Origin of the sequence: Escherichia sp. MOD1-EC6098 (assembly GCF_002965865.1) — a bacterium.
GTDB lineage: Bacteria > Pseudomonadota > Gammaproteobacteria > Enterobacterales > Enterobacteriaceae > Escherichia > Escherichia marmotae.
The window spans coordinates 57672-288357 of sequence record NZ_PTSN01000002.1 but is presented as its reverse complement, the minus strand read 5'-3'; the positions used below and the strand labels follow the sequence as shown (position 1 = coordinate 288357).

The window sequence follows — 230686 nt, the reverse complement described above, 5'->3', positions numbered from 1 at the left end:
GCGCCGGGGTCTGGCCTTTGTTGTTTTTGTCCTGCAACTGCGACGGCACCAGAACGGTGGTTACGCGCTTGCCTTTATCGCTGAAAGCCTGCATTTTCTGCTCTTTCACCAGATAAGTAATTTTATCGCCCGTTATATTGCTATCGACCTGCTGCAGATAAGCATTACCGGTCAGGATGACAAAATCTTTCGCCAGTTCGTAATGCATCTGGGAAGCGTGACCTTCGACTGGTTTACCGTTGTCCTGCATCTGATAGAACGTTGCCGGTTTACCGTAGCCGTCAATCACTTCTTTACCTTGTTCGCCGCCCGGACGAGTAACGACCACTTTATCGGCATTAATTTTGATGGTGCCCTGGGTAACGATGACATTACCGGTAAAGGTGACCACGTTGCCTTGCATATCAAGAGATTGCTGATCCGACTCAATGTGAATCGGCTGGTCAGTGTCTCCGGTAACGGCAAATGCCGGAATACTGGCGGCCAGAAGTGAGCTGGCAAGCACAAGATTAAGGCTGAGTTTGTTTGTTTTGAATTTCATAGGATGTTCTAACCTTTTCAATCAGCTCGGCGTTCTTGCTGCGTAAGTTGCCGCGCATTTTCAGACCGCTGGAGTTAAATGTTGTTCCGTATAACGTGACGAGGTCTTCAGAGGTAACATCCTGCGTCACCAGATTGATCTGCGCGTTATCCGTCGTGATTCTGCGAAGTTGAGAGTCCGGCACGAGTGCGTTGACTTCAACGTGTCCATATAAATAGAGCATCCGATCATTAGTCAGCTTGGCTTTATCCGCTTTTACCGACCATGTCGGGATTTTATCCTTATCAAACGTGGTAAGTACCGGTTGCGTAAACCACGAAACGGCCTGATCGGAATAATATTCAACGTGTTGAGCAATCAATCGATAGCTTAGCGCCCCTTCTGGGTTATAGACGAGCGTGTCCGTATGCTCGCTTTTATAGGTGGGATCATTGTTGTTGACGACCACCTGGGCGGTATCGTCTTTCTCGGTCATGTTAATGCCGATCATCACCAGAACCGCCAGTGATAACACAATGATAACCCAACGTCTGGCTTTACTCATATCGATTGCCCTTTGGCTTCATCCAGTTTGCCCTGCGCCAGGAGTAATAAGTCGCAAACTTCACGAACTGCGCCACGACCACCAGCAATGCGCGTCACGTAATCAGCGCGCGGAATCAACAGCGGATGTGCATCGGCCACAGCCACGCTTAAGCCTACTTTTTCCATTACTGGCCAGTCGATGAGATCATCCCCAACGTAAGCCACGTTTTCCGGGGCGATCGCCAGTTTTTCCAGCAGATCGCTAAAGGCGATAAGTTTGTTCGACTGCCCCTGATACAAATGGGTAATTCCCAATGTGGCACAACGATCTTCTACCAGTTTAGCCTTTCGCCCGGTAATGATGGCGACTTCAATATCAGAGGTGAGCGCACAACGAATGCCATAACCGTCCCGAACATTGAACGCTTTAAGTTCTTCGCCGTTGTTGCCCATATAAATCAGGCCATCTGACAGCACGCCATCGACGTCGAGAATTAGCAGACGAATGTTCTCCGCTTTTGCCATAACGTCGGCGCTGACAGGGCCGTAACAGGTCTCAAGCGACGTACCTGCTTTGCTCATTGTTGTTTATCCTTGAATCTTTACACTACGCCTGCACGCAGTAAATCATGCATATGTAACACACCGAGTAAATGGTCGCCATCGGCAACCATTACGGAGGTGATATGGCGGGATTGCATTAAGTTCAGTGCCTCAACGGCCAGAATGCCAGGGCGCACGCGGATTCCCCCCGGCGTCATCACATCGGCAATGCTTAATTGACGGACATCCACACCCATATCGAAGACACGGCGTAAATCACCGTCGGTAAAGATGCCTTCAATCATCATATTGTCATCGCAAATGACAGTCATACCAAGATTTTTGCGGGTAATTTCCAGTAATGCATCGCGCAGGCTGGCGGTTTTTTTGACATGCGGGATCTCATCACCCGTATGCATAATATCGCTTACGCGCAGCAGAAGTTTACGACCCAGTGCGCCGCCGGGATGTGAGAGCGCAAAATCTTCGGCGGTAAAGCCGCGTGCTTTTAACAGGGCGACGGCGAGAGCATCGCCCATCACCAGCGTGGCGGTGGTGCTGCTGGTCGGTGCCAGCCCCAACGGACAGGCTTCTTTCGCTACTTTAACACACAGATGCACGTCAGCGGCACGCGCCATGCTACTCTCCGGACGACCGGTAATGCAGATTAACGGCACGTGAAGACGCTTAAGCACCGGAATCAATGCTGCGATTTCACTGGATTCACCCGAATTAGAGATAGCAATCACCACGTCTTGTGGCGTAACCATGCCTAAATCGCCATGCGCGGCTTCGCCAGGATGGACGAAAAATGACGGAGTACCGGTGCTGGCAAAGGTGGCTGCCATTTTGCGCCCGATGTGTCCCGATTTGCCCATCCCCATAACTACGACTTTACCTTTACACCAAAACATCTTTTCACAAGCGAGTGTGAAATTCTGATTGATGTATTGATCAAGCTCCGCCAGGCATTCACGTTCAATCGCCAGGACTTCTTTACCTGCTTGCTGAAAGTCAAAACCCGGTTGCAACTCTACGTGCGACATAATGCGTTTCCAGTTATTCAACGAGTATTGGCGATAACCAGTACAACATCGCCAGCCATACGATAAATCCGCCTGTTAATAATACCCCTACGCCACGGCCAGGTTGAGGGGAGCGCCGCCAGCACAGCAACGCAAAAATAATGCTTACCAACAACATCACGCTGTAGTCACGGCTATACGCCAGTGGGTTAATCTCCCCTGGGGTAATCAGCGCCGGTAGACCCAGCACGATGACGATATTAAAAATATTCGCGCCGATGATATTACCGACGGCGATGTCGTTCTCGCCTTTGCGTACACCGGCTATCGCGGTTGCCAGTTCTGGCAGACTCGTGCCGATAGCGATTGCCGTCAGACCAATAGTCAACTCGCTGATAGCAAAGTAATTTGCCAGCACGGTAGCGTTATCAATCACCATCCGCGTTGCTACTGGCATGATGATCAGTGCAATGCCGAGCCATAAAAAAGCAACGGGTAAACCACCTTCACGCGGCAGTTCTGCAAGTTGCTCCCTGGTCAGGCTGTCAGTTCCCTGACGTTCAGCCTGATGTGCAAGTTTAACAATGAACAGCAGCCATAGCACAGCCAGAAAGAGGAGAAAGATACCATCGCTGCGGCTAAGTTGTCTGTCATAGAGTACGGAACCGGCTACAACGCTGACCAATAACATTAAGGGTAATTCACGGCGCAGAACATCAGAATGGACGGTAAAAGGGCGTACCAGCGCGGTCAGACCGAGGATCAGCAAGATATTGATAATGTTTGAGCCAAGCGCTGTACCGACAGCTAAATCTCGTTGTTCGTGCAGCGACGCGGCAAGTGAAACAATAATCTCTGGAAGTGACGTACCAATACTGACTACGGTCATACCAATGATCAGCGGTGGAATGCCAAAAGTGCGACAAAGAATGGAAGCGGCAAATACCAGTCGGTCGGCACTGTATACGACCAAAAGTAAACCAACAATTAACAGTGCCGTAGCTAAAAGCATCTAACGTCCTTTCTTCAGGTATACTCGCCGGTCCGCTGAAGATTTTCAGAAAGCCGTAATGGATTCTTAATTTTGACTTTATGCGGCTAAAAAGTAAAACAAATGCCAGCTTTCGCTAACCACGGCGGGTAATATTCTGTAAATATGTTGGGTTCAAGGTTAAATTGAGCGTCATGCTTAAAAAATCAACGCAAGACGAAGGGTGAATTATGGAGCAGTCTGTGGCGAATTTAGTCGATATGCGCGATGTCAGTTTTACGCGTGGCAATCGCTGCATCTTCGATAATATTTCCCTGACCGTGCCGCGAGGGAAGATCACGGCAATCATGGGGCCATCGGGCATCGGTAAAACGACGCTACTCCGACTGATTGGTGGGCAAATCGCACCTGATCACGGTGAGATCCTTTTTGATGGTGAGAATATTCCGGCGATGTCTCGTTCGCGCCTGTACACGGTGCGTAAACGCATGAGCATGTTGTTTCAGTCCGGGGCGTTGTTCACCGATATGAACGTATTTGACAACGTTGCCTATCCACTGCGCGAACACACCCAGCTCCCCGCACCATTGTTGCATAGTACGGTAATGATGAAGCTGGAAGCGGTGGGGCTGCGTGGAGCGGCTAAACTTATGCCTTCTGAACTTTCCGGCGGGATGGCTCGTCGCGCCGCACTGGCGCGCGCAATTGCCCTGGAGCCAGATCTCATCATGTTTGATGAACCGTTTGTTGGGCAAGATCCCATCACTATGGGCGTACTGGTGAAGCTGATTTCTGAGCTGAACAGCGCGCTGGGCGTCACCTGTGTGGTGGTTTCTCACGATGTGCCGGAAGTCTTAAGTATTGCGGATCACGCCTGGATTCTGGCGGACAAAAAGATTGTTGCTCACGGTAGCGCTCAGGCGTTGCAGGAGAATCCCGATCCGCGTGTCCGTCAGTTTCTGGACGGGATAGCTGACGGGCCTGTTCCGTTCCGCTATCCTGCCGGCGATTATCACGCTGATCTTTTACCAGGGAGTTAAGCCACTCATGCTGTTAAATGCGCTGGCGTCGCTTGGACATAAAGGGATTAAAACCCTGAGAACGTTCGGGCGGGCCGGGTTAATGTTATTCAATGCGCTGGTCGGCAAACCGGAATTTCGTAAACACGCGCCGCTGCTGGTGCGTCAGCTCTATAATGTCGGCGTCCTGTCGATGCTGATTATTGTGGTTTCTGGCGTATTCATCGGAATGGTGCTGGGTCTACAAGGTTATCTGGTTCTGACCACCTATAGTGCGGAAACCAGTCTGGGGATGCTGGTGGCGTTATCGCTGCTGCGTGAACTGGGGCCGGTGGTTGCCGCGTTGCTGTTTGCCGGACGCGCCGGTTCGGCGTTAACTGCTGAAATTGGTTTGATGCGCGCCACAGAACAACTCTCCAGTATGGAGATGATGGCGGTCGATCCGCTGCGTCGGGTTATTTCTCCACGTTTCTGGGCTGGGGTTATTTCATTGCCGTTGCTGACGATTATTTTCGTCGCCGTGGGGATCTGGGGCGGATCATTGGTCGGCGTTAGCTGGAAAGGTATTGATAGCGGATTCTTCTGGTCGGCAATGCAAAACGCCGTCGACTGGCGTATGGATTTGGTCAACTGTCTGATTAAGAGCGTGGTGTTCGCCATTACGGTGACGTGGATTTCGTTGTTTAACGGTTACGACGCTATCCCGACTTCTGCCGGGATTAGCCGGGCAACCACTCGCACCGTTGTCCACTCGTCTCTGGCTGTTCTGGGGCTGGATTTTGTGCTGACCGCATTGATGTTTGGGAATTGAGTTCATGCAAACGAAAAAAAATGAAATTTGGGTGGGAATCTTTTTATTAGCAGCACTGCTGGCGGCGCTGTTTGTTTGCCTGAAGGCGGCAAACGTGACGTCAATACGTACTGAACCAACCTACACGCTCTATGCGACGTTCGATAACATCGGCGGTCTGAAAGCGCGCTCTCCGGTTAGTATTGGTGGCGTTGTAGTCGGTCGGGTGGCAGATATTACGCTGGATCCAAAAACCTATTTGCCACGCGTGACGCTGGAAATTGAACAACGTTATAACCACATTCCTGACACCAGTTCGCTGAGCATTCGTACTTCCGGTCTGCTTGGGGAGCAATATCTGGCGTTAAACGTCGGTTTTGAAGATCCCGAACTGGGTACTGCTATCCTGAAGGATGGCGATACAATTCAGGACACCAAGTCTGCGATGGTGCTGGAAGATCTCATTGGTCAGTTCCTTTACGGTAGTAAAGGCGATGACAATAAGAATAGTGGCGATGCGCCAGCTACTGCGCCAGGTAATAATGAAACCACTGAACCTGTGGGTACAACGAAATAATTTCAGGAGAACCGACGCATGTTTAAACGTTTAATGATGGTCGCTTTGCTGGTGATTGCACCGTTGAGTGCGGCAACCGCGGCAGACCAGACCAATCCGTATAAGCTGATGGACGAGGCGGCGCAGAAAACGTTCGATCGCCTGAAGAATGAGCAACCGCAAATTCGGGCTAACCCGGATTATCTGCGTACTATTGTTGATCAGGAGCTACTGCCGTATGTGCAGGTGAAATACGCTGGTGCACTGGTGCTGGGTCAGTATTACAAGAGTGCTACCCCGGCCCAACGTGACGCGTACTTTGCCGCTTTCCGTGAGTACCTGAAGCAGGCTTACGGTCAGGCACTGGCGATGTATCACGGTCAGACTTACCAGATTGCGCCAGAACAGCCGCTGGGCGACAAAACCATTGTGCCTATTCGCGTCACCATTATTGACCCGAATGGCCGCCCGCCGGTACGTCTGGATTTCCAGTGGCGCAAAAATTCCCAAACTGGCAACTGGCAGGCTTACGACATGATTGCCGAAGGCGTCAGCATGATCACCACCAAACAAAACGAGTGGGGAACGCTGCTGCGTACCAAAGGTATCGACGGCCTGACTGCGCAACTGAAATCGATTTCTCAACAGAAAATCACTCTGGAAGAGAAAAAATAATGAGTGAGTCACTGAGCTGGGTGCAGACGGGTGACACTCTGGCATTAGCTGGAGAGTTGGATCAAGACGTACTGCTACCGCTTTGGGAAGTGCGTGAAGAAGCGATGAAGGGAATTACCTGCATCGATCTCAGTCGCGTGTCCCGCGTTGATACAGGTGGGTTGGCGTTGCTGCTCCACCTTATCAATCTGGCGAAAAAGCAGGGTCACAGCGTGACGCTTCAGGGGGTAAACGATAAAGTCTATACCCTGGCAAAGTTGTATAATTTGCCGTCTGATGTCCTGCCTCGTTAAATTTTTTCAGGCTGGATAAGGCGTTAACCGCCTGTCCAGCAAATCTGCCTGCAAGTTGAGCCTTGTTTGATACATCAGCAAGGCTTTTTGCTTATTTATGACTGCGCAACTTTGCTCTAAGATGTTTCGCTGGCTTATTAACTGATGAATGAAGATCCCATGGAAAATAATGAAATTCAGAGCGTGCTGATGAACGCTCTCTCCCTCCAGGAAGTCCACGTTTCCGGCGATGGCAGCCACTTTCAGGTTATTGCCGTGGGTGAGATGTTTGACGGCATGAGCCGGGTTAAAAAACAGCAGACGGTTTATGGTCCGCTGATGGAATATATTGCGGATAACCGCATTCATGCTGTGTCGATCAAAGCTTATACCCCTGCGGAGTGGGCGCGCGATCGCAAACTGAACGGCTTTTGAGCTATGGGCGATTTGCCGGTAGCAGATATGAATTGTTAACTGAGAACAAACTAAATGGATAAATTTCGTGTTCAGGGGCCAACAAAGCTCCAGGGCGAAGTCACAATTTCCGGCGCTAAAAATGCTGCTCTGCCTATCCTTTTTGCCGCGCTACTGGCGGAAGAGCCAGTAGAGATCCAGAACGTTCCGAAACTGAAAGACGTCGATACGTCAATGAAATTGCTGAGTCAGCTTGGTGCTAAAGTGGAACGTAATGGCTCTGTGCATATTGATGCCCGCGATGTAAATGTGTTCTGCGCGCCTTACGAGCTGGTGAAAACCATGCGCGCTTCTATTTGGGCGCTGGGGCCGCTGGTAGCGCGTTTCGGTCAGGGACAGGTTTCGCTGCCTGGCGGTTGTACAATTGGTGCGCGCCCGGTTGATTTACATATTTCCGGCCTTGAGCAATTAGGCGCGACCATCAAACTGGAAGAAGGTTACGTTAAGGCTTCCGTCGATGGCCGTCTGAAAGGCGCGCATATCGTGATGGATAAAGTCAGCGTTGGAGCAACAGTCACCATCATGTGTGCCGCAACTCTGGCAGAAGGCACTACCGTTATCGAAAACGCGGCGCGTGAACCGGAAATCGTCGATACCGCCAACTTCCTCATTACGCTGGGCGCGAAAATTAGCGGTCAGGGTACTGATCGAATAGTCATCGAAGGTGTGGAACGTTTAGGCGGTGGCGTCTACCGCGTGCTACCGGATCGTATTGAGACCGGCACGTTCCTGGTCGCTGCGGCGATCTCTCGCGGTAAAATTATCTGCCGTAACGCCCAGCCAGATACCCTCGATGCTGTGCTGGCGAAGTTGCGTGACGCCGGGGCGGACATTGAAGTGGGCGAGGACTGGATTAGCCTGGATATGCATGGCAAACGTCCGAAGGCTGTTAATGTGCGTACCGCGCCGCATCCGGCGTTTCCGACCGATATGCAGGCCCAGTTCACGTTGCTGAACCTGGTGGCAGAAGGGACTGGATTCATCACTGAAACTGTGTTTGAAAACCGCTTTATGCACGTGCCAGAACTGAGCCGTATGGGCGCGCATGCCGAGATTGAAAGCAATACCGTTATTTGTCACGGTGTCGAAAAACTTTCCGGCGCACAGGTTATGGCGACCGATCTGCGTGCTTCAGCAAGTCTGGTGCTGGCTGGTTGTATTGCGGAAGGAACTACGGTTGTTGATCGTATTTATCACATCGATCGCGGCTACGAACGCATTGAAGACAAACTGCGTGCCTTAGGTGCGAACATCGAGCGTGTGAAAGGCGAGTAATCGTCTGAAAGCTGGCAGCCCCGTTCGCGGGGCTACCGCCAGACAACTCATTTTTTCGGTTTGGTGTAGCTGCGCATTAACTGTGTTCTGTCGATAAACGCATGTGTCTGCGGATCGTGATAGCGTGATGGCCAGATTACCCAAGGTTCCGTTCCTAATGCTTTCGCAATAATCATCTCTCCCTTCGGCCAGGGACGTGATAATGCATTTGCCAGCGTCGAAGAACTTAAACCATTTCTGCGAGACTCCGCAGCCATTGATGTTCCTTTTTTCCGCAAACCAGCAATGATGTCGGCAGGATGCCAGTCAATGAAATTATTCTCCATCTTTCCTCACTCCTTAAGTTAGTCGCTTTCATTTAGAACATGCGTTCTGTCGAGCATCACTATACTCCTGATGGCGAATTGCTCTAAAAAGTTCATGTAAATAGCGTGAAGATTCAGAATATATAAAGAAAATGACCTGATTATTCAGAGAGTATTGCGCTGAATAAGTATTTTTATGGAGCTTACTGGAATTATCCCGCGCAATGCGCGGGATACAGGGAAGGGATTAGCGATCGCGTTGAACAGCGATGTGCGCGAGGCCGATTAATGCCTCTCGCCACGGAGTGTCCGGGAGTACCTGTAATGCTTCAATAGCTTTATCTGCTTCTTCCTCGGCACGCTGACGCGTCCATTCGAGAGAACCACAAGCGTTCATTGCTTCCAGAACAGGTTCCAGAAGATGACGCCCGTTGCCTTGCTCAATGGCGGTACGGATCATCTGCGCTTGTTCCGGTGTGCCATGATGCATTGCATGCAGCAGCGGTAACGTTGGTTTACCTTCGTTCAGATCGTCCCCGACGTTTTTACCCAACTGTTCACCGTCGGCATTGTAATCGAGCAAATCGTCGATTAGCTGGAAAGCGGTGCCGAGGTAGCGACCATAATCCTGCAGACCTTTTTCTTCTTCTGGCGTACAACCTGCCAGAATTCCGGAACACTGAGCAGCAGCCTCAAACAGGCGCGCGGTTTTGCTGTAAATAACGCGCATGTAGTTTTCTTCGGTGATGTCCGGGTCGTTAACGTTCATCAGTTGCAGCACTTCACCTTCTGCGATGACGTTTACCGCTTCGGACATCACTTCCAGCACTTTGAGCGAGCCGAGGCTGGTCATCATCTGGAAAGCGCGGGTATAAATAAAATCACCAACCAACACGCTGGCAGCATTGCCAAACGCGGCGTTGGCGGTAGCTTTACCCCTGCGCATATCTGATTCATCCACAACGTCGTCGTGTAGCAGGGTCGCCGTGTGGATAAACTCGATCAGGGCGGCGATAGTGACATGCGCATTCCCCTCATAGCCAACAGCTCGTGCAGCCAGTACAGCAATCATCGGGCGAATGCGTTTACCCCCGCCGCTGACGATGTAATAGCCTAACTGATTGATCAGTTGGACTTCGGAATTAAGCTGCTCGAGAATTGCCGCATTAACACCCGCCATATCTTGCGCGGTTAACTCATTGATTTTTTCTAAATTCATCGCAAAAGCCGGGCTTTTCGCCCCGATTACCTTACTGTGAACAAAGGCAACTTAGGGTTTATGGTTAGGAATATAGGGTGATTGTACTGAAAAAATGGCACAGATAAACGTTACCGTACAAGTTGTGTTTTTTTTCTTCGTGTATTGACTGTAGCACTTGTCAAAGGCGTGCGTTTTGCGTAATATTCGCGCCCTATTGTGAATATTTATAGCGCGCTCTGAATTATTGAAAAGGTGTGCGCGGAAGCGGAGTTTTATATGTACGCGGTTTTCCAAAGTGGTGGTAAACAACACCGAGTAAGCGAAGGTCAGACCGTTCGCCTGGAAAAGCTGGACATCGCAACTGGCGAAACTGTTGAGTTCGCAGAAGTTCTGATGATCGCAAACGGTGAAGAAGTCAAAATCGGCGTTCCTTTCGTTGATGGCGGCGTAATCAAAGCTGAAGTTGTTGCTCACGGTCGTGGCGAGAAAGTTAAAATCGTTAAGTTTCGCCGTCGTAAACACTATCGTAAGCAGCAGGGCCATCGTCAGTGGTTCACTGATGTGAAAATTACTGGCATCAGCGCCTAAGACCTGAGGAGAGATTTCAAATGGCACATAAAAAGGCTGGCGGCTCCACACGTAACGGTCGCGATTCAGAAGCTAAACGCCTAGGCGTTAAGCGTTTCGGTGGCGAATCCGTTCTGGCGGGTAGCATCATCGTTCGTCAACGTGGTACTAAATTCCACGCGGGCACCAACGTAGGTTGCGGTCGTGACCACACTTTGTTTGCTAAAGCAGACGGTAAAGTGAAATTCGAAGTTAAAGGCCCGAAAAACCGTAAGTTTATCAGCATCGAAGCTGAATAAGTTTTTCGCGTCCCGGTAACGGATGAAAGCCCCGCAACGTGTTGCGGGGCTTTTTACATTCGACAACCGGTAAAAATGCGCATCGTGCGGCGTTAATCCGCAAATGCGTTTTGCAGGGAATACGGTATGAAGCAGCAGGCAGGCATTGGCATTCTTTTGGCGCTCACCACAGCAATTTGCTGGGGGGCGTTGCCAATCGCAATGAAGCAGGTGCTGGAGGTGATGGAACCTCCGACAATCGTGTTTTACCGTTTCTTGATGGCGAGTATTGGCCTTGGGGCCATTCTTGCAGTGAAGAAAAAGCTGCCGCCATTACGCGTGTTTCGTAAGCCACGTTGGTTGATATTACTGGCGGTGGCGACTGCCGGACTGTTTGGGAATTTCATCCTGTTCAGCTCATCCTTGCAATACTTGAGTCCTACCGCCTCGCAGGTGATAGGGCAACTCTCGCCGGTTGGCATGATGGTTGCCAGCGTATTTATCCTGAAAGAGAAAATGCGTAGCACTCAGGTAGTGGGAGCATTGATGCTTCTGAGTGGGCTGGTGATGTTCTTTAACACCAGTCTGGTTGAGATTTTTACAAAGCTCACCGATTACACCTGGGGTGTTATCTTTGGTGTCGGTGCTGCAACGGTCTGGGTGAGTTATGGCGTGGCGCAAAAGGTTTTATTGCGTCGGTTGGCATCACCGCAGATCCTGTTTTTGCTGTACACTTTATGTACAATGGCGCTCTTCCCACTGGCGAAACCAGGGGTAATAGCGCAGCTTAGCAACTGGCAACTCGCATGTTTAATTTTTTGCGGGCTGAATACGTTGGTAGGATATGGCGCCCTGGCGGAAGCGATGGCACGCTGGCAGGCAGCGCAGGTGAGCGCGATCATCACGCTTACTCCACTGTTTACGCTGTTTTTTTCAGATCTTTTATCACTGGCCTGGCCCGATTTCTTCGCCAGACCGATGTTAAACCTTTTAGGTTATCTCGGTGCGTTTGTCGTGGTTGCGGGCGCGATGTATTCCGCCATTGGTCATCGTATTTGGGGCGGATTACGTAAGCATACAACGGTGGTATCGCAACCCCGCGCAGGCGAATGATTTACGGAGAATAAAATGAAGTTTGTTGATGAAGCATCGATTCTGGTCGTTGCAGGTGATGGCGGCAATGGTTGTGTGAGCTTCCGCCGCGAAAAATATATTCCGAAAGGCGGCCCGGATGGCGGCGATGGTGGTGACGGCGGCGACGTATGGATGGAAGCCGACGAGAACCTGAACACGCTTATCGATTACCGTTTTGAAAAATCTTTCCGTGCAGAGCGTGGCCAGAACGGTGCAAGCCGCGACTGTACCGGTAAGCGTGGTAAAGACGTGACGATTAAAGTGCCAGTAGGTACGCGTGTTATCGATCAGGGCACTGGTGAAACCATGGGCGATATGACCAAACACGGTCAGCGTCTGCTGGTTGCTAAGGGCGGCTGGCACGGGCTGGGCAACACCCGCTTCAAATCATCGGTTAACCGTACTCCCCGGCAGAAAACCAACGGTACGCCAGGTGATAAGCGTGAGCTGCTGCTGGAGCTGATGCTGCTGGCTGATGTCGGGATGCTGGGGATGCCAAACGCTGGTAAATCGACCTTTATCCGCGCAGTATCTGCGGCTAAACCGAAAGTGGCGGACTATCCGTTTACCACTCTGGTGCCAAGCCTTGGCGTGGTTCGTATGGACAATGAGAAGAGCTTCGTTGTTGCTGATATTCCGGGGCTGATTGAAGGTGCTGCTGAAGGTGCAGGTCTGGGGATCCGCTTCCTGAAGCATCTGGAACGTTGCCGCGTATTGCTGCACCTTATCGATATCGATCCGATTGACGGCACCGATCCGGTTGAGAACGCGCGCATTATTATTAGCGAGCTGGAAAAATACAGCCAGGATCTGGCGGCGAAACCACGCTGGTTAGTCTTCAACAAGATTGACCTGCTGGATAAAGCGGAAGCCGAAGAGAAAGCGAAAGCCATCGCTGAGGCGCTGGGTTGGGAAGATAAATATTATCTGATCTCTGCAGCGAGCGGGCTGGGCGTGAAAGACCTCTGCTGGGATGTGATGACCTTTATCATCGAAAACCCAGTGGTGCAGGCCGAAGAAGCGAAACAGCCAGAGAAAGTCGAATTCATGTGGGATGATTATCACCGTCAGCAGCTTGAAGAGATTGCTGAAGAGGATGATGAAGACTGGGATGACGACTGGGACGAAGACGACGAAGAGGGCGTTGAGTTCATTTACAAGCGTTAATCAGCAAAACCCCGGCACTGCGCCGGGGTTTCTTTTTAACTAATTGTTCTGATAAATATCTTTGTACAAGCGGCTTTCAAAGCGCACCAACGGAATGCGGCGATTACGTTGATCCGCCGGTTCTACCGCATAGCCAGAAAGATATTGTACAAATGCCATCCGTTGCCCACTTGCCGTGGTAATGAATCCCGCCAGGTTATACACGCCTTGTAACGATCCTGTTTTTGCCGAAACTTTGCCATCTACCCCCGCCTGATGCAGACCGGCACGGTACTGTAACGAGCCGTCATAGCCTGCCAGCGGCAGCATGGAGATAAAGTTAAGCTCGTTATCATGCTGGGCAATGTATTGTAGCACTTGCATCATGGTGGCTGGCGCAATCAGGTTATGTCGTGAAAGCCCTGAACCATCGGCAATAATGGTGTTGCCAATATCGACACCGGCTTGCTGACGCAGGATCTGGCGCACGGCATCGGAGCCGGCTCGCCATGTACCAGGCACATTAAAGCGCGCATGACCAATCATTCGAAAGACGGTATCTGCGATCATGTTGTCCGATTTTTTCAGCATAATCTTAAGCAGATCATGCAAAGGGGCCGACTGTTTGCTGGCGACCACCGTTCCCGGCTCATTAACCTGTGTCTGGCGCAGCAGTGTGCCGGTATAGGTGATGCCTGCCTGTTTAAGCTCATCTTTCAGAATCGCCCCAGCATAGCTGGCACCATCCTGTACGGCAAAGGCCAATGGAAGAGGCTCAGAACGTTGTGGCAGGCATCCAGTTAGCGTAAAGCGGTTAAGGTCACCAGGCACGACATCCAGCTCGCAATATTGCGCTTCGGCAGAACCACGGGGGAGGGTGCGTACCTGACTGAACATCGTAACGGGGTAATAAGATGCCACGCGAATAAAAGCCATATCACCGGGCTTTTGTGCGCTGTAGAGCGAGACAGAGAAGCAATTGCGGTCAACGATAGCGGCGGCTGGCGGAGCGCTAAAGCATTGTGTCATGTCGTTCCAAGGCCAGCCGGGAGCCTTATCGTGACTGGCAAAAATGGAGGTATCTATAAGCACGTTGCCATTGATTTGCGTGATGCCAGATTTTTTCAGGGTTGTTACCATATTGCGAATATCCTGACGTTTTAGCGTCGGATCGGCACCAAATCGCGCCACTAAGTCGCCTTTAAGCACACCGTTTTCCACATTACCTTTGGTTTCCAACGTGGTGGTAAAACGAAAGTCGGGGCCGAGTTGAATCAATGCCGCCAGCGCAGTGATGACTTTTTGCGTACTGGCGGGCAGCGCCATCTGCTGACTGTGGTAATCAATAGTGGGGGCAGACGCGCCGACTTTTTGCACCATCAGGGCAAGGTTGGCACCTGCGGGGAGTTGAGTAATGTACTCATCAACATTCGCGGCCTGAACACTGAACGCTATACCGCTGGTCAATCCGATGATAAATCTGGAAAATCGCATAATCTCGCGCTAACAACCTGGAATCGAGCCGTCATACTACGGCGCAACACCCTATAAAGTAAACGATGACCCTTCGGGAACTTCAGGGTAAAATGACCATCAAAATGTGAATTGTAGCTGACCTGGGACCTGTTTCCGGGTCGGTATTTTTTTGCTTCTGGCCCTGGTGAGGAGTTATGCCGGGCTGACCGAACAGCCGGGGTGGGTGGAGACTCGCCCCATCAGGAATATTCAAGAGGTATAACAAATGCAAGCTATTCCGATGACCTTACGCGGCGCTGAAAAATTACGCGAAGAGCTGGATTTTCTGAAATCTGTGCGCCGTCCTGAAATCATTGCTGCTATTGCTGAAGCGCGTGAACATGGCGATCTGAAAGAGAACGCCGAATACCACGCAGCTCGTGAGCAGCAGGGCTTCTGCGAAGGCCGTATTAAAGATATCGAAGCCAAGCTGTCGAACGCTCAGGTAATCGATGTCACCAAAATGCCGAACAATGGTCGCGTTATTTTTGGTGCTACCGTAACGGTGTTGAATCTGGATTCTGATGAAGAGCAGACTTATCGCATCGTAGGTGATGATGAAGCTGACTTTAAACAAAACCTGATTTCTGTAAACTCGCCTATCGCTCGTGGCTTGATCGGCAAAGAAGAAGATGATGTTGTGGTCATCAAAACGCCGGGCGGCGAAGTAGAATTTGAAGTAATTAAGGTGGAATACCTGTAAGAATTACCCAATACTCAAAATGTTGATGTATTGTAAAGAAAGGAAAAAGGCCGCTATGCGGCCTTTTATCAACGAACAGAGCGTGGCATTTTGCTCTCCTGCCTGCGGAAAATCCCTCGTTTTACACAGAAAATGTGTGTAACTTTAGGATAATCTTAGCGTGGCAGCGAGATTTTACGTTCTTTAGTTGGGCGATAAAGCACCAGCGTTTTACCGATGACCTGTACATTACAGGCGCCGGTTTCGCGCACGATAGCTTCCACGATCAAGGTTTTAGTTTCGCGATCTTCTGTTGCGATTTTCACCTTGATGAGTTCATGGTGCTCTAGCGCTTGTTCAATCTCGGCCAGCACCCCTTCGGTCAAACCATTACTGCCAAGCAGAACAACTGGCTTGAGCGGATGTGCCAGACCTTTCAGGTGCTGTTTTTGTTTAGTACTCAGATTCATCGTATTTTTTTGCTTACGTTGGGATTGAAAACGGGTCATTCTACCGCCATCTCCCATATATCACCAAATAGGCGCGTAAAAATTTACGCAATTGGTTACGATGAGTTATCCCAATGGGAAAGTTAAATGACAGGTAAGAAGCGTTCTGCCAGTTCCAGCCGCTGGCTTCAGGAACACTTTAGCGATAAATATGTTCAACAGGCACAGAAAAAGGGGTTACGTTCCCGTGCCTGGTTTAAACTTGATGAAATACAGCAAAGTGACAAACTCTTTAAACCGGGAATGACGGTAGTCGACCTTGGCGCCGCGCCGGGTGGTTGGTCACAATATGTAGTCACCCAAATTGGCGGCAAAGGCCGTATCATCGCTTGCGATCTTTTACCTATGGATCCTATCGTTGGTGTGGACTTTCTTCAGGGCGATTTTCGTGATGAACTGGTCATGAAGGCTCTGCTGGAGCGTGTAGGCGACAGCAAAGTCCAGGTTGTCATGTCAGATATGGCACCAAACATGAGCGGAACACCGGCGGTGGATATCCCCCGTGCCATGTATCTGGTGGAACTGGCGCTAGAAATGTGTCGTGATGTGTTAGCGCCGGGTGGCAGTTTTGTAGTGAAGGTGTTCCAGGGCGAAGGTTTCGATGAGTATCTAAGGGAAATTCGCTCCCTGTTTACGAAGGTTAAAGTTCGTAAGCCGGACTCTTCTCGTGCACGTTCGCGGGAAGTGTATATTGTAGCGACCGGGCGTAAACCCTAACCGGGAGATTTCAGACGAAAGTTTGAAAGATGCTGGATATAGAGTATCCTGACGCTGTTTTTAACACAGTTGTAATAAGAGGTTAATCCCTTGAGTGACATGGCGAAAAACCTAATACTCTGGCTGGTCATTGCCGTTGTGCTGATGTCAGTATTCCAGAGCTTTGGGCCCAGCGAGTCTAATGGCCGTAAGGTGGATTACTCTACCTTCCTACAAGAGGTCAATAACGACCAGGTTCGTGAAGCGCGTATCAACGGACGTGAAATCAACGTTACCAAGAAAGATAGTAACCGTTATACCACTTACATTCCGGTTCAGGATCCAAAACTACTGGATAACCTGTTGACCAAGAACGTCAAGGTTGTCGGTGAACCGCCTGAAGAGCCAAGCCTGCTGGCTTCTATCTTCATCTCCTGGTTCCCGATGCTGTTGCTGATTGGTGTCTGGATCTTCTTCATGCGTCAAATGCAGGGCGGCGGTGGCAAAGGTGCTATGTCGTTCGGTAAGAGCAAAGCACGTATGTTGACGGAAGATCAGATCAAAACGACCTTTGCTGACGTTGCTGGTTGCGACGAAGCAAAAGAAGAAGTTGCTGAGCTGGTTGAGTATCTGCGTGAGCCGAGCCGCTTCCAGAAACTGGGCGGTAAGATCCCGAAAGGGGTTTTGATGGTTGGTCCTCCGGGTACTGGTAAAACGTTGCTGGCGAAAGCCATTGCAGGCGAAGCGAAAGTTCCGTTCTTTACCATTTCTGGTTCTGACTTCGTTGAAATGTTCGTTGGTGTTGGTGCATCTCGTGTACGTGACATGTTCGAACAGGCGAAGAAAGCGGCTCCGTGTATCATCTTTATTGATGAAATCGATGCCGTAGGCCGCCAGCGTGGCGCGGGTCTGGGTGGTGGTCACGATGAACGTGAACAGACACTTAACCAGATGCTGGTTGAGATGGACGGCTTCGAAGGTAACGAAGGTATCATCGTGATCGCTGCGACTAACCGCCCGGACGTTCTCGACCCGGCGCTGCTGCGTCCTGGTCGTTTCGACCGTCAGGTTGTGGTTGGTTTGCCAGATGTTCGTGGTCGTGAGCAGATCCTGAAAGTTCACATGCGTCGCGTACCGCTGGCACCAGATGTTGATGCGGCAATTATCGCCCGTGGTACACCGGGCTTCTCTGGCGCAGATCTGGCTAACCTGGTGAACGAAGCAGCACTGTTCGCTGCACGTGGCAATAAACGTGTTGTTTCGATGGTTGAGTTCGAGAAAGCGAAAGACAAAATCATGATGGGCGCGGAACGTCGCTCCATGGTGATGACGGAAGCGCAGAAAGAGTCCACCGCGTATCACGAAGCAGGCCATGCGATTATCGGTCGCCTGGTGCCGGAACACGATCCGGTACACAAAGTAACGATTATCCCGCGCGGTCGTGCGTTGGGTGTGACCTTCTTCCTGCCTGAAGGCGATGCTATCAGTGCCAGCCGTCAGAAACTGGAAAGCCAGATCAGTACCCTGTACGGCGGTCGTCTGGCAGAAGAGATCATCTACGGACCGGAACATGTTTCTACCGGGGCGTCCAACGACATTAAAGTTGCGACCAACCTGGCGCGTAACATGGTGACCCAGTGGGGCTTCTCTGAGAAACTCGGTCCGCTACTGTATGCGGAAGAAGAAGGTGAAGTTTTCCTCGGTCGTAGCGTGGCCAAAGCTAAACATATGTCCGATGAAACTGCGCGTATCATCGACCAGGAAGTGAAGTCACTGATTGAACGTAACTACAATCGTGCGCGTCAGTTGTTGAACGACAACCTGGATATCCTGCATGCGATGAAAGATGCGCTCATGAAATATGAGACCATCGACGCACCGCAGATTGATGACCTGATGGCGCGTCGCGATGTACGTCCGCCTGCAGGTTGGGAAGAGTCGGGAGCATCTAACAATTCTGACAATAATGGCACTCCAAAGGCACCGCGTCCGGTTGATGAACCACGCACGCCAAATCCGGGTAATACCATGTCAGAGCAGTTAGGCGACAAGTAAGTTCCCGCATCAGATGACTGTATTTGTACCGAAAACCCCGGGGCGTGCTCCGGGGTTTTTTCTTATCAATTTATACCAGGGATAACACCATGAAACTCTTTGCCCAGGGCTCTTCACTGGATCTTAGCCATCCTCACGTAATGGGGATCCTCAACGTTACGCCAGATTCTTTCTCTGATGGCGGTACGCATAACTCACTGACTGATGCAGTGAAACATGCGAACCTGATGATCAACGCTGGCGCGACGATCATTGACGTTGGTGGAGAGTCCACGCGTCCAGGGGCAGCGGAAGTGAGTGTTGAAGAAGAGTTGCAGCGTGTTATTCCGGTGGTTGAGGCAATTGCGCAACGATTCGAAGTTTGGATCTCGGTCGATACTTCTAAACCGGAAGTCATCCGGGAATCGGCAAGAGTGGGCGCTCACATCATTAACGATATCCGATCCCTTTCCGAGCCAGGTGCTCTGGAAGCGGCTGCGGAAACCGGTTTACCCGTATGTCTGATGCATATGCAGGGAAATCCAAAGACCATGCAGGAAGCACCGAAATATGATGATGTCTTTGCTGAAGTGAATCGCTACTTTATTGAGCAAATAGCACGTTGTGAACAGGCGGGTATCGCAAAAGAGAAATTGTTGCTCGACCCCGGATTCGGTTTCGGTAAAAATCTCTCCCATAACTATTCATTACTGGCGCGTCTGGCTGAATTTCATCATTTCAATCTGCCGCTGTTGGTGGGTATGTCACGAAAATCGATGATTGGACAGCTACTGAATGTTGGGCCGTCTGAGCGTCTGAGCGGCAGTCTGGCTTGTGCGGTAATTGCCGCAATGCAGGGCGCGCACATTATTCGTGTTCATGACGTCAAAGAAACCGTAGAAGCGATGCGGGTGGTGGAAGCCACTCTGTCTGCAAAGGAAAATAAACGCTATGAGTAATCGTAAATATTTCGGGACCGATGGGATTCGTGGTCGTGTTGGGGATGCGCCGATCACACCTGATTTTGTGCTTAAACTGGGCTGGGCTGCGGGTAAAGTACTGGCGCGGCACGGCTCCCGTAAGATCATTATCGGCAAAGATACCCGTATTTCTGGCTATATGTTGGAGTCGGCGCTGGAAGCCGGCCTGGCGGCAGCGGGCCTTTCCGCGCTCTTCACCGGCCCGATGCCAACACCGGCGGTGGCTTATCTGACACGCACCTTTCGTGCAGAGGCCGGGATTGTGATTTCTGCATCGCATAACCCGTTCTACGATAATGGTATTAAATTCTTTTCCATCGACGGCACTAAACTGCCAGATGCAGTCGAAGAAGCCATCGAAGCTGAAATGGAAAAAGAGATTAGCTGCGTTGATTCGGCAGAACTGGGTAAAGCCAGCCGTATTGTTGATGCTGCGGGTCGCTATATCGAATTTTGCAAAGCCACGTTCCCGAACGAACTTAGCCTCAGTGAACTGAAGATTGTGGTGGATTGCGCAAATGGTGCAACCTATCACATCGCTCCAAATGTACTGCGCGAGCTGGGAGCGAACGTAATCGCCATCGGTTGTGAGCCGAATGGTGTAAACATCAATGCCGAAGTGGGGGCAACTGATGTTCGTGCATTACAGGCGCGTGTACTGGCTGAAAAAGCGGATCTCGGCATTGCCTTTGACGGCGACGGCGACCGCGTCATCATGGTTGACCATGAAGGCAATAAAGTTGATGGCGATCAGATCATGTATATCATCGCGCGTGAAGGTCTTCGTCAGGGGCAGTTGCGTGGTGGCGTAGTGGGCACATTAATGAGCAATATGGGGCTGGAATTGGCGCTGAAACAGCTAGGTATTCCATTTGCTCGCGCAAAAGTGGGCGACCGCTATGTACTGGAAAAAATGCAGGAGAAAGGCTGGCGCATCGGCGCGGAGAACTCCGGTCATGTGATTCTGCTGGATAAAACCACCACCGGTGACGGCATCGTTGCCGGTTTGCAGGTACTGGCGGCGATGGCGCGCAACCACATGAGTCTGCACGACCTTTGCAGTGGCATGAAAATGTTCCCGCAGATTCTGGTTAACGTGCGTTATACCGCAGGCAGCGGCGATCCGCTTGAGCATGAATCAGTTAAAGCCGTGACAGCGGAAGTTGAAGCGGCGCTGGGTAGCCGTGGACGCGTGTTGCTGCGTAAATCTGGCACCGAGCCGTTGATTCGCGTGATGGTCGAAGGTGAAGACGAAGCACAGGTGACTGAATTTGCCCACCGTATCGCTGATGCGGTAAAAGCGGTTTAATGCGATTGCTAACTGGCTAAAAAGGCGGCGATTGTCGCCTTTGTTCTACTTATGTACATCGGTTTTGCTGTTTTTTTCCGCAGTTGATACAATGCAATAAAATTGCCCTTGCGAAGGTCATTCGCTTTGGTTAGTATTCACACCCGCTTCAGTGGGAAAGATTAAATTATCCCGCTTTATTGGTTGAAGCATTGGTACGCGGCAACTCCGCAAGGAACAGGTTGATTATGTACGAAGCTCTTTTAGTAGTTTTCCTTATTGTAGCAATTGGCCTTGTTGGTCTGATCATGCTGCAGCAAGGTAAAGGCGCTGATATGGGAGCCTCCTTCGGAGCAGGCGCTTCCGCTACGCTGTTTGGTTCAAGTGGTTCTGGTAACTTCATGACCCGTATGACGGCTGTGCTGGCAACGTTGTTCTTCATCATCAGTCTGGTGTTGGGTAACATCAACAGTAATAAAACCAATAAAGGTAGCGAATGGGAAAATCTGAGTGCTCCGGCGAAAACCGAACAGACTCAGCCTGCTGCTCCGGCTAAGCCGACCAGCGATATCCCGAACTAAGAGTAGTATCTGTGCTGAGGTGGTGGAATTGGTAGACACGCTACCTTGAGGTGGTAGTGCCCTAACGGGCTTGTGGGTTCGAGTCCCATCCTCAGTACCAATATTCCGAAAGAAAGACGCTGAAAAGCGTCTTTTTTCGTTTTTATAAGTTAAACATTCTGATAGTTATTTCCCCACCCGTAAGTCTGTTTCATCCAGTTTGAAATCTGTAATTTCTAACTTTTGCATTATTAACGGAAGCACCTGGTGAATTATTCTCATACCAGTAAGGATCTCGTTCATGTATATATCAGGATGAATGCGAGATTTATTGAAATCGAAACTTTCGGCTTCTGCTGCAACGCTAAGTTGGTCAGCAGTGTTATAAACCATATCCAGAAGTTCGGCTCTTAACGAGATTCCCGCCCTGAATGCCATCATCTTGAGTTGATTCAACCAATTTTCGTAGTCTTTTTGAACTTTATAACGAAACTGTTTAATGTTTGACGCAATAGGAGTATCAATTTCAATTTTGCATGCGGCAAGTGATATCAATGAACTCTGAATATTGATGGCTTCGTTGGAATAGACATCTAAATCATCATCCTGAACTAACTCATCAACATATGCTATGTAGAATCCATAAACGTCATTCAGAGCATGGTAAATATCATTGATTACGGAACAATGAGCGTTGCTCTCTATGACCTCCCAAAAAGCCTCTTTATGATCAGCATTTTTGCCGTCAATATTAAGTTCTTTGGGAAAGGAAAGAGGTGAAGGAAAACCTATGCGGTTCAACACATCTATTGTTTCTTCAACCAAAAAGCCATCTTCGTCAGTAATAGGTCGTGTTATATAACCCGTTTCAGAGCCTTCCATAGCTTGTTGAGCAAGAAAATGGATAAGTCGATCCCATTTCTCAGCATTCTCGACTGAGCCCGCCCATTCAACTAGTTGAGGAGAGTAATGCCCTATTTGTGTAATATCTCTGAATTTTTTTCCATGTCAGTAGACATATGTTCCCCTTTTTTCCACTTGCTAATTTGTGTTGAGGAAACACCTAACTGGTTTGCTAAATCTTTTTGGGTACATTTCAGAGTATGTACTGCGAGGCGTGCAAAATATTCACCATTCATTGGTCATTCCTTTTACTGAGCATGAAAGAATAAAGTAAAAATAGAATGGACTGATATTTACTTTATTTAATTTGAATTTTACTTTAACTCCGAAACCGGACATGTGAATCCCAAGCGTGGCCACATTCTCTTAGCCGTAAAAAAAGGCCGCAATGGCGGCCTTTAGCACGAACTCTCTGAAATTACTGACCTTTGTTTTCCAGATTCTCAACCTGCGGTACGCCCGAAGCGGCAGAAGAGGAGAGCAGGCCAGTTTTGGCATAACCGAAAAGTTTCTCGCGGGTGTCAGTGATATCCAGGTTACGCATGGTCAGTTGACCAATACGATCGTCTGGTGAGAACACTGAGTCACCTTTTTCCATTGTCAGACGCTCTGGCTTATAAGTCAGGTTGTCAGAGACAGTATTGAGGATGGAGTAGTCGTTACCGCGACGCAGTTCCAGGGTAACTTCACCTGTAATCTGGCTGGCAACCCAGCGTTGCAGGGAGTCTCGTAGCATCAGCGCCTGGGAGTCGAACCAACGCCCCTGATACAGCAGACGTCCCAACTGGCGACCATGCGCGTGATATTGCTCAATGGTGTCTTCGTTGTGAATACCGGTCAGCAGACGTTCATAAGCGATATGCAGCAGAGCCATCCCCGGAGCTTCGTAGATACCACGGCTTTTCGCTTCGATGATACGGTTTTCGATCTGGTCGCTCATGCCCAGACCGTGACGGCCACCAATGCGGTTGGCTTCAAGCATCATTTCTACATCGTCGCTAAAGGTTTTACCGTTTAGCGCTACCGGATGCCCCAGCTCAAAACGTACCGTGACTTCTTCTGCCGGGATCTTCACGCTCTCGTCCCAGAATTTCACACCCATAATCGGGTTGACGATTTTGACGCTGGAGTTGAGGTATTCCAGATCTTTCGCTTCGTGCGTCGCGCCGAGCATGTTGGAGTCTGTGGAGTAGGCTTTTTCAACCGACATTTTGTAGTCGAAACCGCAGGCAATCATAAATTCAGACATCTCATGACGACCGCCTAACTCATCAATAAAGTCAGTATCAAGCCACGGTTTGTAAATCTGCAATTCGGCGTTGGTAAGCAGGCCGTAACGATAGAAACGTTCGATATCGTTTCCTTTATAGGTGCTGCCATCACCCCAGATGTTAACGCCATCTTCTTTCATCGCAGCAACCAGCATGGTGCCGGTTACGGCGCGGCCCAGCGGCGTGGTGTTAAAATAGGTCAGACCGCCGGTGGTGTTATGGAAAGCACCACACTGAATAGCGGCAATACCTTCAGCCACCAGTTGTTTGCGGCAGTCGATCAGACGAGCGTTCTCCGCGCCGTATTCCATGGCTCGACGAGGGATCGCATCATAATCCTCCTCGTCTGGCTGGCCCAAATTTGCAGTATATGCATAAGGGACAGCTCCCTTTTGTCGCATCCACAGCAGTGCGGCACTGGTGTCCAGACCGCCAGAAAAAGCGATACCAATACGTTGACCTACCGGGAGATGCTTGAGAATCGTCGTCATAAAATAACACCCTGCTTGATTAACTGATTATGAGCCTGTATTTCTGCTCTAACTGAATTTTTATGCAAAATAAATGAGTTTTCATTTAATCATCTTTTATCTGAGACAGGAAGAGTTTAGTGTGTTTTTTGTAAAATAATGCGCTTAAGAGAGGTAAGGAGAGGATGAAAGTATTCAACAAATGAAAGTGAACTGGATATCCATTCACATGATTAGCAATAAATGTTGACAAAATGTGGCGTGGATCACTATAATGGCCGCAGATTTTACGTCCCGTCTCGGTACACCAAATCCCAGCAGTATTTGCATTTTTTACTCAAAACAAGTAGAATTTGCCACGTTTCAGGCGCGGGGTGGAGCAGCCTGGTAGCTCGTCGGGCTCATAACCCGAAGGTCGTCGGTTCAAATCCGGCCCCCGCAACCACTTTCCCTTAGAGTTCTTTTTCAAATATACTGTGAAGACTTCGGCCTTCGTAGTGGGATTTGAAAAAATCCTTCTGGAAAGTGCTCCAGACCGCATTTGCGGTTATAGGGTTCAGTTATATAAAGCCCCGATTTATCGGGGTTTTTTGTTATCTGACTACAGAATAACTGGGCTTTAGGCCCTTTTTTTATGTCTTGGGGGTGGGCTTGTCCACATTAGAGCAAAAATTAACAGAGATGATTACTGCGCCAGTTGAGGCCCTGGGTTTTGAACTGGTTGGCATCGAGTTTATTCGCGGTCGCACATCCACACTGCGCATCTATATTGATAGTGAAGATGGCATCAATGTTGATGATTGTGCTGATGTGAGCCACCAGGTAAGTGCTGTGTTGGATGTTGAAGATCCCATCACCGTTGCTTATAACCTGGAAGTCTCCTCACCGGGTCTCGATCGCCCACTGTTCACGGCTGAACACTACGCCCGTTTTGTCGGAGAAGAGGTCACTCTGGTACTCCGTATGGCGGTACAAAACCGTCGTAAATGGCAGGGCGTTATCAAAGCGGTAGACGGTGAAATGATCACAGTTACCGTCGAAGGTAAAGATGAAGTGTTCGCGCTGAGTAATATCCAGAAGGCGAACCTGGTTCCCCACTTTTAATAGTCTGGATGAGGTGAAAACCCCGCGATGAACAAAGAAATTTTGGCTGTAGTTGAAGCCGTCTCCAATGAAAAGGCGCTGCCTCGCGAGAAAATTTTCGAAGCGTTGGAAAGCGCGCTGGCTACAGCAACCAAGAAAAAATATGAACAAGAGATCGACGTCCGCGTACAGATCGATCGCAAAAGCGGTGATTTTGACACCTTCCGTCGTTGGCTGATTGTTGATGAAGTCACTCAGCCAACTAAAGAAATCACCCTTGAAGCCGCGCGTTATGAAGATGAAAGCCTGAACCTGGGCGATTACGTTGAAGATCAGATTGAGTCTGTCACCTTTGACCGTATTACGACCCAGACGGCAAAGCAGGTTATCGTGCAGAAAGTTCGTGAAGCCGAACGTGCGATGGTTGTTGATCAGTTCCGTGAACACGAAGGTGAAATCATCACCGGCGTGGTGAAAAAAGTAAACCGCGATAATATCTCTCTGGATCTGGGCAACAATGCTGAAGCTGTGATCCTGCGTGAAGATATGCTGCCGCGTGAGAACTTCCGCCCAGGTGACCGCGTTCGTGGCGTGCTCTATTCTGTTCGCCCGGAAGCGCGTGGTGCGCAACTTTTCGTTACCCGTTCCAAGCCAGAAATGCTGATCGAACTGTTCCGCATTGAAGTGCCGGAAATTGGCGAAGAAGTTATTGAAATTAAAGCAGCGGCTCGCGATCCGGGATCTCGTGCGAAAATCGCGGTGAAAACCAACGATAAACGTATCGATCCGGTAGGTGCTTGCGTGGGTATGCGTGGTGCACGTGTTCAGGCTGTTTCCACTGAGCTTGGCGGCGAGCGTATCGATATCGTCCTGTGGGATGATAATCCGGCGCAATTCGTTATTAACGCGATGGCACCGGCAGACGTTGCTTCTATCGTGGTGGATGAAGATAAACACACCATGGATATCGCTGTTGAAGCCGGTAACCTGGCGCAGGCGATTGGGCGTAATGGTCAGAACGTGCGTCTGGCTTCGCAGTTGAGTGGTTGGGAACTTAACGTAATGACCGTTGACGACCTGCAAGCTAAACATCAGGCGGAAGCGCACGCAGCGATCGACACCTTCACCCGTTATCTCGACATTGACGAAGACTTCGCCACTGTCCTGGTAGAAGAAGGCTTCTCGACTCTGGAAGAACTGGCCTACGTGCCGATGAAAGAGCTGCTGGAAATTGAAGGCCTTGATGAGCCGACTGTTGAAGCACTGCGCGAGCGTGCTAAAAATGCACTGGCCACCATTGCACAGGCCCAGGAAGAAAGCCTCGGTGATAACAAACCGGCTGACGATCTGCTGAATCTTGAAGGGATGGATCGTGATTTAGCATTCAAACTGGCCGCCCGTGGCGTTTGTACGCTGGAAGATCTCGCCGAACAGGGCATTGATGATCTGGCTGATATCGAAGGGTTGACCGACGAAAAAGCCGGAGCACTGATTATGGCTGCCCGTAATATTTGCTGGTTCGGTGACGAAGCGTAATAAACTGTAGCAGGAAGGAACAGCATGACAGATGTGACGATTAAAACGCTGGCCGCAGAGCGACAGACCTCCGTGGAACGCCTGGTACAGCAATTTGCTGATGCAGGTATCCGGAAGTCTGCTGACGACTCTGTGACCGCACAAGAGAAACAGGCTTTAATTGACCACCTGAATCAGAAAAATTCAGGGCCGGACAAATTAACGCTGCAACGTAAAACACGTAGCACCCTTAACATTCCTGGTACCGGTGGAAAAAGTAAATCGGTACAAATCGAAGTCCGCAAGAAACGCACCTTTGTGAAACGCGATCCGCAAGAGGCTGAACGCCTTGCAGCGGAAGAGCAAGCGCAGCGTGAAGCGGAAGAGCAAGCCCGTCGTGAGGCAGAAGAATCGGCCAAACGCGAGGCGCAACAAAAAGCTGAACGTGAGGCCGCAGAACAAGCGAAACGTGAAACCGCTGAACAAGCAAAACGTGAAGCTGCGGAAAAAGACAAAGTGAGCAATCAACAAGACGATATGACTAAAACCGCCCAGGCTGAAAAAGCCCGCCGTGAGCAGGAAGCTGCAGAGCTTAAGCGCAAAGCTGAAGAAGAAGCACGTCGTAAACTCGAAGAAGAAGCACGTCGCGTTGCTGAAGAAGCACGTCGTATGGCGGAAGAAAACAAATGGACTGATAACGCGGAACCGACTGAAGATTCCAGTGATTATCACGTTACCACCTCTCAACATGCTCGCCAGGCAGAAGACGAAAGCGATCGTGAAGTCGAAGGCGGTCGTGGCCGTGGCCGTAACGCGAAAGCAGCACGTCCGAAGAAAGGCAATAAACATTCTGAATCTAAAGCTGATCGCGAAGAAGCGCGCGCAGCAGTACGTGGTGGTAAAGGCGGAAAACGTAAAGGTTCTTCGCTGCAGCAGAGCTTCCAGAAACCAGCTCAGGCTGTTAACCGTGACGTCGTGATTGGTGAAACCATCACTGTTGGCGAACTGGCTAACAAGATGGCGGTTAAAGGCTCTCAGGTCATCAAAGCGATGATGAAGCTGGGTGCAATGGCAACCATCAACCAGGTCATTGACCAGGAAACCGCACAGTTAGTTGCCGAAGAGATGGGCCACAAAGTTATCCTGCGTCGTGAAAACGAACTGGAAGAAGCGGTAATGAGTGACCGTGATACAGGTGCTGCGGCTGAACCGCGTGCACCGGTTGTGACCATCATGGGACACGTTGACCACGGTAAAACTTCTCTGCTGGACTATATTCGTTCAACGAAAGTGGCTTCTGGTGAAGCGGGTGGCATTACCCAGCACATCGGTGCATACCACGTTGAAACTGAAAACGGCATGATCACCTTCCTGGACACCCCGGGGCACGCCGCGTTTACTTCAATGCGTGCACGTGGTGCGCAGGCAACTGACATCGTAGTTCTGGTTGTTGCTGCAGATGACGGCGTAATGCCGCAGACCATCGAAGCAATCCAGCACGCGAAAGCGGCAGGTGTGCCTGTGGTGGTTGCAGTGAACAAAATCGATAAGCCAGAAGCCGATCCGGATCGTGTTAAAAACGAACTGTCTCAGTACGGCATCCTGCCGGAAGAGTGGGGCGGTGAAAGCCAGTTCGTACACGTATCTGCAAAAGCGGGTACGGGTATCGACGAACTGCTGGATGCGATCCTGCTGCAGGCCGAAGTCCTGGAACTGAAAGCCGTACGTAACGGGATGGCGAGCGGTGCGGTCATCGAATCTTTCCTCGATAAAGGTCGTGGTCCGGTTGCAACTGTACTGGTACGTGAAGGTACTCTGCACAAGGGTGACATCGTTCTGTGTGGCTTCGAATACGGTCGTGTTCGTGCAATGCGTAACGAACTGGGTCAGGAAGTACTGGAAGCAGGTCCGTCCATTCCGGTGGAAATCCTCGGCTTGTCCGGTGTTCCGGCAGCGGGTGATGAAGTTACCGTTGTACGTGACGAGAAGAAAGCACGTGAAGTTGCACTGTATCGTCAGGGCAAATTCCGTGAAGTTAAACTGGCGCGTCAGCAGAAATCTAAACTGGAGAACATGTTCGCCAACATGACTGAAGGCGAAGTTCATGAAGTGAACATCGTTCTGAAGGCTGACGTACAGGGTTCTGTAGAAGCGATTTCCGACTCCTTGCTGAAACTGTCTACTGACGAAGTAAAAGTGAAGATCATCGGTTCTGGTGTAGGTGGTATCACCGAAACCGACGCGACCCTGGCGGCTGCATCCAACGCGATTCTGGTTGGCTTCAACGTCCGTGCTGATGCCTCTGCGCGTAAAGTGATTGAGGCTGAAAGCCTGGATCTGCGTTACTACTCCGTCATCTATAACCTGATCGATGAAGTGAAAGCGGCGATGAGCGGTATGCTCTCTCCGGAACTGAAACAACAGATCATCGGTCTGGCGGAAGTTCGCGATGTGTTCAAATCACCGAAATTTGGTGCCATCGCAGGTTGTATGGTTACCGAAGGTGTGGTTAAACGTCACAACCCGATCCGCGTTCTGCGCGACAACGTGGTTATCTACGAAGGCGAGCTGGAGTCCCTGCGCCGCTTCAAAGATGACGTTAACGAAGTCCGTAACGGTATGGAGTGTGGTATCGGCGTTAAGAACTACAACGACGTGCGCACTGGCGATGTGATCGAAGTGTTCGAAATCATCGAGATTCAGCGTACGATTGCCTAAGGTTGATTGGGTGTAGGCCGGATAAGGCGTTTGCGCCGCATCCGGCAGCCGTTGCCTGACGCGACGCTCGTGCGTCTTATCAGGCCTACGTGAACAGCCCTTCCACCTGAAATTAATTTTAAAAAGGGGCTTATGGCCCCTTTTTTGTCAGGAGAATTTATTATGGCGAAAGAATTTGGTCGCCCGCAGCGCGTAGCGCAGGAAATGCAAAAAGAGATCGCTCTCATCCTGCAACGCGAAATTAAAGATCCTCGTCTGGGCATGATGACCACCGTTTCCGGTGTCGAGATGTCTCGTGACCTGGCCTATGCCAAAGTGTATGTAACTTTCCTCAACGACAAAGATGAAGATGCGGTAAAAGCGGGCATCAAAGCGTTGCAGGAAGCCTCCGGCTTTATCCGCAGCCTGCTTGGTAAAGCGATGCGCCTGCGTATCGTGCCGGAACTGACCTTCTTCTACGACAACTCACTGGTTGAAGGGATGCGTATGTCAAACCTGGTGACCAGTGTGGTTAAGCATGACGAAGAACGTCGTGTTAATCCGGACGACAGCAAGGAGGACTAATGAGTCGTCCTCGTCGTCGCGGCCGCGACATTAACGGCGTTTTGTTGCTGGATAAACCGCAGGGTATGTCCAGCAACGATGCGCTGCAAAAAGTGAAACGCATTTATAACGCCAATCGTGCTGGACATACCGGCGCGCTGGACCCGCTGGCGACCGGCATGTTGCCGATTTGTCTCGGGGAAGCGACGAAGTTTTCCCAGTATCTGCTGGACTCTGATAAACGTTATCGGGTGATTGCGCGTCTTGGACAGCGTACTGATACTTCTGACGCAGACGGACAAATCGTTGAGGAGCGCCCGGTAACCTTTAGTGCAGAGCAACTGGCGGCGGCACTCGATTCATTCCGTGGCGATATTGAACAAATCCCTTCGATGTATTCTGCGCTGAAATATCAGGGTAAAAAACTGTACGAGTACGCGCGTCAGGGCATTGAAGTGCCTCGTGAAGCACGACCGATTACCGTTTATGAGTTGCTGTTTATTCGTCACGAAGGCAATGAACTGGAGCTGGAAATTCATTGCTCAAAAGGCACCTATATCCGCACCATCATTGATGACCTGGGTGAAAAACTTGGCTGTGGCGCACATGTGATTTATCTGCGCCGTCTGGCTGTAAGCAAATATCCGGTTGAACGAATGGTGACTATGGAACATCTGCGTGAACTTGTCGAGCAAGCCGAACAGCAGGGTATTTCGGCGGCACAATTACTTGATCCATTACTGATGCCAATGGACAGTCCAGCTTCGGACTACCCGGTGGTGAATCTTCCGCTAACGTCTTCTGTTTACTTCAAAAATGGTAACCCGGTTCGTACATCCGGTGCGCCACTGGAAGGACTGGTTCGTGTTACAGAAGGTGAAAACGGTAAGTTTATCGGTATGGGCGAAATTGACGATGAAGGCCGCGTTGCGCCTCGTCGCCTGGTGGTTGAATACCCGGCGTAATGCTATCCATCTTGCGATAACAGGTCGCTACGAGTAGAATACTGCCGCTTAACGTCGCGTAAATTGTTTAACACTTTACGTAACGTACACTGGGATCGCTGAATTAGAGATCGGCGTCCTTTCATTCTATATACTTTGGAGTTTTAAAATGTCTCTAAGTACTGAAGCAACAGCTAAAATCGTTTCTGAGTTTGGTCGTGGTGCAAACGACACCGGTTCTACCGAAGTTCAGGTAGCACTGCTGACTGCACAGATTAACCACCTGCAGGGCCACTTTGCAGAGCACAAAAAAGATCACCACAGCCGTCGTGGTCTGCTGCGCATGGTTTCTCAGCGTCGTAAACTGCTCGACTACCTGAAACGTAAAGACGTAGCGCGTTACACCCAGCTCATCGAGCGCCTGGGTCTGCGTCGCTAATTCTTGCGAGTTTCAGAAAAGGGGGCCTGAGTGGCCCCTTTTTTCAAGCTGATGGCAGCAATTCACTGGAAACTAATGTATTGTTGCTATGAATGATCTTCCGTTGCAGAGGTTCGCGCGGCTAATGAGAGGCTTTACCCACATCAGGCTGGGTTAGGGTTGTCATTAGTCGCGAGGATGCGCAGAAGATCGGGTATTAACACCAGTGCCGTTAAGGTGCTGTCTAAGAAAGAGAAAGGATATTACATTGCTTAATCCGATCGTTCGTAAATTCCAGTACGGCCAACATACCGTTACACTGGAAACTGGCATGATGGCGCGTCAAGCCACTGCCGCAGTTATGGTTAGCATGGATGACACCGCGGTATTCGTTACCGTTGTTGGCCAGAAAAAAGCCAAACCAGGTCAGGACTTCTTCCCTCTGACCGTTAACTATCAGGAGCGTACCTACGCTGCTGGTCGTATCCCGGGTAGCTTCTTCCGTCGTGAAGGCCGTCCAAGCGAAGGCGAAACCCTGATCGCGCGTCTGATTGACCGCCCGATTCGCCCGCTGTTCCCGGAAGGCTTCGTCAACGAAGTTCAGGTTATCGCCACCGTGGTTTCTGTTAACCCGCAGGTTAACCCGGATATCGTTGCGATGATTGGTGCTTCCGCAGCACTGTCTCTGTCTGGTATCCCGTTCAATGGTCCGATTGGTGCTGCTCGCGTGGGTTACATCAATGACCAGTATGTACTGAACCCAACTCAGGATGAGCTGAAAGAGAGCAAACTGGATCTGGTTGTTGCCGGTACTGAAGCCGCTGTGCTGATGGTTGAATCTGAAGCAGAACTGCTGAGCGAAGACGTCATGTTGGGCGCAGTGGTGTTCGGTCATGAACAGCAGCAGGTTGTTATTCAGAACATCAATGAACTGGTGAAAGAAGCCGGTAAACCGCGTTGGGACTGGCAGCCGGAGCCGGTAAACGAAGCGCTGAACGCGCGCGTTGCTGCACTGGCTGAAGCTCGTCTGAGCGATGCTTACCGCATCACCGACAAACAAGAGCGTTATGCACAGGTTGATGTCATCAAATCTGAAACCATCGCTACGCTGCTTGCTGAAGACGAAACCCTGGACGAAAACGAACTGGGTGAAATTCTGCACGCTATCGAGAAAAACGTTGTTCGTAGCCGCGTACTGGCAGGCGAACCGCGTATCGACGGTCGTGAAAAAGATATGATCCGTGGTCTGGATGTGCGCACAGGCGTGCTGCCGCGTACTCACGGTTCTGCGCTGTTTACCCGTGGTGAAACTCAGGCGCTGGTTACCGCAACACTGGGTACTGCACGTGACGCACAGGTTCTTGATGAACTGATGGGCGAACGTACTGACACCTTCCTGTTCCACTACAACTTCCCTCCGTACTCCGTAGGCGAAACCGGCATGGTCGGTTCTCCGAAGCGTCGTGAAATTGGTCACGGTCGTCTGGCGAAGCGCGGCGTGCTGGCAGTAATGCCGGATATGGACAAATTCCCGTACACCGTACGTGTTGTGTCTGAAATCACCGAATCCAACGGTTCTTCTTCTATGGCTTCTGTGTGCGGTGCGTCTCTGGCGCTGATGGACGCAGGTGTGCCAATCAAAGCCGCTGTTGCGGGTATCGCAATGGGGCTGGTGAAAGAAGGCGACAACTACGTTGTACTGTCTGACATTCTGGGTGACGAAGACCACCTGGGCGATATGGACTTCAAAGTTGCGGGTTCCCGTGACGGTATCTCTGCACTGCAGATGGATATCAAAATTGAAGGTATTACCAAAGAGATCATGCAGGTTGCGCTGAACCAGGCTAAAGGTGCGCGTCTGCACATCCTGGGCGTAATGGAACAGGCGATCAACGCGCCGCGTGGCGATATCTCTGAGTTCGCTCCGCGTATCCATACCATTAAGATTAACCCGGACAAGATTAAAGACGTTATCGGTAAAGGCGGTTCTGTAATCCGTGCTCTGACTGAAGAAACCGGCACCACTATCGAAATCGAAGATGACGGTACTGTGAAGATCGCCGCGACCGACGGCGAGAAAGCAAAACACGCTATTCGTCGTATCGAAGAGATCACTGCAGAAATCGAAGTGGGTCGCGTCTACAATGGTAAAGTGACCCGTATCGTTGACTTTGGCGCATTTGTTGCCATCGGCGGCGGTAAAGAAGGTCTGGTACACATCTCTCAAATCGCTGACAAGCGTGTTGAGAAAGTGACTGATTACCTGCAGATGGGTCAGGAAGTTCCGGTAAAAGTTCTGGAAGTTGATCGCCAGGGCCGTATCCGTCTGAGCATTAAAGAAGCGACTGAGCAGTCTCAACCTGCTGTAGCACCGGAAGCTCCGGCTGCTGAACAGGGCGAGTAAGGTTGCCATTTGCCCTCCGCGTTGACGGGGGGCTTTTAACCGGGCAGGACGCCTTGTTAGCAACCGGGAACAGGACGTTCATTCAACCGTGGTCTTCGGGAGTGGGAAATGAAGCCTTTTTTGCGCTGGTGTTTCGTTGCGACAGCACTTACGCTTGCAGGATGCAGTAATACTTCCTGGCGTAAAAGTGAAGTCCTCGCAGTACCATTGCAACCGACTTTACAGCAGGAAGTGATTCTGGCACGTATGGAACAGATCCTTGCCAGTCGGGCTTTAACCGATGACGAACGCGCGCAGCTTTTATATGAGCGCGGAGTGTTGTATGATAGTCTCGGTCTGAGGGCATTAGCGCGTAACGATTTTTCGCAAGCGCTGGCAATCCGACCGGATATGCCTGAAGTATTCAATTACTTAGGCATATATTTAACGCAGGCAGGCAATTTTGATGCTGCCTATGAAGCGTTTGATTCTGTACTTGAGCTTGATCCAACTTACAACTACGCGCACTTGAATCGCGGGATCGCATTATATTACGGCGGTCGTGACAAGTTAGCGCAAGATGATCTGCTGGCGTTTTATCAAGACGATCCCAATGATCCTTTCCGTAGTCTGTGGCTTTATCTCGCTGAGCAGAAGCTCGATGAGAAGCAGGCTAAAGAAGTGTTGAAACAGCACTTCGAAAAATCGGACAAGGAACAGTGGGGATGGAACATTGTCGAGTTCTACCTGGGCAACATTAGCGAACAAACGTTAATGGAAAGGCTCAAGGCGGACGCAACGGATAACACCTCGCTCGCTGAGCATCTCAGTGAAACCAACTTCTATTTAGGTAAGTACTACCTAAGTCTGGGGGATTTGGACAGCGCCACGGCACTGTTCAAACTGGCGGTTGCCAACAACGTTCATAACTTTGTTGAGCACCGATACGCATTGTTGGAATTATCGCTCCTGGGCCAGGACCAAGATGACCTGGCAGAATCGGACCAGCAATAGCTGACGTACACATCAGCCCGTAATCTTATTTGATTGCCATCACCTTAACGGGTGAGGGCGTTGTTGTTCGTTAATACACCTACTTTGAGCCGGTTCACACTTTTCAATGAAAATTGCTGATCAATTTCATGATGAGTTATGTAGACTGGCCGCCATTAATTTTGAGGCACACGTACTACATGGCTGAATTCGAAACCACTTTTGCAGATCTGGGCCTGAAGGCTCCTATCCTTGAAGCCCTTAACGATCTGGGTTACGAAAAACCATCTCCAATTCAGGCAGAGTGTATCCCACATCTGCTGAATGGCCGCGACGTTCTGGGTATGGCCCAGACGGGGAGCGGAAAAACTGCAGCATTCTCTTTACCTCTGCTGCAAAATCTTGATCCTGAGCTGAAAGCACCACAGATTCTGGTGTTGGCACCGACCCGCGAACTGGCGGTACAGGTTGCTGAAGCAATGACGGATTTCTCTAAACACATGCGCGGCGTAAACGTGGTTGCCCTTTACGGCGGCCAGCGTTATGACGTGCAATTACGTGCCCTGCGTCAGGGGCCGCAGATCGTTGTCGGTACTCCGGGCCGTCTGCTGGACCACCTGAAACGTGGCACTCTGGATCTCTCTAAACTGAGCGGTCTGGTTCTGGATGAAGCTGACGAAATGCTGCGCATGGGCTTCATCGAAGACGTTGAAACCATTATGGCGCAGATCCCGGAAGGTCATCAGACCGCTCTGTTCTCTGCAACCATGCCGGAAGCGATTCGTCGCATTACCCGCCGCTTTATGAAAGAGCCGCAGGAAGTGCGCATTCAGTCCAGCGTGACTACCCGCCCTGACATCAGCCAGAGCTACTGGACTGTCTGGGGTATGCGCAAAAACGAAGCGCTGGTACGTTTCCTTGAAGCGGAAGATTTTGATGCGGCGATTATCTTCGTTCGTACCAAAAACGCGACTCTGGAAGTGGCTGAAGCCCTTGAGCGCAGCGGTTACAATAGTGCTGCCCTGAACGGTGACATGAACCAGGCACTGCGTGAGCAGACTCTGGAACGTCTGAAAGATGGTCGTCTGGATATCCTGATCGCGACCGACGTTGCGGCCCGTGGCCTGGACGTTGAGCGTATCAGCCTGGTGGTTAACTACGATATCCCGATGGATTCCGAGTCTTACGTTCACCGTATCGGTCGTACCGGTCGTGCGGGTCGTGCGGGTCGTGCGCTGCTGTTCGTTGAGAACCGCGAGCGTCGTCTGCTGCGCAACATTGAACGTACTATGAAACTGACCATTCCAGAAGTAGAACTGCCGAACGCAGAACTGCTGGGCAAACGCCGTCTGGAAAAATTTGCTGCTAAAGTACAGCAGCAACTGGAAAGCAGCGATCTGGATCAATACCGTGCACTGCTGAGCAAAATTCAGCCGACTGCAGAAGGTGAAGAGCTGGATCTCGAAACTCTGGCTGCCGCACTGCTGAAAATGGCACAGGGCGAACGTACTCTGATCGTGCCGCCAGATGCGCCGATGCGTCCGAAACGTGAGTTCCGTGACCGTGATGATCGTGGTCCGCGCGATCGTAACGACCGTGGCCCGCGTGGTGACCGTGAAGATCGTCCGCGTCGTGAACGTCGCGATGTTGGCGATATGCAGTTGTACCGCATTGAGGTGGGTCGTGATGATGGCGTTGAAGTTCGTCATATCGTTGGCGCAATTGCTAACGAAGGTGACATCAGCAGCCGTTACATCGGTAACATCAAGCTGTTTGCTTCTCACTCCACCATCGAATTGCCGAAAGGTATGCCGGGTGAAGTGCTGCAACACTTTACGCGTACCCGCATCCTCAACAAGCCGATGAACATGCAACTGCTGGGCGATGCACAGCCGCAAACTGAACGTCGTGGTGGTGGTCGTGGTGTCGGTGGCGAGCGTCGTGAAGGCGGTCGCAACTTCAGCGGTGAACGCCGTGAAGGTGGTCGTGGTGATGGTCGTCGCTTCAGTGGCGAACGTCGCGAAGGCCGTGCACCGCGTCGTGAAGAGTCTACCGGTCGTCGTCGTTTCGGTGGCGATGCGTAATTCGCGCTGATCAGCGAATACATTCTGTAAAATAATATATACAGCCCTAATCATATCGATTGGGGCTTTTTTTTATTTCTTTTGTACTCGCGTACTGGTACAGTGCAACACATAACAACGCAGTCGCACTATTTTTCACTGGAGAGAAGCCCTTATGGCAACACTAACCACCACCCAAACGTCACCGTCGCTGCTTGGCGGCGTGGTGATTATCGGCGGCACCATTATTGGCGCAGGGATGTTCTCCTTGCCCGTGGTCATGTCCGGGGCGTGGTTTTTCTGGTCAATGGCGGCGCTAATCTTCACCTGGTTTTGTATGCTGCATTCCGGATTGATGATTTTGGAAGCTAACCTGAATTATCGAATCGGTTCGAGCTTTGATACCATCACCAAAGATTTGCTGGGCAAAGGCTGGAATGTCGTCAACGGTATCTCTATTGCCTTTGTGCTCTACATTCTGACCTACGCCTATATTTCTGCCAGCGGTTCTATTTTGCATCACACCTTCGCGGAGATGTCGCTGAATGTTCCGGCCAGAGCGGCAGGTTTTGGTTTTGCACTGTTGGTGGCGTTTGTGGTGTGGTTGAGCACCAAAGCAGTCAGCCGTATGACGGCGATTGTGTTGGGAGCGAAAGTTATTACATTCTTCCTCACCTTCGGTAGCTTGCTGGGGCATGTGCAGCCTGCGACATTGTTCAACGTTGCGGAAAGCAATGCGTCTTATGCACCGTATCTGCTGATGACACTACCGTTCTGTCTGGCGTCGTTTGGTTATCACGGCAACGTACCAAGCCTGATGAAGTATTACGGCAAAGACCCGAAAACCATTGTGAAATGTCTGGTGTACGGTACGTTGATGGCGCTGGCGCTGTATACCATCTGGTTGCTGGCGACGATGGGCAACATTCCGCGTCCGGAGTTTATTGGCATTGCAGAGAAGGGCGGAAATATTGATGTGCTGGTGCAGGCATTAAGCGGTGTGCTGAACAGTCGTAGTCTGGATCTGCTGCTGGTAGTGTTCTCAAACTTTGCGGTAGCGAGTTCGTTCCTCGGCGTAACGCTGGGCCTGTTCGACTATCTGGCGGATCTGTTTGGCTTTGATGATTCGGCATTGGGGCGCTTTAAAACGGCACTGTTGACCTTTGCGCCACCTGTCGTTGGTGGCCTGCTGTTCCCTAACGGATTTCTCTACGCCATTGGTTATGCTGGTTTAGCTGCTACCATCTGGGCGGCAATTGTTCCGGCTCTGCTGGCCCGCGCATCGCGTAAACGCTTTAGCAGCCCGAAATTCCGCGTCTGGGGCGGCAAACCGATGATCGTTCTGATTCTGCTATTTGGTATTGGCAATGCATTGATCCATATTTTATCGAGCTTTAATTTGCTGCCGGTGTATCAGTAATCATCTGTGCCTTATCCGACATTTCTGCTGCCTGCACAATGCCTGATGCGCTTCGGTTATCAGGTCTACGTAGGGCGGCGTTGCCAGGTCGGATAAGGCTTCCCGCCGTATCCGACAAAATAAAACACACTATCCCAGTAAATCTTCCTTCACATCCATCGCCAGTTCAAACGAATGCAGCCGCGCCTGGTGGTCGAAAATCTGCCCGTTAACCATAATCTCATCAGCGTCGGTTTCGCGCAGGATCGACTGTAAACCGTGACGCACTTTCGCTTTATCGCCCACCAGCGACATACTCAGCGCCTGCTGCACGCCATACTGCTCGGGCGGCGACCAGAACTGATCCATATTCTGAATCGGTGGTGGCAGTTGCCCGGTTTCACCGCGGCGTAGCTTCACAAAGGCTTGCTGCATCGAGGTAAACAGGAATTCAGCGTCGCGGTTGCTATCAGCGGCGATGATATTGATACACACCATTACGTACGGTTTCTCCAGTCGTGCGGAGGGTTTAAAGTTGCTGCGATAAAGTTGTAGTGCCTGGAACAGCATATCCGGCGCGAAGTGTGAGGCAAATGCAAACGGCAGGCCGAGCTGCGCCGCCAGTTGTGCGCTGTAAAGGCTGGAGCCTAATAACCACACCGGGATTTTCTCGCCATAGCCTGGCACCGGGCGTACATGTGGATTGGGATCACGAGCGTCAAACCAGTCCACCAGCTCAGCAACATCGCGGGGGAAATTATCAATATCACCACTCATATGGCGACGCAGCGCCATCATTGTCCGCTGATCGCTACCTGGAGCACGACCCAGCCCCAAATCGATTCGACCCGGATAGAGCGTATTGAGTGTGCCGAACTGTTCTGCAATTACCAACGGTGAATGGTTAGGTAACATCACGCCGCCGGAACCCAGATGCAACGTGGTGGTATTCGCTGCCAGATAGCCAATCAACACCGATGTCGCCGCACTGGCAATGCCGGTCATATTGTGATGTTCCGCCAGCCAGTAGCGATGATAGCCGCGCTTTTCAGCCAGACGAGCCAGGTCCAGAGAGTGGGAGAACGCTTCTCGCGCCGTTGAACCTTCGGGGATGGGGGCCAGATCGAGTAGCGAAAACGGAATGGTTTTATCAGTCATAACAGCTCACTTTGTTACCGATTAATCTTTAATACTGCATTAAAGAGTAGTTAAAGTTGTTAACAAAGTGAGCTATTTACTTACGCTTGCAGTTCCAGCCCTGCCAGCCGTTTCCAGTAACCGTTGCAGTCGCTATTAGCCGTTAACGGCAGCGGCGCAGCGCCATTTTCATTGGCGCGGAAGGCGTCGAGCATAGCAAAAGTGTCTGTGCCCTGCGGTGACAGGCGAACCACATCGACCAGCCCCTGCATTGACGCCAGCTCGTTACCGAGGTTGTAAACATAGCCGCTCATGGTCTGAATGCCGTTGAGCACAAACACCTGCTGATCTTCCTGTGACAGCACGTTGCGCCCGTTCGGATATTTAATGCAGCAGGTTTCGCACTCATCTTTCGGGCGATCCTCCGAGCGTGCGGTGAAGCAGCGGGCTGAGTACGCCAGCGGCAGATGGCCGTAGCTCAAGACTTCCACTTCAAACTGGTTGCGAATACCCAGTTCATCACACTGATTGAGCAGATTCACCAGCCAGTCGCGGGAAAGTTCTACCGGCATACACCAGCGCATCATGCCCTGTTTGAGCAATATTTTCAGCGTCACTGCGTTGTAGCAGTTCAGCGCATGCCCGGCGACGAACGGGAGTTTGCGTTCGGCGCACATATTCACCACGCCGAGATCGCTGGCTTCAATCAGAAACTCGCCGTTCTCAACATAGCGTTTCAGTTCGCCCAGCTCGGAAGAGGCCTGTACCAGCGCCAGCGTGGAGAGCACAATCTGCTTGCCACTTCCGGCGAGCGATTTTGCCATCTCCAGCCAGTCGCCAACTTTCGTTGCCCGACGCTTGCTGCATACCGCTTCACCAAGATAAATCACGTCGGCGCTGCTGGTGGCGGCCTGCTGATAAAATTCTTCCAGCGTCTCTTTTGGCCAGTACCACAGCACTGGCCCTAAGGAATATTTCATTGCTTTTCTCACTGCCATTTACGGTGATATGCGCCAAGGGTGGTTTGCGTGCCTTCGGACATCGACCCGAGCGTCTCCATCCACGCGTTTTGTGGCACGAAGTTTTGCGGATCGGCCTTACAACGGTCGATAGCCTGACGCCAGACTTTCGCCACCTGGCTGACATACGCCGGGCTACGCTGGCGGCCTTCGATTTTCACCGAAGCAATATTCGCCGCCATTAGCTCAGGCAGCAGTTCCAGGGTATTGAGACTGGTTGGTTCTTCCAGTGCGTGATAGCGCTCGCCGTCCACCAGATAACGCCCTTTACACAGCGTCGGATAACCTGCGTTTTCGCCGTCCTGATAACGGTCGATCAGCACCTCGTTAAGGCGGGATTCCAGCCCCTGCGGCGTTTGTTGCCAGCGCACGAAGCGGGCAGGAGAACACGCACCCACGGTGTTGGGCGACTCACCGGTCAGATACGACGACAGATAGCAACGTCCTTCCGACATAATGCACAGGCTGCCGAAAGCAAAGACCTCCAGCGGAACTGGCGTGACCCGTGCCAGTTGTTTCACCTGGTGAATCGACAGTACGCGTGGTAGCACCACGCGGGCGACATCAAAATGGCGATGATAAAAGTTAATTGCCTCTTCATTGGTCGCTGAAGCCTGCACCGACACGTGACGTTCAATATGTGGGTAACGCTCGGCGGCGTACTCCAGCATGGCAAGATCGGCAAGGATCAGCGCGTCGGCACCCAGTTGTGCCGCCATATCCACGGCACGTTGCCAGCGGGCGTAGCCGTCCGGGTGCGCAAAAGTGTTAATCGCGATGTGAAGTTTGCGGCGATGTTGATGGACAAAACTCACCGCTTCCTGCAATTTTTTCTCGGTAAAGTTAAGGCCGGCGAAGTGACGGGCATTGGTATCATCTTTTAGCCCGATATAAACAGCATCTGCGCCGTTTTCGATGGCCGCCTTAAGCGCCGGGAGATTTCCGGCAGGGCAGAGCAGCTCCATAATTTTTCCTGAAGGTTGCGCTATCAAAACGCAAAAATGTTAACGAACTGGGATTTTAGTTAACCTTGCTGCGACAATTTTTGATTTAAGGCAGTTAAAGTTGTATTGGTGGTAGCAGCAATTTCATATGGAATTGTTGATTTATACCGCTATGTTATTTTCCTGATATGGCAAAATAGGATGATTGTTGAAACAGGGAGTAAAACTCGTGTTGGATAAACTGCGTTCCCGTATTGTGCATTTGGGGCCATCTCTGTTGAGTGTACCGGTAAAACTGACGCCATTTGCGCTAAAACGCCAGGTTCTTGAGCAAGTCTTAAGCTGGCAATTCCGCCAGGCGCTGGACGATGGCGAGCTGGAGTTCCTTGAAGGCCGCTGGTTAAGTATTCATGTGCGTGATATTGACCTGCAATGGTTTACCTCGGTGGTGAATGGCAAACTGGTCGTTAGCCAGAACGCGCAAGCAGACGTGAGTTTTAGTGCCGACGCCAGCGATTTGCTGATGATCGCAGCGCGTAAACAGGATCCGGATACACTTTTCTTCCAGCGTCGGCTAGTGATTGAAGGTGATACGGAGCTGGGGCTGTATGTGAAAAACCTGATGGACGCCATTGAACTGGAGCAAATGCCAAAAGCCTTACGCATGATGCTGCTGCAACTGGCGGATTTTGTTGAGGCGGGGATGAAAACCACGCCTGAAACCAAACAGACATCGGTAGGTGAACCATGCTAATTCGAGTAGAAATTCCCATTGATGCGCCGGGTATTGATGCCCTGCTGCGTCGTTCATTCGAAAGCGATGCGGAAGCGAAGCTGGTTCACGATCTGCGTGAAGATGGCTTTCTGACGCTGGGACTGGTGGTGACAGATGACGAAGGCCAGGTCATTGGCTATGTGGCATTCAGTCCGGTAGATGTGCAGGGCGAAGACCTGCAATGGGTTGGCATGGCTCCGCTGGCGGTAGATGAAAAATATCGCGGGCAAGGGCTGGCACGCCAACTGGTCTATGAAGGACTGGATTCGCTTAATGAGTTCGGCTATGCCGCAGTGGTAACGCTGGGCGATCCGGCGCTGTACAGCCGTTTTGGCTTTGAACTGGCGGCGCATCACGATCTGCGTTGCCGCTGGCCGGGCACAGAAAGCGCCTTCCTGGTACATCGTTTAGCGGATGACGCGCTGAATGGTGTAACCGGGCTGGTTGAGTACCACGATCACTTCAATCGCTTTTAACCTCCGGGGTTTGCAGGCTACTTAATAACTCTGCAAACCCAGCGCCTTCCGCAACCAGGCATTCTTTCTGTCGTTTGGTCAGTTGCTTGACGCGATATTCCGCCCGTAATGCCAGCGAACGGTCGCCAACCGGTGCGGAAAATGCCAATGTCAGTTTGCCTTTCCCGCGCAGTGCTTTCGCCCCTTTACCGCTTTGATGCTGCTGATAGCGGCGTTCGACGTCCGTGGTGATCCCGGTATAAAGCTTATTGTCGGCGGTACGAATCAAGTAAAGGAACCAGGGTGTCATCGTCTGTGTCACATGTTAAGGTCTGGCCAACAGTATAAAAGAGAACAGAAATGGAAACACTCACCGCAATTAGCCGTTGGCTGGCAAAACAACATGTTGTCACCTGGTGCGTGCAGCAGGACGGGGAACTGTGGTGCGCCAATGCCTTTTATCTTTTTGATGCGCAGAAAGTTGCATTTTACATTTTGACGGAAGAAAAAACGCGCCATGCGCAGATGAGCGGGCCGCAGGCTCCGGTTGCCGGAACGGTAAATGGTCAGCCGAAAACGGTGGCATTAATTCGTGGCGTGCAGTTTAAAGGTGAGATCCGCAGACTGGAAGGTGAGGAAAGTGACCTCGCACGTCAGGCCTATAATCGCCGCTTCCCGATTGCCCGGACGCTGTCGGCACCGGTGTGGGAAATCCGCCTCGATGAGATAAAATTCACCGACAACACGCTGGGCTTTGGGAAAAAACTGGTCTGGCAACGGTAACCTATAGTTAAACATGAGTACATATACAGGGCCGGAGGCAATATGAGTCAGGTTTTAATTACAGGCGCAACGGGGCTGGTGGGTGGGCATCTACTGCGGATGTTGATTAATGAACCGAAAGTACAGGCTATTGCCGCGCCGACGCGACGCCCATTAGCAGATATGCCGGGAGTCTATAACCCACACGATCCACAATTGACCGACGCGCTGGCGCAGGTCACCGATCCGATAGACATTGTTTTTTGTTGCCTTGGCACCACGCGGCGGGAGGCGGGCAGTAAAGAGGCATTTATTCACGCTGATTACACGCTGGTGGTGGATACGGCATTAACCGGACGGCGGCTGGGCGCGCAGCATATGCTGGTGGTCAGTGCGATGGGGGCAAACGCGCATTCACCATTTTTTTATAACCGTGTCAAAGGGGAGATGGAAGAGGCGTTAATTGCTCAGAACTGGCCGAAACTGACCATCGCTCGCCCGTCGATGTTGCTGGGCGATCGTAACAAACAGCGGATGAACGAAACCCTTTTTGCGCCACTGTTCCGTTTGCTACCAGGGAACTGGAAATCCATTGATGCGCGAGACGTGGCGCGGGTAATGCTGGCAGAAGCGATGCGGCCAGAGCATGAAGGCGTGACCATTTTAAGCTCTTCAGAATTACGCAAAAGAGCTGAATAATTATTCCCAATAATTGATGGTGAGCGTAATATTCTCGCGCTCAATTATCATAACTTTTTCCTGGGGAATGCTATGGCTGGTCAGTCTTCATCTCAGGCGGCAACGCCCATTCAGTGGTGGAAACCCGCGCTTTTCTTTCTCGTTGTCATTGCCGGACTCTGGTATGTGAAGTGGCAACCCTACTACGGTAAGGCCTTTACCGCCGCCGAAACCCACAGCATCGGTAAATCAATCCTCGCACAGGCGGATGCCAATCCGTGGCAGGCAGCGTTGGATTACGCGATGATCTACTTTCTTGCAGTATGGAAAGCGGCGGTGCTGGGTGTGCTCCTCGGATCGTTGATTCAGGTATTGATCCCTCGTGACTGGTTGTTGCGCACGCTTGGACAATCGCGCTTTCGCGGGACGTTACTGGGAACGCTGTTTTCACTGCCTGGAATGATGTGTACCTGCTGTGCGGCACCGGTCGCGGCGGGGATGCGCCGCCAACAAGTGTCGATGGGAGGGGCGCTGGCATTCTGGATGGGGAATCCGTTGTTAAACCCAGCAACGCTGGTGTTTATGGGCTTTGTTCTCGGCTGGGGTTTTGCGGCGATTCGCCTGGTGGCGGGTCTGGTGATGGTGTTGCTGATTGCAACACTGGTACAAAAATGGGTGCGTGAGACACCGCAAACGCAGGCACCGGTCGAAATCGACATGCCAGAAGTGCAGGGCAGATTTTTTAGCCGCTGGGGCAGGGCGCTGTGGACGCTTTTCTGGAGTACGATCCCGGTTTATATCCTGGCAGTGCTGGCGTTGGGGGCTGCTCGCGTCTGGCTGTTCCCCCATGCCGATGGCGCTGTCGATAATAGCCTGATGTGGGTGATAGCGATGGCGGTAGCGGGATGCTTGTTTGTCATTCCCACGGCGGCAGAAATTCCGATTGTGCAGACGATGATGCTGGCAGGGATGGGAACCGCTCCGGCGCTGGCATTATTGATGACCCTTCCGGCGGTGAGTTTGCCGTCGTTAGTTATGCTGCGCAAAGCGTTTCCGGCGAAGGCATTATGGCTGACGGGAGCGATGGTGGCGGTATCGGGTGTTATTGTCGGCAGTCTGGCGCTGTTGTTCTGATTCGAGGGAAAACATGTCGGATGCGGCGCAAGCGCCTTATCCGACCTGTGGTTTGTGCCATTGTAGGCCTGATAAGACGCGGCAGAGTCACATCAGGCTTTACAAAGAGCTGTTATTTAATAAACGTAAATGCCGTGGTCACACGTTTCACACCACTCACCCGGCTGGCAATATCTGCCGCCGCTTTCGCCTCACGCTCAGTCACCAGCCCCATCAGGAACACTTCGCCGTTTTCGGTGGTTACTTTCACGTTAGACGATTTCACCAGGTCGCTTGCCAGCAACTGCGAGCGAACTTTAGTGGTGATCCACGTATCATTCGACGCTTCGCCCAGACCAATTGGTTGGCCCTGACGAATCTCGTTATACACTTCGTTGGCACCGTCTACGCCCATCGCAATCTGTTTTGCACGAGCCGAAAGTTCGGTGTTTGGTGACTGCCCAACCAGCAGCACTTTGCCCTGATAGGCCGTTACATTAATGCGCGCTTCTTTCTTAATTTGTTCATCTTTCGACAATGCGCTGTTAACGCGCACTTCCAGGGTGCCATCGTCCACCTGGGTGCCGACACTGCGCGGATCGGTCGCTGCTTTAGTTCCCACAGCGGCTGTACCCACTACGGCAGCAGCAACACAACCTTGCAACAGCAGTGCGGAAATAAGGACTGCGATTGGCGATAATGCCTTCATGTATTCTCCTTAATCATCCTGGTGAGGGAAAAGCGTGTTATCGATCAGATCGCACAGGCAATTTACCGTCAGCATGTGCATTTCTTGAATGCGAGCACTACGATGCGAAGGAATACGGATCTCCACGTCTTGCGGCCCTAACAACCCTGCAAGTTCACCGCCGTCATAGCCGGTTAATGCCACAATAGTCATATCACGCGTAACGGCGGCTTCAACAGCTTTAACGATATCGCGGCTGTTACCGCGAGTAGAAATGGCTAACAGCACATCTCCCGCATGTCCCAGCGCCCGTACCTGTTTTGCATATACTTCATCATGCAAGCGATCATTGGCAATCGCCGTTAAGACAACATTATCAGTATTTAGTGCAATGGCAGGTAAGCTGGGCCGCTCCGTTTCGAAACGGTTGATCATGCTGGCAGCAAAATGCTGTGCGTTGGCAGCGGAAGTCCCATTACCACAACAGAGGATTTTGTTGCCATTAAGCAGAGACTGAACCAGCGTCATGGCTGCACGGGAGATGGCATCCGGAAGCGCCTCTGCCGCCGCAATTTGAGTTTGAATGCTTTCAGTGAAGCAAGCTTTTATTCTTTCTAGCACGCTAATCCTTAAACCTTAATTATGAGTGGTCATTAAAGGCATCCTTAATCCACTCAACATCATTCCCGGTGAAGGCTACCACATCGAACCGGCAATCCACAGTATCAAAACTCCCATTATGGCGCGCGAGCCACAAGCGGGCAGTCTGTAATAATTTGTGTTGTTTGCTACGGGTCACACTGGCTGCTGCGCCGCCGTAGAGTGCAGAGCGGCGGTAACGCACCTCGACAAAAACGGTGGTCTGGCCTTCACGCATTATCAAATCGATCTCGCCGCCACGCTCGTTCACGTTGGCGGCGACAAACTGCAGTCCTTTGCCTTCCAGCCAGCGACGCGCTTGTTTTTCCCACGCATCGCCGGTCTGTTTAGTGGTTAACTGGCGGGGACTACCTGACCTTGTTGGTACTGTAGCCATGATAACTTCCTGTTAATCACGCAATCCGGGTTAGCCGTCAGACCTCCGGTATTACCGTTGATTTCAAACCCCTGAACCTGGCGCATTTGCGAGAAATGATTCGCCAGTGACCAGGCATCGACACCCATTGCATACATTCGCGCCAGCGAATAATCGTTGTTCACAGCACTGAGTGCCTGCTGCATTAATGACAGGTTACTCCCTGCCAGCATTGGGATTTCACTGTACTGTAAACCTTCCATCTCCAGGCGGAAATCAGGACCCGCGGAGCCTTGTGCGCTGCGGGAGCTGGCGTACAGCGTTGCGCCGCTCTGGCTGCCGTTACGCATGGTAATCATCGGCTTGATGAAGGCGATTTCGCCTGGCGTTGCCACAATGTATACCGCATCGACACGACCGCCATTATTGGTGAACTGGTCATCGGTTGGCGTGGTTTGCAGCGTTGGGTTGTTTGTGGTCATGCCGGAACCGGTTGTCGTTCTGGGGGTAATCGGACTCCCCGTTAAAGCGATACCTGAACCGCCGTTGACACCCGCGCGTAATTCGCTGGTAGAGCCGAATTTTTGTTGTAGAACGGTGCCGCCGCCCAGTTTCTGCCACTCTTGCGCAAACGCATTTGCTACGCGATCACCCAGCGAACTGCGCGGGATCAGCACCAGCGGCGCTTGTTTGCCCTGGTCACGAATATGACGTGCTGCATCGCGCGCTTCATCTTCCGGCGACAGCGCGAAATAACAGATGTTGGCACGGTTTTCGATATTTTCCGGCTGGTTAAGCGCCAGCACGTTCAGCGGGGTGTTGCTCTTCAGCAACTCTTCAACGTTATTTTTCAGCAGCGGGCCGACCACAATACTCGCGCCGTCCTGCTGTACCTGGTTGAGGATCTGGCTAAGCGGTTGTGAAGAAGTATCGTAGATTTTCAGTTCTGCTGACGGATTTGCTGGTGCGCTTACTGCTGCGGTGGTTGCAGTTGGGGTGTTTACAGGCACCGGCTGTGCCTCGGTTTCTTCACCCGTCAGATCGCTAACAGAGGCCTGTGCCGGGCTGGCAACGCCATCCACGGTTTGCGGTTGGGGCTGTTCTGTGACGTCCGCGGCAGGTGCGGCAGCTACCTGCGCTGCTACTGGTTGAGTACCGATATTTTTCGCCGCTTCAAATCCTTGCTGAATAGTGCGACCAAACACCGCGGCCTGACCATTCAACGGCAACAGCAGGGCGATTTTATTGGTTGGCGCTGGTTTAAACGCTTTTACGTTTACCAACTGCGTTGGCAGCATTTTCGCGCCCGGATTGTTCGGGTAACGTTTCTGCCAGTCGGCAATGCCGGCCTTCATCATGTCGGGATCGTTGCGGTTATCAAACCAGACGCGTTGCAGATCCAGCCAGCCTTGCAGGATATTTTCGTCGGCGTTGATCACCAGCGTATTCGCCTGCTCCTGAGTCATGGAGGAGAGCGCCTGCCAGGTAGCGTCAATATTTTGCTGTTTTTCTTTCGCCCCGAGCAGCGGTTCCTGAGCAATTAAAGCGCGCAATAAATCAATGGAAGGACGCCCCTGGCTGGCATCGATTTTTGCCTGCCAGTAACGTGCCTGCTGGTTTGGCTCTAAATCTACCGGAGTAATTTTAACCAGCAAGGTTTGCGCGCCAGTAAAATCTTTCTGTGCCAGTTTAATTTCTACTGCCAGCAGAGTTTTCTCGCGACGCTGGGTATCGTTCAGTTCCTGCGGCAGTTGGTTAAATAATTCTACCGCTTGCCCGGTTTTACCTTCTTTCACCAGTGCACGAATGGCGAGTAATTGCCAGTTGATCCTGGTATCATCAGAGCTTTGCTGCATCTGCTGCAGATAAAAGGCAGAATCAGCCTGCGCCGTGCCCTGCATATAGGCAGTGGACTGATCGGGGGTATGGGTGCCACAACCGGCGAAAATCAGGGCTGCCAGAACAACAGGCAGACAACGCGCGGCTTTCAAACGAGAAAATGTTGAGGGTACCATAATGTATCCAGTGATATTTTTTTTACGCAATGCTCAATATTAAATCGGCAATACGGACGACACAATGAAACAACACCAATCGGCGGATAATTCTCAAGGTCAGCTCTACATTGTACCGACGCCAATCGGCAATCTGGCAGATATCACCCAGCGTGCGCTGGAGGTATTGCAGGCCGTTGATCTGATTGCCGCCGAGGATACGCGTCATACCGGTTTACTGCTGCAACATTTTGGGATTAACGCCCGATTGTTCGCCTTGCACGACCATAACGAACAACAGAAAGCAGAAACACTGCTGGCGAAACTGCAAGAGGGGCAAAACATTGCGCTGGTGTCCGATGCCGGAACGCCGCTGATTAACGACCCTGGCTACCATCTGGTGCGCACCTGCCGTGAAGCGGATATTCGCGTGGTGCCGCTACCGGGGCCGTGTGCTGCCATTACAGCATTAAGCGCCGCGGGTTTGCCATCAGATCGTTTTTGTTATGAAGGTTTCCTGCCTGCTAAATCAAAAGGTCGCCGTGATGCGCTAAAAGCCATTGAAACGGAACCGCGCACGCTGATTTTTTATGAATCCACCCACCGTCTGTTAGACAGCCTGGAAGATATTGTCGCGGTGCTGGGCGAATCGCGCTACGTAGTGCTGGCTCGCGAACTGACCAAAACCTGGGAAAACATTCACGGCGCGCCCGTAGGCGAACTGCTGGCGTGGGTAAAAGAAGATGAAAATCGCCGCAAAGGTGAAATGGTGCTGATTGTCGAAGGGCATAAAGCACAGGAGGATGATTTGCCCGCCGATGCGCTGCGCACGCTGGCGCTGTTGCAGGCAGAACTGCCGCTGAAAAAAGCGGCGGCGCTGGCAGCAGAAATTCACGGCGTGAAGAAAAACGCGCTGTATAAGTATGCGCTGGAGCAGCAAGGGGAGTGATATATCTCCGTGGCCCCGTTTGAAGAACCCAGGGGCCACTTGCTTTTGCCTGGCTTAGGGGGATGTTAACGATGAAGCATCCCATCAATCAAACATGTGAAATGGTTATGTAGCCATAAAAACGAAGCGGGGATAGTGGTGGAGACTGTGGCTGTGAGAAAACGTTCTGTCGCATCCTGCTTTCCTTCGCCAGTCACCAGTAGCAAAACTTCGCGGGCATTGAGAATATCCTTCAAGCCTAAGGTGATCCCCCGGGTCACGGGGTGACCAGCGGTTTTTAACATCTCATGTTGCTGGGTTTTCACATCAAGTTGGCTGATATGGCAGGCCGGTTGCAGGCTTTCTCCCGGTTCGTTCAGTCCCAGATGACCGTTTTTCCCCAATCCGAGAACGCACAAATCGAGACCACCTTTGCGTGCAATTAAATCCGTTACCCGCTTGCACTCTGTCTCGTTTATCCCTTCGGAACGAAAGCTGATGAGCTGGTCTTCACGTAACCCCAGCGGCTGCACGATATGTTGCTGAAGGAAGGTTTCGCAGGTGCCGGGCGCGGTTAATGGCAGATCTACCCATTCGTCGAGCTTCACGAAGGTCAGTTGGCTGGCATCAACGTGCTGCTGGTGGATTTTTTCCACCAGATAACTGTAGGTAAGCACGGGGGTTGCGCCGGTCGCGAGGCAGATGACTGCATTGGGGGTGTTGCGGATTAACGTCAGCAAATGTTCGCTGGCGTGTTCACTGAGCGCAGTGTAGTCATCGAAGTGCTGTAAGGTTTGCATGAGGAGAAATTCCTTGTGTAGAGAGGCACCGTCAGGCGCAGTGCCTCATTCCATTTACAAAATACCGAATGCGGAACAAACGATGGAAAGCACGAACGTGACGGCGATTAACAGCACCGGATGCGCTTTTTTCACCCGTAATAAGTAATACATCAACAGGGTGTAAGCCATCGGCAAAATATTCGGGAAGACTTTATCGAAGAAATCCTGTTGCAGCGCGACGCTGTGAGTACTGTCGATAGCAAACGACGTCACGACGTTAATATGTACATACGAAGCGATCAGCCCGCCGATTACCGTGATCCCGAGGATAGTTGCCGAACGGGCGATCATCTGCGAGTTCTCTCGCACTTTATCAATCGCCTTCACACCGACCGAATAACCAACGTGAGTCCAGCCAACGCGCAGGAAAAAGATAAGCAGGTAAACGGCGAAAAACAGAATCGGCCCCAACAGGTTTCCCTGGCTGGCAAACGATGAGCAAATCCCCGCCATAATCGGCAATAAGGTAAACCAGAAAATCGCATCGCCAATCCCGGCGATTGGGCCAAACAGCGCCACTTTGAGGCCTTTAATGGTGTCGCGATTTTCCCCTTTCTCTTCCATCGAAATGAGTAATCCCATCAGGAATCCGACCAGATTCGGGTGGGTGTTAATAAATTCGAGGTTATCTTTCATCGCCGCGCTTAAGCCCGGTTTGTCGTCCTTATAAATCTTTTTCAGGATCGGCAACATCGCCCAGGTAAATCCCCCCGCCTGCATCCTTTCGTAGTTAAAGCTCGCTTGCAGCAGCGATGAACGAAAGCCCAGACGGGTGATATCTTTTTTACTGATTTCAGATCCCATTGCTGTAGTCCTCTTCTTCATTTTTACTGGCAACGGGCTGCGGTTGCGCTTGCTGCCGGGATTTCGCATTGAAAAATTCATACACCGCAAAACCTGCCCCCAGTACGGCGACCGGTAACAGGTTGCTGACCTGGATGTAGCAAACAAACAGGAAACCGGCGATCAGGTAAGGGATGTATTGCGCTTTGAACATCACGCGCAGCAGCAGACCAAAACCAACGGCAGGTAAAATACCGCCGGCCACTTCAAAACCATGAGTCAACCAGGCTGGCATCGCCTTTACCAGCGCCTGCATCGCGCCTTGCGCCAGGTAGGTACAAAGAAACGCAATCACTGCATATGAAGAGGCAACAATCAGCATCGTTATCCAGTTAAGTCGGGAAAACGCGGCCGTATCCGCCTCTTTCGCGCATTTATCCGCTTTGGTCATAAATAATGAGAAAGCGGAATAGAAAAACAGAATGACGTACTGCATTAACAAACTAAACGGCAGGCCAAGACCAATTGCCGTTTTGGCATCCACCCCCGTAGACCACGCAATGACGGTAGTCATCAGACCCGCCATGATAGGGTTGGGCGGTTGAACACCACCGGCAGGGGTTAATCCGGCGAACGCCAGTTCTGTCAGACCACCGGTAATTAAGCCGGTCTGAATATCACCGAGTATTGCTCCAGTAAGGGTACAAACGATTATCGGACGGAATAAAAACAAGGCTTCCAGCCAAAAATCAATCCCCAGAACGAAAACTAATGCCGCCAGGGATAGCCCCTGAATTAGGGTTATTTCATGCATTTTTATTACCTCAAACCAATATTAAGGCGATTTTAGATTTAGTCAGGTATTTGTTCTTTTTGATCACCGGGGACGTCCTGAATAAAAACATTCACGCCACGTTGCTTAATAAAACGTAAATCAGCGAGATCCTGAAAATCGACATAAACTTTACTGCTGATTTGCTTTTTCCCTTCCGAGAAATGCATATTGCCGACGTTAACGTCTTTCAGTTCTATTCCCCCTTCCACCAATTTACGTACTGTTTGCGGTGTACGGCAAATCAGGAATATCTTCTGATGTGGTGCAGCTTTGCCGATGACGTTAATGGTTTTTTCGACAGTAAAGAAACGAATGCCAAAACCGTAAGTTTCCGCGGTAATGCCCATTAATTTCTGTTGAATATCATCATTAGCGACAACATCATCCACGACCACCAGCAAATTTGCGCCGATGGTGGATGTCCAGGTAACGCCAACCTGGCCATGAACCAGACGATTATCAATACGGGTTAAGAGAATATTTGGACTGCTCATTTTTAATCCTCACCATAAAAGTTGAATAATATAATTTATTTAAATATATTACTATTGCGATATTATATTGGTGTATTTATTAAATTTTAATAATCTCCTTTGCCATTAAGGCACTACCCGATATTAACCGGGCAGCACACTCAAATAAATCGTAAAAAAATCAATAATTACGCGGAAATTCTATTTTCTGAACCACAGACATTAATTTTGTTTCTGACAACTTCTTTCATTGCATCCATGCCGACGCGCATATAATAACGAGGATCATTACCTTGCGGATTTTCCGCAAACCAGGCTTTTACTGCGCCAGCGAAGGCTATTTTTAATTCCGTGGCAACGTTCACTTTTGTGACGCCAAGTTCAATAGTGCGACGGACAAATTCATCCGGGACATCGCTGGCACCATGCAGCACCAGTGGAATATCCACCACTTCACGAATTTCCGCCAGTCGCTGGAAATCAATCTTCGGCGTTTTGCTGTATAACCCGTGCGCCGTACCAATCGCCACCGCCAGGCTGTCGACGCCCGTTAGTTCGACAAAGCGTTTAGCTTCTTGTGGGTCGGTAAGGAACGCGCTTTCGGCGTCAACGCTCATATCATCTTCCACACCGCCCAGGCGACCCAGTTCCGCTTCCACGCTGCAATCCTGCGAGTGGCAGAAGTCGACAACCGATTTCACCAGCTTCACGTTCTCGACAAACGGGAAGTGACTGCCGTCGATCATCGCACTGCGCACGCCGGCGTGGACTTTACGGCGAATATCATCCAGCGATTCGTGGTGGTCGAGATGCAGCGCCAGCGGCATGTTGTAGGTCGTGGAATAGGCGCTACACAGGGCGTAGATCTCTTCCAGGGCGATATGTTTAAAGGTGCCCGGCGTCCCGGCGAGGATCACCGGCGATCGCATTTCACTACATACTTCGAGGATCGCCTGGATCGTCTCGGCGTTATGAATGTTAAAGGCAGGCACTGCGTAACCATTGGCCAGGGCATCCTGTAACAGATATTTGGTGGAGATAATGCTCATAATGCGATCCTCTTATGCCTGCCACGGATGAATAATGACACCTTGCACCACACGGTTAACGGTGCCGCTGGCTGATGGGGTATCCGGCGTATTGCCCATATGCAGCGACTGCATCAGTGCAAACGTCTGAGCGTATATCAGGAAGCAAAATGCCTGCTCAACGTCGATAAAGTGACGGGACGGCGGCAGGATGATATGCGGACCCGCAGTGATAATGTCGTTGCTTTCAGCGGCGATGGCGATCACGCGCATTGCCTGGTTATCGCGGCGTAATTCTGCCAGCAGATCAAGATCATACTGACGGGTATAAGGGTGGCTGGAGACAAACACCACCACCAGCGTTTCGTCATTGACCAGCGATTTCGGGCCATGACGGAATCCGGTTGGGGAATCATAAAAGGCCGCCAGCTTACCCGCAGTCAGTTCCAGTACCTTCAACGCCGACTCGCGTGCCGCGCCCTGTAAGCCACCGCTGCCGAGATAAACGATCCGTTTCCACGGCGCGTAACCAAACACACCTTCGCTGAAATCGCCCAGCGAGGTCAGGATTACCTGGCAACGATCCGCCACGTCACGGAAGGTCTGGCTGTTGATCGTCTCTGGCGCGAAAACCGCGAGGCAACTGGCCATCATGGTGGTAATGCTGCTGGTCATCGCAAAGCCGCGATCGTGCGTTTCTGCTGGCATCAGCAGGGCAAACGCGTTGTCGCTGTTAATCGCGTTTTGATAGAGATCGCCCGCTTCGTTACAAGTGATCGGCAAGTGGTAGCACTCCGGCACAAACTGATTCGCCAGTTCCACGGCAGCGACGCTTTCCGGGCTGTTGCCGGAACGACCGAAGGAGATCAGCAGCAGAGGATGAGCTGGATTCAGGTAATCCATTGGATTAGTGACCAGATCGGTGGTCGGTACGGCGCTGAAGTTTTTTCCAGTCTGGCTGGCGAGCCATGGCGCGATGATGTCACCGATAAATGCCGAGGTTCCGGCTCCGGTCAGGATGATCCGCAGATCCTCTTTGCGCAGTAACGGTTCAAGGAAGTTATCGAGCGCAGAACGTAACGTGTCGATGTTGGTGAGCGAACGGATCCATGCGCGAGGCTGATGGCGGATCTCTTCTTCAGTCCATGTGCCGGTGGTTGCAGCAGCAGGGGTATAATTTTCTGGCATAACGCAATCCTTAGTCTGATGAACTTGACTTCAGGCGGGTAGCTTTCGCTTGCCTTTCGTTTCATTTCACTTGGTTATTTCTTTCGTTGATTAAAATTTATAGAAAAGAAACTGAAAGTTCAATGGTGAAAAAAGAAATAAAACGAAATTTGTGATCGTTGAAAGAAAAGATAAGGGAAGTGAAAGGGATTGCATGATGGTGTAAATATCAGCACTGATTGCCGGATGCGGCGTAAACGCCTTATCCGCCTGGCTGTCACCAGCCGTAGGTCGGATAAGACATCCGACATTTACGCCGCAACGACGCTCCGTAGGTCGGATAAGACGCGTCAGCGTCGCATCCGACACCGGTGCAAAGGTCAAAACAAAAGAAAGACCTTGCGGGGGGAAGTGAAAGCCAGAAAAGAAACGAAAGTGTAAAACGTCACCCACTGTCTTTTACTAACAGCGGCGGGGCGCTTACCTTATATCCCTTCCTCGACCGGACATTCTTCATGGCAGCGATCCAGCTCGTCCACCAGACTGGTCAGCCCACGGTGTCCGCACTCCAACGCCTGCACGCGAAACTCTTCGCTACTTAACCCTTCACGTTCCAGCACCATCTCCAGTAACAGTTGCAAATTGGTGCCGGTGATCACTTCACAGCCCGGTTTTTGCATCGCCAGCGTTGAAGCCACGCGAAACGGCGTGCCGCCGAGCAAATCCGTTAGAAAAACAATGCCGTCTTCACAATCCAGTTGGGCGATGGCTTCTTCAAGCTGCGATGTAAGCAGCGCGGTGCTTGAGGTTTCCGGAAAATCGATGGCGATAAACTGCGATTGCTCACCGAGAATTTGTTTCATCGCTTTTTCCATGCCGCTGGCAAATCCGCCATGCCCTGTCAAAATAATACTTAACATCTATTACCTCATTGTATTTAAAGGAAATGGCAAAATTTACCGACGATGCCGAGAACCACCGTGATTGCAATCAGGCGCAACGGACTCCAGCCGCGACGTACCAGCCAGAACATGGTCAGGGTATAGACCAGCGGTAAGAAGGCAGGCATCAGTTTGTCGATAACGTCAGCCTGCAACTTAACCACTGCGTCGCCCGCCGTGATTTCCAGAGTGGTGCTTAAACGGACATAGGTTGCAACCAGCGCGCCGATTACCGTCATCCCGACGATAGACGCCGCATGGCCGACTTTTTTGGTATTCGCTTTAATCAGCGGGATCGCCGCGACGCCCATGCGATAAGCGTAATGCGCAAGGCCAAAACGCAGACCGAGATGCACCACGTTGAACAGAACAATAAATACGACAGCGCCGAGAATAGATCCTTGCAACGCGAGACTGGCACCAATCCCGCCACAAATTGGTAGCAACGTCAGCCAGAACATCGCATCGCCAATCCCGCCCAGCGGCGCACCTACAGCAATCTTGGTGCTCTGAATACTGTTAACGTCCTGCTTGGAACGCTCCATCGCGAGGATAATGCCAATAACAAACGTCACCAGAAACGGGTGAGTATTGAAGAAACCCATATGCCCTTTCATGGCGCGCGCCAGGTCGCGTTTATTGGTGTGGATCTTTTTCAGTGCAGGTAACAGACCGTACAGCCAACCGGAAGCCTGCATACGTTCGTAGTTGAAAGAAGCCTGTAACAGCATGGAACGCCATGCGACGCGATTGATATCTTTTTTCGTTAGCTCTGCGCCAATGCTCTGATCTTCATATACGTTTTCATTGACGCCGTTCAGCAGTGTTTCTTCATTTTCGCTGACGTTCGGCAGGGTCGTTTGATTAGATGCCATCTTCAAATTCCTCTTTCTGTGCCGCAGGTTGAGTCGGTTCAGGAGATTTACGCAGCAGGTCGATCAGCGCCATCGCCAGCGCGGCGGCGGCAATAGCCAACACCGGTAACTTGAGCCAGGCGGCGGCAACGAACCCCAGGATGAAGTAAGGGATATAGACGTTTTTCATCATGATTTTCAGTAGTACGGCAAAACCGATTGCTGGCATGATGCCGCCCGCGACGCCGAGGCCGTCGATTAACCGTTGCGGCAGGACATCAATGATGGTTTTGGCATGTTCCGCACCGAAGTAAATTGGCAGGAAAGCGCAGAGAAAATAGAAGGTGCCGAGCGCCAGTAGCGCCAGATAGTTTACGCGCTCAATACCGCGCGTATCGGCATTCTCCGCCATTCGGTCGCAGCGGGACATCACACCAGACATCACCGAGAACAGGAAGGTAATCCCCATTTGTACCGCGACCGCGAAAGGTACGGCGACGCCGACCGCGACATCCGGTTTCACGCCGGTAGTGATGGCAAATGCCGTGCCGACGATAGTGCCGATAATCACGTTAGGTGGCTGTGCGCCCGCCAGTGGAGCCAGCCCCATCCACACCAGTTCCAGTGTACCGCCAGTTAAAATACCGGTATGCAGATCGCCAAGTACCAGCCCGACCAACGGCCCGAGAACCACCGGGCGGTGTATATGGGTTAAGCCGTTAAACATATCCAGGCCAGCGATAAAGGCGATAATGCCCAACGCGAATGCCTGCAACAGACTGATTTCCATGATGAATCCCTCAAAGTAATTTAAAGAGGTCCACAGCAGGTTCTGTCGGGACGCCCTGAACGAAGCATTCCACCCCTGCGGATTTCAGGTCGTTAAATGCCGCGATATCGCCCGCATCCACAGAAACCGTTTTGGCGATTTGCTGCTTGCCATTGGCGTAGTGCATATTGCCAACGTTAATGCGGTTAACCGGAACGCCACCTTTAACCAGCGTCAGGAAATCGGCTGGTGTTTTACAAACCAGCAAGATTTTCTGCCGATCAGCAGCGCGGTGGATGTTGTCGATCACTTTTTGTAGTGTCCAGAAACGCACGGCGATCCCTTCTGCCAGCACCATTTCCATCAGGTTTTGTTGTACCGGATCTTCGGCAACCTCATCATTGGCTACCAGAACCAGATTTGCCCCCGCAAATCCAACCCACTGAACGCCGACCTGACCGTGAATCAAGCGTTCATCAATCCGGCTTAAAACAATATTTGGCATAGCGTGTTCCTCGTTTTTGTTATGGCTTACTGGCCTTCACAGGCAGCGTGGTACTGCGCCAGGATGTCCTGAATATGGTTAATAATGAGTGCCCGTGGCGTTGGCTGTAGCTCGCCGGAGCGAACTTTTACGTATTGCAGCGGCAGGTACTGGCTGATGAGTGGCTGCGGAATTGGCGCATCTGCCAGATTGCGGACCAGGTGGGCGAAAGCATCATCAATCTGCCGGTCTGGCCAGTAATAACGCACGCGATCCGAGTAACTGTAGCCGCGTGCCAGACGACGCGCGTTCCCGTCCCCGTGGTAATGGCTTTGCCAGTATTCCGGACGGTCGAGCATCACGTTTTCCAGTACCTGACGCAGACCAGAACAGGCTTTTGCTGGCACCAGTTCTTCTTCGATAGCCGCCAGAGAAAACAGAGCTTCACGTAGGGCGAAGGTCAGCGCCGGGCCAACTTTCAGAATGGCAAAGTGGTCAATGACCAACTGGCGCAGCGATTGCGGTGTTTGATAATCGGTAGAATGAGCTTCGAAAATCAGTGTTTCGTAGTTTTCGACCATCTGACTTAAGGCGATCGCTTTTGCAGGCTGATAATCAATAACGTTGGTGTGATCGAATTCGACGCCGGGTTGTACCACCAGCGCAATAATACGTGGCCAGATGGCATTCAGACCTTGCTTTTCAAAAGCATGACGATGGGCTTCCAGCGTGGTGCGGGCGGCATCCGGTGTAGTCACTGCCAGTTCGCTTAAGGTTTCATGCGCGCCGCCAGGAACCGGAACTTCAGTTCCAATGACATACACCAGATCGGCCTCGCCAAAGTGTTCACGGCAGGTTTCTTCCGCCACTTTCGCCAGGCGAGCGGCGCGTTCAGCAACGATGTCATCGGTTAAGGGGATCGGATCGCCCTGACAGGACATGCTGCAATCAAGGTGAATTTTTTTGAATCCCGCCGTGACGTAGCTTTTTATCAAATCATCGGCATTAGCCATCGCCTGGGTTGCGGGCAGGTTTTGCCAGCGGTTAGGTCCCAGATGATCGCCACCGAGAATTAGCATGTCTTGTGGGAAATTCAGCGAGTCGGCAAGCTGGCAAACAAAGCCGCGAAAATCGGCAGGCGTCATTCCGGTATAACCGCCGAACTGATCCACCTGATTGGACGTTGCTTCAATCAGTAGTGGCGTTTGGTTTGAGAAGGCGTAGCGGATGGCAGCTTCCAGCACCAGCGGATGTGCGGAACAAACGGCATAAATCCCATTTGTTTTGCCCCCTTTGTGCTGCCTCACCATTTCTGTCAGATGTTTCACTTTCCTCTCCAGTTTAGATTACTGCAACCTTGATCTTTCGTTTTGTTTCAATTGATACTGCGTCATGGTGAGATAAAAATAAAACGAAAGATAATAGTTTTCTGATCTGATTCACAAAAGAAACATAATGAAAGCTTCTGAAACGAGGGGCGCTTGCGTCAATGGGCAATGTGGGCTTGCATTTGGTTAATAGAAAGGCGTTAATAAGCAAAACGAAATGAAACGAAAGTTTTACGAAAGGACTTACTATGAGTAATACCGACGCTTCAGGCGAGAAGCGAGTAACAGGCACCAGTGAGAGACGAGAACAGATCATTCAGCGCCTGCGGCAGCAAGGAAGTGTGCAAGTTAATGATCTATCGGCATTGTACGGCGTTTCTACGGTGACGATCCGTAACGATCTGGCATTTCTGGAAAAGCAGGGGATCGCCGTGCGTGCTTATGGTGGCGCGTTGATCTGCGATAGCACGACACCGTCAGTCGAACCTTCGGTGGAAGATAAAAGTGCGCTCAACACTGCGATGAAACGTAGCGTTGCGAAAGCTGCTGTTGAGCTGATTAAGCCTGGCCATCGCGTGATCCTCGACTCCGGAACCACAACCTTTGAGATTGCCCGTCTGATGCGCAAGCATACTGACGTGATTGCGATGACCAACGGTATGAACGTGGCTAATGCTTTGCTGGAAGCTGAGGGCGTTGAGCTACTGATGACCGGCGGGCATTTGCGCCGTCAGTCACAATCTTTTTATGGCGATCAGGCTGAACAATCGCTGCAAAATTACCACTTCGACATGCTGTTTCTCGGTGTAGATGCTATCGATCTGGAGCGCGGCGTCAGTACGCACAATGAAGATGAAGCCCGTTTGAACCGCCGGATGTGCGAAGTTGCGGAACGGATCATCGTGGTCACTGATTCCAGTAAGTTCAATCGCTCCAGTTTACATAAGATCATTGATACCCAGCGGATCGATATGATCATTGTCGATGAAGGCATTCCTGCGGATAGTCTGGAAGGGCTACGAAAGGCCGGGGTTGAGGTGATTCTGGTCGGGGAGAATGCGTCTTCGCTATGACTTACTATGCCCGATAAACGTGTGCCATCGGGCATAATACAAATTGAGTTATCAAGTCACCGGTGCCGGGTTAAACACCGCCAGTTGGTTATGCAGTCCCCATTGGTCTGAGAAGGTTTTCTTCTTCCCGCTGGCAACGTCGAGAATAAAGTGGAACAGTTTCCAGCCCACCTCTTCAATCGTCTCTTCGCCAGTGGCGATGGTGCCCGCATTAATATCCATCAAATCAAACCAACGGTTCGCCAGTTCAGTGCGGGTTGCCATTTTAATGACCGGCACTGCCATCAGGCCGTAAGGTGTGCCGCGACCGGTCGTAAATACTTGAACGGTAATTCCTGAAGCCACCTGTTGGGTGCCACAGACAAAGTCGCTGGCTGGCGTCGCGGCGTAAATTAATCCACGTTTGGTCGGACGCTGCCCTGGCGACAGCACTTCTACAATCGCGCTTTTACCTGATTTGGCAATGGAGCCGAGAGCCTTCTCCACGACGTTTGCCAGACCGCCTTTTTTGTTTCCCGGCGAAGGGTTGGCGCTGCGGTCGGTTTTCCCCATATTGAGATAGTTGTCGTACCATTCCATCTCTTCCAGCAGACGCTTACCGACCTCTTCGTTAACGGCGCGCGGCGTCAGCAGATGAATGGCGTCGCGTACTTCCGTCACTTCCGAGAACATCACCGTTGCACCGCAGCGCACCAGCAGATCAGACGCATAGCCAACCGCCGGATTGGCTGTCACGCCAGAAAACGCATCGCTGCCGCCGCACTGCATACCAACAACCAGTTCTGAAGCCGGGCAGGTTTCTCGCTGACGTTGATTCAGCTTGTGCAGATGGCGTTCGGCAACCAGCAAAATATCCTCAACCATTGACTGAAAACCGACATGCTTTTCATCCTGCAAGCTGACAATACTGGCGCTTTCCAGTGGAATAGCCTGCACATCGTCCGTACCGACCAGCAGGCGCTCTGGTTGCAATTTCTCGCATCCGAGGCCAATCACCATCACCTCACCGCCAAAGTTTGGGTTCAGCGAAATGTTGTGAATGGTTCGAATAGGCACCACCGCCGCTGGGGCATTAATCGCCACGCCACAGCCGTACAGGTGATTCAGCCCCACCACACCATCGACGTTCGGGTATTTCGGCAGCAGGTCGCGCTCAATAATTTTCACCACGTAATCGACGACGCCTGCCACACAATGCACGCTGGTCGTGATGCCGAGCAGGTTCTTGGTGCCCACACTGCCATCGGCATTGCGATAGCCTTCAAAGGTATAACCTTCCAGCGGCGGTAAAGGTTCCGGCACTTTGGTTGCCAGAGGCAAAGTATGTAAGGGGGGCGCTTCAGGCAGAACCACCATCGATTCATCGATCCAGCTTCCACGTGGGATGGCGCGCATGGCGTAACCAATCACTTCGCCATAACGAATAATTTCGCCATCAGCAGGAATGTCGATCAATGCGACTTTATGCCCCTGGGGAATATGCTCAATTAATTCCAGGCCGTCCGGAAAACGCGTTCCTGCTTTCAGGCCATTATCATTAACAATAATTGCCACATTATCTGTGTCATGAACTTTTATATAAAACGCAGTCGGCGTTTCTTGTCTTATTTCGATATTGGCCATTGTTCAATATTCTCCAGCCAGGGGGATATTAAAATGAGCATTAGATCTCATTTAAAAATAAATAACTTCATTAGGTGAAATAAGAATGTCAGGAGTTTAACGGTAGAAATGTGATCAATGTCAATCATTTCAGGGATTGCGACGCTATCCGGCAAGGCAAAGCGTAAATCTGTGCTTTAGCGCGCAATGTTATGTGCATATGCTCAAAATAATATTTAAATTACATTATTTAAGTTCGCATTTGCACAATGATTATTATTACCCCGCTGCTTATACTAATTCACGAGGCCATTGTCATAACTATATGAATGGAACTCATAAATAATACCTTCCCAATAATAAAAATCAACATAAGTACCCGAGGTAAATAAAATGATTCTGGACACCATTGAAGAAAAAAAGAAAAGCGTGTATACCCGCTATTTAATATTATTTATTATTTTTATTGTGACAGCCGTTAACTATGCCGACCGTGCAACGCTGTCGATTGCCGGAACTGAAGTAGCAAAAGAACTGCAATTAAGCACGGTTTCGATGGGGTACATTTTCTCCGCTTTTGGCTGGGCCTATCTGCTAATGCAAATCCCTGGCGGCTGGCTGCTGGATAAGTTTGGATCGAAGAAAGTTTACACTTACAGCCTCTTTTTCTGGTCGCTGTTTACCTTCCTGCAAGGCTTTGTCGATATGTTCCCTATTGCCTGGGCAGGGATCTCCATGTTCTTCATGCGCTTTATGTTGGGCTTCTCGGAAGCGCCGTCATTCCCGGCGAACGCCCGTATTGTTGCCGCCTGGTTCCCGACTAAAGAACGCGGAACAGCTTCCGCCATCTTTAACTCGGCGCAATATTTCTCGCTGGCGCTCTTTTCGCCGCTGCTTGGCTGGCTGACTTTCGCCTGGGGCTGGGAGCACGTCTTTACCGTTATGGGGGGGATTGGTTTTGTACTAACGGCGCTGTGGATTAAGTTGATTCATAACCCGACAGACCATCCGCGCATGTCTGCGGAAGAGTTGAAGTTTATCTCCGAAAATGGTGCGGTGGTCGATATGGATCACAAAAAGCCAGGCGGTGCGACAGCAAGCGGTCCTAAGCTGCATTACATCAAGCAATTGCTCTCTAACCGCATGATGCTGGGGGTATTTTTCGGGCAATATTTTATCAACACCATCACCTGGTTCTTCCTCACCTGGTTCCCGATTTATCTGGTACAGGAAAAGGGGATGTCGATTCTGAAAGTCGGCCTGGTTGCGTCGATTCCGGCATTGTGTGGATTTGCTGGCGGCGTGCTTGGGGGTGTCTTCTCGGATTATCTGATCAAACGCGGTTTGTCACTGACTCTGGCACGTAAGCTACCAATTGTGCTGGGAATGTTGCTGGCTTCCACCATCATCTTATGTAACTACACCAACAACACCACGCTGGTGGTCATGCTGATGGCGTTAGCCTTCTTTGGCAAAGGATTTGGCGCACTGGGCTGGCCGGTGGTTTCCGATACCGCACCGAAAGAGATTGTTGGCCTCTGCGGCGGCGTCTTTAACGTCTTTGGCAATGTCGCCTCCATTGTCACTCCACTGGTGATTGGTTACCTGGTTAGTGAACTGCATTCCTTCAATGCGGCGCTGGTATTTGTGGGATGTTCGGCGCTGATGGCAATGGTCTGCTACCTCTTCGTGGTTGGTGACATTAAACGTATGGAATTGCAGAAATAAGCAAAGGTATAAGCGATGAATAACGATATTTTCCCCAATAAGTTCAAAGCCGCGTTGGCTGCGAAACAGGTACAGATTGGCTGCTGGTCAGCACTTTCCAACCCGATCAGCACTGAAGTTCTTGGTTTGGCTGGCTTTGACTGGCTGGTGCTGGATGGCGAACATGCGCCAAACGATATTTCCACGTTCATCCCGCAGTTGATGGCGTTGAAAGGTAGCGCCAGTGCGCCAGTAGTGAGGGTGCCGACCAACGAACCGGTGATTATTAAGCGCCTGTTAGATATCGGTTTTTACAACTTCCTGATCCCCTTTGTCGAAACGGAAGAAGACGCGGTACAGGCGGTAGCATCAACGCGTTATCCACCAGAAGGTATTCGCGGCGTCTCCGTTTCTCATCGCGCCAATATGTTTGGCACCGTACCGGACTATTTCGCCCGGTCGAATAAGAACATCGCCATTCTGGCGCAAATCGAAAGCCAGCAGGGCGTCGATAACGTTGACGCCATCGCTGCGACCGAAGGCGTTGATGGCATTTTCGTTGGCCCCAGCGATTTGGCGGCGGCATTAGGTCATCTCGGCAATGCGTCACATCCGGAGGTACAAAAAGCGATTCAACATATTTTCAACCGCGCCAGCGCTTACGGTAAACCCAGTGGCATCCTCGCGCCAGTTGAAGCCGATGCACGCCGTTATCTGGAATGGGGTGCCACATTTGTCGCTGTCGGCAGCGACCTCGGTATTTTCCGCTCCGCCACGCAGAAACTGGCAGATGCCTTTAAAAAATAACGACCACCGCAACAAGAGAGATAATTGATATGACTATGAAAGTTGGTTTTATTGGCCTGGGTATTATGGGTAAACCAATGAGTAAAAACCTTCTGAAAGCAGGTTACTCGCTGGTGGTTTCTGACCGTAATCCAGAAGCTATCGCTGACGTGATTACCGCAGGCGCAGAAACCGCGTCTACGGCTAAAGCCATCGCTGAACAGTGCGATGTCATCATTACCATGCTGCCAAACTCTCCGCACGTGAAAGAGGTGGCGCTGGGGGAAAATGGCATCATTGAAGGTGCAAAACCAGGGACGGTATTAATCGATATGAGTTCAATCGCTCCGCTGGCAAGCCGTGAAATCAGCGAAGCACTGAAAGCGAAAGGTATTGATATGCTGGACGTCCCGGTGAGCGGCGGTGAACCGAAAGCCATCGATGGCACCCTGTCAGTGATGGTGGGTGGCGACAAAGCTATTTTCGACAAATACTATGACTTGATGAAAGCGATGGCGGGATCCGTTGTATGTACCGGAGAAATCGGTGCAGGCAACGTCACCAAACTGGCAAACCAGGTCATTGTAGCGCTGAATATTGCGGCGATGTCAGAAGCGTTAACGCTGGCAACCAAAGCGGGCGTTAATCCTGATCTGGTTTATCAGGCGATTCGTGGTGGGCTGGCGGGAAGTACTGTACTCGATGCAAAAGCGCCGCTGGTGATGGACAGGAATTTCAAGCCGGGCTTCCGTATCGATCTGCATATTAAGGATCTGGCAAATGCGCTGGATACTTCCCATGACGTTGGTGCGCAATTGCCGCTGACCGCAATGGTCATGGAGATGATGCAGGCACTGCGTGCCGATGGGCTGGGAACAGCAGACCACAGCGCTCTGGCGTGCTACTACGAAAAACTGGCGAAAGTCGAAGTCACTCGCGAGTGACTTCGTGCCCGGATGGCGTGGTGCAATCCGGGCTGGGAGCCAGGCCGAATAAGAGAAACGCCCTCCGGCGTCATGTGGTAACAGGCAAAGATATGAAAATCGTAATCGCCCCAGACTCTTACAAAGAAAGTTTATCTGCCAGCGAGGTTGCGCAGGCGATAGAAAAGGGATTTCGGGAAATTTTTCCTGATGCACACTATGTTTCTGTTCCCGTTGCTGATGGCGGTGAAGGAACGGTGGAAGCGATGATTGCTGCCACTCAGGGGACCGAACGTCAAGCCTGGGTTACGGGGGCGCTGGGTGAGAAGGTGAATGCCTGTTGGGGGATCTCTGGCGACGGTAAAACCGCGTTTATTGAAATGGCGGCGGCCAGTGGGCTGGCGTTGGTTCCAGCGGAAAAGCGTGATCCGTTGGTGACCACTTCTCGTGGTACGGGTGAATTAATCTTGCAGGCGCTGGAGAGCGGCGCAACCACTATTATTATCGGCATTGGCGGCAGTGCTACCAATGATGGCGGCGCGGGAATGGTGCAGGCGCTGGGAGCGAAGTTAAGCGATGCCAGTGGTAATGAAATCGGCTTTGGTGGCGGCAGCCTCAATACCCTGAATACCATTGATATCTCTGGCCTTGATCCACGCTTAAAGGATTGTACGATTCGCGTCGCCTGCGATGTCACCAATCCGCTGGTGGGTGACAGCGGCGCTTCACGTATCTTTGGCCCGCAGAAAGGGGCTAATGAAGCCACGATTGTTGAGCTGGACAAGAATCTCTCTCACTATGCTGATGTCATCAAAAAATCGCTGTATGTTGATGTGAAAGACGTCCCCGGATCTGGTGCTGCGGGCGGTATGGGGGCGGCGCTAATGGCGTTTCTTGGTGCAGAGCTAAAGAGCGGCATTGAGATTGTGACTACGGCGTTGAATCTGGAAGAACATATTCACGATTGTACGTTGGTGATCACCGGAGAAGGGCGCATTGATAGCCAGAGTATCCACGGCAAAGTACCGATTGGCGTAGCGAATGTCGCGAAGAAATATCATAAACCGGTAATTGGTATTGCAGGGAGTCTGACGAAGGATGTCGGCGTTGTGCATCAGCACGGCATCGATGCCGTATTCAGCGTGTTGAACAGCATTGTTACCCTGGATGAAGCTTTCAGCGGGGCTTATGACAATATTTACCGCGCTTCACGCAATATCGCCGCCACACTGGCGATTGGAATGCGCAGTGCGGGGTGACAAGGGCGTGCAAACCCTCTATACTTCGCGCCGAAGCTGACCAGACAGTCGCCGCTTCGTCGTCGTCCTCTTCGGGGGAGACGGGCGGAGGGGAGGAAAGTCCGGGCTCCATAGGGCAGGGTGCCAGGTAACGCCTGGGGGGGAAACCCACGACCAGTGCAACAGAGAGCAAACCGCCGATGGCCCACGCAAGTGGGATCAGGTAAGGGTGAAAGGGTGCGGTAAGAGCGCACCGCGCGGCTGGTAACAGTCCGTGGCACGGTAAACTCCACCCGGAGCAAGGCCAAATAGGGGTTCATAAGGTACGGCCCGTACTGAACCCGGGTAGGCTGCTTGAGCCAGTGAGCGATTGCTGGCCTAGATGAATGACTGTCCACGACAGAACCCGGCTTATCGGTCAGTTTCACCTGATTTAACAAAGCCCGTCAGTGCAAGCTGGCGGGTTTTTTCTTTTTGGGGCGGGCAGGAAGATGAATGACTGTCCACGACGCTATACCCAAAAGAACGCGGCTTATCGGTCAGTTTCACCTGATTTAACAAAGCCCGTCAGTGCAAGCTGGCGGGTTTTTTCTTTTTGGGTCGGGCGGGAAGATGAATGACTGTCCACGACGCTATACCCAAAAGAGCGCGGCCTGTTGGTTTAATATAAACACTCTTTTTAGCCATCCTGTGGTCTATGCTGATAACTTACTTCGAATAGCAATTATTAGTTTTGTGATCCTCAACACAAAATGCTATTCGGTAACCGTAAAACAAGAATAAATCATGGGAAACGATTGCGTTCACAAAATGACGTCCTGCCATTGAGAGGAAAAATGACGTTAATCAATTGTTTTGTTTGTTTAATATATGTTTGTCAGATTTTAAGCTTTTGCTATAATCAATGTTTCATCTTCAACAAATGGCGCAAAAAAATGTGATGTGCCGCATTATTTATCTATGAAAACGATTTGTTTATAATAAAATTTGATAACTTGCTCATTAAATTTAACTTAAAATTCGTCTGCGAAATACACGGTAATTGATTGAAATATCGTCTAAGCGCATTTTCTAATAAGAAAAATCAAGCGTGTTGTTATCGCCATAAAATATGGTTATCCCCCCTTGTTTTTTTGATAAAAGTCAGGCTTTGTGTTGATTTTTATTGTCTAACTCATTGATATTAAATGGATATATCGCTTTAAGGATTTACCTGGAAAACTATTGAAAGTTAATTTGTGAGTGGTCGCACATATCCTGTTCATTCCATTTTGATACAATTCATTCCGTCAATGAGGTAATTAACGCAGGTTGTTATGAGCACTATTCTTCTTCCTAAAACGCAACACCTGGTAGTCTTTCAGGAAGTCATCAGAAGTGGCTCTATTGGATCGGCTGCAAAAGAATTAGGGTTAACTCAACCAGCGGTAAGTAAAATCATTAACGATATTGAAGATTATTTTGGCGTTGAATTAGTCGTTCGGAAAAATACCGGCGTAACGCTGACACCTGCTGGTCAATTGTTGCTCTCTCGTTCCGAATCCATTACCCGCGAAATGAAAAATATGGTTAATGAGATTAGCGGTATGTCCACTGAGGCTGTAGTGGAAGTCTCATTTGGTTTTCCATCGCTGATTGGCTTTACCTTTATGTCCGGGATGATCAACAAATTCAAAGAGGTGTTCCCGAAAGCGCAGGTCTCAATGTATGAAGCGCAACTGTCTTCGTTCTTACCGGCTATCCGCGATGGGCGCCTGGATTTTGCGATAGGTACGTTAAGTGCAGAAATGAAGCTTCAGGATTTGCATGTTGAGCCGCTGTTCGAATCAGAATTCGTGCTGGTTGCCGGTAAGTCCCGAACATGCACCGGCACCACCACGCTGGAGTCTTTGAAGAACGAACAGTGGGTGTTGCCACAAACGAATATGGGATACTACAGCGAGCTACTCACCACGCTACAAAGAAATGGCATCAGTATTGAAAACATCGTTAAAACCGACTCGGTCGTCACCATTTATAATCTTGTTCTCAATGCTGATTTCTTAACCGTTATTCCCTGCGATATGACTTCACCTTTTGGTTCTAATCAATTTATTACTATTCCGGTTGAGGAAACGTTGCCGGTGGCACGATATGCCGCAGTATGGTCAAAAAATTATCGTATCAAAAAAGCAGCATCAGTTTTGGTGGAATTAGCTAAAGAGTATTCATCTTATAATGGGTGTCGACGAAGGCAATTAATAGAAGTTGGTTAGTTATTTGTTTTTTATTTAAACATGAATAATCCACCTGTATTTTTACAGGTGTTGGTTACGGTTACCTACAAATTTAATTCAGGCGAAGAGGTTTTATAATGCATATTACATACGATCTGCCGGTTGCTATTGATGACATTATTGAAGCAAAACAACGTCTGGCTGGGCGAATTTATAAAACAGGCATGCCTCGCTCTAACTACTTTAGTGAACGTTGCAAAGGTGAAATATTCCTGAAGTTTGAAAACATGCAGCGTACTGGTTCATTTAAAATTCGAGGTGCATTTAATAAATTAAGCTCCTTAACCGATGCCGAGAAACGCAAGGGGGTAGTGGCCTGTTCGGCGGGCAACCATGCACAAGGGGTTTCGCTTTCCTGTGCGATGCTGGGGATTGATGGTAAAGTCGTGATGCCGAAAGGCGCGCCAAAATCCAAAGTTGCGGCAACGTGTGACTACTCCGCTGAAGTCGTACTGCATGGCGATAACTTCAACGATACCATCGCCAAAGTAAGTGAAATTGTCGAAACGGAAGGTCGCATCTTTATTCCCCCTTATGATGATCCGAAAGTCATTGCCGGTCAGGGAACGATTGGTCTGGAAATTATGGAAGATCTCTATGATGTCGATAACGTAATTGTACCAATTGGCGGTGGTGGTTTAATTGCCGGTATTGCAGTGGCGATTAAATCTATTAACCCAACTATCCGTGTTATTGGTGTGCAGTCAGAAAACGTTCACGGTATGGCGGCTTCTTTCCACTCGGGAGAAATAACCACGCACCGAACTACCGGCACCCTGGCGGATGGTTGTGATGTCGCTCGCCCGGGTAATTTAACTTACGAAATCGTTCGTGAATTAGTCGATGATATCGTACTGGTTAGCGAAGACGAAATCAGAAACAGTATGATTGCCTTAATTCAGCGCAATAAAGTCGTCACCGAAGGCGCGGGCGCTCTGGCATGTGCTGCATTATTAAGCGGTAAATTAGACCAATATATTCAAAACAGAAAAACCGTCAGTATTATTTCCGGCGGTAATATCGATCTTTCCCGCGTCTCTCAAATCACCGGTTTCGTTGGCGCTTAATTAATTCGTTGAGGATAGGATATGAGTACTTCAGATAGCATTGTATCCAGCCAGACAAAACAATCGTCATGGCGTAAATCAGATACCACATGGACGTTAGGTTTGTTTGGCACGGCAATCGGCGCCGGGGTGCTGTTCTTCCCTATCCGCGCAGGTTTTGGCGGACTAATTCCGATTCTGCTGATGTTGGTATTGGCATACCCAATCGCGTTTTATTGTCACCGGGCGCTGGCGCGTCTGTGCCTTTCCGGCTCTAACCCTTCCGGCAACATTACGGAAACGGTGGAAGAGCATTTTGGTAAAACCGGCGGCGTGGTCATTACGTTCCTGTATTTCTTCGCGATTTGCCCACTGCTGTGGATTTATGGCGTTACCATTACCAACACCTTTATGACTTTCTGGGAAAACCAGCTCGGCTTTGCGCCACTGAATCGCGGCTTTGTGGCGCTGTTCCTGCTGCTGTTGATGGCCTTCGTCATCTGGTTTGGTAAGGATCTGATGGTTAAAGTAATGAGCTACCTGGTATGGCCGTTTATCGCCAGCCTGGTGCTGATTTCTCTGTCGCTGATCCCTTACTGGAACTCTGCGGTTATCGATCAAGTTGATCTCGGTGCGCTGTCGTTAACGGGTCATGATGGCATTCTGATCACCGTCTGGTTGGGGATTTCCATTATGGTCTTCTCCTTTAACTTCTCGCCAATCGTCTCTTCCTTCGTGGTTTCTAAACGTGAAGAGTATGAGAAAGATTTTGGACGCGACTTCACCGAGCGTAAATGTTCACAAATTATCTCTCGTGCCAGCATGTTGATGGTTGCGGTAGTGATGTTCTTCGCCTTTAGCTGCCTGTTTACACTTTCTCCGGCGAATATGGCGGAAGCGAAAGCGCAGAATATTCCGGTACTTTCTTATCTGGCTAACCACTTTGCGTCCATGACCGGCACCAAAACGACGTTCGCTATTACGCTGGAATATGCGGCTTCCATCATCGCACTGGTGGCTATCTTCAAATCTTTCTTCGGTCACTATTTGGGGACGCTGGAAGGTCTGAACGGTCTGATTCTGAAGTTCGGTTATAAAGGTGACAAAACCAAAGTGTCGCTGGGTAAACTGAATACTATCAGCATGATCTTCATCATGGGCTCTACCTGGGTTGTCGCCTACGCCAACCCGAACATTCTGGACCTGATTGAAGCGATGGGTGCGCCGATTATTGCCTCACTGCTGTGCCTGTTGCCGATGTACGCCATTCGTAAAGCGCCGTCTCTGGCGAAATACCGTGGTCGTCTGGATAACGTGTTTGTCACCGTGATTGGTCTGCTGACCATCCTGAACATCGTATACAAACTGTTTTAATCTGTAACTCAGGATGAGAAAAGAGATGAATGAATATCCGGTTGTTTTAGTTATTAACTGTGGTTCGTCTTCAATTAAGTTTTCTGTGCTGGATACCTCAGACTGTGAAGTATTAATGTCAGGTATTGCCGATGGTATTAACTCGGAAAATGCATTCTTATCCGTAAATGGAGGAGAGCCAGCACCGCTGGCTCACCACAGCTACGAAGGTGCATTGAAGGCAATTGCATTTGAACTGGAAAAACGGAATTTAAATGACAGAGTGGCCTTAATTGGCCACCGTATCGCCCACGGCGGCAGTATTTTTACCGAGTCCGCCATTATTACCGATGAGGTCATTGATAATATCCGCCGTGTTTCCCCGCTTGCGCCGCTGCATAATTACGCCAATTTAAGTGGTATTGAATCGGCACAGCAATTATTTCCAGGTGTAACTCAGGTGGCGGTATTTGATACCAGCTTCCATCAGACAATGGCTCCAGAGGCTTATTTATATGGCCTGCCGTGGAAATATTACGAAGAGCTTGGCGTGCGTCGTTATGGCTTCCACGGAACCTCGCACCGCTACGTTTCTCAGCGCGCCTATTCGCTGCTGGATCTGGCGGAAGATGACTCCGGTCTGGTGGTCGCGCATCTTGGCAATGGTGCATCTATCTGTGCAGTTCGCAATGGTCAGAGCGTGGATACCTCAATGGGAATGACGCCGCTGGAAGGGTTGATGATGGGCACGCGCAGTGGTGATGTTGACTTCGGTGCGATGTCCTGGGTGGCGAGTCAAACCAACCAGAGCCTGGGCGACCTGGAACGCGTGGTAAATAAAGAGTCGGGATTATTAGGTATTTCCGGTCTTTCTTCCGACTTGCGCGTACTGGAAAAAGCCTGGCATGAAGGCCATGAGCGTGCACAACTGGCAATTAAAACCTTTGTTCACCGAATTGCCCGCCATATTGCCGGACACGCTGCCTCATTACATCGCCTGGATGGAATTATATTCACCGGTGGAATAGGGGAGAACTCAAGTTTAATTCGTCGTTTGGTTATGGAACATTTAGCTGTATTAGGAGTAGAGATTGATACAGAAATGAATAATCGATCTAACTCTTACGGTGAACGAATTATTTCCAGTGAAAATGCGAGCGTAATTTGCGCCGTTATTCCGACCAACGAAGAAAAAATGATTGCCTTAGATGCGATTCATTTAGGCAAAGTAAACGCCCCCGCAGAATTTGCATAATTTAGTTGAAGTATTGTAGAGAGATTATTTTTCATGAAGGTAGATATCGATACCAGCGATAAGCTGTACGCCGACGCATGGCTTGGCTTTAAAGGTACGGACTGGAAAAACGAAATTAATGTCCGCGATTTTATTCAACACAACTATACACCTTATGAAGGGGATGAATCTTTCCTTGCCGAAGCAACGCCTGCAACCACGGCGTTGTGGGAAAAAGTAATGGAGGGCATTCGTATCGAAAACGCGACTCACGCGCCGTTAGATTTCGATACCAATATTGCCACCACCATTACCGCTCATGATGCGGGATATATTGATCAGCCGCTGGAAAAAATAGTGGGTCTGCAAACGGATGCGCCGTTAAAACGCGCGCTGCATCCGTTCGGTGGCATTAATATGATTAAAAGTTCATTCCACGCGTATGGCCGTGAAATGGACAGCGAATTTGAGTACATCTTTACCGATCTGCGTAAAACCCATAACCAGGGTGTATTTGATGTTTATTCACCGGATATGCTGCGCTGCCGTAAATCTGGGGTACTGACCGGTTTGCCGGACGGTTATGGTCGCGGACGTATTATCGGAGACTATCGCCGCGTGGCGTTGTACGGCATCAGCTATCTGGTGCGTGAACGCGAACTGCAATTTGCCGATCTTCAGTCTCGTCTGGAAAAAGGCGAAGATCTGGAAGCCACTATCCGTCTGCGTGAAGAACTGGCAGAACATCGTCGTGCGCTGTTACAGATTCAGGAAATGGCAGCGAAATATGGCTTTGACATTTCCCGTCCGGCGCAAAATGCGCAGGAAGCGGTGCAATGGCTCTATTTCGCCTACCTGGCGGCGGTGAAATCGCAAAACGGTGGTGCGATGTCTCTTGGTCGTACCGCGTCGTTCCTCGATATCTACATTGAACGCGACTTTAAAGCCGGTGTGCTCAATGAGCAGCAGGCGCAGGAACTGATCGACCACTTCATTATGAAGATCCGCATGGTGCGCTTCTTGCGTACACCAGAATTTGATTCGCTGTTCTCCGGCGATCCAATCTGGGCTACGGAAGTGATCGGCGGGATGGGGCTGGATGGCCGCACACTGGTGACCAAAAACTCCTTCCGTTATCTGCATACCCTGCACACTATGGGGCCAGCACCGGAACCTAACCTGACTATTCTGTGGTCGGAAGCGCTGCCGATCGCCTTCAAAAAATATGCGGCGCAAGTGTCTATCGTCACTTCTTCCTTGCAGTATGAAAACGACGATCTGATGCGCACTGACTTCAACAGCGACGATTACGCGATTGCCTGCTGCGTCAGCCCAATGGTGATTGGTAAGCAGATGCAGTTCTTCGGCGCACGCGCTAACCTGGCGAAAACATTGCTGTATGCAATCAACGGCGGGATGGACGAGAAGCTGAAGATTCAGGTGGGCCCGAAAATGGCTCCGCTGATGGACGACGTGCTGGACTACGACAAAGTGATGGATAACCTCGACCACTTCATGGACTGGCTGGCGGTGCAGTACATCAGCGCGCTGAACCTCATCCACTACATGCATGACAAGTACAGCTACGAAGCCTCGCTGATGGCACTGCACGATCGTGATGTTTATCGCACGATGGCATGCGGGATTGCTGGCTTGTCGGTGGCGACGGACTCCTTGTCCGCAATTAAATATGCTCGCGTGAAACCGATTCGTGACGAAAACGGTCTGGCGGTGGACTTCGAAATTGACGGTGAATATCCGCAGTACGGCAACAACGACGAGCGCGTAGACAGTATTGCCTGCGACCTGGTTGAACGCTTTATGAAGAAAATTAAAGCGCTACCAACCTATCGTAACGCCGTGCCGACCCAGTCGATTCTGACGATCACCTCAAACGTCGTGTATGGACAGAAGACCGGTAACACGCCGGACGGTCGTCGTGCGGGTACTCCGTTTGCCCCTGGCGCTAACCCGATGCACGGTCGTGACCGCAAAGGGGCCGTGGCTTCACTGACCTCTGTGGCGAAACTGCCGTTCACCTACGCCAAAGACGGTATTTCGTACACCTTCTCAATTGTCCCTGCGGCGTTGGGCAAAGAAGATCCGGTACGCAAAACCAACCTTGTCGGTCTGCTGGATGGCTATTTCCACCACGAAGCGGATATCGAAGGCGGTCAACATCTCAACGTCAACGTTATGAACCGGGAAATGTTGTTGGATGCCATCGAGCACCCGGAAAAATACCCTAACCTGACAATCCGTGTCTCTGGCTACGCTGTGCGCTTCAACGCGCTGACCCGTGAACAGCAACAGGATGTGATTTCACGTACCTTTACCCAGGCGCTCTGACGCCGGAGGATGTATGAAAAAAATTATCGAAACGCAACGTGCCCCGGGTGCAATCGGCCCTTATGTTCAGGGTGTGGATTTAGGCAGCATGGTCTTCACTTCCGGGCAAATTCCGGTTTGCCCGCAGAGCGGCGAGATCCCGGCTGATGTGAAAGATCAGGCACGTTTAAGCCTGCAAAACGTCAAAGAGATTGTTGTCGCTGCCGGTTTGTCCGTGGGCGATATCGTCAAGATGACGGTATTTATCACCGATCTGAACGACTTCGCCACCATCAATGAAGTATATAAGCAGTTCTTTGATGAGCATCAGGCGACCTACCCGACCCGTAGCTGCGTGCAGGTCGCGCGTTTGCCGAAAGATGTGAAGCTGGAAATCGAAGCTATCGCAGTACGTAGCGTGTAAAGCCCGGAGTGGGGCGGCCGCAGAGTCGTCCCACTCCTCTTCACAGAGTGGCAATCCGAGAGTGTGGTTATGATTAGTGCATTCGATATTTTCAAAATTGGTATTGGTCCCTCCAGTTCGCATACCGTGGGGCCAATGAATGCTGGAAAAAGTTTTATCGATCGGCTGGTAAGTAGTGGTTTATTAACCGCAACGAGCCACATTGTGGTCGATCTTTACGGGTCGTTGTCACTGACGGGCAAAGGCCATGCCACGGATATCGCTATCATCATGGGACTGGCAGGGAACAGTCCGCAGGATGTTGTTATTGATGAGATCCCTGCATTTATTGAACTTGTGACGCGCAGTAGTCGACTCCCGGTGGCGGCAGGCGCACATGTGGTTGATTTTCCTGTAGCAAAAAACATTATTTTTCATCCGGAAATGTTGCCGCGTCATGAGAACGGAATGCGGATTACTGCCTGGAAAGGGCAGAAAGAACTCTTAAGCAAAACCTATTATTCTGTCGGCGGCGGTTTTATTGTTGAAGACGAACACTTCGGCCTGACGCATGATGTCGAAATGCCAGTACCTTATGACTTCCATTCGGCAGGCGAACTGCTGAAAATGTGTGATTACAATGGGCTGTCTATTTCTGGTCTGATGATGCAAAACGAACTGGCGTTGCGCAGCAAAGCGGAAATTGACGCTGGTTTTGCGCGTATCTGGCAGGTGATGTCTGACGGTATTGAACGCGGCATGAACACCGAAGGCGTATTGCCTGGCCCGCTCAATGTCCCACGCCGGTCGGTGGCGCTGCGCCGCTTGCTGCTTTCTAGTGACAATATCTCTAACGATCCAATGAATGTGATCGACTGGATCAATATGTTTGCTCTGGCGGTCAGTGAAGAAAACGCCGCTGGTGGACGTGTAGTGACGGCACCCACTAACGGCGCTTGCGGTATTATTCCGGCGGTGCTGGCCTATTACGATAAATTCCGCCGTCCGCTCAATGAGCGCTCTATCGCTCGTTTTCTACTGGCGGCTGGTGCTATCGGCGCGCTATATAAAATGAATGCCTCCATTTCCGGTGCGGAAGTGGGGTGTCAGGGGGAAATTGGCGTGGCCTGTTCGATGGCAGCGGCAGGGCTAACCGAACTGCTGGGCGGTAGCCCGGCTCAGGTGTGTAATGCGGCGGAAATCGCCATGGAGCATAACCTTGGGCTGACCTGCGATCCGGTAGCCGGGCAGGTGCAAATTCCGTGTATTGAGCGGAATGCGATTAATGCCGTGAAAGCGGTGAACGCAGCGCGGATGGCGATGCAGCGTACCTCTGCACCACGTGTTTCGCTCGATAAAGTGATCGAGACGATGTATGAGACTGGCAAAGATATGAACGATAAATACCGCGAAACTTCACGCGGAGGACTGGCTATTAAAGTGGTCTGCGGCTGACATTGTTGTCAGCTTTCATCCTTGGGTGCACAAAATGTGCACCCTTTTTTATTGTGATCTGCCGCAAATAGAGAATAACCATTTCCTATTTATCGATTTGGTAGAAAATTATTATCCATCACCGTTATTTCAAAGTCTTGATTGTGAAGATTTTCTCTGACCTCACGCGTATCATTTCTTTATTCTAATAACTCGCCTGCAAAAAACGTAGACCGCATATCGCCTTGATGCGGCTCGGAAAAAAATAATAAGCCCTACAAAATATTGAGCGAGAAATTATGGAAATTGCATCGAATAAAGGCGTTATTGCAGACGCTTCGACCCCGGCGGGTCGTGCTGGAATGAGCGAAAGTGAGTGGCGTGAAGCAATCAAATTCGACAGTACCGACACCGGTTGGGTGATTATGAGTATTGGGATGGCGATTGGCGCGGGGATTGTTTTTCTCCCGGTGCAGGTCGGTTTGATGGGATTGTGGGTATTTTTGCTCTCATCAGTGATTGGTTACCCGGCAATGTATCTGTTTCAGCGGTTGTTTATTAATACGCTGGCCGAATCGCCGGAGTGTAAAGATTATCCGAGCGTCATCAGTGGCTATTTAGGCAAAAACTGGGGCATCCTGTTAGGTGCACTTTATTTCGTGATGCTGGTGATCTGGATGTTCGTCTATTCCACCGCCATCACCAACGATAGTGCCTCCTATCTGCATACTTTTGGCGTGACCGAAAGCGTGCTGTCAGACAATCCGTTTTATGGACTGGTACTGATTTGTATTCTGGTGGCGATCTCCTCACGCGGCGAGAAACTGTTATTCAAAATTTCAACCGGCATGGTGCTGACCAAACTGTTGGTAGTCGCGGCATTAGGCGTGTCGATGGTCGGAATGTGGCATCTGTATAACGTGGGTTCGCTGCCGCCGCTGGGGCTGCTGGTGAAAAACGCGATTATTACGCTGCCGTTTACTCTGACCTCAATCCTGTTTATTCAGACTTTAAGCCCGATGGTGATTTCCTATCGCTCGCGGGAAAAATCGATTGAAGTGGCGCGACATAAAGCGCTACGGGCAATGAACATTGCATTTGGCATTTTGTTCGTCACTGTCTTTTTCTATGCCGTGTCGTTCACCCTGGCGATGGGACATGACGAAGCGGTAAAAGCCTATGAGCAGAATATTTCTGCCCTGGCGATTGCCGCGCAGTTTATTAGCGGTGATGGCGCAGCATGGGTAAAAGTGGTCAGCGTCATTCTCAATATCTTTGCCGTAATGACCGCGTTCTTTGGCGTCTATTTAGGCTTTCGCGAAGCCACGCAAGGGATAGTAATGAACATCCTGCGCCGCAAGATACCAGCCGAGAAGATTAACGAAAATCTCGTCCAGCGCGGCATCATGATTTTCGCTATTTTACTGGCCTGGAGCGCCATCGTACTGAACGCGCCGGTGTTGAGCTTCACCTCTATCTGTAGCCCGATTTTCGGCATGGTGGGGTGCCTGATCCCGGCGTGGCTGGTTTACAAAGTACCGGCATTGCACAAATACAAAGGTGCCTCTCTGTACCTGATTATCGTCACCGGTTTGTTGCTCTGTGTTTCACCGTTCCTGGCATTTTCTTGATTTACCTGAAATTTTAAGGTTTTTATTATGTTTAATTCGACTTTAAATCCGTTATGGCAGCGTTACATCCTCGCAGTACAGGAGGAGGTAAAACCGGCGCTGGGATGTACTGAACCTATTTCACTGGCGCTGGCAGCGGCAGTTGCTGCGGCAGAACTGGAAGGTCCGGTTGAACGTGTAGAAGCCTGGGTTTCGCCAAATCTGATGAAGAACGGTCTGGGGGTCACCGTTCCCGGTACGGGAATGGTGGGGCTGCCGATTGCAGCGGCGCTGGGAGCGTTAGGCGGAAATGCCAAAGCTGGGCTGGAAGTGCTGAAAGATGCGACAGCACAGGCGATTGCCGATGCCAAAGCGTTGCTGGCGGCGGGAAAAGTGTCGGTTAAGATCCAGGAGCCTTGCGATGAAATCCTCTTCTCTCGCGCCAAAGTCTGGAGTGGTGAGAAGTGGGCTTGTGTCACCATCGTCGGCGGACATACCAACATTGTGCATATTGAGACGCACAATGGCGTGGTGTTTACTCAGCAGGCGTGTGTGGCCGAGGGCGAGCAAGAGTCGCCGCTGGCGGTGCTGTCTAATACGACGCTGGCAGAGATCCTGAAGTTCGTCAATGAAGTGCCGTTTGAGGCGATTCGCTTTATTCTCGATTCTGCGAAGTTAAATTGCGCATTATCGCAGGAAGGTTTAAGCGGTAACTGGGGGTTGCATATTGGCGCGACGCTGGAAAAACAGTGTGCACGCGGTTTGCTGGCGAAAGATCTCTCTTCGTCAATTGTGATTCGTACCAGCGCGGCATCTGATGCGCGTATGGGCGGCGCAACGCTTCCGGCGATGAGTAACTCGGGTTCTGGTAATCAGGGGATCACCGCGACAATGCCTGTGGTAGTGGTAGCGGAACACTTCGGTGCTGATGATGAGCGTCTGGCGCGCGCGTTGATGCTTTCGCATTTGAGCGCGATTTACATCCATAACCAGTTGCCGCGATTGTCTGCGCTGTGTGCTGCAACGACGGCAGCAATGGGGGCCGCCGCCGGGATGGCATGGCTGGTGGATGGGCGTTATGAAACGATCTCAATGGCGATCAGCAGTATGATCGGTGATGTTAGCGGTATGATTTGCGATGGCGCATCGAACAGTTGTGCTATGAAGGTTTCGACCAGTGCTTCGGCAGCATGGAAAGCGGTGTTAATGGCGCTGGATGATACCGCCGTGACCGGCAATGAAGGCATTGTGGCGCATGATGTTGAGCAGTCGATTGCCAATCTGTGTGCGCTGGCAAGCCATTCGATGCAGCAAACGGATCGGCAGATTATCGAGATTATGGCGAGCAAGGCCAGATAAGCGCCGGATTTCGGATGTCATACCTGATGCCGGATGCGATGCTGGCGCATCTTATCCGGCCTACGGATTGTGCAATTTGTTGGTTTTGTTGGGTTTTGTACCCGGTGCTGGATGCGATGCTGGCGCATCTTATCCGGCCTACGGGTTGTGCAATTTGTTGGTTTTGTTGGGTTTTGTACCCGGTGCCGGATGCGATGCTGGCGCATCTTATCCGGCCTGCGGATTGTGCAATTTGTTGGTTTTGTAGGCCGGATAAGGCGTTTACGCCGCATCCGGCAACCTGTCTTTACGCGGTAGCTTCATCCTCGGCTAACCGCGTTTCAGCATCAGCGACTATCGCTTCCAGCTCACTCAACATCTCTTCATAGCCAAAGTTTTTAGTAGCGCGGGTGGCTTCTTTCGCCACTACGGACTTCACTTGTTGACGTTTCTTCGTCGATTTTTTACTCACCATCTTCTCCCTGTAAAAACAACTAGACGGGTAAATCTATCAGCAAAGCGCGCAGTGGGGAATCGGCAACCAGCGTAATGTTAGTCTCGTCACGAATAAACGCCCCGTCGCCGCAGCTCAGCGCCGCTTTCTCTTCGTTGTGCGTAATCGCATGAAACTGACCGTGAATCGATTGCAAATAGGCACGCGGGCCGTGTAGTTGAAAGCTCGCGCTTTCGTTCTTATCGAGCACGATATGATGCAGCCACACCTGCTGGCGCAGTTGCAGGCTACCCTTCGCGCCATCGGGCGAGGCGATTAATTGCTGCTTATCCATATTAAGCGCCAGTTTTTGAATCAGCGGATTCTCCCGCTGTGGACAAGCGTCCAACCAAAGCTGCATCCGCGTTAACGATTTGTCCTTGCTGATGTTATGTTCGCTATAACTCACGCCCGGCTGAGTAGAAAGCAATAAGGCTTCACCAGCGCTGGCTTGAACATGATTGCCTTCACTGTCGCGGTATTCTGCTTCTCCATCCAGAATCACATTCAAAATATCGACTTTTGGGTAGGTTCGCGGCTGGAAGGCGGCACCTGGGGTCAGCACTTCCTGGTTAAGTACACGCAGGGAGGCATAGCCTAACAATGTAGGGTCGAAGTAGTGTCCAAAGGAAAAAGTATACCGGGCCTGCAACCATCCGTAGTCTGCTTGTCCACACTGTCTGGCAGTTCGGGTAGTAATCATAATTCTTGACCTCTCTTTACTTCCTTTTATGGTAAGGGGCTGGACGCTACATTGTTAGCCAGATATTCTGCCCGGTATGTTCAAATTTCCTGAATGAGAACGACATGGCCAAAGAAAGGGCATTAACGCTGGAAGCACTGCGTGTTATGGATGCTATTGATCGCCGTGGCAGTTTTGCGGCAGCAGCAGATGAGCTGGGACGCGTGCCTTCTGCACTTAGTTACACCATGCAAAAACTGGAAGAAGAGCTGGATGTGGTGCTGTTTGACCGCTCGGGGCATCGGACAAAATTCACCAATGTCGGGCGTATGTTGCTGGAGCGGGGACGTGTTCTGCTGGAGGCAGCAGATAAACTGACTACTGATGCCGAAGCCCTCGCGCGCGGTTGGGAAACACATCTCACTATTGTGACCGAGGCGCTGGTGCCGACATCGGCCTTTTTCCCGCTAATCGACAAACTGGCGGCGAAAGCCAATACCCAACTGGCAATCATCACCGAGGTGCTGGCGGGGGCGTGGGAGCGACTGGAGCAGGGCCGGGCAGATATTGTTATCGCGCCGGATATGCATTTTCGTTCTTCGTCGGAGATCAACTCGCGCAAGCTCTATACCTTAATGAATGTCTACGTCGCCGCGCCGAATCACCCGATTCATCAGGAGCCGGAGCCGCTTTCGGAGGTTACGCGTGTGAAATATCGTGGGATCGCGGTGGCAGATACCGCCCGTGAGCGTCCGGTATTGACAGTGCAGTTGCTGGACAAACAGCCGCGCTTAACAGTCAGCACCATTGAAGATAAACGGCAGGCGTTACTGGCGGGGCTTGGCGTGGCAACCATGCCGTACCCGATGGTCGAAAAAGATATTGCTGAAGGGCGGTTGCGTGTAGTCAGCCCGGAATCGACCAGCGAAATCGATATTATTATGGCCTGGCGTCGCGACAGTATGGGGGAGGCAAAATCCTGGTGTTTGCGAGAAATCCCTAAATTGTTTACGGCAAAATAATCCATTAAGCACCTTTTGCAAGGTGCTTAATTATTATTCTTGTTCCAGTTTTGGGTCTGGCCCAAACCGGTTTTCACCTGGTGTACCCGCCTGGCAGTTAAACACGATGATAATCAGCCAGCCGATAACCGGGATTAAGAACAGTAGCACCCACCATGCCGAGCGGTCGGTGTCGTGCAGGCGACGGAACTGAACCGCCTACCACGGTAAAAACACCAGAATGCCATAGATGGTCGTCAGAATGCCCTCGCCACCGGCGCGTTGCCAGCCTAACATTTTGTCCAGCAGCCCCAGCACGAACGTAAAGATGATGTTGACCAGAATAAACATCCAGTACTCTTTGCGTCGTGCACGTCCCCGGAAACCGACATAATTTTTCAGTACTTTCAGATACCAGTCCATTTTTGCCTCAATTTTGCTCAATCACTTGTTTTTAAAGCAGCAAATTAAGAATAGACATGAATGAAATGACAGTAAATATTAACTTGATGAATTAATAAGGCATCGTGGAGGGTTCCTTTGTTTAGCTGAAGCGAACATCCCGCCCGTGTGGTTCATCGAGATCCTGCCACGGACCAATCGAAATAATCCCGGTGGGATTGATGGTCTTATGGCTGCGGAAGTAGTGATTACGGATATGATCGAAATTGACAGTTTCGGCAATCCCCGGCATCTGGTAGATATCGCGCAGGAAGCCGTGCAGGTTCAGGTAATCGCTGATGCGGTGCTTATCGCACTTGAAGTGGGTGACATACACCGGATCAAAACGGATCAATGTGGTCCACAGGCGAATATCGGCTTCGGTGAGCTGGTTACCTGTCAGGAAGCGATGCTGCCCTAAGATCTGTTCCAGGCGCGCCAGTGATTCAAATACTTTTACTACTGCTTCGTCATAGGCCTGTTGGCTGGTGGCGAAACCGGCCTTATAGACGCCATTGTTAACGGTGTCGTAAATCCAGTCATTGAGTTCGTCAATTTTCGTTTGCAGTGCAGGCGGGTAGTAATCACCAGCTTTCGCACCCAGCGCATCAAAAGCGGTATTGAACATGCGGATGATTTCCGCTGATTCGTTGCTGACGATGGTGTGATTCTTTTTGTCCCACAGCACGGGAACGGTGACACGACCGCTATAGTGCGGATCGGCATGAAGGTAAAGCTGATACAGAAACTCGTGTTGATAGAGCGTGTCGCCGGTTGCACCTGGAAAACTGTCATCAAAGGTCCAGCCATTTTCCAGCATCAGTGGGTTCACCACGGAAACAGAGATGAACGGTTCCAGACCTTTGAGTTTACGCATAATCAGCGTGCGGTGTGCCCACGGGCAGGCGAGTGAAACATAGAGATGGTAGCGGTTTTTTTCTGCGACAAAACCACCTTTGCCAGTCGGCCCAGGCGCGCCATCGGCAGTGAGCCAGTTACGAAATGCGGAAGCTGAACGTTGAAATTTACCGCCGGTGGATTTTGTGTCGTACCAGGTGTCATGCCAGACACCGTCAATCAGTTGACCCATTTTTTTTCCTCCAATAGCAAAAACGAGGAGCTTCCTCCTCGTTTTTTATCGTTAAGTATAGCCTGTGCTTACCACTTTTTATTCAGCAGGCGGTCGATGCTATATGCGCCCGGACCGGTAATCGCCAGAAGCAGGTATCCACCAGAAATAGTCATATTTTTCATAAACATTAGCGAGTTCATGCCTTCGGCAAAGTTGCTGTGAAATAAAAATGCCGTCAACAGTGTAAAGCCAGCGGTAAACAGTGCGGTGGTACGCGTCAGGAAACCGAACAGGATTGCCAGGCCGCCACCGAACTCAAGCAGGATCACCAGCGGCAGCATAAAGCCCGGGACACCCATCGCTTCCATGTATTGTTGCGTGCCTGCATAACCGGTAATTTTCCCCCAACCTGCGCTAATAAACAGAATTGGCATTAAAATACGCGCTACCAGTACACCAACTTCTTCTAATTTTTTCATCTTACTCTCCACTGCGCCACTCAGGCCGCTGATTGTTTTTTTCTGCAAGAGCGCGGTATTAGCGTCGTTGCTGTCGATGGAGAGAAGCATAAACGTAGTGAATGGTGATTGTTAGCAAGGAAAACTGTCAAAAATTTTCAAAAAATTTGAGGGATAAGGCCGGAATGACTCCGGCCAGAGAGGTAATTAACCGCGAAGCTGCTGCTGATTAATCGTACTTTTAACCAGACGCCAGGCACTCCAGACGCCAAAACCGCGTCTGGCCCAGCGAACCAGCATATTCGGATGGCGAATTGTCCAGATAGCCATCACGCTGCTGCCAACCAGCGCCCAGGAGCGCAAACTCAACAGCATATTCCAGCGACGATCGTAAGCGCCTGTTGCCTCCAGCCAGTCACGACGACTGGCGGAAAGATCCAGCCGTTGTTGCTGGATCTGGCTAAGTAGCTGTGCCTTGCGGCGTTCACGTTCGACTTTACCGCTCACGGGACTCCTCCTCGAGCAGTTGCCGATCGTTCGCCAGTTCATGGCGCGTATGGCGCAACAGGGTCGATTTCCGCGACTTGCGTAATGTCCAGATACCGCCAATCAGCGCTAAAAGGAACAACACCACGGTGGTGGCAATCATTGCATTCAGGCGATATTGCGGATCAATCGCCCAGATAATCAGCACCATCAGGCTCATAAGACCAAATGCAGCAAAAAGCATCGTCAGACCCAGCATCAGTAATAACTGAAAGATATTGGCTTTTTCTTCTTCCAGTTCAACCACCGCCAGCCGCAGACGTGTCTCCACCATTTCAACCATGATAGTGACAATTCGCTGCCCGATGCCCAGAACGCTTTTACCGGGCCCTTGCGCGTGCTGAGTGTCCGCCATAATTAACGACGAGACAGTAGAACGCCCAACACTACACCGACGGCAGCGCCAATGCCTACGCCTGTCCACGGATTTTCACGCACGTATTCATCGGCACGTGCCGCCGCTTCACGGGTCTGTTTGGCAATTGCATCACCGGTTTCACCCAGACGGTAACGGCTCTGTTTCAGTGCCTGCTCCGCTTTGCTGCGAATCTTACTCAACTCTTCTTTCGACTTCTCTCCTGAAGCGCTTAGTACTTCTTCCAGCGTATCAGACAGGGATTTCAACTCAGCACGCAGATGTTCCGTAGTGTGTTCTTTCGACATAGTTTTCTCCAGGTGAGTAAGTAGTGACTATTGTGGATTAGTAGGCGCGCGCTTCCAGCTTTTTCAGCTCTTCCTGCGCTTCTGCCAGTTTCCGTTCGCGTTTGGCAATCTTATCCGCATCGCCTTTTTGTTTGGCCTCGGCTAAATCATGTTTGCGTTCCGCTACCTCATCTCTCTGCTTTGCGATTTTCTTCTGATGATCGGCGCGCAGTTGGCTATCTGAACAATTGGCCCGTACTTCTCTAAGGGCTTTGTTCAGGCCGTTGATACGATTCTGGTTTTGGTGTTTTTCAGCATAGCTGATCTCCTTAAGGATATTTTGCTCCTTTTCCTGACAAAGAGTAGTGGCATAACTACTGACACTAAGAGCAAAAAGAGAAACAGCTAAAGCGATGCGGTATTTCATTCTTGAACCTTCCATTGTGACTCGGACCCATTACAGAGGAACGATTGTCCAGACAACGAAGCGGTAGTGTTAACCACCGCCTCATTAATCATAGACAGTAACAGTGAAATCACCAAAGTGAGTGATATGTTTCGGATAACAGGAAGTTATCCGAAGCGATGAGAGTTATCTCGCAGCCGGGTCAGCCACTGCATAGCCTGACTATTATTGTCCTGCTGTGCAATGATGTAGCCATGAGGCAATGTTCTGTCGAGAACAGCTTTTGCGGCGGCACTCTGGTCGCTGGAATCAAATGTAATCAGTAGAGTGTCATTCTTGGGAGTGATGCTTTTGAAAGGAATGCCGTGAGCGTCAAGGTGATGCCAGATGGAAAAACCGTCTGGCATCGTCGTGCCTTGATGAACGGCACGGATCGCCAGCGTTGAATCTTGCTGACGAACCGCGGACCAGGCCAGCAGCAGCGTGCTGACCAGCAGTAAAGCAGCGCCGGACCAGACTAGCTGACGAAGCGACATGCGAGGTATTTGCATCCCTTACCCCCGATTTCCATATTTCTTTTTCCATAACACAACCAAAGAACCTGCCAGACCAAACACCAGCAGTACCACCGGGAGCAGCATCAGGCATGACATGAGCTGATCCTCATACTTCAAAAATACCGGCGTTTTGCCGAGCATGTATCCTAAGGTTGTCAGGATCAACACCCACAGCAGACCGCTCATCCAGTTGAAGAACTGAAAACGGGCATTATTCAGCCCTGACAACCCGGCAATAGTCGGCAGTAATGTTCTGACAAACGCAATAAAGCGGCCAATCAGCAACGCGGATAAACCGTGTTTGTGAAAAAGATGATGTGCGCGTTGGTGATAGTGCGCGGGTAAATGGGAAAGCCAGTTTTGCACGGTGCGGGTATTGCCCAGCCATCGCCCCTGTATGTAACTGACCCAGCAGCCAAGGCTGGCGGCAACGGTCAGTAACAGAATCGTTTGCGGATACCCCATCGCGCCTTTAGCAATCAATACACCGACCAACACCAGTAAGCTGTCGCCCGGTAAAAAGGCTGCCGGAAGCAAGCCGTTTTCAAGGAACAAAATTACAAACAAGACAAAATACAACATGCCAATCATCGATGGATTGGCCAGCGTTTCAAAATCCTGCGCCCACAGGGCTTGCAGTAATTGGGTCAAAAGTTCCATTCATTATTCCTGGTGAATCGGTTAACGCCACGCCGGTTTTAAATGATGCACTCCCGCCAGGTTATTACTGTTTTTGTATGGATTGCGGGTCGGGACACCAACACGGCCTGAACTATTCCCTGTTAAAACGTGAGATAAGAAAACATTTAATAGCATAAATTCAAATTGAATCTAATTGTAACAAAGGTCAACGTTGTTCGTTATCAAAATTACATGTCCGTGGGGTCTGATTTTGCTGATTGCAGGGGAGGGTGGCGAGAGGATTTACACAGGCTGACACTTTATACTTTTCGCTTACTGATAAAGCGCACAGGCACCTGGCAGCGCCTGTCAGAAGAGAGGGCTATTTATTGCTATTGGCAGCCGTATCCAGATGTACAACCGGGTTTTCAGCAAACAGGTAACGGTCAGCATTGAATTCGAAATCATCACTGGTTTCGTTAAATAACATAATTTTAGTGTTTTCCAGATGCTGCCACATTGCCAGTTTAGCGGCATGGGGATCTTTGCGAATCAGCGCTTTAAGGATTTGATCGTGGTCATCGCACCAGTTATCGACGGTACGAGAATCAATGTGTTCGTGGAGTTTTTTCCAGTACGGGTTATGGCTACGCTGGGTCCACATTTTCTCAACGATGGCTGCCAGCGCCGAGTTCTGCGTTGCCAGGGCTACCTGAATATGAAACTGCAAGTCCCACTCGGAATCGCGGAAGCATTGTTCGCCGCGTGCCTGCTCCTGGATGGCCATCAGTTTCATGATGTCCTGTTTAGTGACCTGGGTAGCGGCAAACTCAGCAATATTGCTTTCGATGAGCTGGCGTGCCTGGAGCAACTCAAACGGACCGTAATTAGCAAATTCCATATTATCGTCAGCCGCTTGCTGATGGCGAGGCTGGTTGGAAACCACATGAATACCTGAGCCTTTACGCACCTCTACATAGCCTTCTACTTCCAGCATGATGATGGCTTCACGAACCACGGTGCGGCTGACGTTTTTTTCATCGGCAATAAAACGTTCGGCGGGTAATTTATCACCCACCAGATAGACGCCCTGCTCGATGCGCTCTTTCAGGTCAGCAGCAAGTTGTTGGTACAAACGGCGTGGTTCAGAGATTTCCATATGCGCTCCAGGCATGATACAGCAGACTATATTTGTTATACCACTTTTGCGAGATTTGCTCTACTCGCAGTGATGAAAAAGCCGCCTGAAAAGGCGGCTTCGAAGGGAAACTAAAACTTATACTTTGCGTTAATGTTGCGGTGCGGGATCGTTATGTGTTTCCTGCGCCACCTCAATCGCTGGTTTGTTCTGCAATACCGTCCAGATAACCAGCGCGCCTAACAGGTCGAACACTGCCAGTACCGCGAACAGCGGGCTGAAGCCGATGGTGTCAGCCAGTGCACCCACAACCAGCGCAAACAGCGTACTTGCCAGCCATGCGGACATCCCGGTCAGACCGTTTGCCGTTGCCACTTCGTTACGACCGAACACGTCAGAAGAGAGCGTAATCAGCGCGCCAGACAGTGCCTGGTGAGCAAAACCACCGATACACAGCAGCATAATCGCTACATACGGGTTGGTGAACAGACCGATCATACCCGGGCCAATCATCAGTACCGCACCCAGCGTTACAACCATCTTACGGGACACGATCAGGTTCACACCAAACCAGCGCTGGAACAGCGGCGGCAGGTAACCACCGAGGATGCAGCCGAGGTCAGCAAACAGCATCGGCATCCAGGCAAACATAGCGATCTCTTTCAGGTTAAAGCCGTAAACTTTAAACATGAACAGCGGGATCCACGCGTTGAAAGTACCCCAGGCGGGTTCCGCCAGGAAGCGCGGCAGTGCGATACCCCAGAACTGACGGTTACGCAGGATCTGACCAACGGACAGTTTTTTAGCCGTGCCAACCTGGTGCTGGGCCTCCTGACCATTAATAATGTAGTCGCGTTCTTCATCGGTCAGATGCTTCTGGTCGCGTGGATGCTTATAGAAAATCAGCCATGCCATCGCCCAGATAAAGCTCAATGCACCAGAGATGATAAATGCCATCTGCCAGCTATGCATTACGATTGCCCATACTACCAGCGGCGGTGCAATCATCGCGCCAATTGAAGAACCAACGTTAAAGTAACCTACTGCGATGGAACGCTCTTTCGCCGGGAACCATTCGGAGCTGGCTTTCAGACCCGCCGGGATCATTGCCGCTTCAGCAGCACCTACTGCACCACGAGCAATCGCCAGGCCGCCCCAGCTACCCGCCAGCGCGGTAGCGCCACAGAACACTGCCCACAACACGGCAAACATCGCGTAACCGATTTTTGTACCCAGAACATCCAGTACATAACCCGCTACCGGTTGCATGATCGTATAAGCAGCAGAATAGGCTGCGATGATGTAGGAATACTGTTGGGTGGAGATGTTTAACTCTTCCATCAGAGTTGGCGCAGCCGCCGCTACAGTGTTACGCGTCAGGTAGCCAAGCACGGTGCCGAGCGTCACCAGTGCGATCATGTACCAACGTAACCCTTTAATTTTACGCATGTAAAACCTCATCGTTTTGTTATATCCGCAGGAATCGCGGCCATCATCCCGCCAGAGGCTGAAGATGTTAGTTACGACCGGGTAACCGAAAAAAAAACCGGCACGCCCCGAACGTTGCCATGAAAGTTTCGTGCTAATTCGGCTTCCGTACCGGTCAACCCGATTCATCTAACAAATGAATGAATCAGCAATTTGCATTCCGTCGACTTATGATTTGCGACGGCAGAAAGATAACTTGTCATACAACTTTAAAAGGTGAGAGCCATCACAAATGTGCGAATATTTGTAGGGACATTACTGGATAATGACGAGGCCAGAAATGGCGCGGCTTGCGGCGGTGTTTACCACTTTGAGAGTAATTTTTTTAACTACGTTTATTGATCTAACTCACGAAAATATCTTCTGGCTCTGGAAATTGGTGTGATAACTTTGTCAGCATCGCACCATAAGCAAGCTAGCTCACTCGTTGAGAGGAAGACGAAAATGACTCCGTTTATGACTGAAGATTTCCTGTTAGATACTGAATTTGCCCGCCGCCTGTATCACGACTACGCAAAAGACCAGCCGATTTTCGATTACCACTGTCATTTGCCGCCGCAGCAGATCGCAGAAGATTATCGCTTTAAGAATTTGTATGACATCTGGTTGAAAGGTGATCACTACAAATGGCGTGCAATGCGTACCAATGGCGTGGCTGAACGCTTGTGTACAGGTGATGCCTCTGACCGTGAGAAGTTTGATGCGTGGGCGGCGACCGTTCCACACACTATCGGCAACCCGTTATACCACTGGACGCATCTGGAACTGCGCCGTCCGTTTGGTATCACCGGTAAACTGCTGTCTCCGTCGACTGCCGATGAGATCTGGAACGAATGTAACGAATTGCTGGCGCAGGATAACTTCTCCGCGCGCGGCATCATGCAGCAGATGAACGTGAAAATGGTTGGCACCACCGACGATCCGATTGATTCTCTGGAACATCACGCAGAGATCGCCAAAGACGGTTCTTTCACCATTAAAGTGCTGCCGAGCTGGCGTCCGGATAAAGCCTTCAACATCGAACAGGCGACTTTTAACGACTATATGGCGAAGCTGGGCGAAGTTTCCGACACCGACATTCGCCGCTTTGCTGATCTGCAAACCGCCCTGACCAAACGTCTGGATCACTTCGCCGCTCACGGTTGTAAAGTGTCTGACCACGCGCTGGATGTGGTGATGTTTGCCGAAGCGAACGAAGCGGAACTGGATAGCATCCTGGCACGCCGTCTGGCTGGTGAAACTCTGAGTGAGCACGAAGTGGCACAGTTTAAAACTGCGGTACTGGTGTTCCTTGGTGCCGAATACGCACGTCGCGGTTGGGTGCAGCAGTACCACATTGGCGCACTGCGTAATAACAACCTGCGTCAGTTCAAACTGCTGGGGCCGGATGTAGGCTTCGACTCCATCAACGACCGTCCGATGGCGGAAGAACTGTCTAAGCTGCTGAGCAAACAGAACGAAGAAAACCTGCTGCCAAAAACCATTCTTTACTGCCTGAACCCGCGCGATAACGAAGTGCTGGGCACCATGATCGGTAACTTCCAGGGCGAAGGTATGCCGGGCAAAATGCAGTTCGGTTCCGGCTGGTGGTTTAACGACCAGAAAGACGGTATGGAACGTCAGATGACCCAACTGGCGCAGCTCGGTCTGCTGAGCCGCTTTGTCGGTATGCTGACTGACAGCCGTAGTTTCCTGTCATACACCCGTCACGAATACTTCCGCCGCATTCTGTGCCAGATGATCGGTCGCTGGGTGGAAGCAGGCGAAGCACCGGCGGACATCAACCTGCTGGGCGAGATGGTGAAAAATATTTGCTTTAACAATGCGCGTGACTACTTCGCCATTGAACTGAACTAAGGTCTGGGGTTGATATGCAATACATCAAGATCCATGCGCTGGATAACGTCGCGGTCGCTTTAGCGGATCTGGCTGAAGGCACAGAAGTCAGTGTCGATAGCCAGACTGTTACGCTGCGTCAGGACGTCGCTCGTGGACATAAATTTGCGTTAACGGATATCGCAAAAGGAGCCAACGTCATTAAATATGGTCTGCCGATTGGTTATGCATTGGCGGATATTGCGGCGGGGGAACACGTTCACGCCCACAATACGCGCACGAATCTGAGCGATCTGGATCAGTATCGCTATCAACCTGATTTTCACGATCTGCCAGCACAAGCGGCAGATCGTGAAGTACAGATCTATCGTCGCGCTAACGGCGATGTCGGGGTGCGTAATGAGTTGTGGATCTTGCCGACCGTTGGCTGTGTCAATGGCATCGCGCGGCAGATCCAGAATCGTTTCCTGAAAGAGACTAACAACGCCGAAGGGACTGATGGTGTGTTCCTCTTCAGCCACACCTACGGCTGCTCGCAGTTGGGCGACGATCACATCAATACTCGTACTATGCTGCAAAACATGGTGCGCCATCCGAATGCGGGCGCAGTACTGGTGATTGGTCTGGGTTGTGAAAACAACCAGGTTGATGCTTTCCGCGAAACGCTGGGGGATATTGATCCTGAACGCGTTCATTTCATGATCTGCCAGCAGCAGGACGATGAAATCGAAGCCGGGATCGAACATCTGCATCAGTTGTATAACGTGATGCGCAACGACAAGCGCGAGCCGGGCAAACTCAGTGAACTGAAGTTTGGTCTGGAGTGCGGCGGTTCCGACGGTCTTTCTGGTATTACCGCTAACCCGATGCTGGGGCGTTTTTCTGACTACGTGATTGCTAATGGCGGTACTACCGTACTGACAGAAGTGCCGGAGATGTTCGGTGCAGAGCAGTTGCTGATGAGTCATTGCCGCGATGAAGCGACGTTTGAAAAACTGGTCACTATGGTTAACGACTTCAAACAGTACTTTATTGCCCATGACCAGCCGATCTACGAAAACCCATCACCGGGGAACAAAGCAGGCGGTATTACCACGCTGGAAGACAAATCACTTGGTTGTACTCAGAAAGCGGGTTCCAGCGAAGTGGTTGATGTGTTGCGTTATGGCGAACGTCTGAAAACGCCGGGACTGAACCTGTTAAGCGCGCCGGGTAACGATGCCGTGGCAACCAGCGCACTGGCGGGCGCAGGCTGCCATATGGTGTTGTTCAGTACTGGTCGCGGTACGCCGTATGGTGGTTTTGTTCCAACAGTGAAAATCGCCACCAACAGCGAACTGGCGGCGAAGAAAAAACACTGGATCGACTTTGACGCGGGTCAGTTGATCCACGGTAAAGCGATGCCGCAGTTGCTGGAAGAGTTTATCGACACCATCGTTGAGTTTGCCAACGGTAAGCAAACTTGCAACGAGCGTAACGACTTCCGCGAACTGGCGATCTTTAAAAGCGGCGTAACGTTATAAGATCGAAATGAGTTGTTAATAAAAAACGGCGTTTCATAATGTGAAGCGCCGTTTGCTTTTCCATACCTGCTAAGGATTTATCATGACCGCGTATTGGCTGGCCCAGGGCGTGGGTGTCATCGCCTTTCTGATTGGTATCACAACATTTTTCAACCGTGACGAACGTCGCTTCAAAAAGCAGCTTTCGGTCTATAGCGCCGTTATCGGCGTGCATTTCTTTCTCCTGGGCACCTATCCTGCCGGTGCCAGTGCCATCCTTAACGCCATCCGTACACTGATTACCCTACGCACGCGCAGCTTATGGGTGATGACAATCTTCATTGTGCTCACTGGCGGAATTGGCCTGGCGAAGTTCCATCATCCTGTTGAATTGCTGCCGGTTATTGGCACGATCGTCAGTACCTGGGCGCTGTTTCGCTGTAAAGGGCTGACTATGCGCTGCGTGATGTGGTTTTCAACGTGTTGCTGGGTGATTCACAACTTTTGGGCCGGGTCGATTGGTGGCACGATGATTGAAGGCAGTTTTCTGTTGATGAATGGCCTGAATATCATTCGTTTCTGGCGGATGCAGAAAAGGGGAATTGATCCGTTTAAAGTAGAGAAAACCCCTTCCGCCGTAGACGAAAGGGGTTAAGCATTAATTACGCAGAGCGCTATTTGCCAGACGCTCATCTTCTGCCTGGCATGCTGCCGCGGTGAACAGCACGTCAGTTGACGAGTTCAGCGCGGTTTCGCAGGAGTCCTGCAATACGCCGATAATAAAGCCGACGGCGACCACCTGCATGGCGATGTCGTTTGGGATACCGAACATATTACAGGCCAGCGGGATCAGCAGCAGAGAACCACCAGCTACGCCTGATGCGCCACAGGCACACAAAGAAGCAACCACGCTCAACAGCAGCGCCGTGGGCAGATCCACCGGAATACCCAGCGTATTGACCGCTGCCAGCGTCAACACCGTAATGGTGATCGCCGCGCCCGCCATATTGATGGTTGCTCCCAGCGGAATAGAAACGGAATAGGTATCACGATCCAGATTCAGCTTTTCGCACAGCGCCATATTCACCGGAATATTCGCCGCAGAGCTACGGGTGAAGAAGGCGTACACGCCGCTTTCACGTAGGCACAGCAGTACCAGCGGGAACGGATTACGACGAATTTTCCACCATACCAGCAGTGGATTAACCACCAGCGCCACCAACAGCATACAGCCAACCAGCACCGCGAGCAGTTGCGCATAACCCCACAACGTGTCGAACCCTGTGGTTGCCAGCGTAGAAGAAACCAGGCCAAAAATACCGATCGGCGCGAAGCGAATCACCAGCTTCACCATAAAGGTGACGGCATTCGACATATCGTTGACCAGGTTTTTGGTGGTCTCGTTACCATGACGCAGGGCAAAACCGAGGCCAATCGCCCACACCAGAATCCCGATGTAATTACCTTTTAGCAGGGCGTCGATAGGGTTGGAAACCATACTCATCAGCAACCCGCGCATGACCTCAATAATGCCTGACGGGGGGGTAATATCCCCCGCACTGCTGGATAAATGCAGAGTAGAAGGGAAGGCGAAGCTGAAGACAACTGCGGCCAGTGCAGCGGAGAAAGTACCCAGCAAATAGAGAAACAGAATAGGGCGGATATTGGTTTTTTGTCCGTGCTGGTGGTTAGCGATGGAAGCCATTACCAGCATCAGCACCAGGATTGGCGCTACAGCTTTCAGCGCGCCGACGAACAGGGTGCCTAACAGGCCGACAGCTTCAGCCGCCGGTTTTGAGATCCATGCCAGGAGAATCCCCAGAACAAGGCCGACCAGGATTTGTTTTACCAGGCTGCCATGAGCCAGACGCCGGAATATCCCCGGTGAACGTTGCGTAGTCATTTTTCGATCCTTTCGTTGTGTTGTCGCACATCCCTGGTGCGTTCTGTCGACGCATCTTTCAGGATGTAACAAAGTATTTGCAAGGTTGAGTATAAGGAAAGTTGTGGGTTCGGGAAGCTAAAAATACTGGATTTTAAAGAGAGGTCATGTTTTGCAACTTAATTGTTACATTTATTTGACATAAACAGAGGGAAGGACTGACTACTAAGGCTGATTAGATAACATATGGGCAAAACTATTTGGAGTATGAGAACGGTTGCGCTCCTTTAATGTGCAATGCCATATAAAGTCACTGGCGCAGGGAGCGCGCAGGGGGCGGCCAATCGCCGCTGCCCCCTGCACCCCGGGCTCTGGCGAACAAAATCGCCGCCGCGCGGTTCCCTCAGCTTATCCCTTGCGGCTACCGGGTACGGGCGCGAGGTAACATCCCTGTAAAACGCGCCCTCGCCGCGCATCCATGCGGTCTTTTTGTAACGAGCTATAAGTCGATTACATAATTAATAGCTCATCTTTGTCTGGAATGAGTTATCTCCAGTAATGGCTTAATATACAGCGAATTACTCTACCCGCTGCTTATCATGCTGATAATTCACCCACGCGTTGATAATAAACGTCGTCACCAGAATGCCAAACACCACGCCCAGCGAGACGGCGATCGGAATATGGTAGAAATCGACAATCAGCATCTTGATACCAATAAACACCAGAATCACCGCCAGGCCATATTTGAGCATCGAGAAACGCTCCGCCACGCCCGCCAGCAAGAAATACATCGCACGCAGGCCGAGTATCGCAAACAGGTTTGAGGTCAGCACAATGAACGGATCGGTGGTGACGGCGAAGATTGCCGGAATGCTATCCACGGCGAAAATCACGTCGCTTAACTCCACCAGAATCAACACCAGCATCAGCGGCGTGGCATACAGCAAGCCATTCTTACGCACAAAGAAGTGCTCGTTGTCGATGGTGTCGGTCATGCGCAAATGACCCCGCAGCCAGCGTACCAGCGGCTTGTCGCCAATCCCTGATTCGTCTTCATGGGCCAATGCCATCTTCACGCCAGTAAACAGCAGGAATGCGCCAAAGATATACAGGATCCAGTCGAACTGCGAAATCAGCCAGCTACCGGTGAAGATCATGATAGTACGCAGGACAATCGCCCCGAGCACGCCATACACCAGCACGCGGCGTTGTAATGCCGCCGGAACAGAGAAATAGCTGAACAACATCAGCCAGACAAAGACGTTATCAACCGCCAGAGATTTCTCAATCAGATAACCAGTGAGGAAGGCCAGCGCCTGCGGGTCCGCGACTTCGCGTCCCTGTGTCTGCGCCAGATACCACCAGAAAGCGGCGTTAAACAGTAACGACAGCGTCACCCAAACCAGTGACCAGGCTGCAGCCTGTTTCATGGTCATAGCGTGCGCACCCCGACGCCCCTGCAACAACAGGTCGATAGCCAGCATAACAGCGACAACGACAGCGAATCCGCCCCATAACAACGGCGTGCCGACAGTATTCATAGAAGTTCCTTACACATAAAAAAACGGCCAACGTCGGAAGACGTCAGCCGCTGCTTTTTATGCATAGACCTCGCCTTCCGGCAAGGTCTCACTTACAACAAAAAAGGAATACGTCTGCGTATTCCTTTCGGGTTGCCCGGTGACCGGATGTGGTTTTTCACACATCGTAATGACGATCGACCGGCAATGAAGTTACTCCCCTTTGCAGGTAACAAAGTATGACAGACCATTCATCCAGTCAATGGTCTGTTACATGCCTTTTACACTGCTTTACGGTAACAATTATTGCTTTACGCTATCTGCCGGAAAAATCACCCCGGTCTGGCGGCGGATCTCGGTCAGCAGTTTGGCGGTGATACGACTGACTGCCAGACCCGGATGATCTACCAGATGCTCATCCACCAGAGTGGCGAACAGCTCTGCTTCGTAGAGCATGGTATTAATATGCTGCGGCAAGGTGAGATCCTGCATCTGGCTGCCACGCGGTACAAAACAGACTTTCTGGCACTCGGAAAGTTTTTCAATTACCAGTGATCCCGCTTCGCCCTGAATCTCGCTTGCCAGTACAGAATCGCTGACTTTGGAGTGCTGCAACGTAACGCTGAAATCACCGTAATCCATCACCACCACGCCGTGGGCATCCACGCCGCTTGCCAGCAAACTGGCGGTTGCCTGCACGCTTTTCGGCTCACCAAATAACGCCACTGCCGACGCCAGGCAGTAAAAGCCGATATCCATGATCGAGCCGTTAGAGAACGCCGGATTAAAGGTATTGGGATTCTCGCCGTCGAGATAACGTTGATAACGCGAAGAGTACTGGCAGTAGTTAAAAAAGACTTTACGCAATTTGCCGACTTTCGGCAGCGCCTGGCGTAACAAATGAAAGTTAGGCAGGCTGGCCGTTTTAAATGCTTCAAACAGCACCACCTGATTTTCCCGCGCGCAGGCAATGGCGGCATCCACTTCCGCCAGATTCGACGCCAGCGGTTTCTCGCAAATTACATGCATTTTGTGACTGAGGAAAAGCTGCGTCTGGGAAAAATGCAGGGCATTCGGGCTGGCAATATACACCGCGTCAATGGCATCGCTTTCCGCCATCGCTTCCAGCGAAGTGAACAGATGCTCGACAGAAAAATCATTGGCGAAGTGCTGGGCCTGTTCAAGGCTGCGGGAATAGACGGCGGTTAACTTGTATTTGCCGCTCTCATGGGCGGCCTCGACGAACTGGCGGGTGATCCAGTTCGTGCCAATCACGGCGAAACGTATCATAACGCGTGGTTACTCCATAAAGGGATTCTGTCGTCAATGTAGCACGCCTTTTTCATCTTCGGCGTGCGTGGATACGCATTATTTCTGCGCCGGACAGCCATGTTCGCTAAATGGCCCAATCATGACCGACGGCCCGAGATATTTCGGCTGGCGATGGAGGATTTTGGCGTCAATCACCGCGCTGACGCGAGCGAGTTTTTCCCGCAGTTGAGTATAAAAACCCTGTTTCATATTCAGGTCAGGGGCATTAAAACCGATAGCATCGATGCCGTACTGTTTTGCCAGCCAGATGGCGCGTTGGTTATGAAATTTTTGCGAAATAATGGTGATATGGTTCTCACCAAACACTTTATTGGCGCGCACCACCGAATCAAGCGTTGAGAATCCGGCATAATCGCAGAAGATGACTTTCGCCGGTACGCCTTTAGCGATGAGCGCCCGCTGCATTCCTGACGCTTCATCGTAATTTTTTCGTCCGTTATCGCCACTGACCAACAGCCACTTCACTTTTCCGGCGTGGTACAACTCTGCGGCGCTATCAATACGTCGGGTAAAGTAGCGATTACCCGGCTTTGCTCCCAGCAATAACCCCACGTTACGTACCGGAACTGCGTTGACATCGCTCCATGTTAGTTGCTGGCTGGCGTTGACCATCGCCCGATCGCTGATAAAAACCGTCGCGCCTGCTACAAGCAACAGTAAACAGGCAATCTTAAGAATCCGGCGGGAAAAACAAACGCGACGAAGAAGGCGGAAAAATGCGCGCAGCATGGTCGTTATCCTTAACGAAAGAGGGACGTCGATTTTAGGCGTTAATGGGAGAAAATATAACGCCTGAATCCATTTTCAGATTTTGCCCCGGCCAAGCGACAGTTGCGTCAACCACAGGCGAGTGTCGAACTCAAGCTGGTGGTACTGTGGTTCCATATGACAGCACAACTGGTAGAACGCTTTGTTGTGCTCCTTCTCTTTCAGATGCGCCAGTTCATGCACCACGATCATGCGCAAAAACGGTTCCGGCGCGTTGCGAAACACGGTAGCAACGCGAATTTCAGCCTTCGCTTTCAGCTTGCCGCCCTGCACGCGGGAAACAGCAGTATGTAATCCCAGCGCGTTTTTCAGCACGTGGATCTTATTGTCATACATCACTTTATTGATCGGCGGGGCATTACGCAGAAACTGATTTTTCAGATCCTGAGTGTATTGCCAGAGGGCTTTATCGGTGGAGTAGTCGTGCGTTCCCGGATAGCGTTTTGCCAGCACATCACCCAGACGCTGTTCATTAATTAGCGTGCGTACCTGGGAAAGTAGCTGCTCGGGATAGCCCTGAAGATAAGTAAGATTGCTCATAACTGCCCATGAAAAAGAGAAAAAGGGTATACTCACGCACCCTTTTCAGGGGCAACGTCGAAATTTTATCATTCAGGAGGGCCGATGAGCCACTTAGACAACGGTTTCCGTTCACTGACACTACAACGTTTTCCGGCGACGGATGACGTTAACCCGCTACAGGCGTGGGAAGCGGCGGATGAATATTTGCTGCAACAGTTGGACGACACAGAAATCCGCGGCCCGGTGTTAATCCTGAATGATGCTTTCGGTGCGTTAAGCTGCGCGCTGGCGGAACATAAACCGTACAGTATTGGTGATTCGTATATCAGCGAGCTGGCAACGCGCGAGAATTTGCGTCTCAACGGGATTGATGAGTCGAGCGTGAAGTTTCTCGACAGCACTGCCGACTACCCGCAACAGCCGGGCGTGGTGTTGATCAAAGTGCCGAAAACGCTGGCGTTGCTGGAACAACAACTGCGTGCGCTGCGCAAAGTGGTCACGCCGGATACACGTATTATTGCTGGCGCTAAAGCCCGCGACATTCACACTTCCACGCTGGAACTGTTCGAAAAAGTGCTCGGCCCAACCACCACCACGCTGGCATGGAAAAAAGCGCGACTGATTAACTGTACCTTCAATGAACCGCCGCTGGCTGATGCACCGCAGACCGTTAGCTGGAAACTGGAAGGCACCGACTGGACTATCCACAACCATGCGAATGTCTTCTCCCGCACCGGGCTGGATATTGGCGCGCGTTTCTTTATGCAGCATCTGCCGGAAAATCTTGAAGGGGAGATTGTCGATCTTGGCTGTGGTAATGGCGTCATTGGTCTGACGCTGCTTGATAAAAACCCGCAGGCGAAAGTGGTGTTTGTCGATGAATCACCGATGGCAGTTGCTTCCAGCCGATTGAACGTAGAAACCAACATGCCTGAAGCGCTGGATCGCTGCGAGTTTATGATCAACAACGCACTTTCTGGCGTAGGGCCTTTTCGCTTTAATGCTGTGCTCTGCAACCCGCCGTTTCACCAGCAACATGCGCTGACCGATAACGTTGCCTGGGAGATGTTCCACCACGCCCGCCGCTGCCTGAAAATCAACGGTGAGCTGTATATCGTTGCCAACCGCCATCTGGATTACTTTCACAAACTGAAGAAGATTTTTGGCAATTGCACCACTATCGCGACGAATAATAAATTTGTGGTGCTGAAAGCAGTGAAGCTGGGGCGTCGTCGATAAGGTTGGGAGCTACCTGCCGGATGCGGCGTAAACGCTTATCCGGCTTACATTCAGCACGTTACCCCGAGGCCGGATAAGACGCGTCAAGCGTCGCATCCGGCACTTCAAAGAACGATTTAAATCTCCAGCGCAAGCCGCGTCCCCTGAGCTATCGCTCGCCGTGCGTCCAGCTCCATAGCCACATCGCAGCCGCCAATTAAATGCACGGTTTTCCCGCTATCAATGAGCGGTTGTGCCAGTGCGCGGTTTGGCTCTTGCCCTGCACAGATCACCACATGATCTACTGCGAATACCTGCGTTTCACCGTTGATCACCACATGCAGTCCGTCATCATCGATCTTCTGATAACTTACGCCTGGGATCATTTTCACGCCGCGCGAGAGCAGGGTGGTGCGATGGATCCAACCGGTGGTTTTACCCAATCCCTGACCTGGTTTGCTGGCTTTACGTTGGAGCATTACGATTTGTCGTGGGCTACGGGGGATCTGTATACCTTGCGAACTTAAGCCACCAGCTTGTTGCAGGCTGCTGTCGATCCCCCATTCTGTGCAGAATTCAGCGATATTCTGGCTGGTGGATTCGCCTGGCTGACTCAAATACATTGCCGTATCAAAACCAATACCGCCACAACCGATGATGGCGACTTTGTTGCCCACTGGCGCTTTGTCGCGCAGTACATCGAGGTAACTCAGTACTTTCGGATGATCGATCCCGTCGATGGGCGGAATACGCGGCACGATCCCGCTGGCAAGGATCGTTTCATCGAACGCCTGTAATTGATCCGCCGTCACGGTGTGATTGAGTTTCAGCGTCACGCCCGTCACTTCGATCATCCGGCGGTAGTAACGCAGTGTTTCGTAGAACTCCTCTTTACCGGGGATCTGTTTGGCAATGTTGAACTGCCCACCGATCTCGCCGTGAGTATCAAACAGCGTTACCTGATGTCCACGTGCTGCTGCGTTAATGGCAAACGCCAGCCCCGCCGGACCTGCACCGACCACCGCCAGATTTTTTTTCTGCATAGCAGGAAGGATTGGCATTTTGGTTTCATGGCAGGCGCGAGGATTGACCAGACACGAAGTCACTTTGCCGACGAAGATCTGATCCAGACAGGCCTGGTTACAGCCAATACAGGTGTTGATCTCATCAGCTCTCCCCGATTGCGCTTTTGACAGCAGCTCGGCATCAGCCAGAAACGGTCGCGCCATCGACACCATGTCCGCATCGCCACGCGAGAGGATATCGTCGGCAACCTGCGGATCGTTAATTCGGTTGGTGGTCACCAGCGGCAGTGATACATGGCCTTTCAGTTTGCGCGTGACCCAACTGAATGCGCCGCGCGGCACGGGAGTGGCGATGGTCGGAATCCGCGCTTCATGCCAGCCAATGCCGGTATTGATAATGGTTGCGCCAGCCGTTTCAATGGCCTGCGCCAGTTGTACCGTTTCGGTAAAAGTGCTGCCGCCTTCTACCAGATCGAGCATCGACAGACGGTAGATAATAATGAAATCGTTGCCGACGCGTTCGCGCACTGCACGTACCACTTCAACGGCAAACCGCATCCGGTTAGGGTAATCACCACCCCACTGGTCGCTACGCTGGTTGGTGCGCAGAGTCAGAAATTCGTTGATCAAATACCCTTCGGAACCCATAACTTCTACGCCATCGTATCCGGCCTCCCGCGCCAGTTGCGCACAGCGGGCGAAATCGTTGATCAGTTGCAGGATCTCTTCATGGCTTAACTCATGAGGAACGAAACGGTTGATGGGAGCCTGCAATGCGGACGGGGCGACCAGATGCGGCTGGTAACTGTAGCGCCCGGTATGCAAAATTTGCAGGGCGATTTTGCCGCCTTCCTGATGTACCGCTTCGGTAATAATGCGATGGTGTGGGATCTGACTGGCGTCGTTGAGCATTGCGCCGCCTTCCATGCCAACGCCCGTTAAATCTGGTGCGATACCGCCGCTGACAATCAGCGCCACGCCGTGGCAGGCGCGTTCGGCATAAAACGCCGCCAGCCGCTCAGCGCCATCCGGGTATTCCTCCAGCCCGGTGTGCATTGACCCCATCAGTACGCGGTTTTTTAACGTGGTGAAGCCTAAATCAAGCGGGGCGAACAGCGACGGGTAGCTCATAAGATTGTCCAGTATGTAAAATAATTGTTATGTGGTCGGATGAGTTCTAATTTAGCCGTCGCCGGAGAAAAGGGAAAAGGGGAATGCGGGGTTTGTGATGGGATTCAAAAAGAATACGCCCGGTGGTAATGCCGGATGCGACGCTTGCCGCATCTTATCCGGCCTACGGGGACTTATCCGGCCTACGGGCGTACATGTAGGGCGGATAAGGCGTTCACGCCGCATCCGCCAGTGGCGCGGTGCAGATGCCGGATGCGACGCTTGCCGCGTCTTATCCGGCCTACGGGGGCTTATCCGGCCTACGGGCGTACATGTAGGGCGGATAAGGCGTTCACGCCGCATCCGCCAGCCGTTGTAAATTACTGCTTACGGAAAAAATCGTTATACAACATATACAAATGTGCTGCGCTCCAGGAGAAATTTGGGGCACCTTGCTGTGCGCCGGTCAGCGGGTTGTAATTCTCCTGAATCGGACCGTCGGCGGTTAAGCCTTTGGCGTGCTGGAAAAAAGTATCCGCAAGTTTCAGGGCATCATCGCGATAACCGTAACGCTCCATACCTTTCAGAGCAAACCAGAACTGATCCACCCATACGCGCCCGCGCCAGTAGATATCCGCGCCAAAGGCCGGATTGGTTAACGCTGCCGTTCCCAGTGGGACAAAGGTGTTGAACTCTTTGGTGTCCAGCATCACCTTCACCACCGCGTCGGCATTGGCCTGCGTTGCTGCACCATTAAACAGCGGCGACCAGCCTTCCGGCCCTTTACCGCGCTCGACAATCGGCTTGCCCGCGCAGCCGTTCGCTAACGGTTTATCTTCAATGCGTATGTCATAGTAGAACTGTGTGGCCGGGTCGAACATACAAGTATTGATGTAATCTGCGAGCTGTACTGCCAACTGGCGATAACGTTTGGCTTCTTCGGGTTTGCCGAGGATTTTCGCCATCTCGGCCAGATAATGATTATCGCTGTACATATAGCTGGCCTGATCCACCGATTCCTGTAACAACGAGTAGCCCAGCAACGTCCCGTCCTGACTGCGGTTTTCAGCGAATTTCACCGTCCAGTCACTACGTTTGCCGCCGTTAGCGACATATTTATCCAATTGTTCTTTGTCGATAAAACCAAAGACGGCTGCATCATCACGACCCGATTCCCACGACGCGGCAACCTGCGCCGGAATTTCCAGGCTGTCGTACTGGCCTTTCTCAACTACCCGGGCGTAATTGTTCAGCCCGGACTGCGTCTCTTCTTTGTCGCCTTTTTTCACTGTAAACAGCATCTCGCCATTCTCAGTATTGTGGGCTTTATCGCGGGTTGCGCCATATTCCGGTACGCCGTTGCCGTTATGATCGCGGTTACGTAACCACCAATCGTGATAGGCCACCAGTTTCGGGTACATCTCTGCCAACCAGCCTTTATCCTGGGTGACGTTGTACACTTCCATCACCGACCAGGCGGCAAGACTGGGTTTGGTATTACGTTCATTCCAGTTGCCGCCATCGCCGCCACGCTCGGGGCTAAGGTTCCACGCAATCAGGTCCGGCACAAATCCCACATCCTGCGGACGCACGGCGTCGCCAGGTTGGATCTGCCAGGAGAAGACCGCGCGGATATTCTCTTTGGCGATGTCCGGATTGAAATGCGCCATCGCAAACGCCTGCTTCCAGGTATCCCACGGCCAGGTCTGATTGCCGGAGAACCAACGCCCGGTTACCGACGGCGTGACGGTGTTATATTTCACCGCACCGCCCGGCGAACGCCAGTTGCCGTTGAGGGTTTCGATCGCTTTCACCGCGACGCGCGTCTGCTCCAGCGTCGCATCCGGATTGGTTAACCCTTTCTTCAGGTACTCTTCCCAGCGTCGCTGCGAGGCGGTGAGATAAAACGCCGGACGCGCCAGAATATCGCGGATTTGCATCTGTTCTTTGCTGACTTCCTGGGCGGTCAGCAGATGGGAATAGGTGGTATAGAGTGTCGTCGAACCGTTGATATGCGCCTTACTGGTAAAGCGATTACCGTTGATTTCAGTCTGCATCGGTAATGATTTATGCACCTGATATTCCGATTCGCCGGAGGTCAGCAGATCCCAGGTGGCGCGCACTTTGCCAAAGGTAACTTTCAGGCCATCACGGGTGGCGCTGATCTTGCGTTGATAATCAGGGTACTCGCCAGTAATGGTTTTATCAGAAAGCGGTTTCCCTTCTTTCGCTTCCAGTTTTTCCAGCAGCTCGCCGTCCCACACCAGATCCAGCGGTTTATCGCTGGTGATTTTGGTTTCCAGTAGTGACGTGCGCGGCGTGGCGAAGCGCAGAGTCATTTCTATCTGCACATCTTTTGCTGTCAGCTTTTGCACCAGCGCACCGGGAATACTGTATGCCTCCAGTGTGAAGTCGACTTTTTGGCCGTCCTGCCAGACAGTCAGGCGGTCGAAATTGGTGGCCATAAAGTTGATGTACTCTTCCGTTAGCAGTGCAACGCCCGGAAAGCCACCCATGGTGTTCGGGCCGTCAGGCAACAGGTGGCCATGCCAGGCACCGAGATCGAAAAATGGGTTAAAACGCTGGTGGTCGTCGTAATCGTAATCCTTCATGTACTGCGGCGCGCCGGTACGGTTAATCACGTTTTTATAATTGTCGGCGTTAGCGGCATGGGCGGAAAAGCTCATCAGCAGGGCGCAGGCTACTGGCGTTAAAATGGTTTTGATTTTCATGAGATTACTGTCCTTATTACCAGTAAAAATATTGCATCAGGAAGAGTTGGTCGCTGGGATCGTGAGAGGCATTTTTCATGTAGAAGCGGCTGTCAAAAGCCGTAGCGAAACGTCCGCCACCGTATTCGTACCAGATACCAAACTGCATGAAAGAGGTGGTTTCATCGTCTGCGTGGTCAGGGCGATGTCTGGCGTAGGTGTAAGCGGTGGAGAGATAAATGCCTTTTAACGCTTCATACATGGCGCTCACCATCATCCCGCTTTCACTTCCCGGTACGTCCAGCCCGTCGGCGCGTCCGGTATGGTGCCAGGCGCGTGCGGCGAAGTTCGGGGTAAGCAGGCCAGTGAGATAAAGCTGTCCTGTGCCGTCGGTAATTTCCAGACCGTTCATCCAGGTGATGCCTTCGGCAAGGTCATACTGGATGTAACCGTTCATCATTGCCGGATAGGTGTATTTATCGTCGTAGCGATCGTATTTGCCAAAATGCAGCCAGGCTTTGCTTTCGTCATGATGTCCGGCAGGTGTGGCGGTGACGCTATAACGAAAATTACCGGTTAGGTTTTGTACCTTCAGCGCGGTCATAATGTCACGGGTATTGGGAATGACGTAGCCCAGATCGGGCGTGAAATCGCCCCACCATTGCAGGTCATCCAGTGAGGAATCCTGACGCAGACTCAGCATGATTTCGGTGCCATCATTGGTACGATAACCGCCATAGAAACGGTTAATCCCACCTTCAAAACCGCCCCAGCTATGGTCAGGCACCCATGCATTGCCGTCGTGGTCGGCCTGCACGGTCCAGCCTTCACCGTAAATCAGGCCGAACCAGGAGCCATACTTCATCTCCAGGCCACCTTCAATATAGGTGCCGTCACTGTATTTATGTTTATTCTCACCCTCTAAATCCATATATCCACCAACCCCTAATTCGCCGTAAAAACGAAATGAAGGAGAAGACGTCGAAGTAATCGCGGGTGTTTTTGTGTCGTCATGTTCTGCCGGACGTGCTTCATCAGCGGCCGCAAAAAACGCGTAGCAAAACGGCAGAGCAACTAATGCTCTGCAAGGCGTACTATTAAATTTCATAATGTTAATCCATGAGCTAAAGAAAAAGTACAGCCTTTTATCGACATAATTAATAATGTTAAAAATACTCAGGCAGAAACTATTTTCCCTCTCCCCATCCAGGAAGAGGGAAAATGCCTGCTCATTTTTTATTAGTCTGCTTAATCCACGTTGTTGGCTGGCGTCGCTTCAATATGGCGTTCTTCAGCCGTTAATCCTTTTATATATTTGCTGTATTTCCACCACGCAAAGCCGAGGAAAATAACAATACCGCCGACGTTATAAAAAATGATGGTCAGAATATTTGCACCGGTCGGGAAGGTCGAGGCGACAAATCCTACGGCAAATATCGCAATCAGCATTGAAACAACGATAATACCGGTGCGACGGGAACCCATACGGAAATCACGTGGCAGGTGATCTAATTTGGCGCGTAAATTCAGATAGGCCAGCATGATGAATAACGGCGGAAGCATGGACGCTGCCGCGGTCATATTAATAATAGTATTCATTAGATCCTGCACGGTATTGGAGCCGAGCATCGGGATAATCATCAGTGGGATCACGATCAGGAACTGGATCCACGCCGCGCGCGCCGGAACGCCGTTTTCGTTCAGTTCGACGGTTTTCTTACCAAAGATCCCTTCCGGGATTTCGGAGAAGAAAATTTTCACCGGCGTTGCGGTCCACATCAGCAGGGAACCGAACATCGCGGTAAAGGACACAAGGCCAACAAAGCGGTTCATTAATGCTTCCGGCAGACCAAAGTATGCGGCCATGCCGTGGAATACCTGCACCGATCCGCCAGTAAATTTCAACTCTTTGCTGCTGACGAAGACGTTAATCAGCACCGAGGAGACGGAGTACAGTACACCGATAAAAATCCCGGCGAGGATGATCACTTTAACGAACGATTTCGATCCGCCTTTAACGTCGTTAACGTACACAGCAACGGACTCTGCGCCGCTTGCGGCCATAAAGATCCAGGTGGTAACGCCGAGGAACGCCCAGTTAAAGTTCGGGATCATCGCGTCAACGGTGATGGGGTCTGCAGGTTGTACGCCGCCAACCAGCGCCGTACCTGCCAGTAAAATGTAGGAGAGCGTTAACAGCAGCATCAGCGTTGAAGTAACGGAGGTGATTGGTCCCAGCATTTTCGCCCCGTTGGTGGAAACCCATGTGGAGAAGGCGAACAGCACCATGCTGATAATGGTGGTGGCAACTGGCGTCATAATATATTCGTAGCCGAGGAAGGCATACGAGGCGTAAGCAATAACGCGCGGCAATAATGAGGTGAAAAAGAACAGGTTCACGAACCAGTAGGTATAGGCAGTAATAAATGCCCAACGTCCGCCCAGCGAACTTTTTACCCATGCGTAGACACCAGCTTCCGAGTTTTTATTTAACGAAACAAATTCTGCGATGATCAGACAGAAGGGAATAAAATAAAAAATCGTCGCGAGGAAAAACATCGGTGCCGAGGCCAGTCCAAGCTCAATATTATTATTGATGACGTTATTAAAGCTATAAACGGCGGCAAAAGTCAGCGAGAGCAAGCCGAATTTGCCGATTGTATTACGTTTGGTATCAGACATAACACATCTCCGAAAATGAGTAGGGTAGCGGTGGCGGCAAACTCCTTTTGCCGCCGTAGTTGTTATTTGTTATGGAAATAACCATCTTCGATGGTGACTTTGAGAACGACTTTTTTGACTGCGTTATTACAGATAAACCGATACGCTTCATGGTTATCGCAAATAATGATTTGCCCTTCATGAACTTCAACGGTTTCTCCGCAGCCCTTTAAATATTCACGGTCAGTTTCATCGCGATAATATTCCACGACCTGTAACATCTCTTTCGGTGCATATTCAATTTTTTGCTGCCCTTGCAGGTAGTAATGCACTTCAAAATAGCGGCGATGTCCGGTAAATAACGCATCAGTCGCGGAGTCGTTTTCCACTCGATAGGTCAATGAGTCACCGATGGAGTGGGCGACGCCAGGCTGAATATTGTCGATATTTTCAATCGCTTCAACGCAGCGTTGCCACTTCTTGCCAGAGGCGTAAATCTGGCGGAACTGTTCTAAGTTATCGATGATCCTCATTGCTTATTCTCGCTGTGCAAATTCGTGGAAAAGAACCCAGCGCCGAACTCATGCGACGCCAGGCTTTGCGCGGTGGCTTCTCCGCCAGAAACTGGCAGCAACGTAAAGCCGTAGCTGAAGTCACGGAACCAGACGCGCCAGGAGTCCAGCACCTCGCTACCCCAGGAGTTGGAGCCGAGGCCAAGCAACTGGTGGTCGAGGTTCAGAGTGATGTCATCGCTGCGCCGCAGCTCGTTGCAGTGCTGGGCTGCGTGGATGTTCTCCTGGGTATAGTGCCAGGCGCTGAAGTTAATCGGGCGCTGCGGAACCACCAGCAGACCGCTGCCGTGGCGGTTAGTCAGTGCCGCCCAGCGGACATGCTGGCGGTTGCCGTTGTTCTGCGGGAAGGGATAGTTCTCGAACATGGCATCGACGTTGCTGCGCCAGATATCGATGATGTTAGCCTGCTGGCTGTCGGCGTAGTTTTCGCCCGGTCCACGTCCGTAATACGCCACCTGATCGTATTCGCCGTTAATTCCCATGGTGAAACCGATGCACGGAATGATGTGCGGATAGTCGCCGTAACGTTCGCCGGAAAGTGCCACGTTAACCTGACCATCGGCAGCGATGCGCCAGATGTAGGTGCAGCGCATCCCGAAGTCAAACACCGGCGGGGCAATAACCGTGCGGCTGATGATCAACACCTCGCCATCACTTTGCTCAACGGCAAAGTCGCGCAGATGCTCCTGCATGATCTGCAAATGATTCGGTTGCCACAGTCCTTCGTACTCCTGCTTGTGGTTGTCGATCATTGGCTTGAAGAAGTTGATCTTTGGCTCGCGAGTCAGCAGTGATTCGCCATTCACCTGCCATGACGTCGGTTTGCCAGTCAATTTTGAGAAGGTGATTGCGAAGTTGTAGCCGCGAACGGTGCAGCTCAAACGTTCATCTTCCAGCGTCAGCGGATGGGCGTTATTCGGCGCGAAAGGCACAGGCTGCGCAGTGTTTTCCTTCAGCGGGAACTGATAAGTGGCGATAGGGTGCCCGGCGTCGCTGTAGCGAGTGCGGGAATCTTTGGTCACCGTAATGTTGAGAAACGCTTCGCGGGTGTCCAGTTGCGGCAGCGTGATGTGCAAGGGGGCTTCGCTGTTCGGCGCAACGTCGCGCAGCTTAATTTGCTGCGTCGCGAGCGTTTCACCTTCGGCGCGCACGTCTACGTGCAGGGTGTAGTCATCAAGCGTGGTAAACCACAGTTTATTTTCGACTTTCAGTTCGCCGCGATTCAGATCCAACGCGTGAATTTTTACCGGCGCGATAACCTGTTTGTACTCTTTCAGACCCGGCCCCGGTGTCTGATCGGAATAGATCAAACCATCAAGACAGAAGTTATAGTTGTTGGGATAGTCGCCGTAATCGCCGCCGAATTTATACCAGACGTTGCCGTTGTCATCCTGCGCCTGGATCCCGTGATCACACCACTCCCAGACATAATGCCCCTGAATGCAATCGTGCTTATAGAAGACGTTCTGGTATTCCGTCAGCCCGCCAGGTCCGTTACCCATCGCATGGGCGTATTCACAGATGATGCGCGGTTTTGGATGCGGGTATTCACCAAACTCATTCATCAGCGGCACGCGGGTGTACATGGTGGAAATAATATCGACCACTTCAGCATCGCGATCTTCTTCGTAGTGAACCAGACGCGTGTCATCCAGCGCCTTCGCCGCGTGGTACATCGCGCGGATGTTACAGCCATAGCCGGACTCGTTGCCCAGCGACCAGATGATGATCGACGGATGGTTTTTCTGCGCGTGAATATGACGAACGATGCGCTCGACGTAGACTTTTTCCCACTGCGGATCGTCGGTAATGCGGCTGATATCACCAACGTTAGCAAAGCCGTGCGATTCGACGTCGGTTTCCGCCATCACAAACAGGCCGTAGATATCACACAGTTCGTAAAAACGCGGATCGTTCGGGTAGTGAGCAGTACGCACAGAGTTGATGTTGTGTTGTTTCATCAACTGGATATCTTTCTCAACGCGATCTATCCCAACGGCGCGGCCTTTGCGATGATCGTTGTCGTGGCGATTGACGCCGTGCAGCATCACATAACGGTTATTGATCCAGAACAGACCGTCGCGCACTTTGATATCACGGAAGCCAACGCGTTGCGGCACCACTTCCAGAACATTGCCGTTGGCATCTTTCAGCGTCATGACCAGATGGTAAAGATAAGGGGATTCTGCTGACCATTGCTGCGGCTGTTCGACAGTAAAAGCAAAACTGGCGCTGGTCAGTTTTTCAATTGCCAGGTGATTAATGGCGCTGCGGTGCACCACGCGTTCGCCGTCGAACAGGGTATATTCCAGCGTCGTTACGGCAGGGGAGGCAGCGAGATTTTCCAGCACCACTTCGCAGGAAAGTGTGGCGTCGCAATAGGCTTCGTCAAAGTCGGTACGCACGGTGAAATCGTTAATGTGCGTCAGTTGTTTACCGATCAGATAAACATCGCGGAAGATCCCCGCCGACCACCACATATCCTGGTCTTCCACGTAGGTGGAGTCAGCCCACTGCATCACGCGCACACACAACAGGTTGTCGCCAGTTTTAACCATCGTACTGATGTCAAACTCTGCGGTCAGGCGACTGCCCTTGCTGAAGCCAACATACTGACCGTTAACGTAGACTTCAAAATAGGTTTCGACGCCGTCAAATTTAATCAGCGTCTGTTTACCCTGCCAGCCGTCGCTGAGGGTGAAAATACGTTGATAGGCACCGGTTGGGTTATCGCTGGGAACAAACGGCACATCAATGGGGAACGGAAAACCTTCGTCGGTATATTGCAGTTTGCCGTGACCTTCCATTTGCCACATGGCGGGGACGGTAATATGCCCCCAGTCAGCCATTAACTCAGAGGTGAAGGCTTCTGGCACTTGCAGCGGATGATCAAAAAAATGGAAATTCCACTGACCGCTTAAAGGCAGAAACAGGCTGCTGGTTTCGCGGGCAAAGGTACGTGCCTGCGCAACAGAATCATATGAAAAAAAGTACGCACGCGGCGTAAGTCGGTTTTCGTGGGTGAGCTGAATGTTTTCCCAGCGATTCATAGGGCCTCCCGGTAGAGAGAAATCGGAACCATTTATGGCGATGGTAGTTTGTGTAATTGATGGGGAGTTTAGTAAAATTTTTACTAAAAAGTAGCAGGTAAATGCATTTACTTTAACTGGATCACGAAAATAAACGGCAGCACTGTCCGGCAAAAACGATTGCCAGACAGTGTGTGAGGGGATTTAGCGGGTTGTACCGCGCAGTTTTAATTTGCTGGGAACGAAGACTAGCAGCGGCAGCGCGCGACCATCGCGAGCCTTTTCATACACCAGATTAACGCCCTGGCTTCCCATCATCTCGGAATGGATTCGCACGGTTGAGAGCGGCGGAAAGGTAAATCGCGCGGTAGGAATGTCGTTAACGCTGATAAGCGAAATATCCTGCGGGATGTTCAGGCCACGTTCATGAATTGCCCGTAGTACGCCGATAGCAATGGAATCGGAAGCGACAAACAATGCCTTCGGGTAGTTTTCCCGCGCCAGCATTTGTTTTGCCAGTTCATAGCCTGACGAGCTGGAAAAACCGCCGCGCCAGATATCCTCTTCGCGCACAACGTGCTTGAGATGACCATACTCGACAAATGCCGCTTCGCGAATATCTGCTTTGCCTGGCTCGTCTTCGCCGCCAATAAAACCGATGCGATTTACACCCTGAGCAATATAGAAATCGATGATTTCTTTACTGATGCGTGCCAGATCGATATCTACCGCATCGTAATTGCTGCCTGGCTCGTGAAAGTCGATAAAACAGATATTATCGGTTAACGCACTGGCGGCGGCGCGTAGGGCAGGCGTGGGCTTGCCGACAATTAAAATGCCGGTGACGTTTTTAATGTCCGGCAAGCCGTTGTGCTCATAACAGTTGGTCAGTTCGATCGCCAGCTTTTCGCACTGGGTTTCAATGCCGTGACGGATCGCCAGATAGTAAGGGTCGTTGATCTCCAGCTCCTGCTGGTAGCTGTAGATGGCCAGAATATGGTGCTGGTTGACTGCACCAGTCTGTAATTTACGGGCGCTGCTGGTCTTGTACTCCAGCTTTTCTGCGATCTCCAGAATGCGATGTTTCGTCTCTTCCTTTACATTCAATGTCGGATCGTCATTTAAGACCCTGGATACTGTCGCCAGGGATACGCCAGCTTCGATTGCGATGTCTTTTAGTGTTGCCATGTTTACCTTTTTTACTTTCCCTGATGTGCGCCTTCATTGTAGAGGAAGTGCTTATTGGGTCACCTGTTTTCAGTAAATAAAGCGCGTTTCTTTGACGCTGTAACGGTAACACAGTGGCTTACGAATGTGATCACGCCTGCATTCTCTATTTTTAGCCTACAGGATTCAGAAAAACTTTTGCTATAGTTTAGTAAAATTTTACTTGAAGGGGAGAAACAATGGAAACCGTGGCTTACGCTGATTTTGCGCGTCTGGAAATGCGTGTCGGGAAGATTGTGGAAGTTAAACGCCATGAAAACGCCGACAAGCTGTACATCGTACAGGTTGATGTCGGTGAAAGAACGCTGCAAACCGTGACCAGCCTGGTGCCGTACTACCGCGAAGAAGAGCTGATGGGTAAAACGGTGGTGGTACTGTGCAATCTGCAAAAAGCAAAAATGCGCGGTGAAACTTCGGAATGCATGCTGTTGTGTGCAGAAACTGATGACGGCAGTGAAAGCGTGTTATTAACGCCGGAGCGGATGATGCCTGCGGGCGTGCGTATCGTATAAAAAATGGCGGATGGCGAATTTGCCTCGCTATCCGCCATCGGTATTACGCCTCTTCGACACTTACTCGCATGGCGGCCAGCGCCTTACGCGCCGCTTTGATCACCTGCTCACACTGTTCAATGCTCAGTGTCAGTGGCGGTTCAATGCGGATCGTTTTGGCATTGTTGAGCGTTCCGGCAACCAGCACGCGCTGGCGGAACATCTCGCTGGCAAAGTTGTAGCCGATTTCGTTATCAACAAACTCAATCGCCATCAACATTCCTTTGCCGCGCGCGTCCTGCACCAGATCGGGATATTCCCGCGCCAGTTGACGGAAACCGTCCAGCAACATATCGCCTTTTTGCTCAGCCTGGGCCGGTAAATTCTGTTCCAGCAACACGTTGATGGTTGCCAGCGCTGCCGCACAGGCCAGCGGGTTGCCGCCAAAAGTGGTGGTATGCAGAAACGGATTGTCGAACAGCACTGAGAATACCTCTTCGGTGGCGATGGTCGCGCCAATCGGCATCACGCCGCCGCCGAGGGCTTTCGCCAGGCACAGGATGTCCGGCTGAACGTTCTCATGTTCGCAGGCGAACATCTTGCCCGTGCGCCCCATGCCCGTTTGCACTTCATCGAGGATCATCAGTGCGCCGAACTCATCGCACAGCTTACGTACGGCGGTGAGATAACCCGGCGGCGGCAGAATTACACCACCTTCGCCCTGAATTGGCTCAAGGATCACTGCGGCAACATCATCACCGGTTTTTTTGCACTCGCTAAGGGCTGTGCGCATGGCTTCAATATTGCCAAACGGTACATGACGGAAACCCGGCAGCAGCGGCATAAACGGTTTGCGGAAGGTCGATTTCGCCGTGGCCGACAGTGCGCCAAGCGATTTGCCGTGGAACGCGCCGCTGGTAGCAATAAAAGTAAATTTGCCGCGCGGTGACTGATAAGCCTTCGCCAGTTTTAGCGCCGCTTCAATGGACTCGGTGCCGCTATTACAGAAGAAGCTGTATTTCAGTTTACCGGGCGTCAGCGCGGCAAGGGTTTTCGCCAGCATCGCCCGTAACGGATCGAGCAACTCCTGGCTATGCAGTGGCTGTTTCGCAAGTTGATTCTGTACGGCGGAAACTACAACTGGATTACGGTGCCCCACGTTGAAAATTCCAAAACCTCCCAGGCAGTCAATAAACTCCTGTCCCTGGGTGTCGACAAGCGTATTTAAACCTCCCGCTTGCCACTCTACGGCTCCGTAATCCCCGCCAGCGGTAACAGATTTGCGATACTCTAAAAATCCCGGATTGACATGTTCTTTGAAGTATTCAATCACCTCCCGGTTAAGTGCTTTCATCTCCTCATGATCCAGCGTTCGCTTTTCAATGAGATTCAGGGCGTGGGCGCTGCACGCTAAAGCCGATGCGCTCGAAGGTAACCTGTTCAAAATATGCTCCGGAGGCTCGCGTATCACATGATACCGATTTAAGTATTGCAGGGATTGCGCCACTCCGGCTGCGATTGCGAAAATCGGGATAAACACAAATGCAGCAATCATCTGTGCAACATTTAATGCTGATTGTTAACATTTGTTGTTATTTGGTACGATTTCTATCGAGTATGGATTTTGCGCTTGTTATGTAAATGCACTCTTTCAGGGCAGCAAATGCTTGTTTTTTGGGCAATGTAATTAATGTTATCGCATAGTAACATGGTGAAAGTATTTTAAATCAATGAATTACATTTTGTGCTTTAATCGCAAATTGCGATCTAAATCAAATTAAACCGCTAAAGATAACCGCGCCGGGGCCGACATAACTTCCGACAAGAAGTTAACAACAATATAACCTGCACAGGACGCGATTATGTCTTCTCATCCGTATGTCACCCAGCAAAATATCCCGCTGGCTGACGATACCACTCTGATGTCTACTACCAATCTACAAAGCTATATCACACATGCTAATGACACTTTTGTGCAGATTAGCGGCTATACATTGCGGGAGTTACAGGGGCAGCCGCATAACATGGTGCGCCATCCGGATATGCCGAAAGCGGCCTTTGCTGATATGTGGTACACCCTGAAACAGGGGGAACCCTGGAGTGGAATCGTGAAAAATCGGCATAAAAATGGCGATCATTATTGGGTGCGGGCGAACGCGGTGCCGATGGTGCGCGATGGCAAAATCAGTGGCTATATGTCGATTCGCACGCGGGCGACGGATAAAGAGATCGCAGCGGTAGAGCCGCTGTACAAGGCGTTGAATGTCGGGCGCACAAATAAGCGTATCCATAAAGGTTTAGTGGTGCGTAAAGGCTGGTTGGGAAAACTCCCTTCATTGCCGCTTCGCTGGCGGGCGCGTGGAGTGATGGCGCTGATGTTTATCGCGCTGGCGACCATGCTCTGGTTTGCCGCCGCACCAGTGGTGAATTATTTCCTCTGTGCGTTAGTGATGCTGTCAGGAATTGCCTGTTTTGAATGGCAGATTATTCGTCCGATAGAAAATGTCGCCAGCCAGGCGCTGAAGGTGGCGACCGGTGAGTGTAACAGTGTTGATCATCTGAATCGCAGTGATGAACTGGGGTTGACGTTGCGGGCAGTAGGGCAGCTTGGTTTGATGTGCCGCTGGTTGATTAATGACGTATCAAGCCAGGTTTCCAGCGTCAGAAGCGGCAGTGAAACGCTGGCAAAAGGCACCGATGAACTTAACGAACATACTCAGCAGACGGTAGATAATGTTCAGCAAACGGTAGCGACCATGAATCAGATGGCAGCGTCGGTAAAACAGAACTCTGCCACGGCTTCGGCTGCCGATAAACTTTCTATTACCGCCAGTAATGCGGCAGTGCAGGGCGGGGAAGCGATGACCACGGTGATCAAAACGATGGATGATATTGCAGACAGTACTCAGCGCATTGGCACTATTACTTCGCTGATTAACGATATTGCTTTTCAGACCAATATCCTCGCGCTGAATGCGGCGGTGGAAGCGGCGCGTGCCGGAGAGCAGGGTAAAGGTTTTGCGGTGGTTGCGGGCGAAGTACGTCATTTAGCCAGCCGCAGCGCCAATGCTGCCAACGATATTCGCAAGCTGATCGATGCCAGTGCTGATAAGGTGCAATCCGGTTCACAACAAGTGCACGCTGCCGGACGGACGATGGACGATATTGTGGCGCAGGTGAAAAACGTAACTCAGTTGATTGCTCAGATTAGCCATTCAACGCAGGAACAAGCTGATGGGCTTTCCAGTCTGACCCGTGCGGTAGATGAACTTAACCTGATTACCCAGAAAAACGCCGAGCTGGTGGAAGAGAGCGCGCAGGTGTCAGCGATGGTTAAACACCGCGCCAGCCGACTGGAAGACGCGGTGACGGTGCTGCATTAATCGGTATGCCGGATATCGTGGTTGGTACACAATGCCTGATGCGATGCTGGCGCATCTTATCAGGCCTACGGGCGCGTAGGCTGATAAGGCGTTCACGCCGCATTCGGCAATCGGTGATTAATCCAGTTGCGTAATATCAAAAGCGGCGCGGTCAATTACCGCAATGATCTTTTTTATCTGCGCGTCGCTGATGTCACTCTGGTTGACACGTAAGTCCAGCACCGCTTTAAAATTATCCAGCGCCCGCTTCATTTGCGGGTTCTGGCGTAGCGCAGCGCCAACGCAGCGGGCTTTGATCCGCTCTTCAATCATTTCCACTTGTTCGCGATTTTCTTCCAGCCACTGCGCGCCCTGTTCGGTCAGCGCAATCTGCTTCTTGCCGCCTTCTTCTTCGCGGATGGTAATCAGCGACTGCTCCTGGAGAAAATCCAGCGTCGGATAGATGACGCCCGGACTTGGGGTGTAATTTCCCTGGGTCAGATTCTCAATCGCTTTAATCAACTCGTAACCGTGGCTGTCATCGCGTGAAAGAATATCCAGAATCACCAGACGCAATTCACCGTGACCAAAGAAACGCTGCCGACGACCACCGCCGCGACCGTGACGACCACCGCAGCATTGACCATGCTCGTGCTCATGCTGATGACCGTGCCCGCAGTGCTCGTGTTCTGACTTCTCACCTTTGCAGCAGCCTTCATGGCGTGGCTGGCCTTCATGTTTACAACACCCTTCGTGATGATGGCTCATAATCAGCCTCCCGTTGCTTAATTAGATATATCTAATTTATATCTAATGTGAACATTACTGCAAGTGCAAAAATGATTTTTAAACGCAGATGTGCTCAACATGTAGGCCGGATAAGGCGTTCACGCCGCATCCGGCAGCCTTGCTATGGTGCTGAATGCCTTCACATACTTCAGATATATCAATTCTACAAATTGCTTGCATTTATCATGATTAGCAATCATTATCATTTGTGAATTTTATTTAGATATATCTGATTACCATCACGAAGGCGATAACAATGACTAACTCTCCCCGCTACCCACAGCGCGTTCGAAATGATCTGCGCTTCCGTGAACTGACTGTGTTACGTGTTGAGCGTATCAGCGCCGGTTTTCAGCGTATTGTCCTTGGCGGCGAGGCGCTGGACGGTTTTACGTCGCGCGGCTTTGACGATCACAGCAAACTCTTCTTTCCTCAAACTGACGCTCATTTTGTGCCGCCAACAGTAACGGAAGAAGGTATCGTCTGGCCGGAAGGACCGCGCCCGCCGTCGCGTGACTATACGCCGCTGTACGATGAACAACGCCATGAACTGGCGATCGATTTCTTTATACACGACGGCGGCGTCGCCAGCGGCTGGGCGATGCAGGCGCAACCAGGCGATAAACTCACGGTGGCCGGACCGCGAGGTTCGCTGGTGGTGCCGGAGGATTACGCGTATCAGGTGTATGTCTGCGATGAGTCCGGAATGCCTGCACTGCGCCGCCGCCTGGAAACGTTGAGCAAACTTGCCGTTAAACCGCAAGTTACTGCGCTGGTCAGCGTGCGGGATAACGCCTGTCAGGATTATCTCGCGCACCTTGACGGTTTTAACATCGAATGGCTGACGCATGATGAGCAGGCGGTGGACGCGCGTCTGGCGCAGTTGGCAATTCCTGCTGATGATTACTTCATCTGGATAACCGGTGAAGGAAAAGTGGTTAAGAATTTAAGCCGTCGCTTTGAAGCGGAACAGTATGATCCACAGCGGGTACGCGCAGCGGCTTATTGGCACGCGAAGTGATTGAACAGAAAGAAAAAAACAAAAGGCTGACGATTTCTCGTCAGCCTTTTGCTGTGTCTGGTGGCCCCTGCTGGACTTGAACCAGCGACCAAGCGATTATGAGTTGGTTGATAACCCTTTACTTACAGATACTTAGCGATACTTTTCAATACCTTAGTATTTTTTAAAACTACTGTATAAATACCTGTATATACCCCTAAATACTTCTTTACGGTATCCTATAGGTATCCTGGAGCAGAACAAGCGATTTTCCAGGATACCAGATCGCTTGGTGGGGTGTATGAGTGAAATTATTCAGATTCTCTAAAGTAAAAATTGCAGAACTGCCAACGCCGGAACATGGACAGGTCGAATACGGTGATACGGAGGTTAACGGGTTGCGTGTCCGTGTAGGTTCGTCAGGTGTGAAAAGTTTCTGCATTTCCCGTAAGCGTAACGGAAAATTTATTCGTGCCACGCTGGGGCGTTTTCCTGATCTGAGCGTGGATAATGCCAGGGCTAAAGCTATGGAACTCCTTGGAGAGGTCGCCACAACGGGGAAAAACCCGAACATAGCGAAGCGCACGAACAACAAGGCCATGATAACGCTGAATGAGGCGCTTGAAGCCTACATAAAAAATCGTGGCCACCGCCTGAAACCCGCCACAGAAAAACAGTACCGCAGCATATTACAGAATTATTCCGGTGACTGGATGGCCCATACCCTCGCCAGTATTACCCGCGAACGTGTGGAACAGCGGCATAAGGCTGTCACAGACGGGGCTGTATGGTTCGGTGCTGATAAAACCACGTTACGGGCTGGGGTTGGTACAGGAAGCAAGGCACAGGCCGATTTATGGGCGCGTGCGCTGCGTGCCGTGTGTCGGTTTGCGCACGATCATTATCGTGATGATGCGGGTAATACTCTTTTACCGGATCCGCCGACGCTGGTACTGAGCACTAAGCGCCAGTGGCACGGAACGGTAAGAAAAACGGAACGTATCCGCCTGCATGATTTTTCGCGCTGGTTTGCTGCTGTAGCAGCTGTACGCGACCAGGGCGAACAGGAAAGGGATGATATAGCGGTGACGGTATGTGATGCCGTGGAAATGGCGCTTTTTACCGGACTGAGAAAATCAGAAATTTTTGGCCTTACGTGGGATCGCGTGAATATGGGCGGTCGTTTTTTCTGGATAGACACCACGAAAAACGGGGATCCGCTCGAATTGCCGATCACTGATACGTTGCGGGAGATGTTCCGCCGCCGGCTGAAAATAAAAAACGCTGATGATGTTCTGGTGTTTCCTGGTGTGAAGGGCGTTATTCAGGAGACACGGCACATCATAGACCGGATAAGCGCGGCTACCGTTTCAGAGTCGAACGATGAAATGCTCTCCCCTGTACCATTCAAATGGCACGATGCGCGCCGGACGTTCGGAACGGTTGCCGAACTGGTGGGCGTGGGCAATTACATCCTCAAGCGCCTGATGAATCACCGTACTATGCGAAGTGCTGACGTAACGCAGGGGTATTTACATTTTGGTGCTGATGAACTGCTGGAGCCAGCGTCACGGATAGAACGGGCAATTCTGGAACATGCCGGGCTGGTGGAGAGTAAAAAATCTATTGATGCGCAATTGATGGCGGTCTTAAACAACCTAAGCGAAGAAGAAAAAAGGAAATTAATTTTTTCCTTATCTACAGATGAGTGTAACCAGTTATGGCAGAAAGAAAAATAACAACCCCTGATTATATCATTCACCTTTTTATACGTGAGTTATTTACTTACGGTGATAAAGCCTCTGTTGTACGTATAATTAAACGATGCTATGACGATAAAAATAACAAAGGGATAGACTGTTTTACAGAGCTTCTTACAAGTGTAGTTGCGTATTTTTCAAAATCAGCGAATGCTACAGAGGTTTTTCTTTATTTTATTGGCTTTACGACAGAAAATAAAAAGTTTAAACATCCAGAATTTTTTATCCATCAATTACAGCAAATGGATACTAGAAAAGAATCTTTTTTTCAGATTGAAAACTTGCCACCAGGCGCAATTAGTGCGTTAAATTCGGCAATCTCACTGTATGCAATAGGAATGAGAAATAATGCTGATAATCTTGTAAAACTTGGAATATACTTGTTAATTTCAGGGCTTTTTGAAGGTTATCATGTGGATTATGTTTGTGATGAAATATCAAAGCAAGCTATTGCTGAACATCAAAGAGAAAAAGCAAGCAAACCAAGAAATCATTATTACAATGAAGTTATGCACGTAATTAAATTAACGTGGGAAAAGTACCCTAAAGCCAGTAAAACAGGTTTATTGAACGAGCTTTCTGTTTACTATCATGGGAAAGTAAGTAAAAACACTCTGGATAAATGGATTAAAGAATCAGGAGCACAACCACCAAGACCTGATAAATATTCTTCGTTTGAACTTGTTCACCCCCAATAGCTGGCTAGTGTATCTTAATAGCTGGCTATTAAGGCTAAATAACTGGTAACCTCCCCACAGCAACTGGCTATTGGGCTAAAAACAAAATACCCATTGATTGATATTTATCACCGTTGTTACTTAGAAGTACACGGTGATAGATATGAATTTAAAGAAATCTGATTTATCAACTGACCGCCTTACACGTGCTGAAGCTGCTGCCTACCTTGGCGTTAACAATCAAACGCTGGCGAACTGGGCCTGTACTGGCAAGGTAAAAATCCCTTTCCATAAGCTGGGGCGCAAAGTGCTGTATATGCGCACTGATCTCGATGCTTATCTTGCATCCACTCGCAGAACGCAGACGGTGTAAGGGGGAGTGATGGCACATAAAACAAAGGCGACCGCAGAGGGCCGCCAGTGGCATAACACTAAACTTGAGCATATCCAGAATACCAGGTTGTTGGCTGGTGGGCAATGCTATCAGTCTGGCTCGATTCGCTGCCATGCCTGCAATGAGCGTATTTTCCTAGAATACTCTTTAAGGTACTTCTCAAGGATAAACGCACATGGTGCGAATCTCTCCGGTTCATGTTCGTTTACCGCATTTTTGCGTTGTTTTTTCTTGGATGAGGATAATTTCTTTAATGATTTGTCAGTCATCGTAGATACCTGTAACCCTGTGCGCCACAGTTCACCGCACCACGGCGCTGGTGATGGTTACTCCAGCTCTTTGGCCTTGCGCCGCTGGCGGCGTTTGATCTCATCAAGGATTTTTCTTGGTAAGAAGCCTGCTGGTTTATTCTCTGGTAGAGAAAGTTTGTTATCGGTCTGCTTTTCAGTCATACATCAGCCTTTAGGTTCAATGCCACGTCGCTTTAGTTCGGCACGAGCTAATTCTTTAAACCAATTGCCGAGGGTTAGGCCATCGGCGGTTGCTGCCTCGTTTACTTGCTGGCGTAGTTCTTTGCTAATTCGTATCTGGAATGTCGGCGACCATCCCTCGCCGCGTGGTGATTTATCCCGCTTTAATGTTGACATGTACGTACGTAACTCCTATTATCATCAATATTACGTACGTACATTAACAGTAAGTGCAACAAAAAACAAAGCCCCGCAAGTGTCGTTACCACTCGCAGGGCTTCTAACCACCAACGATAACGAGAGTATCGAGGTAGCTATGAGAAATCATACCATACACCCGCAAGGGCGGGATTCGCACAACCTGAATAAATTCGCCTGGCGTTTTATCGCCCTGAGCGCCGCAAAACCGCGTGTGATTACCATCGTGGCCACCAGCGAACAGGAAGCACGCCAGCAATCCCCGGCTGGCTGCGTGATGGTATTCGCCGCCCGTATTCGTCAGGGGGTGTGCCATGCCTGATATGTCAAATTACCAGTACCTGATTAATCCGCATTTTAACTGTGAGCATGATATTGCTAAAAAGGTTTATTCCGCTGCGGATGGGGCGACTGACAATATATCAATGGCCGTTGCGTCAATTGGTAGCCTGATGTGGCATGCGTCAGAAAATGAGGACTATGACGAAAAGGCCATGCGCATTGATATGGGTAATATCGGTTTGTTACTGGCAATGCTTGGACATTTTGATATTTCGTTACGGTGCACCATTGAAAATGCCACAGATGCATTAAATGCCATAAAGAAAGCGAATACTGATTCAAATCGGGGATAAATAATCATGAGAACGTATTTATCTGGCTTGACTGCCAGCGGTTATGCACATCCCAAAATTATCCCCGGCGCTATTTATCGGGATAAGAACGGCAACAGAGTAACAGTAAAATCGATAATGTTTGACCGTGTGTATTTTATTCGTGATGGCTATTCATTTCATAGTTCGCTGAACGTGGAGATCTTTATTAGCAGATTCAGGCGGGAAATCCCGCTTTCCAGAAATAACCATGTGTCACGTGTGAATGTGGATAAAAAACTACAGGAACTGAAAAACATGATTGCCGCGTGGAGAGAGCAGAAATGAAAAAAGCGCCAAATTTAAAACACCAGCCACGTGACAAAATGACGGAAGTCATCATTTTTGCGGGTAGTGATGCGTGGGCACATGCGAAGCAGTGGCAGGAACAGGACGGGCGACTGGCTGGCGATAACGTGCCTCCTGTCTGGCTTGGAGAGCAACAACTTGCCGAACTGGACAACCTGCAAATCGTACCGGACGGACGCTATCGCGTGCGTCTCTATCAGGCGGGGTTATTGCGTCCGGGGCTTGTTAATACCATCGGGCAGAAACTGGCAGCGGCAGGTGTCAGGGATGCTGATTATTACCCTGAAGGAATGCACAGCCAGAAACGGGAGAACTGGCGTGAATATCTGGAACGTGAACGGGCAGAGCAGGCGGAAAAGAAAAAGGTAGTTGAACTGCCTGTAAAGAAAAAAGAGCCATGCTATCAGGATGATGAATTAAAGCCCCGCGTTGAAAGTCGCGTCGATGGTGTTTTCTGGGTAACGCCCAAAGTGGATAAGCAGTCAGGCGAAATTATCCGGCCTGAGACGTGGTTATGTTCTCCGCTTGAACTACTGGGAACAGGGACGATCGGTAAAGAGCATTACCGCGTGATGCGCTGGAAAAAATTAGCAAACCATGAAGTCATCACAATGGCGATCCCGTGTGGTGGCATTGGCGACCGTGACGGCTGGCGGTTGCTTAAAGATCACGGGCTGAACGTGACAACAAACGGCAAATACAGGGCTATCCTGGCTGACTGGATGCAGTTAAGCGGAAGCCATGAGGAATGGCAGCTAAGCACAACAACGGGCTGGCATTTTGGCGCGTATATCATGCCGGACGGCTCAATCATTGGTGATTCTGAAAAACCGATCCTGTTTACCGGAAAAAGTGCCACTGTTAATGGCTATTCGGTTGCGGGTACGTCGGAGGGCTGGCGCGACTGCGTGGCGCGGCTGGCTGGTGGCAATCCGTCCATGATGCTGGGTGTTGCCACGTCACTGGCAGCACCTTTGATTGGCCTTGTTGGTGCTGACGGCTTCGGGGTACATCTTTTCGAACAGTCATCGGCAGGGAAAACCACCACGCAGAACATCGCATCAAGTTTATGGGGAGAGCCGGACGCACAACGGCTGACCTGGTACGGCACAGCGTTAGGTATCGCTAACGAGGCAGAGGCGCACAACGACGGGCTGTTACCCCTGGATGAAATAGGCCAGGCCGGAAACGCGCGGGAGGTGTCCACGTCAGCCTATACGTTGTTTAACGGTTCCGGGAAATTACAGGGGGCGAAGGACGGCGGCAACCGGGAGATAAAACACTGGCGCACGGTGGCAATCAGCACCGGAGAAATGGACGTTGAGACATTCCTCAAAACGGAGGGGATAAAAGTCAAAGCGGGGCAGCTTGTCCGCCTGCTTAACGTTCCGATGGAAAAAGCCACGCACTTTCACGAATACAGCACCGGAAAGGCGCACGCAGACGCGTTAAAGGATGCCTGGACAGAAAATCACGGGGCAGCGGGTCGTGAGTGGGTTAAATGGCTGGCAGGCCACCAGCAGGAGGCAAAGGATACGGTAAGGGAATGCCGCGAACGGTGGCGCAACCTGATACCGGAGAGCTACGGCGAGCAGGTCCACCGCGTGGGTGAGCGTTTCGCCATACTGGAGGCCGCGCTTGTGCTTTCCGGTCATGTAACTGGCTGGGCCGCGCAGGAATGCCGGGACGCAATACAGCATAACTTTAATGCCTGGGTGAAGGAGTTCGGCACGGGTAACAGGGAATTTAAACAGATGGTTGAACAGGCTGAGGCGTTTTTGTCGTCGTTCGGGTTCAGTCGATACCTTCCTTACCCAAACAGTGATGAACGTGATTTACCGATTAAAGACCTTGCCGGATACAGAAAGGGGAGTATCAGAAATGAAGATGATGAGTTCCGTTTTTACACGTTTCCTCATGTGTTTGAGGGGGAGATCGCACAGGGATTTAACCCGTCCCACTTTGCCCGCGCGTTGAGTGCTGCCGGAATGCTGGAAGCGGGTAACGATCGCCGTTACAAGAAAAAGGCTCTCGGCAAAATTGGGGGGAAGCAGCATGTTTTTTACGTGCTGATGTTCCAGCCTGAGGCAGAAGATTAACCCCCTGTGTGAGGTGAAAAGTTGCGGGTTATGTGGGTTACTCTGTGTATAAGTGCATTAACTGCATGAATAAAAAGGAAATCAATAACCCGCACGTAACCCGCAAAACGGCAGTTATAACCCACAAAAGTGCGATTATAACCCGCAGATGAATAACAGGAAGTGACAGCAAACAGCCACGCGTAACCCGCAGAAAAAACCCCGTTTGCGGGTTATTTTGAGCATTTTGCGGGTTACGCCACGGCTAAACAGTAAACAGTTAATTTTGTAATGTATTGATATTAATGAATAAAAAATACTTAGCAAGCGAAGATAACCCGCTAACCCGCTAACCCGCATAACCCGCACTGTTTTGTATATATATACGAAAAATTGAGATCTGAACTATGAAGGCAAACCGCAAACAACCACACTACCGCGCTATTGACCTTACAGAGCACTGGCTGAGAGTGGCGATAAAAATCATCGACCGCAACGCCGGGGAAGGATATGCGAAAGCACATCCCGAACTGATTAGCGCATTCATGACAACGGCAGCTGCAAACTTTGCCACGATGACAGAACGGGAGATTGCCGAAGCGGAACAGGTAACAACCATCAACGTTAAAACCGGAGAGCAGACAGCATGACAGCACAGATAGCGGCTTACGGACGGCTGGTGGCTGACCCGCAGTTAAAGACCACCAGCAAGGGTACACAAATGGCGATGGCTAGTATGGCGGTCCCCCTTCCGTGCAGCCAGGCAGATGACGGAACGGCGACGATGTGGTTATCCGTCCTGGCGTTTGGCAGACAGGCCGACGCACTGGCAAAACACCACAAAGGCGAACTGGTGAGCGTGGCGGGTAACATGCAGGTAAGCCAGTGGACAGGCCAGAACGGCGAAACGCGGCAGGGCTGGCAGGTTATCGCAGACAGCGTAATCAGTGCGCGAACGGCGCGACCGGGCGGCAAAAAAAGGCCAGCAGGGGCAGGCCACTGACGCACTGAACAGGGCAAAACAACAGTCGGGGAATGATGATCCGTACGGCGATAATATACCGTTTTAAATTCTGCAAACAAAAAGATGCCGGAAAAAAATAGATTTTCCGGCATGCTACATAAATCCCGACCAAAGGAAGTAAATACATTAACACGAATTATCAGCACTGAAGTTGTCACGGCATATTTTATACAACATTGCACTTGGTTGCATGTATTCGCATAGCAGACATCGGTAATAGAATATATTCACAATTATTTGTAATGAATGTAAAGAGGATGAGTATGGTTGATTTATATTCGCCTACACAGCTTGTGCAGGTGGCTAATGCTGAAGATGTGCAAAAAAAATTAAATGCGTTGTTTACCAGTTTGTTTTTCACTCGCTCGGTAATGTTTGAATCGAGAGACATTATTCTTGATACGATCGACGATCCAAATATCCCGATCGCGGCGTTTTGCTCTCCTATGGTGGGCAGTAAAGTTTCACGAGATGAGGGATACGAATCAAAAACAATTCGCCCTGGCTATATGAAACCGAAAAGCAGCATTGATCCAAATAAGTTAGCTGTGCGCCCTGCTGGTGTATCACCTGAACAATACAATGCTTTTGGGGCGCGTAATATTAAAGTTAAACAGGCGATTGTAAATCAGGCTAAAGCTATACGTGCACGTATTGAATGGCTTGCTGTTCAGGCAATCACAACGGGGAAAAATATCATTGAGGGCGATGGTATTGAACGTTATGAACTGGACTGGAATATAAAACCACAAAATATTATCACGCAGTCTGGCGGTGCTGAGTGGTCAGGTAAGGATAAAGAAACTTTTGATCCAAATGATGATATTGAGAGCTACGCAGAATTTAGTGAGGGCGTCACTAATATCATCATTATGGGCGGTAATGTATGGAAGAAATACCGTTCATTCAGAGCGATAAAAGAGGCTCTGGATACCCGTCGTGGTTCTAATTCCGAACTGGAAACGGCCCTTAAAGACCTTGGTGATTCGGTGAGTTTTAAAGGGTATATGGGCGATGTTGCGATTGTTGTTTACAGCGGGCGTTATACCGACGAGGACGGAACTGAAAAATATTTCCTTGATCCTGATTTGATGGTGCTTGGCAATACGGCTCTTCAGGGGATTGTCGCTTATGGCGGTATTCAGGATCCGGAGCTAATTCGGATGGGGCTGACTAAAGCCGAACTTGCACCGAAAAACTATATTGTGCCTGGTGATCCGGCTATTGAATATGTGCAGACACATTCAGCACCACAGCCAATACCGGCCCGCATCAATCGTTTTGTTACCGTTCGCATTGGCTAAGGGGGAGCAATGGCTACTCATTACACTGAACTCATGTCTGGCACTGAAGCACTGGTTACTACGCTGGGGATATTTTCAGCCAATAAAGGGGTAATACCTGCGTTTACGCCACTGATGCAGGAAGATGCAACTGGTGCGCTAGTGGTATGGGATGGAACGAGCGCAGGCAAAGCGGTTTATGTTTCCGCTGTACAAATCGACACAGCGAAAAAAACACAGGCACAGGTTTATAAGACAGGTGTTTTAAATGTTGATGCTCTGAACTGGCCTGAGTCTGTAAAAGAACTGTCGGCAAAGGTTGCCGCGTTTGTTGGCTCAGGTATTTCTGTTCAGCCGCTGGCTCGTGTGTAAAGGGGGATACAATGCAGAATCATTACAATGACCTTAAGCCAATTGCCGAAATGATGTATCCGGATCCAGCAGTAGAGGAATTAAAGGCTATTGCTGACAAAATGCGTTTAAGTGAACGCCTTGTTGATATGAATCAGGTGATGGAACTTACTACCCTTAGCCGTCGCACATTGCTAAACCTTGAGGCTCGCGGAGAGTTCCCCGAACGCGTACAGGTTACGGAAGGGCGTAAGGCCTGGTATTTAAGCGAAGTGATCGACTGGATAAACAATATTCCTCGAGCTTCTGAATATTGCCGCGTACCTGTCCCAAAAAAGCCAGATGCGGCGCTATGCCTCAAGATTGAGCGTGTACGCCGCAATGCACGGGATGGTCGCTATAAGTTGATTGGTTGATGAAATTAGGGCCCGTTCTGGCTGGCGGGTCCTTTCCGGCGATCCGGTAGGCTACGGGGCGGCGACCTCGCGGTTTTTCGCTATTTATGAGCTTTTTCAGGGTGGTGGTGGTGGTTTTGTTGTTTGCTCTATCTCCATGAATAAAAAGGGAAAGATAACACCAACACACCAACCTGAAACCTTGACCAAGTTGGGATATTGATGAAATCGCACCTGATGAACAAAAAAACCATGGCGCAAAGCTGCCGGGTAAGTGCTACAGCATTCGACAAGTGGGGAGTGACTCCCGTTGAACGTAAAGGCCGTGAGGCGTTTTATGATGTTGCCAGCGTGATAGACAATAGGGTTAACAATGCAATTAGCCAGCTTACAAACGACAAAGGCGAGATTGATGATGATGAACTCTTACGAGTCAGGATCAGATTACTGACAGCACAGGCGGAGGCGCAGGAACTTAAAAACGAGCGCGATCGCGGTGACGTGATTGATACAGAGTTTTGCATGTACGCGCTTTCAAAACTGGCGAGTCAGATTTCATCAATCATGGACAGCCTGCCGCTTACTATGCAAAGGAGCTTCCCACAGATGACCCCCGTCATGCTGGATGGCCTGAAAAAAGAAGTTGTCAGAGCCTGTAACGCATGCACAAAACTTGATGAAAACATCCCGCGAATGCTGTCCGATTATCTGATGGAAACTACCGGAAATGTGCCTGATAAGTTTCAGCCGGATAAAGACAAGTAACGTAGTGCACAATGACCGAAGCCAGTTTACTGACTGGCTTTCAGCGTTGCGCTGGTGGGTGAGTTGCAGATCTGCAACTCGACCATGAAATTACGGAAACTACCCGTAGTTTGGGTAGTAAGAGTAACACCCAGATTTTGGGGCTTACTCGCGATACCCAAATAAAGGGTATCGGTGGAAGAAATATCGTTTCTCATATGTGAGTACCGAGGGCGGAATTCCGCCTTCGGTTACTTATTGTGCTCATGCACAGGGAGGGGCGGGTCAAATCCCTGTGACCTGACGTCTTCCGGACTGCCAGCCCCATCGATTTTTTATACCCGCGAAAAATGAAAAACGCTTCACGCTGGTGGGTCTGATGCCGATATGGGGATCCACATAACGGATTATCCGTGATCATCGACCAGCTATCATGTCGGATAGTTAAAGTTTCATGACAGGTATGATGTTGCGTAACTTGTTGTTTTTATACCTGCTTATACTCTGTCACGGTATCCTATAGGTATCCTAGAAAAAACGAAGGGGTCACGCTGTTAACGTAACCCCTTGATAGATATGGTGGCCCCTGTTGGGTTTGAACCAACGACCAAGCGATTATGAGTCATGAGGCAAGTCCATTCTATATTGTTTTGGTTTGTTCGTAATTGTTTTATTAATTGTTTATAATCAAGTAATTATGTAATTGCTTCTGTTTCCGCTTGGTTCCGTTTTTTCTCCATTGTACGATCGTTACCTGACCCATTACCTGACCCAAATTTACGAGTTATTTTGATTGTTACTGGTTTAGAAAAGAGGTTCTATGGCCGTCAATCTAACTGAAACAGCTATCCGAGCATTGAAAGCAAAAAAGACATCGTTCTATGTCTGGAGCAACAGTTCTCAACGTGGCACTGGACGACTTGGCATCAAAGTTCAGTCTTCTGGCAGCAAAATTTTCTATTTCCGCTATTACGTGGAAAAAGGGAAAAAAGAAAGATTCATTCAATTGGGTATATGGCCTGAGATGAAACTGGCTACAGCGAATGAACTGGCAAAAAAGTATGGTGCCTGGCTCATTGAAGGAAAGGATCCCCAGACAGAACTGGAGCGACAACAGCTTGCAGAACAGCAGCGGATACAACTCCATCAATCACAGGGCTCATTTGAAGCATTGATTCATGGTTATGTTAACAAAATGAAAATTGATAATAAGAGAACATGGCAGGATGTTCTGAAACGCCTTGAAAATGAATGCTATACAGTGATCCCCCGTGAGACTAAAGCTAAAGATGTGACTTCCGGACAGATTAAACATATCCTGGCCGGGATCATTCAGCGCGGTGCAGTGGTTCACTCTAACCGGATCCGTTCTTACCTGATGGCTGCATTTAACTATGGTCTGAAAGCTGATAACGATCCGATGAACACAAGTGTAGGGATTACTTTTGGGCTGGAGGCCAATCCGGTATCAGTGATACCGAAACAGTCATCTGCTGAAAAAGTCGGTGACACCTGGCTGACACTCGAAGAGTTGCGTTTTCTAATGGAACATTTTGCTGAAGCAACCAACGTTGGATTATTGATGCAACATTTGATCCGATTCTGTATCTATACCGGGGGGCAACGTCCCTTCGAAATGATCGCCAGTCAGTGGTGTGATGTTGATTTTCAGCAAAAAACGCTGCTGGTGACTGCGGATGTCTCTAAAAATAAGCGAGAACATTTGATACCGTTGACTGAATCAGCATTACAGGAATTATCTTGTGTGCAGGAGTTAACAAAAGAAAAATCGAGCCCTTACATTTTCCCGCTTTCGACTAATGGTAAGCGTCCGGTTCGTACGGACAGTCTGGCTCGCGCTATCATGTATTTCCGGGCTTGTAATCCTGACTTTAAAATTTTTACAGCACGTGACTTACGTCGGACCTGTAAAACGTTAATGGGAGAAGCTGGAATCAGTAAGGAAATCCGCGATCGTATTCAAAATCATGCGTTGAACGATGTCAGTTCAAAACATTATGATCGATACGATTATTTGCCAGAAAAACGCAGAGCACTTGAGATCTGGGAGGACCGGGTTAATAACCACCAACAGCAGACAGGTAATAATGTTGTTAATCTGTTTGGTAGAAGGTGAGGGCGTTCCTGATCGTTGTACGACTTGAGTACAATTGATGAGTATTGTTGATGCGCCTGGCTCTGGTATTGTTTACTATAATTATTGAGGTAAATTTTCGTGCCTGTATTACTCAGAGGGGATTCTAAAATGGCTGTAATTCCAATGTCTTACTCCCCTGCTACTGTAGCCCGTCGTTTTTCGATACTGGATGGAGTAACTATTCAGGGCGTGCTTTACCAGATCATCTGGGATCCAAAGACTCCGTTTGCTGCGGTAATCGAAGCTGCACCTTCTGTTATTGATGGTGATGTTCGCCATAAGGTTGTTGCCACTCTGGAGCTTCAGCGTCGTCCCCGACTTGAAGGCGTGTTTGTCCAGAAATTCTGGGAAGAACAGGATGTTGCTCAGATTGAAGGGATTGTTGTCGATGGAGCTGTACGCGATGTTGGTCTTGCAACGTTTGTTTATGAAACGATAGTCACAAAAGCGGGCGTTGTACTATTAAGTGATAACGAGCAATATGAAGGAGGAAAAGCTCTCTGGCAGCATATTGCGCGTCGTTCAACGAATCTGAAGGTGTTTATTTTAGATACTGATTCCGCACGGTATTACCCGTTTGATGGCGAACGGATCAGTTATGACGGGGAAAGCATCCCGGAATCAGAAATCTGGAGTGAACATCCTGAGCGAAACAAACACACTGTCGTTCTTGTGGCCGAATCTGTTAATGGAAAAGCCGCATAATTTGCCGATTGCCTCGTGTTCCTAGAGCTCTGGCAACCTGAAGCAGAACAAACAGGGGATAACCGGGCTGTTATCCCCTCAGTGATCTACTGCCCGGTCAGGCATTTTCCCCATAAAGGTCGAATCACATCTCTATCTTCACTGTAGGGAAATCTTTTATTTTTTTTCTTCTGTTCCAACAGGAATGCGTCGATTTCGTTATTGATAATCTCCTTAACAGTGCGGCGATAACGGTTTAGCGACGTATCACTTATATTTGTCTTTGGCAGGCGTAAACTGGTATCGGCTTTGATGTCTTCATTTATGCCATCTTTAACTTTTCGTTTTGGACTATCCGGAATCCCTTCATGCAGATCATAGGCTTTCAGCCCTACAAGTCGTACGGCAACGTCAATCTTCTCTGTTCGTTTTTGTTTATGACTTTCTAACAAAACTTTATTTTTTTCATACCATTTTTGAAATGTTTCCAGCCGTCTCTCATTATCTTTACTGAGCTCCAGGAGAGAATAAAATTCAAAACTATCTGTTATATTAATTTCACTCTCTGATGCCGGAGGTTTTATTCCTGGAAACTCTATCTCATTTTGGGATGATTTCTTGTATTTCTTCTGCAGACAATGGCAAAGATAAATTACTGCATCCTGAAGGGTATTCGTGTGAATCAATCTCAGAAGTTCATCACGTTGTATAGTTATCTGGCAATAATCCTTTTCCCATGCAGTTGTATGCTTGGTTTCTGTCTCTTTACCTGGAGTAACTGTTGCGAATTTCCATGTATATCGGATAAAATCTGTTGGTTTAAAATATTCCATGGTTTTGTTGAACCAACCAATGATTTCATTGGCATAAAGACGGACATATTCATCGTATATTGACTTAATTTCATACCAGTTGGCGACCCGACACAAATTATTCACGAATTCTGAACGTCCTGTTTTCAACAGTTGTTCTTTCAGTCTGATTACATCCTCGGTCTTTTGCTCCAGACAATCTCTGAATATTTTATGTTCCTCTTTAAAGGGGGATAGCCATTCTGGGAGGTCTGTATTATTTTTCTTGTAGAATCCGTTAACCGTCATACCAATAACTCTGGCAAGTATTGCTGATTCATCAATTTCATGGTATTGATTCAGGTGTGCCAGTAACTCTGAGGTGCAGGAGTGTGCAACAGACAGATCCTGATGGCAATAGCCCTGTCGGGTTTCTGCTGGAATTGGTGAACTCCAGGCTTTACATTCAGTCAGAATATTAAATAAATCATCTCCTACAAACTTTGCCAGTTCAGGTGTTTTCCAGGTTCTCGGTCCCGGGCTGATAAAGGTTGATGTTGTCTGTACCTCTTGCATCGCCCCCCAGGTTTTCAGACTGATATTTCCTTCATCAAAACCATTGTATAAATGGCACATAATATTAAGCGCATCTGTAAGATTAGAATTAGTGAGTAGGGGTAATGTAGATTCTTTAATAATAAGCTCTGGTTCTTCCGCGTTTCTTTGTTCTCTAAATATTCTCAAGAGCTCTGTATTAGCACGTAATGCAGAGAGAACTCTGTGCTGTTCTTCAAACCAGGGGCGATATTCTGGATTCTGATATAGCTGACGAGCCTTAAAGATGAGCAAAAGGAGTTGTTCGGAAACCGCCTCGTATATGCCAGGGAATGGATGGGATTCGCCAGATAAAACACGATCATACTTTTGTTGCATTGTCCGAGTTACCATGATGTCAGAAGTTTTCTGCTTGCCACATATTGGCCCACTGTCAGACAGAATCGATGTCGTCCACTGAAATGAAACGTTAATCCTGAGCCAGCCGCAGATTACGTGGATAGCTTGTGTACATTTGTTTATATCCTGAGATTTTATACATTATTTACGATCATTTTCTCCTGATTGTGATTGTCTCCGTCAGTTACCCCTGCGTCTTCTGTATAAGCGTATTTGCTTCATTTTCCGATCATTCGTAGCCTGCTTCTGTCTGTTCAGCAACAGATTGTCTTTTCCTCCGCTTGTTGTAGCTTATTTTTGTGATGATTATCACAAATTAGATGGAAATATTTCACCTTCCTGCGACTCCTCCATGCCTTGTTTGAATTTTACATGGATTTATTTATATATCCCAACCTGATTTTAGTCAATAAAAATCGTCATAATGGATTTTTAATATTAATCTTTTGTTTTTATTTGTCGTAGTTTATTTTTATTTGGCTCTATATGTCTTTATTTTTTCTATTAAAAGCCATTTTAACATTGTAATTCAGTATTTTGACCTATAAAAATCATAGTATTACATTTTATTTGCAAGGTGTTGGCTGGATGAATGACAGTGACTTTCACTCATTGTTTATCCGGGAAACTTAGTCATTTCATGCTCATGCCGGAAATAAAAAGTATTGATATATCAGGAGGGTAGTATGTGGCTTCCATTAACAGATGAACAGCGTCTGGTCATTTTGAAAGCTTATGGGATTGAATGCGACAGACTGGTACGTGAAAAGGAACGATATGAGATCACGTCAGTTTCTCGTACGCAAGCGTGGAAACTTGAACGGGAGGGAAAATTTCCACCACGTAAGTCTATCGGAAAGAAATCTTGCGGATGGTTGTTAAGTGACCTTCTCTGCTGGATACAGACCAGATGAACTGTTTGTATTTTCAGTATATCCAGTCTGTATAGCAGCTATTGTTGCTATTGTAGCGGAAATAGCTGCTATAACCGAAAGTCATTACGAAAAAAGGGAATATTTATGTCTTACATCAAACCGGATACTCCGTATCCAGTATATGCGCAACCATCAATGACTGGAAATGCAATAATTGAAACTCAACAAAATGAAAAAGCATCTCTGGCTATGACTACAACATCATTATTAACAGCGATGTCAATTGCCTGTCAGAATCAGATTGACGTGTGCAGCTCCGGAAATTTACGTGGGCCCGTTAATATTTACACTATGGTTCTGGCTGATTCCTGAGAAAGGAAAAAGACCGGGGGGAAGGTGTTAGTGAAATAATTTTAGGAGGTGTTAAGAATGAGAAACATGAATGATATTTCGTGGTAAATAACACAGTCTGAACTGAATTAACCTTATCGGTTATTAAACATCAGATCTACAGATATTCTGTATTTTTCAGAACATTAGGTCTGAACAGCAGCTATTTTCGCTATTATAGCGGGAGTTGCTGCTACTTTACTAACCCATTAATGAAAAGAGAGGCATTTATGTGCTTACTTGCACCAGAAAATCCTTGTCCGATATATGCAATGCCACCGCTGGCGAGAAATGCAATAATTGAAACTCAAAAGAATACACAGACACCTATAGCTATGGCGATAACTGCAGCATTAACAGCGATGTCAATTGCCTGTCAGAATCAGGTTGATGTGTGCAGGCCAGGAAATTTACGTGGGTCCTCTAATATTTACTCTATGATTCTGGCTGATTCTGGTGAAAGGAAAACGACCGTGGATAAAGTGTTTATGAAAGCATTTTATCTCAGGGATGAAGCCCTGGCGGAAGAATACGCGAAACTGGTTGAGAATTACAGTACAGAAAAGGAAATATGGGAGCAAAAACAAAAAGCACTGGAGTCAAAACTTCATAAAGAGATTCGTGCCGGTAAAGATTATAAGACAACAGAATCAGAGCTTAAAACACATCTGAATAAGTGTCCTGTTCCACCACAGATACATCGAACAATTTTTAATGATACAACGATAGAGGGAATGTTAAAATATTATTCTGATAGCAATCGCTCTTTTGCTCTTGTATCCAGTGAAGGTGGGATAATTTTTGACAGCCGGGCAATGAGTAAACTGGGAATACTTAACTCTTTGTGGGATGGTGGTTCTCTTTTCATCGACAGGAAATCATCTCCCGGAATTTTTTTGAAGGAACCAAGACTGACGATATCGGTGATGGTTCAGCCTGATGTTTACCACAAAGGTTTTTGTACACGAAAAAAAGAACTTGTGAAAACGTCGGGACATCATGCAAGGTTTTTGATGTGTCAACCAACATCAACGCAGGGGACAAGGATAATAACCGGAGATAATTATTCATCACAGTATCAGGATTTGTTTGAACAGAGGATAAATGAACTCATTGATGAAAGCCTGGCGATGAGGGGAGAGCGGCGTTGCCTTCACTTTTCTCCTCAGGCAGCCAGAATCTGGACGGACTATTACAACGATGTGGAATCGAAGATGTCGGTTCTGGGGCCTTTAAGAGACTTCAGAGAATATGCTGCTAAAAATGCAGAGTATATGGCAAGACTGGCAGGACTTATTCACCATTTTAGCGGTGAGGAAGGTGACATTTCCCCCTACACTGCTGAAATGGCGAGAGAATTAGCAATATGGTATGGTAATGAGTATGTTCGGTTATCCAGTCCGTTAACGTTTGAAAACTCTGCCCTGACCGTACCTGTGCGACTCATTCCAGAGGAGCTTGAACTTTTTAACTGGATAAAAAGCTATTGCATTGAGAAGGGGATCCCCTGTATGAAAAAAAATGACATTTTACAGCGTGGTCCGAACCGTTTCCGGAAAAAGGATAAAATCAATTGGTTACTGGATTTACTGTATGAACAAAACAGAGTTGTACCGGTTATTGAGGGAAAAACGTGGTATGTCGCACCTAACTTTGACCTCTGAACGACTTAATCGTTGAGTAACATATAGTCTCCTCTGCTACTTGCGGAGGAGACTAATGCCTTTACCATGTCAGCGTTGTTGTATTACAGAACTCTGGTACAGGTCAGTCAGCAAATATAACTGGTATAACCATTATTTACTATTGGATAGAGTGTTGCTCAGGATATTGCTGGCTTTAGTCCTAGATGAGGAGGTTCCCTCATTGTTCTCGTGTTCAATAAATAATTTAGGTTAATTAGTATTATTAGTGGGAGTTATGTGATCTGTTATATTGTTTTATCTCTTTTTATCGTATTGTCGCTCCTCTTTATGCTGACCATTCTGCTTAGTCTGTAGGTATGTGATGTATATACATCAGTGAGTAGTGTATGTTGTTTAGTTATATGTTAAATTATGTCACTTACTCATAGTGTAATATTGAGAAAGTTAATCATTGAATGTGTGTCTGGTTCGTACGTTATAGCTCCGTTATTGTTTATGGTGGAGATTAAATATCTGTAGAGGCCTTAAGCTGAGTTGATGTTTTTACTTAATGGTGCGGGAGTATCAATAGCGGTGTTGCCTGTAGCTACCCGATACTGACTTTTGTGAATGTCAGATTACTTCCTTTAAGTGATTGAATGGTGTTTCCTTAAAGTTAATTCTATGGGGTATGTTTTTACCATTGTAATTTGTACTGGTCCTCAGTTTAAGAGAGTTTCACTGTATTCTGAATATATTACCTCATTACAGCAATGAGGTAATACCAAACAGTTTTATCAGGTTGTCTGTACTGCTGGTTACCTCGTTTATTAATGCCGTGGTACGACGTTTCTGTACCCTCAGCATTTACATAATTTCCTCTTCCTGTGAGTTTTATAAAGTAAGGACTATAAAATGTATAATGCCAATCCCAATTACGAAATGAATTTCGCGATTCTGAAAGATGTGAATGAACACATGGAGGGGTTGTTTCAACGTTTTTCTAAACTGTTACCTTTCAGAATTGATTTTGCCTACAGGAAAGACACGCCCAGTTTCGGGCATTCCTGTAAGCACAGTATGTGTATGGAAATATACCGCTTACTTAGCGAAACCCAGACGATGTTGGTGGGATATTACTGGGTTATGGAATATACACCAAACAAAGGGCTTCATATTCATTTTATCGGCTACCTGGATGGACAACGTCACAAGAACTCTTATCAGATATCCAGGCAACTGGGAGATATCTGGAGGCGGATCACGGAAGGGGATGGTTATTTTCACCTTTGCCGGGCTAAAGACAAATACCCTGTGTGTATCGATCACGTGATTCACTATAGTGATAAGTCTGCGGTAGACGACTTACGTTACGCCCTCAGCTACCTGGCTAAACAGGATCAGAAAGAACACGGTATTATTCTGGGCCGTAGCAGGCTTCCCGAAAAAAGTAACCGGGGCCGACCACGACATAACTGAATTACGGGGGCTTATGCCCGAACTATCGTAAGTTATCGCGTGGATTTGTCGTTAATGCGTAGCTTTGTCCTCAGCGCAGGGGACTATGACACTTTGAACGTCATCTTGGGTGTAGTGACTTTTAACGTCAGGTGATGCATAAGGGCCTTTCTCTGAGAGACCCTGTTTACACAATTAAATAAATCGAGCCCGACCAACAATTTTGATGTTAACAGCAGGATTATTGAGGGGCAATCAATGTGTTCTTCGGTAGCGATTACGGTAGTGAACGGCGCTCTACTGTACGGGCTGAGCGGGACCTGCTGTCTGAATGGTATCTGCGCCATATACTGAGAGTTTTGCCGGAATGGCCTTCCAACCTGTTGATGAACTCTTGCCATGGAACGTAGCACTTACCAATAAATAACCGTTAATACGACGTTCGGGTAATGCTAACGATAATAGTACTCCTCTGGGCATTTTTAATTTATGTTTTCCGAAGCTATCGATAGGTAATAGCGAATCATCACAGCTAAGTGTTATTTCAGGTTTGGCAACTGGTAGTATTGCCGCTCATATCGGTTAGGCTCCCTTCAAAATGGTCTCAAAATCCGCACAGTTCAAATCGGGAGTAGCGCAGAGCATATCTCTGGCCAATGCTCGTCGGCGTTGTAGGAGGTTATCCAGAGTTTCTTCAAATGTTGTGATTTCAGTATCTCTCACAGTTGGGTAATAGACATACACTGGACTGACCCCACGCCCGTAGACAAATTCTGTCCTCACGACGAGGCCTGTTCAAAGGCCTCCGGACTGACGCCGCCGAGGTGACTGTGGCGCCGGGCCCGGTTGTAGAACACTTCAATGTAATCGAAGATATCCGCCCGGGCTAGATCCCGGGTTTTGTATATTCTCTTCCTGATGCGCTCTTTTTTCAGTGAACTGAAGAACGATTCGGCCACCGCATTATCCCAGCAGTTGCCACGCCGGCTCATGCTCGGGACCAGGTTATTAGCCCGGCAGAAGCGCTGCCAGTCGTCACTGCCGTACTGGCTTCCCTGGTCTGAGTGCACGATGACCTCGCCGTCGGGTTTACGTCGCCAGACCGCCATCATCAGTGCATCCAACGCCAGTTCGCGTGAGAGAGTGGGCTTCATCGACCAGCCCACCACGTTACGGGCGAAGAGATCGATAACCACCGCCAGATACAGCCAGCCCTGCCAGGTGCGGAAATAAGTAATGTCGGTGACCCAGACCTGATTGGCCCGGACAACAGTAAACTGCCGCTGCACGCGATTAGGGGCAACCACTGAAGGTCTGCCAGCGATACGACGCGGCGCTTTATAGCCGCGCACGGCTTTAATCCGGTTCAGTTGCATAATACGGCCCACCCGGTTTTTACCGCAGGTTTCCCCGATTTCGTTCAGGTCGCCATGAACCCGCCGGTAACCGTATACGCCTCCGCTCAGTGAATAGGAGTCACGGATAAGCGTCAGCAGACGCTGATTATCTTTATCACGTGCCGAGACCGGGTTATGCAGCCACGCGTAGAACCCGGCCCGGGCGACATCCAGTACCCGACACATTGTCATCACACCCCATACAGTGCGGTGCTCATTGATAAAGCGGTACTTCAGTCGGGCTCCCTTGCAAAGTACCGCGCGGCCTTTTTCAGGATATCCCGTTCTTCTTCGGTACGTTTTAGCTGCGCCCGTAGTTTCAGGATCTCGCTTTTGGCTTCCAGTAAATCCCGGGCATGCTGCTCGCTGTTATCCGGTTTGATAGCCCGTAGCCACTTGTAGAGGCTGTGGGCAGAAACGCCCAGACGGTCAGATACTTCGGCAACGGAATAACCGCGTTCCGTTATCTGTCGGACGGCTTCTTCCTTAAATTCAGGTGTAAATCGTGGTGTGCCCATATGCTCCCCCTATACTCAAACTATAGGGCAGGATCGTCTACCGAGGTGGGGTCAGTCCATCAACGGCTCGGAAGTGTCTAAATTATCCGTGGCGATTCACTTTTCAGGATTCATGCTATTTCTCCGTCATGTCAACAACCATACTTAAAATATAACCGCATGAGTGAGCGACATTTAGACTCAATCTGCTGACTCAATTTTTCAATTATTTTTATGTAACTAAAAGTGAGCTGTCAGCCAGATGAACTGACAGCCCGATATAAAAACGAAAACAACTAACCGCTTATGACTTCCATTAATTTCGAGTAACTCGTTACAACATCATATTTGACGTTTTCACTCGTTATCTCTGCATTAATTTTTTCAAAGAATTTCCTAGCACATTCAATCTTGCGATCTTCTATGCCACGCAATTCAAGCGAAGACATCGTTCCTTTAGTCTCTGCAATAAAGTAAATGTGTTTAACACTTCCTTCTTTGAAAGAAATCGCCCAATCAGGGTTGTAGTCGCCAACAGGCGTCGGTATCAGAAAACCACGAGGCAGTTTTGCATAAACCACGACTTCTTTGCTTGTATCAAGCTCGGTAACAAAGTCCCGTTCAATGCCTTGTGAATCAACGACAACATAATCATAAATATGCTTATTAACGCCACTAACGGCTTTTGTCATATCAGTGATTTTTTGCTCTGCCGTGAATATATCAACATCATAAGATTCGTTCGTTGGATCATATGATAGCTTCTCGATGATCACAGATGCCTTTTGCTCTTTCACAAGGCGTGAAGCCTCAGCGAGAAAATGCTCAGGGTTCTGCTTAAATTGTGCAAATACTACAGGTTCTATACCCATCAGTATTTCGGCGACTGTTTTGCGAGTCAGCACACAATTTTCAGCCAACTTACCAACCAAGTCATAACGAACAGCAGAATGAATGCTCGATTGATGAGTTTCAGTCTCAGTGTTTTTCACCTTGAAACTTTGTCCAGCTTTGAGTTGTTCGTCGGTAATGCCATCCAATTGAACACCATCTTGAATCGTGTACTGAAGAGGCGTTACCTTAAGCTCTTTATTGAGTACCCGAATACAATTTTTAATCAACTCAGACGAATCAAAATCAACCTTATAAACCGCTTTGCGATTGATTTTGTGCCAAAGCTCCTGAAACTCTTTCTTATCAAAATTAGCATTCAACGGATTGTTTTTAGGTTTACGATCATCACCAACACCTGGCAATTGCGCTTCACTATAAACACCGTCAATCAGGGTCAATATTTGCTCGCGGTAAGGCTCTAACTCAGCAGGCATTGGCGCTAACTGTCCACTAGCCTTAGCCTGGTGGAATGATGGCGCAATTGAATCGTCAACGTCATTGGTATAATCATTTTTAAGCAAATACTTATAAATTTGCTTAGCCATGACAGGTGTTACTTCTACAGGTCCATCAGCTGTTGTAATTGTCTTACCCGTAAAATAAGCTTCATCTGCTTTTCTAGGTCTCGCTGAGAGAGACTCGCTGATCTCTTTTTGCAGATTCGTGACAAAGTCTTTATAGCTTTCACTTGCAATCACCGACAAAACATTAATTTCATGCACAGTTGCCGGATGGTCTTGTCTGTCACCATGTTTATTGACGGCCAGACGTAAACCACGCCCAACTTCTTGACGACGAGAGATAGTGTTGTCGCTGTGTTTTAACATACACATGACAAATACGTTTGGATTATCCCACCCCTCGCGCAAGGCCGAATGTGAAAAGATAAACCGAGTAGGCTCTTCAAACGAAAGTAACTTTTCCTTATCTTTTAGAATCAAATCATAAGCATCTACATCGTCTGATAGCCCGGCATCTTCACCACGGACTTTAAAGCCGGGGTTCTGAAGACGATTTGATTTCTTATCAATTGAGAAGTAACCATTATGCGTTCTGGAGCCTTCAATGGCCGATAGATAGGCTTTATAGGCATCAGTCTGCTCACTCGGTAAAAGAGTCAACTCATCAAGATATTCCTGTACAAGCAAGGAGTACTCTTCTTCAAAAACGCGAGCATAATCACCTTTTTCATCGGCTTGAGAGTAGTCCCTATACTTTGCGACTTCGTCAATAAAAAAGAGAGAGAGAACCTTTATACCCTGGTTAAAAAGTGTTTTTTCTTTTTCAAGGTGCGCTTTAATTGTCTCGCGGATCTGTATTCGGCGAATGGTCTCTTCGGTCACGTCTCCCGTCGCATCGCCCGTGGTTAAAACATGGCCATTTTTGAATTCAACCGTGTCGTTAATCGCGTTGACATCAGTAACCACAAAGTCACGGTACTGGTCCAGACCATTGCTAAGATCAAAAAGATTATCGCCCTTAGTAACCTTCTTGGGTATGCGTTTAATACCATTTTGTTGTTTAACTTCGATCTCAATGCGAGCCACTGGCATTTTTTTCGAGATCTCGATGGATTCCAAATATAGATAGGCTGTCGTTCCCGCCAAGCCTTTTACTGAAATACCACGAACGGCAATTTTCTTAACCAGCTTATTGTTATAAGCGTCAAGCGCATCCAGGCGATGCACTTTATTATGTGTTGTCTTATGCGTGGCCGAATATCGAAGTACCATCAGTGGTTTGAATTTGGCTAAGGCATCTAATGTCTTCTTGCCTTCCATCTTTTGTGGCTCATCCAAAATCAGGATTGGACGGTTTGCACTAATAACATCAATAGGACGCCTAGACTGAAAGTCATCCAACTCTTCATAAATACGTCTATTGTCTTTTCCTGAAGCATTAAAGGCTTGAATATTAATGACCATCACATTGATGCCACTGTCAGAAGAAAAACTCTCTAACTGGTGCAATTGTTTCGAGTTATAGATAAAGAACCGGGCCTTTTTACCGTCGTAATTCTGAGCAAAATGCTCACCTGTGATTTGCAGCGACTTGTAAACACCTTCACGAATGGCGATGCTAGGCACAACGATAATAAATTTGCTCCAGCCATAGCGCTTATTCATCTCAAAGATGGTTTTGATGTAGCAATATGTCTTACCAGTACCGGTTTCCATTTCAACATCGAGATTAATCTTAGCGCTAGCATTGCTGACTAACGCTTCTGAAACAGGGAGGTTCTGTCTACTTTGAACACCATGAATATTTTGCAATAACTGCGATTCAGTGATCGCGAGTTCTGCATTTTTAAAACCGTCTTGGTCGCTCATATCCCAACCAGCATTGCCAAACTTATCCTTGGCAACGCCAGGGTCGATTCGGTAGGTAACGCCGGATGTGTTAGGTTGCCCCGCAAAGCAGTCAACAACCGACTCTACGGCAACAGTTTGATAAGGTTGGACTTTGAACTTAAGTTTCATTGCGCACCTCCATGTACGCAACACTTCGGGCACACCTTGTCTGCGACAAGGCTGTGTGCAAATTTTAATCCGGTAAAATTTGTCATGATCCCTCCTTATATCGCTTTAACTTCAGTATGTGGCGACACTTGCTTGAAAATCTGCTCAGCATTGATTTTTACTGCATCAGACTCAAAGCCGTCATCACGGAACACTACGCGAAGTGGCTCTTTTGTGGCTAACTCTTTAATCAAAGCTTCATTTATGCGCAGATCAAAACAGGCCACCAGTGCATCATCATCGACAAAGAATACCGATTTACCTTGAATCGTTTCTTTTCTAATTGGCAAGGTTAAATCGACGCCCCAATCAAGTAGAACCTGGAAAAGTAAATCTTCATCAGTGCGGTCTGCTTTAATATTATCTACCAATAAGTCTAACGAACCCTGAGTAACTTGATCTGGAGAGTAGTACACATCCGCCATGTTGGAGGTATCTACTTTGAGAACTCGGAATCCAATATCGAAATCTTCGGTATACTTTTGCCCCGAAAGTCGAATACGTTCTTTTGCAATTTCACTAATTGTTTGTGGTAGGCCTTTATTTTTCAAATAATTGATAGCGTTCTGCGTGACTTTCTTAGCAGAACCTTTAGCCGTTTTTAACATTTCTTTCAGATCTTCTGGAAGCTGCACTAGGATACACGAACAATTACTGCCAGTTTCTTTATTGAGTTCAAAAACAGCATGTATCGTCGATGCAGAACCTGCAAAGAAATCAAGGACTATATCTTTTTCTGATACACCAATTGCTTTAAATAAATCTTTTAATAAAATTTCATCTTTAGGGTTTGTAAAAACTTTATCACCGAAAAGGGTTTGCAGCCTTTTAGAAGCGCTGCGACCATCAACGAAGCGCATGCTCGTAAGGCTCTGATATTCAGTATCTTTTAGATACGTTTTATTGTTTGGAACAGTTTTATGATCCTTTCCAAAGTGCACTCGATTATCAGCTATTCTTTCAATTAACGTTGATTCTGGATAGCGCCATCCTGTAGAAGGCATTTTGCATGGTTTGTTAGTCACAGGATGGATGACGTCATAAACATACTGACCATCGTTTGGGCCTGAAATATTATCTGGGAAATATACACCGCGCTCGTCCATCCAGCTATAATGTTTACTTGATGAAATTGGATTGGATGCAGGGAAACTCCTATACCATTCAAGCGCATCTGCATGTATTGCATCCCAGTCATTGCCATGTTTGCGTTTAAAACCATCAAACGCTTGATAAATTTGGTCTAGGCCTTCTTTTTTCTCAACCCAATCCCCCTTATTGTTTTGCTTTGATTTAACAAATATAACAAGGTATTCGTGTTGTATTGAGACATATTTCTGGTCATTTTTACTACTATTTTTCCAGACTATTTCGCCACAAAAGTTTTCATCGCCAAATATAAGACCACCTAATTTCACTATGTTGCTGTGTTCATTCTCATCAATTGAGATAATCACAGCTCCTTCATCACTTAGTAGATTACGAGCCAATTTCAAACGTGAGTACATCATGCTTAGCCAATCCGAGTGAAATCTGCCATTAGCTTCTGTATTCGCTACTAATTTATTACCATCACTATCTTTCTGGTTGGACTTTATTAAGAAGCTCTCTGCATTTTCAGAAAAATCGTCTTCATATATAAAGTCATTACCGGTGTTATAAGGTGGATCAATATATATTAATTTGACTTTTCCAATATATGCCTCTTGTAGCAGTTTCAATGCATCAAGGTTATCGCCTTCAATAAAGAGGTTTTTAGTGGTGTCAAAATTGACACTTTCTTCTCGACAAGGTCTTAAGGTTTTGGCAATAGGTGCATTCGCTGTTAGTAGTGCTTCTCGCTTACCGGGCCAGTTCAGCTGATAGCGCTCTTGCGGGCCTTCAACGATTGAATTTGATAGCTCTTGTTTAAGTTGGTCAAAATCAATGACTAACTTTAGCTCTCCGTTAGCTCCTCTTGATTCCGTCACACAGTTCGGAAACAACGCCTGAATTTTCTCTATGTTTTGCTGCGTCATGTCGGGGCTGTGCATCTTTAATTTGTCCATGTGTTCACCTTTTGCGTGATGCCTTGCATAAAAAGCATGTGGCACTATTTAACTGATTGAAATTGTTTATTCTTTATGCGAGTAACTCTTGAAGCTCGCACCTTAAATTCTTTAACTGCTTATTGAGCTCAACCTTGCGGTTAAACTGTTTCTCGGCATGAACCTTCTTCTTATATTGCGAGATTTGCTTTTCCAATGCCTGAATTGCCTCCAGGCGTTGAATAGCCTCTTCTATACTCTCAGCGGCTCGTTGGGGTATGGGTAACAAGCGAGTAAGAAGCTTTTGATACAGCTCCGCCATATCGATAGCGGTAGGCAAACCCAAAACTTCTGAAGTCACTGCTAATGAATCACTTGAATAGAAGGTTTCTGAACGTAAATAGCGGCTACAAAACCATTTTGACTGATCATTTTCTGCCTTACGCTTATAGCAAGCAACGTAGTGGCCTTGCTCACCGCGAGCTTCCCATACCTCAAATAGAATGGGAAAAGGTATCGCCAAATCAATGGCTTTTAGTACGCTGTCGTCTATCGAGTCACCTTTAAGCTTCACACTGAAAACCTGTATTTCACTGACCTCACTGGTTTGAGGAATATTCAGCGTGCTAGGCGATAGCTTGTAAGCCCAAAGGATTTGCTCTACTTGCTCTACAAAAAGTGACTTCAACCCAGTGCTTGCCGCGCTGTGCTCATATATTTTGTTCTTAGGCACGACTCGACCGAACTTTGCGTTGTCAGGAAATATCCAAGGTGAGTTCATAAACTAGCTAACCTCATCCTGAGCACTATTTTCCATCAGGTGCTTTTGCTGGATCACAATAAATGCCAGCAATTCAAAGTCATCAAGCCCGGCAAATGTATTCACTAAAGCTGAGGTAGCGCCACCATTGAACAAACTATCAATATCTTTTTCTTCCTTAACTTCAACCATGCTTTTTATGGCATCTGTTAGAAGGTGAGAGTAACACTGCATATCTCGACCGTCTTGCGTTAAGCGATTAAATAAAGCACAAATCTCACTGAGCGGTGCTGTTTGACCTTTACAGCTACTTCGGATTAAATCTAATAGTCTCTTTACCTCAAAATGATTAGCGACGATGTCCCCTTCATTCGATACATAGACAAGGTAATAAGGGTGGAGCCTGTTTTGCAGATCTCTATCGATACTGTTATTAACGTTTTTCAGCGCAAACACCACGCCAGGCAATAACCCTAATTCTGGCTTAGCCTCAACCACCGCATGCATGCCGCTTGGTGCATTTCTTGGTTCGCCGTAGAGTTTCATTAGATTTAGCAGGTCCATTCGAAATTCGTTTAGACCTAGATCGGTGATAGAAACCCCCGTTTTTAAATCTTCAAGCTCGATGACTTCTTCTTGTAGTTTCTTTAACTGCTCTTTACGGTACGACACATCATTCGCTTGACAACTTAGAACGTTGTCATCACCGGTCGCTGTTACGTCAACAATCGTCATTCGACTTTCAACACGTTCTTTTAAGTTGATGTACTCATCCAGCGATATATCAGGCCAGTAGTTAACTAACTGAATACATTTATTCGCCGAGCCAATACGGTCAACACGCCCAAAGCGCTGAACAATCCGAACTGGATTCCAATGAATATCAAAGTTAATTAAGTAATCGCAATCCTGTAAGTTCTGCCCTTCAGAGATACAGTCTGTAGCAATCAACAAATCGATTTCAGCGGGTTCGTCAGGTAATACACTGGCTTTCGATTTGGAAACTGGAGAAAACAAGGTGAGCACTTCTTGTGTGTCGTAACCTTTTCGTCCGGTTTTTAAGGTGGTCTTAGGTAAACTGGCACCACCAGTGATCATCGCAGTATGGATTCTATGCTCGCTTAACATCACAGGTGACAACTGCTCGTACAGATACTGAGCGGTGTCAGCAAACGCCGTGAACACGATGATTTTCCGGTTTCCAGGATTTATCGGATTATTTATTTTTGCAGCAATATGTGATTTCAGATGCTGCAACTTAGCATCTTCTTCTGGCTTAATTTTGCTAACAGAATCTAGTAACCCTTTGATCAGCTCCAAATCGCCATCTAAATCCTGCTGCCAGGATGGAAGATCCATATCCATTAGCTTAATTTTGATTTTGTTACCGATTTCCATATCGTGATAAGAAGGCATATCGTCTTCATCTGCTTCAATAGACTCTAGCGCTTCAACGAGACTGCTCACTTCGGTTTGCCCGTCTCGCTTATAGAATTCGTCGATAATACCTAGAACACGAACATGGTTATCATGGAGAGATTGCAAGGTGCTTCTGAACGAGTATACGGAGCTCTCAAGACGCTTTAGGAGGTTCGTTGTCATCAATGCAACCAAACTTTTTTCACGGTCGCTTTGCTTTAACTTACCTTTTCCGCCTTCAACTTCCGTGTCATACATCTCCTCATATTTCTTCAATCTACTCGGGAGGATATAACTCACTGGCGCATAAACAGATAGTTTGAGTAGCTTAAGCTGTTCAAAGATCTCATTCAGGCTAACTACATCCGAACGAGTAGTAAGCGGACAATGAAACGAGATTGGCTTGTTACGTTCAGGGAAATGGCCAATATCTGTTGTGTCGTAGAATGTTGTGATGTGCTTTCGTGAGCGAGCGATAGTGACGCTATCAAGCAGTTCAAAAAAGTCGAAATCTAAGGCATCGAGTATGGCTTTAGCTGTTCGCGTCTCTGGGTCGAGTTTGGACCAAGCGTTAAATGCGGCTTGTGCTTGGTTGAAGATCTGTTCTACGCTTTTTGTGGTTTTAAGATGCTTTGTGAGATTGCTCGACTCGCCTTCATAAGCTAACGCAAGCTGGTTTCTCAGGTCAGTAAATCTATTATTCACTGGTGTCGCTGATAGCATCAGGACTTTGGTTTTCACGCCAGCCCGAATAACTTTATTCATCAGTTTCTGATATCGGGTTTCTCGATCTTTCACTGCATCGTTATTTCTAAAGTTATGCGACTCATCAATGACGACCAAGTCATAGTTACCCCAGTTTATTCTATTCAACGGAGTACCGAAGGATTCGCCAGAGATTCGGCTCAAATCTGTGTGACACAAAACATCGTAACTAAAACGGTCTTTAGCAAAGATATTTGTCTTTAAGTTTCGATTAAAGTTGAGCCAGTTATCTGCCAATTTTTTCGGACACAGTAGAAGTACGGACTTGTTCCTGAGCTCGTAATACTTGATGACAGCTAACGCTGTAAATGTTTTACCAAGACCAACACTATCAGCCAGAATGCAGCCGTTATAGGTCTCTAACTTATTGATAATCCCAGTCGCGGCATCTTTTTGGTAGTTGAATAACTTGTTCCAAATCAAGGTGTCCTGATAGCCGGTTCGATCATTTGGTAATACATCCTCTGTAATATCATCAAGGAACTCATTAAAAATGTTATACAAAATAATGAAATAGACTTTCTCAGGCGAGTTTTCCTGGTAGACAGACTCTATATGCTCGCAAATTGTTTTAGTAACATCTTGAAGCTTCGCAGGGTCTTTCCAAATTTGGTCGAATAACTGTAAGTACTGGGCTGTGAAATTTGGCTCATCGATTTTTTGCACAAAATTCGAAATAGCATTTCCTCGCTGATACCCTAGATCAACCGCCGTAAACCCGCTAACCGGAGCAAAAACTGCACTCATTGTCTCTGTTTGCTGTCTAGGTGCTTCCGTCACAACAAACGACTGCATTGGAGAATCAGTTTTGTTTGATTTGAATGTCGCTTTCTTTCTGATCCAGTTTGCACACTCTTTGGCGATCGCCTTTTGAGTGAGCTTGTTCTTTAACTGTATTTCAAAGTCAGTTCCGTAAAGGCTGCGTTCACGCCCTGCTTTGGGAATAAAGAACTCTCGTTTTTCTTTTTTGAATTTATCGGTAACTTCATCTGCGACAAAAGTAGGTGATGTGAAGATGAACTCAAGTGAGTCTATCTTCGCTAACTCCTTTTTGAGAGCCTCATACGCATAAATAGAAAAGCAAGACGCAGCAATCTTTAACTTTGTATTCGGTGTCAGCGTCTGTTGAAGCTCGTCACCTAATAGGTTGTTAAGGTTATCGATTATTTTCATCAAAATTTATTCCCTGCGCCAAGTTCGTTTTTGTGCATTAGTTACCAAGTTCTTTTTCAATCCCTGGAGCTAGCATGATGTTTTTAACTCCATAAAGTGTTGCTCTGTTCTTTAAGTACAATTGAGCTCCACCATCTTGGAGTGTGGCGTTGGTAGAACAATCCACATTCCATTGTCTGAGTAAGTAGCCTGCCGAGGCCGCTCTAATCTCAACCTTTAGAGCGCCCCCCGTCATGCCATAGTCTAGCTCAATCGCTTCGCTGTGCTCAATACGAGGATGCGGCACTAACTCTAGCTCTACAAAGCGATTCCATTGCCGGTCTTGGGGTTCGAGTGAAGTGGCACACTGAATTTGGCCACCTGAACAGAGGTGATATGCTCACCTCAGAACAACACAGGTGCTCCAATGAAAAAAAGAAATTTCAGCGCAGAGTTTAAACGCGAATCCGCTCAACTGGTTGTTGACCAGAACTACACGGTGGCAGATGCCGCCAAAGCTATGGATGTTGGCCTTTCCACAATGACAAGATGGGTCAAACAACTGCGTGATGAGCGTCAGGGCAAAACACCAAAAGCCTCTCCGATAACACCAGAACAAATCGAAATACGTGAGCTGAGGAAAAAGCTACAACGCATTGAAATGGAGAATGAAATATTAAAAAAGGCTACTGTAGATTCAATCTGTCAATGCAACACCCCTTTCAATTATCTCTTTCGGTGTTTTGAACTTCAGTGTCTTTCTCGGTCTGTTGTTTAGCTGAGCAGCAACCAGATCTAGTTCATGTTGAGTATATTGGGCAAGACATGTCTTTTTAGGAAAGTACTGCCGAATTAGCCCATTTGTGTTCTCATTTGTTCCCCGCTGCCAAGGACTCTGAGGATCGCAGAAGTAAACTTTAACGCCGGTGCTGACAGTAAATTCTAGATGTCTGGCCAGTTCCATTCCTCTGTCCCATGTCAGTGATTTTCTGAGTTCTGACGGTAAACTCAGGAATTTGTCGGTAAGAGCCTGATTTACTGAGACAGAATCTTTGCCCCTGAGTCTAAGGATGATCGTATAACGTGATTTTCGGTCTACAAGTGTGGCTATATGAGAGTTTTTTGTACCTGAGACTAAATCGCCCTCCCAATGCCCCAGAGAGCGTCTGTTATCGATATTTCGGGAACGTTCGTGAATTGGTGTTCCGTTCACTATGTTAATCGTACCTCTTTCGCCTTTGCGGGTATGACGCCTGCCATGGCGAAGGCTATGCGACCGTCGCAGATGCTGTATATTCAGGTGGTGTAGCGCTTCACGGCTACGAAAGTACAGCGTTTTATAAATTGTCTCAGGTGATATTCGCAGCGTTTTTTGACGTGGTTTTGTTCGCCTTAACCATCCTGATATTTGCTCTGGAGACCATTTCATCTCCAGCTTTTCCAGAACAAGGTAAGCGTAAACCGACCGCCGTATGTAGCCATTAGACAAGAATTGGTAACTTAGACGCCCATCTGACACAGACGGACATCTAAGTATGGAATTACAGGACTGGCGAAAAGAACCTCGTAAAAAGTATTCGAATGAATTCAAACTTCGTATGGTTGAACTGGCATCACAACCCGGTGCTTGTGTGGCCCAGATTGCTCGAGAAAATGGCGTCAATGATAATGTTATTTTCAAATGGCTCAGACTTTGGCAAAACGAAGGGCGTATATCGCGGCGTCTTCCGGTAACAACCTCTTCTGACACTGGCGTTGAATTATTACCTGTGGAGATAACGCCGGATGAGCCGCAAGAACCGGTGGCTGCTCTTACTCCGTCTTTATCCACCCAGACTACTGTCAGTGCCAGCTCCTGCAAGGTGGAGTTCCGTCACGGTAACATGACGCTGGAAAATCCTTCACCAGATCTGCTCACAGTGTTGCTCCGTGAACTGAGCGGGAGGGGACAATGATCTCACTCCCGTCAGGTACCCGCATCTGGCTGGGTGCCGGCATTACCGATATGCGTAAATCCTTCAACGGATACGACATATGCTGAAGGAGGAGCAGTAATGGATTAAGTGATAACAAATGCCCAGAAATAGAGGTTTAAATCCTGCTTAGTTAGTACATAAAAACTATTTTGATGAAAATTATTATATGTCACCTCGGATTTTAATCAGGCGCCCAGATTAAATCAAGTATTGAGCGCCTGATTATGTTCATTCATTAATATCTGTCATTGATTGTCTTATTATCAGTTACCCCCGTCTTAATCAGAGTTTTCATTTATTTTTAATGCATAATCAGATGCCGCCTCATCATTATCCTCAGTATTATCATAGCCGAAAACTTCTCCCGGGCACGGGCGTTCACGATAATAGTCATCGTTATAGTTTTCATCGTCAGATAATGATATGTCGTATTCTGAATATGATTCACCACAATTATACATAAAATCATCTCCTTTGGGATTGTTACAATAATTAGTGAGTTTATTCGAAAAAATAATGAGCGCCAGACCAATCCACCCGACTTTTGATTATAATCATGAAGATACCTGTCTCAGTACAAATAGAATCAAACTCAATACAGCATGATTCACCTTTATATTCTCTCAGGGAAACCAAATACCACTATTCAACTATTAAGAATAAAATTCTGGAGGTGCGATTATCTGAAGATACCTGCATCCTAAATAATTTCAGACAGATATTATCTCCGTGAATCCCCCGCCACCTTTCCGGTGCGCGGGGTTTTGTCTTTTTTCACCGGGAATACATATATGAATCCGTCTGATGCCATTGAGGCAATTGAAAAACCGCTCTCCTCCCTGCCTTATTCGCTTTCCCGTCACATCCTGGAACATCTGCGTAAACTCACCAGCCACGAACCCGTGATTGGCATTATGGGGAAAAGCGGGGCCGGTAAATCTTCACTCTGTAATGCGCTGTTTCAGGGGGAGGTCACCCCGGTCAGTGATGTTCACGCCGGCACCCGGGAAGTGCGGCGCTTCCGTCTGAGTGGCCACGGTCACAGCATGATTATCACTGACCTGCCCGGGGTGGGCGAGAGCCGGGACAGGGATGCAGAGTATGAAGCCCTGTACCGTAACATTCTGCCTGAACTTGACCTGGTACTGTGGCTGATTAAAGCCGATGACCGTGCCCTGTCTGTGGATGAGTATTTCTGGCGACACATCCTGCACCGGGGACATCAGCAGGTGCTGTTTGTGGTGACACAGGCCGACAAAACCGAACCCTGCCATGAATGGGATATGGCCGGCATTCAGCCTTCTCCCGCACAGGCACAGAACATTCGCGAAAAAACGGAGGTGGTATTCCGTCTGTTCCGGCCCGTACATCCTGTTGTTGCCGTATCGGCCCGCACCGGCTGGGAACTGGATACGCTGGTCAGTGCGCTCATGACAGCGCTTCCCGACCATGCCGCCAGTCCCCTGATGACCCGCCTGCAGGACGAACTGCGCACGGAATCTGTCCGGTCTCAGGCCCGTGAACAGTTTACCGGTGCGGTGGACCGGATATTTGACACGGCGGAGAGCGTCTGTATTGCCTCTGTTGCACGCACGGTTCTGCGTGCCGTCCGTGACTCGGTGGTCTCTGTTGCCCGCGCTGTATGGAACTGGATTTTCTTCTGAACAGTCTGCCAGGGGAAATACCCGATTACATTGCGTTAACCAACTGAAAACATGACACAAACACCTCATACCCCTCCTGTTTCTCTTGCGTGACTGCTTTGCTGTTAATAGAATAAAACGATCGATAAAATAGGTATCGATCGTTGCTATCGATCGTTTATAGTGGTTAATGGTCTGCGAAAAGGCAGCTGAATCTCTTCATCATGCAGAACGGAATTGCACACAACGGACTGATACTTCTCTGGCGGATGAGAGAGGGGAAGCATTTATGTCCGGGAAAAACCACTTTATCTGACCATGCTGTTTTGTACCTGCCGGTATCCACTTTTGTGGGTACCGGCTTTTTTATTCACCCTCTGTAAGGAAAAGCTGATGAAACGACATCTGAACACCAGCTACAGGCTGGTATGGAATCACATTACGGGCACCCTGGTGGTGGCTTCCGAACTGGCCCGCTCACGGGGGAAACGTACTGGCGTGGCGCTGGCGCTGTCTCTTGCCACCGCCACTTCAGTCCCGGCACTGGCTGCTGACACGGTTGTACAGGCTGGAGAAACCGTGAGCGGCGGAACACTGACAAATCACGACAACCAGATTGTCTTCGGTACGGCCAACGGAATGACCATCAGTACCGGGCTGGAACTGGGGCCGGACAGTGAAGAAAACACCGGTGGGCAATGGATACAGAATGGCGGGATAGCCGGAAACACCACTGTCACCACAAATGGTCGTCAGGTCGTGCTGGAGGGGGGAACAGCCAGTGATACGGTTATTCGTGACGGCGGGGGACAGAGCCTGAACGGGCTGGCGGTGAACACCACGCTGAATAACAGAGGCGAGCAGTGGGTTCATGAGGGCGGGGTTGCCACCGGTACAATTATCAACCGCGACGGTTACCAGAGCGTTAAAAGTGGCGGGCTGGCAACAGGAACCATCATCAACACCGGCGCAGAAGGCGGCCCGGATTCTGACAACTCGTACACGGGGCAGAAGGTCCAGGGAACAGCAGAATCCACCACCATCAACAAAAATGGACGGCAGATTATCTTATTTTCCGGGATAGCCCGTGACACTCTCATTTACGCAGGTGGTGACCAGTCGGTACACGGAAGGGCCCTGAATACCACACTGAATGGCGGTTACCAGTATGTGCACAAGGACGGACTTGCGCTGAACACGGTAATTAACGAGGGGGGCTGGCAGGTTGTTAAGGCAGGTGGTGCTGTTGGTAACACCACCATAAATCAGAACGGTGAACTGAGGGTACATGCCGGCGGGGAAGCCACTGCAGTCACCCAGAACACGGGCGGTGCACTGGTTACCAGTACTGCTGCAACTGTCACCGGCACAAACTGCCTGGGGCATTTCTCCGTGGGAAATGGCATGGCAGATAACGTCGTTCTGGAAAATGGCGGTCGTCTGGATGTACTGGAGAACCATTCAGCACAGAATACCCTGGTGGATGACGGCGGTACCCTGGCAGTGTCTGCCGGTGGTAAGGCGACAGGTGTCACCATGACATCCGGTGGTGCCCTGATTGCAGACAGTGGTGCCACTGTTGAGGGGACCAATGCCAGCGGTAAGTTCAGTATTGATGGCATATCCGGTCAGGCCAGCGGCCTGCTACTGGAAAATGGCGGCAGCTTTACGGTTAATGCCGGGGGACAGGCCGGTAACACCACTGTCGGATATCGTGGAACACTGACGCTGGCTGCCGGGGGAAGTCTGAGTGGCAGAACACAGCTCAGTAAAGGCGCCAGCATGGTACTGAATGGTGATGTGGTCAGTACCGGCGATATTGTTAACGCAGGGGAGATTTACTTTGATAATCAGACAACACCGGACGCCGTACTGAGCCGTGCTGTTGCAAAAGGCAACGCCCCGGTAACGTTCCATAAACTGACAACCAGTAACCTCACCGGTCAGGGTGGCACCATCAATATGCGTGTTCGCCTTGATGGCAGCAATACCTCTGACCAGCTGGTGATTAATGGTGGTCAGGCAACCGGCAAAACCTGGCTTGCGTTTACAAATGTCGGAAACAGTAACCTCGGGGTGGCAACCTCCGGACAGGGTATCCGGGTTGTGGATGCACAGAATGGCGCCACCACAGAAGAAGGTGCGTTTGCCCTGAGTCGCCCGCTTCAGGCCGGCGCCTTTAACTACACCCTGAACCGTGACAGCGATGAAGACTGGTACCTGCGCAGTGAAAATGCTTATCGTGCTGAAGTCCCCCTGTATACATCCATGCTGACACAGGCAATGGACTATGACCGGATTCTGGCAGGCTCCCGCAGCCATCAGACCGGTGTAAACGGTGAAAATAACAGCGTCCGTCTCAGCATTCAGGGCGGTCATCTCGGGCACGATAACAACGGTGGTATTGCCCGTGGGGCCACGCCGGAAAGCAGCGGCAGCTATGGCTTCGTCCGTCTGGAGGGTGACCTGCTCAGAACAGAGGTGGCCGGTATGTCTCTGACGACAGGGGTATATGGTGCTGCAGGCCATTCTTCCGTTGATGTTAAGGATGATGACGGCTCCCGCGCCGGCACGGTCCGGGATGATGCCGGCAGTCTGGGCGGATATCTGAATCTGGTACACACGTCCTCCGGCCTGTGGGCTGACATTGTGGCACAGGGAACCTGCCACAGCATGAAAGCGTCATCGGACAATAACGACTTCCGCGCCCGGGGCTGGGGCTGGCTGGGCTCACTGGAAACCGGTCTGCCCTTCAGTATCACTGACAACCTGATGCTGGAGCCACAACTGCAGTACACCTGGCAGGGACTCTCCCTGGATGACGGCCAGGATAACGCCGGTTATGTGAAGTTCGGGCATGGCAGTGCACAACATGTGCGTGCCGGTTTCCGTCTGGGCAGCCACAACGATATGACCTTTGGCGAAGGCACCTCATCCCGTGACACTCTGCGCGACAGTGCAAAGCACCGTGTGAGTGAACTGCCGGTGAACTGGTGGGTACAGCCTTCTGTTATCCGCACTTTCAGCTCCCGGGGTGACATGAGCATGGGTACAGCCGCCGCCGGCAGTAACATGACGTTCTCACCGTCCCAGAATGGCACGTCACTGGACCTGCAGGCCGGACTGGAAGCCCGTGTCCGGGAAAATATCACCCTGGGCGTTCAGGCCGGTTATGCCCACAGCGTCAGCGGCAGCAGCGCTGAAGGTTATAACGGTCAGGCCACGCTGAATGTGACTTTCTGATAATCAGGTCACTCCCCTTCAGGCCCCGGTCATCATGACCGGGGCTTTTTACTTTCAGGGAGCAACAGATATGCCGGGTTGTACATCACGTTTATTGCCGAAGGCCCTTTCTCACGCGAACAGGCGGTTGCCGTCACAACAGCTTACCGCAATGTGTTTACTGAAGATGACCAGGGAACGCATTTCCGGCTGGTTATCCGTAATGCTGAAGGGCAGCTACGCTGGCGGTGCTGGAATTTTGAATCCGATGCCGGCAAACAACTTAATACGCGGCTCGCCAGTGAAGGGCTTCTCAGACAATAAACGTCATTCATTTCCCCCATCAGGCCGCGTCTTCTCCGGGAGACGCGGCTTTTTCATTTATACCGCTAACTCATTCATAAGGAATAAATCATGCGATTAGCCAGTCGTTTTGGTTATGCGAACCAGATACGCCGTGACCGCCCCTTAACTCGTGAAGAACTGATGCAGGTCGTCCCCAGCGTATTCGGGGAAGATAAGCACACATCCAGAAGCGAGAACTATACCTGGATCCCCACCATCACCGTGCTGGAAAGCCTGCAGCGGGAAGGTTTTCAGCCCTTCTTTGCCTGCCAGACCCGCGTACGTGACCCGGGCCGCCGGGGATACACAAAACACATGCTGCGCCTGCGGCGGGCCGGACAGATAACCGGTCAGCATGTGCCTGAAATTATTCTGCTCAACTCCCATGACGGTTCATCCAGCTACCAGATGTTACCCGGATATTTCCGTGCCATTTGTACCAATGGCCTGGTCTGCGGTCAGTCTCTGGGGGAAGTGCGTGTTCCACACCGGGGAAATGTGGTGGAGAAAGTTATCGAAGGGGCTTACGAAGTGGTGGGGGTTTTTGACCGGATTGAGGAAAAGCGTGATGCCATGCAGTCGCTGGTCCTGCCGCCACCGGCACGCCAGGCGCTGGCACAGGCGGCACTGACTTACCGTTATGGTGACGAACATCAGCCCGTCACCACCGCCGACATTCTGACGCCACGACGCCGGGAGGATTACGGTAAGGACCTGTGGAGTACTTATCAGACCATCCAGGAGAATATGCTGAAAGGCGGGATTTCCGGTCGCAGTGCCAGAGGAAAACGTATCCACACCCGTGCCATTCACAGCATTGATACCGATATTAAGCTCAACCGCGCATTGTGGGTAATGGCAGAAACGCTGCTGGAGAGTATGCGCTGATGCAGCCTGTCTCTGAAGGCGTGATTCAGGTACCAGAATCACCCGACGCCCCGGAGGCGCTGCTGGGGTGTCGTTCCATTTCTGATGATGACCTGTGCGCCTGGTGTACCCGTCTGCTTTACCGTCCCGGAGAACTCAGTCTGTGCAGACTGAGTACAGACAATGGCATCTGGCCATCCGTCTGTGACCGGAACGGTTACGCGTACGGCTGTCCGGAATTTCAGACGAATATCATTCATCCCTGATATTGCCGGGTCTCACGGTCAGTGATGAACGTGATGTTGCCAGCTCCCGACCTTTACTCCCTCTCATTTATTCACATTACAAGGATTTCATACATGAAAACATTGTCTCAGAACACCACCTCTTCGGCCTGTGCACCGGAGACTGGCCTGCAACAACTGGTTGCCACCATAGTCCCTGATGAACAGCGCATCAGCTTCTGGCCGCAGCATTTTGGCCTCATTCCACAGTGGGTGACCCTGGAGCCCCGTGTCTTCGGCTGGATGGACCGTCTGTGCGAAGACTACTGCGGTGGTATCTGGAATCTGTACACCCTGAACAACGGCGGGGCATTTATAGCACCCGAACCGGATGACGATGATGACGAAACATGGGTACTGTTCAATGCCATGAACGGTAACCGCGCTGAAATGAGTCCGGAAGCTGCCGGCATTGCTGCCTGTCTGATGACGTACAGTCATCATGCCTGTCGTACGGAGTGTTATGCCATGACGGTCCATTATTACCGGCTGCGGGATTACGCCCTGCAGCATCCGGAATGCAGCGCCATTATGCGCATCATCGACTGAATGGAGAGAAGTACAATGCAACAGCTTTCCTTTCTGCCCGGAGAGATGACGCCCGGCGAGCTCAGCCTCATTCAACGGGCCCTGAAAACCCTGGACCGCCATCTTCATGAACCCGGCGTGGCCTTCACCTCCACCCGTGCGGCACGAGAATGGCTGATTCTGAACATGGCGGGACTGGAGCGTGAAGAGTTCCGGGTGCTGTATCTGAACAACCAGAATCAGCTGATTGCCGGTGAAACCCTCTTCACCGGCACCATCAACCGCACGGAAGTCCATCCCCGGGAAGTGATTAAACGCGCCCTGTATCACAATGCCGCTGCTGTGGTGCTGGCACACAATCACCCGTCCGGTGAAGTCACACCCAGCAAGGCAGACCGCCTTATCACGGAACGTCTGGTACAGGCACTGGGCCTGGTGGATATCCGGGTGCCGGACCATCTGATAGTCGGTGGCAGCCAGGTTTTCTCCTTTGCCGAACATGGTCTGCTTTAACCCGTCACAACCACATCACACCTGTTTTCACTTTTATCTTCTGTCTTCAGAGGTATCCCACTATGAAAATCATCACCCGTGGCGAAGCCATGCGTATTCACCGTCAGCATCCGGCATCCCGTCTTTTTCCGTTCTGTACCGGCAAATACCGCTGGCACGGCAGTGCTGAAGCGTATACCGGTCGTGAAGTGCAGGATATTCCCGGTGTGCTGGCCGTGTTTGCAGAACGCCGTAAGGACAGTTTTGGTCCGTATGTCCGGCTGATGAGCGTCACCCTGAACTGAATCAGAAAGGGGATTCTGATGAGCAGCATTATCACCACCACTGTGTATACGCTGGATGAACTTTCCTGCCCTGCTGCACGGGAAAAAGCCCGCGACTGGTACCGTCAGCATCATGCTGACAGCAACTGGTATGAAAACGTGTATGAAGACTTCAGGGAGGTCTGTAACATTTTCGGGATTAGCCTCCGCCAGCGCGTTTTCCGGCTCAGCAACGGCAGGTTTATGGAAGAGCCGTGCATCTGGTTCAGCGGATTCTGCAGCCAGGGGGACGGAGCCTGTTTTGAAGGACGCTGGCACTGGCAGTCAGCAACAGCCAGGAGAATCCGGGAGTATGCCCCACAGGACCGTGAACTTCATCGTATCGCGGATGCCCTGCAGTCGGTACAGAAGCGTAACTTCTGGCAGTTACAGGCTGAAATCAGTCACCGGGGACGTTACTGCCATCCGTACAGCATGGATATCACCGTCACCCGGAACAGTCCGACTGGTCAGATAATGACAACCGATGCGGAAGCCGCAGTCAGCGAAGCCCTGCGCGACCTGGCCTTCTGGTTGTACCGTCAACTGGAAAACGAGTACGACTGGCTGACCTCAGACGCCGCTGTGGATGAGGCCCTGCTCATCAACGAATACACCTTCACCGAAGCCGGTCTGCGCGCCGGCTGACTCGTCATCGTTAAACTATCATTCACCGATTTTCTGTAAGGATTTTATCGTGTCAGACACGCTCCATGAAACAAATTATCCCGACGACAACAACGACCGCCCCTGGTGGGGGCTACCCTGCACCGTGACGCCCTGTTTCGGGGCACGTCTGGTGCAGGAAGACAACCAGTTGCATTACCTTGCCGACCGTGCCGGTATCAGAGGCCGGTTCAGCGACGCGGATGCGTACCACCTGGACCAAGCCCTTCCGCTGCTGATGAAACAACTGGAACTCATGCTCACCAGCGGTGAACTGAATCCCCGCCATCAGCATACCGTCACGCTGTATGCAAAAGGGCTGACCTGCGAAGCCGACACCCTCGGCAGTTGTGGCTACGTTTATATGGCTGTTTATCCGACGCCCGAAACGAAAAAGTAAATAATCAGAATAACCTTCTGCTCCGGCCAGGTGCTTTCACCACACCACTTTCCCATTTCTCATCTCTGCATATCAGGAAAATCTTCAGTATGAAAACATTACCTGTATTACCCGGGCAGGCGGCCGGTTCACGCCCGTCTCCGGTTGAAATCTGGCAGACACTGCTCACCCGACTGCTGGACCAGCATTACGGCCTCACGCTGAATGACACACCGTTCGCCGATGAACGTGTGATTGAGCAGCATATTGAAGCTGGCATTTCACTGTGTGATGCGGTGAACTTTCTCGTTGAAAAATACGCGCTGGTACGTACCGACCAGCCGGGATTCAGCACCTGTACCCACTCTCAGTTAATAAACAGCATCGATATCCTCCGGGCCCGCCGGGCGACAGGCCTGATGACCCGCGACAATTACAGAACGGTAAATGGCATTACCCAGGGGAAGCATCCGGAGGCGAAACAATGAAACTGGCCCTGACGCTGGAGGCAGACAGCGTTAACGTGCAGGCACTGAACATGGGGCGCATTGTCGTTGACGTCGATGGTATTAAGCTCGCTGAACTGATTAACAAAGTCGCTGAAAACGGTTATTCACTCCGCGTGGTGGATGAACGTGACGCTACCGAAACACCGGCAACTTCTGCCAGCCCTCATCAGTTGCCGGAAGACAATACAGTGATACAGAGCGTGATGCCATTAACCACTGAAACAGCGCTGGATATCCTCATTGCGTGGCTGCAGGACAATATCGACTGTGAGTCCGGAATTATTTTCGACAACGATGAGGATAAAACGGATTCGGCAGCACTGCTGCCCTGTATTGAACAGGCCAGGGAGGATATCCGTACCCTGCGCCAACTGCAGCTTCTGCACCAGAACCGGTGAATATCACTCACCAGACTTCATTCTCCTGACGCCAGCCTTAACAGAGCTGGCGTTTTCATTTATCTGCAAAAAGGAATATCGATTATGTCTGAAATCACAGCCCCCCGTCCGGAAGTGGTCAACGGGCATACGGACGTTATCTGCTCAACCAGTATCCGCCACATTCTGGCTGTACGAAAGAGTACGCTGCTGCAAATCGACACACTTACCCGGCAACTGGCAGAAATCTCAGCAATGACAGAAAGTATTGGCGGTAAAACCGCACTGGACTGGGCGATGAAACAGGATTTTCGCTGCGGTTGCTGGCTGATGGAAAAACCTGAAACGGCAATGAAAGCCATCACCCGCAATCTCGATCGCGAAATCTGGCGTGACCTGATGCAACGTTCCGGGATGCTGTCATTAATGGATGCGCAGGCCCGTGAGACATGGTACCGGTCACTGGAGTACGATAATTTTCCGGAAATCAGTGAAGCGAACATTCTGAGCACATTTGAACAACTGCACCAGAACAAAGATGAAGTGTTTGAGCGAGGGGTGATCAACGTCTTCAGGGGATTGAGCTGGAATTACAAAAACAATTGCCCCTGTAAATTTGGCAGTAAAATTATCGTCAACAATCTGGTGAGGTGGGACAGATGGGGATTTCATCTGAACAACGGCCCACAGGCCGATCGACTTGCCGACCTGGAAAGAATGCTGCATCTGTTCAGCGGCAAACCGATCCCCGACAACCGGGAAAACATCACTATTCGTCTGGATGATCACATCCAGTCTGTTCAGGGTAAAGAGGACTATGAAGATGAGATGTTCAGCATCAGATACTTTAAGAAGGGCTCCGCGCATATCACGTTCAGAAAACCAGAACTGGTTGATCGGCTAAATGACATCGTTGCGAAGCATTATCCGGGGCAACTATCAGCCATCTGAGTCAGATGGAGAAAAAGCTTACCTGACCCATTACCTGACCCAATTCAAAGGCAAAAGAAAAAGGGTTAGCTGATTTATTAGCTAACCCTTTGTTGTATATGGTGGCCCCTGTTGGGTTTGAACCAACGACCAAGCGATTATGAGTCGCCTGCTCTAACCACTGAGCTAAGGGGCCATGGTAGCGGATTATAAAGTAACTCCGTGTCGCAATCCAGCCATTACCGCGCGGCTGCTGTTTTTATAAACAATGTGTTTTCAATTCGTTATACTTCCTGCGGGTTGTGTTGTTCAGGAGTTAATATGGTTGACGATATTCTTGCTCCAGGATTGCGTGTGGTGTTTTGTGGCATCAATCCGGGTCTTTCTTCCGCGGAGTCTGGTTTTCCGTTTGCCCATCCGGCGAATCGCTTCTGGAAGGTGATTTATCAGGCCGGGTTTACCGACCGTCAGTTGAAGCCGCAGGAAGCGCAGCATCTGCTGGATTATCGTTGTGGCGTCACCAAACTGGTTGACAGGCCAACGGTGCAGGCTAATGAAGTGTCAAAGCAGGAATTGCACGCAGGTGGGCGCAAGCTAATTGAAAAAATTGAGAATTATCAGCCGCAGGCGTTGGCGATTCTGGGTAAGCAGGCGTATGAACAGGGATTCAGTCAGCGAGGCGTGCAGTGGGGGAAACAAACGCTGACCATTGGTTCGACGCAGATTTGGGTATTGCCGAATCCCAGCGGTTTAAGTCGAGTTTCTCTGGAGAAACTGGTTGAGGCATATCGGGAGTTGGATCAGGCACTGGTAGTGCGTGGGCGATAAAAAACGCCACCAGAAAGGTGGCGTTAGAGTAGCAAGACGAGTGCCGGATATGACGTGAACGTGTTATCCGGCCTACAGATTAATCGTCCAGGAAGCTACGCAGCACTTCAGAACGGCTCGGGTGACGCAGTTTGCGCAGCGCCTTCGCTTCGATCTGACGGATACGTTCACGGGTAACGTCGAACTGTTTACCCACTTCTTCCAGCGTGTGGTCGGTGTTCATGTCGATACCGAAACGCATACGCAGAACTTTCGCTTCACGCGCGGTCAGGCCAGCCAGCACGTCGTGCGTTGCCGCACGCAGGCTTTCGGTGGTCGCAGAATCCAGCGGTAGTTCGAGGGTGGTATCCTCGATGAAATCCCCCAGATGCGAATCTTCATCATCACCGATCGGCGTTTCCATGGAGATTGGCTCTTTGGCGATCTTCAGCACTTTACGGATCTTATCTTCCGGCATCAACATACGTTCAGCCAGTTCTTCCGGCGTCGGCTCGCGGCCCATCTCTTGCAGCATCTGGCGAGAAATACGGTTGAGCTTGTTGATAGTCTCAATCATATGCACCGGAATACGAATGGTGCGCGCCTGATCCGCGATAGAGCGGGTGATCGCCTGACGGATCCACCAGGTTGCGTAGGTGGAGAACTTATAACCACGACGGTATTCGAACTTATCAACCGCTTTCATCAGACCGATGTTGCCTTCCTGAATCAGATCGAGGAACTGCAAGCCACGGTTGGTATATTTCTTGGCGATAGAAATAACCAGACGTAAGTTCGCTTCAACCATCTCTTTCTTCGCACGGCGGGCTTTCGCTTCACCGATGGACATACGGCGGTTGATGTCTTTAACCTGCTCAATGGTCAGGCCGGTTTCTTCTTCAATTTGCTGCAGTTTCTGCAGGGCGCGATGCACTTCTTCAGAGACATCGTGCAGTTTTTCCGACCACGGTTTGTTCATCGCAATCGCTGCATTGAACCAGGTATCGCTGGTTTCGTTGCCGGTAAACAGGGTGATGAAGTTTTTCTTCGGCATTTTGCACTGCTCAACGCAGAGCTTCATGATCAGACGTTCTTGTGTACGAACGCGATCCATCATGACGCGCATGCTGTTGACCAGGTAGTCAAACTGCTTCGGCACCAGGCGGAACTGTTTGAACACTTCAGACAGTTTCAGGATCTCTTCCTGAGCGGCTGCGTGACTGCGGCCTTTCGCTTTGATGGTGTCGCGCGTTACAACATACTGGGCACGCAGTTCAGCAAATTTTTCGCGAGCCAGTTCCGGGTCGATGCTGTTGTCATCGTCGGCGCTGTCGTCGTCGGCATCTTCTTCGTCTTCATCTTCGTCATCGTCCAGATCTTCCTGAGAAAGCTCTGAACCGACGTGAGTGGCGGTTGGTGCCAGTTCTTCTTCTGCGTTCGGATCGACAAAGCCGGTGATCAGATCGGACAGACGTGCTTCTTCCGCTTCAACGCGATCGTACTGTTCCAGCAGATAGGTAATCGCTTCTGGATATTCAGCAACGGAGCATTGAACCTGGTTGATCCCGTCTTCGATGCGTTTAGCGATGTCAATTTCGCCTTCGCGGGTCAACAGTTCAACGGTGCCCATTTCACGCATGTACATGCGTACCGGGTCAGTCGTGCGCCCGATTTCAGATTCCACGCTGGAAAGCACCTGTGCGGCGGCTTCGGCAGCATCTTCGTCTGCTGTGTTTTCAGCCAGCATCAGATCATCGGCATCCGGCGCTTCTTCCATCACCTGAATGCCCATGTCATTGATCATTTGGATGATGTCTTCGATCTGATCGGAATCGACGATATCTTCCGGCAGATGGTCATTGACCTCGGCATAGGTCAGATAGCCTTGCTCCTTACCACGGGTGACAAGAAGTTTTAGCTGTGACTGCGGGTTTTGCTCCATAAGACGGTATCCACACTTATTTCATGAGGTTGGTGTTGGGCGATTGACCGGATATCATTCAGATATTAATGCTGAAATCCAACGGTTGTTTACCGCCAACGATAATTACGAGGGCGTACTTATATCATTGCCGCTGCCTCTCAGTGCGGCTGTCGGGGGCTTCCCGATCGCTATTCGGCACTTAAGCCGTTAAATCACTTTTTCGCCAGCTCCTGGTTTAATGTCCAGAGTTCCAGGCGTTCTTCATTACTTAAACCATGCGTGCGCTCACGAGCGATTAACTCTTCCTGGCGCAGTTCAAGCAACGAATCAAACATATGGTTGAGTGAGTCGGTGAAGGTTTGCTCAGCAATATTCTTATCTGCTATATCGTCCCACATCGACAGTTTTTCAAGGGTGGCAGCATTATTTGTGCCACGATAGTGCTCTAAAAGTTGCCCGGTGGTCAGACCTGGCTGAGAGAGACAAGTGTTGACCAGTTCTCTGAATAAGCCAAGTCCGGGGAGCTTATTTTGATCCAGATTTTCCAGCGGCGGGACTAACGTCGCTAATTCTGGATTTTGCACCAGCAACCCTATAAGTATACGCATGGTCGTGCGTTTTAGCTGCGGAACAGGACGAGAAACACCGTTCTCCGCTGCTTTCGGCATTAATCGTTCAAGCTGGCTGTCATCAAGTATGCCTAACTTGTTGCCTAATTCCTGACGAAGATAGATGCGCAATGTTTCTCCGGGCACCTGAGAAATCAGCGGCAGCGCCAACGTACTTAAACGCGCACGCCCGTCAGGTGTGCTCAGATCAACTTGCGGCATCAGGCTGTTAAACAGAAACGCAGAGAGCGGCATGGCCTGCTCCATACGCGCTTCAAACGCCTCTTTACCTTCTTTGCGTACCAGCGTGTCAGGGTCTTCGCCATCCGGTAAAAACATAAAGCGTAGCTGACGACCATCTGTCATATAGGGCAGCGCAGTTTCTAACGCTCGCCACGCGGCATCACGACCTGCGCGGTCGCCGTCATAACAGCAAATGACATTGTTGGTCGCGCGGAACAACAACTGAATGTGATCGGCAGTGGTCGATGTACCCAACGATGCAACGGCGTAATTAATACCGTATTGCGCCAGAGCAACCACGTCCATATAGCCTTCGACCACCAACAGACGCTGGGGTTCAGCGTTATCCTGCTGCGCTTCATAAAGACCGTAAAGCTGGCGGCCTTTATGGAAAATATCAGTTTCCGGCGAGTTCAGGTATTTTGGGGTATCGTTGCCCAGCACGCGCCCACCAAAACCAATCACCCGACCGCGTTTATCGCGAATGGGGAACATCACCCGCTCGCGGAAACGATCGTAACTGCGACCCTGATCGTTGGTTACCAACATGCCTGCATCAATCAATGACTGGCGATTTTCTGGATTGTCGCCAAACCGTTTCAGGACGTTGTCCCAGCCGGGGGGCGCAAAACCAATCGCAAAACGGGCGATTACCTCATGGCTTAATCCGCGTTTTTCCAGATACTGGCGCGCAGATGTAGCAACAGGTTGCTGTAAAGATTGTTGGTAAAACGTATTCAGACCGTCCATCAACTGATAAAGAGTTTGCCGTTGATGGCGCTCTATCTGGCTGGGGCCGCTGCCTGCTTCAAATGGCACTTCAAGATTGTGCATTGCCGCCAACTCTTCGACCGTTTCGACGAACTCGAGTTTGTCGTAGTTCATCAGAAAGTCGATCGCGTTGCCGTGCGCGCCACATCCAAAGCAGTGGTAAAACTGTTTCTCACCGTTGACGGTGAAGGACGGGGTTTTTTCGTTGTGGAATGGACAACACGCGTGAAAATTCTTGCCCTGCTTTTTTAGCTTCACACGAGCATCGATCAGATCGACGATGTCAGTGCGCGCCAGCAGATCATTAATGAATACGCGTGGGATTCGTCCAGCCATAGGCCCCGATTTTTAGCAATTCATAAACGAAAATAAGCCGCGCATTCCTTTCGGAAGCACGGCCTTACAACTACAACTCGGTCTGATCGGAGAGCAACGCTCTCGGGGAATTAGTACAGACGAGTACGGCGTGCGTTTTCGCGAGCCAGTTTCTTCGCGTGACGTTTCACTGCAGAAGCTTTAGCGCGCTTACGTTCGGTAGTCGGTTTTTCATAGAATTCACGACGACGAACTTCCGCCAGAACACCTGCTTTTTCGCAGGAACGCTTGAAGCGACGCAGAGCTACGTCGAACGGCTCGTTTTCACGTACTTTAATTACCGGCATGTGCCTCTCACCTTTGATTAATTCGGTTTGCCGCTGGCATCAACGCCAGCTTATTTCAAAATGGTGCGGAATTTTACTGCAATTGCTGCTGCTTTGTAAAGCACCGCGGCCTTTTTTGAAAGGGACTTTTATAAGGGTGAGGAGTATACACGAGGCTTTCTCCAGGGGCGAACAAAGTTTTACATCAACCCGCATTGGTCCTACACTGCGCGGTAATAAAGCGAGGTAAAACAAGTCATGCGTGTACTGGGTATTGAAACTTCTTGCGATGAAACCGGCATCGCCATTTACGACGATGAAAAAGGTTTGTTAGCCAACCAATTGTATAGTCAGGTGAAATTACACGCTGACTACGGCGGCGTAGTGCCTGAACTGGCCTCCCGCGATCACGTGCGTAAAACCGTACCGTTGATCCAGGCGGCGCTGAAAGAGTCCGGGCTGACAGCAAAAGATATTGATGCAGTGGCCTATACCGCAGGCCCTGGATTAGTCGGCGCGCTGTTGGTTGGCGCAACGGTTGGGCGTTCGCTGGCGTTTGCCTGGGGCGTTCCGGCGATCCCGGTACACCATATGGAAGGGCATCTGTTAGCGCCGATGCTGGAAGATAACCCACCGGAATTTCCGTTTGTCGCGCTGCTGGTTTCCGGCGGTCATACGCAGTTAATCAGCGTCACTGGTATTGGTCAGTACGAGTTGCTCGGTGAGTCCATTGATGACGCTGCCGGGGAAGCGTTTGATAAGACCGCGAAGCTGCTGGGGCTGGATTATCCAGGCGGGCCGTTACTGTCGAAAATGGCCGCCCTGGGTACTGCCGGGCGCTTTGTCTTCCCGCGTCCGATGACCGACCGTCCGGGGCTGGATTTCAGCTTCTCTGGCCTGAAAACCTTCGCGGCAAATACCATTCGTGACAACGGCACCGACGACCAGACGCGTGCTGATATCGCTCGCGCTTTTGAAGATGCGGTGGTCGATACGTTGATGATTAAGTGTAAGCGAGCGCTGGATCAGACGGGCTTTAAGCGACTGGTCATGGCAGGCGGCGTGAGTGCTAACCGCACGCTGCGGGCGAAACTGGCGGAAATGATGAAAAAGCGTCGTGGCGAGGTATTCTACGCGCGTCCGGAGTTTTGTACCGATAACGGCGCGATGATCGCCTATGCTGGAATGGTGCGGTTTAAAGCAGGCGCGACGGCGGATCTCGGCGTGAGTGTGCGTCCGCGCTGGCCACTGGCAGAGTTACCGGCTGCGTAAGGCTATGATTCAGCCTGTGAAAAGGATAAGCACGGGCTGAAAAATCACTCAGGATCTTTTTCGCGCTTTCTTTTGAATTTCGTCCATATTTTTGTCTCCTGGTGACGCCACAGACGCTGGATGTTGTCATGATGACGCAGCAGGATCAGGCAAGAGAGCATCGAAACCGGGAAGGTGAATTGTGGCTTAAACCACCAGACATAAAACGGAGCAATCAGCGCGCTGACAATCGCCCCCAGCGACGAATATCCACTCAATAGCACGGTAAGCAGCCAGGTTCCCGCCATCACGCCCGTTAAATCCCAGCCAATCGGGGCTATTGCACCAAAAGCGGTGGCAACGCCTTTCCCCCCTTTAAAACCGAAGAAAACCGGCCAGATATGTCCAAGACAGGCAGCTATGGCAATTAAGCCTAACCAGAAGGGGCTGACACCTAATACATACGCGCCCCAAACGGGCAACATTCCTTTCAGAACGTCGAAAATCAGTACTGCTACGGCTGCTCCCTTGCCACCGATACGTAATACATTGGTTGCGCCAGGATTACCGGAGCCGCTGGTTCGCGGATCGGGCAGACCACACAAGCGGCAAACCAGAATGGCACTGGAAATGGAGCCGCAGAGGTACGCGATGAGGATCATTCCAGGCGCGATTGCACTCATAAGCTGTTCCGTTTTGAAAATTCGTGTTTAACGATGAATCCGTGGATAATACGCACATTTCGCCGGAAGTGGTATCCGGGTTAGCCAAAAAGCGAGCAGGTCGTGATGGATATTGTATTTATAGAGCAACTTTCGGTAATCACCACTATTGGTGTTTACGACTGGGAACAGACCATCGAGCAGAAGCTGGTGTTCGATATCGAAATGGCGTGGGATAACCGTAAAGCGGCGAAAAGCGATGATGTGGCGGACTGCCTCAGCTACGCTGACATCGCAGAAACGGTGGTTAGCCACGTCGAGGGGGCGCGTTTTGCGTTAGTGGAACGCGTGGCGGAAGAGGTGGCGGAATTGCTACTGACTCGCTTTAACTCTCCGTGGGTGCGCATCAAACTCAGCAAGCCAGGTGCAGTGGCGCGCGCTGTTAATGTTGGCGTAATCATTGAGCGTGGCAATAATCTGAAAGAGAATAATTAATTTTATAGCTGTTAAACCAAATGGTTATAAGCGGGTCATACTGCAGTAGTTTGGACAAGCGGTATATTTTTATAATTTAGGGGTTTATTGATGAGCGATATGCACTCGCTGCTGATAGCGGCAATATTGGGTGTGGTCGAAGGATTGACAGAATTTCTGCCGGTATCCAGCACGGGCCACATGATTATTGTCGGTCATTTGTTGGGATTTGAGGGCGATACGGCGAAAACCTTTGAAGTCGTTATCCAGTTAGGATCGATTCTGGCTGTGGTTGTCATGTTCTGGCGGCGTTTGTTTGGCCTGATTGGCATTCATTTTGGCCGTCCATTGCAGCGCGAAGGAGAAAGCAAAGGCCGGTTAACGCTGATCCACATTTTACTGGGGATGATCCCGGCAGTTGTCCTGGGGCTGTTATTCCACGATACGATTAAGTCATTGTTTAACCCGATAAATGTCATGTACGCGCTGGTCGTTGGCGGTCTATTGTTGATTGCCGCGGAATGCCTGAAGCCGAAAGAGCCGCGCGCGCCGGGTCTGGATGATATGACATATCGTCAGGCGTTTATGATTGGCTGTTTCCAGTGTCTGGCGCTGTGGCCGGGTTTCTCCCGCTCCGGAGCGACTATTTCTGGTGGGATGCTGATGGGCGTGAGTCGTTACGCCGCTTCTGAGTTCTCGTTCCTGCTGGCGGTGCCGATGATGATGGGCGCAACGGCGCTCGATCTCTACAAAAGTTGGGGGTTCCTGACAACCGGTGATATCCCGATGTTTGCCGTTGGGTTTTTCACCGCCTTTGTGGTGGCGCTGATTGCGATTAAAACCTTCCTGCAATTAATTAAGCGGATTTCGTTTATTCCGTTCGCCATTTATCGCTTTATTGTGGCGGCTGCGGTGTACGTTGTGTTCTTTTGATGTGAAGAACAGTGTCGGATGCCTGGAATTGTCCACGATTGCGTAGGCCGGATAAGTCGTTCACGCCGCATCCGGCAATCAACGCCTGATGCGACGCTTGCGCGTCTTATCAGGCCTACAACCGTCGTTGACATGTAGCCGGATAAGGCGTTTATGCCGCATCCGGCAAAATGCCCAAAACTTATTCAGGCTTTGGGCAACGTTGTTCCTTCCAGGTAGCCACCGCCGCAATTCGGCGTCGTGTCAGCTCCTCGCGGATCTCCACGCCTTTAAATCCCGCGTCAACAACCGCCTTTGTTGGTACTGACTGCGCTACTTCCCACGCTTCACGTAACCAGCGTCCTTGTGGGTAATCTGCCGCTTCAAAACCGGTTCGACCGCGCACGTCTGCCTCGCTGGTCAGCGCCAGTTGCTCGACACGCTGCGGTTTACGCCAGGCATCGATGGAATCAAACAATTTGACGATGGTTTTCGGATTCAGCATTGGGAAGGTGTGGATGAGATCGTGAAACTCCGCGACCAGTTTGGCTAAATCGCGGATTTCATTAGGGACGCGCAGGCGCTGGCACAATTGTTCTACTAATTTCACGCCTGCCGGACCATGACCATGATGACGTGGCCACAGCTCCGGCGGCGTTAGCCCTTTACCGAGATCGTGGCATAACGTTGCGAAACGGACATCGACCTGCGGACTTAGCATCGCCGCCATTGAGAGTGTCATTAAGGTGTGAATACCAGTATCGATTTCCGGGTGCCATTTCGCCGGAGCGGGGACACCAAACAACGCGTCGATCTCCGGGAATAAAACGCGTAATGCGCCGCAATCGCGTAGTACCTGAAAGAACACCTGTGGATTGCGGGTTGTGAGGGCGCTTTCAGTTTCTTTCCACACGCGTTCGGGCGTCAGGTGTTCCAGTTCACCCGCGTGGGTCATCTCGCGCATCAACGTCATTGTTTCATCGGCAATACGAAAACCGAGATGAGCATAACGTGCGGCAAAACGCGCTACGCGTAGCACGCGTAGCGGATCCTCGCCAAAAGCGGGGGAAACATGGCGCAGAAGACGGCTTTGCAGATCGCCCAGACCGTTGTACGGATCGATAATATCGCCGTCATCATCCTGGGCCAGCGCATTGATAGTCAGATCGCGACGCTGAAGATCATCTTCCAGCGTGACATCAGGCGCGGCATAACAGGTAAAACCTGTGTATCCCGAACCGGATTTCCGCTCGGTACGCGCCAGCGCATACTCTTCATGCGTTTGCGGATGTAGAAAAACAGGAAAATCGCGGCCTACCTGCTGGTAGCCCGCGTCAAGCATCTGTTGTGGCGTGCTGCCGACAACCACCCAATCTCTGTCTTTGACCGGTAGCCCTAATAACGCATCCCGAACCGCACCACCGACCAGATAAATCTTCACGCCATTTTCCCTTCGTCAAATACACAATTCCTAATAATAAGATAGTGTGACGAAGAAGGCGATTTAGTTCATCCAGCGATCTTTACGTTTGCGCGTTGGGATCAGGTGCGGCAATACCAGACCGAGCAGCAAGCCAAGCCCCAGCACGCCGCCACCATACATAAACCACTGCATGATGATGGTGCGCTGTTTGTCATCCAGTTGCACGCTGGCGGCATCAACTTTTTTCTGAGCGACAATCAGTTCGTTTTTCAGCTTCTGATTTTCTTCTTTTAACCCGTTGATCACGCTGTCGCTCTGCGCCACTTTCTGCTGCATTTCTGCCGTGCGCTGATTCCAGGTGTTATCGATATTGGTGAGCTTATTAGTCAGGGTTTTGACCTGATTTTCCAGATCTGGCACACGGGAGCGTAGACTTGGCTCTGTGCTAAGTTGTTTCAACGGGATCCAGGCGGTACGACCAGAGCTGTCTTTCACTTGGGCGTAACTGGTGTTGGCGTCAGTTTGTAATAATGTCACTTCCTCACCGGCGTTAACCGTGCCCACGAGGCGATAATTATCTCCCGGGCCACTGCGGACCCAGGTATTCAGTTCGTCAGAAACATAGCGCTTTTCTTCCGCGTGAGAGACGGCAGTGGCGCTAAGCGCGAGTAAAGTTAGTGCGATCAGGCGTAATTTTGGCATCAGGCTGTCGTTATTGTCATGGAAAGTGGAACGATAGTAGTGGCATCAGTGTCGCTACGCAAAGCATTCGGCATCAATCGGAATCCTCTGTGTCAGCTCTTGCCACTGTTTCAAACTTTTACGCCCGTCAAAATGCTCGTTGCATGGCAATTTGGCGCAAAATACTATCTACTGACAAAAAAGATCGCATTTAGTTCGCCGTTCATCGTCACTTATGTGACATAACCGATAAGTAAAGGCCATGGCTCAGGAAATCGAATTAAAGTTTATTGTTAATCACAGTGCCGTTGAGGCGTTGCGTGACCATCTCAATACGCTGGGCGGTGAGCATCATGACCCCGTGCAGTTGCTCAACGTCTACTACGAAACGCCGGATAACTGGCTGCGTGGGCACGATATGGGCCTGCGTATTCGTGGCGAAAATGGTCGCTATGAGATGACCATGAAAGTTGCCGGGCGGGTAACGGGCGGGTTACACCAGCGACCGGAATATAACGTTGCGTTGAGTGAGGCGAACCTCGATCTGGCACAGTTTCCAGTAGAAGTCTGGCCAAACAATGAATTACCTGCCGATCTTGCTTCCCGCGTACAGCCGCTGTTCAGCACTGATTTTTATCGCGAAAAATGGTTGGTAGATGTTGATGGCAGCCAGATTGAGATTGCCCTAGATTTGGGGGAAGTGAAAGCCGGTGAATTTGCTGAACCCATCTGCGAACTGGAGCTGGAATTACTTAGCGGTGAAACGCGCGCGGTGCTGAAACTGGCGAGCCAACTGGTATCGCAAACCGGATTGCGTCAGGGCAGCCTGAGCAAAGCCGCACGTGGTTATCACCTGGCACAGGGCAATCCTGCGCGTGAAATTAAACCCACCTCTATTCTGCATATTGCGGCAAAAGCGGATGTCGAGCAGGGGCTGGAAGCGGCGCTGGAGCTGGCATTAGCGCAATGGCAGTATCATGAGGAGCTGTGGGTACGCGGCAACGATGCGGCGAAAGAGCAAGTGTTGGCAGCCATCGGCCTGGTTCGTCATACGCTGATGCTGTTCGGTGGCATTGTCCCACGTAAAGCGAGCACTCACTTACGTGATCTGCTGACCCAATGTGAAGCGACAATTGTTTCTGCGGTTTCTGCCGTAACGGCTGTCTACTCTACCGAAACGGCAATGGCGAAACTGGCGTTGACCGAATGGCTGGTAAGCAAAGCCTGGCAGCCGTTTTTAGATAGCAAAGCGCAGAGCAAAATGAGTGATTCCTTTAAACGCTTTGCTGATATCCATCTCTCCCGCCACGCCGCTGAGCTGAAAAGTGTTTTTTGCCAGCCGTTGGGCGATCGCTATCGTGATCAGTTGCCACGTCTTACGCGTGATATTGACTCCGTATTGCTGCTGGCAGGTTATTACGATCCTCTCGTCGCGCAAGCCTGGCTGGAGAACTGGCAGGGGCTGCGTCACGCTATTGAGACCGGGCAACGCATTGAAATTGAACATTTCCGTAATGAGGCAAACAATCAGGAACCGTTCTGGTTGCACAGCGGAAAACGTTAATCAGGCAAGGATAAAATCGCGTATGAAGCCGCTCTCTTCACCGTTACAGCAGTACTGGCAGACCGTTGTTGAGCGGCTGCCAGCGCCTTTAGCCGAGGAATCACTTAGCTCACAGGCGAAGTCAGTACTTACCTTCAGTGATTTTGTGCAGGACAGTGTGATTGCGCATCCAGAGTGGTTGGTGGAACTGGAAAGCGAACCACCGCAGGCCGACGAATGGCAGCATTACGCTGCATGGTTACAGAAGGCGCTCAGTGATGTAAACGATGAAGCCAGCTTAATGCGCGAACTGCGGCTGTTCCGTCGGCGCATTATGGTGCGTATTGCCTGGGCGCAAACACTGGCGCTGGTTGCGGAAGAGAACATTTTGCAGCAACTCAGCCATTTGGCGGAGACGCTGATTGTCGCGGCGCGTGACTGGCTGTATGACGCCTGCTGCCGCGAATGGGGAACGCCGTGTAATGCGCAGGGCGAAGCGCAACCGCTGCTGATTTTAGGCATGGGTAAGCTGGGTGGTGGAGAACTGAATTTCTCCTCGGATATCGATCTGATTTTTGCCTGGCCGGAACATGGTTGCACGCAGGGAGGACGTCGCGAACTGGATAATGCTCAGTTCTTTACCCGCATGGGCCAGCGGCTGATTAAAGTGCTGGATCAACCGACGCAAGATGGCTTTGTCTATCGCGTGGATATGCGGCTGCGCCCGTTTGGTGAAAGTGGCCCGCTGGTGCTGAGTTTCGCGGCGCTGGAAGATTATTACCAGGAACAGGGGCGTGACTGGGAGCGTTACGCGATGGTCAAGGCGCGGATTATGGGCGATAGCGATGGCGTTTATGCTAACGAATTGCGTTCGATGCTGCGTCCGTTTGTTTTCCGCCGTTACATCGATTTCAGCGTGATCCAGTCGCTACGCAACATGAAAGGGATGATTGCCCGTGAAGTCCGCCGTCGTGGCCTTACTGACAACATCAAACTTGGTGCCGGTGGCATTCGTGAAATTGAATTTATCGTCCAGGTGTTTCAGCTCATTCGCGGTGGACGCGAACCGTCGCTGCAATCACGCTCTTTACTGCCAACACTCAGCGCCATTGCCGCGCTGCATCTGCTTTCTGAAAACGATGCCGAACAATTGCGAGTGGCATATCTGTTTCTGCGTCGTCTGGAAAACTTGCTGCAAAGCATTAATGATGAACAAACCCAGACGCTTCCAGCCGATGAGCTTAACCGTGCGCGGCTGGCGTGGGCGATGGATTTCGCTGACTGGTTGCAACTGACCGGAGCGCTGATCGGACATATGACCAATGTGCGCCGGGTATTTAACGAACTGATTGGCGATGACGAAAGCGAAACTCAGGAAGAGTCGCTATCGGAGCAGTGGCGTGAGTTGTGGCAGGATGCGTTGCAGGAAGATGACACCACGCCGGTGCTGGCGCATCTTAGCGAGGATGATCGCAAACAAGTGCTGGCGCTGATTGCCGATTTCCGTAAAGAGTTAGACAAACGTACCATCGGGCCGCGCGGACGTCAGGTACTCGACCATCTGATGCCGCATCTGCTGAGTGACGTTTGTGGGCGTGAAGATGCCGCCGTCACGCTGTCGCGTATTACCGCCTTGTTGGTGGGGATTGTCACTCGTACCACTTATCTTGAGTTGCTCAGTGAATTTCCGGCGGCGCTTAAACATTTGATTTCGCTGTGCGCTGCATCTCCGATGATTGCCAGCCAACTGGCGCGTTATCCATTATTGCTGGATGAACTGCTCGATCCGAACACGCTCTACCAGCCGACGGCGACTGATGCATATCGTGATGAACTGCGCCAGTATTTGCTGCGCGTGCCAGAAGATGATGAAGAACAGCAGCTTGAGGCGTTGCGTCAATTTAAACAGGCACAGTTGTTACGTATTGCTGCCGCGGATATTGCCGGAACGCTGCCAGTGATGAAAGTGAGCGATCACTTAACCTGGCTGGCGGAGGCGATGATCGATGCTGTGGTACAGCAAGCATGGGGACAAATGGTTGCCCGCTATGGTAAACCGAATCACCTGAGTGAACGCGAAGGCCGCGGTTTTGCGGTGGTCGGCTACGGTAAGCTGGGGGGCTGGGAGTTAGGCTACAGTTCTGATCTTGATCTGATCTTCCTGCACGATTGCCCGATGGATGTAATGACCGACGGCGATCGGGAAATCGACGGACGGCAGTTTTATCTGCGTCTGGCGCAACGCATTATGCACCTGTTCAGCACACGTACTTCTTCCGGCATTTTGTATGAAGTGGATGCGCGGCTGCGCCCGTCCGGAGCGGCGGGAATGCTGGTTACCTCCACAGAAGCGTTTGCCGATTATCAGAAAAACGAGGCCTGGACGTGGGAGCATCAGGCGTTGGTGCGTGCGCGTGTGGTGTATGGCGATCCACAACTGACAGCGCAATTCGACGCGGTGCGTCGGGAAATTATGACACTGCCGCGTGAAGGTAAAAACCTACAAACGGAAGTGCGGGAAATGCGCGAGAAAATGCGCGCTCATCTCGGCAATAAACATCGCGATCGCTTTGATATCAAAGCCGATGAGGGCGGAATTACCGATATCGAATTTATTACCCAATATCTGGTGTTGCGCTACGCTCATGAAAAACCAAAGTTAACGCGCTGGTCAGACAACGTGCGCATTCTGGAACTGCTGGCGCAAAACGACATTATGGAAGAGCGGGAAGCGATGGCGCTAACCCGTGCTTACACTACGCTTCGCGATGAACTTCACCACCTGGCGTTACAGGAGTTGCCGGGCCATGTGCCGGATGAGTGCTTCACCGCAGAGCGTGAACTGGTGCGGGCAAGCTGGCAGAAGTGGCTGGTGGAGGAATGAAGTGTGATATTATCGCGCGCAAATTTTGAATCTCTCAGGAGACAGGAATGAAAGTAACGCTGCCAGAGTTTGAACGTGCTGGAGTGATGGTGGTTGGTGATGTGATGCTGGATCGTTACTGGTACGGCCCCACCAGTCGTATTTCGCCGGAAGCGCCGGTGCCTGTGGTTAAGGTCAATACCATTGAAGAACGTCCGGGCGGCGCAGCCAACGTGGCGATGAACATCGCTTCTCTCGGTGCTAACGCGCGTCTGGTTGGGCTGACAGGTATTGATGATGCGGCGCGCGCGCTCAGTAAATCACTGGCGGACGTGAACGTAAAATGCGACTTCGTTTCTGTGCCGACGCATCCAACCATTACCAAACTGCGGGTGCTTTCCCGTAACCAACAGCTTATTCGCCTGGACTTTGAAGAAGGTTTCGAAGGCGTCGATCCGCAGCCACTGCACGAGCGGATTAATCAGGCGCTGGGTTCGATTGGCGCGCTGGTGCTTTCTGACTACGCCAAAGGCGCGCTGGCAAGCGTACAGCATATGATCCAACTAGCGCGTAAAGCGGGCGTTCCGGTGCTGATTGATCCAAAAGGTACTGATTTTGAACGTTACCGTGGCGCTACGCTGCTGACGCCGAATCTCTCTGAGTTTGAAGCTGTTGTTGGTAAATGTAAGACCGAAGAAGAGATTGTTGAACGCGGCATGAAACTGATTGCCGATTATGAACTCTCTGCGCTACTGGTAACCCGTTCCGAACAAGGGATGACACTGCTGCAACCGGGGAAAGCGCCGCTGCATATGCCAACTCAGGCGCAGGAAGTTTATGACGTAACTGGCGCAGGCGATACGGTGATTGGCGTGCTGGCGGCAACGCTGGCTGCGGGTAATTCACTGGAAGAAGCTTGCTTCTTTGCGAATGCGGCAGCAGGCGTTGTTGTCGGTAAATTGGGGACGTCCACGGTTTCACCGATCGAGCTGGAAAACGCAGTACGTGGACGTGCGGACACCGGCTTTGGCGTGATGACTGAAGAAGAACTGAAGCTGGCTGTAGCCGCGGCGCGTAAACGCGGTGAAAAAGTGGTGATGACCAACGGCGTCTTCGATATTTTGCATGCCGGGCACGTCTCCTATCTGGCAAATGCCCGTAAACTGGGCGACCGCTTGATTGTCGCCGTGAACAGCGATGCCTCCACTAAACGGCTGAAAGGGGATTCTCGTCCGGTTAATCCGCTCGAACAGCGCATGATTGTACTGGGCGCACTGGAAGCGGTCGACTGGGTGGTATCATTTGAAGAAGATACGCCGCAGCGCCTGATCGCCGGGATCCTGCCGGATCTGCTGGTGAAAGGCGGCGACTATAAACCGGAAGAGATCGCCGGGAGTAAAGAAGTCTGGGCCAACGGCGGTGAAGTGCTGGTGCTCAACTTCGAAGATGGTTGCTCGACAACCAACATCATCAAGAAGATCCAACAGGATAAAAAAGGCTAACTGGAAAGCGGTTCGCAGATCTCGCTTCGTGCCAGGTAGAGCTATTGGCGCTGTTGTTTTTTCAACCTAAGGTAAAGGAACAAGGGTAAGGGAGGATTTCTCTCCCTCTGATGAGTTGTTAGTAAGTCGGGAAACTTAACAGTAACAACACAACCAGTATGATGACGAACTTCATCATAACCCTTTCCTTCTATAAGGCCCCTTCCTTGGGAGGGGCTTTTCCGTTTCAACCCCTTACTGACTCTCCGAGTGTTGATGAGTGACAGACCCTGCACAATGCTTTCTCTGATGCAGTTTGGTCTTCCCCGAGCGGTCACGCAAAACGCTGCAACAGCCTGATCATTTGCACTTTTTGCTGGAACGTAGATATAAAAAATCCCCGGCTTTTTGAGCCAGGGATGTGAATATAAGAAGATTTATTCTACTTTATCTGCGACGGGAATCGATGAAGCCAATGGTGAAGTCAGTGCCGCCAGCGAACCGCCTGAAACACCGATTTCATTAAGTAGAGAGTCAATAAGCGGTGCCTGTGTACGGTAAGAAAGAGCGGCTGATAATGCCTGCTCCGCCAGGTTTCCTCCGCCAACGCTGCCTGATGTCGCATCACCCGCAGCGCCGCCACGATTTAAGCCATCGACCTGAATAATCTTGATACCGTCAATAGACTTCATCGGCTCAACGGATTTCTCGATTACAGCAGGCAGAGACTGCAATAGTGCCAGCTTGAATTTAAGGCTGGTTTGTTCGTCAGAAAGTACGTTGATGGCGTCGTTCAACGCTCGTTGCGCTTCTGCTTCTGCCAGGCCTTTTTTACGCGTAGCTTCGGCTAACTCAACAATGGCTGCCGCCTGCATTTCTGCAGCTTCTTTCTCTGCTTTCGCCCGCACGGTCAGTTCAACTGCTTTGGTTTCCGCATCCTGTGCTGCTGCAATCAGCGCTACCTGCTTGGCACGGTCAGCTTCGGCGGTCTGACGTGTCGTTTCTACGTTTTGCTGGGCGCTTACTGCTTCTGCTAAAGCCAGGTTGGCACGGGCTTCTGCCTGCGATTGTTGTTCCGATTTGGCCGCAATGGCGATCGATTTCGTTTGGTTGGCGATTTCGGTGACTTGTTGCTGTTCGATTTCTTTAATGCGAACTTCACGTTCAGCCTCAACTTTTCTGGAGCGGACGGCCTGCTCGCGGTCGATTTCGGTTTCCTGAATTTGACGTTCAGCAAGAATACGCGTTTGCTCTGCTTCACGCCGACGTTCAGCTTCAAAAGCAGCAATTTTTGCGTTCTGCTCGGCAGTGCGGGTTTTCACCTGCTGCTCCTGCTCAAGGGTCATAAACGCTTCTTGCTGTTCAATTTCCAGCTTCCGCGACAGCGCATCACGGTTTTTTTCACGAACCGCAACTTCTACATCTTGTTCAACCTCGTTACGTTCGCGGCGGCGACGTTCTGTTTCCTGGGTCAGCTTGGTCAAACCCTCAGCGTCAAAGGCATTATTCGGGTTGAAATGTTCTTTGGAGGTCTGGTTAAAGTTGGTGAGTGACACGCTTTCCAGTTCCAGGCCGTTTTTCGATAAGTCTTCTGCAACGGTATTTTGCACTCCCTGAACGAAGTTTTCGCGCGTATCTTGCAACTCATGCATCGTCATTTGTGCCGCTGTCGCACGTAGGGCATCGACGAATTTATCTTCGACCAGCATACGTAAATCTTCAGGCGACAGAGTGCGTTGCCCCAGCGTCTGAGCTGCGGTGGCAATTCCTTCAACTGAAGGTTTTACGCGCACAAAGAAAGCGACAACCACATCGACGCGCATACGGTCTTTCGTGATCAGACTATCAATTGTCGAGCGACTGACTTCCAGTTTCAATGTATTCATATTGATGGGGATTATTTCATGGAAGATAGGCATAACAATTGCGCCGCCGCTCATGACTACTTTTTGCCCGCCTAATCCGGTACGGACAAATGCCTGCTCGGCGGATGCCCGACGATAAAGCCGCGCGAAAATAATACCGATAATAAATAGAATGCATACGGCAACAATCGCGGTAAACATCCATGACGGAACTAAGTTGACAATATCATCCATTATTAAATTTCCTTTTAATTAAATAATTACAATATGTTTGGCCAGGGATTTTTTTCAGCCAAATACCGCGTTGTAGAAAGTCGACAAATAATTAATACTTTATCGCCTTTATTGAAGAATATCCCTTTTTCGGGTTCCAGTAATAAATAGTGTATTTGACCAAATTGATCAGTGAGTTTTCCTTCACAGGGTTTTCCGGAAGAGGCCTGATGACCAGTAATTAATGCCATGCAGCCAATATATTCTTCTTCTGTAATGGCAGTACTATGGTCGCGAGGGATCCAGGGCGCAATCACCTTGCCGGTATAATGCACCATGATAATTGTGAGCAGTAAACTAACTGGAACTACGAACAGGTTTGGGAGTGGTGTTTGCCAGAGCATGACACAGACATGCTGAAGAAGAATGCCAATGAGGCCAAAAAAGCCTGCCAACAGACAGAGGACGACGAGGGCTGGCAGTTTTCCAATATTGAGATAATGAAGTGCCTGGCTAATATTACCTGTGGTTATGGAATCGTAATGATCAAGATGTGCATCAAGAGCGCCGGAGAGCATATGGCCACAGATAATGGCAATAATTTCCAACAAACCGATCAATAGTACAAAGGAAATAGCAAAAAGATAAGGTGCGTTATAGTCGGTAAATAAAATCATCTGTCACTCCATCGTCCATTCAGTGACGCATTGTTTACAATGGTATTGTTTCCTTTCTTACATTTGCCTTTGCTAATAATAACATGTGTTAGTGATGTTTTAAAAGGGGAAGTCCATTAATGTTATTTTTTATTTTTCGATAAAAAGTGTGATCCGAAACAATATATTTACGCACGTTATGTTTAAAGGCACTACACTGATTAAGGAATACTGAAATCAGAAAAAGCATATAGCCTTAAAAGGTATGCGATAACCGGAGGATGTGCTTATGGATCATAGTCTTAATTCTTTAAATAATTTCGATTTCCTGGCGCGTAGTTTTGCCAGAATGCATACTGAAGGCCGCCCGGTCGATATTCTGGCCGTCACCGGTAATATGGATGAAGAACATCGAACCTGGTTTTGCGCCCGCTATGCATGGTATTGCCAGCAGATGACACAGCCAAGAGAACTGGAATTAGAACATTGATATTACGGGCCATTTGGCCCGTTTTTGTTTATTTTATTCAGGCTTATCAACTGGTGGGATAGCTGGTGGAGATTGAGTTTCTGCTGTCGGGGTGCAGCGTGTTTCCAGTTCACTGATGCGCTGTTCCAGCAATGCCAGTTTCTCACGAGTCCGTAACAAGACCTGCGTCTGAACGTCGAATTCTTCACGGCTTACCAGATCGAGACGCGTCAACTGCGCTTGTAGGGTTTGGCGGATTTTCTTTTCCACATCTTCCCCGAACTCCCTGATTCCTTTAGGCATCGATTCGTGAACCTGGCGAGCGATTTGCTCAATTTTTTTCGGGTCAATCATTGTAGTTTCCCTGAACTGATAGGTATTGAGTAACATTGTAGTGCGATAAGAGACAGGCATAAACCAGAATTATGTGAACCTGCAGCGTTGCTGCCGCTAGCCATTAGCGTTATAGTGATCTCGCTTATTCTCAGGGCGGGGCGAAATTCCCCACCGGCGGTAAATCAACATAGTTGAAAGCCCGCGAGCGCTTTGGGTGCAAACTCAAAGGACAGCAGATCCGGTGTAATTCCGGGGCCGACGGTTAAAGTCCGGATGGGAGAGAGTAACGATTCTGTCGGGCATGGACCCGCTCACGTTATTTTGGCTGTATGCCGCCACTCCTAAGACTGCCCTGATTCTGGTAACCATAATTTTAGTGAGGTTTTTTTACCATGAATCAGACGCTACTTTCCTCTTTTGGTACGCCTTTCGAACGTGTTGAAAATGCACTGGCTGCGCTGCGTGAAGGACGCGGTGTAATGGTGCTTGATGACGAAGACCGTGAAAACGAAGGCGATATGATCTTCCCGGCAGAAACCATGACCGTTGAGCAGATGGCGCTGACCATCCGCCACGGTAGCGGTATTGTGTGCCTGTGCATTACCGAGGATCGCCGTAAACAACTTGATCTGCCAATGATGGTAGAAAATAACACCAGTGCCTATGGCACCGGTTTTACCGTAACCATTGAAGCTGCTGAAGGTGTGACTACCGGTGTTTCTGCTGCTGATCGTATTACGACTGTTCGTGCCGCCATTGCCGATGATGCGAAACCCTCTGACCTCAATCGTCCGGGTCACGTATTTCCATTGCGTGCACAGGCGGGGGGGGTACTGACTCGCGGTGGTCATACTGAAGCGACTATCGATCTGGTGACGCTGGCAGGCTTTAAACCAGCAGGTGTGCTGTGTGAATTGACTAATGATGATGGCACTATGGCGCGTGCGCCAGAATGCATTGAATTTGCCAATAAACACAATATGGCGCTGGTCACCATTGAAGATTTGGTGGCGTATCGGCAGGCGCATGAGCGTAAAGCTAGCTGAAAACGGCTGCTTAAACTGGCGCGATAATCAAAGAAACCGAAGCGGTAGCAGGCTTCGGTTTTATTTTGTCTTCACCTGCGGAATGTAAATATCCCCTCTTTTTCTATGAAAAAATTTCACTGATATCAGCCAACCTTTTTCATTATGATCAAAATCATATATTTGTTCCGTTATTATGCGACCATATGAATATATCCGAAAAGGGTATGTGAAATTTATGCGCCAAATGTTTAGTATTGTTAAATATTAAGGGTAAAAAGGATGTTTATCGCCTGGTACTGGATTGTATTGATTGCGCTGGTTGTAGTGGGTTATTTCCTGCATTTGAAACGTTATTGTCGGGCTTTTCGCCAGGATAGAGACGCACTGCTGGAAGCGCGAAACAAATACTTAAACAGTACGAGAGAAGAGACGGCCGAAAAGCTAGAATAGGGCTTTATGGGAGCCAGCAGATGTTGTCCATGTACAGGACAACATCTGAAATTGTTTTTAGCCAATTCCTGCCGTTTGTAGCAGCACTAAACTGAATCCCATCACTGACATTCCGCATAGCACGCCATAGCTCGGGTTATTATTGGGGTCTATCTCTTTCGCTAACGGCATTAATTCGTCAACAGAGAGCGCCACCATAATCCCAGCCACCGCCGCCATAATTGCCGCCATAACGACGGGTGAAATCATGCTGCCGAGGATCAACCACGCCAGAATGCCGCCGAGTATTTCCGCCAGCCCAGAAATTCCCGCCCACAGAATCGCTGTTCGTTTTGACCCCGTAGCTGCATAAACAGGACCCGCCACTGCCAGACCTTCAGGAATATTGTGTAATGCAACGGCCAGCGCGATGCCAAAGCCCAGTTCCAGATTGCTGCTTGCCGTTACAAAGGTAGCGATACCTTCCGGGAAGTTATGCAGACTGATGCCAAGAGTGAGCAGAATGGCAGTACGCTTGATCGATTTTGGTAACGGTTGCACCGATTTTTGCATTAAATCCTGCGGATGCGCATGCGGTAACATACGGTCCAGACCAAAATAGCCCAGCAGACCAAAGATAAACATCCCATAGCCCAGAACAGGGGACATCCCTTCAGCGGCTAATGCGGCAGGTAGCATCTCCATCAATGAGATAAGCAACATGATCCCCGCTGCAAATCCTAGCGAAAACGCCAGTAGCCGGTTCGAGGGTTTTTGCCCGAGAACGCCGAGAAACGCGCCAATAAACGTGGCTGCCCCCGCCAGTATGGTCAGAATGAGAGGTACTGACATCGACTACTCCTTATAAATCTTCACCTTCAGGCGGATCTTCAAAATAACTGATGATGATCATCATTGTTATCCGGGTTCTTACTCCGCCGAACAAGCGTATTGTGAGGATATCAAAATGACACCTTTAGTTAAGGATATCATCATGTCTTCAACACGTATGCCAGCATTGTTTTTAGGTCACGGTAGTCCGATGAACGTGCTGGAAGATAATCTATATACCCGTAGCTGGCACAAGTTGGGGATGACGTTACCGCGCCCGAAAGCGATTGTTGTGGTTTCGGCTCACTGGTTTACCCGGGGAACAGGAGTTACTGCGATGGAAGCGCCGCCCACTATTCATGACTTTGGTGGCTTTCCGCAGGCGCTTTACGACACTCATTACCCGGCTCCAGGATCGCCAGCATTGGCGCAACGTCTGGTTGAATTGTTAGCGCCAGCCCCTGTCACGTTGGATCAAGAAGCCTGGGGTTTTGATCACGGTTCGTGGGGCGTGCTGATTAAGATGTATCCGCAAGCTGATATTCCGATGGTGCAGTTGAGTATCGATAGTACTAAACCCATCGCCTGGCATTTCGAAATGGGGCGTAAACTGGCGGCGCTGCGCGATGAAGGAATAATGTTAGTCGCCAGCGGCAATGTGGTGCATAACCTTCGCACAGTAAAATGGCATGGCGACAGCTCACCGTATCCGTGGGCGATGTCGTTCAATGAGTATGTGAAAGCGAATTTAACGTGGCAAGGGCCGGTGGAACAGCATCCTCTGGTGAACTACCTGGACCATGAGGGCGGGGCGTTATCGAATCCAACACCGGAACACTATCTACCGCTTTTGTATATTTTAGGCGCATGGGATGGGCAAGAGGCAATTACCATTCCAGTCGATGGCATAGAAATGGGGAGTTTAAGTATGCTATCGGTGCAGGTAGGTTAATAGATGAAGAAAACCGAAGCCAAATTATTGGCTTCGGTTTGCATTACCTTACTTTCTCAGCAGTTTAAGTCCCCACGCACCGCTCATCACCAGTAGCAGCAACAAACAGAGACCAAAAGCCAACATACAGGCCTGTGCCATGTTCATAAAGTGCCACGGAGGTAGCAGATACCAACCTTCAGATTGCTGATACATCTCCACAAACCACTGCTGCATACTGCTCAGTGTGACGCCATCGGGAACGATTGGCGCATCATAGCCGCAATCCCCGGTAGGCTTGAACCAGTTTGGAGCCCATTGTGCCAGCGGCAGATTAAAGGGAAAAGTGGGATCGGTCGAGCAACCCTGTACGCCAAACAGTGAATCGGGATCCGGGTTATGCACTGCATGATGGATATCGTTCAGTTTGAGCGAAAACTTCAGTCCCATAATGCTGCCGTAAAAGGCCATCACACAGCCAATCAACTTAAGGACGATATTCTTCGGATTAATCGCCGCAACCAATCCACCAATAACCATCACAAACATGGCGTAGCGAATGTAAACACACTGCTCACAGGGTGCCATGTAGAGATAGATCTGGAAGAAAGAGTGCGCCAGGATAATCAGCGCGCCCATCGCAACAGCCATTAACAACCATAAAAAGCGTTGTTCCTGCCATCTTACCAGCGTGTTCACCGGTGAAGTGCTAAGGTCTTTCCACATTCCCTTAATACCCATAGCCTGTTTCCCTGTTATTTGCTTGCTAACTCACGGATAAGGTCTGCCATAGCGTCGATAGATTTAATGCTCTTGGTATAGATCAAGTATTTACCATTGACGACATAGGCCGGAACGCCCTGAATTTTGGCTACGTCATAGGCCGCTTTCCATTTTTCCAGTGTTTCCTGTACCGCAGGCTCTTTCAGTGCGGCGTCAAAATCCGCCTGGCTCATACCTGCGGCATCCAGACCGGTTTTGATAAAAGCAGCCGGATCTTTACCGTCAGACCAGCGTTCTTTTTTGTCGTGATAAGCCGCGTAGTAAGCAAACTTGGCTTTCTTAAACTGCGAGTTAGCATCAAATAAAGAAATGCCGGCCGCTTTATCTTTATTAATCAATACTGCAAAGACTTCGCTTGCCTGCTTACCGTATTCACCTTTGGTTTCCAGATGGAATGGGGTAAAAGCGACGACATCCTTCACTTTCTCCGATACCGGGCCGGTAACTGCTTTGTCATATTTGTAGCAGAACGGGCAGGCATAGCTGAAAACCTTGATCAGCGTTTTGTCGGCGTTCGGAATGGGTTTTTCCAGAACCATATAATCCGTGCCTTCGGTGAAGGCGGAAGCAGTAAATGAAACCGCCAGGGTAGCGGTAAGTAGCACGCTTTTAAGCAGTGATGAGATCCCTAATTTCGACATTTTTATTCCCTTCTTAATTATTTAAACATCTGTTTTGGATGGACTAACAGCGCGCGATAGTGAGTCTGGTTGGGTTTATCAGACAGCACGTCGATTTCCACTTTCACTTCTTTGGTTTTGTAGTCGATTTCGTTCAACTTACCGACGGTAGGTTGACCGACGTCGAACAGATGAATGGAACCGCCGAAGCCGAACATGGTGTTACGGTCGGCCTGATATTCGATGATGGAGGTGATTGGGCTATAGAAATCGTAACCGCGTTCTTTACCGTATTCCCAAACTTGCTGAACAGTACCTTTCTTCTCATCAATCTTATATTCCACGAAGCGTGAATATTTCATGGTCGGTAAGGCGGGCTGTTCCAGATGGCGACCGTCGCCATTATCAAAGATAGTGAGCGTACCTTTGCTGGAGATCCATGCGGTATGTTGGGTGTAGGTGAAGTCGAAATCCGAGTTTTCACATAAGCCATTTTCGTTACAGGCGATAGGTTTACCATTGGCATCCACAGGTTTCAGCAGTTTGCTGGCCAGCGGTTTTTCCCAGCCTTTGGATGGTGCAAGGATCCATTTCACTTGCTTATCACGACCAATCTTCACTACGCCCTGATGACGAGAGGAGAGAATAATTGAGTCATCTTTGGCGTCATATGCGATGGAGTTAACGTGCGCCCAGTTACGGCCTGGTCCTACACCCAGAGCGTCACCGAACGGTGTATCCGGTTCCAGTTTTGCCTGCTGACCCGCGTGGGCCAGATCAACGTTAACGCAAACTGCGCCGGCATCCAGTGCGCCAAGCAGAGCATCACGTTTCGGATCGAGGATCTTTGTCAGATCCCATACATCGACAACGCGACCCGATTTATCGACTTCAAGAATGTGATCACGAATGGTCGTGACGTGTATGCCATCATCGCGACGGTAGTTGCTCTTGCCTACGCGCAGCAGTACCGTGCCGTTAGGCGTCTCAATGGATTCATGGGTAGCGTCAGCGAATCCACGCGGCAGTTTGTGATCTTCCAGCACCTGGCCCATCATGTCGAACTCATACCAGTGCTGGCCTTGTACTGCGGTAAAGGTGCCACGCGGTGTTTCGCGGATACCCATCAGATAACCACGTTTGTTGATGTTGCGGTCACGGCCATCATAGAAGGTGTCTTGATCCAGCCACCAGCGATATTCACCTTCGGTATCGACAATGAAGGTAAAGGGGGCGATATCAAAAGGCAGTGCACCGGTTGCCGGGCCTGCATCGAGGATACCGGCATTTTTATCTTTTTCGCCGTGCCAGTGGAGATCGGAACCTTGTGCGGTAAAGGTATGGGTATTAATCAGATAGAGGCGGTCTTCAAAACCGGGGGCGACTTTAACAACTTTGGTCTGCTGTAGATCGGAGATGGAGCGGTTATCCATGTAATTGTTGACGATGGCCGAAGTCTGCACCACGTAGTCATCTTTCATGGCTTTGCCGTTTTCTTTCCATTCAACGGTCACTTTGTTTGCAAATTTCTGATAAAGACCAAAAATCGGTACGCCATCATAAGTTTTTAGTGACTCCTGACCCACGGGATAGCTGATTTCAACGCCTTTTTCGCCCTTACCGTGGACGGTAACTTTGACGTCTGAAATGACGTGACTGTCTAAATTAACCACAGCGGTCAGAGGTGCATTACCGTAGGGATCAACGATGACAGCACCGAGTTGCCCGGCTGGTGGCGCTGGTTTAAAACCTGCAGCCATCACGCCAGTTGCAGATAAACCCAGAGCTAATGCTACAGTTCCGGCTACCAGTGTTTTTCTGTATTTATCAAACATGGATATATCTCCTTATATAACGCAAATATATAATAATGATGAATATCGACTGTTGAGATAGGACTAATAAATTAATTTTATGAATGAATATGCAGGTTAAATAAATAGTGAGAATATTTTTGTTGTTTTTTAATATGTTGTCATTCTCTGAAATGAATATTTATCTTTAATGGATAGTAGGGTGGCGATATATCAATAACAATATTCAATATTGTGTAGTGTGATCTCTGCGGCATTGTTTTTTTATTATTAAATCAAATTTTAATGTGATAAAAACAAAATATTTAAGGAATATCAGTGGCTTGTATTGTGATTTCTTTACTTGTTTTAATTACAAAACCGTCTGTATATGACGATTTAACATTAGATTGATTATTAATGTTAAATAAAATGTAGAGATGTATGTGGTTATATATTGATTGGAGTTATGAATTGCGGATTAATAATGAATTGCCCCGGTTATCGGGGCAATTTTAAGCAGTATTATTCAACAAAAATATGGGGGTAGAAGCGAGACATATCCTGGGTGATCAATGCACGGTCTTCACGAATGCCAATTCCGGCAGGTTGATCGTTCACCAGCCAGCTTCCAATCAGCATATAGCTGTCGCCAAATTTCGGCAGCGGATGGAATTGCTGAACAATCATTCCTTCTTCGCCATACGGGCCTTCCGCCGCTTCAATGGTTTTACCGTTCTCAATGATCGACACGTTTGCACCTTCACGTGAGAAGATCGGCTTAACCACATATTTTTCCATTTGCGGATGATCATCTTCCGCAAAATAAGCGGGCAACAGGTTCGGGTGATTCGGGAACATCTCCCACAGCAGTGGCAGAAGCGCCTTGTTGGAGATAATGCTCTTCCACGCCGGTTCCAGCCAGCGTACGCCAGCATCTTCCAGCTTGGTAGAGAACATTTCGCGCAGCATAAATTCCCACGGATATAGTTTGAACAGGTTAGCGATGACCTGATCCTGTAAATCCGTGAACTGGCCTTTTTCACCTAAACCGATATCGTCGATATACAGAAACTCGGTAGCGATTTCAGCTTCGGTCGCGCAGTCCTGCAAATACTGAATAGTGCCGCGATCTTCCACCGTGTCGCGACAGCAGGTGAGATGCAGCAACTGAAAGCCATACTGTTCACGTAGCTCGGCAAAGCGATCAATCAGCTTTTCTTGCAGGCTATTAAACTGATCGCTGCCTTCCGGCAGGTTGCCAGCGTTAAGCTGATCTTCCAGCCAGAGCCACTGAAAGAACGCTGCTTCATACAGTGATGTTGGCGTATCAGCGTTATTTTCCAGTAACTTAGGTTCGCCTGTACCGTCCCACGCCAGATCAAGACGTGAATAAAGCGACGGCTGGTGGGTCAGCCATGACTGACGTACAAAGCTCCAGGTATGCTTTGGAATGCGGAATTTGGTCATCAGCTCATCGCTGGCGATCACTTTTTCCACCACTTTCAGGCACATCTGGTGCAGTTCGGCGGTAACTTCTTCCAGTTTTTCAACCTGGGCGAGGGTCAACTTGTAGTAGGCATCTTCACACCAGTACGGCTCGCCGTACATGGTGTGAAAATTGAAACCGTATTCGTGGGCTTTTTCGCGCCAGTCCGGGCGCTCGGTAATACTGACTCTTTCCATCGGTATTAACCACCCATTGAACGAGAAGAGGTGCCGGTTGCGCTACGCTGCATGGTGCTTTGTTTGGCAACAGACTCGCCAAAGCCGCCGCGGGTAACGGTGGTGGTGGTCGCTGGTTTTGGTGCCATTGCTGTTTTCGGTACGGTCATGGTGCGGCCTGGCTGGGCTGCGCCATAGTTTTTACCGGTTGCGTCGGTATATTTACCGTAAGCCGGGCTGGCAGGGTTCTTTGAGGAGAACAGCGGTTGCTGTGCAAAACCCGCTCCGCCGCCCATCAGACGACCCATCATGTAACCTGCCATTAGCGGCATCCAGAAGCTTCCGCTGGATTGCTGGGCCTGCGCCTGGTTTTCTGGTGCCATGCCTGCCTGGGCAGGTGCCTGCTGGCATTGACCTTCGCCAAATTCGGCAACACAGTCTTCACGGGTGGCGTATTTCGGCGCGGTACGTTCGGCTTCTTTCAGCGCATTGTTGTACGCGGTGGTGCATTCTGCGCTTTTGCCTGGGTTTGCGGCTGAACAATCATCAGCGTTTTGATACAGAGACACGGTCTCATCACTCTTTTCACAGCCTGCCAGCATAAAAACAGTGGCAACAGCAAGAGCGACAGGTGTCAGATGGCGTGCGCTCCAGTTTTTGCGGAACGATGCGTGGCGTATGGATTTTGTCCGTTTCATTTTTGTCTTCCGGGACCAGTGGTAAATACCCATCAGAATAGAGGATGGCTGGTCGAAATTGAAGCGAGAAGGGGGAAGAATGCGGCAGATAACCCGTATCTTTACGTTGCCTTACGTTCAGACGGGGCCGAAGCCCCGTCGTTGTCATCAGTTACGGAAAGGGTTATGACCGTTACTGGTGGAAGTGCGTGCGGATACCTGCTGAACGGCTGGTGCCGGGCTATCAGGTGCATAACCATCAGCGATAGCATTTTGTTCCGGCGTTTGCGGCGCGACGTTTTCCGGGTTAGTGGAAACCGGTTTGCTCAGCGCATTGTTCAATGCCAGCAGATCCTGCTCGTTCAACGTACCCAGAGCTGATTTAATATTCAACTGGTTAATCAGGTAGTTATAACGTGCATTCGCCAGTTCTTGCTTGGCGTTGTACAGCGTCGTGGTGGCGTCCAATACATCAACAATGGTACGCGTACCGACCGAGTAACCAGCTTCCATCGCGTCTAATGAGCTTTGGGCGGAAATAACGGCTTGTTTGTAAGCGTTAATGCTACTGATAGATGCATTAATGTTGTTGAAGGAGGAACGCACGGTTTGCACGACGCTACGGTGTGCGCTTTCCAGTTGCTCGCTGGCACCCACGAAGTTGTACTGCGCCTGTTTCACCTGCGAGTTAACCATTCCGCCCTGATAAATCGGCAGCGAGAAGCTCAGGCCCACTTTGTTCTGGCCCATATTGCTGTCGTCATACTGGCCTGCGGTCGCACCACGGGTTTTCGAACCACTGTAGGAGGTGTCAGAAATTCCGGTAGAGGCCGTTAAATCCAGAGTCGGTAAGTGACCATCCTGCGCCTGGCGAATTTGCTCGCGTGCCAGGTCCTGGCTCAAACGTGCCTGTAACAGCGACAGGTTACGCTTTTCAGCTTCTTTCAGCAGAGTGTTCACCGGCTGTGGTTTGTCGGTTTTAAAGTTTTCAACATTCAGCGCCGCCAGTTCCGGGTAGTAATTACCAGTGATCTGACGCAGTTGCTCAACGGCATTGTCGAGATTGTTACGTGCGGTCACTTCGTTTGCCAGCACGGTATCGTACTGTGCGCGGGCGTTCTGCACGTCGGTGATCGCCACCAGACCCACGTTAAAACGTTGGGTGGTTTGATCTAACTGACGGTAGATCGCTTCTTTTTGCGCCTGGGTATAGGAAAGAACGTCAATCGCATTCAACACGTTGAAATAAGCGGTCGCGGTGTTGAGGATCAGAGTTTGTTGATCGGTCTGGTAAGTGACGTCCTGAATTCCGGCCGCTTTTTCCTGCAAGGTCAGCGCACGCCATTTCGACATATCGAAAATGGACTGGGTCAACTGCAGGGACGCACTGGTCGCGTTAGAGTTGATGCCGTTCGCGTCGCGATAGCCGTTGCTGTAGGTGTAATCTGCACCTAAACCCAACTGTGGCAGTAATGGACTGCGCGCTTCATTAATTTTTTCAAAGGCAGCATCACGATCGGCGGCAGACTTACGCAATTCCGGGTTACTAAGGCGTGCTTGCTGATAAACTTGCATCAGGTTCTCGGCCTGGCTCAACGTACTGAACCCAGAAAGGCTCAGGCCGATAAGAATGGGGAGCAATTTCTTCATTTGCATTCCTTGTGGTGAAGCAGTATTTAGCGCGATCAAACTGTAAAATTATTGCGGATTCTAGCAGAAGCCGCCACCGCAAAAGGTTGGCGTTACGTGCCATAGGGCATTAATGTGCCTCAATTTAACACATGACCGCTCAAACGGCAGTCAAACGTCGCTGAAATTCACATTTAATTCACTATTAGTGTCAGGACATTAACAATGCTTAAGCCAGACAACCTGCCCGTTACATTTGGCAAAAACGATGTAGAAATTATTGCACGAGAAACACTTTATCGCGGCTTTTTTTCATTAGATCTTTATAGATTTCGTCATCGTCTATTCAACGGACAAATGAGTCATGAGGTCCGGCGGGAAATTTTTGAGCGCGGGCACGCCGCAGTCTTGCTACCCTTTGACCCAGTACGCGATGAAGTTGTGCTGATTGAGCAGATTCGGATTGCCGCCTATGACACCAGCGAAACGCCCTGGTTATTGGAAATGGTTGCCGGGATGATCGAAGAAGGTGAAAGCGTAGAAGATGTCGCCCGTCGCGAAGCGATTGAAGAGGCGGGACTGATAGTCAAACGGATCAAACCGGTGTTAAGTTTCCTGGCAAGCCCGGGCGGCACCAGTGAGCGTTCGTCAATTATGGTGGGCGAAGTGGACGCCACGACCGCAAGCGGTATTCACGGTCTGGCTGATGAAAACGAAGATATTCGCGTTCATGTGGTAAGCAGGGAGCAGGCATACCAGTGGGTAGAAGAGGGGAAAATCGACAACGCAGCGTCGGTCATCGCTTTGCAATGGCTGCAACTGCATCATCAAGCGTTAAAAAATGAGTGGGCATAAATGAAGCGTTACACACCTGACTTTCCTGAAATGATGCGCCTGTGCGAGATGAACTTTTCACAATTGCGCCGTTTGTTGCCGCGCAATGACGCACCCGGCGAAACTGTAAGCTATCAGGTGGCAAACGCACAATATCGGTTAACGATTGTGGAATCGACCCGATACACTACCCTGGTGACAATTGAACAGATTGCACCTGCAATCAGTTACTGGAGCCTTCCGTCAATGACGGTGCGTCTGTATCATGACGCGATGGTGGCTGAAGTGTGTTCAAGTCAGCAGATTTTTCGCTTTAAAGCGCGGTATGATTATCCTAATAAAAAGTTGCATCAACGCGACGAAAAGCATCAAATTAATCAGTTTTTAGCGGACTGGTTGCGATACTGTTTAGCACATGGAGCGATGGCGATTCCGGTTTATTAGCGTCGTGAAACCTAAGGACACCATTTGGAAAGCCTGTTAACCCTTCCTCTGGCTGGTGAGGCCAGAGTCAGGATTTTACAAATTACTGACACTCACCTGTTTGCACAAAAGCACGAAGCCCTGCTGGGGGTAAACACCTGGGAGAGCTATCAGGCGGTGCTGGAGGCGATTCGCCCACACCAGCACGAATTCGACCTGATTGTCGCGACAGGTGATTTGGCACAGGATCAATCCTCTGCGGCCTATCAGCACTTTGCAGAAGGCATCGCAAGCTTTCGTGCGCCCTGCGTCTGGCTGCCGGGTAACCATGATTTCCAGCCTGCGATGTACAGCGCATTACAGGATGCGGGTATCTCCCCGGCGAAGCGTGTGTTTATTGGTGAGCAATGGCAAATCCTGATGCTGGATAGCCAGGTGTTTGGCGTACCGCACGGCGAGTTGAGCGAGTTTCAGCTTGATTGGCTGGAACGTAAACTGGCCGATGCGCCAGAACGTCATACTTTGCTGCTGCTGCACCATCATCCGTTGCCTGCGGGTTGTAGCTGGCTTGACCAGCACAGTCTGCGTAACGCGGGTGAACTGGATAACGTGCTGGTGAAGTTTCCGCACGTCAAATATCTGTTGTGCGGACATATCCATCAGGAACTCGATCTCGACTGGAATGGTCGCCGCCTGCTGGCAACGCCGTCAACCTGTGTGCAGTTTAAACCACACTGTTCCAACTTTACGCTGGACACTATTGCCCCTGGCTGGCGTACGCTGGAACTCCATGCCGATGGCACCCTGACTACCGAAGTGCACCGCCTGGCGGACACTCGTTTCCAACCAGATACCGCTTCAGAAGGCTACTGATGTCAACGCTTCTTTATTTGCATGGATTCAACAGTTCGCCGCGTTCAGCGAAAGCGAGCTTGTTGAAAAACTGGCTGGCGGAGCATCACCCTGACGTTGAGATGATTATTCCGCAGTTGCCGCCGTATCCTTCCGATGCGGCAGAACTGCTGGAATCCATTGTGCTGGAACATGGTGGTGATTCGCTGGGTATCGTTGGTTCGTCACTTGGGGGTTATTACGCTACCTGGTTGTCGCAATGTTTTATGCTGCCAGCGGTAGTGGTAAACCCGGCTGTGCGCCCGTTTGAACTGCTGACGGACTATCTCGGTCAGAACGAGAACCCCTACACCGGGCAGCAATATGTGCTAGAGTCACGCCATATTTACGATCTCAAAGTCATGCAGATTGACCCACTGGAAGCACCGGATCTTATCTGGCTGCTGCAACAGACGGGAGATGAAGTGCTGGATTACCGCCAGGCGGTGGCGTACTACGCCTCCTGCCGCCAGACTGTAATAGAAGGCGGCAACCACGCATTCACGGGCTTCGAAGATTATTTCAACCCGATCGTCGATTTTCTTGGTCTGCACCATCTCTGACGATCAACTCGAATTGCTAACTTAAACCATGACGCAAACTTATAACGCTGATGCCATTGAGGTACTCACCGGGCTTGAGCCGGTTCGCCGCCGCCCGGGGATGTATACCGATACCACTCGCCCAAACCATTTGGGGCAAGAAGTTATTGATAACAGTGTCGATGAAGCACTGGCCGGTCACGCAAAACGCGTGGACGTTATTTTACATGCTGACCAGTCGCTGGAGGTCATTGACGATGGCCGTGGAATGCCGGTGGATATTCACCCGGAAGAAGGTGTTCCGGCGGTCGAATTGATCCTCTGCCGTCTGCACGCGGGTGGTAAGTTCTCCAATAAAAACTATCAGTTCTCCGGCGGCCTGCACGGCGTGGGGATTTCGGTGGTTAACGCCCTGTCAAAGCGCGTAGAAGTCAACGTGCGCCGCGATGGCCAGATTTATAACATCGCGTTTGAAAATGGCGAAAAAGTACAGGATTTGCAGGTTGTCGGCACTTGCGGTAAACGCAATACCGGCACCAGCGTACATTTCTGGCCGGATGAAACCTTCTTTGACAGTCCGCGTTTTTCTGTTTCGCGCCTTACGCATGTGCTGAAAGCCAAAGCGGTACTGTGCCCCGGCGTTGAGATCACTTTTAAAGATGAGATCAACAATACCGAACAACGCTGGTGCTATCAGGACGGTCTGAATGATTACCTCGCGGAAGCGGTAAATGGCTTGCCGACGCTGCCGGAAAAACCGTTTATCGGTAATTTTTCTGGCGATACCGAAGCGGTGGACTGGGCGCTCTTGTGGCTGCCGGAAGGTGGCGAACTGCTGACCGAAAGCTACGTCAACCTGATCCCAACGATGCAGGGCGGGACGCACGTTAACGGTCTGCGTCAGGGCCTGCTGGACGCGATGCGCGAGTTCTGTGAATACCGCAACATTCTGCCGCGCGGCGTGAAACTGTCAGCGGAAGATATCTGGGATCGCTGCGCATATGTGCTGTCAGTAAAAATGCAGGATCCGCAGTTTGCCGGGCAGACCAAAGAACGTCTCTCTTCGCGTCAATGTGCGGCATTCGTTTCTGGCGTGGTGAAAGATGCGTTCACCCTGTGGTTGAACCAGAACGTCCAGGCTGCTGAATTGCTGGCGGAGATGGCGATTTCCAGCGCCCAGCGTCGTATGCGTGCGGCGAAGAAAGTGGTACGTAAAAAGCTGACCAGTGGCCCGGCGTTGCCTGGCAAACTGGCTGACTGTACCGCGCAGGATCTCAATCGTACCGAACTGTTCCTCGTGGAAGGTGACTCCGCAGGTGGATCTGCCAAGCAGGCGCGCGATCGTGAATATCAGGCGATCATGCCGTTGAAAGGTAAGATCCTTAACACCTGGGAGGTCTCTTCTGATGAAGTGTTGGCCTCGCAGGAAGTGCATGATATTTCAGTGGCGATCGGTATTGATCCTGACAGCGCCGACCTTAGCCAGTTGCGTTATGGCAAGATCTGTATCCTGGCGGATGCGGACTCCGATGGCCTGCACATTGCTACGTTGCTTTGCGCACTGTTTGTAAAGCACTTCCGCACGCTGGTGAAACACGGCCACGTTTACGTTGCTCTGCCACCGCTCTACCGCATTGACCTCGGGAAAGAGGTTTATTACGCGCTGACGGAAGAAGAAAAAGAGGGCGTGCTTGAGCAGTTAAAACGCAAAAAAGGCAAGCCTAACGTCCAGCGTTTTAAAGGTCTGGGCGAAATGAATCCGATGCAATTGCGCGAAACCACGCTTGATCCGAATACTCGCCGTCTGGTGCAGTTAACCATTGATGATGAAGACGATCAGCGTACTGACGCGATGATGGACATGCTGCTGGCGAAGAAACGCTCGGAAGACCGCCGTAACTGGTTGCAAGAGAAAGGTGATATGGCGGAGATTGAGGTCTGATAATTCCCGCCAGGAGAATAAAATATAGCCCGGTAAACATACCGGGCTTTTTTTATCAAAATTCCATTTTCACCGTGAATTGCACTTCACGCGGATCGCCAATCTGATTACCCAGATTATTTGTGGCTATGGAAGAGGTGTAATACGTTTTATCAAACAGGTTTTTGACGTTTAATTGCAGAGTGACCGGATACTGCAATTTCATTTTATATGCGGCGAAGGCATCGGCAACGAAATAGCCCGGCAGATAGTAGTCAGCCCCATTGGTTGCTGAACGACGGCTTACGCCATGTCCGCCACCGCCAAACGTCAGCGTGTTATTGCCAGGCATATTATGAATGTCATAGGTCAGGAATAGCGAACCGGTATGACGAGGAACATTCGGCAATGGTTTTCCTGCATAATCAGGATCTTCCAGAACCTTAGCATCGGTATAGCCGTAGCTGGCAATAATATTAATATTTTCAGTTAATGCTCCCGCAAGGTCGACTTCTACCCCTCTTGAACGAACGCGGCCTGCCGTTTTGGCGATGGTTTCGTCACCAATACTTTCGGTATACAACACGTTGCGTTTATGGATATCAAACAGCGCAATATCTGCGGTTATACCATCGAACAGCTCGAATTTTGCCCCGACTTCGTAAGCATTAGATGATTCCGGGGGAAGATCGCCAATGTAGCTGGCAATTGACGATTGCGGCATAAATGTTTGCGAATAATTGGCAAATAAGGATACCGATGGCGTCAGTTTGTAGACCAACCCCAGTTTGGGAGTCCATTGCTCATCGCGGCTGTCAGTATTGACATTAAAAGGACGGCCTTTACCCGCATACTGCGTGTAATACTGATAGCGGATCCCGGCGACGGCAATCCAGTTATCGGTCAGATAGAGCGCGTCCTGAGCATAAGCTGAGTAGCTCTCCTGTTTGATCGTCTGATCACTGTCCGATGCCGAGACCGTTGTACATTTGCTGGTATTGCCATAAACAGGGTTGTAGATATTGAAATCTTTAGCGTTTTTACAGCGAATCATATCTGTGCGCAGAAGATCATAATATTCATATGACACCCCGCCCAGAATCTCATTATAGAATCCAGCGATATCGACATTCCCTTGCAGATCCGCACGAGTAGAATGCATACGCTGGGTAGAGCCCTGAGTTGCATCAACACGCCGTGTCAGCGTTCCTGTTGTTGCATCATACGCGGTAACGCGAGCTTGATTATCGCTGTATTTATCCTGGCTGTAGCTGTAATCAAAGCGCGCAGTCCACTGGCTATTGAGATGATATTCTGCGTTGAGTTGCGCCAGATCGGACTGACCATCTGTAATATTAAACGGTTCGTCGAAACGTATTTTTCGATCAACGTTTACGGGCTGTTTCGTCGTAAGATCGAAAATTGTTCCGCGATCGAATGGCGTTTTATAGTCCCGATGTGAATAGAGCATGGTTACTGTTGCATTATCACCAAACCAGGTGAGTGATGGGGCAATAAATGTACTGCGCTCTTTACCGAAGTTCCGCCAGTAGTCTTCATCCTGCACTTCCCCCGTCAGGCGGTAGGCCAGTTGAGTGCCTTCAATGGGACCTGTGATATCAAGTTGCCCTGTACCACCACCAAAACTGGAGGACGTGGCTGAGACAGAACCATGGAACGTTTTTTCCGGGCGCTTTGTCACGACGTTAATCAGCCCACCAGGATCGAGAATGCCATACAGCGTGGAGGCCGGGCCTTTTAGCACTTCCACACGTTCTGTTGCGGCGTTGAAACTGCGAGGAAGTACGGTTCGCAGGCCGTTGGTCATGATGGAGCCATCCCGGTTTGCACCAAACCCACGACGTACAAAAGCGTCCTGAGTCCCGCCTAATGTATTGGTTTGCACCACGTTACTGACGTTATAAAGCGCCTCATCCAGCGTCGTCGCATGCTGATTTTCCAGAACTTGATCGCTAACCGTATTGACCACCTGCGGAATATCCAGCATCGGCATATCGGTTAATGTCGCCGTGGAGGTGCTCAGAGGCTGATAACCGTCGGTCGCCTCAGTTGCGGTATTCGCATCCGCGGTAACCGTGATGGTTTCGCCATCTTTGGTCGTTACAGTGTCTGTTGCATGAATCATCGGTGCCGCAAAGAGCAGTGAAAAGAGCGCCCGACCTTTGACTCCTGAGAATGAAGGTGTGAACTTAGCCATTTAGTCTTTTATCCCAAAAACTCGCGGATTGTCGCGAGTGAAAATTGTTTCTTGTTGCTCACTAAGCACTATCCGTTTGTTATTTCGCCATCGGATATGTAATTGAGAATCATTCAATCATGCAATAATGTAGTAGTAAATGAGAAATAACGAAAAAATGCTACAGGTGTTTTCACGATGATTTAATGCAGGTTGATTGTTTTTAACTCATTAATATTTAATGTTTTAATTTTTATTTTCAAAAAGATTTTACCTGTTATTTACCTTGTTTTTGTGTGGCTTTTAACTTCTTGACTACTACATTTTGTGGCGTCAAACTCTCAAAGGAGAATGAGTTTTATTTTTGTTTGTCTTTGATTAAGTTGGCGTACACGTGGCACATAACGCAAAAGGGCAGGGGCTGATCCTCGACAATGTTTCTGCCGGGTATCACAAGAACATCATTGTTGATGGTGTTTCTTTCTCCGTTCCCACAGAGAAAATGACCGTTCTGGTTGGGGCAAACGGCTGTGGAAAGTCGACGTTGCTCTGTGGCGCAGCCGTATCGATTGCTGGCCCGATTGGTTTTGTCGGCTTGCTCGTACCGCAGATTGTCCGGCGTCTGGTATCAACGGATCTGCGCGTTCTGCTACCTCTTTCAGCTTGTGTCGGTGCCTTACTGCTATTACTGGCAGATATTATTGCCAGGACGCTTTTCACGCCCCATGAGCTGGCGACAGGTGTCATGACGGCATTAGTTGGTGCACCTGTTTTTGTCATTATGGCGACGAGGATGTTCAAATGAGCCGGATAATGAACGTTGGGTTACGCCCGCTACGTGTTGGTGAGTTTTCGACACTGGTACGCCCTAAAAATCTGGTGTTGCTTGGTGGACTGTCTCTGTTTGCTGTTGGAATACTGATATTCGGTCTGATGCATGGTTCTTTTTCTGTCCCGGCATCGGAAGTCGGACGAGCGTTGTTCTCTCCAGAAAATGTGAACACAGACACACGTTATATTGTGCAGGATATTCGCTTGCCGAGAGTCATCATGGCGTTGCTATGCGGAGCCATGTTAGGTATGGCGGGAGCCGCAATGCAGTCTATTGCTCGTAACAGCCTTGCGGATCCCGGTCTTATCGGGGTCAAGGAAGGATGTAGCGTGGCAGTGCTGTGGCTGATTTTCCAGTTTCCAATGCTGGGGATGTTCTGGCGTCCAGTGGCCGGCCTCGCTGGCGGCTTATTCGTTGCGTTAGTGGTGATTTTCTGTGCACGCGATATTTCCCGCCCGCGATTTGTTTTGATCGGCATTGGCGTTTCCTGGTTTTTCGCCGCGGGGATCGGTGTATTTATGACCACAGCAGATGTTCGTGACGTACAAACTGCATTGATGTGGTTATCGGGAAGCCTACATGCAGCCAACTGGATGTTAGTCGGTATTTCAGCCTGTTGGATGTTGCCAGCCGCTCTTTTATTGCTGTTCACAGCCCGGACGGCGGATATTGCTCTGCTTGGTCATCAGGTTGCAACCGGATTAGGCGTGAATAGTTCTCGTCTGGCGTTGTTGCGTGTAGCCGCGCCAATAATCCTGACAGCCGTCTGCGTTTCTTGTGTTGGCAACATCGGCTTTGTCGGGCTGATAGCACCTCATATATCACGTTTTATTCTGCGTGGTGGACAGACGACATTACTGCTGGGGAGCGCCGTATCGGGGGCGTTGTTAGTCATTCTGGCGGATAGCATTGGTCGTTTGGCTTTTTTGCCTTTGCAACTCCCTGCAGGAATCGTTATCTCACTGATTGGTGGACCATTCTTTCTGCTACTTCTCTGGCAACGCAGGAACAGTTTTTAACGGGAGTTATATGCGTTTATTTTTTTCTCTGCTGATACTGTTGTCATTTTTTGCTCGTGCAACAGAGCCTGTTCAGGTGTTTACCGATGATTTAGGGCGCAAAGTCACAGTGCCTGCACATCCAAAGAGAATCGTTTCTTTACACGATCTTGATATCACCATTCCTCTGATTGAACTCGGTGTACCTCCTGTCGCCAGCCACGGGCGTACACGGCCTGACGGTAGCCATTTCATTCGATCAGGTGCGTTACTGACAGGTGTTGATTTCGATAATTCATCGATCGCCTTCATTGGAACAGCCGATATTGATATTGAAGCGATTGTGGCGGCAAAGCCGGACCTGATCATCACAGAACCGACCCGTAATACGCCCATTGAACAACTGGAGAAAATTGCGCCCACGGTGAGCATTGATCATCTCAAAGGGGGCGCGCCAGAAATCTACCGCAAGTTGGCCGAACTTACAGGAACACAGGCGCGGCTGGCGATACTTGAACGCCGCTATCAGGCGCAAATCAATGCGCTGAAGGCGACGCTGGACAGTCAAAAAATAACGGTATCGGTGATTCAGGCAAATCAGGGAAAAATTAATGTGATGCATAGCTATCATTCGCTGGGGCGGGTATTACGCGATGCTGGTTTTCGCTTTCCGCCGCTGATTGAGAGCATTCCTGAAGGTGGGCGAATGGATGTGAGCGCGGAGCGTTTGCCTGAACTGGATGCCGATTTTGTTTTTGCAACCTGGCGCGGTGATTCTGGTGGTAAACCTCAGGACGAGCTGGCAGCAATGGAAAAAGTCATGCCGGGATGGTGTCAGTTTCTGACAGCCTGTCGTTCCGGACGTTATGTGTTGATTTCGCGTGAAGAGGCGATTTCTAACTCCTTTGCATCTCTGGGATTGATGGCTGCGCAGATACAATCACAAATTGCGGGGCGACCTTTACCGGAGGCCAAATGATCCAGAAAGACAAAACGCGGGTTGATATTTTTGGGGAGCGTTTTCGTACTCGTGCGAGTCAGTTAACGCCAGGGTTAAGAACCGTCGCCAGCTACATTAATGAGCACCGTGAAGTGGTCCTCGAGCAAACGGCGATGGAAATTGCGGCCACGTTAAACACTTCCGATGCCACAGTAATTCGGGCTATACAGGCTCTGGGGTTTGCCGGGCTGCGCGATCTGAAACGTACTCTGGAACAGTGGCTTGGCCCAGCCCTTAGCTCCAGCGAAAAGATGTCTACGACGGTGAGTAACTTGACGAGCGATGTTAACACCGCAATCGACTTTGTTCTTGAAGGGCATCTGTATACCTGCAATGTCCTGTCAGAGCCTGAAAACCGCCACTCGCTTGCGCAAGCGGTAGCCTTGTTGGTGCAGGCGCGGCAAGTTGCTATTTTTGGCATTGGCGCTTCGGGTATTCTGGCGGATTATACCGCGCGGCTATTCAACCGCATTGGCTTGCCCGCCACGGCGCTAAACCGTACGGGTATTGGCCTTGCCGAGCAATTGATCGCGCTTCAGCGTGGCGATGTGCTGATCATGATGGCGCAAAAATCTGCACACCGGGAAGGGCTGACAACGCTGCGTGAAGCGAAACGGCTGGGGATCCCGGTTATTTTGCTGACAAACGCTCTGGATTCGCGTTTTAGTAAAGACGCCAGTATCGTCATCCACGTTCCGCGCGGGGATGAAAAGGGGAAAACGCCGCTACATGGTACGGTATTGTTGTGCCTGGAAATGATTGTCTGGTCGGTGGCCTCAGCGGTGCCGCAGCGTGCGGTTAAAACCATTAAGCGAATTAACGATTTCCATCGGGGTTTGAAAACGGGAAGAAAGAATGGCTAATCAGGCCTGAGACCGGTAACAACACCGGCCTCTTTTCAGGAACATCAAAGTCCCGGCTGCAGGATACGAATATTCATCTCCAGCACATCGCCTTTTACGGCTTCGCTATATGCTTTCATGTGCGGGGTTTGCAGATGCGCTTCAAGGTGCGCGATGCTTTCCCACTGCTCAATCATCACAATAGAATCCGGCGCCATAGACTGGAAACTCACGCCAGCAGCGCAATCCACCATTGGCGCGTAGCCGTGGCAACCTTCTTCCTTCAAAACTGTTGGAACGATTTTAGCAAACTGATCCAATACCGCCTGACGGTGATGTTGGCCAGGGCGAGTACGGATTTCTGCGATTACTGTAATCATGGTTAACTCCTTCTAAAGCCAGAGCTCTAGTTAACCAAAAATTTCCACAAGATGCTTGCGATATTCTTCAGTATAGCGGGGAACATCAGGCATTTTTATCACGTCATTAGCGATAAATGTCGGCAGCGGTTCCATGCCGAGGAATTGGTTTGCTTTATGGAACGGTAGATACACACCGTCAACGCCAACGCCGTGGAAGAACTGATCTTTTTCGGTGAAGGCTTCCATTGGGGCGTTCCAGGTCAGCGAGAGCATATATTTTTTACCCTGTACCAGACCGCCAGAACCGTATTTTTTCGACGGATCTTTGCGGGTACGACCATCGCTGGCATACAGCGTGCCGTGACCTTCGGTGAACACATCATCAATGTATTTTTTCACCGTCCACGGCGCGCCCATCCACCAGCCAGGCATCTGCCAGATCACCACATCAGCCCAGAGAAAGTTTTGTACTTCGGCTTTGACATCGTAGTCGCTCTCAGCGCGAACGATGCGGACATCATGTCCGAGGTCGCGCAGCGTGCCATCCGCGACTTCGGTCAGGGTGTCGTTCAGTTGACCATTAGAGTGGGCGAATTTTTTCGCACCGTTGATAATCAGAATATTGCTCATTTTTTATCCTCAAGGAGAGACATTTACCGACAATAGTACGTCACAGAGCGGTGCGGTGAAATTAGCAAAATGTGCAAAGTCTTTTGCGAATTTTGCAAAAGTCTCACCACTACCAGCTCACTTTCGCCTCAAATCCACCTTGTTTCGCATTCCCAAACACAACATTCATGCCATGCAATTTTGCGATCCGCTGGACAATCGACAACCCCAGTCCGCTACCGGTTGCGGTTTGTCCTGGTGGGCGGTAGAAACGTTCGCCAATTCGCGCCAGCGCCTCTGGCGTCACGCCGGGGCCGTTGTCTCTTACGGTGAAATTATCTGCATTCAGAGTGACATCCACTACGCTGCCCTGTGGACTGTAGCGTACTGCGTTATCCAGCAGATTTCGTACCAGTAGACTTAGCAATAGCGGTTGTCCGGTGCGTTTGATGCCGTGGGCATTGAGCGTCAGCCGTACGTCAATTTTTGCCTGCTGCGCCGTGTGGTAGATATCCATCACCGCCGATTGCAGGAGATCTTCAAGTGGGATCTCCGCGACGTCCTGAAGGTTATCCAGCGAGTCGAGCCGCGATAGTGTGAGCAGTTGATCAACCAGACGGGTGGCGCGATCGATCCCCGAATGTAATTGCGTCAGTGCTTTTTCCCGTGCCTGCGGATCATCGTCAGAGAGTTGCGCAACTTCGGTTTGAACTTTCAGCGCCGTTAATGGGCTACGCAGTTCGTGAGCGGCGTCAGAGGTAAAGCGCCGTTCACGCACCATCATCGCATGTGTACGGTCGAACAGTTGATTCAGCGACTCGACTAGCGGACGCACTTCGCTGGGTACGCCCGCGGCGTTGAGTGGTTTTTCCGAGTCGGGATCGCGCATACGTAGCGCCAGCGCTAGTTTGTTCAGTGGCGAGAGCTCACGACCCAGTAACACCATCATGAAGATTAACATGATGGGTAGCGCAACAAGCCAGGGGATGAGCTGGCCGGTGACGATTGCCAGCGCCATGTCTTCACGGTATTCCCATTCCTGGCCGACAACGATGCGATATTTACCATCAGGTGATGTCATCCAGATAAAGCGCCATTGATCTTTATCACCCACCAGTTGCCCGTCAGCAAAACCTTCACGCTGATAGCTATAGGGAATATCTTCTCCATTATCGCCATCGTTAAGAACCATTCTGCCGTCGCGGGTAAAAATGGCAAATGTCAGGGCATCGTCATCCACATGGCCGTGTTTGAATTTATCCGGCGTTCTTGCCATACGATCTGCCGCATTAATTTCGTTAAGATCGAGCGTACTTAATCGTTTGGCAAACAGCATTAACTGGGTATCGAACAACTCATCGACATTATCAATCGTTTGTTTCCAGGCTACAAAGCTGGAGACAACCCAGGTCAGCGAGGCCAGAATCAAAAAGATCAGCGTCAGCCTGACTCGCAGACTAAGGCGTTGGGTAAATTTCATTTCTCACCTAATGTGTAGCCAATACCGTGAACGGTGCGAATAAAGTCACTGCCGAGTTTGCGTCGCAGATGATGCACATGTACTTCGACGGCATTGCTGGTGACCTCTTCGTCCCAGGTATACAGTTTTTCTTCAATCAGTTTGCGTGGTAGAACACGACCAGCGTTACGCATCAGTAATTCCAGCAGGGCAAATTCTTTTGGCTTGAGTGTTAAGGATTCACCTGCCAGGGTGGCGATCCGTTTGCCCGGGTCGAGCATGACGTTGCCGTGATGTAGCTCGTTGCTGGCATGGCCGTTGGTTCGGCGCATCAGCGCTTCCAGCCTGGCGGCCACTTCTATCAATGCAAAAGGTTTACACAGATAATCGTCGGCCCCCAGACGCAAACCTTCCACGCGTTCCGCCAGTGCGTCGCGCGCGGTCAGGATCAGTACCGGCTCACGCTGACCTTTATCCCGCCACTCGCGCAAAATATCGCGGCCATCCATTCCCGGTAAGGAGAGATCAAGGATCACCGCGTCATAAGGTGCGCTATAAAGCGCCTCTTTTCCCTGACGACCTTCCGTAAACCAGTCAACACTAAAGCCCATCTTACTAAGACCTGTTTTGATGCCGTCACCAATCAGCATGTCATCTTCTATCAGTAAAATTCGCATCTTTTCATCCCTGCGATAGCTGTATTCGTTGTCAGTAAACCGTGTTGTAACGCGCTCTGTACAGTACTAAATTTTCTTTTTTTTCCTTAAGAAGTTGTTAAGGACTATCTTGTTTAATGCCTGGAAACAGACATCAAAGGGAGTAACAAACATGAAAAAATTCGCAGCAGTAATTGCAGTAATGGCCCTGTGTAGCGCACCGGTTATGGCAGCAGAGCAGGGGGGCTTTTCTGGCCCATCGGCAACACAAAGTCAAACCGGAGGATTCCAGGGGCCGAACGGCAGCGTAACTAACGTAGAAAACGCGAAATCTTTGCGTGACGACACCTGGGTAACTCTGCGTGGCAATATCGTTGAGCGCATCTCTGACGATCTGTATGTGTTCAAAGATGCCAGCGGCACCATCAATGTCGATATCGACCACAAACGCTGGAACGGCGTGACAGTTACGCCGAAAGATACGGTTGAGATTCAGGGGGAAGTGGATAAAGACTGGAACTCTGTTGAGATTGACGTGAAACAGATCAGTAAAGTCAATCCGTAATTGTTACTGCTCCCGGGACGCGTTCCCGGGAATAATTTCGCAGGGAGCAACATGAAAAACCGTGCACTGGACGTAAATATTATCGATTTCCCATCAACCCGCGTGGCGATGTTGCCGCATCGCTGTAGCCCTGAGTTGCTCAACTACAGCGTGGCGAAATTTATCATGTGGCGCAAAGACACGGGGTTATCTCCCGTTAACCAAAGCCAGACTTTTGGCGTCGCCTGGGACGATCCTGCCACCACTGCGCCAGACGCGTTTCGCTTTGATATTTGCGGCAGCGTTAACGAGCCTGTTCCGGAGAATCGTTATGGTGTGAGTAATGGCGAACTCACCGCAGGGCGTTATGCGGTTGCCCGTCATTCTGGCGACCTGGATAACATATCTCACACTATCCGGGCCATCATTCGCCGTTGGCTTCCTGATAGCGGCGAGAAAATGCGTAACGCACCGATATTGTTTCACTACACCAACCTGGCCGAAGGGATGTCAGAGAAGCGGCTGGAAACGGATATTTATGTGCCGTTAATGTGAAGGGGGATCTTTTCCGGAGTGTGAGCCAAATCACTCGCGATAAGTTTGAGCTAACAATGCCACTGGCGTATTGTTGTCAGGCTTATAATTTCTCCGGTAAGGAATACCATGTATACGCGAAATTTATTATGGCTGGTCAGCCTGGTAAGTGCGGCTCCTCTCTATGCTGCTGACGTTCCCGCCAACACACCGCTCGCCCCGCAACAGCTCTTTCGTTACAACAATCATAGCGACCCCGGCACGCTTGACCCGCAAAAGGTTGAGGAGAATACCGCCGCGCAGATTGTGCTGGATCTGTTTGAAGGTCTGGTATGGATGGACGGCGAAGGTAAAGTGCAACCTGCCCAGGCTGAATCCTGGGAAGTGTCAGATGGCGGCAAACGCTATATTTTCCATTTACGCAACGGCTTACAGTGGTCTGATGGTCAGCCTCTGACAGCGCAGGATTTTGTCCTCGGCTGGCAGCGCGCGGTTGACCCCAAAACGGCAAGCCCTTTTGCTGGCTATCTGGCGCAGGCGCATATTAAAAATGCAGCGGCTATCGCGGCGGGAAAATCGGATGTCTCATCGTTAGGCGTGAAAGCGACGGATGACCGCACTTTTGAAGTCACGCTTGAGCAGCCCGTACCGTGGTTTACGACAATGCTAGCCTGGCCGACGCTGTTTCCGGTTCCGCATCATATGATTGCGAAGTATGGCGATAGCTGGAGTAAGCCAGAGCATATGGTTTACAACGGTGCTTTTGTGCTTGATAAATGGGTGGTTAACGAAAAGATTACCGCACGCAAAAATCCAAAGTACCGCGATGCACAACATACGGTATTGCAGCAGGTTGAGTATCTGGCACTGGATAATTCAGTCACCGGCTATAACCGCTATCGTGCGGGTGAAGTCGATCTCACCTGGGTTCCGGCACAACAAATTCCTGCTATTGAAAAATCACTGCCTGGTGAGTTGCAAATTATCCCGCGTCTGAACAGTGAATATTACAATTTCAATATCCAGAAACCACCGTTTGACGATGTTCGTGTCCGGCGGGCGCTATATCTGACGGTCGACAGGCCGTTAATTGCGCAAAAGATACTCGGGTTGCGAACGCCTGCAACCACGTTGACGCCGCCAGAGGTAGAAGGCTTTAACGCGACGACGTTTGATGAACTGCAAAAGCCGATGAGTGAGCGCGTGGCGACGGCAAAAGCCTTGCTCAAACAAGCGGGGTACGATGCTTCTCATCCGCTACGCTTTGAACTGTTCTACAACAAGTATGATTTGCATGAAAAAACGGCAATTTCGTTGTCTTCCGAATGGAAAAAATGGCTTGGTGCACAGGTGACGCTGCGCACGATGGAGTGGAAAACCTATCTTGATACCCGGCGAGCCGGTGATTTCATGCTATCGCGGCAGTCGTGGGATGCGACGTACAATGATGCTTCCACTTTCCTGAACACGCTCAAAAGCGATAGTGAAGAGAATGTCGGTCACTGGAAAAATGCGCAGTATGACGCGTTGCTAAATCAGGCGGCGCAGACCACTGACGCGACAAAGCGTAATGCGTTGTATCAGCAGGCAGAGATGATCATTAATCAGCAGGCACCGCTCATTCCCATCTACTATCAGCCGCTGATCAAATTGCTTAAACCTTACGTTGGCGGTTTCCCGCTGCATAATCCCCAGGATTATGTCTACAGCAAAGAGTTGTATATCAAGGCACATTGATGCCTTTATCGCCGTCGGAGCACGTCCGGCGGCGCTATTCACGCTGATCTCCTGTGACTCGACGCGACAGATAATGTAGTATCTCCGGCAATATTGCCCCTTTGAAGGCTGGCGAATAAGTTGAGGAATCAGAATTAATGAGCGATATGGCAGAGCGCCTTGCGCTACATGAATTTACGGAAAACGCCTACTTAAACTACTCCATGTACGTCATCATGGATCGTGCGTTGCCGTTTATTGGTGATGGTCTGAAACCCGTTCAGCGCCGCATTGTGTATGCGATGTCTGAGCTGGGTCTGAATGCTACCGCCAAATTTAAAAAGTCGGCCCGTACCGTCGGTGACGTACTGGGTAAGTACCATCCGCACGGCGACAGCGCCTGCTATGAAGCGATGGTTCTGATGGCGCAGCCGTTTTCTTACCGTTATCCGCTGGTTGATGGTCAGGGGAACTGGGGCGCGCCGGACGATCCGAAATCGTTCGCGGCAATGCGTTACACCGAATCCCGTCTGTCGAAATATTCCGAGCTGTTATTGAGCGAGCTGGGGCAAGGGACGGCGGATTGGGTGCCAAATTTCGACGGCACCTTGCAGGAGCCGAAAATGCTGCCTGCCCGCCTGCCGAATATTTTGCTTAACGGCACCACCGGTATTGCTGTCGGGATGGCAACGGACATTCCGCCACATAACCTGCGCGAAGTCGCACAGGCAGCAATCGCCTTAATCGACCAGCCGAAAACCACGCTCGATCAGTTACTGGATATTGTGCAGGGGCCGGATTACCCGACCGAAGCGGAAATCATCACCTCCCGGGCGGAGATCCGCAAAATCTACGAAAATGGTCGTGGTTCTGTGCGTATGCGCGCAGTGTGGAAGAAAGAAGATGGCGCGGTGGTCATCAGTGCCTTACCGCATCAGGTTTCTGGTGCGCGCGTACTGGAGCAAATTGCTGCGCAAATGCGTAACAAAAAGCTGCCAATGGTTGACGATCTACGCGATGAATCCGACCACGAGAACCCGACCCGTCTGGTGATTGTGCCGCGCTCTAATCGCGTGGATATGGATCAGGTGATGAATCACCTCTTCGCCACCACCGATCTGGAAAAGAGCTATCGCATTAACCTTAATATGATTGGTCTGGATGGGCGTCCGGCGGTGAAAAACCTGCTGGAAATCCTCTCCGAATGGCTGGTATTCCGTCGCGATACCGTGCGCCGCCGTTTGAACTATCGTCTGGAGAAAGTCCTCAAGCGCCTGCATATCCTGGAAGGTTTGCTGGTGGCGTTTCTCAATATCGACGAAGTGATTGAGATCATTCGTAATGAAGATGAACCGAAACCGGCGCTGATGTCGCGTTTTGGCCTCACGGAAACCCAGGCGGAAGCGATCCTCGAATTGAAACTGCGTCATCTCGCCAAACTGGAAGAGATGAAGATTCGCGGTGAGCAGAACGAGCTGGAAAAAGAGCGTGACCAGTTGCAGAGCATTCTGGCTTCCGAGCGCAAGATGAATAATCTGCTGAAGAAAGAGTTGCAGGCCGATGCGCAAGCATATGGTGACGATCGCCGTTCACCGTTGCAGGAACGCGAAGAAGCGAAAGCAATGAGTGAGCACGACATGCTGCCGTCTGAACCCGTTACCATCGTGCTGTCGCAGATGGGCTGGGTGCGTAGCGCTAAAGGCCACGACATTGACGCCCCAGGTTTGAACTACAAAGCGGGTGACAGCTTTAAAGCTGCGGTGAAAGGCAAGAGCAACCAGCCAGTGGTGTTTGTTGATTCTACCGGACGCAGCTATGCCATCGACCCAATTACGCTGCCGTCGGCGCGTGGTCAGGGCGAACCGCTTACTGGCAAACTGACGTTGCCGCCAGGTGCTACCGTTGACCATATGCTGATGGAAAGCGACGATCAGAAACTGTTGATGGCTTCCGATGCGGGTTACGGTTTTGTCTGCACCTTTAACGATCTGGTGGCGCGTAATCGTGCAGGTAAAGCATTGATCACTTTACCGGAAAATGCGCATGTCATGCCGCCGGTAGTCATTGAAGATGCTTCTGATATGTTGCTGGCAATTACTCAGGCAGGCCGCATGTTGATGTTCCCGGTAAGCGAGCTTCCGCAACTGTCGAAGGGTAAAGGCAACAAGATCATCAACATTCCGTCGGCAGAAGCCGCGCGGGGCGAGGATGGTTTGGCACACCTGTATGTACTGCCGCCGCAAAGTACCCTGACCATTCATGTCGGGAAACGCAAAATCAAACTGCGCCCGGAAGAATTGCTGAAAGTTACCGGTGAGCGTGGCCGTCGCGGCACCTTGATGCGTGGTTTGCAGCGTATCGACCGTGTCGAGATTGATTCGCCTCTCCGCGCCAGCAGCAGCGATAGCGAAGAGTAATATGCCGGAGGGGGCTTTCTCCCGTTTGCAAGGACTGCCGGATGGAACGTTAAGTCGTCATCCGGCAGCGTAATCAGCCCCAGGAAACGATAAAAATTCCCTTGAAACCGTTGTTTATTCATGCGTTGCGATTAACAATACGCTTTTCCAGAGAGCGGCTTTTAACAATGCCCTAACCTGATTTCAGGTGACGTACAATGCCAGTCTCTCAGATCTTCAGAGGGTGTTATGCTATATATCTTTCGTCTTATTATTACCGTGATTTACAGCTTGTTAGTCTGTGTTTTCGGCTCCATTTACTGTCTGTTCAGCCCGAGAAATCCGAAGCATGTGGCCACCTTTGGGCATATGTTTGGTCGTCTTGCGCCGCTGTTCGGCCTTAAAGTTGAGTGTCGCAAACCCGCTGATGCTGAAAGTTATGGTAATGCTATCTATATCGCTAACCACCAGAACAACTATGACATGGTGACGGTATCGAATATCGTGCAGCCACCGACAGTCACTGTGGGTAAAAAGAGTTTGCTGTGGATCCCCTTTTTTGGTCAGTTGTACTGGTTAACTGGCAACTTATTGATCGACAGAAACAATCGTACTAAAGCGCACGGCACTATCGCGGAAGTGGTGAATCACTTCAAAAAACGCCGTATTTCCATCTGGATGTTCCCGGAAGGAACGCGCAGCCGTGGTCGTGGCCTGCTGCCGTTTAAAACAGGGGCATTTCATGCGGCGATTGCGGCAGGCGTCCCCATTATTCCCGTGTGTGTTTCCACAACTTCGAATAAGATTAATCTTAACCGACTGAATAATGGTTTAGTGATCGTAGAAATGCTGCCGCCAATTGACGTCAGTCAATATGGTAAAGATCAGGTTCGCGAGCTGGCTGCCCATTGTCGTTCGATAATGGAACAAAAAATAGCCGAGCTCGATAAAGAAGTCGCAGAGCGCGAAGCCGCCGGAAAAGTTTAAGTCGGCAGTCTGTTTTTGCGGGAATGTTTTCCTGCACGGTATTACTTTAGCCAGTTTTACATGGAGCAAATATGTCACTCAGTCGGCGTCAGTTCATTCAGGCATCGGGGATTGCACTGTGTGCAGGAGCAGTCCCCCTGAAGGCAAGCGCAGCCGGGCAACAGCAACCGCTGCCCGTTCCGCCGCTGCTTGAATCTCGCCGTGGGCAACCGCTGTTTATGACAGTACAACGTGCGCACTGGTCATTTACGCCAGGAACGCGCGCGTCGGTTTGGGGTATCAATGGTCGCTACCTTGGGCCGACTATCCGCGTCTGGAAGGGCGATGATGTTAAGCTGATTTACAGCAACCGACTGACAGAAAATGTCTCAATGACAGTCGCCGGGCTACAGGTGCCAGGCCCGCTGATGGGGGGGCCTGCACGCATGATGTCGCCAAATGCTGACTGGGCACCTGTGCTGCCAATTCGTCAGAGCGCCGCGACCCTGTGGTATCACGCTAACACACCGAACCGCACGGCACAGCAGGTTTATAACGGCCTTGCCGGGATGTGGCTGGTGGAAGATGAAGTCAGCAAGTCGCTGCCAATCCCTAATCATTATGGAGTGGATGATTTTCCGGTCATTATCCAGGATAAACGGCTGGATAACTTTGGCACGCCGGAATACAACGAGCCGGGAAGCGGCGGTTTTGTTGGCGATACGCTACTGGTCAATGGCGTACAAAGCCCGTATGTTGAAGTTTCGCGCGGTTGGGTGCGCCTGCGTTTATTGAACGCGTCGAACTCCCGTCGTTATCAATTACAGATGAGTGACGGACGTCCGTTGCACGTGATTTCTGGCGACCAGGGGTTCCTGCCTGCACCCGTGTCGGTGAAACAGCTTTCGCTGGCACCGGGCGAGCGTCGTGAGATTCTGGTGGATATGAGCAACGGTGATGAAGTGTCGATCACCTGTGGTGAAGCGGCGAGCATTGTTGATCGTATTCGTGGCTTCTTTGAGCCATCCAGCATTCTGGTTTCCACGCTGGTGCTGACGCTACGCCCGACCGGTCTTCTGCCGCTGGTGACAGACAGCCTGCCGATGCGTTTGTTACCGACCGAAATAATGGCCGGATCTCCGATTCGCAGCCGTGATATTAGCCTGGGTGACGATCCTGGCATCAACGGGCAGTTGTGGGACGTCAATCGTATTGATGTCACCGCGCAGCAAGGTACGTGGGAACGCTGGACGGTGCGGGCAGATGAGCCGCAATCATTCCATATTGAAGGCGTGATGTTCCAGATCCGTAACGTGAACGGTGCGATGCCATTCCCGGAAGACAGAGGCTGGAAAGACACCGTATGGGTTGATGGGCAAGTGGAACTGCTTGTCTATTTCGGTCAGCCTTCCTGGGCGCACTTCCCGTTCTACTTTAATAGCCAGACGCTGGAAATGGCGGATCGCGGTTCCATCGGGCAACTGTTGGTTAATCCGGTGCCTTAATCTCCATACTCGCCCGAGGAGGGCGAGTATGGAATACCTTTCGATTTCTCTTTCGTTCCGGCTTATAATCCCCGGCCTTTGATTATTTTTTTACCATTTCTGGAAGCAAAATGAGCTCTATCTCCCTGATCCAACCGGATCGCGACCTGTTCTCCTGGCCGCAGTACTGGGCCGCCTGTTTTGGACCGGCACCGTTTTTGCCGATGTCTCGTGAAGAGATGGATCAACTTGGCTGGGATAGCTGCGACATCATTTTGGTTACTGGCGACGCGTATGTTGATCACCCGAGCTTCGGGATGGCGATTTGCGGTCGTATGCTGGAAGCGCAAGGCTTTCGTGTCGGGATCATCGCCCAGCCGGACTGGAGCAGCAAAGATGATTTTATGCGTCTGGGCAAACCGAATCTGTTTTTCGGCGTGACTGCAGGCAACATGGACTCGATGATCAACCGTTACACTGCCGATCGTCGTTTACGTCATGACGATGCCTACACCCCGGATAATGTCGCGGGTAAGCGTCCGGATCGCGCGACACTGGTTTATACCCAGCGTTGTAAGGAAGCATGGAAAGATGTACCGGTGATCCTCGGTGGTATCGAGGCCAGCCTGCGTCGTACCGCGCATTATGATTACTGGTCTGACACCGTGCGCCGTTCGGTGCTGGTAGATTCCAAAGCCGACATGCTGATGTTCGGTAACGGTGAGCGTCCGCTGGTGGAAGTGGCGCATCGTCTGGCGATGGGCGAGCCGATTAGTGAAATCCGCGATGTACGTAATACCGCGATTATCGTGAAAGAAGCGCTACCTGGCTGGAGTGGCGTGGATTCTACTCGTCTCGACACTCCCGGGAAAATTGACCCGATCCCGCATCCGTATGGCGAAGATTTGCCGTGCGCGGATAACAAACCGGTGACACCGAAAAAACAGGAAGCGAAAGCCGTTACTGTGCAGCCGCCGCGTCCGAAACCGTGGGAAAAAACCTACGTGTTGTTGCCTTCATTCGAGAAAGTGAAGGGCGATAAAGTGCTGTACGCACATGCTTCGCGTATTCTGCACCACGAAACCAACCCAGGCTGCGCTCGTGCGCTGATGCAAAAACATGGCGACCGCTATGTGTGGATCAACCCGCCAGCCATTCCGCTTTCTACCGAAGAGATGGACAGCGTCTTTGCGTTGCCGTACAAGCGCGTGCCGCATCCGGCTTACGGTAATGCCCGTATTCCGGCTTACGAAATGATCCGTTTCTCGGTCAATATTATGCGTGGCTGCTTTGGCGGCTGTTCTTTCTGTTCTATTACCGAGCATGAAGGGCGCATTATTCAGAGCCGTTCGGAAGACTCGATCATTAATGAGATTGAAGCGATCCGCGATACCGTTCCGGGCTTTACGGGCGTGATTTCCGATCTCGGCGGGCCAACGGCCAACATGTATATGTTGCGCTGCAAATCGCCACGCGCCGAGCAGACCTGCCGCCGCTTGTCGTGTGTGTATCCGGATATTTGTCCGCATATGGACACTAACCACGAGCCGACGATCAATCTCTATCGCCGTGCCCGCGATCTGAAAGGCATTAAAAAGATCCTGATCGCCTCCGGCGTGCGCTATGACATCGCCGTAGAAGATCCGCGCTACATCAAAGAGCTGGCGACCCATCACGTCGGTGGTTATCTGAAGATTGCGCCGGAACATACCGAAGAAGGGCCACTGTCGAAGATGATGAAGCCGGGCATGGGTAGCTATGACCGCTTTAAAGAGCTGTTCGACACCTACTCGAAACAGGCAGGCAAAGAGCAGTATCTGATCCCGTATTTCATCTCCGCACACCCCGGTACGCGTGATGAAGATATGGTGAACTTGGCGCTGTGGCTGAAAAAACACCGCTTCCGTCTCGACCAGGTGCAGAACTTCTATCCGTCGCCGTTGGCTAACTCGACCACCATGTATTACACCGGCAAAAACCCGCTGGCGAAGATTGGTTATAAGAGCGAAGACGTCTTCGTACCGAAGGGCGACAAGCAGCGACGTTTGCATAAAGCGTTATTGCGTTACCACGATCCGGCAAACTGGCCGTTAATCCGCCAGGCGTTGGAAGCGATGGGTAAAAAGCATCTGATTGGCAGTCGTCGCGATTGCTTAGTGCCAGCGCCAACCATTGAAGAGATGCGCGAGGCCCGTCGCCAGAACCGCAATACCCGTCCGGCGTTGACCAAACATACGCCAATGGCGACCCAGCGCCAGACACCTGCCGGAGCAAAGAAAGCGCCGCCCGCGCAATCTCGCCCGGTGAATGCAGGGGCGAAGAAACGCCCAAAAGTGGCTGTTGGTCGTTAAGTTAATTATCCCCGGTAGCAGAATTGCTACCGGGGATATTTTTATCATTCCGCATACATACGCAAGCAGCGCAGGCAATCAAAATAGTCTTGCGCATCAAGGCGTGTATTGGCTCTGTTAGCTTCGGATTTGGCGGCGTAGATCTGCGGGCGTAATGCTTTTATATCCTGCTCAAGTCGGGCGATTTTGGCATTTAATGTTTGTACATTACCCGCCAGTTGACTGACCTTTTGTTCATTGACGCAGCCACTTAGTAAGCTGGTCGCCAGAACAACAGCTCCCACGGTGAAAATCGTTTTCATATAGTGTTCCCTTTTATTTATTATTCCTATTCAACTCACTGCTTTAATCTGGCCGCAGTCTTCGCTTCAATCTGTTTAAGCAAACTTCCGCTATCCGGACGGATGAAATCTGCAATTTCCCACAGCCCTTCGCGCCGCTGTAAAACCAAATCCTGCTCTTCGCTGTTGCCATTGGTCAGCGCAATACGAACATGGATGCGGGCGGAATCAGCGGTTTTCTCCAGTACACGGATTTCATTAATGCGAGAAAATAGCGTTTCTTCGCCAAAACAGACCGGATTATCGTAAATAAATTGCCGCTCGATTTGCATATCTTCATCGGGGTTGCTGTCAGTTTTGAAGGTAGTTTTATAGAAGGCATTAACGGCCTGACGATAAGTGTCGGAAACAACCCACGTCCAGGGCCAGCTATAATCGGCAATATGCTCAAATAGTTCACTGACAAAAGCTTCTGGCTGTTCTTTTTGCAGCGATGCCAGCGTTGCCAGGATTTTTTCATTCTCGCTATTAACTGCCTGCCAGACGCTACCATGATTGCTGGCAATATCGTCAATGACCCAGCGATCATTTTCGGCCACCATTTTCAGCGTTTGCGTGGTCTTTTCTTTATCGTCTTTGAAGGCACGAAAGCGCACAACGGCATCCGCGTGGTCGGCGTCTATTTGGGTAATCGCTACGCTTTCTAACACCAGATCGCCAAAATCCTGACAGTCACAAATCGGATCGTAATCCAGCCAGCCAATATTGCCCGGTAGAGTGAGATTATCATTCAGGGTTAGCACCTTTTGTATGCGTTCAGATGTTATTGCCTGCTCTCCTGTTGCACCGAAATAAGGCGCACTGGCATCCGATTTATAGTTTTGATAAATCAGGCGAACTGTTTGTTCAGCGGTTAGCGATGGTGATTGTGCCTGAGTCGTGAAGCTTGCAAAAACAGCCAAAAACAGAAGAAGTATTTGTCTCATCTGTTTTTTACCTCACCGTCGCGTTTATCCATATTGTAGATGCTTTGTTGCTTTAAGAGCTTCCAGCTCCGCATGATGATGTCCTTAAATGTGGCATTTCTGAACGGAGGAGAGTAACAACGGGCGGGAGGAGAGGGGAATAAATGATTTCTGAAAAGTCCGGTAGCGGAACATTACCGCCACCGGGAGAATTTGTGCGTTAGCCGCCGAACTGGTCGGGATCGGGACCGAGGCGTTTACCTTGATCGAGTTTCGCGATTTCACCAAGTTCGTCTTTGTCGAGACGGAAATCCCAGACATTAAAGTTTTCGGCAATGCGTGAAGGTGTGACTGATTTTGGGATCACCACCAGGCCGTTATCCAGATGCCAGCGGATGACAATCTGTGCTGGAGTTTTGCCGTATTTATCCGCCAGATCGCGAATGATTTTCTGGTCAAAGACACCTTTTCCGCCTTGCGCTAACGGGCTCCAGGATTCGGTCTGAATTTTGTGCGTAGCGTTCCAGGCGTGAAGCTGGCGTTGCTGCATCAGCGGATGAAGTTCGATCTGATTAATCACGGGGGGCACGCCAGTTTCATCAATCAGACGTTGCAAATGGTGGATCTGGAAGTTACAGACGCCGATGCTTTTGATTAACCCCTCTTTTTGCAGCTCGATCATTCCCTTCCATGCTTCGACATAATGGTCGATAGCGGGAACGGGCCAGTGCATTAAGTAGAGATCGATATAATCAAGCTGGAGTTTTTTCAGGCTGTCCAGCAGGGCTTCACGGGGACGCTTGTGGTCGTCGTTCCACAGTTTGGTAGTGATGAACAACTCTTCTCTGGCAAGTGCGGCATTTTTCAGTGCCTTGCCGACGCCTTCTTCGTTTTTATAGGCCGCGGCGGTATCAATCGAGCGATATCCCACTTCCAGGGCTTTTTGAATCGCGGTGATTACCTCCTCATTACTTGCTTGCCAAACGCCCAGTCCCAACTGGGGCATGACATTGCCATCCTGTAGCTTAATAACGGTTGGATTAGTCATATGTTCCTCCTTATATGAACTCACCGGAGCAGGCTCCGGTGAGGTGTTGTGAACTTAAGTCTGGACGAAATACCCAAAAACGAAAGTTTGAGGAGGAAAAAGCTTAACGGGCTGCTTCGTAAATGCGACGGCTGACATCCAGCGTAATATCATGATTTTCGCCCAGTTGGGTCATGCCGTGTTCTTCCAGCTTCTTCAGTAATGCCGGGATAGAACTGCCGTCCAGGCCGTAGTCGGACAGGCGCGTCGGCACGCCTAATTGCTCGAAGAAGTTGCGGGTAGCGGCAATTGCGGCGTCAATACGCTCGTCATCGGAACCTTCGGTGATGTTCCAGACACGTTCAGCGTATTGCAGCAGTTTCGCGCGCTTGGTGTCGCGTTTTTCATTCCATAGCGCAGGCAGGACGATAGCCAGCGTTTGCGCGTGATCCAGGCCGTGCATAGCAGTCAGTTCGTGGCCCAGCATATGCGTTGCCCAGTCCTGCGGTACGCCCGCGCCAATCAAACCGTTCAGTGCCTGAGTCGCTGCCCACATGACGTTCGCGCGCACATCGTAGTTTTCTGGCTCTTTCAGGGCTTTCGGGCCATCTTCGAGAAGCGTCAGCAAAATACCTTCTGCGAAGCGATCCTGAATTTTGGCATCAACCGGTTTGGTAACATACTGTTCTACGGTGTGTACAAAGGCGTCCACTACGCCATTAGCCACCTGGCGCGGCGGCAGGGTGTAGGTATAAACCGGATCGAGCACGGCAAATACCGGCTGAACGTGGGCAGAATGAAACGCCTGTTTGTCACCGGTGGTTTTGCGAGAGATCACCGCACCTGCGTTGGATTCTGAACCGGTCGCTGGCAGCGTCAGCACGCAGCCCATTGGGATGGCACTTTTAATCTCTTTACCACCCGTTTGCAGGATGTGCCACGGATCGACATTCTCAGGATAATTTGCTGCTGCGGCGATAAACTTGGTGCCGTCCAGTACGGAACCGCCACCAACCGCCAGCAGGAAAGTCACTTTCTGTTCGCGAACCAGTTTCACGGCGTTCATCAGCGTTTCATAAGTCGGGTTTGGCTCGATACCGCCAAACTCCAGCACGTCCATGCCTTTCAGGGAATCCAGTACTTGAGCCAGAACGCCGGTTTTTTTAACGCTACCGCCGCCGTAAGTAATCAATATGCGGGCATCGTGAGGGATTTGCTCGCGTAAACCGGCGATAGCGCCTTTACCAAACAGAATGCGGGTTGGGGTATGCAGATTAAAGTTGTTCATTACTTGCTCTCTTTGCTGGGCCAATATGAGGGCAGAGATCAGTCTGCCTGATGTTTGTCATTGTGGTCGCCAGCGCCGTGGCTCTCAATGCTCATTTCTGCCAATGTCTTGCCTATTTCTCCAGAGTGCTGGAGAAATAGTACAAAATTGCGCACAATCAAATTGCCGCATTAATCCTAAGAAATTACACAATATGAAACGTGAAGAGATTTGCCGACTGCTGACGGATAAAATTAATAATCTGAAAAATAAAGAAAATAGTTTGTCAGAACTGTTGCCTGATGTGTGCTTGCTGTTTGGCGAGAATCCCGGGGCACGTACGCCGGTAATGTACGAGCCAGGCATCATAATTCTCTTTTCCGGGCATAAAATCGGTTATATCAATGAACGAGTGTTTCGTTATGATGCCAATGAATATCTGCTACTGACGGTGCCATTACCCTTTGAGTGCGAAACTTACGCTACGCCGGAGGTGCCATTAGCGGGCTTACGTCTCAATGTTGATATTTTGCAGTTACAGGAACTGTTGATGGACATTGGCGAGGATGAACATTTTCAACCGTCGATGGCAGCCAGCGGCATAAACTCCGCCACGCTGTCAGAAGAGATTTTATGTGCGGCGGAGCGGTTACTGGATGTGATGGAGCGACCGCTGGATGCGCGCATTCTCGGCAAGCAGATCATCCGCGAAATTCTTTACTACGTGCTGACCGGACCTTGCGGCGGAGCATTACTGGCGCTGGTCAGTCGCCAGACGCATTTCAGTCTGATTAGCCGCGTGCTGAAACGTATTGAGAATAAGTACACCGAAAATCTAAGCGTCGAGCAACTCGCGGCAGAAGCCAATATGAGTGTTTCTGCCTTTCATCATAATTTTAAATCTGTCACCAGCACCTCGCCTTTGCAGTATTTGAAGAACTACCGGCTGCATAAGGCGCGAATGATGATCATCCACGATGGCATGAAAGCCAGTGCGGCAGCGATGCGTGTAGGTTATGAAAGTGCATCACAGTTCAGCCGCGAATTTAAACGTTACTTCGGTGTGACGCCGGGTGAAGATGCAGCAAGAATGCGGGCGATGCAGGGGAGTTAAATGCGTTCCCGGCATTGCTGCCGGGAACAGAGGAAAATGTCAGGCGTTACCGTATTTTTTTTTAATTACCACAAACAGCGTGCCTAACAGGCCTGCGGTTAACAGGGCAATTGGCAGGATCATCAGAAACGTCATCACCTGATCTTCATGGCGTTTAACGAACGGGATCATGCTTAAGGCGTAACCAAAACTGGTCACCACGCTGACCCACAGCAGTCCACTTAGCCAGTTGAAAAACTGGAAGCGACGGTTTGGCAGACCGGAAATCCCCGCCATTGTTGGCAGCAGCGTGCGGACAAATGCGAGAAAACGCCCAGCCAGCAGAGCCAGCAAACCGTGGCGGTCAAACATACAGATGGCGCGTTGATGATATTTAGCCGGAAGCTGCGCCAGCCAGCCTTTCACCGTTTTGGTATTACCTAACCAACGTCCCTGAATATAACTTAACCAGCAGCCCAGACTGGCTGCGGCAGTCAGAATCGCGATTGTTGGCAGAAAATCCATAACCCCCTGGGCAATCAGTGCGCCAGCCAGTATTAACAAGCTGTCGCCTGGCAAAAACGAGGCGGGCAACAGGCCGTTTTCTAAAAACAGCGTGGCAAACATGACAAAGTAAACAACGCTAACAATATGAGGGTCCGCCAGCGCGGCAAAGTCGTGTTGCCAGAGCGCAGCGATAATGTCTTGAATAACAGCCATGGACTTTCCTGTGGAACAGCGTTTAAGCCTTTATTTGCCTATTGTACTCCTGAATCGTCCGGGACGCCTTGATCCCGGACGCAACAATTTAAGACTAATCACAATTAAATGTCTGCAAAATTGTCCAAATTTGGCAATGTTACACAATTCGTGCAAAGCCCGCGTCCAGATCGGCAATCAGATCGTCGACGTTTTCCAGACCAATATGCAGGCGAATCAACGTGCCGCTGAAATCAATCTTTCCTTGTGGGCGGATGGCTGCGATATGTTCCGGCTGATTCGCAAGGATCAACGATTCATAGCCGCCCCACGAGTAGGCCATGCTAAATAAACTGAAGTTATCCAGATAGTTCGCCAGTTCTTCGTCGTTGAGTTTTTTCTTCAGCACAAAGGAAAATAGTCCGCTGCTACCTGTAAAGTCTCGTTTCCAGAACTCATGGCCTTTACTTTCCGGCAGAGCAGGGTGGTTAACCCGCTCAACCAGCGGATGCGCTGCCAGCCATTCCGCAACTTTCAGACTGCTTTCATGATGCTGACGCAGACGCACGCCTAAAGTGCGCAAGCCACGGCTGGTCATATAGGCGGTATCGGCATCGACCATCTGCCCCATCAGATAAGAGTTCTCCCGCAGTTGCTCCCAACAACGGGCATTGCACACCGCGGTGCCGATCATCGCATCTGAGTGACCCACAAGATATTTGGTGGCGGCCTGAATGGAAATATCGATACCAAAATCAAGGGCTTTGAACAGCACTCCGGCAGCCCAGGTGTTATCAATCATAATGATGGCGTCCGGCACCACGCTGCGCACGGCGGCGACAATCGCCGGAACATCATGCACTTCCATAGTGATGGAACCTGGCGATTCCAGAAACACCACTTTGGTATTTGGCTGCAGATGTTTAACGATATTCGCGCCAATCAGCGGATCAAACCACGATGTCGTTACGCCCAATTTGCTGAGGATTTTGCTACAAAAATCCTGACTCGGTTCGTAGGCTGTGTTGGTCATCAACACATGATCGCCTTGTTCGACAAACGCGAGAATGGAATTGGCAACGGCTGCCGCCCCGCAAGGAAACAGCACGCAGCCTGCGCCACCTTCCAGTTCACACATCGCTTCTTGCAATGAGAAGTGCGTTAACGTTCCGCGGCGGCCATAGAATAATTCACCATTGGCACGATTACGCGTCGCGTGTTTTTTTGCTTCCACACTATCAAAGACCAGCGAAGAGGCGCGCTGAATCACGCTATTTACCGCGCCAAGGGTATATTTTTTGCTGCGCCCTGCATTGACCAGTTGAGTATCAATTTGTTTGTTTGCCATGTTGGGATTCCTGTTTTTATACGTCTGGATGTCTAAACTAGCATGAATAATAGTGGGCGCATCCTGAAGAATTGGCATAAAGCAGAAAATTTTCGCAAATGGCGTGCTGGTGACTTTTTTACTGCGTAAACGCAAAGAAAAGAAAGCAAAGGTACGGCAGTATGCAAATAGTAATGAGAACGACTATCAATTCGACGTCGTTTTGATATTATTGTGCGCAGATTTTGTGACTTGCGTCCTGGAGATACACAGTGGGTAATAATTTAATGCAGACGGATCTTTCCGTCTGGGGTATGTATCAGCACGCCGATATTGTCGTTAAGTGCGTGATGATTGGGCTGATTCTGGCCTCCGTAGTCACCTGGGCAATCTTCTTCAGCAAGAGCGTTGAGTTCTTCAACCAGAAGCGTCGCCTGAAGCGTGAACAGCAACTGCTGGCTGAAGCTCGCTCCTTAAACCAGGCCAACGATATCGCCGCTGATTTTGGTAGCAAAAGCTTAAGTCTGCATTTGCTCAATGAAGCGCAGAACGAGCTGGAACTGTCAGAAGGCAGCGACGATAACGACGGTATTAAAGAGCGCACCAGTTTCCGTCTTGAACGTCGGGTCGCCGCAGTGGGGCGTCAAATGGGGCGCGGTAACGGCTACCTTGCAACCATCGGCGCGATTTCGCCGTTTGTGGGGCTGTTTGGTACAGTCTGGGGCATCATGAACAGCTTTATCGGTATTGCGCAAACGCAGACTACCAACCTGGCAGTTGTTGCACCGGGCATCGCAGAAGCGCTGCTGGCAACGGCAATCGGTCTGGTGGCAGCAATTCCGGCGGTTGTTATCTATAACGTATTCGCACGTCAGATTGGCGGCTTTAAAGCGATGCTGGGTGATGTCGCAGCGCAGGTGCTGTTGCTGCAAAGCCGTGATCTGGATCTGGAAGCCAGCGCCGCTGCGCATCCGGTTCGTGTCGCACAAAAATTACGCGCAGGATAATGTCCGATGGCAATGCATCTTAACGAAAACCTCGACGATAACGGCGAAATGCACGACATCAACGTGACGCCGTTTATCGACGTGATGTTGGTTCTGCTGATTATCTTTATGGTGGCGGCACCGTTAGCGACGGTAGATGTGAAGGTGAACTTGCCTGCTTCTACCAGCACGCCGCAGCCGCGCCCGGAAAAACCGGTTTATCTGTCGGTGAAGGCGGATAACTCGATGTTCATCGGTAACGATCCTGTCACCGATGAAACGATGGTTACGGCACTGAATGCGTTAACCGAAGGTAAGAAAGATACCACCATCTTCTTCCGCGCGGACAAAACCGTCGATTACGAGACGTTGATGAAGGTAATGGATACGCTGCATCAGGCGGGTTACCTGAAGATAGGTCTGGTTGGCGAAGAAACTGCCAAAGCGAAGTAACGCAGAATTGCCTGATGCGCTGCGCTTATCAGGCCTACAGACTCTATCGCAATATATTGAATTTGCATGAATTTGTAGGCCGGATAAGGCGTTCATGCCGCATCCGACATTCGGTGCTCAATGCCTGATGCGATGCTGGCGCGTCTTATCCGGCCTACAAAATCTATTGCAACGTTTTGAATTTTCATGAGTTTGCAGGCCTGATGAGGTTTTTTCGCCGCATCAGGCAAGAGTTAAAAGCACAATGATGCCCGGTCGCTTCTCACAACCGGGCATTTTTTCAGCCTAAATGCTCACCGCCGCACACGCCGTGCACTTCCGCAGTGACGTATCCCTTTCTCCGCGACCTGTTTCGCCAGACCACGGCTGTAGTTAAGAATCGCCGTTTTCGTTGCAGCATAATCCAGCAAGTGTGGGCTTGGCTGATACGCCTGGATTGACGAAGTGGTTATGATACCGGAGCCTTTCGGCAACAATGGAATCGCTTCCTGGTTAATAAGGTAACCAGGAAGATCCCTAAACGTCGGATTTATGCGACAAAGGATTAACGTATATGTTGATTGGCTGTTGCGTGCTGTTTACTCAATTACGATATACTGTTGCCCGTTTTAACTACACGACAGGAATGTATGGAACGTTTTCTTGAAAATGCAATGTATGCTTCTCGCTGGCTGCTTGCCCCCGTGTACTTTGGCCTTTCGCTGGCGCTGGTTGCCCTGGCGCTGAAGTTCTTTCAGGAGATTATTCACGTATTGCCGAATATCTTCTCGATAGCGGAATCTGATTTGATCCTCGTGTTACTGTCGCTGGTAGATATGACGCTGGTTGGCGGTTTGCTGGTGATGGTAATGTTTTCCGGTTATGAGAATTTTGTCTCGCAGTTAGATATCTCCGAGAACAAAGAGAAGCTGAACTGGCTGGGGAAAATGGATGCTACGTCGCTGAAAAATAAAGTGGCGGCGTCGATTGTGGCAATCTCTTCCATTCACTTACTGCGCGTCTTTATGGATGCGAAAAATGTCCCGGATAACAAACTGATGTGGTACGTCATTATCCATCTGACGTTTGTGCTCTCTGCATTTGTGATGGGCTATCTTGACCGACTCACCCGTCATAATCACTGATCTTATTCGGGCGCGGTTCTCGCGCCCGGTATTAACACGTTATTTATCGGAAGACGCCTGCCACAGATTTAGCTCGCCATCAGCGATATGTTGGTCAATCTGCGCCAGTTCTTCGGCACTAAACAGCAGATTATTTAGCGCCTGTACGTTCTCCTCCAGTTGCTCCGGACGGCTGGCACCAATCAATACCGACGTCACTCGATCATCTTTCAGCAACCAGCTTAATGCCATTTGAGCCATAGATTGACCACGCTGCTGTGCCATTTCATTTAATAAACGCAGACTGTTGAGGTTGGCGTTGGTAAGCATTTTCGGCGTCAGGCCGCGAACTTTGTGCCCTTCACGATGCATCCGAGAATCTTCAGGAATACCGTTGAGATATTTTCCGGTTAACAATCCCTGGGCGAGCGGAGTGAAGGCAATGCAGCCCACACCGTTATTTTCCAGGGTATCCAGCAGACCGCTTTTATCCACCCAGCGGTTCAGTAAATTGTACGAAGGTTGGTGAATTAGCAGCGGAATTTTCCACTCGTGTAGCAACTCGACCATTGTTTGCGTTCGCTCTGGCGAGTAAGACGATATCCCGACATACAGAGCCTTACCACTTTGCACCGCATGGGCCAGCGCCGACGCGGTTTCTTCCATCGGCGTATTTTCATCGACGCGATGAGAGTAAAAGATATCGACATACTCCAGCCCCATACGTTTCAGGCTTTGGTCGAGGCTGGCGAGCAGGTATTTACGCGACCCGCCAGAGCCATACGGGCCGGGCCACATATCGTAGCCAGCTTTGGTGGAGATGATTAACTCGTCACGATAAGCGGCAAAATCTTCCCGCAGCAGACGGCCAAAGTTCTCTTCCGCACTGCCAGGAGGCGGGCCGTAGTTGTTGGCTAAATCAAAGTGCGTAATGCCCAAATCAAAGGCTTTACGCAGGATCGCACGCTGTGACTCCAGCGCGTTGACGTGACCAAAATTGTGCCACAAACCGAGCGATAACGCGGGCAGGCGTAAACCGCTTTTTCCGCAATAGCGGTACTGCATCTGCTCGTAACGCTCGGGATTCGCTAACCAGACCATGACATCTCCTTTCCACTGTTCAATTTCGAAACGATGTTTCTAGTCTAGCGATTTGCCAGGGGAGATCCCGTAGCATCGCTCACAGTGTGACGAAAAACTGGGCAAAAACACGTGCTTATGCTTTGCTTAAAAAAACACCAGTTGAGGAGTGAAACGATGCCGCGTCTGACCGCTAAAGATTTCCCACAAGAGTTGCTGGACTACTACGACTATTACGCTCACGGGAAAATATCGAAACGTGAGTTCCTCAATATTGCGGCGAAGTATGCAGTGGGCGGGATGACGGCATTAGCATTGTTTGATTTGCTCAGGCCAAATTACGCATGGGCGACCCAGGTGGAGTTTACCGATCCGGATATTGTTGCGGAGTACATCACGTATCCTTCGCCAAATGGTCATGGTGAGGTGCGCGGCTATCTGGTGAAACCTGCGAAGATGAACAGCAAAACGCCAGCCGTAGTGGTGGTGCATGAGAATCGCGGGCTGAATCCGTATATCGAAGATGTGGCGCGGCGAGTGGCGAAGGCAGGATATATTGCCCTCGCTCCTGACGGTTTAAGTTCCGTTGGCGGCTATCCCGGGAACGATGACAAAGGCCGCGAGCTGCAACAGCAGGTCGATCCAACCAAACTGATGAATGACTTCTTTGCCGCGATTGAGTTTATGCAACGCTATCCGCAAGCCACTGGCAAGGTAGGTATAACCGGATTTTGCTATGGCGGTGGGGTATCGAACGCGGCAGCGGTGGCATATCCGGAACTGGCCTGCGCGGTGCCGTTTTATGGTCGCCAGGCTCTGGCCGCCGATGTGGCGAAAATTGAAGCGCCTTTACTGCTCCACTACGCCGAACTGGACACGCGAATTAACGAAGGCTGGCCCGCTTATGAGGCAGCGTTGAAAGCGAATAATAAGGTCTATGAGGCGTATATTTATCCGGGGGTTAATCACGGATTCCATAATGATTCCACTCCCCGTTATGACAAATCTGCCGCCGATCTTGCCTGGCAAAGAACGCTGAAATGGTTCGACAAATATCTCTCTTGATGCGTTTATCTCTTACTGGATAACGTCTTTCACATACAGGAAAAAATAGCGTGCGTAAAAGTCGTACTTTGCCTAAAATATCGCTATATAGATTTGTATATAGCGATTGGAGATAAATTATGAATAACCATTTTGGTAAAGGCTTAATGGCGGGATTAAAAGCAACACATGCCGACAGTGCGGTTAATGTGACGAAATTCTGCGCCGATTATAAACGCGGTTTTGTATTAGGCTACTCGCACCGGATGTATGAAAAGACCGGCGATCGTCAGCTTAGCGCCTGGGAAGCAGGCATTCTGACGCGGCGTTATGGGCTGGATAAAGAGATGGTAATGGATTTCTTTCGTGAGAATAATTCCTGTTCTACTTTGCGCTTTTTTATGGCTGGTTATCGCCTCGAAAATTGATCAAACATACGTATTATCTTGCTTTAATTAATTACACTAATGCTCCTTCCCCTTCGTTTTAGCGCCCCGCCGCAGTATCATGACAATGATAACCATAATAAATGTGTGGTAAATGGCGCATCGATCGCATTATCGATTTTGCGGTTGAGGCAAAATATATGCCAGGTCTTCGCAACGGAATAACTATAAATGACTGGAGATAACACCCTCATCCATTCTCACGGCATTAATCGCCGTGATTTCATGAAGCTTTGTGCAGCATTAGCCGCCACCATGGGGTTGAGTAGCAAAGCCGCCGCAGAGATGGCCGAATCGGTCACTAACCCGCAGCGCCCGCCGGTTATCTGGATTGGCGCGCAGGAATGTACTGGTTGTACGGAATCTCTGCTTCGTGCAACGCATCCAACGGTAGAAAACCTCGTGCTGGAGACTATCTCTCTGGAATATCACGAAGTGCTCTCCGCCGCTTTCGGCCATCAGGTTGAAGAGAACAAACATAACGCGCTCGAGAAATACAAAGGGCAGTATGTGTTGGTTGTGGATGGTTCCATCCCATTAAAAGATAACGGTATTTACTGCATGGTCGCCGGTGAGCCGATTGTGGATCACATCCGCAAAGCGGCAGAAGGTGCTGCCGCAATTATCGCTATCGGTTCCTGCTCCGCGTGGGGCGGTGTCGCCGCTGCTGGGGTTAACCCAACCGGTGCGGTCAGCCTGCAAGAAGTTCTGCCGGGCAAAACCGTTATCAACATTCCAGGCTGCCCGCCGAACCCGCACAACTTCCTTGCGACCGTTGCGCACATCATCACTTACGGTAAACCGCCGAAGCTGGATAACAAAAACCGTCCGACCTTCGCCTATGGGCGTCTGATTCACGAACATTGCGAACGTCGCCCGCACTTCGATGCTGGTCGTTTCGCCAAAGAGTTTGGTGATGATGGCCATCGCGAAGGCTGGTGCCTGTACCACCTCGGCTGTAAAGGACCGGAAACTTACGGTAACTGCTCCACACTGCAATTCTGCGACGTTGGCGGTGTATGGCCGGTGGCGATTGGTCACCCGTGCTACGGCTGTAACGAAGAAGGTATCGGCTTCCATAAAGGCATCCATCAGCTTGCCAACGTCGAAAACCAGACGCCGCGTTCACAGAAACCGGACGTTAACGCTAAAGAGGGCGGCAACGTTTCTGCGGGCGCTATCGGTTTGCTTGGCGGTGTGGTTGGGCTGGTTGCCGGTGTCAGCGTGATGGCGGTGCGTGAACTGGGTCGTCAGCAAAAGAAAGATAACGCTGACTCACGGGGAGAATAACCGTGAACAGACGTAATTTTATTAAAGCAGCCTCCTGCGGGGCATTGCTGACGGGCGCATTGCCGTCTGTCAGCCATGCGGCTGCTGAAAACCGCCCGCCAATTCCGGGATCGCTGGGAATGTTGTATGACTCGACCTTGTGCGTAGGCTGCCAGGCTTGTGTGACTAAGTGTCAGGATATCAACTTCCCGGAACGTAACCCGCAAGGGGAACAGACGTGGTCGAACAACGACAAACTGTCGCCGTACACCAATAACATCATCCAGGTGTGGACCAGCGGCACTGGCGTCAACAAAGACCAGGAAGAGAATGGCTATGCGTACATTAAGAAACAGTGTATGCACTGCGTCGATCCGAACTGTGTCTCCGTGTGCCCGGTTTCTGCGCTGAAAAAAGATCCGAAAACCGGCATTGTCCATTACGACAAAGACGTGTGCACCGGCTGCCGTTACTGCATGGTCGCCTGCCCGTACAATGTGCCGAAGTACGACTACAACAACCCGTTTGGTGCGCTGCATAAGTGTGAGCTGTGTAACCAGAAAGGTGTGGAGCGTCTCGATAAAGGCGGTCTACCTGGCTGCGTAGAAGTGTGTCCGGCGGGCGCGGTGATTTTTGGTACGCGTGAAGAGCTGATGGCTGAGGCGAAAAAACGCCTGGCGCTGAAGCCTGGCAGCGAATACCACTATCCGCGTCAAACGTTGAAATCTGGCGACACTTACCTGCACACAGTGCCGAAATATTATCCGCATCTGTACGGCGAGAAAGAGGGCGGCGGTACTCAGGTTCTGGTACTGACGGGGGTTCCTTATGAAAATCTCGACTTGCCGAAGCTGGACGATCTTTCTACCGGCGCGCGTTCCGAAAATATTCAACACACCCTGTATAAAGGCATGATGCTACCACTGGCTGTGCTGGCGGGCTTAACCGTGCTGGTTCGTCGCAACACCAAAAACGACCATCACGACGGAGGAGACGATCATGAGTCATGATCCACAACCGCTGGGCGGCAAAATCATCAGTAAACCGGTCATGATTTTTGGACCGTTAATCGTCATTTGTATGCTCCTGATTGTGAAGCGTCTGGTGTTCGGTCTGGGCTCTGTCTCCGACCTGAATGGCGGCTTCCCATGGGGCGTGTGGATTGCGTTTGACCTGCTGATCGGCACCGGTTTCGCCTGTGGCGGCTGGGCGCTGGCGTGGGCGGTATACGTCTTTAACCGTGGACAATACCATCCGCTGGTGCGTCCGGCGCTGTTGGCAAGTTTGTTCGGTTACTCACTGGGTGGCTTGTCGATTACCATCGACGTCGGTCGTTACTGGAACCTGCCGTACTTCTACATTCCGGGTCACTTCAACGTGAACTCGGTACTGTTCGAGACGGCGGTTTGTATGACCATCTACATCGGTGTGATGGCTCTGGAGTTTGCTCCTGCATTGTTTGAACGTCTGGGCTGGAAGGTATCGCTCAAGCGTTTGAACAAGGTGATGTTCTTTATCATCGCGCTTGGCGCGCTGCTGCCGACTATGCACCAGTCTTCCATGGGATCACTGATGATCTCGGCGGGCTACAAAGTGCATCCGCTGTGGCAGAGCTATGAAATGTTGCCGCTGTTCTCGCTGCTGACGGCGTTCATCATGGGCTTCTCGATAGTCATCTTTGAAGGTTCGTTGGTGCAGGCGGGTCTGCGTGGCAACGGGCCGGATGAGAAGAGCCTGTTCGTCAAGTTGACCAACACCATCAGCGTGCTGCTGGCGATTTTCATCGTGCTGCGCTTTGGCGAGTTAATCTATCGCGACAAGCTGTCGTTAGCGTTTGCCGGTGACTTCTACTCCGTCATGTTCTGGATTGAAGTCCTGCTGATGCTCTTCCCGCTGGTCGTTCTGCGTGTGGCGAAGCTGCGTAATGATTCACGTATGCTGTTCCTGTCGGCACTGAGCGCACTGTTAGGTTGTGCAACCTGGCGTCTGACCTATTCGCTGGTGGCATTCAACCCGGGCGGCGGTTACGCCTACTTCCCGACGTGGGAAGAACTGTTGATTTCTATTGGTTTTGTGGCTATTGAGATTTGCGCTTACATCGTACTCATTCGTCTACTGCCGATACTTCCTCCTTTAAAACAAAACGATCATAATCGTCATGAGGCGAGCAAAGCATGAGCCAGAGAATTACTATTGATCCGGTAACCCGTATTGAAGGGCATTTACGCATCGATTGCGAAATCGAAAATGGCGTCGTTTCGAAAGCATGGGCTTCCGGAACCATGTGGCGCGGCATGGAAGAGATCGTGAAAAACCGCGATCCGCGCGATGCCTGGATGATTGTGCAACGTATCTGTGGCGTATGTACCACCACTCACGCGCTCTCTTCTGTTCGTGCGGCAGAGAGTGCGCTGAACATTGACGTTCCGGTTAACGCGCAATACATCCGTAACATTATTCTGGCTGCGCATACCACGCATGACCATATCGTCCATTTCTATCAGCTCTCTGCGCTGGACTGGGTGGACATCACTTCTGCACTGCAAGCTGATCCGACTAAAGCTTCTGAAATGCTGAAAGGTGTTTCGACCTGGCACCTGAACAGCCCGGAAGAGTTCACCAAAGTTCAGAACAAGATCAAAGATCTGGTTGCCAGCGGTCAGTTGGGTATTTTCGCCAATGGCTACTGGGGGCACCCGGCGATGAAACTGCCGCCGGAAGTGAACCTGATTGCGGTAGCGCACTACTTACAGGCGCTGGAGTGCCAGCGTGACGCAAACCGAGTGGTGGCGCTGCTGGGCGGTAAAACGCCACACATTCAGAACCTGGCGGTAGGTGGGGTCGCTAACCCGATCAACCTCGACGGTCTGGGCGTACTGAACCTTG

The 230686-nt window shown here is 50.2% G+C and carries 221 protein-coding genes, 3 tRNA genes, 1 other RNA gene, 9 pseudogenes and 1 riboswitch (2 of these 235 only partly in view); of the genes and pseudogenes, 133 read left to right on the top strand and 101 right to left on the bottom strand.

What is annotated here, in order from left to right; all coding sequences use genetic code 11:
* The 5 genes in view from lptA to C0K55_RS04185 are tightly spaced (at most 20 nt apart) and all read right to left on the bottom strand, a layout consistent with a single transcriptional unit that may run on beyond the window.
* Positions 1–541 carry the 5' portion of a lipopolysaccharide ABC transporter substrate-binding protein LptA gene (gene lptA, locus C0K55_RS04205; protein WP_000669775.1) on the bottom strand. The gene continues 17 nt to the left of window position 1, outside the view, so only the first 541 of its 558 coding nucleotides appear in the window; it begins with the start codon at positions 539–541; its stop codon lies off the left edge, out of view.
* The gene (gene lptC / locus C0K55_RS04200; RefSeq protein WP_000030542.1) at positions 510–1085 is read right to left on the bottom strand and encodes an LPS export ABC transporter periplasmic protein LptC; all 576 of its coding nucleotides are present in this window, start codon (positions 1083–1085) and stop codon (positions 510–512) included. The genes lptA and lptC overlap by 32 nt, the downstream gene beginning before the upstream one ends.
* Positions 1082–1648, bottom strand: a complete 567-nt coding sequence (gene kdsC, locus C0K55_RS04195) for a 3-deoxy-manno-octulosonate-8-phosphatase KdsC (RefSeq protein ID WP_000030047.1) — start codon at positions 1646–1648, stop codon at positions 1082–1084. The genes lptC and kdsC overlap by 4 nt, the downstream gene beginning before the upstream one ends.
* A 20-nt stretch (positions 1649–1668) precedes the next feature.
* The gene (gene kdsD / locus C0K55_RS04190) at positions 1669–2655 is read right to left on the bottom strand and encodes an arabinose-5-phosphate isomerase KdsD (RefSeq protein ID WP_001517166.1); all 987 of its coding nucleotides are present in this window, start codon (positions 2653–2655) and stop codon (positions 1669–1671) included.
* Positions 2656–2668: 13 nt separating this feature from the next.
* Entirely contained in the window at positions 2669–3646 is a 978-nt protein-coding gene (locus tag C0K55_RS04185) for a calcium/sodium antiporter (RefSeq protein ID WP_105266639.1), read from the bottom strand.
* A 209-nt stretch (positions 3647–3855) separates the two neighbouring features.
* Here C0K55_RS04185 and mlaF point away from each other — a divergent pair, with 209 nt between their 5' ends.
* The 7 genes from mlaF to murA all read left to right on the top strand — a co-directional run bounded on the left by mlaF (position 3856) and on the right by murA (position 8686).
* Positions 3856–4665 carry a phospholipid ABC transporter ATP-binding protein MlaF gene (gene mlaF, locus C0K55_RS04180; RefSeq protein ID WP_000438247.1) on the top strand — a complete coding sequence of 270 codons (810 nt, stop codon included), beginning with the start codon at positions 3856–3858 and terminating at the stop codon, positions 4663–4665.
* Between the two features lie 7 nt (positions 4666–4672).
* The gene (mlaE, locus tag C0K55_RS04175) at positions 4673–5455 is read left to right on the top strand and encodes a lipid asymmetry maintenance ABC transporter permease subunit MlaE (protein WP_000925792.1); all 783 of its coding nucleotides are present in this window, start codon (positions 4673–4675) and stop codon (positions 5453–5455) included.
* 4 nt (positions 5456–5459) lie between these two features.
* Positions 5460–6011, top strand: coding sequence for an outer membrane lipid asymmetry maintenance protein MlaD (gene mlaD / locus C0K55_RS04170; RefSeq protein WP_001517165.1), 552 nt, complete (start codon positions 5460–5462; stop codon positions 6009–6011).
* An 18-nt stretch (positions 6012–6029) separates the two neighbouring features.
* Positions 6030–6665, top strand: a complete 636-nt coding sequence (gene mlaC / locus C0K55_RS04165) for a phospholipid-binding protein MlaC (protein WP_000476484.1) — start codon at positions 6030–6032, stop codon at positions 6663–6665.
* Positions 6665–6958 carry a lipid asymmetry maintenance protein MlaB gene (gene mlaB, locus C0K55_RS04160; RefSeq protein ID WP_000004490.1) on the top strand — a complete coding sequence of 98 codons (294 nt, stop codon included), beginning with the start codon at positions 6665–6667 and terminating at the stop codon, positions 6956–6958. The genes mlaC and mlaB overlap by 1 nt, the downstream gene beginning before the upstream one ends.
* A 159-nt stretch (positions 6959–7117) precedes the next feature.
* The gene (gene ibaG / locus C0K55_RS04155) at positions 7118–7372 is read left to right on the top strand and encodes a BolA family iron metabolism protein IbaG (RefSeq protein ID WP_010379217.1); all 255 of its coding nucleotides are present in this window, start codon (positions 7118–7120) and stop codon (positions 7370–7372) included.
* A gap of 54 nt (positions 7373–7426) precedes the next feature.
* A complete protein-coding gene (murA, locus tag C0K55_RS04150; protein WP_000357277.1) occupies positions 7427–8686 on the top strand; it encodes a UDP-N-acetylglucosamine 1-carboxyvinyltransferase in 1260 nt (419 codons plus the stop codon).
* A 47-nt stretch (positions 8687–8733) separates the two neighbouring features.
* Here murA and sfsB read toward each other — a convergent pair whose 3' ends face one another.
* Positions 8734–9012 (bottom strand): DNA-binding transcriptional regulator SfsB, encoded by a 279-nt coding sequence (sfsB, locus tag C0K55_RS04145; protein ID WP_000429729.1) that lies wholly within the window; start codon positions 9010–9012, stop codon positions 8734–8736.
* Positions 9013–9238: 226 nt separating this feature from the next.
* Complete coding sequence (gene ispB, locus C0K55_RS04140; RefSeq protein WP_001047349.1) at positions 9239–10210, bottom strand: octaprenyl diphosphate synthase; 972 nt, start codon at positions 10208–10210, stop codon at positions 9239–9241.
* Positions 10211–10468: 258 nt separating this feature from the next.
* On the opposite strand from ispB, the gene rplU reads away from it, so the two are divergent.
* From rplU to cgtA, 4 genes are all read left to right on the top strand, one after another.
* Positions 10469–10780 (top strand): 50S ribosomal protein L21, encoded by a 312-nt coding sequence (rplU, locus tag C0K55_RS04135; protein WP_000271401.1) that lies wholly within the window; start codon positions 10469–10471, stop codon positions 10778–10780.
* Between the two features lie 20 nt (positions 10781–10800).
* Positions 10801–11058, top strand: coding sequence for a 50S ribosomal protein L27 (rpmA, locus tag C0K55_RS04130; protein ID WP_000940596.1), 258 nt, complete (start codon positions 10801–10803; stop codon positions 11056–11058).
* A 126-nt stretch (positions 11059–11184) separates the two neighbouring features.
* The gene (locus C0K55_RS04125) at positions 11185–12150 is read left to right on the top strand and encodes a DMT family transporter (protein WP_000813015.1); all 966 of its coding nucleotides are present in this window, start codon (positions 11185–11187) and stop codon (positions 12148–12150) included.
* Positions 12151–12165: 15 nt separating this feature from the next.
* Positions 12166–13338: an Obg family GTPase CgtA gene (gene cgtA / locus C0K55_RS04120; protein ID WP_000673561.1), complete on the top strand. Its 1173-nt coding sequence runs from the start codon at positions 12166–12168 to the stop codon at positions 13336–13338.
* A gap of 39 nt (positions 13339–13377) precedes the next feature.
* Here the strand turns inward: cgtA and dacB are convergent, their stop codons facing one another.
* Positions 13378–14811 (bottom strand): serine-type D-Ala-D-Ala carboxypeptidase, encoded by a 1434-nt coding sequence (gene dacB / locus C0K55_RS04115; RefSeq protein WP_001212669.1) that lies wholly within the window; start codon positions 14809–14811, stop codon positions 13378–13380.
* Between the two features lie 247 nt (positions 14812–15058).
* Between dacB and greA the strand changes: the two genes are divergently transcribed.
* Complete coding sequence (greA, locus tag C0K55_RS04110; protein ID WP_001148001.1) at positions 15059–15535, top strand: transcription elongation factor GreA; 477 nt, start codon at positions 15059–15061, stop codon at positions 15533–15535.
* Between the two features lie 155 nt (positions 15536–15690).
* Here the strand turns inward: greA and yhbY are convergent, their stop codons facing one another.
* On the bottom strand, positions 15691–15984 hold the full coding sequence (gene yhbY, locus C0K55_RS04105; protein WP_001054420.1) for a ribosome assembly RNA-binding protein YhbY: 294 nt from the start codon (positions 15982–15984) through the stop codon (positions 15691–15693).
* 126 nt (positions 15985–16110) lie between these two features.
* Between yhbY and rlmE the strand changes: the two genes are divergently transcribed.
* The 6 genes from rlmE (at position 16111) to C0K55_RS04075 (ending at position 21702) form a co-directional block, all read left to right on the top strand.
* Positions 16111–16740, top strand: a complete 630-nt coding sequence (gene rlmE, locus C0K55_RS04100) for a 23S rRNA (uridine(2552)-2'-O)-methyltransferase RlmE (protein ID WP_000145975.1) — start codon at positions 16111–16113, stop codon at positions 16738–16740.
* A gap of 99 nt (positions 16741–16839) precedes the next feature.
* Entirely contained in the window at positions 16840–18774 is a 1935-nt protein-coding gene (ftsH, locus tag C0K55_RS04095; RefSeq protein ID WP_001107478.1) for an ATP-dependent zinc metalloprotease FtsH, read from the top strand.
* A gap of 89 nt (positions 18775–18863) precedes the next feature.
* Positions 18864–19712: a dihydropteroate synthase gene (gene folP, locus C0K55_RS04090; RefSeq protein WP_000764718.1), complete on the top strand. Its 849-nt coding sequence runs from the start codon at positions 18864–18866 to the stop codon at positions 19710–19712.
* Positions 19705–21042, top strand: a complete 1338-nt coding sequence (gene glmM / locus C0K55_RS04085; protein WP_000071146.1) for a phosphoglucosamine mutase — start codon at positions 19705–19707, stop codon at positions 21040–21042. Before folP ends, glmM begins: the two co-directional genes overlap by 8 nt.
* A gap of 227 nt (positions 21043–21269) precedes the next feature.
* Positions 21270–21602 carry a preprotein translocase subunit SecG gene (gene secG / locus C0K55_RS04080; RefSeq protein WP_001517162.1) on the top strand — a complete coding sequence of 111 codons (333 nt, stop codon included), beginning with the start codon at positions 21270–21272 and terminating at the stop codon, positions 21600–21602.
* Between the two features lie 13 nt (positions 21603–21615).
* A tRNA-Leu gene (locus tag C0K55_RS04075) sits at positions 21616–21702 on the top strand.
* Positions 21703–21767: 65 nt separating this feature from the next.
* Here the strand turns inward: C0K55_RS04075 and C0K55_RS04070 are convergent.
* The 3 genes from C0K55_RS04070 to argG form a co-directional block, all read right to left on the bottom strand.
* The gene (locus tag C0K55_RS04070) at positions 21768–22463 is read right to left on the bottom strand and encodes a hypothetical protein (RefSeq protein ID WP_105266640.1); all 696 of its coding nucleotides are present in this window, start codon (positions 22461–22463) and stop codon (positions 21768–21770) included.
* 92 nt (positions 22464–22555) lie between these two features.
* The gene (locus C0K55_RS26475; RefSeq protein WP_236942151.1) at positions 22556–22720 is read right to left on the bottom strand and encodes a helix-turn-helix domain-containing protein; all 165 of its coding nucleotides are present in this window, start codon (positions 22718–22720) and stop codon (positions 22556–22558) included.
* Between the two features lie 182 nt (positions 22721–22902).
* The gene (gene argG, locus C0K55_RS04065; RefSeq protein ID WP_001517161.1) at positions 22903–24246 is read right to left on the bottom strand and encodes an argininosuccinate synthase; all 1344 of its coding nucleotides are present in this window, start codon (positions 24244–24246) and stop codon (positions 22903–22905) included.
* A 347-nt stretch (positions 24247–24593) separates the two neighbouring features.
* Here argG and C0K55_RS04060 point away from each other — a divergent pair.
* From C0K55_RS04060 to mtr, 12 genes are all read left to right on the top strand, one after another.
* Positions 24594–24670, top strand: a tRNA-Met gene (locus C0K55_RS04060).
* A 206-nt stretch (positions 24671–24876) separates the two neighbouring features.
* Positions 24877–25329, top strand: a complete 453-nt coding sequence (gene rimP, locus C0K55_RS04055; RefSeq protein WP_001300397.1) for a ribosome maturation factor RimP — start codon at positions 24877–24879, stop codon at positions 25327–25329.
* A gap of 27 nt (positions 25330–25356) precedes the next feature.
* The gene (gene nusA / locus C0K55_RS04050) at positions 25357–26844 is read left to right on the top strand and encodes a transcription termination factor NusA (RefSeq protein WP_001031045.1); all 1488 of its coding nucleotides are present in this window, start codon (positions 25357–25359) and stop codon (positions 26842–26844) included.
* A 24-nt stretch (positions 26845–26868) separates the two neighbouring features.
* Positions 26869–29541, top strand: coding sequence for a translation initiation factor IF-2 (gene infB / locus C0K55_RS04045; protein ID WP_000133058.1), 2673 nt, complete (start codon positions 26869–26871; stop codon positions 29539–29541).
* Positions 29542–29703: 162 nt separating this feature from the next.
* Positions 29704–30105, top strand: a complete 402-nt coding sequence (gene rbfA / locus C0K55_RS04040; RefSeq protein ID WP_001040205.1) for a 30S ribosome-binding factor RbfA — start codon at positions 29704–29706, stop codon at positions 30103–30105.
* Positions 30105–31049, top strand: coding sequence for a tRNA pseudouridine(55) synthase TruB (truB, locus tag C0K55_RS04035; protein ID WP_105266166.1), 945 nt, complete (start codon positions 30105–30107; stop codon positions 31047–31049). Before rbfA ends, truB begins: the two co-directional genes overlap by 1 nt.
* Before the next feature lie 148 nt (positions 31050–31197).
* Positions 31198–31467: a 30S ribosomal protein S15 gene (gene rpsO, locus C0K55_RS04030; protein WP_000059469.1), complete on the top strand. Its 270-nt coding sequence runs from the start codon at positions 31198–31200 to the stop codon at positions 31465–31467.
* Positions 31468–31714: 247 nt separating this feature from the next.
* A complete protein-coding gene (pnp, locus tag C0K55_RS04025) occupies positions 31715–33850 on the top strand; it encodes a polyribonucleotide nucleotidyltransferase (RefSeq protein WP_000933928.1) in 2136 nt (711 codons plus the stop codon).
* 108 nt (positions 33851–33958) lie between these two features.
* Positions 33959–34843 (top strand): lipoprotein NlpI, encoded by an 885-nt coding sequence (gene nlpI / locus C0K55_RS04020; RefSeq protein ID WP_000802080.1) that lies wholly within the window; start codon positions 33959–33961, stop codon positions 34841–34843.
* Positions 34844–34949: 106 nt separating this feature from the next.
* Positions 34950–35030 (top strand): protein YrbN, encoded by an 81-nt coding sequence (gene yrbN / locus C0K55_RS04015; RefSeq protein ID WP_010723222.1) that lies wholly within the window; start codon positions 34950–34952, stop codon positions 35028–35030.
* On the top strand, positions 35023–36906 hold the full coding sequence (gene deaD, locus C0K55_RS04010) for an ATP-dependent RNA helicase DeaD (RefSeq protein ID WP_010379192.1): 1884 nt from the start codon (positions 35023–35025) through the stop codon (positions 36904–36906). Before yrbN ends, deaD begins: the two co-directional genes overlap by 8 nt.
* A gap of 154 nt (positions 36907–37060) precedes the next feature.
* Complete coding sequence (mtr, locus tag C0K55_RS04005; RefSeq protein WP_105266165.1) at positions 37061–38305, top strand: tryptophan permease; 1245 nt, start codon at positions 37061–37063, stop codon at positions 38303–38305.
* A gap of 129 nt (positions 38306–38434) precedes the next feature.
* On the opposite strand, the gene C0K55_RS04000 is transcribed toward mtr, so the two are convergent.
* From C0K55_RS04000 to ubiU, 3 genes are all read right to left on the bottom strand, one after another.
* Complete coding sequence (locus tag C0K55_RS04000) at positions 38435–39442, bottom strand: luciferase-like monooxygenase (RefSeq protein ID WP_000130417.1); 1008 nt, start codon at positions 39440–39442, stop codon at positions 38435–38437.
* Between the two features lie 80 nt (positions 39443–39522).
* A complete protein-coding gene (locus tag C0K55_RS03995) occupies positions 39523–40401 on the bottom strand; it encodes a U32 family peptidase (protein WP_001517156.1) in 879 nt (292 codons plus the stop codon).
* A gap of 8 nt (positions 40402–40409) precedes the next feature.
* Positions 40410–41405: a ubiquinone anaerobic biosynthesis protein UbiU gene (gene ubiU, locus C0K55_RS03990; protein ID WP_001517155.1), complete on the bottom strand. Its 996-nt coding sequence runs from the start codon at positions 41403–41405 to the stop codon at positions 40410–40412.
* Between the two features lie 208 nt (positions 41406–41613).
* On the opposite strand from ubiU, the gene ubiT reads away from it, so the two are divergent.
* Positions 41614–42138, top strand: a complete 525-nt coding sequence (gene ubiT / locus C0K55_RS03985) for a ubiquinone anaerobic biosynthesis accessory factor UbiT (RefSeq protein ID WP_001517154.1) — start codon at positions 41614–41616, stop codon at positions 42136–42138.
* Positions 42132–42635: a GNAT family N-acetyltransferase gene (locus C0K55_RS03980; protein WP_105266164.1), complete on the top strand. Its 504-nt coding sequence runs from the start codon at positions 42132–42134 to the stop codon at positions 42633–42635. Before ubiT ends, C0K55_RS03980 begins: the two co-directional genes overlap by 7 nt.
* Here the strand turns inward: C0K55_RS03980 and yhbQ are convergent.
* Entirely contained in the window at positions 42622–42924 is a 303-nt protein-coding gene (gene yhbQ, locus C0K55_RS03975) for a DNA damage response exodeoxyribonuclease YhbQ (RefSeq protein ID WP_000189335.1), read from the bottom strand. The two genes, C0K55_RS03980 and yhbQ, sit on opposite strands and share 14 nt — an antisense overlap.
* Positions 42925–42974: 50 nt before the next feature.
* Here yhbQ and C0K55_RS03970 point away from each other — a divergent pair, with 50 nt between their 5' ends.
* The 3 genes from C0K55_RS03970 to C0K55_RS03960 all read left to right on the top strand — a co-directional run bounded on the left by C0K55_RS03970 (position 42975) and on the right by C0K55_RS03960 (position 45188).
* Positions 42975–43397 carry a YhbP family protein gene (locus C0K55_RS03970; protein WP_105266163.1) on the top strand — a complete coding sequence of 141 codons (423 nt, stop codon included), beginning with the start codon at positions 42975–42977 and terminating at the stop codon, positions 43395–43397.
* A 42-nt stretch (positions 43398–43439) separates the two neighbouring features.
* Entirely contained in the window at positions 43440–44075 is a 636-nt protein-coding gene (locus C0K55_RS03965) for an NAD(P)H-binding protein (RefSeq protein ID WP_001517153.1), read from the top strand.
* Between the two features lie 72 nt (positions 44076–44147).
* Positions 44148–45188 (top strand): permease, encoded by a 1041-nt coding sequence (locus C0K55_RS03960; RefSeq protein ID WP_001517152.1) that lies wholly within the window; start codon positions 44148–44150, stop codon positions 45186–45188.
* A gap of 112 nt (positions 45189–45300) precedes the next feature.
* On the opposite strand, the gene dolP is transcribed toward C0K55_RS03960, so the two are convergent.
* From dolP to lpoA, 4 genes are read right to left on the bottom strand one after another with little or no spacing between them, the layout of a single operon-like run.
* Entirely contained in the window at positions 45301–45876 is a 576-nt protein-coding gene (gene dolP / locus C0K55_RS03955; protein WP_000646038.1) for a division/outer membrane stress-associated lipid-binding lipoprotein, read from the bottom strand.
* Positions 45877–45885: 9 nt separating this feature from the next.
* Positions 45886–46476 (bottom strand): DnaA initiator-associating protein DiaA, encoded by a 591-nt coding sequence (diaA, locus tag C0K55_RS03950; RefSeq protein ID WP_000893477.1) that lies wholly within the window; start codon positions 46474–46476, stop codon positions 45886–45888.
* A 19-nt stretch (positions 46477–46495) separates the two neighbouring features.
* Complete coding sequence (locus C0K55_RS03945) at positions 46496–46891, bottom strand: YraN family protein (protein WP_000246845.1); 396 nt, start codon at positions 46889–46891, stop codon at positions 46496–46498.
* Positions 46849–48885 (bottom strand): penicillin-binding protein activator LpoA, encoded by a 2037-nt coding sequence (lpoA, locus tag C0K55_RS03940; protein ID WP_105266162.1) that lies wholly within the window; start codon positions 48883–48885, stop codon positions 46849–46851. The genes C0K55_RS03945 and lpoA overlap by 43 nt, the downstream gene beginning before the upstream one ends.
* A 64-nt stretch (positions 48886–48949) precedes the next feature.
* Between lpoA and rsmI the strand changes: the two genes are divergently transcribed.
* On the top strand, positions 48950–49813 hold the full coding sequence (gene rsmI / locus C0K55_RS03935; RefSeq protein ID WP_000809251.1) for a 16S rRNA (cytidine(1402)-2'-O)-methyltransferase: 864 nt from the start codon (positions 48950–48952) through the stop codon (positions 49811–49813).
* 65 nt (positions 49814–49878) lie between these two features.
* Here rsmI and C0K55_RS03930 read toward each other — a convergent pair whose 3' ends face one another.
* From C0K55_RS03930 to kbaZ, 11 genes are all read right to left on the bottom strand, one after another.
* Positions 49879–50592 (bottom strand): galactosamine-6-phosphate isomerase, encoded by a 714-nt coding sequence (locus tag C0K55_RS03930; protein WP_105266161.1) that lies wholly within the window; start codon positions 50590–50592, stop codon positions 49879–49881.
* A 54-nt stretch (positions 50593–50646) separates the two neighbouring features.
* Positions 50647–51438 carry a PTS galactosamine transporter subunit IID gene (gene agaD / locus C0K55_RS03925; RefSeq protein WP_000534352.1) on the bottom strand — a complete coding sequence of 264 codons (792 nt, stop codon included), beginning with the start codon at positions 51436–51438 and terminating at the stop codon, positions 50647–50649.
* Positions 51428–52231, bottom strand: a complete 804-nt coding sequence (gene agaC / locus C0K55_RS03920) for a PTS galactosamine transporter subunit IIC (RefSeq protein ID WP_000544465.1) — start codon at positions 52229–52231, stop codon at positions 51428–51430. The genes agaD and agaC overlap by 11 nt, the downstream gene beginning before the upstream one ends.
* A 38-nt stretch (positions 52232–52269) precedes the next feature.
* On the bottom strand, positions 52270–52746 hold the full coding sequence (gene agaB, locus C0K55_RS03915) for a PTS galactosamine transporter subunit IIB (protein ID WP_000098037.1): 477 nt from the start codon (positions 52744–52746) through the stop codon (positions 52270–52272).
* 167 nt (positions 52747–52913) lie between these two features.
* Positions 52914–53774: a tagatose-bisphosphate aldolase subunit KbaY gene (gene kbaY, locus C0K55_RS03910; RefSeq protein WP_001517149.1), complete on the bottom strand. Its 861-nt coding sequence runs from the start codon at positions 53772–53774 to the stop codon at positions 52914–52916.
* A gap of 12 nt (positions 53775–53786) precedes the next feature.
* A complete protein-coding gene (locus C0K55_RS03905) occupies positions 53787–54941 on the bottom strand; it encodes an AgaS family sugar isomerase (RefSeq protein WP_001114899.1) in 1155 nt (384 codons plus the stop codon).
* Positions 54942–55405: 464 nt separating this feature from the next.
* Positions 55406–55840, bottom strand: a complete 435-nt coding sequence (gene agaF / locus C0K55_RS03900; RefSeq protein WP_000948828.1) for a PTS galactosamine/N-acetylgalactosamine transporter subunit IIA — start codon at positions 55838–55840, stop codon at positions 55406–55408.
* Between the two features lie 17 nt (positions 55841–55857).
* The gene (gene agaE, locus C0K55_RS03895) at positions 55858–56736 is read right to left on the bottom strand and encodes a PTS N-acetylgalactosamine transporter subunit IID (RefSeq protein WP_016249236.1); all 879 of its coding nucleotides are present in this window, start codon (positions 56734–56736) and stop codon (positions 55858–55860) included.
* On the bottom strand, positions 56726–57505 hold the full coding sequence (gene agaW, locus C0K55_RS03890; RefSeq protein ID WP_000406200.1) for a PTS N-acetylgalactosamine transporter subunit IIC: 780 nt from the start codon (positions 57503–57505) through the stop codon (positions 56726–56728). Before agaW ends, agaE begins: the two co-directional genes overlap by 11 nt.
* A gap of 10 nt (positions 57506–57515) precedes the next feature.
* The gene (gene agaV / locus C0K55_RS03885; RefSeq protein ID WP_001132993.1) at positions 57516–57989 is read right to left on the bottom strand and encodes a PTS N-acetylgalactosamine transporter subunit IIB; all 474 of its coding nucleotides are present in this window, start codon (positions 57987–57989) and stop codon (positions 57516–57518) included.
* Between the two features lie 26 nt (positions 57990–58015).
* Entirely contained in the window at positions 58016–59296 is a 1281-nt protein-coding gene (kbaZ, locus tag C0K55_RS03880) for a tagatose-bisphosphate aldolase subunit KbaZ (protein ID WP_016262581.1), read from the bottom strand.
* A 248-nt stretch (positions 59297–59544) separates the two neighbouring features.
* On the opposite strand from kbaZ, the gene agaR reads away from it, so the two are divergent.
* Positions 59545–60369: an aga operon transcriptional regulator AgaR gene (gene agaR / locus C0K55_RS03870; protein ID WP_000072182.1), complete on the top strand. Its 825-nt coding sequence runs from the start codon at positions 59545–59547 to the stop codon at positions 60367–60369.
* Between the two features lie 51 nt (positions 60370–60420).
* Here agaR and garD read toward each other — a convergent pair whose 3' ends face one another.
* Positions 60421–61992, bottom strand: a complete 1572-nt coding sequence (gene garD, locus C0K55_RS03865; protein ID WP_105266160.1) for a galactarate dehydratase — start codon at positions 61990–61992, stop codon at positions 60421–60423.
* 372 nt (positions 61993–62364) lie between these two features.
* On the opposite strand from garD, the gene garP reads away from it, so the two are divergent.
* From garP to cyuA, 14 genes are all read left to right on the top strand, one after another.
* On the top strand, positions 62365–63699 hold the full coding sequence (gene garP, locus C0K55_RS03860) for a galactarate/glucarate/glycerate transporter GarP (RefSeq protein WP_105266159.1): 1335 nt from the start codon (positions 62365–62367) through the stop codon (positions 63697–63699).
* A 15-nt stretch (positions 63700–63714) separates the two neighbouring features.
* Entirely contained in the window at positions 63715–64485 is a 771-nt protein-coding gene (gene garL / locus C0K55_RS03855; RefSeq protein ID WP_001058055.1) for a 2-dehydro-3-deoxyglucarate aldolase, read from the top strand.
* Between the two features lie 29 nt (positions 64486–64514).
* Positions 64515–65408, top strand: coding sequence for a 2-hydroxy-3-oxopropionate reductase (gene garR, locus C0K55_RS03850; protein ID WP_105266158.1), 894 nt, complete (start codon positions 64515–64517; stop codon positions 65406–65408).
* Between the two features lie 92 nt (positions 65409–65500).
* Positions 65501–66646, top strand: a complete 1146-nt coding sequence (gene garK, locus C0K55_RS03845) for a glycerate 2-kinase (protein WP_105266157.1) — start codon at positions 65501–65503, stop codon at positions 66644–66646.
* A gap of 32 nt (positions 66647–66678) precedes the next feature.
* An RNA gene (gene rnpB / locus C0K55_RS03840) (RNase P RNA component class A) lies at positions 66679–67055 on the top strand.
* A gap of 886 nt (positions 67056–67941) precedes the next feature.
* Positions 67942–68880 (top strand): transcriptional regulator TdcA, encoded by a 939-nt coding sequence (tdcA, locus tag C0K55_RS03830; protein WP_000104220.1) that lies wholly within the window; start codon positions 67942–67944, stop codon positions 68878–68880.
* Between the two features lie 98 nt (positions 68881–68978).
* Entirely contained in the window at positions 68979–69968 is a 990-nt protein-coding gene (tdcB, locus tag C0K55_RS03825; RefSeq protein ID WP_000548354.1) for a bifunctional threonine ammonia-lyase/L-serine ammonia-lyase TdcB, read from the top strand.
* Positions 69969–69989: 21 nt separating this feature from the next.
* A complete protein-coding gene (gene tdcC, locus C0K55_RS03820; protein ID WP_000107717.1) occupies positions 69990–71321 on the top strand; it encodes a threonine/serine transporter TdcC in 1332 nt (443 codons plus the stop codon).
* Positions 71322–71346: 25 nt separating this feature from the next.
* Positions 71347–72555 (top strand): propionate kinase, encoded by a 1209-nt coding sequence (gene tdcD, locus C0K55_RS03815; RefSeq protein ID WP_010379154.1) that lies wholly within the window; start codon positions 71347–71349, stop codon positions 72553–72555.
* A gap of 33 nt (positions 72556–72588) precedes the next feature.
* Positions 72589–74883 carry a 2-ketobutyrate formate-lyase/pyruvate formate-lyase gene (tdcE, locus tag C0K55_RS03810; protein WP_001517141.1) on the top strand — a complete coding sequence of 765 codons (2295 nt, stop codon included), beginning with the start codon at positions 72589–72591 and terminating at the stop codon, positions 74881–74883.
* Positions 74884–74896: 13 nt separating this feature from the next.
* Positions 74897–75286, top strand: a complete 390-nt coding sequence (locus C0K55_RS03805; RefSeq protein WP_000719985.1) for an enamine/imine deaminase — start codon at positions 74897–74899, stop codon at positions 75284–75286.
* A 69-nt stretch (positions 75287–75355) separates the two neighbouring features.
* The gene (gene tdcG, locus C0K55_RS03800; protein ID WP_000622150.1) at positions 75356–76720 is read left to right on the top strand and encodes an L-serine ammonia-lyase; all 1365 of its coding nucleotides are present in this window, start codon (positions 75356–75358) and stop codon (positions 76718–76720) included.
* A 278-nt stretch (positions 76721–76998) separates the two neighbouring features.
* Positions 76999–78330, top strand: coding sequence for an amino acid permease (locus tag C0K55_RS03795; protein WP_000401606.1), 1332 nt, complete (start codon positions 76999–77001; stop codon positions 78328–78330).
* A gap of 27 nt (positions 78331–78357) precedes the next feature.
* Positions 78358–79668: a cysteine desulfidase gene (cyuA, locus tag C0K55_RS03790; protein WP_000483437.1), complete on the top strand. Its 1311-nt coding sequence runs from the start codon at positions 78358–78360 to the stop codon at positions 79666–79668.
* A gap of 286 nt (positions 79669–79954) precedes the next feature.
* Here the strand turns inward: cyuA and yhaL are convergent, their stop codons facing one another.
* Both yhaL and C0K55_RS03780 read right to left on the bottom strand, forming a co-directional pair.
* Positions 79955–80119 (bottom strand): protein YhaL, encoded by a 165-nt coding sequence (yhaL, locus tag C0K55_RS03785; protein WP_010379152.1) that lies wholly within the window; start codon positions 80117–80119, stop codon positions 79955–79957.
* A gap of 22 nt (positions 80120–80141) precedes the next feature.
* Entirely contained in the window at positions 80142–80843 is a 702-nt protein-coding gene (locus tag C0K55_RS03780; protein ID WP_000633605.1) for a pirin family protein, read from the bottom strand.
* A gap of 104 nt (positions 80844–80947) precedes the next feature.
* Between C0K55_RS03780 and yhaJ the strand changes: the two genes are divergently transcribed.
* A complete protein-coding gene (yhaJ, locus tag C0K55_RS03775; protein WP_001041020.1) occupies positions 80948–81844 on the top strand; it encodes a DNA-binding transcriptional regulator YhaJ in 897 nt (298 codons plus the stop codon).
* A 33-nt stretch (positions 81845–81877) separates the two neighbouring features.
* Here the strand turns inward: yhaJ and C0K55_RS03770 are convergent.
* From C0K55_RS03770 to exuT, 12 genes and pseudogenes are all read right to left on the bottom strand, one after another.
* Positions 81878–82246, bottom strand: a pseudogene (locus tag C0K55_RS03770) (DUF805 domain-containing protein).
* Between the two features lie 121 nt (positions 82247–82367).
* Entirely contained in the window at positions 82368–83354 is a 987-nt protein-coding gene (gene yqjG / locus C0K55_RS03765) for a glutathionyl-hydroquinone reductase YqjG (protein ID WP_105266156.1), read from the bottom strand.
* Positions 83355–83422: 68 nt separating this feature from the next.
* On the bottom strand, positions 83423–83815 hold the full coding sequence (locus C0K55_RS03760; protein WP_105266155.1) for a DoxX family protein: 393 nt from the start codon (positions 83813–83815) through the stop codon (positions 83423–83425).
* A 186-nt stretch (positions 83816–84001) separates the two neighbouring features.
* On the bottom strand, positions 84002–84301 hold the full coding sequence (locus tag C0K55_RS03755) for a YqjK-like family protein (RefSeq protein WP_000015590.1): 300 nt from the start codon (positions 84299–84301) through the stop codon (positions 84002–84004).
* The gene (locus C0K55_RS03750) at positions 84291–84695 is read right to left on the bottom strand and encodes a phage holin family protein (RefSeq protein ID WP_001517136.1); all 405 of its coding nucleotides are present in this window, start codon (positions 84693–84695) and stop codon (positions 84291–84293) included. Before C0K55_RS03750 ends, C0K55_RS03755 begins: the two co-directional genes overlap by 11 nt.
* 2 nt (positions 84696–84697) lie before the next feature.
* Complete coding sequence (locus tag C0K55_RS03745; protein WP_000031410.1) at positions 84698–85003, bottom strand: DUF883 family protein; 306 nt, start codon at positions 85001–85003, stop codon at positions 84698–84700.
* Positions 85004–85040: 37 nt separating this feature from the next.
* Entirely contained in the window at positions 85041–85409 is a 369-nt protein-coding gene (gene yqjC, locus C0K55_RS03740) for a DUF1090 family protein YqjC (RefSeq protein ID WP_010379140.1), read from the bottom strand.
* A 146-nt stretch (positions 85410–85555) separates the two neighbouring features.
* Positions 85556–85939, bottom strand: a complete 384-nt coding sequence (mzrA, locus tag C0K55_RS03735) for an EnvZ/OmpR regulon moderator MzrA (RefSeq protein WP_105266154.1) — start codon at positions 85937–85939, stop codon at positions 85556–85558.
* A gap of 3 nt (positions 85940–85942) precedes the next feature.
* Positions 85943–86605, bottom strand: coding sequence for a DedA family general envelope maintenance protein YqjA (gene yqjA, locus C0K55_RS03730; protein WP_000422149.1), 663 nt, complete (start codon positions 86603–86605; stop codon positions 85943–85945).
* Positions 86606–86626: 21 nt separating this feature from the next.
* Positions 86627–86761, bottom strand: a complete 135-nt coding sequence (locus C0K55_RS27095; RefSeq protein WP_420842026.1) for a hypothetical protein — start codon at positions 86759–86761, stop codon at positions 86627–86629.
* A 187-nt stretch (positions 86762–86948) separates the two neighbouring features.
* Positions 86949–87725: a transcriptional regulator ExuR gene (gene exuR, locus C0K55_RS03725; RefSeq protein ID WP_000406032.1), complete on the bottom strand. Its 777-nt coding sequence runs from the start codon at positions 87723–87725 to the stop codon at positions 86949–86951.
* A gap of 129 nt (positions 87726–87854) precedes the next feature.
* Positions 87855–89153, bottom strand: a complete 1299-nt coding sequence (exuT, locus tag C0K55_RS03720; RefSeq protein WP_001517135.1) for a hexuronate transporter ExuT — start codon at positions 89151–89153, stop codon at positions 87855–87857.
* Between the two features lie 483 nt (positions 89154–89636).
* Here exuT and uxaC point away from each other — a divergent pair, with 483 nt between their 5' ends.
* The 3 genes from uxaC (at position 89637) to C0K55_RS03705 (ending at position 93185) form a co-directional block, all read left to right on the top strand.
* Positions 89637–91049 carry a glucuronate isomerase gene (gene uxaC, locus C0K55_RS03715; RefSeq protein ID WP_000187442.1) on the top strand — a complete coding sequence of 471 codons (1413 nt, stop codon included), beginning with the start codon at positions 89637–89639 and terminating at the stop codon, positions 91047–91049.
* 14 nt (positions 91050–91063) lie between these two features.
* Positions 91064–92551, top strand: coding sequence for an altronate dehydratase (uxaA, locus tag C0K55_RS03710; protein ID WP_001199399.1), 1488 nt, complete (start codon positions 91064–91066; stop codon positions 92549–92551).
* An 82-nt stretch (positions 92552–92633) separates the two neighbouring features.
* Complete coding sequence (locus tag C0K55_RS03705) at positions 92634–93185, top strand: YgjV family protein (protein WP_001517134.1); 552 nt, start codon at positions 92634–92636, stop codon at positions 93183–93185.
* A 3-nt stretch (positions 93186–93188) separates the two neighbouring features.
* Here the strand turns inward: C0K55_RS03705 and sstT are convergent, their stop codons facing one another.
* From sstT to C0K55_RS03680, 5 genes are all read right to left on the bottom strand, one after another.
* Positions 93189–94433, bottom strand: coding sequence for a serine/threonine transporter SstT (sstT, locus tag C0K55_RS03700; RefSeq protein WP_000211634.1), 1245 nt, complete (start codon positions 94431–94433; stop codon positions 93189–93191).
* A 557-nt stretch (positions 94434–94990) separates the two neighbouring features.
* Positions 94991–95956, bottom strand: coding sequence for a TerC family membrane protein Alx (alx, locus tag C0K55_RS03695; protein ID WP_001098824.1), 966 nt, complete (start codon positions 95954–95956; stop codon positions 94991–94993).
* Between the two features lie 282 nt (positions 95957–96238).
* The gene (locus C0K55_RS03690; RefSeq protein ID WP_001517133.1) at positions 96239–97225 is read right to left on the bottom strand and encodes a Gfo/Idh/MocA family protein; all 987 of its coding nucleotides are present in this window, start codon (positions 97223–97225) and stop codon (positions 96239–96241) included.
* A 78-nt stretch (positions 97226–97303) separates the two neighbouring features.
* Complete coding sequence (locus C0K55_RS03685) at positions 97304–97996, bottom strand: SanA/YdcF family protein (protein WP_000942580.1); 693 nt, start codon at positions 97994–97996, stop codon at positions 97304–97306.
* 75 nt (positions 97997–98071) lie between these two features.
* Positions 98072–98575, bottom strand: a complete 504-nt coding sequence (locus tag C0K55_RS03680; protein WP_001517132.1) for a M48 metallopeptidase family protein — start codon at positions 98573–98575, stop codon at positions 98072–98074.
* An 84-nt stretch (positions 98576–98659) separates the two neighbouring features.
* On the opposite strand from C0K55_RS03680, the gene rlmG reads away from it, so the two are divergent.
* Entirely contained in the window at positions 98660–99796 is a 1137-nt protein-coding gene (rlmG, locus tag C0K55_RS03675; RefSeq protein ID WP_105266153.1) for a 23S rRNA (guanine(1835)-N(2))-methyltransferase RlmG, read from the top strand.
* Between the two features lie 116 nt (positions 99797–99912).
* Here rlmG and fadH read toward each other — a convergent pair whose 3' ends face one another.
* The 7 genes from fadH to ebgR form a co-directional block, all read right to left on the bottom strand.
* Positions 99913–101931 (bottom strand): NADPH-dependent 2,4-dienoyl-CoA reductase, encoded by a 2019-nt coding sequence (fadH, locus tag C0K55_RS03670; protein ID WP_105266152.1) that lies wholly within the window; start codon positions 101929–101931, stop codon positions 99913–99915.
* 359 nt (positions 101932–102290) lie between these two features.
* On the bottom strand, positions 102291–104642 hold the full coding sequence (gene ygjK / locus C0K55_RS03665; protein ID WP_000695443.1) for an alpha-glucosidase: 2352 nt from the start codon (positions 104640–104642) through the stop codon (positions 102291–102293).
* Between the two features lie 16 nt (positions 104643–104658).
* Positions 104659–105729 (bottom strand): protein YgjJ, encoded by a 1071-nt coding sequence (gene ygjJ / locus C0K55_RS03660; protein WP_000671503.1) that lies wholly within the window; start codon positions 105727–105729, stop codon positions 104659–104661.
* A gap of 140 nt (positions 105730–105869) precedes the next feature.
* On the bottom strand, positions 105870–107303 hold the full coding sequence (locus tag C0K55_RS03655; RefSeq protein WP_105266151.1) for an amino acid permease: 1434 nt from the start codon (positions 107301–107303) through the stop codon (positions 105870–105872).
* A gap of 62 nt (positions 107304–107365) precedes the next feature.
* A complete protein-coding gene (locus C0K55_RS03650; protein WP_001517130.1) occupies positions 107366–107815 on the bottom strand; it encodes a beta-galactosidase subunit beta in 450 nt (149 codons plus the stop codon).
* Positions 107812–110904 carry a beta-galactosidase subunit alpha gene (ebgA, locus tag C0K55_RS03645; protein WP_105266150.1) on the bottom strand — a complete coding sequence of 1031 codons (3093 nt, stop codon included), beginning with the start codon at positions 110902–110904 and terminating at the stop codon, positions 107812–107814. The genes C0K55_RS03650 and ebgA overlap by 4 nt, the downstream gene beginning before the upstream one ends.
* 183 nt (positions 110905–111087) lie before the next feature.
* Positions 111088–112071, bottom strand: a complete 984-nt coding sequence (ebgR, locus tag C0K55_RS03640; RefSeq protein ID WP_000212448.1) for a transcriptional regulator EbgR — start codon at positions 112069–112071, stop codon at positions 111088–111090.
* A 218-nt stretch (positions 112072–112289) separates the two neighbouring features.
* On the opposite strand from ebgR, the gene C0K55_RS03630 reads away from it, so the two are divergent.
* Complete coding sequence (locus C0K55_RS03630) at positions 112290–112622, top strand: tRNA-binding protein (RefSeq protein ID WP_001517127.1); 333 nt, start codon at positions 112290–112292, stop codon at positions 112620–112622.
* 43 nt (positions 112623–112665) lie between these two features.
* Here C0K55_RS03630 and ygjG read toward each other — a convergent pair whose 3' ends face one another.
* Positions 112666–114045, bottom strand: a complete 1380-nt coding sequence (ygjG, locus tag C0K55_RS03625) for a putrescine aminotransferase (RefSeq protein WP_105266167.1) — start codon at positions 114043–114045, stop codon at positions 112666–112668.
* Positions 114046–114463: 418 nt separating this feature from the next.
* Between ygjG and aer the strand changes: the two genes are divergently transcribed.
* Positions 114464–115984: an aerotaxis sensor receptor Aer gene (gene aer, locus C0K55_RS03615; RefSeq protein ID WP_000094660.1), complete on the top strand. Its 1521-nt coding sequence runs from the start codon at positions 114464–114466 to the stop codon at positions 115982–115984.
* A gap of 117 nt (positions 115985–116101) precedes the next feature.
* Here the strand turns inward: aer and nfeR are convergent, their stop codons facing one another.
* Positions 116102–116731 (bottom strand): DNA-binding transcriptional regulator NfeR, encoded by a 630-nt coding sequence (nfeR, locus tag C0K55_RS03610; protein ID WP_000017992.1) that lies wholly within the window; start codon positions 116729–116731, stop codon positions 116102–116104.
* Positions 116732–117008: 277 nt separating this feature from the next.
* Between nfeR and nfeF the strand changes: the two genes are divergently transcribed.
* The 4 genes from nfeF (at position 117009) to C0K55_RS03590 (ending at position 120562) form a co-directional block, all read left to right on the top strand.
* Entirely contained in the window at positions 117009–117773 is a 765-nt protein-coding gene (gene nfeF / locus C0K55_RS03605) for an NADPH-dependent ferric chelate reductase NfeF (RefSeq protein WP_000185302.1), read from the top strand.
* A 284-nt stretch (positions 117774–118057) separates the two neighbouring features.
* Positions 118058–119491 (top strand): integrase family protein, encoded by a 1434-nt coding sequence (locus C0K55_RS03600; protein WP_098401400.1) that lies wholly within the window; start codon positions 118058–118060, stop codon positions 119489–119491.
* Entirely contained in the window at positions 119473–120210 is a 738-nt protein-coding gene (locus tag C0K55_RS03595; RefSeq protein WP_000840823.1) for a hypothetical protein, read from the top strand. The genes C0K55_RS03600 and C0K55_RS03595 overlap by 19 nt, the downstream gene beginning before the upstream one ends.
* A 142-nt stretch (positions 120211–120352) precedes the next feature.
* Positions 120353–120562, top strand: a complete 210-nt coding sequence (locus C0K55_RS03590) for a helix-turn-helix domain-containing protein (protein WP_001049623.1) — start codon at positions 120353–120355, stop codon at positions 120560–120562.
* Between the two features lie 347 nt (positions 120563–120909).
* Here C0K55_RS03590 and C0K55_RS27005 read toward each other — a convergent pair whose 3' ends face one another.
* Together C0K55_RS27005 and C0K55_RS27000 are read right to left on the bottom strand one after the other, a co-directional pair.
* Positions 120910–121035 carry a hypothetical protein gene (locus C0K55_RS27005; RefSeq protein WP_277950406.1) on the bottom strand — a complete coding sequence of 42 codons (126 nt, stop codon included), beginning with the start codon at positions 121033–121035 and terminating at the stop codon, positions 120910–120912.
* Between the two features lie 3 nt (positions 121036–121038).
* Positions 121039–121230, bottom strand: a complete 192-nt coding sequence (locus tag C0K55_RS27000; protein ID WP_032147596.1) for a hypothetical protein — start codon at positions 121228–121230, stop codon at positions 121039–121041.
* Between C0K55_RS27000 and C0K55_RS26995 the strand changes: the two genes are divergently transcribed.
* The 12 genes and pseudogenes from C0K55_RS26995 (at position 121229) to C0K55_RS03510 (ending at position 130951) form a co-directional block, all read left to right on the top strand.
* Positions 121229–121573: a host cell division inhibitor Icd-like protein gene (locus C0K55_RS26995; protein ID WP_336603105.1), complete on the top strand. Its 345-nt coding sequence runs from the start codon at positions 121229–121231 to the stop codon at positions 121571–121573. The genes C0K55_RS27000 and C0K55_RS26995 overlap by 2 nt on opposite strands.
* A complete protein-coding gene (locus C0K55_RS03570; RefSeq protein WP_001113141.1) occupies positions 121566–121886 on the top strand; it encodes a hypothetical protein in 321 nt (106 codons plus the stop codon). Before C0K55_RS26995 ends, C0K55_RS03570 begins: the two co-directional genes overlap by 8 nt.
* Positions 121887–121892: 6 nt before the next feature.
* Entirely contained in the window at positions 121893–122192 is a 300-nt protein-coding gene (locus tag C0K55_RS03565) for a DUF4222 domain-containing protein (protein WP_001261497.1), read from the top strand.
* A complete protein-coding gene (locus C0K55_RS03560) occupies positions 122189–124312 on the top strand; it encodes a DUF927 domain-containing protein (RefSeq protein ID WP_000710148.1) in 2124 nt (707 codons plus the stop codon). The genes C0K55_RS03565 and C0K55_RS03560 overlap by 4 nt, the downstream gene beginning before the upstream one ends.
* 386 nt (positions 124313–124698) lie before the next feature.
* A complete protein-coding gene (locus C0K55_RS03555) occupies positions 124699–124941 on the top strand; it encodes a hypothetical protein (protein ID WP_000646743.1) in 243 nt (80 codons plus the stop codon).
* Positions 124938–125361, top strand: a pseudogene (locus C0K55_RS03550) (single-stranded DNA-binding protein). Before C0K55_RS03555 ends, C0K55_RS03550 begins: the two are co-directional and overlap by 4 nt.
* Before the next feature lie 217 nt (positions 125362–125578).
* Positions 125579–126619 carry a major capsid protein gene (locus C0K55_RS03545; RefSeq protein ID WP_097728745.1) on the top strand — a complete coding sequence of 347 codons (1041 nt, stop codon included), beginning with the start codon at positions 125579–125581 and terminating at the stop codon, positions 126617–126619.
* 9 nt (positions 126620–126628) lie between these two features.
* Positions 126629–126970, top strand: a complete 342-nt coding sequence (locus C0K55_RS03540) for a head decoration protein (protein ID WP_000190777.1) — start codon at positions 126629–126631, stop codon at positions 126968–126970.
* A gap of 11 nt (positions 126971–126981) precedes the next feature.
* Positions 126982–127365, top strand: a complete 384-nt coding sequence (locus C0K55_RS03535) for a helix-turn-helix transcriptional regulator (RefSeq protein WP_001179421.1) — start codon at positions 126982–126984, stop codon at positions 127363–127365.
* A gap of 201 nt (positions 127366–127566) precedes the next feature.
* Complete coding sequence (locus C0K55_RS03525) at positions 127567–128109, top strand: terminase small subunit (RefSeq protein WP_000835287.1); 543 nt, start codon at positions 127567–127569, stop codon at positions 128107–128109.
* 799 nt (positions 128110–128908) lie between these two features.
* On the top strand, positions 128909–130225 hold the full coding sequence (locus tag C0K55_RS03515; protein ID WP_047928884.1) for a tyrosine-type recombinase/integrase: 1317 nt from the start codon (positions 128909–128911) through the stop codon (positions 130223–130225).
* Positions 130226–130354: 129 nt separating this feature from the next.
* Entirely contained in the window at positions 130355–130951 is a 597-nt protein-coding gene (locus C0K55_RS03510) for a hypothetical protein (protein WP_047928883.1), read from the top strand.
* An 86-nt stretch (positions 130952–131037) separates the two neighbouring features.
* On the opposite strand, the gene C0K55_RS03505 is transcribed toward C0K55_RS03510, so the two are convergent.
* Positions 131038–132669, bottom strand: coding sequence for a hypothetical protein (locus C0K55_RS03505; RefSeq protein WP_047928882.1), 1632 nt, complete (start codon positions 132667–132669; stop codon positions 131038–131040).
* A 692-nt stretch (positions 132670–133361) separates the two neighbouring features.
* Here C0K55_RS03505 and C0K55_RS03500 point away from each other — a divergent pair.
* The 5 genes and pseudogenes from C0K55_RS03500 to C0K55_RS03475 all read left to right on the top strand — a co-directional run.
* The gene (locus C0K55_RS03500) at positions 133362–133589 is read left to right on the top strand and encodes a helix-turn-helix transcriptional regulator (protein WP_000266640.1); all 228 of its coding nucleotides are present in this window, start codon (positions 133362–133364) and stop codon (positions 133587–133589) included.
* Between the two features lie 105 nt (positions 133590–133694).
* A pseudogene (locus C0K55_RS03495) lies at positions 133695–133919 on the top strand (DUF3987 domain-containing protein); the annotation flags it as partial.
* A 251-nt stretch (positions 133920–134170) separates the two neighbouring features.
* Positions 134171–135604: a YfjI family protein gene (locus C0K55_RS03490; RefSeq protein ID WP_001586056.1), complete on the top strand. Its 1434-nt coding sequence runs from the start codon at positions 134171–134173 to the stop codon at positions 135602–135604.
* A gap of 876 nt (positions 135605–136480) precedes the next feature.
* On the top strand, positions 136481–137044 hold the full coding sequence (locus C0K55_RS03480; RefSeq protein WP_089674848.1) for an inovirus-type Gp2 protein: 564 nt from the start codon (positions 136481–136483) through the stop codon (positions 137042–137044).
* A gap of 239 nt (positions 137045–137283) precedes the next feature.
* A pseudogene (locus C0K55_RS03475) lies at positions 137284–137450 on the top strand (transposase domain-containing protein); the annotation flags it as partial.
* Positions 137451–137802: 352 nt separating this feature from the next.
* Here C0K55_RS03475 and C0K55_RS03465 read toward each other — a convergent pair.
* The 5 genes from C0K55_RS03465 to C0K55_RS03440 form a co-directional block, all read right to left on the bottom strand.
* A protein-coding gene (locus C0K55_RS03465; protein WP_201793543.1) for an IS3 family transposase occupies positions 137803–138938 on the bottom strand; the annotation gives its coding sequence in 2 pieces (ribosomal slippage) (positions 137803–138692 and positions 138692–138938; 1137 coding nt in all).
* A gap of 275 nt (positions 138939–139213) precedes the next feature.
* Positions 139214–142291, bottom strand: coding sequence for a type III restriction-modification system endonuclease (locus C0K55_RS03455; protein WP_023486404.1), 3078 nt, complete (start codon positions 142289–142291; stop codon positions 139214–139216).
* A 95-nt stretch (positions 142292–142386) separates the two neighbouring features.
* Positions 142387–144378 carry a site-specific DNA-methyltransferase gene (locus C0K55_RS03450; RefSeq protein WP_023486403.1) on the bottom strand — a complete coding sequence of 664 codons (1992 nt, stop codon included), beginning with the start codon at positions 144376–144378 and terminating at the stop codon, positions 142387–142389.
* Between the two features lie 73 nt (positions 144379–144451).
* Positions 144452–145138 (bottom strand): DUF4391 domain-containing protein, encoded by a 687-nt coding sequence (locus C0K55_RS03445; protein WP_069722841.1) that lies wholly within the window; start codon positions 145136–145138, stop codon positions 144452–144454.
* A 3-nt stretch (positions 145139–145141) separates the two neighbouring features.
* Positions 145142–148474 (bottom strand): helicase-related protein, encoded by a 3333-nt coding sequence (locus tag C0K55_RS03440; RefSeq protein ID WP_040079666.1) that lies wholly within the window; start codon positions 148472–148474, stop codon positions 145142–145144.
* Between the two features lie 406 nt (positions 148475–148880).
* Between C0K55_RS03440 and C0K55_RS03425 the strand changes: the two are divergent.
* Positions 148881–149138: pseudogene (locus tag C0K55_RS03425) on the top strand (IS3 family transposase); the annotation flags it as partial.
* A 12-nt stretch (positions 149139–149150) separates the two neighbouring features.
* Here the strand turns inward: C0K55_RS03425 and C0K55_RS03420 are convergent.
* A pseudogene (locus tag C0K55_RS03420) lies at positions 149151–149903 on the bottom strand (IS30-like element IS30 family transposase); the annotation flags it as partial.
* Positions 149904–149988: 85 nt separating this feature from the next.
* Between C0K55_RS03420 and tnpA the strand changes: the two are divergent.
* Together tnpA and C0K55_RS26465 are read left to right on the top strand one after the other, a co-directional pair.
* Positions 149989–150408, top strand: a complete 420-nt coding sequence (gene tnpA / locus C0K55_RS03415) for an IS66-like element accessory protein TnpA (RefSeq protein WP_001685882.1) — start codon at positions 149989–149991, stop codon at positions 150406–150408.
* Positions 150405–150479 (top strand): annotated as a pseudogene (locus C0K55_RS26465) (IS66 family insertion sequence element accessory protein TnpB); the annotation flags it as partial. The gene tnpA and the pseudogene C0K55_RS26465, both read left to right, overlap by 4 nt.
* Before the next feature lie 228 nt (positions 150480–150707).
* On the opposite strand, the gene C0K55_RS03405 reads toward C0K55_RS26465, so the two are convergent.
* The gene (locus C0K55_RS03405) at positions 150708–150890 is read right to left on the bottom strand and encodes a hypothetical protein (RefSeq protein WP_000282126.1); all 183 of its coding nucleotides are present in this window, start codon (positions 150888–150890) and stop codon (positions 150708–150710) included.
* Positions 150891–151220: 330 nt separating this feature from the next.
* Between C0K55_RS03405 and C0K55_RS03400 the strand changes: the two genes are divergently transcribed.
* The 14 genes and pseudogenes from C0K55_RS03400 (at position 151221) to C0K55_RS03335 (ending at position 161015) form a co-directional block, all read left to right on the top strand.
* Positions 151221–152093, top strand: a complete 873-nt coding sequence (locus C0K55_RS03400; protein ID WP_069722842.1) for a GTPase family protein — start codon at positions 151221–151223, stop codon at positions 152091–152093.
* A gap of 372 nt (positions 152094–152465) precedes the next feature.
* Positions 152466–155315, top strand: a complete 2850-nt coding sequence (gene cah, locus C0K55_RS03395) for a calcium-binding autotransporter Cah (RefSeq protein WP_105283413.1) — start codon at positions 152466–152468, stop codon at positions 155313–155315.
* 78 nt (positions 155316–155393) lie between these two features.
* Positions 155394–155618, top strand: a complete 225-nt coding sequence (locus C0K55_RS03390) for a DUF905 family protein (protein WP_069723091.1) — start codon at positions 155394–155396, stop codon at positions 155616–155618.
* 90 nt (positions 155619–155708) lie between these two features.
* Positions 155709–156527: a DUF932 domain-containing protein gene (locus C0K55_RS03385; RefSeq protein WP_069723090.1), complete on the top strand. Its 819-nt coding sequence runs from the start codon at positions 155709–155711 to the stop codon at positions 156525–156527.
* Positions 156527–156772: an antirestriction protein gene (locus C0K55_RS03380; protein WP_069723089.1), complete on the top strand. Its 246-nt coding sequence runs from the start codon at positions 156527–156529 to the stop codon at positions 156770–156772. The genes C0K55_RS03385 and C0K55_RS03380 overlap by 1 nt, the downstream gene beginning before the upstream one ends.
* Positions 156773–156865: 93 nt before the next feature.
* Entirely contained in the window at positions 156866–157339 is a 474-nt protein-coding gene (locus C0K55_RS03375; RefSeq protein WP_023352287.1) for an antirestriction protein, read from the top strand.
* A 15-nt stretch (positions 157340–157354) separates the two neighbouring features.
* Positions 157355–157831: a JAB domain-containing protein gene (locus tag C0K55_RS03370; RefSeq protein WP_069723088.1), complete on the top strand. Its 477-nt coding sequence runs from the start codon at positions 157355–157357 to the stop codon at positions 157829–157831.
* Between the two features lie 62 nt (positions 157832–157893).
* Positions 157894–158115: a DUF987 domain-containing protein gene (locus C0K55_RS03365; protein WP_000692345.1), complete on the top strand. Its 222-nt coding sequence runs from the start codon at positions 157894–157896 to the stop codon at positions 158113–158115.
* A gap of 18 nt (positions 158116–158133) precedes the next feature.
* The gene (locus C0K55_RS03360) at positions 158134–158781 is read left to right on the top strand and encodes an antitoxin of toxin-antitoxin stability system (protein ID WP_069723087.1); all 648 of its coding nucleotides are present in this window, start codon (positions 158134–158136) and stop codon (positions 158779–158781) included.
* Between the two features lie 49 nt (positions 158782–158830).
* On the top strand, positions 158831–159199 hold the full coding sequence (locus tag C0K55_RS03355) for a type IV toxin-antitoxin system YeeU family antitoxin (protein ID WP_047928872.1): 369 nt from the start codon (positions 158831–158833) through the stop codon (positions 159197–159199).
* A gap of 89 nt (positions 159200–159288) precedes the next feature.
* The gene (locus tag C0K55_RS03350; protein ID WP_047928871.1) at positions 159289–159666 is read left to right on the top strand and encodes a TA system toxin CbtA family protein; all 378 of its coding nucleotides are present in this window, start codon (positions 159289–159291) and stop codon (positions 159664–159666) included.
* A pseudogene (locus C0K55_RS03345) lies at positions 159663–159839 on the top strand (DUF5983 family protein); the annotation flags it as partial. The gene C0K55_RS03350 and the pseudogene C0K55_RS03345, both read left to right, overlap by 4 nt.
* Before the next feature lie 48 nt (positions 159840–159887).
* Complete coding sequence (locus tag C0K55_RS03340; protein WP_096093965.1) at positions 159888–160085, top strand: DUF957 domain-containing protein; 198 nt, start codon at positions 159888–159890, stop codon at positions 160083–160085.
* 84 nt (positions 160086–160169) lie between these two features.
* Positions 160170–161015 carry a DUF4942 domain-containing protein gene (locus tag C0K55_RS03335; RefSeq protein WP_069723086.1) on the top strand — a complete coding sequence of 282 codons (846 nt, stop codon included), beginning with the start codon at positions 160170–160172 and terminating at the stop codon, positions 161013–161015.
* A gap of 99 nt (positions 161016–161114) precedes the next feature.
* Here the strand turns inward: C0K55_RS03335 and C0K55_RS03330 are convergent.
* Positions 161115–161190: transfer RNA gene (locus tag C0K55_RS03330), tRNA-Ile, on the bottom strand.
* Positions 161191–161315: 125 nt separating this feature from the next.
* On the opposite strand from C0K55_RS03330, the gene mug reads away from it, so the two are divergent.
* Positions 161316–161822 carry a G/U mismatch-specific DNA glycosylase gene (gene mug / locus C0K55_RS03325; protein ID WP_000227305.1) on the top strand — a complete coding sequence of 169 codons (507 nt, stop codon included), beginning with the start codon at positions 161316–161318 and terminating at the stop codon, positions 161820–161822.
* A gap of 79 nt (positions 161823–161901) precedes the next feature.
* Here mug and rpoD read toward each other — a convergent pair whose 3' ends face one another.
* From rpoD to rpsU, 3 genes are all read right to left on the bottom strand, one after another.
* Complete coding sequence (gene rpoD / locus C0K55_RS03320) at positions 161902–163743, bottom strand: RNA polymerase sigma factor RpoD (RefSeq protein WP_000437384.1); 1842 nt, start codon at positions 163741–163743, stop codon at positions 161902–161904.
* A gap of 194 nt (positions 163744–163937) precedes the next feature.
* On the bottom strand, positions 163938–165683 hold the full coding sequence (gene dnaG, locus C0K55_RS03310; protein WP_000918813.1) for a DNA primase: 1746 nt from the start codon (positions 165681–165683) through the stop codon (positions 163938–163940).
* A gap of 110 nt (positions 165684–165793) precedes the next feature.
* Complete coding sequence (gene rpsU, locus C0K55_RS03305) at positions 165794–166009, bottom strand: 30S ribosomal protein S21 (protein WP_001144069.1); 216 nt, start codon at positions 166007–166009, stop codon at positions 165794–165796.
* Between the two features lie 237 nt (positions 166010–166246).
* Here rpsU and tsaD point away from each other — a divergent pair, with 237 nt between their 5' ends.
* Positions 166247–167260 carry a tRNA (adenosine(37)-N6)-threonylcarbamoyltransferase complex transferase subunit TsaD gene (gene tsaD / locus C0K55_RS03295; RefSeq protein ID WP_105266726.1) on the top strand — a complete coding sequence of 338 codons (1014 nt, stop codon included), beginning with the start codon at positions 166247–166249 and terminating at the stop codon, positions 167258–167260.
* Positions 167261–167304: 44 nt separating this feature from the next.
* On the opposite strand, the gene plsY is transcribed toward tsaD, so the two are convergent.
* Complete coding sequence (gene plsY, locus C0K55_RS03290) at positions 167305–167922, bottom strand: glycerol-3-phosphate 1-O-acyltransferase PlsY (protein WP_001272800.1); 618 nt, start codon at positions 167920–167922, stop codon at positions 167305–167307.
* A 105-nt stretch (positions 167923–168027) separates the two neighbouring features.
* Here plsY and folB point away from each other — a divergent pair, with 105 nt between their 5' ends.
* On the top strand, positions 168028–168396 hold the full coding sequence (folB, locus tag C0K55_RS03285) for a bifunctional dihydroneopterin aldolase/7,8-dihydroneopterin epimerase (RefSeq protein WP_010378860.1): 369 nt from the start codon (positions 168028–168030) through the stop codon (positions 168394–168396).
* A gap of 90 nt (positions 168397–168486) precedes the next feature.
* Positions 168487–169308, top strand: a complete 822-nt coding sequence (gene bacA, locus C0K55_RS03280) for an undecaprenyl-diphosphate phosphatase (protein ID WP_016249227.1) — start codon at positions 168487–168489, stop codon at positions 169306–169308.
* 181 nt (positions 169309–169489) lie between these two features.
* Here the strand turns inward: bacA and cca are convergent, their stop codons facing one another.
* Entirely contained in the window at positions 169490–170728 is a 1239-nt protein-coding gene (cca, locus tag C0K55_RS03275) for a fused tRNA nucleotidyltransferase/2',3'-cyclic phosphodiesterase/2' nucleotidase/phosphatase Cca (protein WP_001517122.1), read from the bottom strand.
* A 63-nt stretch (positions 170729–170791) separates the two neighbouring features.
* On the bottom strand, positions 170792–171412 hold the full coding sequence (locus C0K55_RS03270) for a TIGR04211 family SH3 domain-containing protein (protein ID WP_001125318.1): 621 nt from the start codon (positions 171410–171412) through the stop codon (positions 170792–170794).
* A 241-nt stretch (positions 171413–171653) separates the two neighbouring features.
* Between C0K55_RS03270 and ygiF the strand changes: the two genes are divergently transcribed.
* Genes ygiF through hldE form a run of 3 tightly spaced genes read left to right on the top strand, consistent with a single transcriptional unit; the run spans position 171654 to position 177299 of the window.
* Positions 171654–172955: an inorganic triphosphatase gene (gene ygiF, locus C0K55_RS03260; protein ID WP_105266727.1), complete on the top strand. Its 1302-nt coding sequence runs from the start codon at positions 171654–171656 to the stop codon at positions 172953–172955.
* Between the two features lie 22 nt (positions 172956–172977).
* A complete protein-coding gene (gene glnE / locus C0K55_RS03255; protein WP_010378851.1) occupies positions 172978–175818 on the top strand; it encodes a bifunctional [glutamate--ammonia ligase]-adenylyl-L-tyrosine phosphorylase/[glutamate--ammonia-ligase] adenylyltransferase in 2841 nt (946 codons plus the stop codon).
* Positions 175819–175865: 47 nt separating this feature from the next.
* The gene (gene hldE, locus C0K55_RS03250) at positions 175866–177299 is read left to right on the top strand and encodes a bifunctional D-glycero-beta-D-manno-heptose-7-phosphate kinase/D-glycero-beta-D-manno-heptose 1-phosphate adenylyltransferase HldE (protein ID WP_001517119.1); all 1434 of its coding nucleotides are present in this window, start codon (positions 175866–175868) and stop codon (positions 177297–177299) included.
* A 118-nt stretch (positions 177300–177417) separates the two neighbouring features.
* On the opposite strand, the gene ibsE is transcribed toward hldE, so the two are convergent.
* The 3 genes from ibsE to C0K55_RS03235 all read right to left on the bottom strand — a co-directional run bounded on the left by ibsE (position 177418) and on the right by C0K55_RS03235 (position 180033).
* Positions 177418–177477 carry a type I toxin-antitoxin system Ibs family toxin gene (gene ibsE, locus C0K55_RS03245; RefSeq protein WP_001387082.1) on the bottom strand — a complete coding sequence of 20 codons (60 nt, stop codon included), beginning with the start codon at positions 177475–177477 and terminating at the stop codon, positions 177418–177420.
* Positions 177478–177715: 238 nt separating this feature from the next.
* Positions 177716–179377: a flotillin family protein gene (locus C0K55_RS03240; RefSeq protein WP_000341014.1), complete on the bottom strand. Its 1662-nt coding sequence runs from the start codon at positions 179375–179377 to the stop codon at positions 177716–177718.
* 26 nt (positions 179378–179403) lie between these two features.
* Positions 179404–180033, bottom strand: a complete 630-nt coding sequence (locus C0K55_RS03235; RefSeq protein ID WP_001517116.1) for an OB-fold-containig protein — start codon at positions 180031–180033, stop codon at positions 179404–179406.
* Positions 180034–180301: 268 nt separating this feature from the next.
* Here C0K55_RS03235 and glgS point away from each other — a divergent pair, with 268 nt between their 5' ends.
* Complete coding sequence (gene glgS, locus C0K55_RS03230) at positions 180302–180502, top strand: cell surface composition regulator GlgS (RefSeq protein WP_001517115.1); 201 nt, start codon at positions 180302–180304, stop codon at positions 180500–180502.
* Between the two features lie 33 nt (positions 180503–180535).
* Here the strand turns inward: glgS and ubiK are convergent, their stop codons facing one another.
* Positions 180536–180835: a ubiquinone biosynthesis accessory factor UbiK gene (gene ubiK, locus C0K55_RS03225; RefSeq protein WP_001517114.1), complete on the bottom strand. Its 300-nt coding sequence runs from the start codon at positions 180833–180835 to the stop codon at positions 180536–180538.
* A gap of 122 nt (positions 180836–180957) precedes the next feature.
* A riboswitch (FMN riboswitch) is annotated at positions 180958–181106 on the top strand.
* A gap of 103 nt (positions 181107–181209) precedes the next feature.
* Here ubiK and ribB point away from each other — a divergent pair.
* Positions 181210–181863: a 3,4-dihydroxy-2-butanone-4-phosphate synthase gene (ribB, locus tag C0K55_RS03220; RefSeq protein WP_001076995.1), complete on the top strand. Its 654-nt coding sequence runs from the start codon at positions 181210–181212 to the stop codon at positions 181861–181863.
* A 261-nt stretch (positions 181864–182124) separates the two neighbouring features.
* Positions 182125–182295, top strand: coding sequence for a protein YqiD (gene yqiD, locus C0K55_RS26870; protein ID WP_000469265.1), 171 nt, complete (start codon positions 182125–182127; stop codon positions 182293–182295).
* 57 nt (positions 182296–182352) lie between these two features.
* Here yqiD and zupT read toward each other — a convergent pair whose 3' ends face one another.
* The gene (zupT, locus tag C0K55_RS03210) at positions 182353–183126 is read right to left on the bottom strand and encodes a zinc transporter ZupT (RefSeq protein ID WP_000115865.1); all 774 of its coding nucleotides are present in this window, start codon (positions 183124–183126) and stop codon (positions 182353–182355) included.
* 142 nt (positions 183127–183268) lie between these two features.
* Here zupT and ygiD point away from each other — a divergent pair, with 142 nt between their 5' ends.
* Positions 183269–184057, top strand: a complete 789-nt coding sequence (ygiD, locus tag C0K55_RS03205; RefSeq protein ID WP_024193608.1) for a 4,5-DOPA dioxygenase extradiol — start codon at positions 183269–183271, stop codon at positions 184055–184057.
* A gap of 48 nt (positions 184058–184105) precedes the next feature.
* Here the strand turns inward: ygiD and dsbI are convergent, their stop codons facing one another.
* The 6 genes from dsbI to tolC form a co-directional block, all read right to left on the bottom strand.
* Positions 184106–184777: a protein-disulfide oxidoreductase DsbI gene (dsbI, locus tag C0K55_RS03200; protein WP_016262562.1), complete on the bottom strand. Its 672-nt coding sequence runs from the start codon at positions 184775–184777 to the stop codon at positions 184106–184108.
* A 14-nt stretch (positions 184778–184791) separates the two neighbouring features.
* Positions 184792–185460: a thiol:disulfide interchange protein DsbA/DsbL gene (locus tag C0K55_RS03195; RefSeq protein WP_000040026.1), complete on the bottom strand. Its 669-nt coding sequence runs from the start codon at positions 185458–185460 to the stop codon at positions 184792–184794.
* Between the two features lie 17 nt (positions 185461–185477).
* Positions 185478–187274, bottom strand: coding sequence for an aryl-sulfate sulfotransferase (locus C0K55_RS03190; RefSeq protein WP_105266728.1), 1797 nt, complete (start codon positions 187272–187274; stop codon positions 185478–185480).
* Between the two features lie 483 nt (positions 187275–187757).
* Entirely contained in the window at positions 187758–188918 is a 1161-nt protein-coding gene (locus tag C0K55_RS03185) for a glutathionylspermidine synthase family protein (RefSeq protein ID WP_000442874.1), read from the bottom strand.
* A gap of 5 nt (positions 188919–188923) precedes the next feature.
* Positions 188924–189595 carry a DUF1190 family protein gene (locus C0K55_RS03180; protein WP_000831543.1) on the bottom strand — a complete coding sequence of 224 codons (672 nt, stop codon included), beginning with the start codon at positions 189593–189595 and terminating at the stop codon, positions 188924–188926.
* Between the two features lie 147 nt (positions 189596–189742).
* The gene (tolC, locus tag C0K55_RS03170) at positions 189743–191224 is read right to left on the bottom strand and encodes an outer membrane channel protein TolC (RefSeq protein ID WP_000735302.1); all 1482 of its coding nucleotides are present in this window, start codon (positions 191222–191224) and stop codon (positions 189743–189745) included.
* A gap of 204 nt (positions 191225–191428) precedes the next feature.
* Here tolC and nudF point away from each other — a divergent pair, with 204 nt between their 5' ends.
* The 5 genes from nudF to parE are packed head-to-tail and all read left to right on the top strand — an operon-like array spanning position 191429 to position 195835.
* Complete coding sequence (gene nudF, locus C0K55_RS03165; RefSeq protein ID WP_038354405.1) at positions 191429–192058, top strand: ADP-ribose diphosphatase; 630 nt, start codon at positions 191429–191431, stop codon at positions 192056–192058.
* Entirely contained in the window at positions 192059–192481 is a 423-nt protein-coding gene (locus C0K55_RS03160; protein WP_000833390.1) for a DUF1249 family protein, read from the top strand. It begins immediately after the preceding gene.
* A 24-nt stretch (positions 192482–192505) separates the two neighbouring features.
* Positions 192506–193333 carry a 3',5'-cyclic-AMP phosphodiesterase gene (gene cpdA / locus C0K55_RS03155; protein WP_000444754.1) on the top strand — a complete coding sequence of 276 codons (828 nt, stop codon included), beginning with the start codon at positions 192506–192508 and terminating at the stop codon, positions 193331–193333.
* Positions 193333–193914: an esterase YqiA gene (gene yqiA / locus C0K55_RS03150; RefSeq protein ID WP_000105733.1), complete on the top strand. Its 582-nt coding sequence runs from the start codon at positions 193333–193335 to the stop codon at positions 193912–193914. The genes cpdA and yqiA overlap by 1 nt, the downstream gene beginning before the upstream one ends.
* Before the next feature lie 28 nt (positions 193915–193942).
* On the top strand, positions 193943–195835 hold the full coding sequence (gene parE, locus C0K55_RS03145) for a DNA topoisomerase IV subunit B (protein ID WP_000195279.1): 1893 nt from the start codon (positions 193943–193945) through the stop codon (positions 195833–195835).
* Between the two features lie 55 nt (positions 195836–195890).
* Here the strand turns inward: parE and C0K55_RS03140 are convergent, their stop codons facing one another.
* A complete protein-coding gene (locus tag C0K55_RS03140; RefSeq protein WP_001051713.1) occupies positions 195891–198032 on the bottom strand; it encodes a TonB-dependent siderophore receptor in 2142 nt (713 codons plus the stop codon).
* 373 nt (positions 198033–198405) lie between these two features.
* On the opposite strand from C0K55_RS03140, the gene C0K55_RS27090 reads away from it, so the two are divergent.
* Genes C0K55_RS27090 through C0K55_RS03120 form a run of 4 tightly spaced genes read left to right on the top strand, consistent with a single transcriptional unit; the run spans position 198406 to position 201704 of the window.
* Entirely contained in the window at positions 198406–198816 is a 411-nt protein-coding gene (locus C0K55_RS27090) for an iron chelate uptake ABC transporter family permease subunit (protein WP_105266458.1), read from the top strand.
* Positions 198817–198824: 8 nt separating this feature from the next.
* A complete protein-coding gene (locus C0K55_RS03130) occupies positions 198825–199862 on the top strand; it encodes a FecCD family ABC transporter permease (protein ID WP_032141510.1) in 1038 nt (345 codons plus the stop codon).
* A gap of 10 nt (positions 199863–199872) precedes the next feature.
* Entirely contained in the window at positions 199873–200820 is a 948-nt protein-coding gene (locus C0K55_RS03125) for an iron-siderophore ABC transporter substrate-binding protein (protein ID WP_001517110.1), read from the top strand.
* Positions 200817–201704: a MurR/RpiR family transcriptional regulator gene (locus C0K55_RS03120; protein WP_001517109.1), complete on the top strand. Its 888-nt coding sequence runs from the start codon at positions 200817–200819 to the stop codon at positions 201702–201704. Before C0K55_RS03125 ends, C0K55_RS03120 begins: the two co-directional genes overlap by 4 nt.
* Positions 201705–201748: 44 nt before the next feature.
* Here C0K55_RS03120 and C0K55_RS03115 read toward each other — a convergent pair whose 3' ends face one another.
* From C0K55_RS03115 to qseB, 4 genes are all read right to left on the bottom strand, one after another.
* Complete coding sequence (locus C0K55_RS03115; protein WP_000633738.1) at positions 201749–202063, bottom strand: putative quinol monooxygenase; 315 nt, start codon at positions 202061–202063, stop codon at positions 201749–201751.
* A gap of 30 nt (positions 202064–202093) precedes the next feature.
* Complete coding sequence (gene mdaB, locus C0K55_RS03110; RefSeq protein WP_000065441.1) at positions 202094–202675, bottom strand: NADPH:quinone oxidoreductase MdaB; 582 nt, start codon at positions 202673–202675, stop codon at positions 202094–202096.
* 109 nt (positions 202676–202784) lie between these two features.
* Positions 202785–204134, bottom strand: a complete 1350-nt coding sequence (gene qseC, locus C0K55_RS03105; RefSeq protein ID WP_085449284.1) for a quorum sensing histidine kinase QseC — start codon at positions 204132–204134, stop codon at positions 202785–202787.
* On the bottom strand, positions 204131–204790 hold the full coding sequence (gene qseB / locus C0K55_RS03100) for a quorum sensing response regulator transcription factor QseB (RefSeq protein ID WP_105266457.1): 660 nt from the start codon (positions 204788–204790) through the stop codon (positions 204131–204133). Before qseB ends, qseC begins: the two co-directional genes overlap by 4 nt.
* 151 nt (positions 204791–204941) lie before the next feature.
* Here qseB and ygiW point away from each other — a divergent pair, with 151 nt between their 5' ends.
* From ygiW to C0K55_RS03065, 7 genes are all read left to right on the top strand, one after another.
* On the top strand, positions 204942–205334 hold the full coding sequence (gene ygiW, locus C0K55_RS03095; protein ID WP_000712662.1) for an OB fold stress tolerance protein YgiW: 393 nt from the start codon (positions 204942–204944) through the stop codon (positions 205332–205334).
* Positions 205335–205385: 51 nt separating this feature from the next.
* Complete coding sequence (locus tag C0K55_RS03090; RefSeq protein WP_000796007.1) at positions 205386–205868, top strand: AraC family transcriptional regulator; 483 nt, start codon at positions 205386–205388, stop codon at positions 205866–205868.
* A gap of 108 nt (positions 205869–205976) precedes the next feature.
* Positions 205977–207584 (top strand): ABC transporter substrate-binding protein, encoded by a 1608-nt coding sequence (locus tag C0K55_RS03085; RefSeq protein ID WP_105266456.1) that lies wholly within the window; start codon positions 205977–205979, stop codon positions 207582–207584.
* Between the two features lie 137 nt (positions 207585–207721).
* The gene (gene parC, locus C0K55_RS03080; protein ID WP_001281917.1) at positions 207722–209980 is read left to right on the top strand and encodes a DNA topoisomerase IV subunit A; all 2259 of its coding nucleotides are present in this window, start codon (positions 207722–207724) and stop codon (positions 209978–209980) included.
* A gap of 228 nt (positions 209981–210208) precedes the next feature.
* A complete protein-coding gene (gene plsC / locus C0K55_RS03075) occupies positions 210209–210946 on the top strand; it encodes a 1-acylglycerol-3-phosphate O-acyltransferase (protein WP_105266455.1) in 738 nt (245 codons plus the stop codon).
* Between the two features lie 71 nt (positions 210947–211017).
* A complete protein-coding gene (gene ftsP, locus C0K55_RS03070; protein ID WP_001517107.1) occupies positions 211018–212430 on the top strand; it encodes a cell division protein FtsP in 1413 nt (470 codons plus the stop codon).
* 110 nt (positions 212431–212540) lie between these two features.
* Positions 212541–214760 carry a YgiQ family radical SAM protein gene (locus tag C0K55_RS03065; protein ID WP_016249218.1) on the top strand — a complete coding sequence of 740 codons (2220 nt, stop codon included), beginning with the start codon at positions 212541–212543 and terminating at the stop codon, positions 214758–214760.
* Positions 214761–214804: 44 nt separating this feature from the next.
* Here the strand turns inward: C0K55_RS03065 and yqhH are convergent, their stop codons facing one another.
* The 4 genes from yqhH to yqhD all read right to left on the bottom strand — a co-directional run bounded on the left by yqhH (position 214805) and on the right by yqhD (position 218321).
* A complete protein-coding gene (yqhH, locus tag C0K55_RS03060; RefSeq protein ID WP_001517105.1) occupies positions 214805–215062 on the bottom strand; it encodes a lipoprotein YqhH in 258 nt (85 codons plus the stop codon).
* A gap of 35 nt (positions 215063–215097) precedes the next feature.
* Positions 215098–216027 (bottom strand): YbjP/YqhG family protein, encoded by a 930-nt coding sequence (locus C0K55_RS03055; protein ID WP_105266454.1) that lies wholly within the window; start codon positions 216025–216027, stop codon positions 215098–215100.
* 199 nt (positions 216028–216226) lie between these two features.
* On the bottom strand, positions 216227–217054 hold the full coding sequence (gene dkgA, locus C0K55_RS03050; protein WP_000184343.1) for a 2,5-didehydrogluconate reductase DkgA: 828 nt from the start codon (positions 217052–217054) through the stop codon (positions 216227–216229).
* A 103-nt stretch (positions 217055–217157) separates the two neighbouring features.
* Positions 217158–218321, bottom strand: coding sequence for an alcohol dehydrogenase (gene yqhD, locus C0K55_RS03045; RefSeq protein ID WP_105266453.1), 1164 nt, complete (start codon positions 218319–218321; stop codon positions 217158–217160).
* A 193-nt stretch (positions 218322–218514) separates the two neighbouring features.
* Between yqhD and yqhC the strand changes: the two genes are divergently transcribed.
* A complete protein-coding gene (gene yqhC / locus C0K55_RS03040; protein ID WP_001517104.1) occupies positions 218515–219414 on the top strand; it encodes a DNA-binding transcriptional regulator YqhC in 900 nt (299 codons plus the stop codon).
* Between the two features lie 39 nt (positions 219415–219453).
* Here the strand turns inward: yqhC and yghB are convergent, their stop codons facing one another.
* Together yghB and metC are read right to left on the bottom strand one after the other, a co-directional pair.
* On the bottom strand, positions 219454–220113 hold the full coding sequence (gene yghB, locus C0K55_RS03035) for a DedA family general envelope maintenance protein YghB (protein ID WP_105266452.1): 660 nt from the start codon (positions 220111–220113) through the stop codon (positions 219454–219456).
* Positions 220114–220252: 139 nt separating this feature from the next.
* The gene (metC, locus tag C0K55_RS03030) at positions 220253–221440 is read right to left on the bottom strand and encodes a cystathionine beta-lyase (RefSeq protein WP_105266451.1); all 1188 of its coding nucleotides are present in this window, start codon (positions 221438–221440) and stop codon (positions 220253–220255) included.
* 251 nt (positions 221441–221691) lie between these two features.
* Here metC and exbB point away from each other — a divergent pair, with 251 nt between their 5' ends.
* Both exbB and exbD read left to right on the top strand, forming a co-directional pair.
* A complete protein-coding gene (exbB, locus tag C0K55_RS03020) occupies positions 221692–222426 on the top strand; it encodes a tol-pal system-associated acyl-CoA thioesterase (RefSeq protein WP_000527841.1) in 735 nt (244 codons plus the stop codon).
* Between the two features lie 6 nt (positions 222427–222432).
* The gene (gene exbD, locus C0K55_RS03015) at positions 222433–222858 is read left to right on the top strand and encodes a TonB system transport protein ExbD (protein WP_001240714.1); all 426 of its coding nucleotides are present in this window, start codon (positions 222433–222435) and stop codon (positions 222856–222858) included.
* 326 nt (positions 222859–223184) lie between these two features.
* On the opposite strand, the pseudogene C0K55_RS03010 reads toward exbD, so the two are convergent.
* Positions 223185–223361: pseudogene (locus C0K55_RS03010) on the bottom strand (SDR family oxidoreductase); the annotation flags it as partial.
* Between the two features lie 126 nt (positions 223362–223487).
* Between C0K55_RS03010 and C0K55_RS03005 the strand changes: the two are divergent.
* Positions 223488–223982, top strand: a complete 495-nt coding sequence (locus C0K55_RS03005) for a TIGR00645 family protein (RefSeq protein WP_001517102.1) — start codon at positions 223488–223490, stop codon at positions 223980–223982.
* Between the two features lie 39 nt (positions 223983–224021).
* Here C0K55_RS03005 and gpr read toward each other — a convergent pair whose 3' ends face one another.
* A complete protein-coding gene (gene gpr / locus C0K55_RS03000) occupies positions 224022–225062 on the bottom strand; it encodes an L-glyceraldehyde 3-phosphate reductase (RefSeq protein WP_085449279.1) in 1041 nt (346 codons plus the stop codon).
* A gap of 156 nt (positions 225063–225218) precedes the next feature.
* Between gpr and yghX the strand changes: the two genes are divergently transcribed.
* The 6 genes from yghX to hybC form a co-directional block, all read left to right on the top strand.
* A complete protein-coding gene (gene yghX, locus C0K55_RS02995) occupies positions 225219–226106 on the top strand; it encodes a YghX family hydrolase (RefSeq protein WP_010378800.1) in 888 nt (295 codons plus the stop codon).
* A 119-nt stretch (positions 226107–226225) separates the two neighbouring features.
* Positions 226226–226513 carry a DUF2623 family protein YghW gene (yghW, locus tag C0K55_RS02990; protein WP_001059136.1) on the top strand — a complete coding sequence of 96 codons (288 nt, stop codon included), beginning with the start codon at positions 226226–226228 and terminating at the stop codon, positions 226511–226513.
* 189 nt (positions 226514–226702) lie between these two features.
* A complete protein-coding gene (hybO, locus tag C0K55_RS02980) occupies positions 226703–227821 on the top strand; it encodes a hydrogenase 2 small subunit (RefSeq protein WP_000145417.1) in 1119 nt (372 codons plus the stop codon).
* Between the two features lie 2 nt (positions 227822–227823).
* Positions 227824–228810, top strand: coding sequence for a hydrogenase 2 operon protein HybA (hybA, locus tag C0K55_RS02975; RefSeq protein ID WP_001081870.1), 987 nt, complete (start codon positions 227824–227826; stop codon positions 228808–228810).
* Positions 228800–229978, top strand: coding sequence for a Ni/Fe-hydrogenase cytochrome b subunit (gene hybB / locus C0K55_RS02970; protein WP_000017694.1), 1179 nt, complete (start codon positions 228800–228802; stop codon positions 229976–229978). Before hybA ends, hybB begins: the two co-directional genes overlap by 11 nt.
* Positions 229975–230686, top strand: partial view of a hydrogenase 2 large subunit gene (gene hybC, locus C0K55_RS02965; RefSeq protein WP_105266450.1) — the start only. 992 nt of this gene lie beyond the right edge of the window; only the first 712 of its 1704 coding nucleotides appear in the window; it begins with the start codon at positions 229975–229977; its stop codon lies beyond the right edge, outside the window. Before hybB ends, hybC begins: the two co-directional genes overlap by 4 nt.

Bases quoted from the DNA above. Each gene is read 5' to 3' on its own strand.
- lptC (WP_000030542.1), bottom strand. From the start codon at position 1,085: ATGAGTAAAGCCAGACGTTGGGTTATCATTGTGTTATCACTGGCGGTT.
- kdsC (WP_000030047.1), bottom strand. From the start codon at position 1,648: ATGAGCAAAGCAGGTACGTCGCTTGAGACCTGTTACGGCCCTGTCAGC.
- kdsD (WP_001517166.1), bottom strand. From the start codon at position 2,655: ATGTCGCACGTAGAGTTGCAACCGGGTTTTGACTTTCAGCAAGCAGGT.
- C0K55_RS04185 (WP_105266639.1), bottom strand. From the start codon at position 3,646: ATGCTTTTAGCTACGGCACTGTTAATTGTTGGTTTACTTTTGGTCGTA.
- mlaF (WP_000438247.1), top strand. From the start codon at position 3,856: ATGGAGCAGTCTGTGGCGAATTTAGTCGATATGCGCGATGTCAGTTTT.
- mlaE (WP_000925792.1), top strand. From the start codon at position 4,673: ATGCTGTTAAATGCGCTGGCGTCGCTTGGACATAAAGGGATTAAAACC.
- mlaD (WP_001517165.1), top strand. From the start codon at position 5,460: ATGCAAACGAAAAAAAATGAAATTTGGGTGGGAATCTTTTTATTAGCA.
- mlaC (WP_000476484.1), top strand. From the start codon at position 6,030: ATGTTTAAACGTTTAATGATGGTCGCTTTGCTGGTGATTGCACCGTTG.
- mlaB (WP_000004490.1), top strand. From the start codon at position 6,665: ATGAGTGAGTCACTGAGCTGGGTGCAGACGGGTGACACTCTGGCATTA.
- ibaG (WP_010379217.1), top strand. From the start codon at position 7,118: ATGGAAAATAATGAAATTCAGAGCGTGCTGATGAACGCTCTCTCCCTC.
- murA (WP_000357277.1), top strand. From the start codon at position 7,427: ATGGATAAATTTCGTGTTCAGGGGCCAACAAAGCTCCAGGGCGAAGTC.
- sfsB (WP_000429729.1), bottom strand. From the start codon at position 9,012: ATGGAGAATAATTTCATTGACTGGCATCCTGCCGACATCATTGCTGGT.
- ispB (WP_001047349.1), bottom strand. From the start codon at position 10,210: ATGAATTTAGAAAAAATCAATGAGTTAACCGCGCAAGATATGGCGGGT.
- rplU (WP_000271401.1), top strand. From the start codon at position 10,469: ATGTACGCGGTTTTCCAAAGTGGTGGTAAACAACACCGAGTAAGCGAA.
- rpmA (WP_000940596.1), top strand. From the start codon at position 10,801: ATGGCACATAAAAAGGCTGGCGGCTCCACACGTAACGGTCGCGATTCA.
- C0K55_RS04125 (WP_000813015.1), top strand. From the start codon at position 11,185: ATGAAGCAGCAGGCAGGCATTGGCATTCTTTTGGCGCTCACCACAGCA.
- cgtA (WP_000673561.1), top strand. From the start codon at position 12,166: ATGAAGTTTGTTGATGAAGCATCGATTCTGGTCGTTGCAGGTGATGGC.
- dacB (WP_001212669.1), bottom strand. From the start codon at position 14,811: ATGCGATTTTCCAGATTTATCATCGGATTGACCAGCGGTATAGCGTTC.
- greA (WP_001148001.1), top strand. From the start codon at position 15,059: ATGCAAGCTATTCCGATGACCTTACGCGGCGCTGAAAAATTACGCGAA.
- yhbY (WP_001054420.1), bottom strand. From the start codon at position 15,984: ATGAATCTGAGTACTAAACAAAAACAGCACCTGAAAGGTCTGGCACAT.
- rlmE (WP_000145975.1), top strand. From the start codon at position 16,111: ATGACAGGTAAGAAGCGTTCTGCCAGTTCCAGCCGCTGGCTTCAGGAA.
- ftsH (WP_001107478.1), top strand. From the start codon at position 16,840: ATGGCGAAAAACCTAATACTCTGGCTGGTCATTGCCGTTGTGCTGATG.
- folP (WP_000764718.1), top strand. From the start codon at position 18,864: ATGAAACTCTTTGCCCAGGGCTCTTCACTGGATCTTAGCCATCCTCAC.
- glmM (WP_000071146.1), top strand. From the start codon at position 19,705: ATGAGTAATCGTAAATATTTCGGGACCGATGGGATTCGTGGTCGTGTT.
- secG (WP_001517162.1), top strand. From the start codon at position 21,270: ATGTACGAAGCTCTTTTAGTAGTTTTCCTTATTGTAGCAATTGGCCTT.
- C0K55_RS04070 (WP_105266640.1), bottom strand. From the start codon at position 22,463: ATGGAAGGCTCTGAAACGGGTTATATAACACGACCTATTACTGACGAA.
- C0K55_RS26475 (WP_236942151.1), bottom strand. From the start codon at position 22,720: ATGAATGGTGAATATTTTGCACGCCTCGCAGTACATACTCTGAAATGT.
- argG (WP_001517161.1), bottom strand. From the start codon at position 24,246: ATGACGACGATTCTCAAGCATCTCCCGGTAGGTCAACGTATTGGTATC.
- nusA (WP_001031045.1), top strand. From the start codon at position 25,357: ATGAACAAAGAAATTTTGGCTGTAGTTGAAGCCGTCTCCAATGAAAAG.
- infB (WP_000133058.1), top strand. From the start codon at position 26,869: ATGACAGATGTGACGATTAAAACGCTGGCCGCAGAGCGACAGACCTCC.
- rbfA (WP_001040205.1), top strand. From the start codon at position 29,704: ATGGCGAAAGAATTTGGTCGCCCGCAGCGCGTAGCGCAGGAAATGCAA.
- truB (WP_105266166.1), top strand. From the start codon at position 30,105: ATGAGTCGTCCTCGTCGTCGCGGCCGCGACATTAACGGCGTTTTGTTG.
- rpsO (WP_000059469.1), top strand. From the start codon at position 31,198: ATGTCTCTAAGTACTGAAGCAACAGCTAAAATCGTTTCTGAGTTTGGT.
- nlpI (WP_000802080.1), top strand. From the start codon at position 33,959: ATGAAGCCTTTTTTGCGCTGGTGTTTCGTTGCGACAGCACTTACGCTT.
- yrbN (WP_010723222.1), top strand. From the start codon at position 34,950: ATGAAAATTGCTGATCAATTTCATGATGAGTTATGTAGACTGGCCGCC.
- deaD (WP_010379192.1), top strand. From the start codon at position 35,023: ATGGCTGAATTCGAAACCACTTTTGCAGATCTGGGCCTGAAGGCTCCT.
- mtr (WP_105266165.1), top strand. From the start codon at position 37,061: ATGGCAACACTAACCACCACCCAAACGTCACCGTCGCTGCTTGGCGGC.
- C0K55_RS04000 (WP_000130417.1), bottom strand. From the start codon at position 39,442: ATGACTGATAAAACCATTCCGTTTTCGCTACTCGATCTGGCCCCCATC.
- C0K55_RS03995 (WP_001517156.1), bottom strand. From the start codon at position 40,401: ATGAAATATTCCTTAGGGCCAGTGCTGTGGTACTGGCCAAAAGAGACG.
- ubiU (WP_001517155.1), bottom strand. From the start codon at position 41,405: ATGGAGCTGCTCTGCCCTGCCGGAAATCTCCCGGCGCTTAAGGCGGCC.
- C0K55_RS03980 (WP_105266164.1), top strand. From the start codon at position 42,132: ATGCTAATTCGAGTAGAAATTCCCATTGATGCGCCGGGTATTGATGCC.
- yhbQ (WP_000189335.1), bottom strand. From the start codon at position 42,924: ATGACACCCTGGTTCCTTTACTTGATTCGTACCGCCGACAATAAGCTT.
- C0K55_RS03970 (WP_105266163.1), top strand. From the start codon at position 42,975: ATGGAAACACTCACCGCAATTAGCCGTTGGCTGGCAAAACAACATGTT.
- C0K55_RS03965 (WP_001517153.1), top strand. From the start codon at position 43,440: ATGAGTCAGGTTTTAATTACAGGCGCAACGGGGCTGGTGGGTGGGCAT.
- C0K55_RS03960 (WP_001517152.1), top strand. From the start codon at position 44,148: ATGGCTGGTCAGTCTTCATCTCAGGCGGCAACGCCCATTCAGTGGTGG.
- dolP (WP_000646038.1), bottom strand. From the start codon at position 45,876: ATGAAGGCATTATCGCCAATCGCAGTCCTTATTTCCGCACTGCTGTTG.
- C0K55_RS03945 (WP_000246845.1), bottom strand. From the start codon at position 46,891: ATGGCTACAGTACCAACAAGGTCAGGTAGTCCCCGCCAGTTAACCACT.
- lpoA (WP_105266162.1), bottom strand. From the start codon at position 48,885: ATGGTACCCTCAACATTTTCTCGTTTGAAAGCCGCGCGTTGTCTGCCT.
- rsmI (WP_000809251.1), top strand. From the start codon at position 48,950: ATGAAACAACACCAATCGGCGGATAATTCTCAAGGTCAGCTCTACATT.
- C0K55_RS03930 (WP_105266161.1), bottom strand. From the start codon at position 50,592: ATGCAAACCTTACAGCACTTCGATGACTACACTGCGCTCAGTGAACAC.
- agaD (WP_000534352.1), bottom strand. From the start codon at position 51,438: ATGGGATCTGAAATCAGTAAAAAAGATATCACCCGTCTGGGCTTTCGT.
- agaC (WP_000544465.1), bottom strand. From the start codon at position 52,231: ATGCATGAAATAACCCTAATTCAGGGGCTATCCCTGGCGGCATTAGTT.
- agaB (WP_000098037.1), bottom strand. From the start codon at position 52,746: ATGAGCAGTCCAAATATTCTCTTAACCCGTATTGATAATCGTCTGGTT.
- kbaY (WP_001517149.1), bottom strand. From the start codon at position 53,774: ATGAGCATTATCTCCACCAAATATCTGTTACAGGATGCCCTGGCCAAT.
- C0K55_RS03905 (WP_001114899.1), bottom strand. From the start codon at position 54,941: ATGCCAGAAAATTATACCCCTGCTGCTGCAACCACCGGCACATGGACT.
- agaF (WP_000948828.1), bottom strand. From the start codon at position 55,840: ATGTTAAGTATTATTTTGACAGGGCATGGCGGATTTGCCAGCGGCATG.
- agaE (WP_016249236.1), bottom strand. From the start codon at position 56,736: ATGGCATCTAATCAAACGACCCTGCCGAACGTCAGCGAAAATGAAGAA.
- agaW (WP_000406200.1), bottom strand. From the start codon at position 57,505: ATGGAAATCAGTCTGTTGCAGGCATTCGCGTTGGGCATTATCGCCTTT.
- agaV (WP_001132993.1), bottom strand. From the start codon at position 57,989: ATGCCAAATATTGTTTTAAGCCGGATTGATGAACGCTTGATTCACGGT.
- agaR (WP_000072182.1), top strand. From the start codon at position 59,545: ATGAGTAATACCGACGCTTCAGGCGAGAAGCGAGTAACAGGCACCAGT.
- garD (WP_105266160.1), bottom strand. From the start codon at position 61,992: ATGGCCAATATCGAAATAAGACAAGAAACGCCGACTGCGTTTTATATA.
- garP (WP_105266159.1), top strand. From the start codon at position 62,365: ATGATTCTGGACACCATTGAAGAAAAAAAGAAAAGCGTGTATACCCGC.
- garL (WP_001058055.1), top strand. From the start codon at position 63,715: ATGAATAACGATATTTTCCCCAATAAGTTCAAAGCCGCGTTGGCTGCG.
- garR (WP_105266158.1), top strand. From the start codon at position 64,515: ATGACTATGAAAGTTGGTTTTATTGGCCTGGGTATTATGGGTAAACCA.
- garK (WP_105266157.1), top strand. From the start codon at position 65,501: ATGAAAATCGTAATCGCCCCAGACTCTTACAAAGAAAGTTTATCTGCC.
- tdcA (WP_000104220.1), top strand. From the start codon at position 67,942: ATGAGCACTATTCTTCTTCCTAAAACGCAACACCTGGTAGTCTTTCAG.
- tdcB (WP_000548354.1), top strand. From the start codon at position 68,979: ATGCATATTACATACGATCTGCCGGTTGCTATTGATGACATTATTGAA.
- tdcC (WP_000107717.1), top strand. From the start codon at position 69,990: ATGAGTACTTCAGATAGCATTGTATCCAGCCAGACAAAACAATCGTCA.
- tdcD (WP_010379154.1), top strand. From the start codon at position 71,347: ATGAATGAATATCCGGTTGTTTTAGTTATTAACTGTGGTTCGTCTTCA.
- tdcE (WP_001517141.1), top strand. From the start codon at position 72,589: ATGAAGGTAGATATCGATACCAGCGATAAGCTGTACGCCGACGCATGG.
- C0K55_RS03805 (WP_000719985.1), top strand. From the start codon at position 74,897: ATGAAAAAAATTATCGAAACGCAACGTGCCCCGGGTGCAATCGGCCCT.
- tdcG (WP_000622150.1), top strand. From the start codon at position 75,356: ATGATTAGTGCATTCGATATTTTCAAAATTGGTATTGGTCCCTCCAGT.
- C0K55_RS03795 (WP_000401606.1), top strand. From the start codon at position 76,999: ATGGAAATTGCATCGAATAAAGGCGTTATTGCAGACGCTTCGACCCCG.
- cyuA (WP_000483437.1), top strand. From the start codon at position 78,358: ATGTTTAATTCGACTTTAAATCCGTTATGGCAGCGTTACATCCTCGCA.
- C0K55_RS03780 (WP_000633605.1), bottom strand. From the start codon at position 80,843: ATGATTACTACCCGAACTGCCAGACAGTGTGGACAAGCAGACTACGGA.
- yhaJ (WP_001041020.1), top strand. From the start codon at position 80,948: ATGGCCAAAGAAAGGGCATTAACGCTGGAAGCACTGCGTGTTATGGAT.
- yqjG (WP_105266156.1), bottom strand. From the start codon at position 83,354: ATGGGTCAACTGATTGACGGTGTCTGGCATGACACCTGGTACGACACA.
- C0K55_RS03760 (WP_105266155.1), bottom strand. From the start codon at position 83,815: ATGAAAAAATTAGAAGAAGTTGGTGTACTGGTAGCGCGTATTTTAATG.
- C0K55_RS03750 (WP_001517136.1), bottom strand. From the start codon at position 84,695: ATGGCGGACACTCAGCACGCGCAAGGGCCCGGTAAAAGCGTTCTGGGC.
- C0K55_RS03745 (WP_000031410.1), bottom strand. From the start codon at position 85,003: ATGTCGAAAGAACACACTACGGAACATCTGCGTGCTGAGTTGAAATCC.
- yqjC (WP_010379140.1), bottom strand. From the start codon at position 85,409: ATGAAATACCGCATCGCTTTAGCTGTTTCTCTTTTTGCTCTTAGTGTC.
- mzrA (WP_105266154.1), bottom strand. From the start codon at position 85,939: ATGCAAATACCTCGCATGTCGCTTCGTCAGCTAGTCTGGTCCGGCGCT.
- yqjA (WP_000422149.1), bottom strand. From the start codon at position 86,605: ATGGAACTTTTGACCCAATTACTGCAAGCCCTGTGGGCGCAGGATTTT.
- C0K55_RS27095 (WP_420842026.1), bottom strand. From the start codon at position 86,761: ATGCTATTAAATGTTTTCTTATCTCACGTTTTAACAGGGAATAGTTCA.
- exuR (WP_000406032.1), bottom strand. From the start codon at position 87,725: ATGGAAATCTCTGAACCACGCCGTTTGTACCAACAACTTGCTGCTGAC.
- exuT (WP_001517135.1), bottom strand. From the start codon at position 89,153: ATGCGTAAAATTAAAGGGTTACGTTGGTACATGATCGCACTGGTGACG.
- uxaC (WP_000187442.1), top strand. From the start codon at position 89,637: ATGACTCCGTTTATGACTGAAGATTTCCTGTTAGATACTGAATTTGCC.
- uxaA (WP_001199399.1), top strand. From the start codon at position 91,064: ATGCAATACATCAAGATCCATGCGCTGGATAACGTCGCGGTCGCTTTA.
- C0K55_RS03705 (WP_001517134.1), top strand. From the start codon at position 92,634: ATGACCGCGTATTGGCTGGCCCAGGGCGTGGGTGTCATCGCCTTTCTG.
- sstT (WP_000211634.1), bottom strand. From the start codon at position 94,433: ATGACTACGCAACGTTCACCGGGGATATTCCGGCGTCTGGCTCATGGC.
- alx (WP_001098824.1), bottom strand. From the start codon at position 95,956: ATGAATACTGTCGGCACGCCGTTGTTATGGGGCGGATTCGCTGTCGTT.
- C0K55_RS03690 (WP_001517133.1), bottom strand. From the start codon at position 97,225: ATGATACGTTTCGCCGTGATTGGCACGAACTGGATCACCCGCCAGTTC.
- C0K55_RS03685 (WP_000942580.1), bottom strand. From the start codon at position 97,996: ATGCTGCGCGCATTTTTCCGCCTTCTTCGTCGCGTTTGTTTTTCCCGC.
- C0K55_RS03680 (WP_001517132.1), bottom strand. From the start codon at position 98,575: ATGAGCAATCTTACTTATCTTCAGGGCTATCCCGAGCAGCTACTTTCC.
- rlmG (WP_105266153.1), top strand. From the start codon at position 98,660: ATGAGCCACTTAGACAACGGTTTCCGTTCACTGACACTACAACGTTTT.
- fadH (WP_105266152.1), bottom strand. From the start codon at position 101,931: ATGAGCTACCCGTCGCTGTTCGCCCCGCTTGATTTAGGCTTCACCACG.
- ygjK (WP_000695443.1), bottom strand. From the start codon at position 104,642: ATGAAAATCAAAACCATTTTAACGCCAGTAGCCTGCGCCCTGCTGATG.
- ygjJ (WP_000671503.1), bottom strand. From the start codon at position 105,729: ATGAAATTTAATAGTACGCCTTGCAGAGCATTAGTTGCTCTGCCGTTT.
- C0K55_RS03655 (WP_105266151.1), bottom strand. From the start codon at position 107,303: ATGTCTGATACCAAACGTAATACAATCGGCAAATTCGGCTTGCTCTCG.
- C0K55_RS03650 (WP_001517130.1), bottom strand. From the start codon at position 107,815: ATGAGGATCATCGATAACTTAGAACAGTTCCGCCAGATTTACGCCTCT.
- ebgA (WP_105266150.1), bottom strand. From the start codon at position 110,904: ATGAATCGCTGGGAAAACATTCAGCTCACCCACGAAAACCGACTTACG.
- ebgR (WP_000212448.1), bottom strand. From the start codon at position 112,071: ATGGCAACACTAAAAGACATCGCAATCGAAGCTGGCGTATCCCTGGCG.
- C0K55_RS03630 (WP_001517127.1), top strand. From the start codon at position 112,290: ATGGAAACCGTGGCTTACGCTGATTTTGCGCGTCTGGAAATGCGTGTC.
- aer (WP_000094660.1), top strand. From the start codon at position 114,464: ATGTCTTCTCATCCGTATGTCACCCAGCAAAATATCCCGCTGGCTGAC.
- nfeR (WP_000017992.1), bottom strand. From the start codon at position 116,731: ATGAGCCATCATCACGAAGGGTGTTGTAAACATGAAGGCCAGCCACGC.
- nfeF (WP_000185302.1), top strand. From the start codon at position 117,009: ATGACTAACTCTCCCCGCTACCCACAGCGCGTTCGAAATGATCTGCGC.
- C0K55_RS03595 (WP_000840823.1), top strand. From the start codon at position 119,473: ATGGCAGAAAGAAAAATAACAACCCCTGATTATATCATTCACCTTTTT.
- C0K55_RS03590 (WP_001049623.1), top strand. From the start codon at position 120,353: ATGAATTTAAAGAAATCTGATTTATCAACTGACCGCCTTACACGTGCT.
- C0K55_RS27005 (WP_277950406.1), bottom strand. From the start codon at position 121,035: ATGACTGAAAAGCAGACCGATAACAAACTTTCTCTACCAGAGAATAAA.
- C0K55_RS26995 (WP_336603105.1), top strand. From the start codon at position 121,229: ATGTACGTACGTAACTCCTATTATCATCAATATTACGTACGTACATTA.
- C0K55_RS27000 (WP_032147596.1), bottom strand. From the start codon at position 121,230: ATGTCAACATTAAAGCGGGATAAATCACCACGCGGCGAGGGATGGTCG.
- C0K55_RS03570 (WP_001113141.1), top strand. From the start codon at position 121,566: ATGCCTGATATGTCAAATTACCAGTACCTGATTAATCCGCATTTTAAC.
- C0K55_RS03565 (WP_001261497.1), top strand. From the start codon at position 121,893: ATGAGAACGTATTTATCTGGCTTGACTGCCAGCGGTTATGCACATCCC.
- C0K55_RS03560 (WP_000710148.1), top strand. From the start codon at position 122,189: ATGAAAAAAGCGCCAAATTTAAAACACCAGCCACGTGACAAAATGACG.
- C0K55_RS03555 (WP_000646743.1), top strand. From the start codon at position 124,699: ATGAAGGCAAACCGCAAACAACCACACTACCGCGCTATTGACCTTACA.
- C0K55_RS03545 (WP_097728745.1), top strand. From the start codon at position 125,579: ATGGTTGATTTATATTCGCCTACACAGCTTGTGCAGGTGGCTAATGCT.
- C0K55_RS03540 (WP_000190777.1), top strand. From the start codon at position 126,629: ATGGCTACTCATTACACTGAACTCATGTCTGGCACTGAAGCACTGGTT.
- C0K55_RS03535 (WP_001179421.1), top strand. From the start codon at position 126,982: ATGCAGAATCATTACAATGACCTTAAGCCAATTGCCGAAATGATGTAT.
- C0K55_RS03525 (WP_000835287.1), top strand. From the start codon at position 127,567: ATGAAATCGCACCTGATGAACAAAAAAACCATGGCGCAAAGCTGCCGG.
- C0K55_RS03515 (WP_047928884.1), top strand. From the start codon at position 128,909: ATGGCCGTCAATCTAACTGAAACAGCTATCCGAGCATTGAAAGCAAAA.
- C0K55_RS03510 (WP_047928883.1), top strand. From the start codon at position 130,355: ATGGCTGTAATTCCAATGTCTTACTCCCCTGCTACTGTAGCCCGTCGT.
- C0K55_RS03505 (WP_047928882.1), bottom strand. From the start codon at position 132,669: ATGGTAACTCGGACAATGCAACAAAAGTATGATCGTGTTTTATCTGGC.
- C0K55_RS03500 (WP_000266640.1), top strand. From the start codon at position 133,362: ATGTGGCTTCCATTAACAGATGAACAGCGTCTGGTCATTTTGAAAGCT.
- C0K55_RS03490 (WP_001586056.1), top strand. From the start codon at position 134,171: ATGTGCTTACTTGCACCAGAAAATCCTTGTCCGATATATGCAATGCCA.
- C0K55_RS03480 (WP_089674848.1), top strand. From the start codon at position 136,481: ATGTATAATGCCAATCCCAATTACGAAATGAATTTCGCGATTCTGAAA.
- C0K55_RS03455 (WP_023486404.1), bottom strand. From the start codon at position 142,291: ATGAAACTTAAGTTCAAAGTCCAACCTTATCAAACTGTTGCCGTAGAG.
- C0K55_RS03450 (WP_023486403.1), bottom strand. From the start codon at position 144,378: ATGGACAAATTAAAGATGCACAGCCCCGACATGACGCAGCAAAACATA.
- C0K55_RS03445 (WP_069722841.1), bottom strand. From the start codon at position 145,138: ATGAACTCACCTTGGATATTTCCTGACAACGCAAAGTTCGGTCGAGTC.
- C0K55_RS03440 (WP_040079666.1), bottom strand. From the start codon at position 148,474: ATGAAAATAATCGATAACCTTAACAACCTATTAGGTGACGAGCTTCAA.
- tnpA (WP_001685882.1), top strand. From the start codon at position 149,989: ATGGAATTACAGGACTGGCGAAAAGAACCTCGTAAAAAGTATTCGAAT.
- C0K55_RS03405 (WP_000282126.1), bottom strand. From the start codon at position 150,890: ATGTATAATTGTGGTGAATCATATTCAGAATACGACATATCATTATCT.
- C0K55_RS03400 (WP_069722842.1), top strand. From the start codon at position 151,221: ATGAATCCGTCTGATGCCATTGAGGCAATTGAAAAACCGCTCTCCTCC.
- cah (WP_105283413.1), top strand. From the start codon at position 152,466: ATGAAACGACATCTGAACACCAGCTACAGGCTGGTATGGAATCACATT.
- C0K55_RS03385 (WP_069723090.1), top strand. From the start codon at position 155,709: ATGCGATTAGCCAGTCGTTTTGGTTATGCGAACCAGATACGCCGTGAC.
- C0K55_RS03380 (WP_069723089.1), top strand. From the start codon at position 156,527: ATGCAGCCTGTCTCTGAAGGCGTGATTCAGGTACCAGAATCACCCGAC.
- C0K55_RS03375 (WP_023352287.1), top strand. From the start codon at position 156,866: ATGAAAACATTGTCTCAGAACACCACCTCTTCGGCCTGTGCACCGGAG.
- C0K55_RS03370 (WP_069723088.1), top strand. From the start codon at position 157,355: ATGCAACAGCTTTCCTTTCTGCCCGGAGAGATGACGCCCGGCGAGCTC.
- C0K55_RS03365 (WP_000692345.1), top strand. From the start codon at position 157,894: ATGAAAATCATCACCCGTGGCGAAGCCATGCGTATTCACCGTCAGCAT.
- C0K55_RS03360 (WP_069723087.1), top strand. From the start codon at position 158,134: ATGAGCAGCATTATCACCACCACTGTGTATACGCTGGATGAACTTTCC.
- C0K55_RS03350 (WP_047928871.1), top strand. From the start codon at position 159,289: ATGAAAACATTACCTGTATTACCCGGGCAGGCGGCCGGTTCACGCCCG.
- C0K55_RS03335 (WP_069723086.1), top strand. From the start codon at position 160,170: ATGTCTGAAATCACAGCCCCCCGTCCGGAAGTGGTCAACGGGCATACG.
- mug (WP_000227305.1), top strand. From the start codon at position 161,316: ATGGTTGACGATATTCTTGCTCCAGGATTGCGTGTGGTGTTTTGTGGC.
- rpoD (WP_000437384.1), bottom strand. From the start codon at position 163,743: ATGGAGCAAAACCCGCAGTCACAGCTAAAACTTCTTGTCACCCGTGGT.
- dnaG (WP_000918813.1), bottom strand. From the start codon at position 165,683: ATGGCTGGACGAATCCCACGCGTATTCATTAATGATCTGCTGGCGCGC.
- rpsU (WP_001144069.1), bottom strand. From the start codon at position 166,009: ATGCCGGTAATTAAAGTACGTGAAAACGAGCCGTTCGACGTAGCTCTG.
- tsaD (WP_105266726.1), top strand. From the start codon at position 166,247: ATGCGTGTACTGGGTATTGAAACTTCTTGCGATGAAACCGGCATCGCC.
- plsY (WP_001272800.1), bottom strand. From the start codon at position 167,922: ATGAGTGCAATCGCGCCTGGAATGATCCTCATCGCGTACCTCTGCGGC.
- folB (WP_010378860.1), top strand. From the start codon at position 168,028: ATGGATATTGTATTTATAGAGCAACTTTCGGTAATCACCACTATTGGT.
- bacA (WP_016249227.1), top strand. From the start codon at position 168,487: ATGAGCGATATGCACTCGCTGCTGATAGCGGCAATATTGGGTGTGGTC.
- C0K55_RS03270 (WP_001125318.1), bottom strand. From the start codon at position 171,412: ATGCCAAAATTACGCCTGATCGCACTAACTTTACTCGCGCTTAGCGCC.
- ygiF (WP_105266727.1), top strand. From the start codon at position 171,654: ATGGCTCAGGAAATCGAATTAAAGTTTATTGTTAATCACAGTGCCGTT.
- glnE (WP_010378851.1), top strand. From the start codon at position 172,978: ATGAAGCCGCTCTCTTCACCGTTACAGCAGTACTGGCAGACCGTTGTT.
- hldE (WP_001517119.1), top strand. From the start codon at position 175,866: ATGAAAGTAACGCTGCCAGAGTTTGAACGTGCTGGAGTGATGGTGGTT.
- C0K55_RS03240 (WP_000341014.1), bottom strand. From the start codon at position 179,377: ATGGATGATATTGTCAACTTAGTTCCGTCATGGATGTTTACCGCGATT.
- C0K55_RS03235 (WP_001517116.1), bottom strand. From the start codon at position 180,033: ATGATTTTATTTACCGACTATAACGCACCTTATCTTTTTGCTATTTCC.
- glgS (WP_001517115.1), top strand. From the start codon at position 180,302: ATGGATCATAGTCTTAATTCTTTAAATAATTTCGATTTCCTGGCGCGT.
- ubiK (WP_001517114.1), bottom strand. From the start codon at position 180,835: ATGATTGACCCGAAAAAAATTGAGCAAATCGCTCGCCAGGTTCACGAA.
- ribB (WP_001076995.1), top strand. From the start codon at position 181,210: ATGAATCAGACGCTACTTTCCTCTTTTGGTACGCCTTTCGAACGTGTT.
- yqiD (WP_000469265.1), top strand. From the start codon at position 182,125: ATGTTTATCGCCTGGTACTGGATTGTATTGATTGCGCTGGTTGTAGTG.
- zupT (WP_000115865.1), bottom strand. From the start codon at position 183,126: ATGTCAGTACCTCTCATTCTGACCATACTGGCGGGGGCAGCCACGTTT.
- ygiD (WP_024193608.1), top strand. From the start codon at position 183,269: ATGTCTTCAACACGTATGCCAGCATTGTTTTTAGGTCACGGTAGTCCG.
- dsbI (WP_016262562.1), bottom strand. From the start codon at position 184,777: ATGGGTATTAAGGGAATGTGGAAAGACCTTAGCACTTCACCGGTGAAC.
- C0K55_RS03195 (WP_000040026.1), bottom strand. From the start codon at position 185,460: ATGTCGAAATTAGGGATCTCATCACTGCTTAAAAGCGTGCTACTTACC.
- C0K55_RS03190 (WP_105266728.1), bottom strand. From the start codon at position 187,274: ATGTTTGATAAATACAGAAAAACACTGGTAGCCGGAACTGTAGCATTA.
- C0K55_RS03185 (WP_000442874.1), bottom strand. From the start codon at position 188,918: ATGGAAAGAGTCAGTATTACCGAGCGCCCGGACTGGCGCGAAAAAGCC.
- C0K55_RS03180 (WP_000831543.1), bottom strand. From the start codon at position 189,595: ATGAAACGGACAAAATCCATACGCCACGCATCGTTCCGCAAAAACTGG.
- tolC (WP_000735302.1), bottom strand. From the start codon at position 191,224: ATGAAGAAATTGCTCCCCATTCTTATCGGCCTGAGCCTTTCTGGGTTC.
- nudF (WP_038354405.1), top strand. From the start codon at position 191,429: ATGCTTAAGCCAGACAACCTGCCCGTTACATTTGGCAAAAACGATGTA.
- C0K55_RS03160 (WP_000833390.1), top strand. From the start codon at position 192,059: ATGAAGCGTTACACACCTGACTTTCCTGAAATGATGCGCCTGTGCGAG.
- yqiA (WP_000105733.1), top strand. From the start codon at position 193,333: ATGTCAACGCTTCTTTATTTGCATGGATTCAACAGTTCGCCGCGTTCA.
- parE (WP_000195279.1), top strand. From the start codon at position 193,943: ATGACGCAAACTTATAACGCTGATGCCATTGAGGTACTCACCGGGCTT.
- C0K55_RS03140 (WP_001051713.1), bottom strand. From the start codon at position 198,032: ATGGCTAAGTTCACACCTTCATTCTCAGGAGTCAAAGGTCGGGCGCTC.
- C0K55_RS03130 (WP_032141510.1), top strand. From the start codon at position 198,825: ATGAACGTTGGGTTACGCCCGCTACGTGTTGGTGAGTTTTCGACACTG.
- C0K55_RS03125 (WP_001517110.1), top strand. From the start codon at position 199,873: ATGCGTTTATTTTTTTCTCTGCTGATACTGTTGTCATTTTTTGCTCGT.
- C0K55_RS03120 (WP_001517109.1), top strand. From the start codon at position 200,817: ATGATCCAGAAAGACAAAACGCGGGTTGATATTTTTGGGGAGCGTTTT.
- C0K55_RS03115 (WP_000633738.1), bottom strand. From the start codon at position 202,063: ATGATTACAGTAATCGCAGAAATCCGTACTCGCCCTGGCCAACATCAC.
- mdaB (WP_000065441.1), bottom strand. From the start codon at position 202,675: ATGAGCAATATTCTGATTATCAACGGTGCGAAAAAATTCGCCCACTCT.
- qseC (WP_085449284.1), bottom strand. From the start codon at position 204,134: ATGAAATTTACCCAACGCCTTAGTCTGCGAGTCAGGCTGACGCTGATC.
- qseB (WP_105266457.1), bottom strand. From the start codon at position 204,790: ATGCGAATTTTACTGATAGAAGATGACATGCTGATTGGTGACGGCATC.
- ygiW (WP_000712662.1), top strand. From the start codon at position 204,942: ATGAAAAAATTCGCAGCAGTAATTGCAGTAATGGCCCTGTGTAGCGCA.
- C0K55_RS03090 (WP_000796007.1), top strand. From the start codon at position 205,386: ATGAAAAACCGTGCACTGGACGTAAATATTATCGATTTCCCATCAACC.
- C0K55_RS03085 (WP_105266456.1), top strand. From the start codon at position 205,977: ATGTATACGCGAAATTTATTATGGCTGGTCAGCCTGGTAAGTGCGGCT.
- parC (WP_001281917.1), top strand. From the start codon at position 207,722: ATGAGCGATATGGCAGAGCGCCTTGCGCTACATGAATTTACGGAAAAC.
- plsC (WP_105266455.1), top strand. From the start codon at position 210,209: ATGCTATATATCTTTCGTCTTATTATTACCGTGATTTACAGCTTGTTA.
- ftsP (WP_001517107.1), top strand. From the start codon at position 211,018: ATGTCACTCAGTCGGCGTCAGTTCATTCAGGCATCGGGGATTGCACTG.
- C0K55_RS03065 (WP_016249218.1), top strand. From the start codon at position 212,541: ATGAGCTCTATCTCCCTGATCCAACCGGATCGCGACCTGTTCTCCTGG.
- yqhH (WP_001517105.1), bottom strand. From the start codon at position 215,062: ATGAAAACGATTTTCACCGTGGGAGCTGTTGTTCTGGCGACCAGCTTA.
- C0K55_RS03055 (WP_105266454.1), bottom strand. From the start codon at position 216,027: ATGAGACAAATACTTCTTCTGTTTTTGGCTGTTTTTGCAAGCTTCACG.
- dkgA (WP_000184343.1), bottom strand. From the start codon at position 217,054: ATGACTAATCCAACCGTTATTAAGCTACAGGATGGCAATGTCATGCCC.
- yqhD (WP_105266453.1), bottom strand. From the start codon at position 218,321: ATGAACAACTTTAATCTGCATACCCCAACCCGCATTCTGTTTGGTAAA.
- yqhC (WP_001517104.1), top strand. From the start codon at position 218,515: ATGAAACGTGAAGAGATTTGCCGACTGCTGACGGATAAAATTAATAAT.
- yghB (WP_105266452.1), bottom strand. From the start codon at position 220,113: ATGGCTGTTATTCAAGACATTATCGCTGCGCTCTGGCAACACGACTTT.
- metC (WP_105266451.1), bottom strand. From the start codon at position 221,440: ATGGCAAACAAACAAATTGATACTCAACTGGTCAATGCAGGGCGCAGC.
- exbD (WP_001240714.1), top strand. From the start codon at position 222,433: ATGGCAATGCATCTTAACGAAAACCTCGACGATAACGGCGAAATGCAC.
- C0K55_RS03005 (WP_001517102.1), top strand. From the start codon at position 223,488: ATGGAACGTTTTCTTGAAAATGCAATGTATGCTTCTCGCTGGCTGCTT.
- gpr (WP_085449279.1), bottom strand. From the start codon at position 225,062: ATGGTCTGGTTAGCGAATCCCGAGCGTTACGAGCAGATGCAGTACCGC.
- yghX (WP_010378800.1), top strand. From the start codon at position 225,219: ATGCCGCGTCTGACCGCTAAAGATTTCCCACAAGAGTTGCTGGACTAC.
- yghW (WP_001059136.1), top strand. From the start codon at position 226,226: ATGAATAACCATTTTGGTAAAGGCTTAATGGCGGGATTAAAAGCAACA.
- hybO (WP_000145417.1), top strand. From the start codon at position 226,703: ATGACTGGAGATAACACCCTCATCCATTCTCACGGCATTAATCGCCGT.
- hybB (WP_000017694.1), top strand. From the start codon at position 228,800: ATGAGTCATGATCCACAACCGCTGGGCGGCAAAATCATCAGTAAACCG.